The 224,119-nt window shown below is 60.1% G+C and carries 221 protein-coding genes, 2 tRNA genes and 9 pseudogenes (2 of these 232 only partly in view); 125 read left to right on the forward strand and 107 right to left on the reverse strand.

Annotated features, from left to right (window positions below; all coding sequences use genetic code 11):
• Positions 1-1,137: the 3' portion of an L-threonine dehydrogenase gene (gene yiaY / locus AYR47_RS14300; protein ID WP_061435642.1), read on the forward strand. Its footprint begins 12 nt before the window's first position; the window shows 1,137 of its 1,149 coding nt (coding positions 13-1,149); its start codon lies beyond the left edge, outside the window; its stop codon occupies positions 1,135-1,137.
• On the opposite strand, the gene AYR47_RS14305 is transcribed toward yiaY, so the two are convergent.
• Positions 1,104-2,291, reverse strand: a complete 1,188-nt coding sequence (locus AYR47_RS14305) for an MFS transporter (protein WP_061435643.1) — start codon at positions 2,289-2,291, stop codon at positions 1,104-1,106. The two genes, yiaY and AYR47_RS14305, sit on opposite strands and share 34 nt — an antisense overlap.
• A 94-nt stretch (positions 2,292-2,385) precedes the next feature.
• On the opposite strand from AYR47_RS14305, the gene AYR47_RS14310 reads away from it, so the two are divergent.
• From AYR47_RS14310 to AYR47_RS14330, 5 genes are all read left to right on the forward strand, one after another.
• A complete protein-coding gene (locus tag AYR47_RS14310; RefSeq protein ID WP_033902689.1) occupies positions 2,386-3,060 on the forward strand; it encodes an NAD(P)H-binding protein in 675 nt (224 codons plus the stop codon).
• Entirely contained in the window at positions 3,060-3,968 is a 909-nt protein-coding gene (locus tag AYR47_RS14315) for a LysR family transcriptional regulator (RefSeq protein WP_033902688.1), read from the forward strand. Before AYR47_RS14310 ends, AYR47_RS14315 begins: the two co-directional genes overlap by 1 nt.
• A gap of 89 nt (positions 3,969-4,057) precedes the next feature.
• Positions 4,058-5,251: a CaiB/BaiF CoA transferase family protein gene (locus AYR47_RS14320; protein WP_061435644.1), complete on the forward strand. Its 1,194-nt coding sequence runs from the start codon at positions 4,058-4,060 to the stop codon at positions 5,249-5,251.
• Complete coding sequence (locus AYR47_RS14325; protein WP_061435645.1) at positions 5,248-6,189, forward strand: hydroxymethylglutaryl-CoA lyase; 942 nt, start codon at positions 5,248-5,250, stop codon at positions 6,187-6,189. Before AYR47_RS14320 ends, AYR47_RS14325 begins: the two co-directional genes overlap by 4 nt.
• Positions 6,190-6,248: 59 nt before the next feature.
• Positions 6,249-7,580, forward strand: coding sequence for an MFS transporter (locus AYR47_RS14330; protein ID WP_061435646.1), 1,332 nt, complete (start codon positions 6,249-6,251; stop codon positions 7,578-7,580).
• Here the strand turns inward: AYR47_RS14330 and AYR47_RS14335 are convergent, their stop codons facing one another.
• A complete protein-coding gene (locus AYR47_RS14335) occupies positions 7,581-8,069 on the reverse strand; it encodes a DMT family transporter (protein ID WP_061435647.1) in 489 nt (162 codons plus the stop codon). It lies immediately after the preceding gene.
• A gap of 77 nt (positions 8,070-8,146) precedes the next feature.
• On the opposite strand from AYR47_RS14335, the gene AYR47_RS14340 reads away from it, so the two are divergent.
• Entirely contained in the window at positions 8,147-9,055 is a 909-nt protein-coding gene (locus tag AYR47_RS14340) for a LysR family transcriptional regulator (protein WP_420492055.1), read from the forward strand.
• A 7-nt stretch (positions 9,056-9,062) separates the two neighbouring features.
• Here the strand turns inward: AYR47_RS14340 and AYR47_RS14345 are convergent, their stop codons facing one another.
• Complete coding sequence (locus tag AYR47_RS14345) at positions 9,063-9,347, reverse strand: type II toxin-antitoxin system RelE/ParE family toxin (RefSeq protein WP_033902682.1); 285 nt, start codon at positions 9,345-9,347, stop codon at positions 9,063-9,065.
• Complete coding sequence (locus AYR47_RS14350) at positions 9,337-9,576, reverse strand: CopG family ribbon-helix-helix protein (protein ID WP_016975132.1); 240 nt, start codon at positions 9,574-9,576, stop codon at positions 9,337-9,339. Before AYR47_RS14350 ends, AYR47_RS14345 begins: the two co-directional genes overlap by 11 nt.
• A 104-nt stretch (positions 9,577-9,680) precedes the next feature.
• On the opposite strand from AYR47_RS14350, the gene fos reads away from it, so the two are divergent.
• From fos to AYR47_RS14365, 3 genes are all read left to right on the forward strand, one after another.
• Positions 9,681-10,091, forward strand: coding sequence for a fosfomycin resistance glutathione transferase (fos, locus tag AYR47_RS14355; protein ID WP_033902681.1), 411 nt, complete (start codon positions 9,681-9,683; stop codon positions 10,089-10,091).
• Positions 10,092-10,145: 54 nt separating this feature from the next.
• Positions 10,146-10,787 carry a LysE family translocator gene (locus AYR47_RS14360; RefSeq protein ID WP_033902680.1) on the forward strand — a complete coding sequence of 214 codons (642 nt, stop codon included), beginning with the start codon at positions 10,146-10,148 and terminating at the stop codon, positions 10,785-10,787.
• Between the two features lie 119 nt (positions 10,788-10,906).
• Entirely contained in the window at positions 10,907-11,434 is a 528-nt protein-coding gene (locus AYR47_RS14365) for a DUF4142 domain-containing protein (RefSeq protein WP_016975135.1), read from the forward strand.
• A 54-nt stretch (positions 11,435-11,488) separates the two neighbouring features.
• Here the strand turns inward: AYR47_RS14365 and AYR47_RS14370 are convergent, their stop codons facing one another.
• The 5 genes from AYR47_RS14370 to AYR47_RS14390 form a co-directional block, all read right to left on the reverse strand.
• Entirely contained in the window at positions 11,489-11,914 is a 426-nt protein-coding gene (locus AYR47_RS14370) for a low affinity iron permease family protein (RefSeq protein WP_038842343.1), read from the reverse strand.
• 81 nt (positions 11,915-11,995) lie between these two features.
• Entirely contained in the window at positions 11,996-12,496 is a 501-nt protein-coding gene (locus tag AYR47_RS14375) for a methylated-DNA--[protein]-cysteine S-methyltransferase (protein ID WP_033902678.1), read from the reverse strand.
• Positions 12,497-12,599: 103 nt separating this feature from the next.
• Complete coding sequence (locus tag AYR47_RS14380) at positions 12,600-13,010, reverse strand: type II toxin-antitoxin system HicB family antitoxin (RefSeq protein WP_033902677.1); 411 nt, start codon at positions 13,008-13,010, stop codon at positions 12,600-12,602.
• A 22-nt stretch (positions 13,011-13,032) separates the two neighbouring features.
• Positions 13,033-13,215, reverse strand: coding sequence for a type II toxin-antitoxin system HicA family toxin (locus AYR47_RS14385; RefSeq protein ID WP_012722731.1), 183 nt, complete (start codon positions 13,213-13,215; stop codon positions 13,033-13,035).
• Positions 13,216-13,384: 169 nt separating this feature from the next.
• Positions 13,385-14,278 (reverse strand): LysR family transcriptional regulator, encoded by an 894-nt coding sequence (locus tag AYR47_RS14390; protein ID WP_061435651.1) that lies wholly within the window; start codon positions 14,276-14,278, stop codon positions 13,385-13,387.
• 95 nt (positions 14,279-14,373) lie between these two features.
• On the opposite strand from AYR47_RS14390, the gene AYR47_RS14395 reads away from it, so the two are divergent.
• Together AYR47_RS14395 and AYR47_RS14400 are read left to right on the forward strand one after the other, a co-directional pair.
• Positions 14,374-15,537, forward strand: coding sequence for an MFS transporter (locus AYR47_RS14395; protein ID WP_061435653.1), 1,164 nt, complete (start codon positions 14,374-14,376; stop codon positions 15,535-15,537).
• The gene (locus tag AYR47_RS14400) at positions 15,534-16,700 is read left to right on the forward strand and encodes an MFS transporter (protein ID WP_061435655.1); all 1,167 of its coding nucleotides are present in this window, start codon (positions 15,534-15,536) and stop codon (positions 16,698-16,700) included. Before AYR47_RS14395 ends, AYR47_RS14400 begins: the two co-directional genes overlap by 4 nt.
• Here AYR47_RS14400 and AYR47_RS14405 read toward each other — a convergent pair.
• Both AYR47_RS14405 and AYR47_RS14410 read right to left on the reverse strand, forming a co-directional pair.
• Positions 16,693-17,001 (reverse strand): addiction module antidote protein, encoded by a 309-nt coding sequence (locus AYR47_RS14405; protein WP_033902673.1) that lies wholly within the window; start codon positions 16,999-17,001, stop codon positions 16,693-16,695. The genes AYR47_RS14400 and AYR47_RS14405 overlap by 8 nt on opposite strands.
• A 2-nt stretch (positions 17,002-17,003) precedes the next feature.
• Positions 17,004-17,297 (reverse strand): type II toxin-antitoxin system RelE/ParE family toxin, encoded by a 294-nt coding sequence (locus AYR47_RS14410; protein WP_025999642.1) that lies wholly within the window; start codon positions 17,295-17,297, stop codon positions 17,004-17,006.
• 466 nt (positions 17,298-17,763) lie between these two features.
• On the opposite strand from AYR47_RS14410, the gene AYR47_RS14420 reads away from it, so the two are divergent.
• Positions 17,764-18,003 (forward strand): DUF6124 family protein, encoded by a 240-nt coding sequence (locus AYR47_RS14420; protein ID WP_033902672.1) that lies wholly within the window; start codon positions 17,764-17,766, stop codon positions 18,001-18,003.
• Positions 18,004-18,081: 78 nt separating this feature from the next.
• On the opposite strand, the gene AYR47_RS14425 is transcribed toward AYR47_RS14420, so the two are convergent.
• The 6 genes from AYR47_RS14425 to AYR47_RS14450 form a co-directional block, all read right to left on the reverse strand.
• On the reverse strand, positions 18,082-18,387 hold the full coding sequence (locus AYR47_RS14425; RefSeq protein WP_061435657.1) for a DUF6482 family protein: 306 nt from the start codon (positions 18,385-18,387) through the stop codon (positions 18,082-18,084).
• A 23-nt stretch (positions 18,388-18,410) separates the two neighbouring features.
• Positions 18,411-18,935, reverse strand: coding sequence for a DUF3833 domain-containing protein (locus tag AYR47_RS14430; RefSeq protein ID WP_061435659.1), 525 nt, complete (start codon positions 18,933-18,935; stop codon positions 18,411-18,413).
• 185 nt (positions 18,936-19,120) lie between these two features.
• Positions 19,121-19,194: transfer RNA gene (locus tag AYR47_RS14435), tRNA-Gly, on the reverse strand.
• Positions 19,195-19,304: 110 nt separating this feature from the next.
• Positions 19,305-20,189: an alpha/beta fold hydrolase gene (locus AYR47_RS14440; protein WP_033902669.1), complete on the reverse strand. Its 885-nt coding sequence runs from the start codon at positions 20,187-20,189 to the stop codon at positions 19,305-19,307.
• A gap of 305 nt (positions 20,190-20,494) precedes the next feature.
• Positions 20,495-21,187: a 16S rRNA pseudouridine(516) synthase gene (locus AYR47_RS14445; RefSeq protein WP_033902668.1), complete on the reverse strand. Its 693-nt coding sequence runs from the start codon at positions 21,185-21,187 to the stop codon at positions 20,495-20,497.
• Positions 21,187-21,399: a cysteine-rich CWC family protein gene (locus AYR47_RS14450; RefSeq protein ID WP_033902839.1), complete on the reverse strand. Its 213-nt coding sequence runs from the start codon at positions 21,397-21,399 to the stop codon at positions 21,187-21,189. Before AYR47_RS14450 ends, AYR47_RS14445 begins: the two co-directional genes overlap by 1 nt.
• 185 nt (positions 21,400-21,584) lie before the next feature.
• On the opposite strand from AYR47_RS14450, the gene AYR47_RS14455 reads away from it, so the two are divergent.
• On the forward strand, positions 21,585-21,947 hold the full coding sequence (locus AYR47_RS14455) for a hypothetical protein (RefSeq protein WP_028619330.1): 363 nt from the start codon (positions 21,585-21,587) through the stop codon (positions 21,945-21,947).
• A 55-nt stretch (positions 21,948-22,002) separates the two neighbouring features.
• On the opposite strand, the gene AYR47_RS14460 is transcribed toward AYR47_RS14455, so the two are convergent.
• Entirely contained in the window at positions 22,003-23,115 is a 1,113-nt protein-coding gene (locus tag AYR47_RS14460; RefSeq protein WP_061435661.1) for an enoyl-CoA hydratase/isomerase family protein, read from the reverse strand.
• 136 nt (positions 23,116-23,251) lie between these two features.
• Here AYR47_RS14460 and ung point away from each other — a divergent pair, with 136 nt between their 5' ends.
• Positions 23,252-23,944, forward strand: coding sequence for a uracil-DNA glycosylase (ung, locus tag AYR47_RS14465; protein WP_033902666.1), 693 nt, complete (start codon positions 23,252-23,254; stop codon positions 23,942-23,944).
• An 11-nt stretch (positions 23,945-23,955) separates the two neighbouring features.
• On the opposite strand, the gene AYR47_RS14470 is transcribed toward ung, so the two are convergent.
• The 6 genes from AYR47_RS14470 to AYR47_RS14495 all read right to left on the reverse strand — a co-directional run bounded on the left by AYR47_RS14470 (position 23,956) and on the right by AYR47_RS14495 (position 30,418).
• A complete protein-coding gene (locus AYR47_RS14470) occupies positions 23,956-24,894 on the reverse strand; it encodes a YncE family protein (RefSeq protein WP_033902665.1) in 939 nt (312 codons plus the stop codon).
• Positions 24,895-25,051: 157 nt separating this feature from the next.
• The gene (locus AYR47_RS14475; protein ID WP_061435663.1) at positions 25,052-26,080 is read right to left on the reverse strand and encodes an AbrB family transcriptional regulator; all 1,029 of its coding nucleotides are present in this window, start codon (positions 26,078-26,080) and stop codon (positions 25,052-25,054) included.
• The gene (locus tag AYR47_RS14480) at positions 26,073-27,587 is read right to left on the reverse strand and encodes a tripartite tricarboxylate transporter permease (RefSeq protein ID WP_012722750.1); all 1,515 of its coding nucleotides are present in this window, start codon (positions 27,585-27,587) and stop codon (positions 26,073-26,075) included. Before AYR47_RS14480 ends, AYR47_RS14475 begins: the two co-directional genes overlap by 8 nt.
• A 1-nt stretch (position 27,588) precedes the next feature.
• The gene (locus AYR47_RS14485) at positions 27,589-28,047 is read right to left on the reverse strand and encodes a tripartite tricarboxylate transporter TctB family protein (RefSeq protein ID WP_033902663.1); all 459 of its coding nucleotides are present in this window, start codon (positions 28,045-28,047) and stop codon (positions 27,589-27,591) included.
• A 61-nt stretch (positions 28,048-28,108) separates the two neighbouring features.
• A complete protein-coding gene (locus AYR47_RS14490) occupies positions 28,109-29,092 on the reverse strand; it encodes a Bug family tripartite tricarboxylate transporter substrate binding protein (protein WP_033902662.1) in 984 nt (327 codons plus the stop codon).
• A gap of 33 nt (positions 29,093-29,125) precedes the next feature.
• Entirely contained in the window at positions 29,126-30,418 is a 1,293-nt protein-coding gene (locus AYR47_RS14495) for an OprD family porin (RefSeq protein WP_061435665.1), read from the reverse strand.
• Positions 30,419-30,652: 234 nt separating this feature from the next.
• On the opposite strand from AYR47_RS14495, the gene AYR47_RS14500 reads away from it, so the two are divergent.
• Entirely contained in the window at positions 30,653-31,324 is a 672-nt protein-coding gene (locus tag AYR47_RS14500; protein WP_010212220.1) for a response regulator, read from the forward strand.
• Positions 31,317-32,702 (forward strand): sensor histidine kinase, encoded by a 1,386-nt coding sequence (locus AYR47_RS14505; RefSeq protein ID WP_061435667.1) that lies wholly within the window; start codon positions 31,317-31,319, stop codon positions 32,700-32,702. Before AYR47_RS14500 ends, AYR47_RS14505 begins: the two co-directional genes overlap by 8 nt.
• Here the strand turns inward: AYR47_RS14505 and AYR47_RS14510 are convergent, their stop codons facing one another.
• The gene (locus AYR47_RS14510; RefSeq protein ID WP_033902659.1) at positions 32,703-33,524 is read right to left on the reverse strand and encodes an HDOD domain-containing protein; all 822 of its coding nucleotides are present in this window, start codon (positions 33,522-33,524) and stop codon (positions 32,703-32,705) included.
• A gap of 36 nt (positions 33,525-33,560) precedes the next feature.
• Positions 33,561-34,502: a CAF17-like 4Fe-4S cluster assembly/insertion protein YgfZ gene (gene ygfZ, locus AYR47_RS14515; protein ID WP_061435669.1), complete on the reverse strand. Its 942-nt coding sequence runs from the start codon at positions 34,500-34,502 to the stop codon at positions 33,561-33,563.
• Positions 34,503-34,642: 140 nt separating this feature from the next.
• On the opposite strand from ygfZ, the gene AYR47_RS14520 reads away from it, so the two are divergent.
• Together AYR47_RS14520 and AYR47_RS14525 are read left to right on the forward strand one after the other, a co-directional pair.
• Positions 34,643-34,897 carry an FAD assembly factor SdhE gene (locus AYR47_RS14520; protein WP_014717362.1) on the forward strand — a complete coding sequence of 85 codons (255 nt, stop codon included), beginning with the start codon at positions 34,643-34,645 and terminating at the stop codon, positions 34,895-34,897.
• Positions 34,881-35,327 carry a protein YgfX gene (locus AYR47_RS14525; protein WP_061435671.1) on the forward strand — a complete coding sequence of 149 codons (447 nt, stop codon included), beginning with the start codon at positions 34,881-34,883 and terminating at the stop codon, positions 35,325-35,327. Before AYR47_RS14520 ends, AYR47_RS14525 begins: the two co-directional genes overlap by 17 nt.
• Here AYR47_RS14525 and nadB read toward each other — a convergent pair.
• Positions 35,296-36,912 carry an L-aspartate oxidase gene (gene nadB / locus AYR47_RS14530; protein ID WP_033902656.1) on the reverse strand — a complete coding sequence of 539 codons (1,617 nt, stop codon included), beginning with the start codon at positions 36,910-36,912 and terminating at the stop codon, positions 35,296-35,298. The genes AYR47_RS14525 and nadB overlap by 32 nt on opposite strands.
• Before the next feature lie 463 nt (positions 36,913-37,375).
• On the opposite strand from nadB, the gene rpoE reads away from it, so the two are divergent.
• The 5 genes from rpoE to AYR47_RS14560 all read left to right on the forward strand — a co-directional run bounded on the left by rpoE (position 37,376) and on the right by AYR47_RS14560 (position 42,563).
• The gene (gene rpoE / locus AYR47_RS14535) at positions 37,376-37,957 is read left to right on the forward strand and encodes an RNA polymerase sigma factor RpoE (RefSeq protein ID WP_003172477.1); all 582 of its coding nucleotides are present in this window, start codon (positions 37,376-37,378) and stop codon (positions 37,955-37,957) included.
• A 32-nt stretch (positions 37,958-37,989) separates the two neighbouring features.
• Entirely contained in the window at positions 37,990-38,577 is a 588-nt protein-coding gene (locus AYR47_RS14540) for a sigma-E factor negative regulatory protein (RefSeq protein ID WP_003172479.1), read from the forward strand.
• A 15-nt stretch (positions 38,578-38,592) separates the two neighbouring features.
• A complete protein-coding gene (locus AYR47_RS14545; protein WP_061435673.1) occupies positions 38,593-39,555 on the forward strand; it encodes a MucB/RseB C-terminal domain-containing protein in 963 nt (320 codons plus the stop codon).
• A 234-nt stretch (positions 39,556-39,789) separates the two neighbouring features.
• Positions 39,790-41,229 (forward strand): DegQ family serine endoprotease, encoded by a 1,440-nt coding sequence (locus tag AYR47_RS14550; protein ID WP_033902654.1) that lies wholly within the window; start codon positions 39,790-39,792, stop codon positions 41,227-41,229.
• A 111-nt stretch (positions 41,230-41,340) separates the two neighbouring features.
• A protein-coding gene (locus AYR47_RS14560) for an IS3 family transposase (protein WP_167351252.1) occupies positions 41,341-42,563 on the forward strand; the annotation gives its coding sequence in 2 pieces (ribosomal slippage) (positions 41,341-41,692 and positions 41,692-42,563; 1,224 coding nt in all).
• Between the two features lie 45 nt (positions 42,564-42,608).
• Here AYR47_RS14560 and AYR47_RS14565 read toward each other — a convergent pair.
• Complete coding sequence (locus AYR47_RS14565; protein WP_016975171.1) at positions 42,609-44,042, reverse strand: M48 family metalloprotease; 1,434 nt, start codon at positions 44,040-44,042, stop codon at positions 42,609-42,611.
• A gap of 94 nt (positions 44,043-44,136) precedes the next feature.
• Between AYR47_RS14565 and AYR47_RS14570 the strand changes: the two genes are divergently transcribed.
• Positions 44,137-44,376: a sulfurtransferase TusA family protein gene (locus AYR47_RS14570; protein ID WP_033902652.1), complete on the forward strand. Its 240-nt coding sequence runs from the start codon at positions 44,137-44,139 to the stop codon at positions 44,374-44,376.
• Between the two features lie 31 nt (positions 44,377-44,407).
• Entirely contained in the window at positions 44,408-45,478 is a 1,071-nt protein-coding gene (locus tag AYR47_RS14575; RefSeq protein WP_033902651.1) for an AI-2E family transporter, read from the forward strand.
• Between the two features lie 58 nt (positions 45,479-45,536).
• Here AYR47_RS14575 and AYR47_RS14580 read toward each other — a convergent pair whose 3' ends face one another.
• Together AYR47_RS14580 and AYR47_RS14585 are read right to left on the reverse strand one after the other, a co-directional pair.
• Positions 45,537-46,010 (reverse strand): peroxiredoxin, encoded by a 474-nt coding sequence (locus AYR47_RS14580; protein ID WP_033902650.1) that lies wholly within the window; start codon positions 46,008-46,010, stop codon positions 45,537-45,539.
• 10 nt (positions 46,011-46,020) lie between these two features.
• Positions 46,021-46,582 (reverse strand): annotated as a pseudogene (locus tag AYR47_RS14585) (glycine cleavage system protein R).
• 273 nt (positions 46,583-46,855) lie between these two features.
• Here AYR47_RS14585 and dapA point away from each other — a divergent pair.
• From dapA to AYR47_RS14610, 5 genes are all read left to right on the forward strand, one after another.
• Positions 46,856-47,734 (forward strand): 4-hydroxy-tetrahydrodipicolinate synthase, encoded by an 879-nt coding sequence (gene dapA / locus AYR47_RS14590; protein ID WP_033902649.1) that lies wholly within the window; start codon positions 46,856-46,858, stop codon positions 47,732-47,734.
• A 17-nt stretch (positions 47,735-47,751) separates the two neighbouring features.
• Complete coding sequence (gene bamC / locus AYR47_RS14595) at positions 47,752-48,867, forward strand: outer membrane protein assembly factor BamC (protein ID WP_028619346.1); 1,116 nt, start codon at positions 47,752-47,754, stop codon at positions 48,865-48,867.
• A gap of 4 nt (positions 48,868-48,871) precedes the next feature.
• Positions 48,872-49,630 carry an MBL fold metallo-hydrolase gene (locus AYR47_RS14600; RefSeq protein WP_033902647.1) on the forward strand — a complete coding sequence of 253 codons (759 nt, stop codon included), beginning with the start codon at positions 48,872-48,874 and terminating at the stop codon, positions 49,628-49,630.
• 27 nt (positions 49,631-49,657) lie between these two features.
• Positions 49,658-50,371, forward strand: a complete 714-nt coding sequence (gene purC, locus AYR47_RS14605; protein ID WP_033902646.1) for a phosphoribosylaminoimidazolesuccinocarboxamide synthase — start codon at positions 49,658-49,660, stop codon at positions 50,369-50,371.
• A gap of 83 nt (positions 50,372-50,454) precedes the next feature.
• Positions 50,455-50,544: transfer RNA gene (locus AYR47_RS14610), tRNA-Ser, on the forward strand.
• A gap of 672 nt (positions 50,545-51,216) precedes the next feature.
• Here the strand turns inward: AYR47_RS14610 and nadS are convergent.
• A complete protein-coding gene (nadS, locus tag AYR47_RS14620; RefSeq protein WP_016975178.1) occupies positions 51,217-51,504 on the reverse strand; it encodes a NadS family protein in 288 nt (95 codons plus the stop codon).
• A gap of 2 nt (positions 51,505-51,506) precedes the next feature.
• A complete protein-coding gene (locus AYR47_RS14625; protein ID WP_033902644.1) occupies positions 51,507-51,821 on the reverse strand; it encodes a type II toxin-antitoxin system RelE/ParE family toxin in 315 nt (104 codons plus the stop codon).
• A 151-nt stretch (positions 51,822-51,972) separates the two neighbouring features.
• On the opposite strand from AYR47_RS14625, the pseudogene hepT reads away from it, so the two are divergent.
• A pseudogene (hepT, locus tag AYR47_RS32070) lies at positions 51,973-52,230 on the forward strand (type VII toxin-antitoxin system HepT family RNase toxin); the annotation flags it as partial.
• A 57-nt stretch (positions 52,231-52,287) separates the two neighbouring features.
• On the opposite strand, the gene AYR47_RS14630 reads toward hepT, so the two are convergent.
• Positions 52,288-53,514, reverse strand: a complete 1,227-nt coding sequence (locus AYR47_RS14630) for an MFS transporter (protein ID WP_061435677.1) — start codon at positions 53,512-53,514, stop codon at positions 52,288-52,290.
• Positions 53,515-53,796: 282 nt separating this feature from the next.
• On the opposite strand from AYR47_RS14630, the gene AYR47_RS14635 reads away from it, so the two are divergent.
• The gene (locus AYR47_RS14635; RefSeq protein ID WP_033902642.1) at positions 53,797-54,045 is read left to right on the forward strand and encodes a hypothetical protein; all 249 of its coding nucleotides are present in this window, start codon (positions 53,797-53,799) and stop codon (positions 54,043-54,045) included.
• 67 nt (positions 54,046-54,112) lie between these two features.
• Here the strand turns inward: AYR47_RS14635 and AYR47_RS14640 are convergent, their stop codons facing one another.
• A complete protein-coding gene (locus AYR47_RS14640; RefSeq protein WP_061435679.1) occupies positions 54,113-55,051 on the reverse strand; it encodes a LysR family transcriptional regulator in 939 nt (312 codons plus the stop codon).
• Between the two features lie 158 nt (positions 55,052-55,209).
• Between AYR47_RS14640 and AYR47_RS14645 the strand changes: the two genes are divergently transcribed.
• The 3 genes from AYR47_RS14645 to AYR47_RS14655 are packed head-to-tail and all read left to right on the forward strand — an operon-like array spanning position 55,210 to position 58,807.
• Positions 55,210-56,529, forward strand: a complete 1,320-nt coding sequence (locus tag AYR47_RS14645; protein ID WP_016975188.1) for an MFS transporter — start codon at positions 55,210-55,212, stop codon at positions 56,527-56,529.
• Positions 56,530-56,542: 13 nt separating this feature from the next.
• Positions 56,543-57,772, forward strand: a complete 1,230-nt coding sequence (locus AYR47_RS14650; protein WP_061435681.1) for a Zn-dependent hydrolase — start codon at positions 56,543-56,545, stop codon at positions 57,770-57,772.
• Between the two features lie 12 nt (positions 57,773-57,784).
• Positions 57,785-58,807, forward strand: a complete 1,023-nt coding sequence (locus AYR47_RS14655; RefSeq protein WP_033902639.1) for a histone deacetylase family protein — start codon at positions 57,785-57,787, stop codon at positions 58,805-58,807.
• On the opposite strand, the gene AYR47_RS14660 is transcribed toward AYR47_RS14655, so the two are convergent.
• The 9 genes from AYR47_RS14660 to AYR47_RS14700 all read right to left on the reverse strand — a co-directional run bounded on the left by AYR47_RS14660 (position 58,782) and on the right by AYR47_RS14700 (position 66,020).
• Positions 58,782-59,669: a hypothetical protein gene (locus AYR47_RS14660; RefSeq protein WP_061435684.1), complete on the reverse strand. Its 888-nt coding sequence runs from the start codon at positions 59,667-59,669 to the stop codon at positions 58,782-58,784. The two genes, AYR47_RS14655 and AYR47_RS14660, sit on opposite strands and share 26 nt — an antisense overlap.
• Before the next feature lie 104 nt (positions 59,670-59,773).
• A complete protein-coding gene (locus AYR47_RS14665) occupies positions 59,774-61,705 on the reverse strand; it encodes a response regulator (RefSeq protein WP_061435687.1) in 1,932 nt (643 codons plus the stop codon).
• Entirely contained in the window at positions 61,695-62,558 is an 864-nt protein-coding gene (locus tag AYR47_RS14670) for a sensor histidine kinase (protein ID WP_061435689.1), read from the reverse strand. Before AYR47_RS14670 ends, AYR47_RS14665 begins: the two co-directional genes overlap by 11 nt.
• Positions 62,551-63,558, reverse strand: coding sequence for an ATP-binding protein (locus AYR47_RS14675; RefSeq protein WP_208603929.1), 1,008 nt, complete (start codon positions 63,556-63,558; stop codon positions 62,551-62,553). Before AYR47_RS14675 ends, AYR47_RS14670 begins: the two co-directional genes overlap by 8 nt.
• Positions 63,549-63,953 (reverse strand): ATP-binding protein, encoded by a 405-nt coding sequence (locus AYR47_RS14680; RefSeq protein WP_038848336.1) that lies wholly within the window; start codon positions 63,951-63,953, stop codon positions 63,549-63,551. Before AYR47_RS14680 ends, AYR47_RS14675 begins: the two co-directional genes overlap by 10 nt.
• The gene (locus AYR47_RS14685; protein WP_033902634.1) at positions 63,950-64,312 is read right to left on the reverse strand and encodes an STAS domain-containing protein; all 363 of its coding nucleotides are present in this window, start codon (positions 64,310-64,312) and stop codon (positions 63,950-63,952) included. Before AYR47_RS14685 ends, AYR47_RS14680 begins: the two co-directional genes overlap by 4 nt.
• A 2-nt stretch (positions 64,313-64,314) precedes the next feature.
• Positions 64,315-65,166: an STAS domain-containing protein gene (locus tag AYR47_RS14690; RefSeq protein WP_033902633.1), complete on the reverse strand. Its 852-nt coding sequence runs from the start codon at positions 65,164-65,166 to the stop codon at positions 64,315-64,317.
• A gap of 135 nt (positions 65,167-65,301) precedes the next feature.
• On the reverse strand, positions 65,302-65,619 hold the full coding sequence (locus AYR47_RS14695) for a type II toxin-antitoxin system RelE/ParE family toxin (protein WP_033902632.1): 318 nt from the start codon (positions 65,617-65,619) through the stop codon (positions 65,302-65,304).
• The gene (locus AYR47_RS14700; protein WP_082781497.1) at positions 65,616-66,020 is read right to left on the reverse strand and encodes a ribbon-helix-helix domain-containing protein; all 405 of its coding nucleotides are present in this window, start codon (positions 66,018-66,020) and stop codon (positions 65,616-65,618) included. Before AYR47_RS14700 ends, AYR47_RS14695 begins: the two co-directional genes overlap by 4 nt.
• A gap of 207 nt (positions 66,021-66,227) precedes the next feature.
• Here AYR47_RS14700 and AYR47_RS14705 point away from each other — a divergent pair, with 207 nt between their 5' ends.
• Positions 66,228-67,130: a LysR family transcriptional regulator gene (locus AYR47_RS14705; RefSeq protein WP_033902836.1), complete on the forward strand. Its 903-nt coding sequence runs from the start codon at positions 66,228-66,230 to the stop codon at positions 67,128-67,130.
• Here AYR47_RS14705 and AYR47_RS14710 read toward each other — a convergent pair.
• Together AYR47_RS14710 and AYR47_RS14715 are read right to left on the reverse strand one after the other, a co-directional pair.
• A complete protein-coding gene (locus AYR47_RS14710) occupies positions 67,122-67,880 on the reverse strand; it encodes a substrate-binding domain-containing protein (RefSeq protein WP_061435691.1) in 759 nt (252 codons plus the stop codon). The genes AYR47_RS14705 and AYR47_RS14710 overlap by 9 nt on opposite strands.
• The gene (locus AYR47_RS14715; protein ID WP_016975196.1) at positions 67,880-69,184 is read right to left on the reverse strand and encodes an MFS transporter; all 1,305 of its coding nucleotides are present in this window, start codon (positions 69,182-69,184) and stop codon (positions 67,880-67,882) included. The genes AYR47_RS14710 and AYR47_RS14715 overlap by 1 nt, the downstream gene beginning before the upstream one ends.
• A 197-nt stretch (positions 69,185-69,381) precedes the next feature.
• Between AYR47_RS14715 and AYR47_RS32685 the strand changes: the two genes are divergently transcribed.
• From AYR47_RS32685 to AYR47_RS14755, 9 genes are all read left to right on the forward strand, one after another.
• Complete coding sequence (locus tag AYR47_RS32685; RefSeq protein WP_167351253.1) at positions 69,382-69,525, forward strand: hypothetical protein; 144 nt, start codon at positions 69,382-69,384, stop codon at positions 69,523-69,525.
• Positions 69,526-69,671: 146 nt separating this feature from the next.
• A complete protein-coding gene (locus tag AYR47_RS14720) occupies positions 69,672-70,394 on the forward strand; it encodes a GntR family transcriptional regulator (protein ID WP_016975198.1) in 723 nt (240 codons plus the stop codon).
• The gene (locus AYR47_RS14725) at positions 70,391-71,179 is read left to right on the forward strand and encodes an SDR family oxidoreductase (RefSeq protein ID WP_061435693.1); all 789 of its coding nucleotides are present in this window, start codon (positions 70,391-70,393) and stop codon (positions 71,177-71,179) included. Before AYR47_RS14720 ends, AYR47_RS14725 begins: the two co-directional genes overlap by 4 nt.
• 67 nt (positions 71,180-71,246) lie before the next feature.
• Positions 71,247-72,179, forward strand: a complete 933-nt coding sequence (locus tag AYR47_RS14730) for a 3-keto-5-aminohexanoate cleavage protein (RefSeq protein WP_016975200.1) — start codon at positions 71,247-71,249, stop codon at positions 72,177-72,179.
• A 63-nt stretch (positions 72,180-72,242) separates the two neighbouring features.
• A complete protein-coding gene (locus tag AYR47_RS14735) occupies positions 72,243-73,121 on the forward strand; it encodes an SMP-30/gluconolactonase/LRE family protein (protein ID WP_061435695.1) in 879 nt (292 codons plus the stop codon).
• A gap of 73 nt (positions 73,122-73,194) precedes the next feature.
• Positions 73,195-74,517 (forward strand): MFS transporter, encoded by a 1,323-nt coding sequence (locus tag AYR47_RS14740; protein WP_033902628.1) that lies wholly within the window; start codon positions 73,195-73,197, stop codon positions 74,515-74,517.
• Between the two features lie 55 nt (positions 74,518-74,572).
• Positions 74,573-75,889: an MFS transporter gene (locus AYR47_RS14745; protein ID WP_033902627.1), complete on the forward strand. Its 1,317-nt coding sequence runs from the start codon at positions 74,573-74,575 to the stop codon at positions 75,887-75,889.
• 58 nt (positions 75,890-75,947) lie between these two features.
• Positions 75,948-76,871, forward strand: a complete 924-nt coding sequence (locus AYR47_RS14750; RefSeq protein WP_033902626.1) for a LysR substrate-binding domain-containing protein — start codon at positions 75,948-75,950, stop codon at positions 76,869-76,871.
• Positions 76,872-76,919: 48 nt separating this feature from the next.
• Positions 76,920-77,282, forward strand: a complete 363-nt coding sequence (locus AYR47_RS14755; protein ID WP_028619369.1) for a 5-carboxymethyl-2-hydroxymuconate Delta-isomerase — start codon at positions 76,920-76,922, stop codon at positions 77,280-77,282.
• A 3-nt stretch (positions 77,283-77,285) separates the two neighbouring features.
• On the opposite strand, the gene AYR47_RS14760 is transcribed toward AYR47_RS14755, so the two are convergent.
• The 4 genes from AYR47_RS14760 to AYR47_RS14775 form a co-directional block, all read right to left on the reverse strand.
• Positions 77,286-78,221 carry a LysR family transcriptional regulator gene (locus AYR47_RS14760; RefSeq protein WP_061435697.1) on the reverse strand — a complete coding sequence of 312 codons (936 nt, stop codon included), beginning with the start codon at positions 78,219-78,221 and terminating at the stop codon, positions 77,286-77,288.
• Positions 78,222-78,358: 137 nt separating this feature from the next.
• Positions 78,359-79,546 (reverse strand): cyanate transporter, encoded by a 1,188-nt coding sequence (locus AYR47_RS14765; RefSeq protein WP_061435699.1) that lies wholly within the window; start codon positions 79,544-79,546, stop codon positions 78,359-78,361.
• 143 nt (positions 79,547-79,689) lie between these two features.
• Positions 79,690-81,132 carry an aldehyde dehydrogenase family protein gene (locus AYR47_RS14770; RefSeq protein ID WP_061435701.1) on the reverse strand — a complete coding sequence of 481 codons (1,443 nt, stop codon included), beginning with the start codon at positions 81,130-81,132 and terminating at the stop codon, positions 79,690-79,692.
• Positions 81,129-82,754, reverse strand: a complete 1,626-nt coding sequence (locus AYR47_RS14775) for a 5-guanidino-2-oxopentanoate decarboxylase (RefSeq protein ID WP_061435703.1) — start codon at positions 82,752-82,754, stop codon at positions 81,129-81,131. The genes AYR47_RS14770 and AYR47_RS14775 overlap by 4 nt, the downstream gene beginning before the upstream one ends.
• Before the next feature lie 111 nt (positions 82,755-82,865).
• Between AYR47_RS14775 and AYR47_RS14780 the strand changes: the two genes are divergently transcribed.
• Positions 82,866-83,741, forward strand: coding sequence for a LysR substrate-binding domain-containing protein (locus AYR47_RS14780; RefSeq protein WP_061435705.1), 876 nt, complete (start codon positions 82,866-82,868; stop codon positions 83,739-83,741).
• Between the two features lie 37 nt (positions 83,742-83,778).
• Here the strand turns inward: AYR47_RS14780 and AYR47_RS14785 are convergent.
• Both AYR47_RS14785 and AYR47_RS14790 read right to left on the reverse strand, forming a co-directional pair.
• Positions 83,779-84,394, reverse strand: a pseudogene (locus tag AYR47_RS14785) (NAD(P)-dependent oxidoreductase).
• 33 nt (positions 84,395-84,427) lie between these two features.
• On the reverse strand, positions 84,428-85,294 hold the full coding sequence (locus AYR47_RS14790; RefSeq protein ID WP_061435707.1) for an MBL fold metallo-hydrolase: 867 nt from the start codon (positions 85,292-85,294) through the stop codon (positions 84,428-84,430).
• A 104-nt stretch (positions 85,295-85,398) separates the two neighbouring features.
• Here AYR47_RS14790 and AYR47_RS14795 point away from each other — a divergent pair, with 104 nt between their 5' ends.
• Together AYR47_RS14795 and AYR47_RS32690 are read left to right on the forward strand one after the other, a co-directional pair.
• The gene (locus AYR47_RS14795; RefSeq protein ID WP_033902617.1) at positions 85,399-86,304 is read left to right on the forward strand and encodes a LysR family transcriptional regulator; all 906 of its coding nucleotides are present in this window, start codon (positions 85,399-85,401) and stop codon (positions 86,302-86,304) included.
• A gap of 98 nt (positions 86,305-86,402) precedes the next feature.
• Positions 86,403-86,579: a hypothetical protein gene (locus AYR47_RS32690; protein ID WP_016975214.1), complete on the forward strand. Its 177-nt coding sequence runs from the start codon at positions 86,403-86,405 to the stop codon at positions 86,577-86,579.
• Here the strand turns inward: AYR47_RS32690 and AYR47_RS14800 are convergent.
• On the reverse strand, positions 86,572-87,450 hold the full coding sequence (locus AYR47_RS14800; RefSeq protein WP_033902616.1) for a helix-turn-helix domain-containing protein: 879 nt from the start codon (positions 87,448-87,450) through the stop codon (positions 86,572-86,574). The genes AYR47_RS32690 and AYR47_RS14800 overlap by 8 nt on opposite strands.
• A gap of 189 nt (positions 87,451-87,639) precedes the next feature.
• Here AYR47_RS14800 and pobA point away from each other — a divergent pair, with 189 nt between their 5' ends.
• Positions 87,640-88,824, forward strand: a complete 1,185-nt coding sequence (pobA, locus tag AYR47_RS14805) for a 4-hydroxybenzoate 3-monooxygenase (RefSeq protein ID WP_208603942.1) — start codon at positions 87,640-87,642, stop codon at positions 88,822-88,824.
• 66 nt (positions 88,825-88,890) lie between these two features.
• A complete protein-coding gene (locus AYR47_RS14810) occupies positions 88,891-90,408 on the forward strand; it encodes an MDR family MFS transporter (RefSeq protein WP_051422247.1) in 1,518 nt (505 codons plus the stop codon).
• Positions 90,409-90,410: 2 nt separating this feature from the next.
• Here AYR47_RS14810 and AYR47_RS14815 read toward each other — a convergent pair whose 3' ends face one another.
• Genes AYR47_RS14815 through AYR47_RS14825 form a run of 3 tightly spaced genes read right to left on the reverse strand, consistent with a single transcriptional unit; the run spans position 90,411 to position 92,432 of the window.
• Entirely contained in the window at positions 90,411-91,250 is an 840-nt protein-coding gene (locus tag AYR47_RS14815; protein ID WP_033902614.1) for a cache domain-containing protein, read from the reverse strand.
• Positions 91,251-91,304: 54 nt separating this feature from the next.
• Positions 91,305-91,775 (reverse strand): cyanase, encoded by a 471-nt coding sequence (cynS, locus tag AYR47_RS14820; RefSeq protein WP_028619382.1) that lies wholly within the window; start codon positions 91,773-91,775, stop codon positions 91,305-91,307.
• Between the two features lie 27 nt (positions 91,776-91,802).
• Positions 91,803-92,432 (reverse strand): carbonic anhydrase, encoded by a 630-nt coding sequence (locus AYR47_RS14825; RefSeq protein WP_033902612.1) that lies wholly within the window; start codon positions 92,430-92,432, stop codon positions 91,803-91,805.
• A 111-nt stretch (positions 92,433-92,543) separates the two neighbouring features.
• Between AYR47_RS14825 and cynR the strand changes: the two genes are divergently transcribed.
• On the forward strand, positions 92,544-93,410 hold the full coding sequence (gene cynR / locus AYR47_RS14830; RefSeq protein WP_033902611.1) for a transcriptional regulator CynR: 867 nt from the start codon (positions 92,544-92,546) through the stop codon (positions 93,408-93,410).
• Here the strand turns inward: cynR and AYR47_RS14835 are convergent.
• Entirely contained in the window at positions 93,385-94,158 is a 774-nt protein-coding gene (locus tag AYR47_RS14835) for a transporter substrate-binding domain-containing protein (RefSeq protein WP_061435711.1), read from the reverse strand. The genes cynR and AYR47_RS14835 overlap by 26 nt on opposite strands.
• 344 nt (positions 94,159-94,502) lie before the next feature.
• On the opposite strand from AYR47_RS14835, the gene AYR47_RS14840 reads away from it, so the two are divergent.
• The 5 genes from AYR47_RS14840 (at position 94,503) to AYR47_RS14860 (ending at position 99,158) form a co-directional block, all read left to right on the forward strand.
• Positions 94,503-95,873: a glutamine synthetase family protein gene (locus AYR47_RS14840; RefSeq protein WP_033902609.1), complete on the forward strand. Its 1,371-nt coding sequence runs from the start codon at positions 94,503-94,505 to the stop codon at positions 95,871-95,873.
• A gap of 100 nt (positions 95,874-95,973) precedes the next feature.
• Entirely contained in the window at positions 95,974-96,573 is a 600-nt protein-coding gene (locus AYR47_RS14845; RefSeq protein ID WP_033902608.1) for a class I SAM-dependent methyltransferase, read from the forward strand.
• 122 nt (positions 96,574-96,695) lie between these two features.
• Positions 96,696-97,829, forward strand: a complete 1,134-nt coding sequence (gene rnd / locus AYR47_RS14850; protein WP_033902607.1) for a ribonuclease D — start codon at positions 96,696-96,698, stop codon at positions 97,827-97,829.
• Positions 97,826-98,119: a YcgL domain-containing protein gene (locus AYR47_RS14855; protein WP_033902606.1), complete on the forward strand. Its 294-nt coding sequence runs from the start codon at positions 97,826-97,828 to the stop codon at positions 98,117-98,119. Before rnd ends, AYR47_RS14855 begins: the two co-directional genes overlap by 4 nt.
• A 106-nt stretch (positions 98,120-98,225) precedes the next feature.
• Entirely contained in the window at positions 98,226-99,158 is a 933-nt protein-coding gene (locus AYR47_RS14860; RefSeq protein ID WP_033902605.1) for a D-2-hydroxyacid dehydrogenase, read from the forward strand.
• Between the two features lie 35 nt (positions 99,159-99,193).
• Here the strand turns inward: AYR47_RS14860 and AYR47_RS14865 are convergent, their stop codons facing one another.
• Entirely contained in the window at positions 99,194-99,778 is a 585-nt protein-coding gene (locus AYR47_RS14865) for a nitroreductase family protein (protein ID WP_061435713.1), read from the reverse strand.
• Between the two features lie 154 nt (positions 99,779-99,932).
• On the opposite strand from AYR47_RS14865, the gene AYR47_RS14870 reads away from it, so the two are divergent.
• On the forward strand, positions 99,933-100,382 hold the full coding sequence (locus AYR47_RS14870; protein WP_003172524.1) for a YcgN family cysteine cluster protein: 450 nt from the start codon (positions 99,933-99,935) through the stop codon (positions 100,380-100,382).
• Positions 100,383-100,394: 12 nt separating this feature from the next.
• The gene (locus tag AYR47_RS14875; protein WP_061435714.1) at positions 100,395-101,615 is read left to right on the forward strand and encodes a hypothetical protein; all 1,221 of its coding nucleotides are present in this window, start codon (positions 100,395-100,397) and stop codon (positions 101,613-101,615) included.
• Here the strand turns inward: AYR47_RS14875 and AYR47_RS14880 are convergent.
• The 3 genes from AYR47_RS14880 to AYR47_RS14890 all read right to left on the reverse strand — a co-directional run bounded on the left by AYR47_RS14880 (position 101,612) and on the right by AYR47_RS14890 (position 102,967).
• A complete protein-coding gene (locus AYR47_RS14880; RefSeq protein WP_033902602.1) occupies positions 101,612-101,962 on the reverse strand; it encodes a YgaP family membrane protein in 351 nt (116 codons plus the stop codon). The genes AYR47_RS14875 and AYR47_RS14880 overlap by 4 nt on opposite strands.
• 68 nt (positions 101,963-102,030) lie before the next feature.
• Positions 102,031-102,498, reverse strand: coding sequence for an RNA methyltransferase (locus AYR47_RS14885; RefSeq protein WP_003189607.1), 468 nt, complete (start codon positions 102,496-102,498; stop codon positions 102,031-102,033).
• A 94-nt stretch (positions 102,499-102,592) separates the two neighbouring features.
• Positions 102,593-102,967: a YajD family HNH nuclease gene (locus tag AYR47_RS14890; protein WP_003210675.1), complete on the reverse strand. Its 375-nt coding sequence runs from the start codon at positions 102,965-102,967 to the stop codon at positions 102,593-102,595.
• A gap of 97 nt (positions 102,968-103,064) precedes the next feature.
• On the opposite strand from AYR47_RS14890, the gene AYR47_RS14895 reads away from it, so the two are divergent.
• A complete protein-coding gene (locus tag AYR47_RS14895; protein WP_061435715.1) occupies positions 103,065-103,985 on the forward strand; it encodes a ParB/Srx family N-terminal domain-containing protein in 921 nt (306 codons plus the stop codon).
• 4 nt (positions 103,986-103,989) lie between these two features.
• Here the strand turns inward: AYR47_RS14895 and AYR47_RS14900 are convergent, their stop codons facing one another.
• On the reverse strand, positions 103,990-104,670 hold the full coding sequence (locus tag AYR47_RS14900; RefSeq protein ID WP_038846233.1) for a spermidine synthase: 681 nt from the start codon (positions 104,668-104,670) through the stop codon (positions 103,990-103,992).
• A 78-nt stretch (positions 104,671-104,748) separates the two neighbouring features.
• On the opposite strand from AYR47_RS14900, the gene AYR47_RS14905 reads away from it, so the two are divergent.
• Entirely contained in the window at positions 104,749-105,027 is a 279-nt protein-coding gene (locus AYR47_RS14905; protein WP_061435716.1) for a hypothetical protein, read from the forward strand.
• On the opposite strand, the gene AYR47_RS14910 is transcribed toward AYR47_RS14905, so the two are convergent.
• Together AYR47_RS14910 and AYR47_RS14915 are read right to left on the reverse strand one after the other, a co-directional pair.
• The gene (locus AYR47_RS14910) at positions 105,024-105,497 is read right to left on the reverse strand and encodes a cyclic nucleotide-binding domain-containing protein (RefSeq protein ID WP_033902600.1); all 474 of its coding nucleotides are present in this window, start codon (positions 105,495-105,497) and stop codon (positions 105,024-105,026) included. The two genes, AYR47_RS14905 and AYR47_RS14910, sit on opposite strands and share 4 nt — an antisense overlap.
• A gap of 68 nt (positions 105,498-105,565) precedes the next feature.
• On the reverse strand, positions 105,566-107,608 hold the full coding sequence (locus AYR47_RS14915) for a S9 family peptidase (RefSeq protein WP_061435717.1): 2,043 nt from the start codon (positions 107,606-107,608) through the stop codon (positions 105,566-105,568).
• 25 nt (positions 107,609-107,633) lie between these two features.
• On the opposite strand from AYR47_RS14915, the gene AYR47_RS14920 reads away from it, so the two are divergent.
• From AYR47_RS14920 to AYR47_RS32075, 3 genes and pseudogenes are all read left to right on the forward strand, one after another.
• A complete protein-coding gene (locus tag AYR47_RS14920; protein ID WP_061435719.1) occupies positions 107,634-108,170 on the forward strand; it encodes a hypothetical protein in 537 nt (178 codons plus the stop codon).
• A gap of 30 nt (positions 108,171-108,200) precedes the next feature.
• The gene (locus tag AYR47_RS14925; protein WP_061435721.1) at positions 108,201-108,977 is read left to right on the forward strand and encodes a class II glutamine amidotransferase; all 777 of its coding nucleotides are present in this window, start codon (positions 108,201-108,203) and stop codon (positions 108,975-108,977) included.
• A gap of 11 nt (positions 108,978-108,988) precedes the next feature.
• Positions 108,989-109,532 (forward strand): annotated as a pseudogene (locus tag AYR47_RS32075) (DUF2937 family protein).
• Between the two features lie 3 nt (positions 109,533-109,535).
• Here the strand turns inward: AYR47_RS32075 and AYR47_RS14930 are convergent.
• On the reverse strand, positions 109,536-110,453 hold the full coding sequence (locus tag AYR47_RS14930) for a LysR family transcriptional regulator (protein ID WP_033902597.1): 918 nt from the start codon (positions 110,451-110,453) through the stop codon (positions 109,536-109,538).
• 175 nt (positions 110,454-110,628) lie between these two features.
• On the opposite strand from AYR47_RS14930, the gene AYR47_RS14935 reads away from it, so the two are divergent.
• From AYR47_RS14935 to AYR47_RS14945, 3 genes are read left to right on the forward strand one after another with little or no spacing between them, the layout of a single operon-like run.
• Entirely contained in the window at positions 110,629-111,369 is a 741-nt protein-coding gene (locus tag AYR47_RS14935) for a 5-oxoprolinase subunit PxpA (protein ID WP_061435723.1), read from the forward strand.
• Positions 111,366-112,070, forward strand: coding sequence for a 5-oxoprolinase subunit PxpB (gene pxpB, locus AYR47_RS14940; protein ID WP_033902595.1), 705 nt, complete (start codon positions 111,366-111,368; stop codon positions 112,068-112,070). The genes AYR47_RS14935 and pxpB overlap by 4 nt, the downstream gene beginning before the upstream one ends.
• Complete coding sequence (locus AYR47_RS14945) at positions 112,067-112,978, forward strand: biotin-dependent carboxyltransferase family protein (protein WP_061435725.1); 912 nt, start codon at positions 112,067-112,069, stop codon at positions 112,976-112,978. The genes pxpB and AYR47_RS14945 overlap by 4 nt, the downstream gene beginning before the upstream one ends.
• A gap of 109 nt (positions 112,979-113,087) precedes the next feature.
• Here the strand turns inward: AYR47_RS14945 and AYR47_RS14950 are convergent, their stop codons facing one another.
• The 3 genes from AYR47_RS14950 to AYR47_RS14960 form a co-directional block, all read right to left on the reverse strand.
• Positions 113,088-114,266 (reverse strand): vWA domain-containing protein, encoded by a 1,179-nt coding sequence (locus AYR47_RS14950; protein ID WP_016975243.1) that lies wholly within the window; start codon positions 114,264-114,266, stop codon positions 113,088-113,090.
• Complete coding sequence (locus tag AYR47_RS14955) at positions 114,266-115,111, reverse strand: AAA family ATPase (protein WP_003210690.1); 846 nt, start codon at positions 115,109-115,111, stop codon at positions 114,266-114,268. Before AYR47_RS14955 ends, AYR47_RS14950 begins: the two co-directional genes overlap by 1 nt.
• Before the next feature lie 99 nt (positions 115,112-115,210).
• Positions 115,211-116,287 carry a DUF748 domain-containing protein gene (locus AYR47_RS14960; RefSeq protein WP_061435726.1) on the reverse strand — a complete coding sequence of 359 codons (1,077 nt, stop codon included), beginning with the start codon at positions 116,285-116,287 and terminating at the stop codon, positions 115,211-115,213.
• Between the two features lie 126 nt (positions 116,288-116,413).
• Between AYR47_RS14960 and cysK the strand changes: the two genes are divergently transcribed.
• Both cysK and AYR47_RS14970 read left to right on the forward strand, forming a co-directional pair.
• Positions 116,414-117,388 (forward strand): cysteine synthase A, encoded by a 975-nt coding sequence (gene cysK, locus AYR47_RS14965; RefSeq protein ID WP_061435728.1) that lies wholly within the window; start codon positions 116,414-116,416, stop codon positions 117,386-117,388.
• A gap of 109 nt (positions 117,389-117,497) precedes the next feature.
• Positions 117,498-118,436, forward strand: a complete 939-nt coding sequence (locus tag AYR47_RS14970; RefSeq protein ID WP_033902591.1) for an aspartyl/asparaginyl beta-hydroxylase domain-containing protein — start codon at positions 117,498-117,500, stop codon at positions 118,434-118,436.
• A 44-nt stretch (positions 118,437-118,480) separates the two neighbouring features.
• On the opposite strand, the gene acnA is transcribed toward AYR47_RS14970, so the two are convergent.
• Positions 118,481-121,222: an aconitate hydratase AcnA gene (gene acnA / locus AYR47_RS14975; protein WP_061435730.1), complete on the reverse strand. Its 2,742-nt coding sequence runs from the start codon at positions 121,220-121,222 to the stop codon at positions 118,481-118,483.
• Positions 121,223-121,418: 196 nt separating this feature from the next.
• Here acnA and rlmM point away from each other — a divergent pair, with 196 nt between their 5' ends.
• Both rlmM and tusA read left to right on the forward strand, forming a co-directional pair.
• Entirely contained in the window at positions 121,419-122,495 is a 1,077-nt protein-coding gene (rlmM, locus tag AYR47_RS14980) for a 23S rRNA (cytidine(2498)-2'-O)-methyltransferase RlmM (RefSeq protein ID WP_061435732.1), read from the forward strand.
• A 27-nt stretch (positions 122,496-122,522) separates the two neighbouring features.
• Complete coding sequence (gene tusA, locus AYR47_RS14985) at positions 122,523-122,774, forward strand: sulfurtransferase TusA (RefSeq protein WP_038846538.1); 252 nt, start codon at positions 122,523-122,525, stop codon at positions 122,772-122,774.
• On the opposite strand, the gene AYR47_RS14990 is transcribed toward tusA, so the two are convergent.
• Complete coding sequence (locus AYR47_RS14990; RefSeq protein WP_033902588.1) at positions 122,771-124,165, reverse strand: MATE family efflux transporter; 1,395 nt, start codon at positions 124,163-124,165, stop codon at positions 122,771-122,773. The genes tusA and AYR47_RS14990 overlap by 4 nt on opposite strands.
• Before the next feature lie 140 nt (positions 124,166-124,305).
• Here AYR47_RS14990 and pdxB point away from each other — a divergent pair, with 140 nt between their 5' ends.
• Positions 124,306-125,448: a 4-phosphoerythronate dehydrogenase PdxB gene (gene pdxB / locus AYR47_RS14995; RefSeq protein ID WP_061435734.1), complete on the forward strand. Its 1,143-nt coding sequence runs from the start codon at positions 124,306-124,308 to the stop codon at positions 125,446-125,448.
• Positions 125,449-125,501: 53 nt separating this feature from the next.
• Here pdxB and AYR47_RS32695 read toward each other — a convergent pair whose 3' ends face one another.
• Complete coding sequence (locus tag AYR47_RS32695) at positions 125,502-125,675, reverse strand: PA1571 family protein (RefSeq protein WP_033902586.1); 174 nt, start codon at positions 125,673-125,675, stop codon at positions 125,502-125,504.
• Between the two features lie 247 nt (positions 125,676-125,922).
• Between AYR47_RS32695 and AYR47_RS15000 the strand changes: the two genes are divergently transcribed.
• Positions 125,923-127,707, forward strand: coding sequence for an ABC transporter transmembrane domain-containing protein (locus AYR47_RS15000; protein ID WP_162240133.1), 1,785 nt, complete (start codon positions 125,923-125,925; stop codon positions 127,705-127,707).
• Between the two features lie 84 nt (positions 127,708-127,791).
• Here the strand turns inward: AYR47_RS15000 and AYR47_RS15005 are convergent, their stop codons facing one another.
• The gene (locus AYR47_RS15005) at positions 127,792-129,720 is read right to left on the reverse strand and encodes a transglycosylase SLT domain-containing protein (RefSeq protein WP_061435735.1); all 1,929 of its coding nucleotides are present in this window, start codon (positions 129,718-129,720) and stop codon (positions 127,792-127,794) included.
• Between the two features lie 213 nt (positions 129,721-129,933).
• Between AYR47_RS15005 and AYR47_RS15010 the strand changes: the two genes are divergently transcribed.
• Positions 129,934-131,853 carry an ATP-binding cassette domain-containing protein gene (locus AYR47_RS15010; RefSeq protein ID WP_033902583.1) on the forward strand — a complete coding sequence of 640 codons (1,920 nt, stop codon included), beginning with the start codon at positions 129,934-129,936 and terminating at the stop codon, positions 131,851-131,853.
• Positions 131,854-131,917: 64 nt separating this feature from the next.
• On the opposite strand, the gene AYR47_RS15015 is transcribed toward AYR47_RS15010, so the two are convergent.
• Positions 131,918-132,361, reverse strand: coding sequence for a universal stress protein (locus tag AYR47_RS15015; protein WP_033902582.1), 444 nt, complete (start codon positions 132,359-132,361; stop codon positions 131,918-131,920).
• 105 nt (positions 132,362-132,466) lie between these two features.
• Between AYR47_RS15015 and AYR47_RS15020 the strand changes: the two genes are divergently transcribed.
• From AYR47_RS15020 to AYR47_RS15050, 7 genes and pseudogenes are all read left to right on the forward strand, one after another.
• Positions 132,467-132,904 (forward strand): hypothetical protein, encoded by a 438-nt coding sequence (locus AYR47_RS15020; RefSeq protein ID WP_028619415.1) that lies wholly within the window; start codon positions 132,467-132,469, stop codon positions 132,902-132,904.
• A gap of 482 nt (positions 132,905-133,386) precedes the next feature.
• Complete coding sequence (gene fadB / locus AYR47_RS15025; protein ID WP_028619416.1) at positions 133,387-135,534, forward strand: fatty acid oxidation complex subunit alpha FadB; 2,148 nt, start codon at positions 133,387-133,389, stop codon at positions 135,532-135,534.
• Between the two features lie 29 nt (positions 135,535-135,563).
• Complete coding sequence (gene fadA / locus AYR47_RS15030; protein ID WP_016975260.1) at positions 135,564-136,739, forward strand: acetyl-CoA C-acyltransferase FadA; 1,176 nt, start codon at positions 135,564-135,566, stop codon at positions 136,737-136,739.
• 99 nt (positions 136,740-136,838) lie between these two features.
• Complete coding sequence (locus tag AYR47_RS15035; protein WP_028619417.1) at positions 136,839-137,075, forward strand: DUF1653 domain-containing protein; 237 nt, start codon at positions 136,839-136,841, stop codon at positions 137,073-137,075.
• Between the two features lie 114 nt (positions 137,076-137,189).
• Positions 137,190-139,812 (forward strand): annotated as a pseudogene (topA, locus tag AYR47_RS15040) (type I DNA topoisomerase).
• A 126-nt stretch (positions 139,813-139,938) separates the two neighbouring features.
• The gene (locus tag AYR47_RS15045; RefSeq protein WP_033902578.1) at positions 139,939-140,460 is read left to right on the forward strand and encodes a DUF6586 family protein; all 522 of its coding nucleotides are present in this window, start codon (positions 139,939-139,941) and stop codon (positions 140,458-140,460) included.
• A 110-nt stretch (positions 140,461-140,570) separates the two neighbouring features.
• On the forward strand, positions 140,571-140,804 hold the full coding sequence (locus AYR47_RS15050) for a hypothetical protein (RefSeq protein WP_016975264.1): 234 nt from the start codon (positions 140,571-140,573) through the stop codon (positions 140,802-140,804).
• 52 nt (positions 140,805-140,856) lie between these two features.
• Here the strand turns inward: AYR47_RS15050 and sulA are convergent, their stop codons facing one another.
• Together sulA and lexA are read right to left on the reverse strand one after the other, a co-directional pair.
• A complete protein-coding gene (sulA, locus tag AYR47_RS15055) occupies positions 140,857-141,330 on the reverse strand; it encodes an SOS-induced cell division inhibitor SulA (RefSeq protein WP_028619419.1) in 474 nt (157 codons plus the stop codon).
• A gap of 10 nt (positions 141,331-141,340) precedes the next feature.
• On the reverse strand, positions 141,341-141,949 hold the full coding sequence (gene lexA, locus AYR47_RS15060) for a transcriptional repressor LexA (RefSeq protein WP_003172575.1): 609 nt from the start codon (positions 141,947-141,949) through the stop codon (positions 141,341-141,343).
• Positions 141,950-142,212: 263 nt separating this feature from the next.
• Here lexA and AYR47_RS15065 point away from each other — a divergent pair, with 263 nt between their 5' ends.
• Positions 142,213-142,920, forward strand: a complete 708-nt coding sequence (locus AYR47_RS15065; protein WP_033902576.1) for a TetR/AcrR family transcriptional regulator — start codon at positions 142,213-142,215, stop codon at positions 142,918-142,920.
• 136 nt (positions 142,921-143,056) lie between these two features.
• Positions 143,057-144,064, forward strand: coding sequence for a beta-N-acetylhexosaminidase (gene nagZ, locus AYR47_RS15070; protein WP_033902575.1), 1,008 nt, complete (start codon positions 143,057-143,059; stop codon positions 144,062-144,064).
• On the opposite strand, the gene AYR47_RS15075 is transcribed toward nagZ, so the two are convergent.
• Genes AYR47_RS15075 through mfd form a run of 3 tightly spaced genes read right to left on the reverse strand, consistent with a single transcriptional unit; the run spans position 144,061 to position 150,788 of the window.
• Positions 144,061-146,751, reverse strand: a complete 2,691-nt coding sequence (locus tag AYR47_RS15075; protein ID WP_033902574.1) for a DEAD/DEAH box helicase — start codon at positions 146,749-146,751, stop codon at positions 144,061-144,063. The genes nagZ and AYR47_RS15075 overlap by 4 nt on opposite strands.
• Positions 146,752-146,760: 9 nt before the next feature.
• On the reverse strand, positions 146,761-147,327 hold the full coding sequence (locus tag AYR47_RS15080; protein WP_033902573.1) for a CsiV family protein: 567 nt from the start codon (positions 147,325-147,327) through the stop codon (positions 146,761-146,763).
• Positions 147,328-147,338: 11 nt separating this feature from the next.
• Positions 147,339-150,788 (reverse strand): transcription-repair coupling factor, encoded by a 3,450-nt coding sequence (gene mfd, locus AYR47_RS15085; protein WP_061435736.1) that lies wholly within the window; start codon positions 150,786-150,788, stop codon positions 147,339-147,341.
• A gap of 340 nt (positions 150,789-151,128) precedes the next feature.
• Here mfd and AYR47_RS15090 point away from each other — a divergent pair, with 340 nt between their 5' ends.
• Positions 151,129-152,592 carry a glyceraldehyde-3-phosphate dehydrogenase gene (locus tag AYR47_RS15090; RefSeq protein ID WP_033902571.1) on the forward strand — a complete coding sequence of 488 codons (1,464 nt, stop codon included), beginning with the start codon at positions 151,129-151,131 and terminating at the stop codon, positions 152,590-152,592.
• 183 nt (positions 152,593-152,775) lie between these two features.
• Here the strand turns inward: AYR47_RS15090 and AYR47_RS15095 are convergent, their stop codons facing one another.
• A complete protein-coding gene (locus AYR47_RS15095) occupies positions 152,776-153,309 on the reverse strand; it encodes a chalcone isomerase family protein (protein ID WP_033902570.1) in 534 nt (177 codons plus the stop codon).
• Positions 153,310-153,543: 234 nt separating this feature from the next.
• Between AYR47_RS15095 and sthA the strand changes: the two genes are divergently transcribed.
• Complete coding sequence (sthA, locus tag AYR47_RS15100) at positions 153,544-154,938, forward strand: Si-specific NAD(P)(+) transhydrogenase (protein WP_016975273.1); 1,395 nt, start codon at positions 153,544-153,546, stop codon at positions 154,936-154,938.
• 42 nt (positions 154,939-154,980) lie between these two features.
• Here the strand turns inward: sthA and AYR47_RS15105 are convergent, their stop codons facing one another.
• Together AYR47_RS15105 and AYR47_RS15110 are read right to left on the reverse strand one after the other, a co-directional pair.
• On the reverse strand, positions 154,981-155,703 hold the full coding sequence (locus AYR47_RS15105; RefSeq protein WP_016975274.1) for a glycerophosphodiester phosphodiesterase: 723 nt from the start codon (positions 155,701-155,703) through the stop codon (positions 154,981-154,983).
• Positions 155,704-155,749: 46 nt separating this feature from the next.
• The gene (locus AYR47_RS15110; RefSeq protein WP_033902569.1) at positions 155,750-156,334 is read right to left on the reverse strand and encodes a PilZ domain-containing protein; all 585 of its coding nucleotides are present in this window, start codon (positions 156,332-156,334) and stop codon (positions 155,750-155,752) included.
• Positions 156,335-156,428: 94 nt separating this feature from the next.
• Between AYR47_RS15110 and AYR47_RS15115 the strand changes: the two genes are divergently transcribed.
• From AYR47_RS15115 to AYR47_RS15125, 3 genes are all read left to right on the forward strand, one after another.
• Positions 156,429-157,679 (forward strand): lipoprotein-releasing ABC transporter permease subunit, encoded by a 1,251-nt coding sequence (locus AYR47_RS15115; protein WP_038850355.1) that lies wholly within the window; start codon positions 156,429-156,431, stop codon positions 157,677-157,679.
• A 7-nt stretch (positions 157,680-157,686) separates the two neighbouring features.
• Positions 157,687-158,370: a lipoprotein-releasing ABC transporter ATP-binding protein LolD gene (lolD, locus tag AYR47_RS15120; RefSeq protein ID WP_167351254.1), complete on the forward strand. Its 684-nt coding sequence runs from the start codon at positions 157,687-157,689 to the stop codon at positions 158,368-158,370.
• A 62-nt stretch (positions 158,371-158,432) separates the two neighbouring features.
• Positions 158,433-159,677 (forward strand): lipoprotein-releasing ABC transporter permease subunit, encoded by a 1,245-nt coding sequence (locus AYR47_RS15125; RefSeq protein ID WP_033902566.1) that lies wholly within the window; start codon positions 158,433-158,435, stop codon positions 159,675-159,677.
• Between the two features lie 87 nt (positions 159,678-159,764).
• Here AYR47_RS15125 and AYR47_RS15130 read toward each other — a convergent pair whose 3' ends face one another.
• Together AYR47_RS15130 and AYR47_RS15135 are read right to left on the reverse strand one after the other, a co-directional pair.
• The gene (locus AYR47_RS15130) at positions 159,765-161,111 is read right to left on the reverse strand and encodes a heavy metal sensor histidine kinase (RefSeq protein ID WP_061435737.1); all 1,347 of its coding nucleotides are present in this window, start codon (positions 161,109-161,111) and stop codon (positions 159,765-159,767) included.
• Positions 161,108-161,788 (reverse strand): heavy metal response regulator transcription factor, encoded by a 681-nt coding sequence (locus tag AYR47_RS15135; RefSeq protein WP_033902564.1) that lies wholly within the window; start codon positions 161,786-161,788, stop codon positions 161,108-161,110. The genes AYR47_RS15130 and AYR47_RS15135 overlap by 4 nt, the downstream gene beginning before the upstream one ends.
• A 155-nt stretch (positions 161,789-161,943) precedes the next feature.
• Here AYR47_RS15135 and copI point away from each other — a divergent pair, with 155 nt between their 5' ends.
• Positions 161,944-162,456 (forward strand): copper-resistant cuproprotein CopI, encoded by a 513-nt coding sequence (gene copI / locus AYR47_RS15140; protein ID WP_033902563.1) that lies wholly within the window; start codon positions 161,944-161,946, stop codon positions 162,454-162,456.
• 69 nt (positions 162,457-162,525) lie between these two features.
• Positions 162,526-163,356 (forward strand): NADPH-dependent 7-cyano-7-deazaguanine reductase QueF, encoded by an 831-nt coding sequence (gene queF / locus AYR47_RS15145; protein WP_038850359.1) that lies wholly within the window; start codon positions 162,526-162,528, stop codon positions 163,354-163,356.
• Between the two features lie 36 nt (positions 163,357-163,392).
• On the opposite strand, the gene AYR47_RS15150 is transcribed toward queF, so the two are convergent.
• Entirely contained in the window at positions 163,393-163,659 is a 267-nt protein-coding gene (locus AYR47_RS15150) for a DUF4404 family protein (RefSeq protein ID WP_005786202.1), read from the reverse strand.
• Positions 163,660-163,769: 110 nt separating this feature from the next.
• A complete protein-coding gene (locus tag AYR47_RS15155) occupies positions 163,770-164,378 on the reverse strand; it encodes a hypothetical protein (protein ID WP_061435738.1) in 609 nt (202 codons plus the stop codon).
• Between the two features lie 195 nt (positions 164,379-164,573).
• Between AYR47_RS15155 and AYR47_RS15160 the strand changes: the two genes are divergently transcribed.
• On the forward strand, positions 164,574-165,263 hold the full coding sequence (locus tag AYR47_RS15160; RefSeq protein ID WP_010212030.1) for an MlaA family lipoprotein: 690 nt from the start codon (positions 164,574-164,576) through the stop codon (positions 165,261-165,263).
• 60 nt (positions 165,264-165,323) lie between these two features.
• Here AYR47_RS15160 and AYR47_RS15165 read toward each other — a convergent pair whose 3' ends face one another.
• A complete protein-coding gene (locus AYR47_RS15165; protein ID WP_033902560.1) occupies positions 165,324-165,620 on the reverse strand; it encodes a PilZ domain-containing protein in 297 nt (98 codons plus the stop codon).
• A gap of 276 nt (positions 165,621-165,896) precedes the next feature.
• Here AYR47_RS15165 and rssB point away from each other — a divergent pair, with 276 nt between their 5' ends.
• Both rssB and rssC read left to right on the forward strand, forming a co-directional pair.
• Entirely contained in the window at positions 165,897-167,078 is a 1,182-nt protein-coding gene (gene rssB / locus AYR47_RS15170) for a two-component system response regulator RssB (RefSeq protein WP_016975286.1), read from the forward strand.
• The gene (gene rssC / locus AYR47_RS15175) at positions 167,078-167,560 is read left to right on the forward strand and encodes an anti-sigma factor antagonist RssC (RefSeq protein ID WP_003172602.1); all 483 of its coding nucleotides are present in this window, start codon (positions 167,078-167,080) and stop codon (positions 167,558-167,560) included. Before rssB ends, rssC begins: the two co-directional genes overlap by 1 nt.
• Before the next feature lie 71 nt (positions 167,561-167,631).
• On the opposite strand, the gene tal is transcribed toward rssC, so the two are convergent.
• Positions 167,632-168,558 carry a transaldolase gene (gene tal, locus AYR47_RS15180; RefSeq protein ID WP_033902559.1) on the reverse strand — a complete coding sequence of 309 codons (927 nt, stop codon included), beginning with the start codon at positions 168,556-168,558 and terminating at the stop codon, positions 167,632-167,634.
• A 168-nt stretch (positions 168,559-168,726) separates the two neighbouring features.
• Entirely contained in the window at positions 168,727-169,722 is a 996-nt protein-coding gene (dusA, locus tag AYR47_RS15185; RefSeq protein ID WP_061435740.1) for a tRNA dihydrouridine(20/20a) synthase DusA, read from the reverse strand.
• 183 nt (positions 169,723-169,905) lie between these two features.
• Between dusA and AYR47_RS32955 the strand changes: the two genes are divergently transcribed.
• On the forward strand, positions 169,906-170,127 hold the full coding sequence (locus AYR47_RS32955) for a hypothetical protein (protein ID WP_082781499.1): 222 nt from the start codon (positions 169,906-169,908) through the stop codon (positions 170,125-170,127).
• A 33-nt stretch (positions 170,128-170,160) separates the two neighbouring features.
• Here AYR47_RS32955 and AYR47_RS32960 read toward each other — a convergent pair whose 3' ends face one another.
• The 4 genes from AYR47_RS32960 to AYR47_RS15200 all read right to left on the reverse strand — a co-directional run bounded on the left by AYR47_RS32960 (position 170,161) and on the right by AYR47_RS15200 (position 173,414).
• On the reverse strand, positions 170,161-170,601 hold the full coding sequence (locus AYR47_RS32960) for a hypothetical protein (RefSeq protein ID WP_237142552.1): 441 nt from the start codon (positions 170,599-170,601) through the stop codon (positions 170,161-170,163).
• A complete protein-coding gene (locus tag AYR47_RS32965; protein ID WP_237142553.1) occupies positions 170,564-171,001 on the reverse strand; it encodes a hypothetical protein in 438 nt (145 codons plus the stop codon). Before AYR47_RS32965 ends, AYR47_RS32960 begins: the two co-directional genes overlap by 38 nt.
• Positions 171,002-171,364: 363 nt before the next feature.
• Positions 171,365-172,030 carry a Wzz/FepE/Etk N-terminal domain-containing protein gene (locus tag AYR47_RS15195; protein WP_061435742.1) on the reverse strand — a complete coding sequence of 222 codons (666 nt, stop codon included), beginning with the start codon at positions 172,028-172,030 and terminating at the stop codon, positions 171,365-171,367.
• A 196-nt stretch (positions 172,031-172,226) separates the two neighbouring features.
• The gene (locus tag AYR47_RS15200) at positions 172,227-173,414 is read right to left on the reverse strand and encodes an MFS transporter (RefSeq protein WP_061435743.1); all 1,188 of its coding nucleotides are present in this window, start codon (positions 173,412-173,414) and stop codon (positions 172,227-172,229) included.
• A 482-nt stretch (positions 173,415-173,896) separates the two neighbouring features.
• Here AYR47_RS15200 and mqo point away from each other — a divergent pair, with 482 nt between their 5' ends.
• Complete coding sequence (gene mqo / locus AYR47_RS15205) at positions 173,897-175,543, forward strand: malate dehydrogenase (quinone) (RefSeq protein WP_033902554.1); 1,647 nt, start codon at positions 173,897-173,899, stop codon at positions 175,541-175,543.
• 71 nt (positions 175,544-175,614) lie between these two features.
• Here the strand turns inward: mqo and AYR47_RS15210 are convergent.
• Positions 175,615-176,452, reverse strand: a pseudogene (locus AYR47_RS15210) (LysR family transcriptional regulator).
• Positions 176,453-176,550: 98 nt separating this feature from the next.
• Here AYR47_RS15210 and AYR47_RS15215 point away from each other — a divergent pair.
• Both AYR47_RS15215 and AYR47_RS15220 read left to right on the forward strand, forming a co-directional pair.
• Positions 176,551-177,450, forward strand: coding sequence for a DMT family transporter (locus AYR47_RS15215; protein ID WP_061435745.1), 900 nt, complete (start codon positions 176,551-176,553; stop codon positions 177,448-177,450).
• 129 nt (positions 177,451-177,579) lie between these two features.
• Positions 177,580-177,909, forward strand: coding sequence for a YXWGXW repeat-containing protein (locus tag AYR47_RS15220; RefSeq protein WP_033902551.1), 330 nt, complete (start codon positions 177,580-177,582; stop codon positions 177,907-177,909).
• Between the two features lie 7 nt (positions 177,910-177,916).
• Here AYR47_RS15220 and AYR47_RS15225 read toward each other — a convergent pair whose 3' ends face one another.
• The 3 genes from AYR47_RS15225 to AYR47_RS15235 form a co-directional block, all read right to left on the reverse strand.
• Entirely contained in the window at positions 177,917-178,291 is a 375-nt protein-coding gene (locus AYR47_RS15225; RefSeq protein WP_370590802.1) for a hypothetical protein, read from the reverse strand.
• 72 nt (positions 178,292-178,363) lie between these two features.
• Complete coding sequence (locus AYR47_RS15230) at positions 178,364-178,759, reverse strand: PIN domain-containing protein (RefSeq protein WP_033902549.1); 396 nt, start codon at positions 178,757-178,759, stop codon at positions 178,364-178,366.
• The gene (locus tag AYR47_RS15235) at positions 178,756-179,013 is read right to left on the reverse strand and encodes an AbrB/MazE/SpoVT family DNA-binding domain-containing protein (RefSeq protein ID WP_033902548.1); all 258 of its coding nucleotides are present in this window, start codon (positions 179,011-179,013) and stop codon (positions 178,756-178,758) included. Before AYR47_RS15235 ends, AYR47_RS15230 begins: the two co-directional genes overlap by 4 nt.
• 155 nt (positions 179,014-179,168) lie before the next feature.
• Between AYR47_RS15235 and AYR47_RS15240 the strand changes: the two genes are divergently transcribed.
• Positions 179,169-179,561 (forward strand): RidA family protein, encoded by a 393-nt coding sequence (locus AYR47_RS15240; RefSeq protein ID WP_033902547.1) that lies wholly within the window; start codon positions 179,169-179,171, stop codon positions 179,559-179,561.
• A gap of 1 nt (position 179,562) precedes the next feature.
• Here AYR47_RS15240 and ppnN read toward each other — a convergent pair whose 3' ends face one another.
• Together ppnN and AYR47_RS15250 are read right to left on the reverse strand one after the other, a co-directional pair.
• On the reverse strand, positions 179,563-180,936 hold the full coding sequence (gene ppnN / locus AYR47_RS15245) for a nucleotide 5'-monophosphate nucleosidase PpnN (protein WP_025856956.1): 1,374 nt from the start codon (positions 180,934-180,936) through the stop codon (positions 179,563-179,565).
• A gap of 150 nt (positions 180,937-181,086) precedes the next feature.
• On the reverse strand, positions 181,087-181,911 hold the full coding sequence (locus tag AYR47_RS15250) for an aspartyl/asparaginyl beta-hydroxylase domain-containing protein (RefSeq protein WP_061435747.1): 825 nt from the start codon (positions 181,909-181,911) through the stop codon (positions 181,087-181,089).
• 308 nt (positions 181,912-182,219) lie between these two features.
• On the opposite strand from AYR47_RS15250, the gene fabV reads away from it, so the two are divergent.
• A complete protein-coding gene (gene fabV, locus AYR47_RS15255) occupies positions 182,220-183,413 on the forward strand; it encodes an enoyl-ACP reductase FabV (RefSeq protein ID WP_033902545.1) in 1,194 nt (397 codons plus the stop codon).
• Between the two features lie 62 nt (positions 183,414-183,475).
• Here the strand turns inward: fabV and AYR47_RS15260 are convergent, their stop codons facing one another.
• Positions 183,476-184,699: an anthrax toxin-like adenylyl cyclase domain-containing protein gene (locus AYR47_RS15260; protein ID WP_033902544.1), complete on the reverse strand. Its 1,224-nt coding sequence runs from the start codon at positions 184,697-184,699 to the stop codon at positions 183,476-183,478.
• A gap of 294 nt (positions 184,700-184,993) precedes the next feature.
• Here AYR47_RS15260 and AYR47_RS15265 point away from each other — a divergent pair, with 294 nt between their 5' ends.
• Positions 184,994-185,617: an HAD family hydrolase gene (locus tag AYR47_RS15265; protein ID WP_033902543.1), complete on the forward strand. Its 624-nt coding sequence runs from the start codon at positions 184,994-184,996 to the stop codon at positions 185,615-185,617.
• On the opposite strand, the gene AYR47_RS15270 is transcribed toward AYR47_RS15265, so the two are convergent.
• A complete protein-coding gene (locus AYR47_RS15270; RefSeq protein ID WP_061435749.1) occupies positions 185,614-186,519 on the reverse strand; it encodes a LysR family transcriptional regulator in 906 nt (301 codons plus the stop codon). The two genes, AYR47_RS15265 and AYR47_RS15270, sit on opposite strands and share 4 nt — an antisense overlap.
• A 102-nt stretch (positions 186,520-186,621) precedes the next feature.
• On the opposite strand from AYR47_RS15270, the gene AYR47_RS15275 reads away from it, so the two are divergent.
• Positions 186,622-187,791, forward strand: a complete 1,170-nt coding sequence (locus tag AYR47_RS15275; RefSeq protein ID WP_033902541.1) for an aspartate aminotransferase family protein — start codon at positions 186,622-186,624, stop codon at positions 187,789-187,791.
• Here the strand turns inward: AYR47_RS15275 and punR are convergent.
• Complete coding sequence (gene punR / locus AYR47_RS15280; RefSeq protein WP_061435750.1) at positions 187,772-188,695, reverse strand: DNA-binding transcriptional activator PunR; 924 nt, start codon at positions 188,693-188,695, stop codon at positions 187,772-187,774. The genes AYR47_RS15275 and punR overlap by 20 nt on opposite strands.
• A gap of 122 nt (positions 188,696-188,817) precedes the next feature.
• Between punR and punC the strand changes: the two are divergent.
• Positions 188,818-190,003 (forward strand): annotated as a pseudogene (gene punC / locus AYR47_RS15285) (purine nucleoside transporter PunC).
• On the opposite strand, the gene AYR47_RS15290 reads toward punC, so the two are convergent.
• On the reverse strand, positions 190,000-190,833 hold the full coding sequence (locus AYR47_RS15290) for a nucleoside-binding protein (protein ID WP_061435751.1): 834 nt from the start codon (positions 190,831-190,833) through the stop codon (positions 190,000-190,002). The pseudogene punC and the gene AYR47_RS15290 overlap by 4 nt on opposite strands.
• 158 nt (positions 190,834-190,991) lie before the next feature.
• On the opposite strand from AYR47_RS15290, the gene AYR47_RS15295 reads away from it, so the two are divergent.
• Positions 190,992-192,494 (forward strand): nucleobase:cation symporter-2 family protein, encoded by a 1,503-nt coding sequence (locus AYR47_RS15295; protein WP_033902832.1) that lies wholly within the window; start codon positions 190,992-190,994, stop codon positions 192,492-192,494.
• Positions 192,495-192,534: 40 nt separating this feature from the next.
• Here AYR47_RS15295 and AYR47_RS15300 read toward each other — a convergent pair whose 3' ends face one another.
• Positions 192,535-193,467, reverse strand: coding sequence for a proline iminopeptidase-family hydrolase (locus tag AYR47_RS15300; RefSeq protein ID WP_061435752.1), 933 nt, complete (start codon positions 193,465-193,467; stop codon positions 192,535-192,537).
• 92 nt (positions 193,468-193,559) lie between these two features.
• Entirely contained in the window at positions 193,560-194,324 is a 765-nt protein-coding gene (locus tag AYR47_RS15305) for a LuxR family transcriptional regulator (RefSeq protein ID WP_061435753.1), read from the reverse strand.
• Positions 194,325-194,507: 183 nt separating this feature from the next.
• On the opposite strand from AYR47_RS15305, the pseudogene AYR47_RS15310 reads away from it, so the two are divergent.
• The 6 genes and pseudogenes from AYR47_RS15310 (at position 194,508) to AYR47_RS15335 (ending at position 200,672) form a co-directional block, all read left to right on the forward strand.
• A pseudogene (locus AYR47_RS15310) lies at positions 194,508-195,396 on the forward strand (proline iminopeptidase-family hydrolase).
• Positions 195,397-195,399: 3 nt separating this feature from the next.
• A complete protein-coding gene (locus AYR47_RS15315; protein ID WP_033902534.1) occupies positions 195,400-196,347 on the forward strand; it encodes an ABC transporter permease in 948 nt (315 codons plus the stop codon).
• Positions 196,344-197,201, forward strand: a complete 858-nt coding sequence (locus tag AYR47_RS15320; RefSeq protein ID WP_061435755.1) for an ABC transporter permease — start codon at positions 196,344-196,346, stop codon at positions 197,199-197,201. Before AYR47_RS15315 ends, AYR47_RS15320 begins: the two co-directional genes overlap by 4 nt.
• Positions 197,198-198,154 carry an ABC transporter ATP-binding protein gene (locus tag AYR47_RS15325; RefSeq protein WP_061435756.1) on the forward strand — a complete coding sequence of 319 codons (957 nt, stop codon included), beginning with the start codon at positions 197,198-197,200 and terminating at the stop codon, positions 198,152-198,154. Before AYR47_RS15320 ends, AYR47_RS15325 begins: the two co-directional genes overlap by 4 nt.
• The gene (locus AYR47_RS15330; protein WP_061435758.1) at positions 198,151-199,122 is read left to right on the forward strand and encodes an ABC transporter ATP-binding protein; all 972 of its coding nucleotides are present in this window, start codon (positions 198,151-198,153) and stop codon (positions 199,120-199,122) included. The genes AYR47_RS15325 and AYR47_RS15330 overlap by 4 nt, the downstream gene beginning before the upstream one ends.
• Positions 199,123-199,157: 35 nt before the next feature.
• Complete coding sequence (locus AYR47_RS15335) at positions 199,158-200,672, forward strand: ABC transporter substrate-binding protein (RefSeq protein ID WP_061435760.1); 1,515 nt, start codon at positions 199,158-199,160, stop codon at positions 200,670-200,672.
• Between the two features lie 74 nt (positions 200,673-200,746).
• Here AYR47_RS15335 and AYR47_RS15340 read toward each other — a convergent pair whose 3' ends face one another.
• The 4 genes from AYR47_RS15340 to AYR47_RS15355 all read right to left on the reverse strand — a co-directional run bounded on the left by AYR47_RS15340 (position 200,747) and on the right by AYR47_RS15355 (position 204,299).
• On the reverse strand, positions 200,747-201,487 hold the full coding sequence (locus tag AYR47_RS15340) for a YciK family oxidoreductase (RefSeq protein ID WP_016975315.1): 741 nt from the start codon (positions 201,485-201,487) through the stop codon (positions 200,747-200,749).
• A gap of 41 nt (positions 201,488-201,528) precedes the next feature.
• On the reverse strand, positions 201,529-202,200 hold the full coding sequence (gene mupP / locus AYR47_RS15345) for an N-acetylmuramic acid 6-phosphate phosphatase MupP (protein ID WP_033902529.1): 672 nt from the start codon (positions 202,198-202,200) through the stop codon (positions 201,529-201,531).
• A 4-nt stretch (positions 202,201-202,204) separates the two neighbouring features.
• Positions 202,205-202,903: a bifunctional 2-polyprenyl-6-hydroxyphenol methylase/3-demethylubiquinol 3-O-methyltransferase UbiG gene (gene ubiG, locus AYR47_RS15350; RefSeq protein ID WP_033902528.1), complete on the reverse strand. Its 699-nt coding sequence runs from the start codon at positions 202,901-202,903 to the stop codon at positions 202,205-202,207.
• A 64-nt stretch (positions 202,904-202,967) separates the two neighbouring features.
• Complete coding sequence (locus AYR47_RS15355; RefSeq protein WP_061435762.1) at positions 202,968-204,299, reverse strand: TRZ/ATZ family hydrolase; 1,332 nt, start codon at positions 204,297-204,299, stop codon at positions 202,968-202,970.
• A gap of 108 nt (positions 204,300-204,407) precedes the next feature.
• Between AYR47_RS15355 and mtnA the strand changes: the two are divergent.
• The 16 genes and pseudogenes from mtnA to AYR47_RS15435 form a co-directional block, all read left to right on the forward strand.
• A pseudogene (gene mtnA, locus AYR47_RS15360) lies at positions 204,408-205,485 on the forward strand (S-methyl-5-thioribose-1-phosphate isomerase).
• 303 nt (positions 205,486-205,788) lie between these two features.
• Positions 205,789-208,443 carry a DNA gyrase subunit A gene (gyrA, locus tag AYR47_RS15365; RefSeq protein ID WP_005786294.1) on the forward strand — a complete coding sequence of 885 codons (2,655 nt, stop codon included), beginning with the start codon at positions 205,789-205,791 and terminating at the stop codon, positions 208,441-208,443.
• Positions 208,444-208,554: 111 nt separating this feature from the next.
• On the forward strand, positions 208,555-209,640 hold the full coding sequence (gene serC, locus AYR47_RS15370; RefSeq protein WP_016975319.1) for a 3-phosphoserine/phosphohydroxythreonine transaminase: 1,086 nt from the start codon (positions 208,555-208,557) through the stop codon (positions 209,638-209,640).
• On the forward strand, positions 209,640-210,734 hold the full coding sequence (gene pheA, locus AYR47_RS15375; RefSeq protein WP_003172650.1) for a prephenate dehydratase: 1,095 nt from the start codon (positions 209,640-209,642) through the stop codon (positions 210,732-210,734). Before serC ends, pheA begins: the two co-directional genes overlap by 1 nt.
• Before the next feature lie 9 nt (positions 210,735-210,743).
• The gene (gene hisC / locus AYR47_RS15380; protein ID WP_061435764.1) at positions 210,744-211,856 is read left to right on the forward strand and encodes a histidinol-phosphate transaminase; all 1,113 of its coding nucleotides are present in this window, start codon (positions 210,744-210,746) and stop codon (positions 211,854-211,856) included.
• Positions 211,857-211,884: 28 nt separating this feature from the next.
• Positions 211,885-214,095: a bifunctional prephenate dehydrogenase/3-phosphoshikimate 1-carboxyvinyltransferase gene (locus tag AYR47_RS15385; protein WP_061435765.1), complete on the forward strand. Its 2,211-nt coding sequence runs from the start codon at positions 211,885-211,887 to the stop codon at positions 214,093-214,095.
• Complete coding sequence (gene cmk, locus AYR47_RS15390; protein ID WP_003172653.1) at positions 214,092-214,781, forward strand: (d)CMP kinase; 690 nt, start codon at positions 214,092-214,094, stop codon at positions 214,779-214,781. Before AYR47_RS15385 ends, cmk begins: the two co-directional genes overlap by 4 nt.
• A gap of 120 nt (positions 214,782-214,901) precedes the next feature.
• Positions 214,902-216,593 (forward strand): 30S ribosomal protein S1, encoded by a 1,692-nt coding sequence (gene rpsA, locus AYR47_RS15395; protein ID WP_012722933.1) that lies wholly within the window; start codon positions 214,902-214,904, stop codon positions 216,591-216,593.
• 162 nt (positions 216,594-216,755) lie between these two features.
• Complete coding sequence (locus AYR47_RS15400) at positions 216,756-217,040, forward strand: hypothetical protein (RefSeq protein WP_061435767.1); 285 nt, start codon at positions 216,756-216,758, stop codon at positions 217,038-217,040.
• 132 nt (positions 217,041-217,172) lie between these two features.
• The gene (gene ihfB / locus AYR47_RS15405) at positions 217,173-217,469 is read left to right on the forward strand and encodes an integration host factor subunit beta (protein WP_061435769.1); all 297 of its coding nucleotides are present in this window, start codon (positions 217,173-217,175) and stop codon (positions 217,467-217,469) included.
• A 210-nt stretch (positions 217,470-217,679) separates the two neighbouring features.
• Positions 217,680-218,843: an O-antigen ligase family protein gene (locus AYR47_RS15410; RefSeq protein ID WP_061435771.1), complete on the forward strand. Its 1,164-nt coding sequence runs from the start codon at positions 217,680-217,682 to the stop codon at positions 218,841-218,843.
• 505 nt (positions 218,844-219,348) lie between these two features.
• On the forward strand, positions 219,349-220,662 hold the full coding sequence (gene wbpA, locus AYR47_RS15415) for a UDP-N-acetyl-D-glucosamine 6-dehydrogenase (RefSeq protein ID WP_061435773.1): 1,314 nt from the start codon (positions 219,349-219,351) through the stop codon (positions 220,660-220,662).
• A 16-nt stretch (positions 220,663-220,678) separates the two neighbouring features.
• Complete coding sequence (locus tag AYR47_RS15420; RefSeq protein WP_156487850.1) at positions 220,679-221,626, forward strand: Gfo/Idh/MocA family oxidoreductase; 948 nt, start codon at positions 220,679-220,681, stop codon at positions 221,624-221,626.
• A 7-nt stretch (positions 221,627-221,633) separates the two neighbouring features.
• Positions 221,634-222,215 (forward strand): acyltransferase, encoded by a 582-nt coding sequence (locus tag AYR47_RS15425; RefSeq protein ID WP_061435776.1) that lies wholly within the window; start codon positions 221,634-221,636, stop codon positions 222,213-222,215.
• Entirely contained in the window at positions 222,215-223,300 is a 1,086-nt protein-coding gene (locus AYR47_RS15430) for a DegT/DnrJ/EryC1/StrS family aminotransferase (RefSeq protein WP_061435777.1), read from the forward strand. Before AYR47_RS15425 ends, AYR47_RS15430 begins: the two co-directional genes overlap by 1 nt.
• Positions 223,297-224,119, forward strand: the 5' portion of a protein-coding gene (locus AYR47_RS15435) for a lipopolysaccharide biosynthesis protein (RefSeq protein WP_156487799.1). 467 nt of this gene lie beyond the right edge of the window; 823 of the gene's 1,290 nt are visible here — the first part of the coding sequence; the start codon lies at positions 223,297-223,299; its stop codon lies off the right edge, out of view. The genes AYR47_RS15430 and AYR47_RS15435 overlap by 4 nt, the downstream gene beginning before the upstream one ends.

The raw sequence follows: 224,119 nt of genomic DNA on the forward strand, positions 1-224,119 counted from the left end.
TTCTTCATCCCCGCCGTGAACATCATGGGCATCGACTGCCTCGACGAAGCCATGACCGCCATTCGCAACTACGGCTTTCGCAAGGCGCTGATCGTCACCGACGCCGGCCTGGCCAAGGCCGGTGTGGCGAGCATGATCGCCGAGAAACTGGCGATGCAGGACATCGACTCGGTGATCTACGACGGCGCCAAGCCTAACCCGAATGTGGAAAACGTCGAGAAAGGCTTGGCGCTGTTGCAGGAAAGCGCCTGCGATTTCGTGGTGTCCCTGGGCGGCGGATCGCCTCATGACTGCGCCAAGGGCATTGCACTGTGCGCCACCAACGGCGGGCATATCGGCGACTACGAAGGCGTCGATCAGTCCGCCAAACCGCAATTGCCGCTGGTGGCTATCAACACCACCGCCGGCACCGCCAGCGAGATGACCCGTTTCTGCATCATCACCGACGAAACCCGCCACGTGAAAATGGCCATCGTCGACCGCAACGTCACGCCGCTGCTGTCGGTCAATGACCCGGCGCTGATGGTCGGCATGCCCAAGGGCCTCACTGCCGCCACCGGCATGGACGCGCTCACCCACGCCATCGAAGCCTACGTGTCCACCGCCGCCAACCCAATCACCGACGCCTGCGCGATCAAGGCCATCGAACTGATCAGCGCCAACCTGCGCTTGGCGGTGCGCGATGGCAGCGACATGGCCGCGCGGGAGAACATGGCCTATGCGCAATTTCTCGCCGGCATGGCCTTCAACAATGCATCCCTGGGTTTTGTGCACGCCATGGCGCACCAACTGGGTGGTTTCTACGACCTGCCCCACGGCGTCTGCAACGCGGTGTTGCTGCCCCATGTGCAAAGCTTCAACGCCAGCGTCAGCGCCAAACGCCTGAGCGACGTAGGCCGTGCGTTGGGTGCCGACGTCAAGGGCGTCACCGATGAAGAAGGCGCCCAGGCCGCCATCGCCGCGATTCGCAGCCTGGCCCACGATGTCGAGATCCCGGCCGGACTGCGCGAGCTGGGCGCCAAGTTGCAGGACATTCCCTTGCTCGCGACCAACGCGCTGAAGGATGCCTGTGGGCTGACCAACCCACGGCGGGCGGATCAGCGTCAGATTGAGGAGATCTTTCGCAGCGCGTTTTGATCCGCGTGGCAGCGGGCGACGCACACGCATGCAGCGCCCGCTAACACCAGGCATAAAACCGCCAACGGCCACGCCTGCTGGTGAGCCAGCAGGCTCGCCACACCGCCGATCAACGCGGCCATCAGTTGATGCATGAATCCGCTCAAGGCCATGGCGTAGGACCCGCTCACCGGCGCTTCATCATTGGCCAAGGACAGGCTGATCGGATAACTCATCGATTGCCCGAACACCGCCAGGCAATATGGCAGCCACAGCAACATGGCGAGCCCGCTGGCGAACAGACTGCCGAGCAGCATCACCGCCGTTCCCAGCAATACCAGGGTGACGCCCCAGCCCATCATCCTCAGCTGACCCGTGCGAGCAACGAAGCGATTAACCATCAACGCCCCCGCGAGATACGCCGCGCTGATCGGCCAGCCCAGCCAACCATAGTGCGCCGCGCTCCACTCGAAACGGCCCTGCAGGATCAGCGGCGCGCAGGTGTTGAACGCGATGATCACCCCGTAACCCAAACCACCGGCCAAGGCGGCGTGCAGAAACGGCGGATGCCGAACGATCGTGGCGTAGATGTGCCAGGCGCGGACCCGTGAGTCGACTTTCACCAGCGTCGGGAACGTTACGCGGTGCAGCACCAGCATCAACCCAACCGCGCCAATCGCCAACCCATAGAAGATCGCCTCCCAGCCGAACGCCACTTGTAACAATGAACCCGCAAATTGCCCGATACCCAACGCGACCACGAAGGTCATGCCCAGCCACGACAAACCCTTCGCCAACAGCGCACCCCTGGAACTGTCGCGCACCAACACCCGCGCCATCACCGAAACACCGCCTGCGCCCAAGCCTTGAACCAGCCGCAATGACAGGAAGGTTTCAACGTTGAACGCCAAGGGGATTGCTGCACTGGCCAGCGCATACACCGTGAGTGCAGCCAGCAGCACGGGCTTGCGCCCAAAACGCTCACCTAGGCTGCCCCATAGCAACATCGGCAAAGCCATGCCGACCAAGTAAATCGCCAGGGCCAGGGCAACATGGTCTTCGGCGGCGGGGAGGGCGTGGGCAATGGCCGGGACGGCGGGCAGGTAACTGCTGATGCCGACCTGGGCGAGGAAGGCGGCGCTGCAGGCCAGGGCAAGGGTGGTGGTATTGTTCAAGGGCCGACTTTTCCTTTTTCAGCGGTAAGCTACAAGCTGATAGTGTGTTTGTCTCTAACGTGCGGCTAATCGTTTGTAACCAAGGAACCAACCCATGAGAGTTCTGTTATTCGGCGCCACCGGCATGGTCGGCCAGGGCGTGCTGCGTGAGTGCCTGTTGGCCGCCGACGTGCAGGAAGTCGTTGCTGTCGGCCGCACAGCCCTGACCCAGGAACACGGCAAGCTGCATCAGGTGTTGCACAGCGACATGCTGGATTTCCAGCCGCTGGAAAACCTGTTGCAAGGCTTTGATGCGTGTTTCTTCTGCCTCGGCGTTTCGTCGGCGGGGATGAATGAAGTCAAGTACACCCACCTCACCTACGACCTCACCCTGGTCGCCGCCAGCACCCTGGCGCGGCTCAATCCGCAGATGACGTTTATCTATGTGTCCGGCGCCGGTACCGACAGCTCCGAGGCGGGCAAGTCGATGTGGGCGCGGGTCAAGGGCAAGACCGAGAACGCGTTGCTGCGCCTGCCGTTCAAGGCGGTGTACCTGTTCCGTCCGGGCGTCATACAACCCTTGCATGGCGTGCGTTCGAAGACGCCGCTTTACCAATCCTTCTACTCGGTGCTTGGCCCCCTGTTGACGTTTGTGCGACGGCTGAAGCCGGGTTGGGTGGTGAGCACCGAAACGGTGGGCCGGGCGATGTTGCAGGCCGCGAGCCAAGGCGCGCCGCAGCCGGTAGTGGAGCAGGCCGAGATCAATCGGCTGGCCAGCGAGCGTCGCTGATGTTGCACAAGAGCCTGGTGCGGCGGCTGGACCTGATCACGCTGCAGCTGTTCGTCGCGGTGTTTGAGGAAGGCACGCTGACCCGCGCCGCCAACCGCGAAGCCATTGCCGTGTCGGCCGCCAGCAAGCGCTTGATGGAGTTGGAGCAGGTGCTGGGCGTCAGCCTGTTCGTGCGGCGGGCCAAGGGCATGGACCTGACTGCGGCCGGTGAAACCTTGTTGCACCATGCGCGGCAAATGTTGTTCAACGTCGAGAAGATGGGCCTGGAGCTGGGCGAGCACAGCCACGGCGTGCGCGGTTATGTGCGGATGCTGGCCAATCTGTCGGCAATCATTCAGTTCCTTCCGGAAGACCTGCGGGATTTTTCCGAGCGGCATCCCGAAGTGAAAACCGACCTGGAAGAACGTCCCAGCAATGGCGTGGTGCAAGGCGTGCTGGACGGCGTGGCGGACCTGGGCATCTGCTCCAGTGACACCGACACCAAAGGCCTGCCCAGCGTGACGTATCGCCACGACAAGCTAGTGGTGCTGATGCCGGCGGATCACCCGTTGGCGGCGCGCAAAACCCTGGCGTTTGTCGATACCCTGGACAGTGATTACGTCGGCCTGCACGCCGCCAGCTCCATCAACATGCGCACTCACGCCGCCGCGCGCGAGGCGGGCAGGATGCTGCGCCTGCGCATTCATGTGCCGGGGTTCGATGCGATGTGCCGGATGGTCCAGGCGAACATGGGCATCGGTATCCTGCCGCAGAAAGCCTATGAGCTGTTTGGTCGTGCACTGGGTTTGCATGCCGTGCCGCTGACGGATGACTGGTCGGATCGCAGCTTGATTTTGGTGGTGCGTGATGAGGCGCAGTTGTCGCCGGTCAGTCGGTTGCTGTTCGATTATCTGAGTGTTCGCGTTTAGCGAACGCTCCTTGCCAACTGACGGTTGGATTTCTCCTGCACCTGGCCTCTAGTCTTGGCATCACATTCCAAGAATAAGAGGTACACCCCATGACGGCTCCCCTGAGCGGTATCAAGGTGATCGAGATCGGCACCCTGATTGCCGCGCCGTTCGCCGCCCGGCTCATGGCCGAGTTTGGCGCCGAGGTGATCAAGATCGAAGCCATGGGCCAGGGCGATCCGCTTCGCAAATGGCGAAAGCTGCACGAAGGCACGTCGCTGTGGTGGTACCTGCAATCGCGCAACAAGAAGTCGCTGGCGCTGGACCTCAAGTCGCCGGAAGGCCTGGATTTGATCAAGCAACTGCTCGGCGACGCCGACGTGCTCATCGAAAACCTGCGGCCCGGTGGCCTGGAGAAACTCGGTCTCGATTGGGACGTGCTGCATGCCCTCAACCCCAAGCTGACGCTGGTACGCATCTCGGGCTACGGCCAGACCGGCCCTTATCGCGATCGTCCGGGCTTTGGTGCGATCGGCGAGGCCATGGGCGGCATTCGCTACACCACGGGTAACCCGGATTCACCGCCGGCGCGAGTGGGCGTGAGCCTGGGCGATTCCCTGGCGTCGTTGCACGGTGTGATCGGCGCGCTGATGTCGCTGCTGCGGGTCAAGACGGGGCAGGGCGATGGGCAGATTGTCGATGTGTCGCTGGCCGAAAGTGTGTTCAACCTGATGGAAAGCCTGGTGCCGGAATACGACATGCTCGGCCATGTGCGCGAACGCAGCGGCGGCGCCTTGCCGGGCATTGCGCCGTCCAACACCTACCTGACGGCCGACGGTGCCTATGTGGTGATCGCCGGCAACAGCGACCCGATCTACAAGCGCCTGATGCACACCATCGGCCGCGCCGACCTGGCTGACGCGCCTGAGTTCGCCCACAACGATGGCCGCGCCGCCAAGAGTGGATTGCTCGACGCGGCGATCACCCATTGGACGAGCAGCCTGCCCATCGAGCAGGTACTCAGCGCCCTGGAAGCCGCCGAAGTACCGGCCGGGCGTATCTACTCCGTGGCCGATATCGTCAGCGACCCGCACTACCAGGCGCGTGACATGTTGCTCACAGCCCAACTGCCCGGCGGCGTATCGGTGAAAATGCCCGGCATCGTGCCCAAACTCTCGGAAACCCCTGGCGGCGTGAACTGGCAGGGCCCGACGTTGGGCCAGCACACCGACGACATCCTCGGCAGCCTGGGCCTCACCGGCGCCGATATCCAACGCCTGAAAACCTCGGGAGTGGTGCAATGATTGCTGATTATTCCGACGCGATGATCGTGCAAGAAGTGTCGCCGCGCGACGGCCTGCAAATCGAGCCGACCTGGGTCGAGACGGCCGACAAGATCGCCCTGGTCGACCAGCTGTCCCTCGCCGGTTTTTCGCGGATCGAAGCCGGTTCGTTCGTCTCGCCCAAGGCCATTCCGGCGTTGCGTGATGGCGAGCAAGTGTTCCAGGGCATCGAGCGTAGGCCGGGTGTGATCTACGTGGCGCTGATCCCCAACCTCAAGGGCGCGCAGCGTGCCATCGCGTCCCGCGCCGATGAGCTGAACCTGGTGATGTCTGCCAGCCAGACCCACAACCTGGCCAATATGCGCATGCGTTGCGAAGCGTCATTGGCGGCGTTTGATGACATCGTCAGTTTTGCCCGCGATTACCCGGTGAGGCTCAACGGCAGCATCGCCACCACCTTCGGTTGCCCGTTCGAAGGCAAGATTGATGAAGACCGCGTGTTGCAGATTGTCGAGGCGTATCAAGCGCTGGGCATCCAGGGCATCAGCCTGGCGGACACCACTGGCATGGCCAACCCGCGTCAGGTGGCACGCCTGGTCAAACGCGTGCTGGAGCGTGTGTCCGCCAGCGATTTGACCTTGCATTTCCACAACACGCGGGGCCTGGGCTTGTGCAATGTGCTGGCCGCCTATGAAGCCGGCGCCCGGCGTTTTGACGCGGCGCTGGGGGGCTTGGGCGGTTGCCCGTTTGCGCCGGGGGCGTCGGGCAATATCTGCACCGAAGATCTGGTGAACCTGTGTGATGAAGTCGGGATTCATACCGGTATCGACCTGCCGCACTTACTGCACATGTCTCGCCGCTTGCCCGCCTTGTTGGGACACGAACTGCCCGGCCAGGTGGCCAAAGCCGGACGCAACTGCGATCTGCATCCACCGCCTGCCTACATCGTCACGCTGTAACACCGCACCAGACAACAAAAACAATCGGGCGCCTGTGAGCAGCCCGCTGGAGAGAAACCATGAGCACTAATACGTTGGAGGCCGGCGCGCGCCCGGCCGCTGAAATCGATGCCGAAAAAGCCCTGGTCAGCAAGGTCGCCTGGCGCCTGATGCCGCTGATCATGGTGTGCTATCTGTTCGCGTTTTTTGACCGGATCAACATCAGCTTCGCCAAGTTCCAGTTGCAGGCTGACCTGAGCCTGAGCGACACCGCCTACGGCCTGGGGGCCGGGCTGTTTGTGGTGGGGTATGTGATCTTCGAAGTGCCGAGCAACATGATGCTGTACAAGGTCGGCGCGCGGCGCTGGATTGCGCGGATCATGATGTCGTGGGGTCTGGCGACGGCGGCCATGGTGTTTGTCACGGCCGAGTGGCAGTTCTATGCGCTGCGCTTTCTGATCGGCGCCATGGAGGCGGGTTTCGCGCCTGGTGTGCTGTATTACCTGACCCTGTGGTTCCCGCAGCATTTCCGTGGGCGCATCACCTCGATGCTGTTCCTGGCCTCGGCCTTTGCGGGCCTGGTGGGCGCACCGTTCTCCGGCCTGGTGCTGGAACACCTCGACGGTGTCTTCCAGATGCGCGGCTGGCACTGGTTATTCCTGCTCGGCGGCTTGCCGTGCATCGGCCTGGGTTTCCTGGTGCTGACCTTGCTCAAGGACCGCATCGAAGACGCCCATTGGCTGACGGCGGCGGAGAAGACCTTGCTGTCGAGCCGCATCGCCAAGCATGAGCCGAACCAGCACGGGGGCTCGCTGCTGTCGGCGATCCGTATTCCTGGGTTCCTGATGCTCGGCTTCATCTACTTCCTGATCCAGGTGGCGTCCTACGGCCTCAACTTCTGGGCGCCGCAGTTGATCCGCAGCGCCGGCACCCAGAGCCCGGTGATGATCGGCCTGCTCACGGCGATTCCCTATGTGTGTGGTGCCATCAGCATGGTGGTGATCGGGCGGCTGTCGGATGCCACGGGCGAGCGTCGCAAGTTCGTCTGTGGCCTGGTGGTGCTCGGCGCGGTGGGCTTCTTCAGTGCCGGCATTTTTGCCGATCACACCACCTTCCTGATCATCGCCCTGGGTATGTTGGGCGCGGGCATCATCGCTTCGATCCCGACCTTCTGGACCCTGCCACCCAAGTTGCTGGCCGGTGCTGGCGCCGGCGCGGCGGGTGGTATTGCGGTGATCAATACCCTCGGCCAGTTTGGTGGCATTGTCAGCCCGGTGATGGTGGGGCGGATCAAGGACCTTACTGGCAGCACCACGCCGGCGCTGTATGTGATTGGCGTGTGTGCACTGTTGGCGGCGGCGTTGCTGCTGTGGGGCCTGCCGCAAAAACTGCGCACCCTCGATAAGGGCTGATCAGCCAGCGGTTGCCAAGGCGCGAGCGGGCGTGGCGCTGAACTGAATCAACACCACGCCGCCGATCAACAACAACGCCCCCAGCACGCGGGGCGTTGTCAGTTGGCGCTCCACCAGGCCGAACAGGCCGAAGTGATCCAGCACCAGCGACGCCAGAATCTGCCCGGCCATGGCCAGTGCGATAAACCCCGAGGCGCCGAGCTTGGGCAACAGCATCAACGCCAGGGAAATAAAACACACGCCAAACGCGCCACCGGCCCACATCCACAGCGGCGCCTTGTTGATAAACGCCAGGCTCGGCAACGGCAGGCGCAGCGCCAGAATCACCGGCAGTAACACGATGATACTCACCAGCAACGACGCCAGCGTGGCCCACAACGGGTGGCCGAGGCCGCGTCCGAGGTTGGCGTTGATCGCACTTTGAAACGGCACCACCGCGCCGGCGATGACCGCCAGCGCCAATAAGCCCACCCAATGCAGCGTAGTCATGTCGAATCTCCCAGAGGTTTTGCTGGACTCTAGGCTATTCGTCGCGCAAATTTAAATTCCAAGTTCTTATGCAGAGCATGCAGCTGATGAATGATCTACGCCGCATCGACCTCAACCTGCTGGTGATCCTCGACGCCTTGCTCAGCGAGCAACACGTCACCCGCGCGGCTGAGCGTTTGCACCTGAGCCAGCCGGCAGTCAGCCACGCGCTGGCGCGTTTGCGTGACCTGCTCGGTGATGCGCTGCTGGTGCGCCAAGGTGGCAGCCTGGTGCCGACTGCCCGCGCGCTGGAGTTGGCCGCGCCACTGGCCGAAGCCCTGGCCCAGGTGCAGGCGTTGCTGGCGCCGAATCGCTTTGACCCGGCGTCGGCCAAGCGCAGGTTTCGCGTGGCGATGTCTGACTACAGCGCGGCGATTTTCCTACCCGACCTGGTGCGAGTGCTGCGCCGCGAAGCGCCGGGTATCGACCTGCAAATCATCCAGGCCAGCCGGGAGGGCATGGTGGACGGGGTGCTCAATGGCGATCTCGACCTGGCGGCTGGCGTATTCCCCGACATGCCCGCCGAACTGCGGACTACGCCATTGTTCGAAGAGCACTACACCTGCCTGGTCGACCGCGACAGCCTTGCGGCAAGCGGCACACTGGATCTGCCCACCTACCTGTCACGTCCCCATGTATTGCTGGAAATGCGCGGCAGCGGCACGCCGGAAATCGAGCGGGCGCTGACAGCGATTCGCGAGCGTCGGCATGTGGCGATCAGCCTGCCGCACTGGGGCGTGGCGCCGCAGTTGATCCGCGGCACGGACTTGATCCTGACCGTGTCTTCCCGAGGCTTGCTGGAGATTGATCACGCGCATTTGCTGGCGGTGCCGCCGCCCTTTCATATTCCGTCGTTTGCGTTCGAACTGGCGTGGCATGCACGGCGGGGTGGGGATTCGGGGTTGCAGTGGTTGATTGTGCGGGTGCAGGGGGTGTTACAAATCTGAGCCTTCATCACCAGGATGCGGGTGGCTGGCGCCGGGTATGGAAGATCCGCATGACTTGCAATCGGCCCCCTCGGATGCGATACGGGACAATGTAGGGCCATCTAGGCACTACCCATTCGCGAGTCCCTGGCACGCGTCCCTCTTTTCCCATCGCTGGAAATTCAGCAATCTGTTGGAGTCCAGTCAAGATTGCCTGGACAAATTCGTGGGCAGCTTTTGGATTTTCTTCAGCAATATAAGCGGCTTCATCGTCAAGGTTCCTGAGGGCTGCCCTCAGCCACTCAACCTGCATTAGTGCGCCATTTATCAGCGACAGCTTTTACCTCGGCAGCGGTAGCGAAATCACCCGCATCCGCTTCTTTCAATGCTTTTTGAATTTCCTCAATTTGCCAGGCTTCGCGCGTGAGGTATTCGCGCAATGCGTCTACCGCCAGAAAGGATTTGCTGCGCCCGGTGGCCTTGGCGAGACTGGCAAGCGTATCGGCGATATCTTCCGGTATACGTAGGGACATGACAGACATGACGACCTCGTTGTAGTGACATGTAGTGCAACATACTACATTGTCACCGTGTCCCTGGTTTCCCCCGTTCGTCAGGGGGCGTTCTGATTGTAAAAGGAGTATCCATGCTCTCTGGCTTCAACCACCTGACCCTGGCCGTCACCGACTTGCCGCGCAGCATCCGTTTCTACCGTGAGCTGCTGCAACTTCACCTCGACGCCACCTGGGACGCTGGCGCCTATCTCTCACTGCCGGGCCTTTGGTTGTGCTTATCGCTCGATCCGCTGCGCGACTCGAAGCCGGCCGCCGATTACTCCCATTACGCGTTTACCGTGGCTGCGGCTGACTTCACCAGGTTCGTAGAGCGCCTGCGAGCAGCGCAGGTAGAAGAATGGCGCGACAACCGCAGTGAAGGTGCTTCGTTCTATTTTCTCGACCCCGATGGCCACAAGCTCGAAGCCCACGTCGGCGACCTGGCCTCAAGGCTGCAAGCCTGTCGCGCCAAGCCTTATGCCGGAATGACGTTTTACCCGTAGCGCGGGAACGTGCAGAATCCATCCACCTCTTAACCCTCCGTTTGAGTCGCGCCCATGACCCCATCCTTGCTGCTCGCCGTCCTCGCTTCAGGTTTCATCTACGGTATTACCCCGGGGCCGGGGGTGTTGGCCGTGTTTGGTATCGGCGCCGCCCGTGGTCGTCGGGCCGGGGCGGGTTTCTTGTGCGGGCATCTGCTGGGGGATGTGGTGTGGTGCTCCACGGCGCTGATCGCTATCGTCGGCGCGCGGGAAGTGGGCAGCAGTGCGTTTGATGTGCTCGGCGTACTCAGCGGCCTGTACCTTTTCTGGCTCGGCTGGCGCGCGATCCGCACTCAGCGTCGCAGCAGTGATGCGCCCCAGGGCGCGGCACGGCATCCGTTCTGGCACGGCATTCTATTCGGGCTGACCAACCCCAAGGCGTACCCGGTGGCGGTGGCGACGTTTACGGCGTTGTTGTCGAGCCGTGCCGAGTTGCTGACCTGGTCGATGCTGCCGTCGTTGATCTTCCTCAGCTTCGTCGGCGGCCTGCTGGCCTACGCGATCCTGATTGGCGTGGTCGGCGCGCAGAGGGTGCGTACGGTGTATCAACGCCATGAAATCCTGATCACCAAGCTCTGTGGTGTGATGTTTATCGGCTTCGCCATCAACGCCCTGGCGCACGCGTTGCCGGGCCTGTTTGGCAGCAAACCCGCTTGATTTGACGATGACCGTTCGTCGCACTGGCGAGTTTTTTCTAAACCTTTGCCGCCCTGAAAATTCGAATTGAGGGCGGGGTGTGTTCCCCCGCCCTTATTTTCAGCCTGGAGGAACCCATCATGAGCCGCATGGCTATCCGGTTACGCACCGCCAGTTTCGCGATGCTGCTGGGCCTCGGCGCCAGCAATGCTTTCGCCCAGTCGCCTGCTGAATTCATCGAGCAGGCTTCGGCCAAGGGTATGGCCGATATCGAAACCAGTCGCATGGCCCACGCCAAGACCTCGTCCCAGGAAATCAAGGACTACACCATCGAGGTGATCAACGAGCGCACTCTGGCCAACCAGCACCTGGCGGCCATTGCCAAGAAGCTCGACCTGCCGGTGGCGCCGCGCGAGAAGATCGTCGACAAAGCCGAAACCCTGATGCCCGAACTCAAGGACGGCGACTCGTTTGATGCGGCCTACACCGCGCAGCAAGTGAAGGAAAATGAAGACGCCATCGCGCTGTTCAAACAGGAAGGCGCGGCGTCGGATGTGCCGGAAATAAAAGCGCTGGTCGACGAGACGCTGCCCAAGCTGGAAGAGCGTTTGCAGAAGGCTCGGGCCTTGGCATCGACTTACGGTAAAGGTCATCAAGGCGACGGTTAAGTTAGTCATCTGAAATAAAACAACGGCGGTTGGATCAGATCCAACCGCCGTTCTTTATGCCTGGTTCAAATCGGTTTTGGTCGGTGCCGCATCGTCGGCAGCATGACCGCAGCTGCTGTTCAGGCTCACCGTGCCGGTGTTGCCGATGCTGCGGTATTCCTGGCGCAGTTTTTCCAGTTCCTTGCGATCCAGGCCATCCAGGCTGAGTACGGCATTCTGTGCATCCTTGGACACGCGCAGCAGTTCATCGATCTTGATATGCAGGATGTCGTTGTCGCGGTTTTGCGTGTTCTGGATCAGGAACACCATCAGGAACGTGATGATGGTGGTCGAGGTGTTGATGATCAGTTGCCACGTATCGTTGTAGTGGAAATACGGCCCGCTTAGGCTCCACGCCAGGATCAACGCCACCGCTGCGTAGAACGTGCGCGGGCTGCCGGCCCAACGGGACAGGGATTGGGAGACTGCGGAGAATTTCATGACCGTTTTCCTAGGAAGGGGTGATGAAATAATGGACCGCAGGGACTCTCTGAAATTTCTTTTTACATTTGCTGTGGGTCTTCAGAACGCCAATTCAGCCTGGCCTGTACCTTCCAGCGCCAGCAGATATTGCTTGGCTTCCAAGCCTCCCGCAAAACCCGTCAGCCCGCCTGACGCGCCAATGACCCGATGACACGGCGCAATGATCGAGATGGGGTTACGCCCATTGGCTGCACCCACTGCACGTACGGCTTTCGGGTTGCCGATCTGTTGGGCGATCTGGCTGTAGCTGCGTGTTTCGCCGAAGGGAATGGTCAGCAAGGCCTGCCAGACCTGTTTCTGGAAATCGGTGCCGGCGAAGTCCAGTTCCAGTTCGAATTGGTGGCGGTTGCCAGCGAAGTACTCCTGCAATTGACGCTCGGTTTCCAACAGCACCGGGCTTTCAGGCGCCTCGTACAATTGGCCCAGGCGCACACGGTTGGCGCGTTCGGTTTCCCACAGGATGGCGCTGAGTTTGCCGTCGCGTGCCACCAGGGTGAGTTGGCCGACAGGGGAGGGCATGAGCTTGTATTCGTAGGGCATGATCGGGCTCCTGAAGGTGGGTGCAGTGGGAGTCTAGAGGGGAGCGCTGACCGGCAAACTACGTTTCTTGCGATCAAATTCAGCGCCGCCAGTAGAGCCTTCGTTACCCCTCCTGTTGCAGCACTTTAAGCGCCGCCGATGCCAGAAACCCCGAGCGGCTTTTTTCTTCCGGATGGTGCAGTACATATTCATCGATGCGGTTCAGCAGGTAACCCGGCAACGTGATGTTGAGCTTCTGCGCCTTGCCCAGATACTTGGTGACATCAATGTCTACCACGGCCCAGGTGCAGCCTGCGTACTGGGGGTTGGCGGCATGCAGGGTGACCTTCTGCGCACTGGGAATCGGCGCACCGTCTTCGGCCAGGATCTCGAAGTGCCCTTCGATGGCTTCGCGGGCCATGGCCATGGCGTCGTCCAGGTCGTCACCGGCGGAATAGCAACCAGGAATATCCGGCACTTCCACGCCCCAGGCGTGATCCTCGTCACCGGTTGAAATTGCAATCGGGTAAAGCATGTCTGTTGTCCTCCACGGACGCTTAACTCAACAGAGCTTGTTTCAAAATGCTCTTGGCGGTCTTGTCCAACAGGTCCTTCTTTGGATGTGGAATCGTCACCAGCCCCGGTTTAGTCGGGTGCTTGAAGTGATGATGACTCCCTCTGATACGCGCCAGATACCAACCGTCCGCAACGATGTGACCTATCAAATATCGGCTATCCACAACACCTCCTTGTGGTGTGTGTTGGTGGTGACTATAACCACTGAAAAGAAATTATCAACACTCTACCTACCAGTGGTCGATGACCGGTCTTTGGGGTAGGCGGTAATTAGAGTGTATGAGGGCGTAGGAATGGCGTCGGGGAGAGGTATTGCGAGGTTTTGCTATCGAGTTACCGCGTGTGTAGGGGCTGCGCAATGACGGCGAGAAACGCATCAACCAGCACACTTTTTGTTTCAGTACGGGTTAATACCAACAACTGAGCACACGCATCCACTTCCACCAGAGGCCGGTACGTCACGCCTTTATTCATCAAACTCTGCGTACATGCCGGCACCAACGCCACACCTTGTCCGGCGGCCACCAGCGCAATGATCGACGTGATCTGCCGGCCGGTCGGGCCCGGGCGCAAAGGCTGGCCGTGATGTCGATACAGCTGCTCGATGGACTGGTTGAGCCCCGATCCATAATCCGCCGGAAACAGGATCAACGGGTAGGCACTGAGCTGCGCCAGGTTGACGCTCGGCTGACGGGCCAACGGGCTCTCACTGGACACAGCGGCCACCAACCTTTCTTCGCCCAGGGACAGCGCTTGCACCGCTTCATCTTGCGGCAACAGGCGACTCAAACCGATATCCAGCCGCCCGTCCGCCACCTGCGCGCCCAGGCTGCCGGAGGCACATTCCACCAGGGTCAATTGCACATCGGGAAAACGCAGGGCAAACGCCTGGATCGCCTGGCTGAACCGGTCCGACAGCGCGATCGAACTCACATACCCCAGCGTCAGTTGCCCCGCAGTGCCCGCCGCCAGTTTGCCGGCGATCACTTGCGCCAACTCAACCTGCTCCAGCACACCACGGGCATAGGGCAGGAACGAGCGACCTTGCGCGGTGAGGCTGACCGTGCGGCTGGTGCGATCAAACAACTTGAAGCCCAACTCGGTCTCCAGCGCCGAGATCTGGCGTGTCAGCGGCGGCTGCGCCAAGTGCAGGCGAATGGCCGCGCGGCCGAAGTGCAATTCCTCGGCGACCGTCAGAAAGTAACGCAGCTTGCGTAGGTCGAGCATCCTGATCCTTGGGTATCGATCGGTCCGAAATCGGTATTGGTTCTAGACCTGCCGGCCATTCTATAAAGACCTCACAAAATAAAACGAGAGGTTTCATGAAACCGCGCCTGCATTGTGCCCGTCTTGCCCTGTTCCTGTGTGGCTGCGCGGCGTTTCTCAACCTGTATGCCACCCAGAGCATTCTCCAGACATTCGCCGCGCAGTTTCACATCAGCGCCAAGGCGGCGGGGTGGAGTATTACGGTGACCACCTTGGCGGTGGCGATCACCGCGCCTTTCGTCAGCCGGCTGACCGGACGCTTTGAGCAACGCACGGTGATCAGCGCTGCTGCGTTGTTGCTGGCGGTGCCTGCGTTGATGACAGCCTATGCCGACAGCTTTGCCGAGGTGCTGGTGTGGCGATTTGTGGAGGGCATGCTGATCCCGGTGGTGTTCGCCACCAGCGTGGCTTATATCGGCGACCGCTGGCGTGGCGGCACGGTCACGGAGGTCACCAGCCTTTACGTGGCCGGGACGGTGTTGGGTGGGTTTGCCGGGCGCTTTGTCACGGGTGTAATGACGGAGTACGTGGGCTGGCGCGAAGCCTTTGAATTGATGGCGGTGCTAAGCCTGATGGTGGGTGGGTTTATCCAGTTCCTGTTGCCGGTCAGCCGTGCGCGCTCCGTGAGGGTTGAAACTGCGTTTTCGGCGGTATTTCGCAAGCCTTTATTGGCCGCCTACGCGGTAGGTTTTTGCGTGCTGTTTTCCCAGGTGGCGGCGTTTACCTACGCAGGTTTGTATCTCGGATTACCGCCGTTCAGCCTGGGGCCTGCGGCGTTGGGCACGCTGTACATGGTGTTCCTGCTGGCGCTGATCGTAATTCCCATCGCCGGCCGTCTCAGCAAGGCCCGGCCTCATGCTGAACTGCTGAGCGTGGCTGCGGTGCTGGGTATTACCGGCTCCGCGCTGACGCTGTTGCCCTCTTTGTGGTGCATCGTGGCAGGCCTGGCGCTCAGCTCGACTGGCGTGTTCCTGGCCCAGGCGGCGGCCAACGCATTCACCACCGCGACCGCAGGTGACAACAAAGCAGGCGCCGTGGGCGTTTACCTCACCTGTTACTACCTGGGCGGCAGTTGCGGTGCGATTGTGCCAGCGTTGATTTGGGAGCGTTGGGGCTGGGCCGGGTGTGTGGTGCTGATTATCGCCTTCCAGATGTTGACCTTGTTGATCGCGCTCACTGGCTGGAAGCCCGTTAAACCTCAACTGATCGCGACGCCATGAACGACATCTCAAACCGCCGCCGTACCTTGATCGCCGGCTGCAGTGCCCATGCCGTGCATGATGGCCTTACCGATGTCATCTACGTGCTACTCCCAATCTGGCAGGCGCAGTTTGCGCTGTCCTACGCCCAGATCGGACTGTTACGCGGTGCTTATTCCGGGATGATGGCAGTGTTCCAACTCATGGCCAGCCGCGCCGCGAAACGCTGGGGCCGTGTATCGATGCTGGTGGGCGGCACAGCACTTGCCGGTGCGGCTTATCTAATGGTGGGCCAAGCCACTGGATGGGTGATGTTGCTGCTGGCACTTCTGTTAGGTGGATTGGGCGCCAGCACCCAACACCCGCTGGCCTCTTCGATGATCAGCGACGCCTACGAGGACGGTGGCGGAATCAAGCAGGCATTGTCCCAGTACAACTTTTCCGGCGATATCGGCAAAACGCTGATTCCGGGCTTGATCGGGTTGCTGCTCACCGTCATCAGCTGGCGTGCCAGCGCCACGGTGCTGGGGTTGCTCGGCTTGGCGGCGGCGGGGCTGCTGTGGTGGCTGGTTCCTGCAAAAGCATCCGAATCCATCTCTACAAAAAACGCAAAGCCTTTCAGCGGAAGTGGCTCCGTCACCGGCCTGCGCGCCTTGATTCTCACAGGCACCCTCGACAGCGCCGTACGCATGGGCTTTCTCACCTTCCTGCCCTTTCTGCTGCAAGCGAAAGGCGCGGGCATTGCCGGTATCGGCCTGGCCCTGACGCTGCTGTTTATCGGGGGCGCATTCGGCAAATTGCTCTGCGGTTACCTGGGGGGGCGCATCGGCATGATGAAAACCGTGTGGCTAACGGAAACCAGCACCGCGTTGCTGATCGTTGCCGCCGTGTATGTGCCGCTGGCCGGGTTGATGGCGATGCTGCCGTTATTGGGCCTGGTGCTCAACGGTACGTCTTCGGTGCTGTATGGCGCCGTGCCGGACCTGGCGGGCGCTGGGAAGCGAGAGCAGGCGTTTGCAGTGTTCTACACCGGCACCATCGGTGGTGGTGCGCTGGCGCCGGTGGTGTTCGGCGGGGTTGGGGATGCGTTGGGCGTGTCGGTGGCGGTGATGGTATTGGCGGGGGTGTTGTTGGTGACGTTGCCGTTGGCGTGGGTGGTGCGGCGGGGCTTCGAGCTCAAATAATCGAGCGGTCGACCGAATGTCCAGCCCTCGCAAATAGATCGATACCGAGGGAGTGGAGTACTTTGAGTACAGTTTCGAAGCGAGGTTTTGCGCCAGGGGCGAATGCCTTGTAAAGGCTCTCACGACCCATGCCCGTTTCGGCAGCGATCTTGGTCATTCCTCGGGCTTTAGCGACGTAGCCGATGGCGCGAAGAAATTCTTGATTGTCGCCGTCGGCCAGAACCTGAGAGAGGTATTCACTGATGGCCTCGTCGCTGTCGAGCAATTCGGCCATATCAAATGTCGTCAGCGTTTGTTTCATGATCAAACCTCTTTTGCCAATTTTTTTGCTCTACGGATATCAGTGTCCTGGGAAGACTTGTCACCGCCTACCAGCAAGATGACGATCACCTTACCTCGCAAAGTGAAATAAATTCGATAACCCGAACCAACGTCTATCCGCATTTCTGAGATGCCGCTACCGAGTGTCTTGATATCGCCCAGGTTACCCATGCTGGCTCTTTCGATACGTCGACCTATTGCGATCTTTGCTCGTAGGTCGCGTACTTCTGAACGCCAGTTAATGAAGGCTTGGGTTTGCTGGATCAAATAGCTCACAGGACCTCGCGTGGCCTAACTGTATCCAAGTGGATACTTGTTGGCAATAGGAATGGCAGATGGCAAAGGCTGGGGAGGATGCGTGGGGAGCGCTTCGGTTTCAAACGTTCTTGGACGTTTTCCTGTTGCCAAAATTTGCAGTGGCAGTTCGGGGAGAGAGGCTGTATTCGAACCTTGCGGCATTGCCTACACAACCATCAGAATCGTCCGAGTTGTGCGTCTTGGGCGACCTCTTTAAGGTTCGTCTGCCGCTGCCCATCAGCGGTCGGGTTTAGTAGCTCGATTTGATCAACGGCGTATGGCTGTACCATCGTTTAGGCATGTTGGTGTCTGTGCTCAATGGTGGCTGTACGCAGGGCACTTTCGAGTGCGCCGGTTTTGTTGATCCGCCGGTCTACTAACCTGCATACAGCCGCCACCCATTGTTTAGTAGCTCTGGAAGGTGGTTCTTACCGAGGATCAACAGATGTGTAATGACTCATGTAATCCATCCGTAAAACTGTTCAGCGTCCGTCCCGAAGCCAACACCGAAGCACTGCTCGCCAACGCCTACGAAACCATCGCCGGCGCGGGAGCCATGACCAGTGAGTTCGCCGAAACCCTGCCTTCCCAACAGCGCTACCTGGCCCTTGCGATTCAGCAAATGATCGAGTTGGGGCTGATGCTGGTGGAAGCGGCGCAGGACCGCGTGGATCAAGCCGCCTAGGTCACTTGGCGCACTGCATAGGCTTGCCTTCCCAGGCCGCCCATACCAAGGGGGAGGGGAGCCAACAAATTCCAAATCTTAAAGGGACGAGGCCAGCGTAAACGGAATGCGCAATGCGCCGATCGGTCCTTCCCGCACGCCGCACATTTCATCGTGCACGCAGTGCTGCACCAGCACGCAGGGAAAGGGTGGAACCCGTTGCAACAGGCTGCGCAAATGCGTGGTGGAGCCGATGCGCAGCGGCTTGGCGTCATCGCCCTGCAGTGTCATCTCAGCGTTATCCAGCCTGACACGCGCGATATAGAAGCCACCCTCCAGCGACAGTAACTCCAGCTCTCGAACTTCACCGTTCAGGGCCAACTCAGTCAGCATTTGCAGGTTCATGTTTCACCCTCTCTGCGGGTCATTCATTGGCGACGAAAGAACAGCGTGACCTGGCCCCATTCGACGCCGAACTTGGTCATGCTGGAGCGGTTGATCAAGGTGTCCTCGTCCATCAGATACATCCAGTCATCAAAGCTCACCTCGTAGACCGAACCGTCCACCGGCAGGTTGAGCCTGTAGCGCCAACGCAGCGCGTTACCCGCCACTTCGCCGATCGCCTCGCCGACCACATCACCCGCCCGGCCCTTCCAGCGCCCCGGGCCATCCGGTGTCAGCGTCCACACACGTTGTTGACGCGTGCCATCGCTGTACAGAAAACGCTCGTCGAGAATCAAGGCATTGCCCTCGCGCCGGCTGGCGATAGCCACTTCAAAGCGCTTGGTGACCTCACCGGAACGCTTCTGGAAAATGCCCCAGGCCTTGACGGGTTTGCTGAAGAACCGCTCCAGGTCCAGCTGCGGCTGCTGATCAACGTAGCGCTCGACGCCTAAGTTGGCGCAACTGCTCAAACTCAACATCAATACCCATGAAACCAGTAGACGTGTCATGGCTCGGCTCCGTGATTGTGCGTCAGCGCATTCGAAGGATACTTGTACAAGAATATAGATTTGTACAGGTATTCCCGACCGATGAATGATGCGTCAAATCCCGGCCATAAAAAAACCGGCCACCTAGGACCGGTTTTTTATGCATCCCCCGTCAAACACAACTTGACGAGAAACGAGAATTTGAGTGGAGCGGGTAGAGGGAATCGAACCCTCGTCGGAAGCTTGGGAAGCTACTGTTCTACCATTAAACTATACCCGCTCAGAGCGGCTGACTTTGTACCAGATGTTCGCGGGGATTTGAAGTTTTTCTTCAAAAATGTGTGGGTTACGTGCTTGTGGGAGCAGGCAAGCCAGCTCCCCCACAAGCGTTCAAATGGCAAAGGCATGCTGCGACTGACCCTGGGGATAGCGCAACCGGCTGACTTGCCGCTGCGGTTTCAAGAAGCCCACCACCGCCTCTCGGCTGTCCCGGCACGCCGCCTTGTGCTCCATGTCCAGGAAATGCCCTGTCGCTTGAATCGTACTGAAGCTGCTGTTGGCCACATGCTGGCCAAACAGCTTGGCATCCTGGGCGCTGGTGTATTCGTCCCATTCACCGTTGAGAAACAATACCGGAATGTCGATCTGCTTGGCCGCCTTGAGGTAGCACAGGCGGTCACTGTTGAGCACATGGCTGATGTGAAAGTGCATCTGCCCATACTCATGCTCGGCCAGGCTGCTCACGTGCTTGTAGTTGAAGCGCTTGAACAGTGACGGCAGGTGTTTGCCGATGGTGCTGTTGACGAGGTGGCCGACGCGGTCGCGGTCGAGGTTGCCGAGGTAGTCGACGCCGCGTTCGAGGTAGTCGCGCATTGGGGCGTTGATCACCGGGGAGAACGAACTGATCACGGCCTTCTCCACGCGACGTGGGCGATGGGCGAGGGCGACCAGGGTGGCGGCGCCGCCCCAGGAAAATGACAGTACGTGCTCGGCGGCGAAGTGGTCGATGAGTTCCAGCAGGAGCTGGCCTTCAACTTCCTTCGTCAGCATTTGCTCATGACGGTTATGGATTTTGGAGCGGCCAGCGTAGGGCTGGTCGTACAAAACCACATTGAATTGCGGGTACAGGCTTTTCACGGTTTGGGCGAAGGATGCCGTGGTGGCCATGGAGCCGTTGACCAGGATGATGGTCTTTGCAGCAGCGTCCGCGCGATAGAACTCCGTGTAAACCCGATACTGACCCTGTATATCCAGCACAGCGATTTCTGGCCTCATGTCGTAAGACTCCTGGCAAGCGGGTAGAGCGCGCAGATCACTCTGCACGAGCTTTGTGACAGGTAGGCATACGCCTGGAAAAGGAGGGCCCATGTCGGTCCGATGACGGCTGGCCGACGGCTGTTGTTATGGCGGGCTGTTTGCCTGAGAGGCCCGTAGATCAAGCGCGGGCGGGGCAAGGTGTTTCTTGGAGGTTATAGGCGACTCGCCAGTCATATTTAAACTGGTGATCCTGATTCAAGCAGCAGAGGTGCTACCCCGCAAGGCGACAGGACTTTTTTTTGCCATCACCGGCCGAACGGTCGTCAGACCTGTCGGATTTCGTCGTCGGTCAGCGCTCGATACTCGCCTGGAGCAAGGGCGGCATCCAACACCAAGGGGCCCATGCGCTCGCGATGCAGGCCGATCACCTTGTTATCAAAGTGCCCGAACATGCGTTTTACTTGGTGGTAGCGGCCTTCAACGATGCTCAGCCGTGCGGTAGTCGGCCCCAGCAATTCCAACTCGGCGGGTTGGGTGGTGAGGTCTTCGAATGCGAAGTACAGACCCTCGGTAAAGGTACTCGCATATTCAGGGCCGATAGCCTGCTCGGTCTCTACGAGGTAGACCTTGGGCAGTTTGGTCTGTGGCTGCGTCAGCCGCCTCGACCATTGGCCATCGTTGGTGATCAGCATCAGACCGGTGGTGTTGAAATCCAGACGACCGGCAATGTGCAGCTCATGTTTGTCCGGCTCAGCAAGTAAATCCAGCACGGTTGGGTGCTGTGGGTCCGCGGTTGCGCTTACGCAACCCTGGGGTTTGTGCAGCATGAAGTAGCGCGCCGGTTTGCCGGCTTGCAACACTTCATCGTCAACGCACACACGGCTGAACTCACGAACCTCATGATGAGGATCACTGACGGCAACACCATCCACAGACACACGCCGTTCAACCAGCAACAAGCGAACCTGGTGGCGATTGAAGCGCGGCAGGTTACTGAGGAAACGGTCAACCCGCATTATTTCGGCTCAGCTGCGCGTAACTGCTCATCCACTTGGGCACAACGCGGGCACAGGCAGGCCTTGTTGCGCAGTTCCAAGGGCAGGGCTTCGAGCACTGCTGGGTCGATGTTGACGCTAAAGCACCAGCAGGCTTGGTCGGCTGTGCGCGGGTCGGCCAGGGTGCAGTCGTTGCGCGCGCCGCAGGCGGGGCAGTGAGTGGGGGTGGTCATGGTGGGTTCAGGAAACATCGCGGAAGTCTCCACACGATACCAGATCGTCGGAAACAGATGTTTCAACCTATGTCCAAAACGCACCAGATTCAGTTTTTGATGTCCCATATTTTGTCATCCGGCGAAAGCTGGATGCCGCCCTCCAGCGTCGCTGGAGGTGCTCTTCCGCGGTCCAGGAGGCCGCCATGTATCGACGACTGCTGCTCAGCGCTTTACTCGGTCTGACCCTTTCCGCTTGCGTGCCCTATTACGATGGCGGCCAGAGCTATTACCGTTCGGAGGTCTACACCTCACCGGCACCGGTGTATTACTACGGCGGCGGCACGGCGTATCAGTACCGCCGTGATTACTACCCCGCACCGCGCTACTACGCGCCACAACCGCGCTATTACTCGGCCCCGCGTTATTACCAGCCGGCCCCGCGTTACTACGGGCCGCGTGCCGGTTACCGGCCGTATCCGAACCAGGGCTGGGGCGGTGATCGTTGGGGAAATGGGGGGCATGGACGCGGTTCCGACCATGGAGGTGGCCGCGGCGGTCACCGTTGACAGGCCAGTGATGCAAGCGGCGCATGAAGCGCCGCTTTTTTATGGGCGCCAATAATCAATAATCCGACAAGTCCGCCAACGGATGGCGGCCTTCCCACACCTTGTTGAAATGCGCCTGGACCACCGCCTCCGGGATCGTATTGATATCGGGCCAATGCCAATGGGGCGCCTGGTCCTTGTCGATCAACCGTGCGCGCACCCCTTCACTGAATTCCGGGTGACGGCAGCAATTGAGGCTCATCGTGTATTCCATCTGGAACACCTGCGCCAGGGACAGGTGTCGGGCACGCTGGATCTGCTCCCACACCAGATGAGCGGTCAACGGGCAGCCTTCGCTCAGCGTCTTACCGGCGCGGCTGAACAGGGGATCGGCATGCTCACGCAGTGGGCTCAAGTTGCGCCAGGCACACCGCACATCTCCCACGTCCAGCCATTCGTCGATCTGGGCCCGGCGCGGCAGCCACTGCGCTTCAGGTTGCTGGTCGACAGCTTCCTGGGCCAGCGCCTTGAGCAGGCTGTTGAGTTGCATCGCGGTCTGTTCCTGCCAGTTCAGTTGCAGCAAGCCATCGAGTAACTCGTCTTGCTGATCATCGCGCAGGAAGCGGTCGGCCAGGCCCAGGTCCAACGCATCGCGACCGTTGATGTGCGCGCCGGTCAGCCCGAGGAACAGCCCGAGCTTGCCCGGCAGGCGTGACAGAAACCAACTGGCGCCGACGTCCGGGTACAGGCCGATGCTGATCTCCGGCATGGCCAACCGGCTGCTCGGCGTGACGATGCGCACTGCGGCGCTTTGCAGCAGGCCTATACCGCCCCCCAGCACATAGCCGTGGCCCCAGCAAATCACCGGTTTTGGGTAAGTGTGCAGGCGGTAATCCAAACGGTATTCCGCCGCAAAAAATTGCGCCGCCAGGGCTGGCACCACGCCAGGCTGTTCCCGACAGGCCTGCGCGAGGCTGCGCACTTCGCCCCCGGCGCAAAACGCCTTGGGACCATTGCCGCGCAGCAGTACACAGTGGATGTTCGGATCCTTGGCCCAGGCGTCCAGGCGTTCGCCCAGGGCCAGGATCATCGGTAGGGAAAGGGCATTGAGGGATTTTTCAGCGTCGAGGCTGGCGATGCCGATGCGGGCACCGTCGCTGCCGGTCAGCTCTTCGAAGTGCAGGTTCATCGTGACCTCAATCGATAAGGTGAAGGATGAGTATGATCGCTTCGTAGGAAAGCGCCGTTGGTGTGTCAGATCAATTGACAAGCGGGGTCGGCTTTCCTAGGGTTCGCCTCATTCTTTTTTACAAGACTATTCAACCATGACCGAAGACGACCGTATCAAACTCGAACCTAGCTGGAAACACGCCTTGCGGGATCAGTTCGAGCAGCCGTACATGGCCCAGTTACGCGAGTTCCTGCGCCAGGAACATGCCGCCGGCAAAGAGATCTACCCGCCCGGCCCACTGATTTTCAACGCGCTCAATTCCACACCGTTGGATAAGGTCAAAGTCGTGATCCTCGGCCAGGACCCTTACCACGGTCCCGGCCAGGCCCACGGTTTGTGCTTCTCGGTGCAACCGGGCGTGCCGGCGCCACCGTCGCTGGTCAATATCTACAAAGAGCTCAAGCGTGATCTGAACATCGACATCCCCAACCATGGCTACCTGCAAAGCTGGGCCGACCAAGGCGTGCTGATGCTCAACACCACCATGACCGTCGAGCGCGCCAACGCCAACGCCCATGCGGGCAAGGGCTGGCAGTTCTTTACCGATCGGATTATCGAAGTGGTCAGCGAGCATCAGCCGCATCTGGTGTTCCTGTTGTGGGGTGCCCATGCCCAGGGTAAACAGAAACTGATCGACGCGACCAAGCACCTGGTGCTGACGTCAGTACACCCGTCACCATTGTCGGCGTATCGCGGGTTCCTAGGGTGCGGGCACTTCAGCCGGACCAACAAGTTTCTTGAGCAGAATGGCGAGACGCCGATCGAGTGGCGGTTGCCGTCTGCCTGACGGGTGTGGCGCTAAAGCCTGACCATGGACACCGAGCTATTTCCGATATCAGCGACATACGCATTGCGGCCATCCGGAGCGACAACTATACCTCGCGGTTTGTCGAACCCTTTAATAGTGCCAGTGATGCGGTTCAGACGGGTGTCAATGATGCTGATCTGACCGCCGTCTGTTTCAGTGATATACGCCATTTCGCTGAGTCGATTGAAGGCAATGCGCCAAGGTCCCATAAGGCCGTTGATCTCCCCGCTGACATCAGGAATCAGTGCATCGCCAATGGTCATCCTTCCACTGTCGCGGTGGGAGATGTAGACACGTGGATAGCGCGGGCTGTAACCGATAGCCGTGGGGATGCCCACGGCGGTTTTGATCGTTGCGAGGACGTTGTTGTTCGCGAGATCGACGATGACCCAGCCATCCAGATCCGTGGCAATGTGAGCGCGAGCGTCATCGGGCGCCACTAGAATTTCCTTGGGGCTACGCACCGAGGTCTCCCCCACGCGTTGATGATTGCTGGTATCAAGGGCAACCAGTTTCGAGGCGCCGTGGTCGGCTACGTACAGTCTTGTACCCGTCGAATTCAGCGCTATGCCGTTAACGGTGATGAATCCTGTGATGGTCTCGACGACGGTGTTGTTCAAGGTTTCGATAACGTTAATGGACGTTCCAGTCGCGACGCTGTTGTCACTCACATAAATAGATGAGCCATCTGCTTTGATAGCTATCCATATGGGAGAACCCAGTCCTGTTATGGTCTGAATGATACTCAGGGGCTGGGTGCTCAGGGCGGTGACGGAGCCTGGTGTAGTGGCACTCGTCACATACAGGCGTGTTCCCGCGCGGTTCATTACCAGGTTGTTGGGGGCGCCCGGTAGTGCGAGGGTTTCCACGATCGCTGCGGGTGCAACGGTGTCATCAGGGGAGGCGTGTGGGTCATTAATTTCCGTCATTTGGGCATTCCTGCAGAACGAGATGGTGTCGGTATTGCGAGTGTTATCGCACTACGTGCGCTGAGTTAAGCGCTCAGGGGGCGGGGTGCCTACTGTGGTAAATGACAGTTCAGATGAGCGGTAATGGTTCCCGGTGGAACCACGACCAAAGCACGGCTCAGGGCTGGCGGTTCCAATGCCTGAACAACGGCTCCGCCAGAAACAGCACAAACAACAACCGCATGACCTGCATCGCTGTCACCAGTGGCACCGACAGTTGCAGGGTCTCCGCCGTCAGACTCATCTCGGCAATCCCGCCGGGCATCATGCCCAGGGTCAGCGAGCGCAGGTCCAGATGGGTCAACGCACTCAACCCAACCGCCGCCAAGGTTGCCAGCGCCATGGTCAAGGCCGTACCAATCAGGGTGCGGCCCATGAACGATGGCGCCCGGCGAAAGAACTGCCGGTTGAAATGGCAGCCCAAACCGCTGCCGATCAACCATTGGCCAATCTGGCTGCCCCCGTCTGGCAGACCGATATGCAAATCCCACACGACGCTGGCCGTCGCACTCACCAGCAGCGGCCCGAACAACCAAGGGTTCGGCTGACGCAAACGCTGCCAACCCCAGGCCACCAGCGTGCCTATCGGAAACAGCACCAACAGCCAAGGCCAACTCACCGGCGCCGGATGAAACTGCGGCGCGCCGCCTTCCAGCAAGTATTTGAAGATTGCCGGTACACACAGCACTACCACCAGCACCCGCAGACTCTGCCCCGCCGCGACACGGCTGAGCACCGCGCCATTGCGTGCGCCGAGGTTGACCATCTCACCGGAACCGCCCGGCATGCTCGAGAAAAACGCGGTGGCGCGGTCTTCACCGCTGCGGCGCATCAACCACACACCGACCACGCTTGACAGGCTGGTGACCAGCGCACCGAAGAAGATCAGCCCGAAGTGACTCATCACCTGCTCGATCACCACCGGAGTGAAGTGCAGCCCAATGCCAATCCCGACGACCCATTGGCCGCATTTGCGCCCGCCGGGAATCTCCGCCAATTGCCACGGCGTGAGGCAACGCACCAGGATGATCGCCAGCAATGAGCCGACCATGTACGGCAAAGGCCAGCCGACGAGGCTGGCCAGGTAACCGCCGGCCAGGCCGACCAGCGGTGTTCCCCACCAATGTTTAAAGGTGACCTCAGACATCGGCCACGGCACGACGCTGCAGGGCACGTTTGCGGTAGATGCGGATCAGCGGGAAGGCCAGCATCAGCGCTGTCAGTACCCATACACCAAAGGTGATCGGGCTCGACCAGAGGATCTGCAGGTCACCGTTGGAGATCGACAGCGCACGGCGCAGGTTCTGCTCCATCAAGCCGCCGAGGATAAAGCCCAACAGTACCGGCGACAGCGGAAAGTCCAGCTTGCGCAGGATGTAACCGAAGATGCCGATACCCACCATCAGGAACAGGTCGAAGGTGGTGGCGTGAACCGCGTACACACCAATCGCGGTGATGATGGCGATTACCGGCACCAGCGCCCAGTTCGGCACGGCCAGGATGCGCGTGAAGATGCGGATCATCGGGATGTTGAGGATCACCAGCATGATGTTGGCGATGAACAACGACGCGATCAGGCCCCAGACGATGTCGGGTTGCTGTTGGAACAGCAGCGGGCCAGGGGTGATGTTGTACAGCGACAGGGCGCCGATCATCACCGCCGTGGTGCCCGAACCGGGTACGCCGAGGGTCAGCATCGGCACCAGGGCGCCGCAGGCGGACGCGCCGATGGCGGTTTCCGGCGCCGCCAGGCCGCGCATGTCGCCCTGGCCGAACTTGCCACTGGCACCGGCCAGGCGTTTTTCGGTCATGTAGGCAACGGCTGAGGCCAAGGTCGCACCGGCACCTGGCAAGACGCCCATGATGAAACCCAGCAAACCGCAGCGGATGTTGACGACAAAGACCGCGCCCGCTTCCTTGAGGTTGAACATCATACGGCCCGTGGCCTTCACGGCTTCCTGGCCACGGTGGGTTTTTTCCAGCAGCAACAGGATCTCACTGATGGAGAACAGGCCCAGCACCAACACCACAAACTGGATGCCGTCGGTGAGGTGGATGTTGTCGCCGGTAAACCGGTACACGCCGCTGTTGGCGTCGATGCCCACCGCCGAAAGGAACAGGCCGATCAGCGCTGCGACAAAGGTCTTCAACGGCTTGTCACCGGCCATGCCGCCGAGACAGACAATCGCGAACACCATCAGTACGAAATATTCCGCCGGCCCGAAGGCAATCGCCCATTTGGCCAGCAACGGCGCAAACAGCACCATGCCGCAGGTGGCGATAAACGCGCCGATGAACGAACTCCACGCCGACAACGACAGCGCCACGCCGGCCAGGCCTTTGCGGGCCATCGGGTAGCCGTCGAGGGTGGTCATCACGGTAGAGGCTTCGCCTGGGATATTCAGCAGGATCGAGCTGATACGCCCGCCGTATTCGCAGCCCAGGTACACGGCTGCCAGCAGAATCAAGGCTGATTCCGGCGGCAGGCCCAGGGCGAACGCGATGGGGATCAACAACGCCACGCCGTTGATCGGGCCCAGGCCCGGCAACAGGCCGACCACGGTGCCGATCAGGGTGCCGCACAGTGCGGTCACCAAGTTGTAAGGGGACAGTGCAACGCCGAAGCCCTGGCCCAAATAGCCGAAAGTATCCATATCAGTTCTCCAGAACGTCGAGCAGGCCGAGGGGCAGCGGCACATCCATGGCTTTATCGAACAGCAGGTAAAGACCAATCGCCATCAGGCTGACGATCACCACGCTCGGTAGCCAGCGGCCGCCATACAGGCGCGCCATCGGAATGCCGATCAGCATGCTGCTGAGGATAAAACCCAGGGATTCGAAGGTGCCGGCGAACACGATCAACAAGCCGACACAGATGCCGATCTTGATCAGGGTTTCGCGGTCCAGCGCGGGTTCTTCTTCAGTGTGTTTGGTCGGCTGTGGGCGGAACAGCATGTAGATAAGTGCCAGGCTCATCAGCCCAAGCATCAGCAGCGGGTAGGCGCGAGGTCCTACTGGCTCGTAGGAAAACGACGCCTGATACGGCCAGGCCATCAGGGCCAGGCCGGCACAGGCCATTAACAGCACTGAGGCGAAAATGCGTTGTAAGAGCATGTGAAACTCCTGGGCCGCGCCCCGGTTGAAAGGAGCGTGGCCGTGCGACAGGAAGGGGCGATTACTGGATCAGGCCAAACTCTTTGGCCAGCACTTTGTAGTCAGCCACCTGTTTCTTCACGTAGGTGTCCAGCTCCGGGCCGGTCATGGCGAACGGGAACAGCTCGCGCTGGTCACGCAGCTTGGCGAACTCTTCCGAGGCCAGCAGTTTGTCGAAGGCGTCTTTCCACCAGGCGTAGTCGGCATCGCTGACTTTTGGCCCGAGGTAGAAACCGCGCACCACCGGCCAGACGATGTCGTAGCCTTGCTCTTTGGCGGTCGGAATGTTCTTCATTTCCGGCTCGTCCAGGCGCTGTTCGGAGAACACCGCCAGCAGGCGCATGTCACCGCTGAGGATGTGCGGCATGGAGTCGGAGATGTCGGTACTGCCCACCTGGATGTGGCCGCCGAGCAGGGCGGTGGCGATTTCGCCGCCGCCTTCGAGGGCCACGTAACGCAGTTCGCGCGGGTTGATCCCGGCGGCCTTGGCGATCAGCGCGGTTTGCATCCAGTCCTGGCTGCCGACGGTGCCGCCGGAACCGATCACTACGCTGCCCGGATCTTTCTTCAGGGCTTTGACCAGATCGTCGAGGGTCTTGTAGGGCGAATCGGCTTTCACTGCGATGGCCCCGTAGCTGGTGCCGACTGCTGCCAGCCAACGCACGGCGCTTTCATCGAAACGGCCGAACTTGCCCTGGGCCAGGTTCAACAGCGAACCGCTGGACCAGGCCACCAGGGTGCCAGCATCCGCCGGGCGTTGGGCAACCACGGCGTTGTAGGCCACCGCACCCACGCCGCCAGGCATGTAGGTCACGCGCATTGGCTTGCTCAGCAGCTTCTCGTTGACCAGCGCGCTTTGCGCCAGTTTGCAGGTCAGGTCAAAACCGCCGCCAGGCGAGGCCGGGGCGATGCATTCCGGGCGCTTGGGTTCGTCGGCGGCCAGCAGTTGGCCGGCGAACAGCATGCAGCCCGCGGCGAGGGCCAATTTACGCAGTGAAGGGGTCATGGTTATCTCCATCTTTGTTGTTATGAGGGGGTACTACCAAAGGGCGACGCTATAGCTGACCAGCAAGCGCATTTCATCCGCATCACGGGCTGAGTAGTTGGAACGGTAAGTGGCGTTGCGCAGGCGCACGGCCACATCCTTGAATGTGCCGCTTTGCACCACGTACTTGATCTCGCTGTTGCGCTCCCATTCCTTGCCGGTCTCGCCGTTCTTGAGCTTGATGTTGTCACCCGAGAGGTAACGGCTCATGAAGCTCAGGCCGGGGATGCCCAGCTTGGCGAAGTCGAAGTCGTAGCGTGCCTGCCAGGAGCGTTCTTCGGCGCCGGCAAAGTCGTTGATCTGCACGAAGTTGACCAGGTACGGGTCGCTGCCATCCACATAGGGGAACGCGCTGTCGCCGGACATGTGCTGGTAGCCGGCGCTGAGCTTGTGGCCATTGAGGGCATAGCTGAACAGGCCGTTGAGGGATGTATTGTCGATCTTGCCGCCACGCGCGCTGCCGGTGTCATCACTGATGGCCAGGCGCAGGTCGGTGGCGAAGGTGCCGGGGCCCATCGGGCGTTCGGCCACCAGGCCGAGGAAGTGCTGGCGGTACACGTCGTCGAGTTGGGCGAAGTGGTAGCTGCCGGTGATCTTGTCGGCGAACTTGTAGTCGGCGCCGCCAAAGTTGAAGTGCTTGCCGGTGGCGCCGCTGACAAAGCGGCTGTTCTTGTTGTTGAGGGCAATGTCTTCGTAGTTGCTGTCGTCGCGGTCCTTGGCCTTGTCCAGGCGGCCCCCGGTGAACACCAGGTTTTTGAATTCCTTGGAAGTGATCAGGCCGCCGTTGAAAGTCTGCGGCAGGATGCGGCCGTCATTGGGCTTGAGGATAGGCAGTTCGGGGATCAGCGAGCCGATTTTCAGCTCGGTGGCCGAGATCTTCACTTTGCCGGTCAGGCCCAGCTTGGAGTACTCGTCGGCGGCGCGGCCATCGTCGTGGGTGGGCAACAGGCCGGTGCCGGTGCGGTCGGGGCTGGAGTCGAGCTTGACCCCGAGCATGCCCAGCGCATCCACGCCAAAGCCGACGGTGCCATCGGTGTAGCCCGATTGCAGGTTGAGCATGAAGCCCTGGGCCCATTCGTCGCGTTTGGATTGCTGCGCGCTGGTGCCGTCGCGGAAGTCGCGGTTGAAGTACATGTTGCGGGTTTCCAGGGTCGCGCTACTGTCTTCGAAGAAGGCAGCCTGGCTGAGCGGCGAAAAGCCGGCAAGGGTAGCAGCACTGGCGAGGGCGGTCTGGGTCAGGCGAGAAAAACGAACAGGCGAGGGGGCCTGGGGCTGTGTCGACAGCATCGTTGTGTACTCCGTTATTGTTCTTATTTTGGCGAAAACGCTTCGAGGCGTTTTTCGGGCGCGGCGCGAAGGCAGCTCGGCGGGCATAGACCACCGTGGCTGGATGCTAAAGGGCGAAGCTTTCACTAACCTTTCAGTGGCCTTTCAATGTTTTCGGGCTTCACAGGGCAGGCGGCGCCTGTAAACTGCCCGCCAAAGCGTGGCGCCGACCACCCCTGAACGAGGTAGAAATCCATGCGTGTCCTGCTGGTTGAAGACCATCTGCAACTTGCCGAAAGTGTCGCGCAAGCGCTCAAGAGCACGGGTCTGACCGTCGATGTGCTGCACGATGGCGTAGCGGCGGACCTGGCCCTGAGCAGCGAGGAATACGCGGCGGCGATCCTCGATGTGGGGCTGCCGCGCATGGACGGTTTCGAGGTGCTTGCACGTCTGCGCGCCCGTGGGAAAAATCTGCCCGTGCTGATGCTGACGGCGCGCAGTGATGTGAAAGACCGTGTGCACGGTTTGAACCTGGGGGCCGACGACTACCTTGCCAAACCTTTCGAACTCACCGAGTTGGAAGCGCGGGTCAAGGCATTGTTGCGGCGCAGTGTATTGGGCGGCGAGCGCCAACAGGCCTGCGGCGTGTTGGTCTATGACCTCGACACGCGGCGCTTTACCGTGGGCGGCGAGCTGATGACGCTCACCTCCCGCGAGCAAGCGGTGCTGGAGGCGCTGATTGCCCGGCCGGGCCGGGTGATGAGCAAGGAGCAACTGGCTTCCCAGGTGTTCGGCCTGGACGAAGAAGCCAGCCCCGATGCCATCGAAATCTACGTGCATCGCCTGCGCAAGAAACTCGACGGCCAGCCCATTGCCATCGTGACCTTCCGCGGCCTCGGCTACCTGCTGGAAGCCCGCGATGCATAAGCCCAGCAGCCTGCGCTGGCGCCTGCTGTGGAACTTGGCGCTGTTGTTGGTGCTGTTGATGCTCGCCAGTGGCATGAGCGCTTATTGGAATGGTCGCGAAGCTGCTGACACCGCCTACGACCGCACGCTGTTGGCCTCCGCGCGCACCATCGCCGCGGGTTTGACCCAGGTGGATGGCACCTTGAGTGCGAATGTGCCCTATGTCGCGTTGGACACGTTTGCCTACGACAGCGCCGGGCGCATTTATTACCAGGTCAACGACATCGACCAGAAGCTGATCTCCGGCTACGAAAACCTGCCCGGCCCACCGCCGGGTACACCACGCACCGACGATTATCCGGCGCTGGCACGTTTCTATGACGCCATGTATCAGGGGCAGCAGGTGCGGGTGGTGAGCCTGCTCAAGGCGGTCTCTGAGCCAAACATGAACGGCATGGCGGAAATCCGCGTCGCTGAAACCGATGAGGCGCGTGTGAGCATGGCCCGCAGTTTGATGGCGGACACTTTGCTGCGCCTGGGGATGCTCGCTGTCGGCGCATTGCTGCTGGTGTGGTTTGCGGTCAGCGCGGCGTTGCGCCCGCTGGAGCGCCTGCGCACGGCGGTAGAGGAGCGTCAGCCTGACGACTTGCGCCCGTTGCCCTTGGTGGAAGTGCAGCATGAGTTCGGCCCGCTGGTGCGCTCCCTCAACCACTTCACCGAACGCCTACGCGGCCAGTTCGAACGACAGGCGCAGTTTATTGCCGATGCGGCCCATGAATTACGCACACCGCTGGCTGCGCTCAAGGCCCGGCTGGAACTGGGCTTGCGTGCCGAGGACCCCGCGACCTGGCGCAACACGCTTGAGACTGCGGCCCAGGGCACCGACCGTCTGACGCATCTGGCTAATCAATTGTTGTCCCTGGCGCGCATTGAAAATGGCGCCCGCGCGATTGCCGAAGGTGGCGCGCAGTTGCTCGACCTCAGCCAGTTGGCCCGGGAACTGGGTATGGCCATGGCGCCGTTGGCCCACGCACGCGGCGTGGCGCTGGCGTTGGAGGCCGACGAGCCGGTGTGGCTGCGCGGTGAGCCGACCTTGTTGAATGAGCTGTTGAGCAATCTGGTGGACAACGCCCTGGCCCACACGCCACCGGGTGGCAATGTGATTCTGCGGGTGACGGCGCCGGCGGTACTGGAAGTGGAAGACGATGGCCCAGGCATTCCGCTGGATGAGCGGGACCGTGTGTTCGAGCGTTTCTACCGTCGCAGCCAGCAGGGCATGGGGTCTGGCCTGGGATTGGCGATTGTCGGTGAGATTTGCCGGGCGCACCTGGCACAGATCAGCCTGCATGATGGCGAACTGGCCGGGTTGAAAGTGCGGGTGAGTTTTATCGCGGGCTGATCAATAGAACATCGAGCGGGCTTCATCCAACTCGGCGCGCAAGGCGTCGCTGTACGGGTCGAACCGCAGTTTCTTGATCGCAGGCAAGGTCGAGACCGCTACGCTGGCCAACGGGTGATCGGTGCCGCGATGGCAATACAACACAGCCACCTGCACCAGGTCGACGTAGTCGAGGCTGGCCGAATCGCGCTCCAGGTTGAGGTATTGGCCGGGCAGTTTGGCAAGCATTTCCGGGAAGTCCCAGCCACTCAATAGCTTGTCACCGAGCAACGGGTGGATGCTCTCGATCACGTGGTTGAGGCTGACCGGGTCCGCGAGCAACTCGTAATGGTCTTCGGCGTACGTCAGGATCGGCAGCACGCCGATCTGGTGCACCAGGCCGCCGAGAGCCGCCTGGTCTGGCTTGAGCTGGCTGTGGCTGCGGCACAGGGCGTAACTGACGCCCGCCACTTCCAGGCTGCGGCGCCACACATCGCGCATCTTTTGTTCGACCACGTCGGAGCGGGCGTGGAAGATCTGCTCCATCACCAGGCCAATCGCCAGGTTGCTGCTGTAGTTGGTGCCCAGCCGGGTGATGGCGGTGTGCAGGTCGGTGACTTCCTGGGTGGCGCGCAACAACGGGCTGTTGACCACTTTGATCAGGCGCGCCGACAGCGCGGTATCGCGACCGATCACTTTGCTCAAGTGGCTGATGCTGATTTCCGGGTCTTCAGCGGCCTGACGAATATTCAGGGCCACTTCCGGCAATGTCGGCAGAACCAGGTCATCGTTGTCGATGGCCGTCACTAAAGCCTGTTGGACTTTTTCCGCCAGCTTGTTCATTCATGCTCTCTAGGGTGTTGCAAAAAGGTACGGCGATCAGCGCTGGATCTCTCGATCACGGTCGAGCGTGTAAGGCAGGTCGAGCAGTTGCACGCCGGGACCTTCCAATGTGCCTACGTGCACATCGCCACTATCGGCAGCTTCGGCTTGCAACACGGCCAGAAGTTCAATGCTCTCGCCGGCTTTTGCGGCAAGCACCACTTCGCCGATTGCACTGTTGTGGCTGGGGGAAAACAGCGGAGTGCCTGGCTCGGGCAGTTCAGGCGCATTGAGGCTCAAGCGGTACAGACGACGTTTGAGTTTGCCCAGGTACTGCATGCGCGCGACAATTTCCTGGCCGGTGTAGCAGCCTTTCTTGAAGCTCACGCCACCCACGGCCTGCAGGTTGAGCATCTGCGGGATGAACAGCTCGCGGGTTTGTGGCATGACTTGGCCGATGCCTGCACGGATTTGCCCAAGCAGCCACTCATTCAGATCGGTTTGATCGAGGGTTGCAGCCAATTGATTGCGTACGGCTTCGCCGTGCTCGGCAGGCACCCAGAGTTCAGCGCGACCTGGGGAGACGCGGATGGCGATCAACGCATCGTTGCGCACAACACTGTCGGTCTCGGTCGACAGCTCAAGGCCGAGGCTGGCCAGGGCCGTGTCCGCATTCACCAGGCCGAAGCGCACCCAGGCGGCGCTTTCGTCGGTGAGCTTAGACTTGGAGAATACGGCGTACTTCTTCAGGTCGGCCAGCTGCGGTTCCAGCAGCTCGGTGGCCATGGCCAGCAACACGCCGTCACCTTGCAGCAGGATGCGGAAGCTCGACTGCATGCGCCCTTTTTGCGTGCAGCGCGCGCCGAGGCTGGCCTGGGTATCGCTCAGGTAATTGAGGTTGCAGGTCAGTTGGCCCTGAAGGAATTTGGTGGCATCAGCGCCGCGGACGGCGAGAACGCCTTCGTGGGACAGGGGGCAGAAGAAAGCAGAGTCAGCCATGGGTCATCGCAGGTCAAAAAGTCATGGGTGCATCATAGAGGGGCGCCCGGCAAATGGATAGTTTCCGTATGGGGCGACCAAAGCCGACTGTTCCGGTGCCGTCGGGCCTGTATACTTGCCGCCTATTTGAGGAGCGCTCCATGGTCGAAGATGTAGAAATCAATCGTCTCTACTGGCACAGCCGTCGTGGCATGCTGGAGTTGGATGTGTTGCTGGTGCCTTTCACCAAAGAGGTCTATGCAACGCTCAATCAGGTGGATCGCGACCTCTACGTCAGGCTGCTGACTTGTGAAGACCAGGACATGTTCGGCTGGTTCATGGAGCGCGCCGAATCTGAAGACCCAGAGCTGCAGCGCATGGTTCGGATGATCCTGGACCGTGTCCAGCCCAAGTAATACATTCGAATGCCGCTGGCAGGCCTCACGGCTGTTGCTGGCGGCGTATTTCCTTGCCCAGCTGTTCGCGCTGGGTGCGCTTTGGTTTCTTGATCTGTCCTATTCAAGTCTTGGCCTGCTGGTGTGTCTGGCGCACGCGGCCTGGGTTTTGCCGCGCTCTGTCCTGTTGACTCACCGTTCGTCGATTCATGGCCTGCGTCGCGACGCCGATGGCTGGCAGTTGCTCAGTGCGCAGCGGGGCTGGCACAGCGTGCAGTTGCGACCGGACAGCCTCGCATTGCCGTTGATCGTCGTGCTGCGCTACCGGGTGCCGGGCGAATGGCGGATACGTTCGGTGTGTGTGCCCAGGGATTCGCAGGTCGCCGATGTGCATCGACGCCTGCGGGTTCGTCTGAAGTTCAGCCGCCGTAGGTGGTTGGCACCAGGATAGTGTCGCGGGCCTCGGGCAGCATCTGCGGGTAATCGAGGGTGTAATGCAGGCCGCGGCTTTCCTTGCGTTCCATGGCCGAGCGAATCATCAGTTCCGCCACCTGGGCCAGGTTGCGCAACTCGATCAAGTCGCGGCTGACCTTGTAGTTACTGTAGAACTCGTCGATTTCATCCAGCAGCAACCGCACCCGATGCTGTGCGCGTTGCAGGCGTTTGTTGGTGCGCACGATCCCCACGTAGTCCCACATGAAGCGGCGCAGTTCGTCCCAGTTATGGGCGATGATCACGTCTTCGTCCGAGTCGGTGACTTGGCTGGCGTCCCAGCGGGGCAGGGCGGCGGGCACCGGAATGCGCGGTAGCTGTTCAAGGATGTCTGCCGCCGCCGAGCGCGCATAGACGAAACATTCCAGCAGCGAGTTGCTGGCCATGCGGTTGGCGCCGTGCAGGCCGGTAAAGCTGGTTTCGCCAATCGCATACAGGCCCGGGACATCGGTGCGACCGTGCTGGTCGACCATTACGCCACCGCAGGTGTAGTGCGCAGCCGGCACCACGGGGATCGGGCCTTGGGTGATGTCGATGTTGAAGGCCAGGCAACGCTCGTAGACCGTAGGGAAGTGAGTCTTGATGAAAGCTTCGGGCTTGTGGCTGATGTCCAGGTAGACGCAGTCGATGCCCAGGCGCTTCATTTCATGGTCGATGGCGCGGGCGACGATATCGCGCGGGGCCAATTCGGCGCGTGGGTCGAAGCGCTGCATGAAGCGTTCGCCGTTGGGCAGTTTCAGGTGGGCGCCTTCGCCGCGCAGGGCTTCGGTAATCAGGAAACTCTTGGCTTGCGGGTGATACAGGCAAGTGGGGTGGAACTGGTTGAATTCCAGGTTGGCCACCCGGCAGCCCGAACGCCAGGCCATGGCAATGCCGTCGCCACAGGCACCGTCGGGGTTGCTGGTATAGAGGTAGACCTTGGCCGCGCCGCCGGAGGCAAGAATGGTGAAGCGCGCGCCGTAGGTATCGACTTCGCCGCTGGCGCGGTTGAGCACGTAGGCGCCGAGGCAGCGCTCGCCGTCCAGGCCCAGGCGTTTTTCGGTGATCAGGTCGACGGCGACGCGTTGTTCCAGTAATTCGATATTGGGGCGCTGGCGAGCTTGTTCGAGCAGTGTCTTGAAAATGGCGGCGCCAGTGGCGTCTGCCGCATGGATGATGCGGCGGTGGCTGTGACCGCCTTCGCGGGTCAGATGGAACTCAAAACCGCCGTCGTCGCTGCCTGCGTGTTCGTCGCGGGTAAAAGGGACGCCTTGATCGATCAGCCATTGGATGGCTTCACGGCTGTGCTCGACGGTGAAGCGCACCGCGTCTTCATTGCACAGGCCCCCGCCCGCATTGAGGGTATCCTCGACGTGGGATTGCACTGTATCGGTGTCGTCCAGCACGGCGGCGACACCGCCCTGGGCCCAGAATGTCGAGCCGTTGGCCAGGTCGCCCTTGCTCAGTACCGCAATGCGCAGGTGGCTGGGGAGGGTCAGCGCAAGGCTCAAACCGGCCGCGCCGCTGCCGATCACCAGGACATCGTGTTGAAACTGTTGGCTCATTTGAGGGATTCCGCAAAAAGCGATCCGAAGAGGTGGCGCAAACAGGACGCCTGGATCGGCGAATCAAAGGGTCACACGGGCTACTAGTATATAGAGGGGTGGAGCGGCACAATAGCCGGGCATTCGTGGCAATGTGAGATTACGGTGCACGGCTAGGGTAAAATCGGCAGGTTATTGAGGTGGGAACTTTTTGCATAAGCCCCGACTCAATAGCAGGTTGCCCGAAAGCTGGGAAAACGTTGAGTTTATTGGCCCGTCGGGAGCATTGGACGCGTCAGAAAACCGGCGACAAGATTATTCGCGCAGTCGGCCATGCCCGTGCTGCGTTTTTCGTGTGTGCCAAATCAGTGCGTGCCGGAAACTTGCTTGAAGGGGGAGAACTTTTGCGAAAAGACCGAGTCTATGTTTGCAAGCCTGATCGTTTAGTTATGCAAGCCTCCTTCAAGTACAACGAGGAGTGTTCATGCTAACCCAGGAAGAGGATCAGCAGCTGGTCGAGCGCGTTCAACGCGGCGACAAGCGAGCTTTTGATCTGCTAGTGCTGAAATACCAGCACAAAATTCTCGGGTTGATCGTGCGGTTTGTGCACGACACCCATGAAGCGCAGGACGTTGCACAGGAAGCCTTTATCAAGGCTTACCGTGCACTTGGTAACTTTCGCGGTGATAGTGCGTTTTACACGTGGCTATACCGAATCGCCATCAACACGGCGAAGAACTATCTGGTGTCTCGCGGACGCCGCCCACCGGATAGCGATGTCAGTTCAGAAGATGCGGAATTTTACGATGGTGATCACGGCCTCAAGGATCTCGAGTCGCCGGAGCGTGCATTGCTGCGCGACGAGATCGAAGGCACCGTTCATCGCACAATTCAGCAACTGCCAGAAGATTTGCGTACGGCGTTAACTTTACGTGAATTCGATGGTCTGAGTTACGAAGACATTGCGAGCGTCATGCAGTGTCCGGTGGGGACTGTAAGGTCACGGATTTTCCGGGCCCGGGAAGCCATCGATAAAGCCTTGCAACCGTTGTTGCAGGAAAACTAAAGACAGCGGCGACAGCCAAGAGAGGAACCGCCATGAGTCGTGATGCCCTGCAGGAATCGCTGTCCGCAGTGATGGATAACGAAGCGGATGAACTGGAACTTCGTCGAGTGCTCAACGCATTTGATGATGCCGAAACCCGTGATACCTGGTCTCGTTACCAAGTCGCTCGGGCGGTGATGCACAAGGATCTTCTAATCCCTCGTCTGGATATTGCTGCGGCCGTTTCTGCCGCGCTGGCTGATGAAGCCGTTCCGGCAAAAGCTGCTCGTGGTCCATGGCGTAGCCTGGGTCGCTTGGCAGTGGCTGCCTCGGTGACTGTTGCCGTGTTGGCCGGTGTTCGCCTGTACAACCAGGACGAAATCGCCGGTGCCGAACTGGCCCAGCAGACTCAGCAACCGGTGATGGCCGGTCCGCAAGTCAAAGGCCCAGCGGTACTGGCCGGCTACAAGGAAAGCTCTGACACCACCGGCCCGATGGCCAATGGTGTACTGCAAGGGCAATCCGGCTGGCAGGACCAGCGTCTTCCAGGCTACCTGCGCCAGCACGCACAGGAATCGGCTCTGAAGGGCACTGAAAGCGCTTTGCCATACGCTCGCGCAGCAAGCCTGGAAAACCGCTAATCCGTAAGGAGCTCTATGCGAGCCATACCGCTCCTTACGCTTTTGCTCAGTGGTTGGTTTGCACTCCCCGCCCACGCCGATGAAGCCCAAGACTGGCTGACTCGACTTGGGCGTGCAGAGCAGCAGCAAAGCTTTCAAGGCACGTTCGTCTACGAACGTAACGGCAGTTTTTCTACCCATGACATCTGGCATCGTGTCCAGGAGGGTCAGGTCCGTGAGCGGCTTTTGCAGCTCGATGGTTCTGCCCAGGAAGTCGTGCGGCTGGATGGCCGGACCCAATGTGTCAGCGGCACCCTTGTCGCAGGCCTTGGCAACTCGCGTGATGCGCCATCCCGTGCGTTGGATCCGCAAAAACTCAATCAATTCTACGAACTGGCCGTCATTGGCAAATCCCGTGTGGCCGGGCGTAACGCCGTGATCGTCTCGATCACGCCGCGTGACCAGTATCGCTATGGTTTCGAGCTGCACCTGGATCGAGAAACCGCGCTGCCGCTCAAGTCGCTTTTGCTGAATGATCAAGGGCAGTTGCTTGAGCGCTTCCAGTTCACGCGGTTGAACACATCAGTCGTACCGGATGATCGCGATCTGCAACCCAGCACCGAATGCACACCTATATCGGTTGCCAATGAGAAGGCTCCAGAAGTGCAATCTACTGAGACATGGCATTTGGAGTGGTTGCCGCCCGGCTTTCAACTGACCAATACTAGCGCCCGCAAAGACGCCCAGACCAAGGCAACAGTCGACAGCCTCATGTATGAGGACGGGCTGGCGCGTTTCTCGGTGTTCCTGGAGCCGATCAGTGATGCGAGTGTTACGGAAACCCGCACCCAACTCGGCCCTACGGTGGCTGTATCCCGTCGCCTCAATACGGTGGACGGTGAAATGATGGTGACGGTGGTGGGCGAAATCCCGATCGGCACCGCAGAACGTATCGCGTTGTCGGTGCGCGGTGAAAAAAAAACAGCCGCCCAGCCGTGAGCCGTTAATCCTATGTTCATCCTGACGTTTCACTGTATTTGCATGCCAGGTTGGCTGCCGAGAGCATGAAATGTCTGGATCAGCATTTTCACTTGCAAAAATCTCTTATGTTTTTTATAGGTCAGGGCTTGTCGGCTCTGGCCTTGTTTTGTTCGCGGAACAAAGATGTCGGTCGCAGTTTTCGGCGTTTCTTGAACCCTGTCGCTCAACCCTGCTCGTCGTAACGGGAGCTGTATGTCGATACCACGTTTGAAGTCTTACCTATCCATAGTCGCCACGGTGTTGGTGCTGGGTCAGGCCTTGCCCGCGCAAGCGGCCGAGCTGCCTGACTTTACCCAGTTGGTTGAGCAAGCCTCGCCGGCCGTGGTGAACATCAGTACCACGCAAAAACTGCCGGATCGCAAAGTCTCCAACCAGCAGATGCCGGACCTGGAAGGCCTGCCGCCGATGCTGCGCGAGTTCTTTGAGCGCGGCATGCCGCAACCGCGTGCGCCACGTGGTGGCGGGGGTGGCCAGCGTGAGGCTCAGTCCCTGGGCTCGGGCTTTATCATTTCGCCGGATGGCTACATCCTCACCAACAACCACGTGATTGCCGATGCCGACGAGATTCTCGTGCGCCTGGCTGACCGCAGTGAACTGAAAGCCAAGCTGGTGGGCACCGATCCACGTTCCGATGTGGCCTTGTTAAAGATCGAAGGCAAGGACCTGCCCGTGCTGAAGCTGGGTAAATCCCAGGACCTGAAGGCTGGGCAGTGGGTCGTCGCCATCGGTTCGCCGTTTGGTTTTGACCACACCGTGACCCAAGGTATCGTCAGCGCCATCGGCCGCAGCTTGCCGAACGAAAACTACGTGCCGTTCATCCAGACCGACGTGCCGATCAACCCGGGTAACTCGGGTGGTCCGCTGTTCAACCTGGCCGGTGAAGTGGTGGGGATCAACTCGCAAATCTACACCCGTTCCGGTGGTTTCATGGGCGTGTCGTTCGCTATCCCGATCGACGTGGCCATGGACGTTTCCAACCAGCTGAAAAGTGGCGGCAAGGTCAGTCGTGGCTGGCTGGGTGTCGTGATTCAGGAAGTGAACAAGGACCTGGCTGAGTCCTTTGGCCTTGATAAACCGGCCGGTGCCCTGGTCGCGCAGATCCAGGACGACGGCCCGGCTGCCAAAGGTGGCCTGCAAGTGGGTGATGTGATCCTGAGCATGAATGGCCAGCCGATTGTCATGTCGGCCGACCTGCCGCACCTGGTGGGTGCACTCAAGGCTGGTAGTAAGGCCAAGTTGGAAGTGATCCGCGAAGGCAAGCGCCAGACCGTTGAGCTGACAGTGGGTGCCATCCCTGAAGAAGGCGCAACCCTGGATGCCTTGGGCAACGCCAAGCCAGGTGCCGAGCGCAGCAGCAACCGCCTGGGTATTGCTGTCGCTGAGCTGACCGATGAGCAGAAAAAGAGCTTCGACCTCAAGAGCGGTGTGGTGATCAAGGAAGTACAGGACGGTCCTGCCTCCCTGATCGGCCTGCAACCGGGTGACGTCATCACCCACCTGAACAACCAGGCCATCGACAGCACCAAGCAATTCACCGACATCGCCAAGGCGTTGCCGAAGAATCGTTCGGTGTCGATGCGTGTGCTGCGTCAGGGGCGTGCAAGCTTCATCACGTTCAAGCTCGCCGAGTAAGTCGTTAGAAACAAAAAAGCCCCGCCTTCGTTTGAAGGCGGGGCTTTTTTGTGGGCGGTGTCCCGTCCTGAATAAGGTTTACGCCTTCTGACCTATCTTCAGGAGGAGTCAATGGATTCGGGCAAAAGGCGGAGCCAGCGTGACTACACGCTAGCCTTTAAATTATCGGTCGTAGACCAGGTCGAAAAGGGCGAGTTGAGTTATAAAGAGGCTCAACGGCGCTACGGCATTCAGGGCCGGTCCACAGTACTGGTCTGGCTACGCAAGCACGGCCGGCAGGACTGGAGCCAAGGCGCGTCAATTCGAGAGCCGAGGAGCAGGTCCATGACCGAGCCAACCCTCCCGCTGACCCCCGAGCAGCGGATCAAAGAGCTCGAAGAACAGCTGGCGCTAAGCAATCAGAAAGCGCAATTCTTCGAAGCCGTCGTGAATGTTCTGAAAAATGACTACGGTGTTTCCGTCGTAAAAAAGCGACCCGGCAAGTCCTCTCGCAAGGGCAAATCCAAGGCCTGAGCATCACGAGGGCTTGCCTGTTTATGAGCATTTCGCGCCAAGCGTATTACCAACGCAATCGGGTTTTCGACGAGAGGGCTCGTCAAGATCAAGAGGTCATGGACTTTGTTCTTGAAAAGCGCCGCCGTCAGCCACGGATAGGCACGCGCAAGCTGCATTACCTGATGAGCGTTGAAGTTGGTGCATCAGTTCGGGTCGGCAGAGACCGCCTGTTTAGCATCCTGCGCAACGCTCGAGAACTGGTTGTACGCAAACGGGCATACCACAAAACGACGGACAGCCATCACCGTTTTCGCCGACACCCTAACCTGCTCAAAGCAGGTCATGAGCAGATAGTGGCCAATAGGCCAGAGCAGGTCTGGGTTGCAGACATCACCTACCTGCCGACACAGGAAAGCGTGGCTTATGTGAGCCTGGTGACAGACGCCTACTCGCGCAAGATCGTAGGCCATCATGTGCATGAGAGCTTGCATACCGAGTCGGTAATCAAGGCGATGGAAAAGGCAGTTGGTGAGCGCCGAAGCACGCTGCCACTGATCCATCACTCAGACCGTGGAGCCCAATACTGCTCTGAGCTTTATCAACGCTTGCACGCTAGTCATGGCGTCAGGTGCTCAATGACCGACGGCTATGACTGCTACCAGAATGCTCTGGCGGAGAGGATAAACGGCATTTTGAAGACCGAGTTCCTGCTGTATCGCCCTAAAAATCTGGCGGACGCAGTGAGAATGGTGGATGAGTCGGTGCTGATCTACAACGGGGAACGGCCACACCTGTCCCTGAAATACAAAACGCCCGATGCGGTGCATCGGGCGTTTTGAGACTGAAACAGGTGTAAACCTATTTCAGGACTAGACACGGGAGGTTTAGCTCATCATCCCTTTGACCAGGCGTTCCTGCTCGATCAGCTCGCGCTGACGGGCGTCGATACGTGAAGACAGTGGGAAGTTGTTGCCGGCGCGACGCTTGGCAAAATCCAACTGCTGGATGGCCTGCTGGAAATCACCGACCAGCGCAAAGTATTCAGCACGGGCTTGGTGCAGGCCAATAATGTTGCCGGACAAGCCGCGTGTCTCTGCGACCTGGTACCAGACGTCTGGATCATCCGGACGAGACTTGAGCAAGCTATCCAATGCTTTTTCCGCATCGGCGGTGCGGTTCTGCTTGAGCAGAAGATCCACGCGTAGCTGATTCAATGGGTAGTTGCCCGGATATTGAGTCAGCATTCGATCAGTACGTTGCTGAGCATCAGGCAGATGGTTGTTGTCTATCTCAAGTTGAATCAGCGCCAGGTTGTAGGTGATGTCGTTCGGCGCCTTGGCGAGTAACGCTGTCAGGTTTTCCCGAGCTTGCTTGAACTGAGAACCCTTGATCTGGGCGATAGCCAGGCCATAACGCGCCACATCGTTCTTCGGGTTTTCGTCCAATTGCGCCTGGAAGCGCTTGGCGGCGAGTCCTGACGTGTCCTCGTATTGCAGCTGCACCCGTGCGCGAATCAGTTGATAACGCAGGCTGTCTTCCTTGCCACCGGCTTTGGCTTGCTCGGCCCGGTTGCGGGTGTCGGCAATACGCGATTCGGTGACTGGGTGAGTCAGCAGGAATTCTGGCGGCTTGGCGTCGAAGCGGTATTGGCGCATCAGGCGTTCGAACATGGTCGGCATAGAGCGCGGGTCGTAGCCGGCTTTTTCCAGGTTGAGGATGCCGATACGGTCCGCCTCTTGTTCGTTCTGACGGGAGAACCGGCGCTGTTCCTGGATCGCCGCTGCCTGGGTGCCGGCAATCGCGGCAATACCCGCGTCGCCCGCGCCGGCTGCTGCGGCAATGATACCACCCAGCAGGGCCGCCATCATTGGGATCTGCATACGCTGTTGCGCTTCCACGCCACGGGCGAAGTGACGCTGGGACAAGTGCGCCAGTTCGTGGGCCAGTACCGAGGCATATTCCCCTTCGGTCTGGGCGTTGAGGAACAGGCCGCCGTTGACCCCGACAATTCCACCAGGCGCGGCAAAGGCGTTCAATTGCGGGCTGTTGATCAGGATGAACTCCAGGCGCCGGTCGTTGACCTGGCTGGTCTCCACCAGCTTGTAGACGCTGGTTTCGACGTAATCCTTGAGCTGCGGGTCGTTGAGTTGCGAGACCTGGCCTCGAAGGTAGGCCAGCCAGGCGCGGCCCAACTGGTATTCCTGTTGTGGCGAGACAATGGCAGAGCTGGCGTCGCCGAGTGACGGCAGGTCGTCAGCGAAGCCTGGGGAGGCCAGCAGGCAAGCCAGCGTCAGCAGGGTAGGGCGCAAAAAAGTCATGCACAAAGCCTTTCGACAAAGAGCTTACTGTAGCCGGACACTGAGCTTCGGACCAGATATTCTAAGCATCCCCGACGCTTGCCTGGAGTAAACCATGACCGACGCTGTAGCCTTTGATGCCGAACTCGATGCCAGCGGCCTCAATTGCCCCTTGCCCTTGCTCAAGGCCAAGTTGGAGCTCAATCGTCTGGCCAGTGGTGCGGTGCTCAAGGTGATCGCCACAGACGCGGGCTCCCAGCGTGATTTCCACACCTTTGCCAAGCTCGCCGGCCACACCCTGCTCCATGAAGAAGACGCCGCCGGTGTGTACCGTTACTGGTTGCGCAAGGCCTGAACCGTTTGCCCCTACCCGCCGAGGTTGATTGATGTTCAAAGTGTTACGAGACTGGATCCAGCGCTACTTCTCCGATGAGGAGGCCGTGGTGCTGGCGGTCCTGCTGTTTCTGGCCTTTACGGCCGTGCTCACCTTGGGCGGCATGCTGGCGCCGGTATTGGCGGGGATGGTGTTGGCGTATCTGATGCAAGGCTTGGTCACCACACTGGAGCGCTTGCGCTTGCCAGGCGGAGCCGCCGTGGGCCTGGTGTTCGCCTTGTTCATGGGGCTACTGGTGCTGTTTATCGTGGTAGTACTGCCGCTGCTGTGGCATCAGTTGATCACGTTGTTCAACGAGCTGCCGGGCATGCTCGCCAAATGGCAGTCACTGTTGCTGCTGTTGCCGGAGCGCTACCCGCACCTGGTGTCGGACGAACAGGTGTTGCAGGCCATCGAAGCGGCGCGCGGCGAGATCGGAAAATTCGGGCAATGGGCGCTGACTTTTTCCCTGTCCAGCCTGCCGTTGCTGGTCAACATCATGATCTACCTGGTACTGGTGCCGATCCTGGTGTTCTTCTTCCTCAAGGACCGCGCCATGATCGGCCGTTGGGTACGTGGCTATCTGCCGCGCGAACGTGCGCTGATTACCCGGGTGGCCGAGGAAATGAACCGGCAGATTGCCAACTATATTCGCGGCAAGGTCATCGAGATCATTATCTGCGGCGGCGTGACCTATATCGCCTTTATCGCCCTTGACCTGAACTACGCGGCGTTGCTGGCGTTGTTGGTGGGTATTTCAGTGGTAGTACCGTACGTCGGCGCCGTGGTGGTGACCGTTCCGGTGGCGCTGATCGCGCTGTTCCAGTGGGGCTGGAGCGACCAGTTCATCTACCTGATGGCGGTGTACGGAATCATCCAGACGTTGGATGGCAACGTGCTGGTGCCGCTGCTGTTCTCGGAGGCTGTCAACCTGCACCCGGTCGCGATCATCTGCGCGGTGCTGTTGTTTGGTGGGCTGTGGGGGTTCTGGGGCGTGTTCTTTGCAATCCCACTGGCGACGCTGTTCAAGGCGGTGCTGGATGCGTGGCCGCGGCAGGAGCCTGTCGTCGCGCCGCTGTTGTAGCGGTTTAGCCTTCTGTGGTGAGCGGGCAAGCCCGCTCACCACAACAGCCCACTGCGTTTCAGGCTTTGTTCAAAGCCTGCGCCGCCGCCAGAACCGCATCCACATGGCCCGGCACTTTCACGCCACGCCATTCCTGACGTAGCACGCCGTCCTTGTCGATGAGGAACGTGCTGCGATCCACACCCAGGTATTCCTTGCCGTACAGCTTCTTCAGCTTGATCACATCAAACAGCTGGCAGACCGCTTCATCCTTGTCGCTGATCAGCTCGAAGGGGAATGCCTGCTTGCCTTTGAAGTTCTCGTGAGATTTCACGCTGTCCCGCGACACGCCAAACACTTCGGTGTTGGCCGCTTCGAATGCTGCGTACTGGTCACGGAACCCCTGGCCTTCGGTGGTGCAGCCGGGCGTGCTGTCTTTCGGGTAAAAGTAGATCACCACTTGCTTGCCCTTGAGGGCTGCAAGGCTGAAGGTCTGGCCGCTGGTGGCCTGGGCTTCGAAATCGGCTACCGGTTTGTCGATGACTACCGCCATGAAAACATCCTTACATTGGGTTCTGTGGGCGCCATGGCTCGATCAGTGCGTCGAGGTTCAGGGCATCGGCGAAATCCAGGAACTGATCGCGCAGCCAACTGATCTGCACGCCGGCCGGCAGGGTCACGGTAAACGTGGCGTTCAGCATGGTGCCGCCGGTTTGCGGGGCCTGGTAGGTGTCACAGGTCAGGTTCTCCAGCTCGACGTTGTGGTCGATGAAGAACTGGCACAGCTCGTTGACGATGTCCGAGCGATAGGCCCGAGCTGACATACGCCACATAAGGCAGGGCCTGGGGACGATTCTCCAGAGCCGCACTGCGCACCACATTGACCGTGAAGTCATGCTTCTTGGCCAGGCCCGGCAGGCCGGTTTCCAGGCGCGCCAGGGCATCCCAGGTGCCGGAGATCTGCAGGACCAGTGCGCTGCACTCGCCGTGACGGGTCAGGCGGGAGGTCACGACGGCGCAGCGGTTTTCATGGCTGGCGCGGCACAGGACGTTGGTCAGCTCCATGGGGTTGGCGCCGAGGGCACTGATAACAAGGAATTGTTCGCGAACTGTGGGGGTGGACATGCAGCCTTCCTAAAACGATGAGCGGTCGATACTGTGCGGGCTGTATCGATCAAAGGATGAAGGGTAGCGAAAACCGTCGCCAAGGGATAGGAGGTGGCGTTTTCATTGCGTGATCGGCTCGATTTCACTGTGCTCCAAGGCAGGCTTTGGCCCGATGATGGCATTGCCCGTCGTTTAGTTGCGCCATAACGCATCCTCAGGCGGTACTTCGCTTGTGCAAGCATCTTGGCGCCAGTACCATTACGGCTCTCTTTTTCCGGCAGGAGCGGTTGCATGATTGCGGGCAGTATGGTGGCACTGGTCACACCCATGGATGCACAAGGTCATCTCGACTGGGACAGCCTGGGCAAACTGGTGGACTTCCACCTGCAAGAAGGCACCAACGCCATCGTGGCGGTCGGCACCACCGGTGAATCGGCCACCCTCGATGTGGAAGAACACATCCAGGTCATCGAATTCGTGGTCAAGCGCGTCGCGGGCCGTATTGCCGTGATCGCCGGTACGGGCGCCAACTCGACGCGTGAAGCGATCGAGCTGACCAAGAACGCCAAGAAGGCCGGCGCCGATGCCTGCCTGCTGGTCACTCCGTACTATAACAAGCCGACCCAGGAAGGCCTGTACCAGCACTTCCGCGCCATCGCCGAAGCGGTCGATATTCCGCAGATCCTCTATAACGTGCCAGGCCGCACCGCGTGCGACATGCAGGCCGCGACCGTGATCCGCTTGTCCACCGTGCCGAACATCATCGGTATCAAGGAAGCCACCGGCGACCTGCAGCGCGCCAAGGACATCCTGGCCGGCGTGAGCAGTGATTTCCTGCTGTATTCCGGTGACGACGCCACCGCCGTAGAGCTGATCCTGCTGGGCGGCAAGGGCAACATCTCCGTGACCGCCAACGTGGCTCCGCGTGCCATGAGCGAAATGTGCGCCGCCGCCATTGCCGGTGACGCCGTGACCGCCCGCGCGATCCACGAGAAGCTGATGCCGCTCAACAAGACACTGTTTATCGAATCCAACCCTATTCCCGTGAAGTGGGCACTGACTGAAATGGGCATGATGCCGGACGGTATCCGTCTGCCGCTCACCCGTCTCAGCGAAGCCTGTCACGAACCGCTGCGACAGGCCCTGCGCCAGTCCGGCGTCCTGGTTTAATTGAGGAAGCACTACGCATGAAGCGATTGGCCGGACTTTCCGCACTTGCCTTGATTATCTCCAGCACCAGTGGCTGCGGTTGGATCTGGGGCCCGGAAGGCTACTTCCGTGACCGCGGTAGCGATTACCTGGAAGCCCAACCTACCAAACCGATGGAATTGCCGCCGGGCGTCAACGTTGCCAAGCGCCTTGACCCGTTGCTGCCGATTCCGCGTAACGTCGCCGACGACACCACCAAGGGTGAGTACGTGGTGCCACGTCCACAGCCGATCTCGGCCGTGGCGGATGCCAGCGACTACAGCCTGCAGAAGAGCGGTGATTCCCGCTGGATCGTGGCCCAGCGCCCACCTGCTGAAGTCTGGCCGGTGGCCGTGCAGTTCTTCCAGGACAACGGTTTCCGCATCGACGAGCAGCGTCCGCAGACCGGTGAGTTCACCACCGCATGGCAGCAAGGCAGCGAGCTGTCCGCCACCATGGCCAAGCGCCTGCAGGCCGGTGGTGTAGCCGCCGACAGCGAAGCCCGTGTGCGTGTGCGCATCGAGCCAGGCGTGCAGCGTAATACCAGTGAAGTCTACGTGGTCAGCGCCGAGCGTCCGGCCGGCAGCACCGCCAACGTTGATTTCACCAATCGTTCGGTCAACACCGGTGTCGACTCGGCCCTGGTCGACGAGATGCTCGCCAGCATGAGCCGTATCTCCGAGAAGGGCGGTTCGGTTTCCCTGCTCGCCGCACGTGATTACGACACCCCGAGCCGCGTCAGCCTGACAGAAGACGGCAGCGGCAACGTGGTGCTGAACCTGGGTGAAGACCTCGACCGTGCCTGGGCCAGTGTTGGCCGTGCGTTGGAACAGGGCCCTTGGCGTGTAGAGGACATCAACCGCAGCCTGGGCCTGTACTACATCAACGTGGCTGAAAAGGCCGAGCGTAAAGATGAAGAGCCAGGTTTCTTCAGCAAACTGTTCGGCAGCCAGCCGACCAAGGAAGAAATCGAGACCCGTGCCGAGCGTTACCAGGTTCGTTTGAGCAAGGTTGGCGAAAGCGTGCAGGTCACCGTCGAGAAGAACATCAACACCGTTGCACCCGCCGAAACAGCGCGCAAAGTGTTGGGCGTGATTCAAGACAACCTGGGCTGATCCGGTGCGTTTTGCCGTTCTCGGCAGCGGTAGCCAAGGGAACGGTACGCTGGTCGCCCACGACGACACGTACGTGCTGGTGGATTGTGGTTTCTCGTTACGGGAAACCGAGCGGCGCCTGCTGCGCCTGGGGGTTCACCCCGCGCAGCTGAGCGCGATTCTGGTGACCCACGAACATGCCGATCACGTGCATGGCGTGGGTTTGCTGTCTCGGCGCTACAATCTCCCGGTGTACCTCAGTCGCGGTACCTTGCGCGGGATGCGCAAACCCATTGAACCCGCAGGCTTCCTGGCCGGTGGCGAGCAGCTGCAAATCGGTGCCCTGAGCATCGATGTGATTGCCGTGGCGCACGACGCCCAGGAGCCGACGCAATATGTCTTCAGCGATGGTGAGCGCCGCTTCGGTGTACTCACCGACCTGGGTTCCTACTGCGCCAAGGTGTTGGACGGTTACCGCGATCTCGATGCGTTGATGATCGAGTCCAACCACTGCCGAGACCTGTTGGCTCGCGGCCACTACCCCCGCTTTCTCAAGCAGCGGGTGGGCGGCGAACTGGGACATTTGAACAACCACCAGGCGGCGTACCTGGTGTATGAGTTGGGCTGGCAAGACTTGCAACACCTGGTCCTGGCCCACCTGAGCAGCAAGAACAACCTGCCGCAGCTGGCCCGGCAATGTTTTGTCGACACCCTTGGGTGCGACCCGGACTGGCTGCAACTGGCCGATCAAGATTCAGGGCTCGACTGGCGACACATCGCCTAGCCCACCATTTAGCAAGCGGAGCCCATCATGGAAAAACGTGAAGAACTCTACCGCGGCAAAGCCAAGTCGGTGTACAAGACCGACGACGCCAACCGCCTGATCCTGCTGTTTCGCAACGACACTTCGGCGTTCGACGGCAAGCGCATCGAACAACTTGATCGCAAAGGCCTGGTGAACAACAAGTTCAACGCCTTCATCATGCAGAAACTCGAAGAGGCCGGCATTCCGACCCAATTCGACAAGCTGCTGGGCGACAACGAGTGCCTGGTCAAGAAGCTCGACATGATCCCGGTGGAATGCGTCGTGCGTAACTACGCCGCCGGCAGCCTGGTCAAGCGCCTGGGCGTGGAAGAGGGCCTCAAGCTCAACCCCTACACCTTCGAGCTGTTCCTGAAGGACGACGCCAAGGGCGACCCGTTCATCAACGAATCCCACGTCGTGGCATTCGGCTGGGGCACCGCTGAGCAACTGGCACGCATGAAGGAGCTGTCCCTCAAAGTCAACGACGTGCTGAGCAAACTGTTCGACGACGCCGGCCTGCTGCTGGTGGACTTCAAGCTGGAATTCGGCGTGTTCCACGACGGCTCCATCGTCCTGGGCGACGAATTCAGCCCGGACGGCTGCCGTCTGTGGGACAAAGACACCAAGAAGAAGATGGACAAGGACCGCTTCCGCCAGGGCCTCGGTGACGTCATCGAAGCCTACGAAGAAGTCGCCAACCGTCTGGGCGTACCGCTTTAATCGACGCAAGCATCTGATAGCACGGAAAAAAATCGCCTCGAAGCTTTGCTTTCCTGATTCACGCTGTTATGATGCGCGCCGTTGGAGAGATGCCAGAGTGGCCGAATGGGACGGATTCGAAATCCGTTGTACCTTCACCGGTACCTAGGGTTCGAATCCCTATCTCTCCGCCATTATTGAATACGACTAAGCCCCTGAAATGGTTGAACATTTCAGGGGCTTTTTCGTTGTTGGGGTTTGGTTTAGGGCAAATTTAGGGCAAAAAGGCGCCTCATCTATGGAGAGGCGGACGCTTCTGATGAGCAGCTTTTGCTTCAATAGCTGAGCCTGGAACAGCTCGATGTCGCTCTTGCTGAAATCGACGATCCTCGACTTCCCAAACTTGCTCTCGACGTGCACAGCCTTGCTCTCGTAGTTGATCACCGTGCTGGCAGCCTTTAGCGCGCTGCACTTCCAGCCAGCGGTCTATACCTTCTTTCACGGTTCGCTTGGTTGCAGCATCAAGGCGAGCAGGGCCAGCGGTTAGCCAAGTTGGCGAGCCTGCGTTACTTGCCGGAGCGGGAGCTGTCTGTAGCTAAACAGATACAGCTGCTGGGGCTGGAAGATGCGGCAGATAGAACCTATCGCAATTGGGTGCAACGGATGCATGGGCGGGTGATGTTGGAACTGTTACGGCGTGCGGAGCGACATGTTGTCTGACCATCCGTCTGGAGGAAATACTTCAACCCTGTATCGAGGCCGCACCAACCAAGCAGTAAAAAGAATGGTCGTTTTTTTCGCTTTGCTGGTTTTCCGCTGAGGTGTAGAACGTTGCTCGGTTGTACGCTCTGCGTCAGAGGCGTCATTCAACCGGCCAATGCGTTCAGCACATGCACCGGGTCATTGTGGATCGCCTTCAGCAACGCCTTAGCTGGCCCCGTTGGGTCTCGGCGACCTTGCTCCCAGTTACGCAGCGTACCCAGTTGAACATCAATCAACGCTGCGAATTTAGCTTGGGTCAGCCCAGTCGCCTTACGAATTTCTTTGACCCGCATTGCGTCAACGTGAAACTCGCGGGAAGGCTCACGCTCACCGCGCAGTATCTCGTTCATTTCCTCAACGCTTTCCATCAGTTCATCAAAAAATTTGCTCATGGTTATCTCCAGTGTTCGATTGCAACCTTCAACGATTTACGCTCGTCAGCGGTAAGGTCTTGCTGTTCATTCTTAGGGTAGATCATCAAAAAAACGATCTTTGATGCCGAGACAAAGTGGTAGTAAATCACCCGCGCTCCACCTCGTTTGCCGTGGCCCTTGGCCGCAATCCGAATCTTGCGCACTCCGCCTGTGCCTTCAATTACATCACCGGCTGATGGATTCACGATCAGCACATTTTGAAACGCCATATAGGCATCGTCGTCGATCAGTTCTTTGACACGATGGGTGAAACCTGAAGTCTCGATGAAAATCATAGCTAATGTACGCCATTGGCTTAGTTTTCGGCAATGCTAATCCCGTATACGTCAGCGTGCATCCGATGAGTTGTAACTGGTTTTTAACGAGTCTTGATGTATCGGAGGGCTGTCGATATGCCATCCAGTAAAGACCCCACCGCTTGGGCCGTTGGGCGTCCCTCAGGGCGCACGTGACGTGTTCCAATTGCTATCCCAAGCTGGGTGGGTGAGCCCGTCCTTGTTGACCAACCTGAAGAATATGGTCGGTTTTCGTAATATCGCCGTTCATGAGTATCAAACCCTTCAATTGCCGATCACCGTTGCGATCATCACTCAGCATCTAGGGGGGGTTCTGGCGTTTAGCTCATTTATTCTGACTAAGGATGCAAGTCAGTCAGGTGCCACCCCAGACACTCATCCCCATTAAACGAAAAAGCCTGCTGAGCTCAACACTCAGCAGGCTTTTTAGTCAGTACTTGTCTGGTCAGGCAGCTTGCGCCGCCAAGCTATTGCTGACATTGCGCCCCAGCACCAGCACCGTCACAAAACCCACGCCCACCAACGCCGTCGCCAGGCTCAACAGCACCGAAGTGCCCATCTGATCAACGATCCGCCCGCCAAAGAACGACCCCAGCGCAATGATCACCTGGAACAGCGCTACAAACAGTGGCATACCACGCTCCACATCCTTGGGCGCTACCACAAACATCCAGATGCTGGCGCAGGCCGGGAAGGCGCCGAAGGCGAAGCCCCAGAGCGCGATCAGCATGGCGGCGCCGGTCAGGCCGGTGGCGAAGTAGGGGAACAGGGCGGTGCTGGTGCCGATCATCAGCGCGACCAGCAGCAGGGTGTAGCGCACGCTGCGGTTGGCGGCGAAACCGGCAAAAATGTTACCCGCCACACCGGCTATGCCAAACATCAGCAGCAGTGAGCCGATGGTCGGGCCATCGAAGCCGGAGCTGTTCTTGAAGAAGGGTGCGACGTAGGTGTACGCGGCAAAGTGCGCCAGGCCGATCAGCAGTACCGCGATCAAGCCGACCCGAGCCCGTGGGTTGATGAACAAGGCTGGCAGGTCGCTGACAAGAATGGCTTTTTCCGGCTTGAGCAATGGCAGCAGGAGGACCTGAGCCAACAGCACCGGCAGGCCCACCAGCGCGGTGACCAGGAAGGTCATGCGCCAGCCCATCAGGCCGCTGAGCCAGGTGCCGACCGGTACGCCGAGTACGGTGGCGAGGGTTACCCCCATCATGATGATCGAAGTGGCCTTCGCGACGTCCACGCCTTTGGGCGCCAGGCGGCCGCTGAGGGCGATGGCCGTGGCCCAGAAACCGCCGATGCTGATGCCCAGCAATACGCGCCCGAACAACAGCAAGCTGAAGTCGCTGGCGAAGGCCACGACCATGTTGGCGATGATCATGATCAGCGTCAGGCCGATCAGCAGGTAACGGCGGTCCATGGCGCCAATGATCACTGACAGCAAAGGTGCCGCGAGCGCAGCCATGATGCCGGGCAGGGTGACCATCAGGCCGGCGTGGCCGGCACTGATACCCAGGTCTGCGGCAACGTCGTTGAGAACGCCCACGGGTAGGAATTCGCTGGTCACCAGGGCAAAAGCGCCCACGGCGACCGAGAGGATCGCCAGCCACTGCTGTTTGACGCTTTGTTGATTATGTTCGGGGAGGCCGCGAGGGGACTGGCTGGCACTTGGCATGGTGTTGGGTTCCAGGGTGAACGTCGCCCGAAGTGAGGCGAGGGGGAGGGAAAGTGGAGGCGATTATAGGAATCAGTGCTGGAAATCGGGCAGGCGCTCGTTTCGATAGTAATCATCAGTGCTATCGATGCGACGCTCTAGCACGCACTACGTGACCCATGCACCTTTCAGGCGGACTTCTCAAACATTGCCTACAGGCAGTGCATTGCGATGCCACCGGCGACTGATTAGTGTGTGGTTGCGCACACGATCAGGCGCTTCCCACTGCAAAGGAGTTGCAGCATGAGCAAAAACACCAAGAAAACCTCGGGCAAGATCGCGACATTGGCAGCGGATACGCTCAACAGCCCAACCTCATCAGTCATTGCCAGAAGTCTTGCCGCTTCAGCGCTAGCCCAGAAAGGCACCGACAAGCAGACCAGCGCAGAGATGGAGGAGACGGCTGGCAAGGTGCTGGGCAGCGATAAATACAACGAAGACACGAAGGCGCTTGCGGCGTCGGTGCTTTCTCAGGCCAATAAAGCGCGTTGACGCTGAGTCACTTCGATTAGGTCGGGAAAGTCCCCGTGGTCTCATCGACCACGGGGGCCAGGTTCGCTCATCGCGCGAGTTTTTCAGAAAGACTGTCGATAAATACCGTTTCCGCCCGGCTCATCTTCTGTTCCCGGTTCCACAGCAGATGGATGTCCACGTCCGTAATGCCCTCGTCCGGCGGTAGCCGCCACAGCAGTCCATTCTTCACATCGTCCGCCACCACATGGATCGGCAGGCAGCCAAGACCAAAGCCGGCGATCACCAGACGCCGCACTTCTTCCAGGCTTGAGGACGACGCCACAATCCGCCCGCTGAACCCCTGCTGGTCGCGGAAAATCGTCAATGGCGAGAGCATTCCGCCGATCTGGTCACTGGTGAAGCTCACGAAGTTCTCCGACTGCAGATCGCCCTCCGCCAAACCACTGCGCCCGAACAGCGGATGATGGCGGCCACAAAAAAACGCATAGCGCTGGCGCAGGAACAGGTGCTGTTCCAAGCGGGGCTGCGGTCGGCGGTTAAGACTCAGCCCGAGGGTCGCGGTTTTTTCCAAGAGTGCGGCGACGATGTCCGAGCTGCGCATCACCTCGACTTCCAGGTCGACCCGAGGATGCTCACGATGAAAATCCGCCAGGAATTCATCGAAGGTGTCCGAGTTGATCCGGCTGATCATCAGCAAGCGCACTTTGCCGATCACTTCATCACCGGGCTTTTGCAGGGCATTGCTCATCTGCGACACCTGGCCGTACATCTCGCCGGCGATGGCGAAGATCTGCTCGCCGGCCTCGGTCAACACAAAGCGCGGACCACGGCGGACGATGAGTTGGCAATCGAGCTGTTCTTCTAGGCGCTTGAGCGCCTGACTGATCGCCGGCTGGGTCAGGTGTAGGCGGGCGGCCGCGCGGCTGATGCTCAGCTCCTGGCCAATCACACGGAAGGTGCGCAGCAGATTCCAGTCCAGGCGGTCGTTGAGCAAGGGGTGAATGTCGCGGCGGGCTTCGGGCATGGCGCAGCTCGATAATAAGCAGGATTTATAATTGGAATAATAAATAGAAAATTGACTAATCATAGCCCCAAGACGATAAATCACCCTCAACAAGCGCCATCAGAGCGCATGCGTTCGACCTTTCTCCTGCCAAAAAAATAACCAAAGGAGCCAGCCCCATGAAGCCTTCCGCTTCGCCCCAGCCTCGCCGTGCTGCGGCCGCCGCTTTTATCGGCACCATGATCGAGTGGTACGACTTTTACATCTATGCCACCGCCGCGGCGCTGGTGTTTGGCCAACTGTTTTTTCCCTCCGAAGACAAACTCTTCAGCACCATGGCGGCGTTCGGTACCTTTGCCGTGGGTTTCTTCGCGCGGCCGCTGGGCGGCATTGTGTTCGGGCACATCGGTGACCGGATCGGCCGCAAGAAATCCTTGGTGATTACCCTGGTGATGATGGGTGTGGTCACCGTGTGCATCGGCCTGCTGCCGACCTATGCGCAGATCGGTGCGGCTGCGCCGGTGTTGCTGATCCTGCTGCGTGTGGTGCAGGGTATTGCCGTTGGCGGCGAGTGGGGCGGGGCGGTGTTGATGGCGGGCGAGCATGCGCCGAAAGGCCGCCGCAACTTCTTTGCTTCCTTCGCGCAATTGGGCAGCCCGGCTGGGCTGATCCTGTCGCTGCTCGCGTTCAGTGCGGTCACCCGTCTGCCGGAAGACGCGTTAATGAGTTGGGGCTGGCGCTTGCCGTTCCTGGCCAGCGCGTTGCTGTTGGTGGTTGGCCTGGCGATTCGTCTGGGCGTGAATGAGTCGCCGGAATTTCTTGAAGACAAAGCCTTGGCGGAAAAAGCGCGGGCGATCAAGAAAGACCAGGCCCCAGTCATTGAAGTGCTGCGAACAGCCTGGCGTCCGCTGCTGCTGTGTATCGGTGCCAACACGTTGGGCATTGCCGGTGTGTATTTCACCAACACCTTCATGATTGCCTACAGCACTCAGCAATTGGGCCTACCGCGTTCGTTGATTCTGGAGTGCCTGTTCTTCGTCGCCATCATCCAGTTCTGCGTCCAGCCACTGGCCGCCTGGGTCGCGGAGAAGGTCGGTGCCACGCGTTTCCTGTGCGCAATGACGGTGCTGGCCATGGCTTCGCCTTATCCCATGTTCGTGCTGGTCAGCAGCGGCCAGGCGCCCTTGATCATCCTCGGCATCGCCTTGGCGGTGGTGTGCATGGCCTCGTTTTATGCCGTGATCGCCGGCTTCGTCAGCGGCCTGTTTGAAACCCGTGTGCGCTACACCGCGATCTCCCTGGCCTACCAGGTTTGCGGCGCGCTGGCGGGAGGTCTTACGCCGTTGATCGGCACCTGGCTGGCCCACGAATACCAAGGCCAATGGTGGCCGATGGCAGTGTTTTACAGCTTGATCGCGGCGGTCTCGCTGGTGTGTGTGCTGGCATTGTCGCGCCGGCATGCCACCGCCCACCGTCATGAAATGGCCCATAGCGTTTGATGGAGTTTGTGTAATGTTGAAGATCAATGGCGAGCGCCTGTGGGCCAGCCTGATGGCCATGGCCGAGATTGGCGCCACGGCACGCGGCGGCAGTTGCCGCCTGGCTTTGAGCGCCGAAGACAAAGCCGGTCGCGAACTGTTCAGCCACTGGTGCACGGCCGCCGGGCTGACCCTGAGCGTGGATGCCATCGGCAATCTGTTCGCCCGTCGTGCCGGAACGGACAAGGATGCGGCGCCTGTGATGATGGGCAGCCACCTCGACACCCAGCCCGAAGGTGGGCGTTTCGACGGTGTCTACGGTGTATTGGCGGGTCTGGAGGTGATCCGTAGCCTTGACGATCATGGGATCCAGACACGCAAGCCACTGGAAATCGCGGTATGGACCAACGAGGAGGGCGCCCGCTTTACGCCAGCCATGCTCGGTTCGGCGGTATTCACCGGCACCTTGGCACTGGACAAGGCCCTGGGCACCGCCGATGTCGATGGCATCTGTGTGGCCGAGGCTTTGCGTGCTACTGGCTACAACGGTTCACGCCCCTTGGGCGGTGCGGTGGATGCGTATTTCGAAGCGCATATCGAGCAGGGCCCGATTCTTGAGGACAACGCCAAGAGCATCGGTGTGGTCACCGGCGGGCAGGCCATTCGTTGGCTGGATGTGCGCGTCGAAGGCATGGCTGCCCACGCTGGCACTACGCCGATGCCGCTGCGTAAAGACGCCTTGTATGGCGCCGCACAGATGATCCAGGCGCTGGAAACGCTGGCGGCGGATTTTGCCCCTGAAGGCCTGACCACCGTGGGTGAATTGAGCATCGCCAAATCGTCGCGCAACACCATCCCAGGCCTGCTGAATTTCACCGTCGACTTGCGTCATCACCGCGACGGCGATATCGATGCCATGGAACAGCAGGTACGCCAGCAATTGCAGGCCATCGCCGAGCAACGCGGATTGTCCGTGACCGTCAGCCCACACTGGATCAGCCCGGCTACACCTTTCGACGCCGATTGCGTCGCCTGCGTGCAAACCGCTGTGGATGCCCTGGGTTATAGCCAACAACGCATCGTCAGCGGCGCCGGCCACGACGCCATCCACCTGGCGCGCTATTGCCCGACAGCGATGATCTTCATCCCTTGCGTCGGCGGCCTCAGTCACAACGAAGCCGAAGACGTGTTGCCCGAGGACGTGCGCCAGGGCACCGACGTATTGCTCAATGCCGTGTTGAAACGCGCCGGCCAGGTTCAGTAAGGAGATTTCTTCATGCGTACGTTTTTTCATCCCGAACAACTTTTGCATCATCCGCGCAGCTACTACTCCCGTGGTCAGATGCGTACGCCGCAGGAGGTTCCCGAGCGTGCCCGTAACCTGCTGTTAGCCGCGCAAACCTTGGGTTTCGACATCCTGCAGCCGCAGGACTACGGCCTCGATCCATTGCTGGCCGTACACGGTGCGCCCTACCTGGCTTTCCTGCAGGAAGCCCACCAACGCTGGAAGGAAATCCCCGAAGATTGGGGCGACGAAGTCATGTCCAATATCTTCGTGCGCGAACCCAACGCCCTGCGCGGCATCCTTGCCCAAGCCGCGCGTTACCTCGCAGATGGCAGTTGCCCGATCGGCGAACTGACCTGGCGCTCGGCCTATTGGTCGGCCCAGAGCGCCGTGGCTGCCGCCCAGGACATTCTTGATGGCGCACCGGCCGCCTACGCCCTCTGTCGTCCACCGGGCCACCATGCGCGTTACGATGCGGCGGGAGGATTCTGTTACATCAACAACGCTGCGGTAGCTGCCCAGGCATTGCGTGAAGGTTTCCAGCGCGTCGCCGTACTCGATACCGACATGCACCACGGCCAAGGTATCCAGGAGATTTTCTACGAGCGTGACGACGTGCTTTACGTCTCGATTCACGGTGACCCCACCAACTTCTACCCTGGCGTTGCCGGCTTCGCCGAAGAGCGCGGTAGCGCAGCAGGTGAAGGCTTTAATCTCAACCTGCCAATGCCCCACGGTGCCAGCGAGGCGGTGTTCTTCGAAAAACTGGAACTGGCCTTGGCGGCGGTGAAAAACTTCTCGGCAGATGTGCTGGTGCTGTCACTGGGTTTCGATATCTACGAGCTGGACCCGCAGAGCAAAGTCGCCGTTACACGGGAGGGTTTCGCGCGGTTGGGTGAGTGCATTCGCGGGTTGGGATTGCCGTGCGTGATCGTGCAGGAGGGCGGCTATCACCTGGAGACGTTGGATAGCAATGCGCGGGCGTTTTTTAATGGTCCGCAGGTTTGGGTGTGAGTGTATCGGGCACCAGCTCCAATATCCGGTCTCTGCCGCCTTCCGCCAGCAGGTAAGTCCCTCGTCCTGTCGGGACAATCGACTGTGGTGCTTTCAAGAACGAGAGAATGGTTTGCTGGCGCCCCTGTTTATCAATCAACAGCAGGCGTGCCCGATGGGTGGCGTCTTCGTTGACCCATAACCCGCGCTCATCGCACATCAGGAACGTGGGTTGGTTCAGGTTGGCCAGCACCACCGGGTCGCTGCCATCATCGGTCAGCTCACGTACCACACCTTTTTGCTTTTCGTTGTAGAGCAGGCGCCCATCTGTGCAGCGCACGATGGATTCGCCTTCCTGCACTTGGTCGCGCAACACGGTCAGGGCGCCGTCGCTCCAGCGATAACGCAGCAGGCGCCCGGTGGGTTTGCGGTCTTCGATGGCGTAGAGATCGTCGCCGTCATCCCACAAGCCTTGTACGCTTTCGCCTGTGAACAGTTCGGTGACGACGCCGTCCTTGAAGAAGCTGACGGGCAAATCGGCAGACTCCTGGCTGAACACCCAACCGCCACGGGTCGGGACGATACCATCCGGTTTGGACAGGTTGGTCACCACCCCTTCACGGGTGCCGTCGGGGTGGATTCGCACGATGCTGCCTTTGCCCTTGTCGAGTTCCTGGCTGACCATCAACGAGCCGTCCGCCATGGGCATCAGCGAGGCGGCCTTGGGCACGTCACGGTGTATGACTCGCACGTTCCAACCCTTGGCGGCACTGACGGGGTAGTAACTTTGCCAGGCAAAAAAGCCCAGGGTGGCGACGCACAGTAGGCCTGCTGCACGCACGCCATACCGGAGTGCAGAGTGTTTTTTTGCGGAGTGAGTCATCGATGATTGCCAGCAGTCAGTCGCGGGGGAGAGAGCCGATCACCCTACCAAGCTTAACGATGAACTTCACCCACGTTGAACCCGGTGTCCCCTTTTAACGGTGCTTAACGCTCTGCCTCCAAGCCCTGCCGGAGCTTTTCCAGCAATTCATCGATATGAAAGGGCTTGGTAATCAGGTCCATGCGTTCACCCAGGAAGTTCTGTCGGTTGGCCGCATTCTCGGCGTAGCCGGTCATGAACAGGATGGGCAGGTCGGCACGCAGGACGCGCGCATGGTCGGCCAGCTCACGACCGGTCATGTAGGGCAGGCCGACATCGGTGAGCAGCAGGTCGATGGAAGGGGCGGCCTTCAGAAGGGCGAGGGCTTCGTCGCCGTCCGCTGCCAGGCTGCAGTGGTAGCCGGCATCCGTCAGTACCTCGGCGACAAAACTACGAACTGAAGGCATGTCTTCGACGATCAATATGTGTTCACCCTTGCTGTTGCCCGGCATCGGCATCGGCAGCGCCTTGGTGGCTAGGGTGGCGGGCCCCTCGGCGGCGGGCAGCATGATGGTCACTTCGGTGCCCTGACGGGTCACGCTACGGATCTGCGCATCGCCGCCTGACTGGCGGGCAAACCCGTAGATGGTCGACAGACCCAATCCGGTGCCTTGGCCCACGGGCTTGGTGGTGAAGAAGGGGTCGAACACCTTGTCGATCAGGCTGTTCTCGATACCGACACCGTTATCCCGCACCGACAGGGCGACGTAGGGACCGTTTTCCAGCTTGAGGTTGCCGTTGGAGTAAGCCGGATACGTCGTGACCCAGATAATCCCGCCCTGGGGCAACGCATCGCGTGCATTGATCACCAGGTTCAGCACAGCGCTTTCCAGCTGGATCGGGTCCACCATCGCCACGGCGGGGTTGGTGGTCAGCTCCAGTTTCAAGGCGATGTGTTCACCGATGGTGCGCACCAGCAATTCTTCCAGGGAACGGATATGCGCATTGATATCAATCGGCCGGGTGTCCAGTGGCTGCTGGCGGGCAAAGGCAAGCAGTCGGTTCGTCAGGCCAGCGGCGCTCAGGGCTGAACTGAGCGCGGCGTCGGCATAGCCCAGCACCTTGTCGGTGCGTTGGCTTTCGATACGTTTTTTGATCAACTCCAGGCTGGTGATGATGCCGGTCAGCAAGTTATTGAAGTCATGGGCAATGCCCCCGGTGAGCTTGCCCAGGGCATCCATTTTCTGCGCTTGGAGCAACTGCGCTTCGGTTCGCGCCAACTGGGTGGCGGCGTTGGCCAGCTCGGCCTGCTGGTGGCGTTCGCGATGGCGATGTTCGGTGACATCTTCGACAAACACCAGGCTCAATTCGGCACGGTCATAGGGCGAGATCTGCCACTCGGTTTCGCGCAGTTGCCCGTCGACCTTCATCTGCAGCGTTCCCTTCCAGCGCTCACCGGCCCCCAGGCGCAGGCACAGCTCTTGGATCACCGCGAGTTGATCGGCGGCAAAGCATTCGAGCAGGGCGTCCGGATTGAGGTTGTCGTGGATCAATTGGGCGAACGCGTGGTTGCATTCGTGCACTTTCAGCTGTGCGTCCATCACCGCAATCGGTGCGCTGATGTTGAAGAAGATCTCTCTGAAGCGCGCCTCGCTTTCGCGTAGGGCATATTCGGTATCACGCACGCGCAACAAGGTACGCAGGGTCGCCAGCAACACGTCCGGGTCTATCGGGTGGATCAAGTAGGCATCAGCGCCGGCGTCCAGGCCAGTAATGATGTCGCCGGTTTCGATGGACGCTGCAGAGACGTGTACCACCGGCAGCAAGGCCGTGGCCGGGTCGGCGCGCAAACGGCGGACGATGTCGAAGCCGCTCATGTCGGGCAGGTTGACGTCCAGGACCAGGGCATCGATTTTCCCGCTGGCGATGAGGTCCAACCCCTCCTGGCCGGTGCCCGCTTCCAGCACCCGGTAATGATGACGCTCAAGGCGCCGGCGCAGGGCGTAGCGCGTGGCGGCGTTGTCGTCAACGATCAGTAGCTGAGTGTCACGTTTCATCGACGGTCTCGCTGGCGAGGGAAAAGGGAATGATCACAAAGAACAGCGAGCCCACCCCAGGTGTGCTTTCCACGCCCACCCGGCCACCCAGCAATTCGGCGAAACGCTTGCACAGCGACAGGCCCAGGCCGGTGCCGCGTAGACGTTTCTGCAGCGGCGAGTCAATCTGGGAAAAGTCTTCGAACAGATTACTGTGCAACTCGGTGGGAATACCCAGGCCAGTGTCCTGCACGGCAAAACGGATTTCGTGTGCATTCTCCATGCGCGCCGAGACCCGCACTTCGCCTTGCGCCGTGAACTTCAGTGCATTGGAGATGAAGTTACGCAGAATCTGCGCCAGCTTTTTGTCATCGGTGTAGAGCTTGGGCAGGCCGGACGGCTCTTCGAAGATCAGGTCCACCGAGCTTGCATCGGCAATCGGCCGGAACATGCCGCGCAACGCCGAGAACAGGTCGAACATATCGAACCAGGCCGGGGAAATACTAATGCGCCCGGCCTCGATCTTGGCCAGGTCCAGCAGGTCGTCGACCATCTCGCGCAGTTCGCGCGCAGAACTGCGGATGAAGCTGACCTGGGTATGCTGTTCCGGGCTCAACGGGCCGTCCAGCTCATCGGCCAGCAGACTGGTAATACTCAGGATCGAGCCCAGCGGTGTGCGGAACTCATGGCTCATGTAGGACAGAAAGCGGCTTTTGAGGTCCGATGCCTGGCGCAGTTGGTCGGCTTGGGTGTCCAGTTCGGCATACAGCGCTAGAACGCCCTGGTTGGTTTCGTCCAGTTCAGTGCGCAGGGCATCTGTCTCCAGGCGAAGGCGTTGCACTTCTGCGGCGAGCGAGGCAGGGGTGTCAGCCATCAATGGCCTCCAAGGCAATCACGAAGACCGTGACATCATCCCGGCCGCGACAGAAATCACGGTGCAGGATAGCGGCGATCAGGGCAGGGTGGCGGTGGACGAGTCCAGGGTAGTCCAAGAGATTCCAACGTGATTGCAGGCCGTCGCTGTACAGAATCAGCAATTGGCCGCCCACCTGAGCGTAGTCGAAGGCATGGGCCTTGCGAAACTGCACGCCCACGATGCCGGGGTGTGAGGCCAGGCCACGGGACTTGTCCGGCGCGACCAGGCTGGCGCCGATATTGCCCACGCCAGTGAACTTCAGGTTATCGGCTTCGGCATCATACTGGGCCACGGCCAGGGCGCCGCCACGGGTGCCATTCATGCCGATGTGTATATCGTTCATCAGAATCGTCGAGTCCAGAAACGCGTTCTGGGCAAATACCGTCTCTCCTGCTCGGGCGGCACGCTCGGCAAATTCGCCATGACCGAGTCCGTCGGCCACCATCACACTGAAGCGGCCAGGTTCGATTGCCAGGTGCCAGGCGTCGCCGCAATGCGGATCCTCGTGCAGTGAATGCTGGCTGACCCCGTAGCGAATGTCCTTGGCCAGTGAGCCGCGGGGGTACAACCTGGCCAGGATCGCCGTGCCACGAGGGTCGGCGTACACATCGAACACCTGGGCCAGGCGTGAAATCGCCCCCAGGCCAATGCCCTGGGTGCCGCCGGTGGAGTAGCCGTCCACCAGGCAACTGTTCAGGTCGAAGCCTTGGCCACGGTCGATGGCCACCAACTCGACACCACCGTTACCGGTGGCGCGCAGATGCAATTGACCATGGTCGGCGTGCTTCAAGACATTGCTGGCCAGTTCCGTGGCCACCAGGGCCACGCGTCCGGCGTCGGTATCGTCGAAGCCCAGGCCTTCGGCGAGTTGCTGCGCGGTGCGCCGGGCATGGCCGATCTGGCTGGTGTCTTCAATCAACAATACATGCGTCAGGACGCTGGGGATGTTCAGGCCCATCGGGTGATCGTCACGCGGGTGCCTTTGCCGGGTGTGGTGTCCAGTTCAAATTCATCCACCAGGCGCTTGGCGCCGGTCAGTCCCAGTCCCAAGCCGCTGCCGGAGGTCCAGCCGTCGGTCATCGCCAGCTTCAGATCGGGAATGCCCGGGCCTTCATCGCGAAAGGTCAGGCGCACGCCGAAGCGGTGGTCTTTTTCGATCACCGCCCAGTCCATGTGGCCGCCCTTGCCATACACCACCGTGTTACGGGCCAGTTCACTGACCGCCGTGACCAGCTTGGTCAGGTCGATCAGGCGCATGCCGCAGTCCTGGGCCAACTTGCGCACCAGTTGTCGAGCCAGCACGACATCCTGTTCGATCAGCACCGGGTGGGTGCCATTGCTGGCTTGGGTCATGAGCGTTCTACCCGGTCGCGCAGCAGTTTCATGCCGCGCTCGACATTCAATGCAGTGGCCACGCCGGGCAGGGTCATACCCAGTTCTACCAGGGTGATAGCCACGGCCGGTTGCATGCCCACCAGCACGGTCTGGGCATCCATGATGCTGGACAGGCCGGAAATGGTGCCGATCATGCGCCCGATGAACGAGTCGACCATGTCCAGCGCCGAAATATCGATCAACACGCCTTTGGCCGAGGTGCGGCTGATGCGCTCGGACAAGTCGTCCTGCAAGGTCAGTGCAAGCTGGTCGTGCATGTCCACCTGGATGGTCACGAGCAAAAACTCGCCCATCTGCAAAATAGGGATGCGTTCCATGCTCAGACAGCCTTGGTGACGGTGACGCCGAGGCGTTTGAGCGAGAGGGCCAGAGCGTCGGCCAGGTTGGCCTTGGTGACCACGCCTTGCAGGTCGAGGCCCAGGTGCACGATGGTCTGGGCGATTTGCGGGCGCACGCCGCTGATGATGCAATCGGCACCCATCAGGCGGATCGCGGTCACGGTCTTGAGCAGGTGCTGGGCGACCAGGGTGTCGACAGTCGGCACACCGGTAATGTCGATAATCGCGATTTCCGCGCCGGTGTCGACGATACGTTGCAGCAGCGACTCCATCACCACCTGTGTGCGCTGCGAGTCCAGGGTGCCGATCATCGGCAGGGCCAGCACGCCGTCCCACAGCTTGACGACTGGGGTGGAGAGTTCCAGCAATTCTTCCTGTTGGCGTTTGATCACCGATTCGCGGGACTTCTGAAACGTGCGGATGGTGTGCATGCCCAGTGCGTCGAGCAGCTCCGATATCTTCAACAGCTGTTCTGCCAACTGCACAGGTTGATCGGCATATACCTGTTGGAGCAGGGCGAACAGGGGGCCTTTAAGGGCGAAGATAAAACTGGCGGTTTGTTGCGAGTCCTGACCGGCGAGGGCGCGACTGTGAGAAAGTTTTTCCAGGAATACACGGGTTTGCGCCCAGTTTTCGTGGTCGGTATTCTGGGAACCGCCCAGTTGCAGGGCCTCAGTCAGCAGATTCAGGAACTCATGGGTCTGCTGTTTGATATCGTCGCCTTTGATGTTGCGCGTAGCGCCCGAGGCCTCGAGGCTGGCATTCCATTCGTCAAGGAGGGCGCTTCGATTATCCAGCAGAGCCTGAATTGTGTTCGTTTGCAAAGTTGCCACGGGTAACCTCCTTGAATGCCTTAGATGAACTTCACGCAATTTATACTAAATAGAACCGTTTTGAAGTATTTCGCCGAATTTTCCGAACATAAACGGACAGGTCACACCCATGGCGAATCCAGCATTTGATTTCGATCAGCTTTCGCTGCACTCCAGCGACGCCAGATAATCCTGGCCGCCGTAATACAGGCCCAGGATCGACACCGTTTCGCTGGCAGCGTTCAGCACGAACGCGATGACCGTGGTGCGCCGATAGTGAGTGATGCGCAAGTCTTTGAGCAGGTCATCACGGCGGGTGCCGCGCAAGGGAAACAGGCAAAGGCCTTCGCAGTAGCGGATGAGGCTGTCGATAAAGCGTGCAGCTATAACTGGGGAACTGGCATCGCTGATGTAGTCTTCAAGGGCGTCGAGTTGCGCCAAGGCTTCAGGCGAAAAGGCTACCGCGTAACTCACGCTTTCCCGGTGCCTTTTCGCTGACGCTTGGCTGCCATGTGTTCTCGAACCTGTTCGACGGACAGCGCGCGCTCGGGCTTGGTCTTGAGGGCTGCCGCAGCTGGGATCACCTCGTCCCGCAGCCAGTCTTCCATGGCGCGATCACGTGCCAGCAATACTCTCAGGCCGTCGCGGATCACTTCGCTCTCGGATGCATATTCACCGGCCGCGACCTTGGCTTTGACCAGGGCCGCCATTTCGATGGGCAAGGTAATGCTCATTTGCTGGGTTGAGCGCATGTAGATGTCCGCCGAAGGAGGGTAGGATTCAATCCTACTTGACCACTGGCGTGATGCAAGAAGCAACTGATCGATGCCGATATCCAGCATCTCGTCGTCTGTCCAGAAGTAAGGGGTTTCCATGCGTGCTACATCTCCCGTTGTGAAGGTCAGGCCGCAAGTATTGACCCATTTCGGCGATTGCGTGGCCGCAAAAAACCCAATAACCCACTGATATGTATGACTTCATATTTGTAGCAGGGTCATTACGACAAGCCGCTCCCGGCATGCATGGCGCGCCATCGGCTCCCATACGATAATGCCCGCCACCTCGACCATATTGGCACTCCCGTGATCATCAACTTCGACCTCAACGACCTCCAAGCCTTCCGCGCCGTGGTAGACAAGGGTAGTTTTCGCAGTGCCGCCGAAGCTATCCGGATCTCGCAGCCGGCCCTCAGCCGGCGTATCGAAAAGCTTGAGACCGCCCTGGATGTGAAGCTGTTCGAACGCACCACGCGGCGCGTCAGCCTGACCATGGTCGGCCGCGCATTCCTGCCGCAGGTCGAGCGCATGCTCGACGATCTCGATGTCGCGCTCATGGGCATCAGCAATGTCGCGTCCACACGCATGGGCAATGTCACCATCGCCTGCGTGCCGTCCACTGCGTATTACTTCATGCCCCACGTGATCTCTGAATTCCACAAGTTGTATCCGAAAATTCGCCTGCGGGTGCTGGATGCCAGCGCCGGTGAAGTGTGCAATGCCGTAGAAAGTGGCGAGGCGGATTTCGGCGTGAGTTTCAGCGGCAGCCTGGCCGATGAAGTGGAGTTCGAACTGCTGCTGCAGGAGCGTTATGTGCTGGCCTGTCGCCGCGATCATCCCCTGGCCCAGCGTGACAGCGTGACCTGGTCCGAAGCCTACGAACACGACTACATCACCGTGGACAAGACTTCCGGCAACCGCTTCCTGCTCGACCAGGCGTTGCGTGGCGTGCGGGTGAAAAAGCCGAGTATCTGCGAGACGCACCACGTCACGACGATGATCGGGCTGGTGGAGGCAGGGCTGGGGGTCGCGATGGTGCCCTCGATTGCGATGCCGGCCGGCGAGCATCCGATCCTGGTGAGTGTGCCGCTGGTGGAGCCGCAGGTGATGCGCAATGTGGGCTTGATAAAACGCCGCGGGCGGACCTTGCCGCCAGCGGCGCTGGAGTTGGAACGGTTGGTGCGGGAGATGCCGTTTCGGTCAGCGTGACACCGAATCCAGGCCGGTGGCTTGTACCACCGGTTGCGCCTGGGGCGACGCCAGGTACTGCAACAAGGCCTTGGCCTGCTCAGGGTGTTCGGCATTCACCGGAATGCCGGCGGCAAAACGGGTCACCGATTGCACATCCTCCGGGATCTTGCCAACGTAGGTCACACCCGCCACCGGCAGCAATTCCGCGACCTGTTGCAAGCCCACTTCGTAGTCACCCTTGGCGACCTGTTCTGCCACCGGCAGGCGTTCGATCATGGTGCCTTTGGCGGGCATGCCGAGCTTCTTGAACAACTCCTTCTCGACATACACACCGCTGGCGCTGTCCGAGTAAGCCACGGATTTGGCCTTGCTCAGCGCGGCTTTCAATTCGGCATCCGTACCGATTGCAGGTTTGACCGCGCCGGCCTTCACCACCATCCCGATGCGCGAGTCCGCCAGTTCCACACGGGAAGCCGGGTCGACCTTGCCTTGTTTGATCAGGTCATCCAGGGCGTAGCCGACCATGATTACCACGTCGGCATGTTCGCCACGGGCGAGACGGTTGGGAATCGCTTCCGGCGCCTTGCCCATGGACGGACCCAGAATGGTGTCGAGGCTGTCACCGCTTTGCTTGGCGTACTGCGGGCCAAGCAACTTATACGCGGCGGTGAAACCACCCGACGTCATCACCTTGAGCTGTTCGGCCTGGGCCGACAGCGCCAGGGCGCCGAGGGCCAGGGCCGTCAGGGTCTTGAGCAACGGCTTCATCACGCCGCCTCCTGCATCACCTGGCCACGGGTATTGGCGCGACGATACAGCGCCAGGGTTGAACACAATGCGCAGGCGGCGGCGAACATCATCCAGTAGGCGGGCGAGGCCTTGTCTTCGGTGATGTGGATGAACCAGGTGGAGATCGCTGGGGTGAAGCCGCCGAAAATCGCAGTCGCCAAACTGTAGGCCAGGGAGAAACCTGCCACACGTACTTCTACCGGCATGATTTCGGTCAGGGCCGGGATCATGGCGCCGTTGTACATGCCGTAGAGGAAGGAGAACCACAGCAGGGTTTCCAGCATGTGGGCAAAGCTCGGCGCATTTACCACGTAGGACAATGCTGGATAAGCGGTCAGAACCGTCAGCACGGTCATGGCGATCAGCACTGGCTTGCGGCCGAAACGGTCGCTCAGGGTGCCGCCGATCGGCAGCCAGACAAAGTTCGACACCGCCACCAGCAGGGTCACCAACAGCGCGTCGGAGGTGCTCAATTGCAGCACGGTCTTGCCGAAGGTCGGCGCGTACACGGTGATCAGGTAGAACGCGGTGGTGGTCATGGCCACCATCAGCATGCCGCCGATGACTACTGTCCAGTTCTTCACCAGGGTCGCCAGCACTTCACGCATGGTCGGGCGATGCTTGCGGTTGGCGAACTCTTCAGTTTCCTGCAGGTTGCGACGCAGGATGAAGATGAACGGGATGATCACACAGCCGATGGCGAACGGAATGCGCCAGCCCCAATCGGCCACCACGGCGGGTTCCATCCACACGTTCAGGCCATAACCCAGTGCGGCGGCGACCACGATGGAGATCTGCTGGCTGCCCGATTGCCAGCTGGTGTAGAAACCTTTGCGGCCGGGCGTGGCCATTTCGGACAGGTACACCGACACACCGCCCAGTTCCGCGCCGGCCGAAAAGCCTTGCAACAGGCGGCCAAGCAGCACCAGCAGCGGTGCCCACAGGCCAATGGTGTGATAACCCGGCACCAGCACGATCAGCAGCGTGCCGCTGGCCATGATCGACAGGGTCACGATCAGTCCTTTGCGGCGACCGACGTCATCAATGTAGGCACCCAGGATGATCGCGCCCAATGGACGCATCAGGAAGCCTGCGCCGAACACGGCGAAGGTCATCATTAATGACGCAAACTCATTAGCGGCAGGGAAGAACGCGGCAGCGATGTAGGTGGCGTAAAAACCGAACAGGAAGAAGTCGAACTGTTCGAGGAAGTTGCCCGAAGTCACGCGGAAAACCGCGCCCACTTTCGAGCGGGCAGAGTCGGGTCGGGTAGGGCTAGTCATGGTTTTGTGTCTCCAGCGTTCTTTTTAAAGTGCTTGTTTCGCCTAAGACCGAGAATAGTGGCTGACACATTTAGAAATGATAAGTGACAAATTTGGATAGATTGATGCGCATTGGCTATCAATCAGTGGCGCGGTCAAAAATGCGTTCGCTGTTCTATGCTTAAGGTGTGACCAATTCTTACGGATGGGAGGTGGCGATGACTGACCAACAGAAACGGCGGGACGAGCCGGAGCGTGAACAACCCCGACAGCGGGAGGAAGAAAAACCGCAGACCTGGAAGCATCCGGATGATGGAACGGAGCTTTCCGAGCGGGATCAGGAGCGTCCGCTCAAGCCCTGATCAATGCGACGGTCTAAAGGCGATTCCGATGGGAGTTATCGATGTGTCATTCGATAACTCCCATTTTTTCGTCGGGAAATTATTTGACATATTTGATTTGTGATCACATATTGAGGCCATAAGAACGACAACACAGGTTTTGCCTCATGACAGATGGTCCGCTCCTCCTGCCCACCCTGCGCCAGGTGTCCCGCGATACCTTGCAAGACCAGGTCTACCGCCAGATCCGCGAAGCCTTGATGAGTGGCCGTTTCCAGCCTGGCCAGAAGCTCACCATCCGCGGTCTCGCCGAAGCGCTCGGTTCCAGCCCGATGCCAGTGCGCGAAGCGCTGCAACGCCTCAGCGCCGAAAACGCCTTTGAAGTCACCGAAACCTCCCGTCTGCGTGTGCGCCTGATGACGGTCGAACGCCTGCGCGAAATCCGTGATGCGCGGGTCGCCCTCGAAGGTTTGCTCGCCGAAAAGGCGGTGCTGCTCCTGCAAAAAGCCGACCTCGATGAAATCACCGACCTCTGCCAGCAGATGCAACACGCCGCCGACGAAGTCGACGTGTCGCGTTACCTGTGGACCAACTTCGCGTTTCACCGGCGCATCTACGCCGTGGCCCAGGCCGAGTTGACCATGGCTGCCGTGGAAAACTTCTGGCTGCACATGGGCCCGTGTTTTGCGCTGGTCGCCCCGGATAAAGCTCACCTGCAACGCTCGATGGAGGCGCACACGCGCATCGTCGAAGCCCTGGCTGCCCGAGATGGCGCCGGCGCCCGCGCGGCGGTGACCGATGACATCATGCAGGCCGCCGACTCCCTGGCGCGCCTGCTCGTCAAGAACGACCGTTCGCGGTCGTCTGCTTCAGGAGGTAAACGTGCATGAGTGTCCTACAACGGCTACAGCCCTATCCTGGGTTACGTGTGTTGATTTCCGGCGGGGCTGCCGGCATTGGTGAAGTGCTGGCAGCGGCGTATCTGGAAGCCGGTGCGCAGGTGCATGTGTGTGATGTGAGTGAGCCGGCCCTGGCTGCGTTTCGCGACAAATACCCAGGCACCGTCGCCACCCGCGCGGATGTCAGCGATGCCGCGCAGATCGAGGCGGTGTTCCAGGTGCAGCGCGAGCAGTTCGGCGGCCTCGATGTGCTGGTCAACAATGCCGGGATCGCCGGGCCTACCGGTGGGATCGATGCGATCAGCGACGCCGAGTGGCAAGCCACCATCAATATCAATCTCACCGCACAATACCGCTTTGCCCACCACGGCGTGCCGATGCTCAAGGAGTCTTCCCACGGCCACTTGCTGCATATCGCCTCGGTGGCGGGGCGCTTGGGCTACGCGTGGCGCACGCCCTATGCGGCGACCAAATGGGCGATTGTCGGCTTGATGAAATCCCTGGCCTCGGAGCTGGGCGAGAGTGATATCCGCGTCAACGCCTTGCTGCCCGGCATCGTCGAAGGCCCGCGCATGGACGGCGTAATCCGCGCCCGTGCCGAACAGGTTGGCGTGCCCGAAGCCGAGATGCGCCAGGAATACCTCAACAAGATTTCCCTTAAGCGCATGGTCACCGCCGAAGACGTGGCCGCCATGGCGTTGTTCCTCTGTTCGCCCGCCGCACGCAACGTGACCGGCCAAGCGATCAGCGTCGACGGTAACGTCGAGTACCTGTAAGCCACGCAAGAACACATCGCGCTGTACCCAGGATTTTTTTCATAAGAATAAAAGTCGGAGATCTGTCATGTCCAAAAATCGTCCTGTCATTATTACGTGCGCCGTTACCGGTGCGATTCATACGCCGTCGATGTCACCGCATTTGCCGATCACCGCCCAGGAAATTGCCGATGCCGCCATCGGTGCCGCCGAAGCCGGCGCCGCGATTGTGCACCTGCATGCCCGTGACCCCAACGACGGCCGCCCCAGCCAGGACCCGGCGCTGTTCGCCGAATTCCTGCCGCAGATCAAGGCCGCCAGCGACGTGGTGATCAACATCACCACCGGCGGCGCACCGACCATGGGCGTGGAAGAACGCCTGCAGCCGGTGATGCAGTTCAAGCCGGAACTGGCTTCGCTGAACATGGGCTCGATGAACTTCGGCCTGTACGAAATGCTCAACCGCTTTACCGACTTCAAGCACGACTGGGAACGGCCGTACCTGGAAGAAAGTGACGACCGGATCTTCCGCAACACCTTCCGCGACATCACCCACATCCTCAACTCCTGTGCCGAAAACCGTACGCGTTTCGAGATCGAGTGCTACGACATCGGCCACCTCTACACCGCTGCGCACTTCCTGGAACGCGGCCTGCTCAAGCCACCGTTGTTTATCCAGTCGGTATTCGGTTTGCGTGGCGGCATCGGCGGGCACCCGGAAGACCTGGCACACATGCGCCGTACCGCCGACCGTCTGTTTGGCGACGATTACGTGTGGTCGATCCTCGGCGCCGGGCGCGGGCAGATTCCGCTGGCGACCATGGGCCTGTCCATGGGCAGCAACGCGCGGGTGGGGCTTGAGGATTCGCTGTGGGACGGGCCGGGCAAACTGGCGGCGTCGAATGCCGATCAGGTCCGGCGCATTCGTACCGTGATCGAAGCCCTCGGTCACCGCGTCGCCACGCCGGATGAAGCGCGGGAAATCCTCGGGCTCAAGGGGCGCGATCAGGTCAACTTCTAACCCAACAAACCGCCGCGTCAAGGCGCGGCTTGCATCCCGCACAACAACAATAAGGGGATCACCATGCGTATCGAAGTGCTCGTCGACGTCAAGACCACCCTGGGCGAAGGCCCGGTGTGGGACGTCGAGCAACAACGCTTGTATTGGATCGACAGCGCTGACGGCCGCATCCTGCGCTGCACCGACGACGGCCGCGAACTGCGGGCCTGGGACGTGGGCCAGAAAATCGGCTCCATGGCCCTGCGCCGTGACGGCGAGTCGGCCATCGTCGCCCTGCAAAACGGCGTGCACACCCTCGACCTCAACAGCGGCGAACTCAACCTGGTCGCTGATCCGGAACCGCACCTGCCCAACAACCGCCTCAATGACGGCAAGGTCGACCGCCAAGGCCGCTTTATCTTCGGCTCCATGGACACGTTGGAAGACAGCGCCAGCGCCAAGCTTTACCGCCTGGACGCTGACCTGAGCCTGCACACCCTGGACGAAGGCATCATCGTGTCCAACGGCCCGTGCTGGAGCCCATCGGGTGACACCTTCTACTTCTGCGACACCTGGTCCGGCGAGATCTGGGCCTACGACTACGACCTGGCCACCGGCAACGTGAGCAACCGCCGCACGTTCGCCAAGGTCGATACCTCCGGCGGTGGCGCCGCCGACGGTTGCACCGTGGATGCCGAAGGCTGCCTGTGGCAGGCGCTGGTCTACGCCGGGAAACTGGTGCGCTACACCCCCGACGGCCACGTCGATCGCATCATTCAGATGCCGGTGAAAAAGGTTACCAGCCTGACCTTTGGCGGGCCGAACCTGGACACCCTGTTTGTGACCTCCATGGCCAAGCCGCCGCTGCCGCGTTTTCCGGCAGACGGCCAGCAGCGCGGAGCGCTGTTCGCCATTACCGGGTTGGGCGTGCAAGGAATAGCCGAGCGACGGTTCGCCAGCTAGCGCGTGTGTGTGACAAGGCATATTCCTTCGCAACCTTGTGTCAGTGCGCGCCCTCGCGCGCCTGGAGAGGCCCATGGCAACTATTAAAAAAGCGTCGCTGCGCAGTATTCACCGGCATTCCTGGGTGTCGCTGCTGGTCTGCTGGATGATCTGGATCCTCAACGCCTACGACCGTGAGATCGTGCTGCGCCTGGGGCCGACCATTTCCAAGCATTTCGACTTATCCGCCGACCAATGGGGCACCGTGGCCACGGTGGTGATGCTGGCCCTGGCGCTGCTGGATATCCCCGGTTCGATGTGGAGCGACCGTTACGGCGGCGGCTGGAAACGTGCGCGCTTCCAGGTGCCGCTGGTGCTGGGCTACACCGCGATCTCGTTTCTGTCCGGCTTCAAGGCGTTGAGCGGCAACCTCGCCACCTTCATTGCCCTGCGCGTCGGCGTCAACCTTGGCGCTGGCTGGGGCGAGCCGGTGGGGGTGAGCAACACCGCCGAATGGTGGCCGGTTGAGCGTCGCGGTTTTGCCCTGGGTGCGCACCATACGGGTTACCCGATTGGCGCGATGCTCAGCGGTATCGTCGCGAGTTTTGTCATCACCGTGTTTGGTGAGGACAACTGGCGCTATGTGTTCTTTTTCGCTTTCGTGGTGGCGCTGCCGCTGATGATCTTCTGGGCGCGTTATTCCACGGCCGAGCGCATCACTGCGTTGTACGTCGACATCGCCGCCAAAGGCATGACCCCGCCCGACAATGCCCCGGCCAGCTCGGTAAAAGGCGAAGCCTGGCGCACCTTTGTCGCCACCTTGCGCAACCGCAACATCGCCCTCACGGCGGGTAATACGATGCTGACCCAAGTGGTGTACATGGGCGTCAACATCGTGCTGCCGGCCTACCTCTACAACATCGCCGGATTGTCCCTGGCCGAGTCGGCGGGGATGAGCGTGGTGTTCACCCTCACCGGCATCCTCGGGCAACTGGTGTGGCCGTCGCTGTCGGACATCATCGGCCGACGCACCACCCTGATCATCTGCGGCGTGTGGATGGCGGCGAGTGTCGGCGCGTTCTACTTCGCCAACACCCTGACGCTGATCGTCGTCGTGCAACTGCTGTTCGGCCTGGTGGCCAACGCGGTATGGCCGATCTATTACGCCGTGGCCTGCGACTCGGCCGAACCGTCGGCGACGTCGACCGCCAACGGCATCATCACCACCGCGATGTTCATCGGTGGCGGCCTGGCGCCGGTGCTGATGGGCAGCCTGATCGCCATGGGCGGCGGCTGGACCACGCTGCACGGCTACACCGTGTGTTTCTTCGTGATGGCCGGCTGCGCCCTGGGCGGCGCGTTGCTGCAACTGTTTTCCCATCGCCCCCAGGCGTTGGCTATGCAACTCGACTCCTAGAACAACACCGATGCGCCCCCCAGCCCGGCTGGCGGGGCGCCAAGAGGAATTGCCGATGACTACCGCGACTTCCGCCCGCACCCCGCAGGCGTTGAACAAACTGATGTTCGTCAAGCTGATGCCCTTGCTGATCATCGCCTACATCCTGAGCTTCCTGGACCGCACCAACATCGCCCTGGCCAAGCATCACCTGGACGTCGACCTGGGCATTTCCGCCGCGGCGTACGGGTTGGGCGCGGGGCTGTTTTTCCTGACGTATGCACTGTCGGAAATCCCCAGCAACCTGATCATGCACAAGGTCGGCGCGCGGTTCTGGATCGCGCGGATCATGGTGACCTGGGGCCTGATCTCGGCGGCCATGGCCTTTGTGCAGGGCGAGACCTCGTTCTATGTGCTGCGCCTGTTGCTGGGCATTGCCGAAGCCGGACTCTTCCCCGGCGTCATGCTCTACCTCACCTACTGGTTCAACCGCGAACAGCGGGCACGCGCCACCGGTTATTTCCTGCTCGGCGTTTGCTTCGCCAACATCATCGGCGGCCCGGTGGGCGCGGCCTTGATGCGCATGGACGGCATGCTCGGCTGGCACGGCTGGCAGTGGATGTTCATGCTCGAAGGACTGCCGGCGGTGGCGTTTGCCTGGGTGGTTTGGCGCAAATTGCCGGACCGTCCGAGCAAGGCGCCGTGGTTGTCGGCCGAGGAAGCGCGCGGCATCGAACAGCGCATCGCCCAGGAAACCGAAGAGGGCGCGGGCGAGGGTGGTCACTCGTTGAAAAACTGGCTGACCCCGCAAATCCTGCTGGCGATCTTTGTGTACTTCTGTCACCAGATCACCATCTACACGGTGATCTTTTTCCTGCCGAGCATCATCAGCAAATACGGCGAGCTGAGCACCATGAACGTCGGCCTGCTGACTTCGTTACCGTGGATCGCGGCGGCACTCGGTGCCTTGCTGATTCCGCGTTTCGCCACGACGCCCGGACGCTGCCGGCGGTTGCTGGTCACAGGGCTGCTGACCATGGCGTTGGGCCTGGGCATCGCGTCGATATCGGGGCCGGTGTTCAGCCTGCTCGGTTTTTGCCTGTCGGCGGTGATGTTCTTTGTGGTGCAGTCGATCATCTTTCTGTACCCGGCTTCGCGCCTCAAGGGCGTTGCGCTGGCGGGCGGGCTGGGTTTCGTCAACGCCTGCGGGCTGCTCGGCGGGTTTGTCGGCCCCTCGGTGATGGGCGTGATCGAGCAAAGCACCGGCAATGCGATGAACGGCCTGAAGGTGATTGCGCTGGTATTGGTGGTGGCGGCGATTGCGGCGCTGCGGTTGCGCATGGGGCACGAGCCTGAGCGTGGCGCACAAGCCAGCGAAGCGTCCTACACGTAGACGCCGGCAACGCGGCTTTCTACACTGCGGCTTGTCTTGGGGAAAGGGGCAGGCGCCGATGAATCGCAATGAATTACGCAAGGCCGACATCAACCTGATGGTGGTGTTCGAAGCACTGATGCTGGAACGCAACGTGACGCGGGTGGCAGAGAAGCTGTTTCTCGGCCAACCGACCATCAGCTCGGCCCTCAACCGCTTGCGTACCTTGTTCAACGACCCGCTGTTCATTCGCGTCGGCCACCGCATGGAGCCCACCGCGCGGGCCGAGGAAATCATCCAGCATTTGTCGCCAGCGCTGGACTCGTTGTCCTCGGCCTTGAGCCTGACCCATGACTTCGACCCGTCGATCAGTACCATGACCTTCCGCATCGGCCTGTCCGATGATGTCGAGTTCGGCCTGTTGCCGCCGTTGCTGCGCGCCCTGCGCCAGGAAGCGCCGCAAGTGGTGTTCGTGGTGCAACATGTGGACTACTGGCGCATCCCGGATCTGCTGGCCTCTGGCGATATCACCGTCGGCATCACCCAGACCCGTGGCCTGCCAGCGAATGCCAAGCGCAAGCTGCTGCGCCATATCCGCCCGCGCATCCTGCGTGCCGATGCCTCGGACACACCGCTGACCCTTGACGAATACTGCTCACGGCCCCACGTGCTGGTGTCCCACACCGCCAACGTGGCGGGGTTCGCGGATGAATGGCTGGCGGAAATCGGCCGCAAGCGCCACGTGGTGTTGTCGGTGCCGCAATACAGCGCACTGCCGGCGTTGCTCGCCGGCACCGACCTGATCGCCAGCCTGCCGGACTACACCGCCGAGGCCATGGCCGTGTCGGGCCACCTGTTCTGCGAGCCATTCCCGTTCGAGACGCCGACCCTGGATTTGTCCATGGTCTGGCTCAGCCATGTGGACACGGACCCGGCCGAGCGCTGGGTACGCTCGCGACTCGAAGCGTTCATGAGTGATCGTGGGTTGGCGACCAAGGCCTGACTCCGTGGTATATCTAGGATTCTTCCTACCAAAGACTCGGAGCCCTACATGCCACACCTGCACCTGGAATACACCGCCAACCTGACGAACCTGGCCGTTGAGAAAACCCTGCTACGGCTCAACAACGTGTTGATGGTGTCTGGCCAGTTCGGTTCCGAGTTCGATATCAAAAGCCGTGCGGTCAAGGTCGAGACGTTCCAGGTGGGCACCTCCCTCGACCCTCGTGGTTTTATCGCGGTGAAGTTGTCACTGCTCAGCGGACGGTCGCCGCAGGTCAAGAAGCAGTTGTCGGAAAGCCTGTTGGCGGCCTTGCAGGATCTGGGCGACTGGCCAGCGGGCGTACAGGTTCAGCTGAGTGTTCTGTTGGTGGATATGGATCGCGATTCCTACAGCAAGGTCGCAATCGGTTAAGCCCTACAACAACCCCTGATCCGCACACACTTTCACCACCTGCTCACGAAACCAGGTATTGGCACTGTCCTGTCCACTGGTTTCGTTCCACTGCATCTCCAGGGTGAACCCCGGCAAGCCGTTCGGCGCTTCGCAATGGCCGAACACCGTGGACGGCGCCAGCAACTTTTGCACGCGACGGGGCAAGGTGACGATGAAGTCCGTGCCGGTGATCATCTTCAAGGCTGCGCTGTAGCTGTTGGCACGGGCGATGACCTGGCGCTTGTGGGCCTGGCGTGCGAGCCAGCCATCGATCATGTTGGTGTCGGAGGTCCACGGCGTGGGGAACACGTGGCGGCGCTCGACGAAGGATTGCAGGCTGAAGGCTGGCTCCCGTGGCGCCGAGCGTTTGTCGAATACGCACACCAAGTCGTCCTCCAGCAGCATCTGGGTGCGGAAGTCTTTGTGGGCGCGGTGGAAGTTGGGGCCGAAGCAGATCACCAGGTCGAGGCGACCTTCGCGCAGGTCGCCGGCGGGGATGTCGGTTTCCAGCTTCTGCACATTGACGATCACCGGCAGGTCGGCGCGGTCGAAGTTTTTCAACAGGCGCGGCAGGATCAACTGTTCGAAATATTCCGGCGCACACACGTTGAAGGTCACGGCCTTCAGCGTCGGATCGAAGGCTTGGCTGCCGGCGTGGCACAGGTTGATGCTTTCGAGGATCTTCTGCACATGGCCGTACATGGTGGTGGCCTTGTACGTCGGGCGCATGCCGGCGCGCGTGTTGATAAACAGCTCGTCTTCAAAACTGGTGCGCAGCTTCTTCAGGCTGTAGCTCACGGTGGACTGGCTGACAAACAGCGTTTCAGACACCTCGGTAACGCTGCTCTGGTCATAGACGGCGATAAACACCATCAAGTCCTGCATATCGAGCTTTCTGAGCAAGTTACTGTTTAGCATCGGTTTCGTCCGTAAACCCTTTGTACCGAACTCAGTACAAGACAGCACAAAAGCTTAACGGAACGAGCGTGCCAATAGAATGCTCTGTAGGGCGTTTCTATGTTTGGCGTGAGACAAATACTGTTTCCAACACGACCTCAGCGGATATGTCGTGCGTAATGCTTTGGGTTGAAGCGCGTCACGATCAACAGCATTACCACGATCACCGCCGTGAGCGACCACCAGGCCCATTCGAAGCTGCCCAGTTGATCGCGGATCATCCCGGCGATCAGCGGCGACAGGCCGGCAATCAGGTAGCCGATGCCTTGCACAAATGCGGTGAGGCCACCGGCGCGGCGCGGGTTGTCTAGGTGGTCGAGGGACAGGATCAGGCTCATCGGGAACAGGCCGCCGATGCCCAGGCCGAGCAGGCAAGGCCACAGCAGGCTCAGGTGTTGCGGACTGAGTATCAGGCCGCAGAAACCCAGGATGATCAGTACCAGCAACACCGCCACCACGCCGCGTTTATCCTGGCGACAGTTGGCGATGGCGGGGGTGATCAGGCCGGAGACGACTTCCATGGCCGTCAGGAAACCCAGCAGCAAGCCGGCGTTCTGTTCACTCCACCCTTGCTCCACGTAGTACGGCGCCAGCCAGGCGAGTACGCAGGTGTAGGACGCGGTACCGAGTCCGAAAAATACCGCGAGCAACCAGGCGCGACCGTTGCCGAAGAATGATTCTTGAGGGCCCGCAGCGGCTTGGGGCAGTGGCGGCAACACCGAGCGCTGCGCGTACCAAAACACCAATGCCAACAGCGCCAGCACTGCCCAGATCGCCAGGCCGATGCGCCAACTGCCAGTCTGCACCTGCACGAACGGTGCAAACGACGCCGCCAGTGCCGCGCCGCCCATGATCGCGGTGACGTACAGGCCCATGAACAGCGAGACATTGTCACTGAACCGCGACTTGATCAGTGCCGGCATCAACGCCTGGATCATCGCAATCCCCACACCGGCGGCGATGGCGCTGATAATCAATTCCAGTGCTGAATCGAGGAACAGCCTCGACAACGTCGCCACGCCAATCACCAGCAGCGACACCACGATGCTGCGGTGCTCGCCAAATCGCTTGGCCACGCCCATGCCAAAAAACATCGCCAAGCCCATGGCCATCACCGGCAACATGGTCAGCAACGCAGCACTGCTGAAGCTCAAGGGCACGTCGCCGCGAATCGAGGACAACAGTGGGCCGACAGCAGCCATCGACGGGCGCAGGTTGAGGGCGACCAGCACGACGCTGATCATCAGCCAGACGGCGGTGGCGGGTTTTGTGTGAACGGTTTCCATGGGACGGCCTTGAGTGAACAAGGGCGAATCAGGCCATGGGCGGGAGGAGGGGGCAAATGAGAAAGTCGCAGGGGCTATCTAAAAAATGCGGATGACTTTGTGGCGAGGGAACAAGCTCCCTCGCCACAAAAGATTCTTATCGGCTAAAGGGACCGGATCACATGCTTGATCTCCTGAAACGCCGCCAACCCCCACGGCCCCAACTCGCGGCCAATGCTGCTCTGCTTGTAACCGCCCCACGCGGCCTGCGGGAAGATCACCTGCGGTGCGTTGATCCACACCAGCCCGGCCTGCAAGGCATTTGCCACGCGCTCAGCGGTTTCATGGCTGGCGCTGACCACACTCGCCACCAGGCCGAAATCGCTGTCGTTGGCCAGGGCAATGGCCTCGGCTTGCGAGGTGAAACGTCGTACACAGAGCACCGGGCCGAAGATCTCTTCGTTCCACAACGCGCTGTCCAGCGGTACGTCGGTGAACACGGTCGGGCGGATGAAAAAGCCCTTCGGCAGGTCCGCAGGTCGGTCACCGCCACACAGCAAACGTGCGCCGTCCTCAACACCGCGCTGGATATGCCCCAACACGCGTTGATATTGCACGCGGTTGATCAACGCGCCCATTTCCACGTCATCGGCAAACGGGTCAGCCACGCGAATGCCTTCAGCCCGTGCCTGTATACGTTGCAGGAATTCATCCGCCAGGCTGTCGGCTACCAGCACGCGACTGGTGGCCGAACACATCTGCCCTGCGTTGAAAAACCCACCGCCACAGGCCAGTTCCACCGCCAGGTCCAGGTCGGCATCCGCCAACACCAGCAAGGAGGATTTGCCGCCCAGTTCCAGGCTCACACCCTTGATGGTTTCTGCTGCGCGCTGCATCACTTGCACGCCGACGGCGTTGCTGCCGGTGAAGGAAATCTTCGCCACGCGGCGATCCGCCGCCAGCGGCGTGCCCACTTCCAGGCCCGTACCGCACACCAGGTTGAACACCCCGGTCGGCAAGCCCGCCTCGGCGATAATCCGCGCCAGTTGCATTTCCGCCAATGGCGTGACTTCCGATGGCTTGAGCACCACGCAGCAACCGGCCGCCAGGGCGGGAGCGAGTTTCCAGGCGGTGGTCACCATCGGGAAATTCCACGGCACGATCAGCCCTACCACACCGCACGGCTCACGACGCAGACGTGCACTGAAGTCCGCGCTGGGCAGTTCCACCGGGCTATCCTGGCTGGCGTCCATCGCCTCGGCCACGCTGGCGTAATAGTCGAAGGTGGCGATCACATCGTCCACATCAATCGCGGCTTCAAACAGCGGTTTGCCGTTGTTGCTCGATTGCAGGTGCATCAGCTGTTCGCGCTGCTCGCTGACGCCTTGGGCGATCTTGCGCAACAGCGCGGCGCGGTCGCGGCCGGTGCTTTTTGACCAGTCGATGAACGCGGCGCTGGCGGCGTCGACCGCCTGGGTGACCGTGCTCGCATCGCCGACGCTGACGTGGGCCAGGACGGCTTCCGTCGCAGGGTTGATCACCTCAAGCGAGGCCAGTCCGGCACGCCATGCCCCATTGATATACACACCGTTCAATACCGCGCTCATTCCGCCACCGCCTTCATCCACAGCCCCTGTTCGATTTCAATCAGCGTCGGCCCTTGGCGATCAGCCGCTGCGCGTAGTGCCGCGCGCAGCGACTCAATCCCTTGGATGCTGTCGGCGGCGCAACCGAGTGCCTTGGCCACGCCGATAAAGTCCGGCGTGTAGATGTCCACGCCGACCGGCTCGATGGCGCGGTTGACCATGTATTTCTTGATCTCTTCATAGCCGTGGTTATTCCACAGCAACACGATCACCGGCGTGCGCGCTTCCACCGCGCTGGCCAGTTCCGGGAGGGTGAATTGCAGGCCGCCGTCGCCGATCAGGCACACCACCGGCTGCCCATTACCACGCCCCAGCCAGGCGCCGATGGCGGCAGGCAAGGCATAGCCCAAGGTGCCGTAGCCAGTGGACGAGTTGAACCAGCGGCGCGGGTGGTCGAGATTCAGGGTCAGGTTGCCGCTGTACACCGGTTGGGTGGAGTCGCCCACCAGCACGGCGTTGGGCAATTCTTCGAGGACGGTCTTGAGGAACAGGGTTTGCGCGCGGGTGGCTGCGTCCCAGCTGGGCGTCAGTTCCGCCCACAGGCGCGCTACGCGTTCAGCGCCCCACGCGCTGTTACGCGGTGGCAAAGACTTGCTGGTCAACTCGGCCAACAGCGCTTCGGCGGCGATTTGTGCATCAGCCACCAAGGCCACTTGCGGCGGGTAGTTGCGCACGGTCTGGTCGGGGTCGATATCGATGCGCAGCAGCGCGCCGGGAATCTCGAAACCGCCGGCGAAGGTCACGTCGTAGTCGGTTTCCGCCAGCTCGGTGCCGATGGCCAATACTACGTCCGCTTCGGCCACCAGTGCGCGGGTGGCGACCAAGGTCTGGGTCGAGCCGATCAGCAGTGGGTGGCGGGCAGGCAGCATGCCTTTGGCGTTGATGGTCAGGGCCACCGGCGCGCCGAGGGCTTCGGCCAGTCGGGTCAGTTCCGGCGCTGCGTCGATGGCGCCACCACCGGCCAGGATCAACGGCGTCTTGGCGGCTGCGAGCAACTGGCTCATTTGCTTGACCGCCGACGGCGCCGCACCGGCACGGGCCACGCTGACCGGTTCACTGCCCAGCAGTGCATCGGCATTTTCCACCAGCACATCCAGCGGGATTTCGATGTGCACCGGACGCGGCCGCCCGGCCTGGAACAACGCAAACGCCCGCGCCAACACGCCGGGCAGCTCCGCCGCCGACATCAGGGTATGGGAGAACGCCGCCACGCCGGCCATCATCGCGCCCTGGTTGGGCAGCTCATGCAGCTTGCCGCGCCCGCCGCCCAATTGGCTGCGCGACTGCACGCTGGAAATCACCAGCATCGGGATCGAGTCGGCATAAGCCTGGCCCATGGCGGTGGTGATATTGGTCATGCCGGGGCCGGTGATGATGAAGCACACGCCGGGTTTTCCGCTGGTGCGCGCATAACCGTCGGCCATGAAGCCGGCGCCCTGTTCGTGGCGCGGGGTGACGTGACGGATGCTGGAACGGGCCAGGCCGCGGTACAGCTCCACGGTGTGCACGCCGGGGATGCCAAACACCTGGTCCACGCCGTAGCCTTCCAGGAGGTTGACCAATACTTCGCCGCAGGTCGCCATATAGGTCGCTCTTATTGTTGAGGTAAGGCGTTATTGGACCGGCTGGCCTGTAGCGGCAACAATCGATAAAAAGTCATACTAGCCATGTCCTCACGTCATGGCTGCGCCCCGATGAAACGCCTCCCGCCACTGCCCGCGCTGCACACCTTCTGGGTCACGGCCCAGTGCTGCAACTTCACCCGCGCCGCCGAGCAACTGCACATCACCCAGGGCGCGGTGAGCCGGCAGATTGCCGGGCTCGAAAGTCATCTGGGCTACGCGCTGTTCCAGCGCCAGGCGCGTGGCTTGAGCCTGACCGAAGAGGGCCGCGAGTGGTCACTGCGCGCACAGCAGGTGTTTGGCCTGCTCGGCGAGGCGGTGGAGCAGATCGGCAGTCGGCGTCAGGTCCTGCAGCTCAAGGCGTCCACCTGTGTGATGCGCTGGCTGCTGCCGCGCCTGATGCAGTGGCAAAAGGAACGCCCGGACGTGCCGGTGGAACTCACCACCACCGTGGCCTACACCGTGGACTTTCGCCGCGAGCAATTCGACGCGGCGGTGATCTATGCGCCCATCGCCGAGCAATCGGCCGAGGCGCGGCATCTGTTCGATGAGCAACTCACGCCGGTCTGCGCACCGGCACTGCTCGCGGGCTTGCACACACCGCAAGATTTGCAGCAACAGGTCTTGCTGCACCCCACGCGGGATGAACGGGATTGGGCATTGTGGCTCAAGGCGGCGCAGACGCGGCTGGGCAATTTGAGCCAGGGCCATCATTTTGAAACGCTGGATTTGGCGATGACGGTGGCGTCGCAAGGTTCCGGCGTGGCGATTGGCGACAGCGCGTTGATTGGCGAGGATTTGAAGGCGGGGCGGTTGGTGATGCCGTTTGAGCTGCGGGTGCCGACGGGTATGGGGTATTACTTGGTGTATCCGCCGGGGACCGAGCCTTCGGCGGGTCTTAAAGCTCTGATGGATTGGTTGGTCATGAACGCCAAGTCGCCCCTGTAGGAGCCGGCAAGCCGTGCTCCTACAGGGATGGGGCGTATCAGTAACCTACGGTGAAACGCTGGCGTGAGTGTTTCGGCGATTCCACTTCGTCGATCAACGCAATCGCATAGTCCGCAAAACTGATCCAACTGCGACCTTCACTGCTCACCAACAAGTCATCCTGGCCCCACCCGGAATTGACCGGTGCGCTCGGTCTCGACGAACTCCGCCGACGGCGACAGGAACGTCCAGTCCAGTTCCTTCTCCTGGCGCAGTGCGTCAAGAAACGCCGCACCCGCGGTGGCTTCCGCTTTGTATTCCTCAGGGAAACCCACGCTGTCGATGACCCGCCCGCCACCCGGCAGCAGCAGCGAACCGGCGCCGCCCACCACCAGCAGACGTTTTACCCCGGCCTTTTTCACCGGCTCGATCACGGCGCTGGCGGGCAGGGTGGCGAAGTGTGCCGCACTGATCACCACGTCGCTGCCACTCACCGCCTGTTGCAGGGCGTTGGCATCCAGGGCGTCGACTTGTTTGACGGTGACGCCAGGGCGTACGGCCAGCGTGTCGGTATTGCGTGCGATGGCGGTGACGGTGTGCCCGCGACGCAGCGCTTCTTCCAGCAGTTGGCTACCGGCACGGCCAGTGGCACCAATAATTGCAATCTTGCTCATGACGTTCTCCAGTACGTTAGGGTTTGAAACGGTTCACCACTTCATTTCGCCCTTGGCGACTTTGGCGCTCAGTTCCAGCGAGCTTTCGTCGGCGAGGGTGGGGTAACGCTTTTTCATGGCCGCGATCAGGGCGGCAGAATCCTTGGCCTTGGCGGTCTCGGCGTCGAAGGCCTTGATGTAGTCGGCGGTAAAGGCCACCGATTGCAGCGTCGGTGTGCCGAGGTAGTGGCCCGGGATCACGGTCTTTGGTTTCAGCTGTTGGATGCGTTGCAGTGTCGCCAGCCAGTCTTTATGGGACTGCGCGCTCTGGGTATCGGCCATCCACAGATGGATGTTTTCGGAGACAACCACGCCACCGACCACGGCCTTGATCGACGGGATCCACACAAAGCTGCGATCCGGCTGCGCGCCATCCAGGCCGATGACCTCCAGTGGCTGGCCTTCCAGGCTCAGGCTGTGACCTTCGAGGACCTGCGGCACGATGGTTTTAGACGGCCTGTCGGCGCCCATTTTCGGGCCCCAGAACTCCAGCTTGCCGGCCACGGTGGCCTTGATGTGGTCGACCACCGGTTGTGGCGCCAGCACCTTGGCGTCGGGGAAGGCGGCGGTGAGGGTGTCGAGGCCGAAGTAGTAGTCCGGGTCGCCATGGCTGATGTAGATAGTGGCGAGGTGCTTGCCGCTGGCGCGGATTTTCTGCACCAATTGCTCGGCCTGGCCTTTGCCGAATTGGGCGTCCACCAGGATCGCGTCCTTGGCGCCGCTGACCAGCACCGAGCTGACCGGGAAGATCGCGGCTTCGCCAGGGTTGTACACATCCAGCTTCAGCTCGGCCGCGGACGCATGGGCGGCGAACGCCAGGGCGGCGGTGGCGAGGGTCAGGCGCTTGAAGGTTGAGAACATCGGGCAGCTCCAGCATCGGTAAAGGATGCACAGAGCTTAGTTGCACAAAACCAGACTAAAAATGCGATGCTGGGACATAGTTTGTTTCTGAAAGCGGGCAGATCATGGATCGTCTTCAAGCAATGCGCGTGTTTGTCACGGTGGTGGATCTGGGCAGCCAGTCCGCCGCCGCCGATCATCTGGACCTGTCGCGGCCGGTGGTGTCGCGTTATTTGGCGGAGCTGGAAGACTGGGTCGGCGCCCGTTTGTTGCACCGCACCACGCGCAAGCTCAGCCTGACGGCAGCGGGCGGTGAAACCCTGCCACGCTGTCGGCAATTGCTGGAATTGTGTTGCGACATGCAAGCCGCCGTCAGCGAGCCCGATGAAGCGCCCCGTGGTTTGCTGCGTTTGAGCGTCAGCACGTCGTTCGGCCAGGCGCAATTGGCCCAGGCCATTGCCGAATACGTCAAGCGCTACCCGCTGGTGACGGTCGACCTACAGATGCTCGATCGCACGGTGAACCTGGTGGATGAGCGCATCGACCTGGCTATCCGCACCAGCAACGACCTGGACCCCAACCTCATTGCCCGGCGCCTGACGGTGTGCCGCTCGGTGGTGTGTGCCTCGCCGGCCTACTTGCTGGAGCATCCTGCGCCGCAGAAGGTCGAAGACCTCGCCGGACATAATTGCCTCACCCATTCCTACTTCGGCAAAAGCCTGTGGCATTTCGAGGAGCGGGGCGAGCCGGTCTCGGTGCCGATCATCGGCAACATCACCTCCAACGAGGCCAGTACGTTGTTACGCGTGACGTTGGCCGGTGCCGGAGTGTCGATGTTGCCCACTTATCAGGCCGGCGATTACATCCGGCGCGGCGAACTAGTGCGCCTGCTGCCTGACGCCGAGCCGCGGCAGATGAACATCTATGCGGTGTACGCCTCGCGCAAACACATGCCGTCGGCGCTGCGCAGCTTGCTGGATTTCCTGGTGCTGAGGTTTCCGGAAGAGCCGGCGTGGGATGTCGGGCTCTAGGCTGGAATCAACCGGTTGAATGTCGTCCGATAATGGCAACTTGGCCTGGTTGACCTATGCTTTAGACAGCACCCTGTAGATCCGCAGAGGTCTGTGCCATGAGCATTAAAACCAGAAAGTACCTGATGATTTTCAGCCTGTGCGCCATTGCCAGCGCACTTTACGGGACCGCCGCCTACCGCGTGGAGCAGACCCGTATGCAGCCGACCTTTGCGATCAGCTGCCATCAGGATCAATGCGTGCCCCGCACCGGCAGTTTCAGCGCGCTCAGGTAGCCGATGGTTCGGCTTTCAACTGCTCGCGAAACGCCTTGGGTGAGAACCCGACCCGTCGGCGGAACAGCCGAGAGAAGTTGGTGGGGTCGGAAAAACCCAGCACCTCCGACATCTCATTGATGGTCATGCTGGTGTACGTCAGCAAACGCTTGGCTTCCAGCAATTGGCGGTCATGCATGATCTGCAACGCAGGTTGCCCACCCAATTCCCGACATGTCCCGTTCAGGTGTGAGACCGAGATGCCCAGCTTGTGGGCAAGATCCTCAATCTTGGGGTGTTCGCGGTAATGCTGCTCGACCAACTGGGTGAAGCGCCGGAAGTATTCACGCCCCCGTGGCGCACGTGGGTGACGGCGCTGGATGGCCTGGCGGCTGATCCATACCAGCAACACGCTGACCAGCGCGTGCATCATCATGTCCCGTGCCGGTTGTTCATCGGCGTATTCATCCTGCAAGCGGGCGAACTGGCTGTTCAGGTAATCACTGTCTTTGCCCGCCGGGTAACTGCCGAGTGTCTGCAAACCGTCCACGGTGGAGCCCAACTGTGTTTGCAGGTGGCTGACCAACGGCGCCGAAAGCGTCACTACGTAGCCTTCGACGTCCTCAGGAAAACGGAACCCGTGCACGCACAAGGGCGGCAGGACTTGCAGGGTTGCTTCGTTCAGGGTGGTGCGCTGGCCTTCGATTTCCAACTGTGCCTGGCCTTTGTGCACGTAGAGCAACTGGCACAGATCCGCGTGCCGGTGGGGTTGGATTTCCCACTGGTATTCCCGACTGCGCCGGGAAATGGTTTCGCAGTGCAACAAATCGGGGGTGGGCCATTGCTGGTGTTCCCCGTAAAGCTTGAAGACCGGAATTGCGGTTTTGGTCATGGTTTCAACCCGATACTCGGAAGAGTGGTGCGGTAATCGCCCCAATTGGCAAAAAGCGCAGGCTTTGGCGCAGTTTTCACCTTCTTATGCCGCTCACTCAAGTGAAAAATGTCAGCAACAAGACCAATGACAACTCTTTCACCCGATCCGTTCGAGTGGAACTTGCGGGCCATAAAAATAATGAAAACGCTGAAAACCCAAGTCGCCATTATCGGCGCCGGTCCTTCCGGACTGCTGCTTGGCCAACTGCTGCATCAGGCAGGGATCGAGACCCTTATCCTAGAGCGTCAGAGCGCCGACTACGTGCAAAGCCGCATCCGTGCCGGCGTGCTGGAACAAGGCATGGTCGACCTGCTGCGGCAGGCCGGCGTCAGCCAGCGTATGGACAACGAAGGCCTGGTGCATGACGGTTTCGAGTTGGCGCTGAACGGCCAGTTGACCCACATCGACCTCAAGGGGCTGACCGGCGGTCAATCGGTGATGATCTACGGCCAGACGGAAGTCACCCGCGACCTGATGGCCGCCCGTGGCGCCGCCGGTGCCACCACCCTGTATGAAGCGCGCAATGTGCAGCCCCACGCTCTCAAAAGTGATCGACCCTGGCTGACCTTCGAACATCAGGGCCAAGCGTTCCGCCTGGAGTGCGATTACATCGCCGGTTGCGACGGTTATCACGGCATTGCGCGCCAATCGATCCCGGCTGAATCGCTCAAGGTCTTTGAAAGGGTCTACCCGTTCGGCTGGCTGGGCATCCTCGCCGACACACCGCCCGTTCACCCTGAGTTGGTCTACGCCAAACACCCGCGCGGGTTCGCCCTGTGCAGCATGCGTTCGCCGACGCGCAGCCGGTATTACCTGCAGGTGCCGGTGGAGGAACCGATTGACGAATGGTCCGACGCCCGCTTCTGGGATGAACTGAAAACCCGCCTGCCCAGCCACCTTGCAGAACACCTGGTCACCGGTCCATCGATCGAAAAAAGCATCGCACCGCTGCGCAGTTTTGTAGTGGAACCGATGCAGTACGGGCGCCTGTTCCTGCTCGGCGACGCGGCGCATATCGTGCCGCCGACCGGGGCCAAAGGCTTGAACCTGGCGGCCAGTGATGTGAGTACGCTGTACCGGATTCTGCTCAAGGTCTACGGCGAAGGGCGCGTGGATCTTCTGGAGCGTTACTCCGCCATCTGCCTGCGGCGGGTGTGGAAGGCCGAGCGGTTTTCCTGGTGGATGACCTCAATGTTGCATCAGTTTCCCGAGGCCGACGGTTTCAGCCAGCGCATCGCCGAGAGTGAGCTTGACTACTTCATCCACTCCGAGGCGGGGCGCAAGACCATCGCAGAAAATTACGTCGGACTTCCTTACGAAGCTATCGAATAGCCTGCTATCGTATCGAGCATTCCCGTGGGCCGCCTTTTCCCACGGGCCTTGCTCGAAGGTCTTGCCGTGACGCACCTCAATCAGCCTGCTCCGCCACTGCCCGCTGTGCGCAGTATTCTCGCCTCACTGATGATGGCGATCTTCCTGGGGGCGTTGGATCAGACCATTGTCGCCGTGTCCATGCCCGCTATTTCCGCCCAGTTCCACGACGTCAACCTGCTGGCCTGGGTCATCTCCGGCTACATGGTGGCGATGACCGTGGCGGTGCCGATCTACGGCAAGCTCGGCGACCTGTACGGGCGGCGGCCGATGATGCTGATCGGCATGGGCTTGTTCACCCTGGCCTCACTGTTCTGCGGCATGGCGCAAAGCATGGAGCAACTGGTGCTGGCGCGGATCCTCCAGGGCATCGGCGCCGGCGGCATGATCTCGGTGAGCCAGGCGATCATCGGCGATATCATCCCGCCCCGCGAACGCGGCCGCTACCAAGGCTATTTCAGCAGCATGTACGCGGTGGCCAGCGTGGCCGGGCCGGTGCTGGGCGGCTACATGACCGAATACCTGTCGTGGCGCTGGGTGTTCCTGATCAACTTGCCCTTGGGCGCCGGCGCCTGGTACGTCGCCCATCGCACGCTGGTGGGCCTGCCGGTGCCGCAGCGCAAGCCGATCATCGATTACCTCGGCACTGTGCTGATGATCATCGGCTTGACCGCCTTGCTGCTGGGCATCACCGAAATCGGCCAGGGCCATCACTGGCGTGACAGTCAGGTGCTGGGCTTGCTGGTGTGTGCGCTGGTGGCGTTGACGGTGTTTGTCTGGCACGAGCGCCGGGCGCGAGAGCCGTTGTTGCCGATGCATTTGTTTGCCAACCGCAGTGCGGTGTTGTGCTGGTGCACGATCTTTTTCACCAGCTTCCAGGCGATTTCCCTGACGGTGCTGATGCCGCTGCGGTATCAGACAGTGACCGGTTCGGGTGCGGACAGCGCGGCGTTGCACCTGTTGCCGTTGGCCATGGGCTTGCCGATGGGGGCTTATTTTGCCGGGCGCATGACCTCGGTGACCGGGCGCTATAAGCCAATGATCCTCAGCGGCGCATTGCTGAGCCCGTTCGCGATTCTCGGCATGGCCTTGAGCGCGCCCCAGGCAGTGGGGCTGACGGCGCTGTTTATGCTGCTGTGCGGCATCGCCGCTGGCATGCAGTTCCCGACCTCACTGGTGGGTACGCAAAACTCGGTGGAACAGCGCGATATCGGCGTCGCCACCAGCACCACCAACCTGTTCCGTTCCCTGGGCGGGGCGGTGGGGGTGGCGTGCATGTCGGCGCTGTTGCTGGCGCTGTTGCAGGATTCCAGCTTCGCCCACCTGGCCAGCGGCGCGTTGGTGGCCGAAGGCAGTTCCGGCAACGTGCTGCTCGACGGCCTCAACGCCGCCCCCGGCCCGGCGCAGGATGCCCTGCGCGGGGAGTTGGCGGTGACATTCCGGCATTTGTTGATGGTCAGTGCGGCGGTGTCACTGCTGGGGCTGGCGGCGGCAATCGCGATGCCCAATCGGGTGCTGCGTGGCCGTGAAGACAAGGCCAAGTAGTCTCAGGGGCTGTAATAACCCACCGCCACCATGAAATGCCCGGCCTTGCGCACATACGCATGCTTGTTCTCGACCTTGTCGGTCACCGGGTTTTTCCAGCGGTATTTGTATTCGCCCTGATCCTGCTCGGCCATCAACTTGAGGATCGGCTCGCCCACCGGCTTGCCGTCCGGGTCCTTGATCTTGCTGAAGTCGGTGTTGACCAGTCGCAGGTTGGTGCCGTGGGCTACATAGCGCTGGGTATCGAGGTCCACCACGAACACATAAAGGTCATCCTGCAGGAAACCGCCCTGCAATGAGTTGATGGCCTTGAGTGTGCCGGTTTCATCCTTGAGCAAGGCGGTTGCCGCCTTGTTGCGCAGGGCCCGGGCCTGTTCCGGCGTGGCCCGTGGCAGGTAATAACCCACCGCGAGAATGCGTTCGCCCACGCGCTGATAAAACACATGCTTGTGTTCGACCTTGCCATCGTTCCAGTTCTGCCAGCGATAGTCGGCCTGCTGGATGCCCTGGCCTTCCGGTACCTTGAGCGCATCCTTGAAGGACTGGCGCAAATCCGGCCCGAGCACTTCGGATACATCGCGGCCGATCAAGGCGGAGGAGGGGCCACCGCTGGCCAGTAGGACGCCTTGGGTGTCGACCACGAACACATAGCGGTCGTGGTCGACGAATTCGCCCTGTCGGCTGAAGGCGGCAAACGCCTTGTCGCCGTTGCTCTGGTAGTAGGCCAAGGCTTTTTCCAGCAGCGCCTTGGCCGCCTGGGCGTCTTCATCCTGAGTCGTTGCGGCGTGCACCTGGCTGAAACACAACAGCAGCAGCCAGGTGAGTCGGAACACTGCCTTCATTATCCGTCCCTCGTTCTTGTTGGTGTGACAAGAGCGTAGACGGTCGCGGGCGACTCAGAAGGGTTTGGTCGGCAGGTACTTGCCATCCAGGGTGATTACCGCGCGAGAGCCACCGTCCGGGTCCTCGACCTTCTTGATGTCCAGCTTGAAGTTGATCGCACTGATGATGCCGTCGCCGAATTGCTCATGGACCAGCGCCTTGAGGGTGGTGCCGTAGACCTGGAGCATTTCGTAGAAACGGTACATCGTCGGGTCGGTCGGCACGCCGCCGGGGAAGCTGCCGCGCAGGGGCACGCTCTGCAGCAGGCGGCTGGCGTCCTGGTCCAGGCCGAGCTTGTCGCAGACCACGTCCGCAGCGTCCTTGGGCAGCGGATGCTGGCCGAGCAGGGCGGCGGTGACGAACGCCAGGCTGAGCCCGGTGCCGTCGGTGAGGTCCTGCCAGGACAGGTTCTTGCGGGCCTTGAGGTCGATAACGGTGTCGGCCAGGGCCAGGCGTGGGGTTTGTGAGAAGTTGGATTGCAACATGGTGTTGTCCTCTGGGTTGAAATGGGGTCAGGCAGCGTGGATCTGATTGAGCAGCGACACGAAGCGCCCGCTGCGGCTGTCCAGGGCGTCGATGGCGCCGGTTTCGATGTCGTATACCCAGCCGTGCAACGTCAGCCGACCTTGTTCCAAGGCCAGGGCGACGGAGGGGTGGGTCTTGAGATTGGCCAACTGGGCGATCACGTTTTCGCGCACCAAGTCGCTCAAGCGGGCGGCATCGGATGTGTGCTGGCGGGCGGCGTTGATCACCTTGGCCGACTCGGCATGGCGCAGCCAATTGGCCACGGCCGGCAGGTGATCCAGGCATTTGCAGGTGGAGATGGCGGTCATCGCGCCGCAGTCGGAATGGCCGCAGATCACAATGTCACTGACCCCCAGCACCGCCACCGCGTATTCGACGGTGGCCGACACACCACCCGGCTCCGGGCCGTAGGACGGCACGATGTTGCCAGCGTTGCGGATCACGAACAGATCGCCCGGTTCCTGCTGGGTCAGCAGCTCGGGAACCACACGGCTGTCGGAACAGGACACAAACAGCGTGCCCGGGGTTTGCGTGGTCGCCAGGTGTTTGAACAGGTCGCTGCGTTGGGCAAAGGCTTCGGCCTGGAATTTGCGGAAGCCGTCGATGAGATGTTGCATGGGAAGTTCTCCTTGCGTCGCTGATGGGGCAAGGATGGAAGTTTTCAGCTATAGCGTCCAAGACCGGCTTATTATGGTTTCTATTGGTCATTCCTATAGTTGGGGGCTTCGATGCTGCTGCGCCATATCCGTTACCTGCTGGCGGTGGCTGAACACCGCAATTTCACCCGTGCCGCCGAGGCGCTGCATGTGTCGCAGCCGACCTTGTCGCAGCAGATCAAGCAGTTGGAAGACACCTTGGGTGCGCCGCTGTTGGACCGCTCCGGGCGCAGCGTGAGCCTGACCGATGCCGGTGAAGCCTATGTGCGCTTTGCGCGGCTGGCCTTGCAGGACCTGCAGGCCGGCACCCGCGCCATGCATGACGTGCAGGACTTGAGCCGAGGCAACCTGCGCCTGGCCATGACGCCGACCTTTACCGCCTACCTGATCGGGCCGTTGCTGGCGCAGTTCAATCAGCGCTATCCGGGCATTACCGTGAGCATCGAGGAACTGACCCAGGACCGCATGGAAACCGCCTTGGCGGAAGACGCGCTGGATATCGGCATTGGTTTTACCGGCGAGCATCTGCCGGACATCGAGTGCGAAGGGCTGTTTGTTGAAACGCTGAGTGGGGTGGTCGGCGCCAACCATCCGGGGTTGCACAGTCGGCAGTGGCTGGCGCAACCCCTGGTGTTGTTGAACACCGGCTTTGCGACCCGCCGCTACATCGATGAGTACTGCCGTGCCCAGGGGATAAGGCCGTTGATTGCGATGGAGGCCAACTCCATCAGCGCAATCATCGAAATCGTGCGCAGCACGGCGCTGGCAACCATCCTGCCCAGCGCGATCGCCGAGGCCCAGCCAGGGTTGAACGCGGTGGCGATCAGCCCGGCATTACCCCAACGCACCGTGGCACTGCTAAGTCGCAAGGGCGCCTATCGCAGTGCCGCGTGTCGCGCCTTCGTGGCGTTGATCAAGGCGCGGCCAGCCACTGGCTGACGATAGCGTCATAGACCCCCGTGGCCTGGCTCAGGTGCAGCCATTGATCGACGTAGCTTTTCCAGGCCACATCATCACGGGGCAACAGGAAGGCTTTTTCGCTGTACTGCATCTGCCGCTCGGGGTTCACCGCACACAGCCCCGGCTTGAGCTTCTGCTGGTAACGCGCTTCGCTGGCGTCGGTGATCATCACATCGGCCTTGCCCGCCAGCAGTTCGTCGAAAATGGTCACGTTGACGTGCAGGCGGATCTGCGCCTGGCCCAAGTGGGCACGGGCGAATACTTCGTTGGTGCCGCCGGCCGGTTCGATCACGCGCACTTGGGGCTGGTTGATCTGTTCGACGCTCTGGTAGCGCTGCACATCGGCACAGCGTACCAACGGGATCTTGCCGTCGACGCCCAGGGATTGGCTGAAGAAGGCTTTTTTCTGGCGCTCCAGCGACACCGAAATGCCGCCTACGGCGATGTCACAGCGCTGGGCCAGGAAGTCCGGCATCAGGGTTTTCCAGGTGGTCGGCACCCATTGGATTTTTGCGTTGAGGCTCTTGGCCAGGGACTCGGCCATGGCGATGTCGATGCCTTCGTAGCGGCCATCGGCGCGCAGCGAGGTGTAGGGCTTGTAGTCGCCGGTGGTGCAGACCGTCAGCGTGCCGCGTTGCAACACCTGGTCAAGGCGCGACGGCGCGGTGTCGGCCAGGGCGCCGGTGGCCAGACTTGCCAGTACACAGAGGGCGAAGGGAGCTTTCATGCGGTCGAGTCCTTGGGGCATGGGCGTGGGCGCTCATTATTTCCAGCACCGGGCACGGTAGCAAGGCGCAGCGAATGTTTAGCCAAGTCGCAACCAAACTCCGCCAACCCTGAATTTAATCACCTGTGCTGGCGTGTGACGCTGGCGATTACCTCTAGCATTGTGATTCCCGCATGGACGGCTCTTCCGACACCCACCCCGCGACACTGCCGTCCGATCTCGCGTTCTGGGCCCTGTTCCACTGCCGACACGCACGCCCACCAGATACTGCATTCCTACGTTGATCCATCCCCTGGATGGCGCGCACCTGCGCGCCTGCCTGACCCACACGTATGAGAATGCCCATGAGTGTCTTTGCCTGCCTGCACGAAGCCCAGTCCTTCCTTGAACAGAACCCGGACATTGAGATGTTCGAGCTGTTTATCCTCGATAACAATGGCGTGCCACGCGGCAAGTTGCTGCACCGTGATGAGTTGCTGGCGGTGTATGAAAGTGGCCGGCCTTTGCCCAGTACCATTCTTGGCCTGACCATCAATGGCGACGACGTGGAAAACTCCGGGCTGGTGTGGGAAGTGGGTGATATCGATTGCCGCGCCTACCCGATCAGCGGCAGTTTGCAGCGCATGCCGTGGCGCCTGATTCCGACAGCGGCCGTGCAAGTCAGCATGCACCCCACCGAAGGCCTGCCCGCCACCGTCGCCGACCCCCGGCACTTGCTGGCCAAGGTGATTGACGGACTCAAGGCCGACGGCTATTACCCGGTGATGGCGGCGGAACTGGAGTTCTACCTGCTCGACCAGAAACCCGACAGCCACGGCCGCCCGCAGCCGGCGCGGGATGTGGACGGCGGTCGCCCGCGTTCGACTCAGGTCTACGGCCTGCGCGAGCTGGAGCAGATCGAGCCTTTCCTCGCTGACCTTTACAGCGCCTGCAAACTGCAGGGCATTCCGGCGCGAACGGCCATCTCCGAATACGCGCCGGGCCAGGTTGAAATCACCCTGGAACACCGCGCCGACGCCCTGCAAGCCATGGACGAAGCGGTGCGCTACAAACGCCTGGTCAAGGGTGTGGCGCATAAACACGGGATGACTGCCTGCTTCATGGCCAAGCCGTTCGACGACCTGGCTGGCACCGGCATGCACATGCACGTCAGCCTGGCAGACGCCGAGGGCAACAACCTGTTCGCCAGCGAAGCCACCGACGGCACGCCGCTGCTGCGCCACGCCGTGGGCGGCATGCTCAGTACTTTGCTTGATTCCTTGCTGATGTTCTGCCCGAATGCCAACTCCTACCGCCGCTTCCAGACCAACAGCTACGCCCCGCTGGCCGCCACCTGGGGCGTGGACAACCGCACCGTCAGCCTGCGGGTGCCGGGCGGCCCGGCGAATTCCCGGCATATCGAGCACCGCATCTGCGGCGCCGACGCCAACCCCTACCTGGCCGCTGCCGCGATCCTGGCCGGCATCCATCGCGGTATCCGCGAACAGCGCGACCCTGGCGCCCCGGTAGAAGGCAACGGCTACGCCCAGGCCAAGGAGTTGCTGCCCACCGACTGGCTGACCACCTTGCGCGCCCTGGAAGGGTCGAGCTGGGCGCGGGACGCGTTCGGCAGTGAATTCCTCGGCGTGTACCTGGCGGTCAAGCGCGCCGAATACCGCCAGTTCATGGGCGAGGTGGGCGAGCAGGATTGGCGTTGGTATCTGCATCAGGCGTGAACCGGCTTCGGTGGTGAACGTTTCGACCTTTTTTTGACATTGCACTGGTTAAGCTGCAAATCAAGGTCGTTCACTGCCGTTCCACCCACATGAGCCCGCGATGTCGCCACAACCACCCTCATCCATCGAGATCGAATACGCCGAGCGCTGTGACCGCGAACACGCCAGGGTCTGCGGCGATACACGCCCGCCAGGGCTGCGGCAGCGCCTGGCGTCGTGGCGCGACGAGTGGATGGTGCGCCAGGCGCTGAAAGTCGCGGGCGAGCCTGGGTTGGTGTTGGACCTGGCCTGTGGCTCGGGGCGCTTTTGGCCCGTGCTGGCCGAACACGTCAATCGGGTGATCCTGGCGTCGGACAACTCCCAGGACATGCTCGACCATGCCCGCACCCATCACCCGGCGTCGTTGCTCAAGCGCGTCAAGACGTTCCAGGGCTCAGCGTTTTCCATCGGTTTGTCGGCGAATGCGGTGGACTGCATTTTCTGCCTGGAATTGTTTCGCCATGTGCCCAGCAGTGAAGGGCGCTCGGCCCTGCTGCGGGAGTTCCACCGGGTCAGCCGCGACACGGTGATTGTCTCGGTCCATTCCCGCACTGCCGTCGAAGATGAGTTCCGCCAGGCGGGCTTCAAGGTTCTGCATCATCAGGAATTCATGCCAGGCTCAAGCCTGTGGCGGGTCTACGTGCTGCGTAAGAGAGGATAAGTCCCGCCTGTCGGACTATTCTTCAACTCCTGTCTGAGTTTTCATGGTCGCCTGTGCACTGCGGATGCTCGCTAGCCCCTTTCGCGATATATACTGCGCGCCATTCTTCAAGGGAGAGCCGTGTGGCCATCGATATTCACTGGATCTGCGACAACGATAGCCTCGGCCAGCATTGCGCCGAATGGCAGCAGTTGCCATTCGTCGCCCTCGACACCGAATTCATGCGGGTCGACACCTTTTATCCCATTGCCGGGCTGATCCAGATTGGTGATGGCGTACGCGCTTACCTGATCGATCCCCTGACCATCGACAACTGGCAACCCTTGGCCGCCTTGCTGGAGAACCCGGCGGTGATCAAGGTGGTGCATGCCTGCAGCGAAGACCTCGAAGTGTTGCTGCGGTTGACCGGCAGCCTGCCAGTGCCGTTGTTCGACACCCAATTGGCCGCCGCTTACCTGAATCTTGGTTTCTCCATGGGCTACTCGCGCCTGGTGCAAGCCGTGCTGGATATCGAGTTGCCCAAGGGCGAGACCCGTTCCGACTGGCTGCAGCGGCCCTTGTCCGAGACGCAGGTCAGCTACGCCGCCGAAGACGCGGTGCACTTGGCCGAGGTTTACACCCGCCTGCGTCCCCAACTGTCGGACGACAAGTACGCCTGGGTGCTGGAAGACGGCGCGGAGTTGGTCGCCAACCTGCGCCGCGAAGTCGACCCTTACGAGGTGTATCGCGACGCCAAGCTGGCCTGGAAGCTGTCCCGCGCCCAACTGGCTGTACTGCGTGAGCTGTGCGCCTGGCGCGAGCAGCAGGCGCGCGCCCGTGACCTGCCGCGTAACCGCATCATTCGCGAACACTCGTTGTGGCCCCTGGCCAAATCCCAGCCGGATAACCTCGCCGCCCTGGGCAAGATCGAAGACATGCACCCGCGCACCGTGCGTCAGGACGGCCAGTTCCTGCTGGACCTGATCAAACGTGCCGGCAGCGTGCCGATGGACCAATGGCCACCCGCCGTTGCCGAACCGTTGCCGGTGGACGCCGCCGCACTGATCAAGCAACTGCGTGCCCTTGGCCAAGCTGAAGCCGAACGCCTGGAGATGGCGCCGGAACTGATGCTGCGCAAGAAAACCCTCGAAGCCCTGGTCAAAAGTGGCTACCCCGATGGGCCTTATAAATTGCCAGACTCGCTGCGTGGCTGGCGCCGCGAGTTGATGGGCCAGGCGCTGCTCGACAGCCTGGCCACCGCCGGAGAACAGCCTTGAAACGTATTTGCTCCATCTACCGCAGCCCTAAACGCGCCGGCATGTACCTTTACGTCCTGAAAAGCGATGCCCTTGAGCGCGTGCCTGAAGGCCTGCTCACCGTATTCGGCAAGCCGGTACACGCGTTCAACCTGGTGCTGACGCCTGAGCGCAAGCTGCAACAGGAAGACATCGTGCAGGTGCTGGAAAACCTCGACAAACAGGGTTACCACCTGCAAATGCCGCCACCCGAGGACGAGTACATCGAACACTTGCCCGAAGAGCTGCTGCGTCGCAACGACCCGATGTGATCGACCCGTGCTCCGTCCGGGGCACGTGCTTCAATGGAATCGTATAAGTGGGCGGTGGCCGTAAGGATGCGGGCAGCCGTCCGTACTGTTTTGAAAGGTTTTATGCATGCGTGTTCTGATTGCTGAACAGGATCACCCGCTCTACGCCCAATTGCTCGGCGAAGCGGCACCGGACCTTGAAGTGCTGACCAGCGGTGACTCGGCCGAACTGTCGCGCCTGGCCGCCGATTGCCCGGTCTGGCTGGGCCAGCCGGACTTGCTGGCGACGCTGTTGCGCCAAGGCCATCAGCCGCAATGGCTGCAATCGACTTGGGCCGGCATAACACCGCTGCTGGCTGAAGGTTTGCCACGCGACTATCGCCTGACCCGTGCGGTCGGTATTTATGGCCAGGTCATGGCCGAATTCGTGCTCACCTATATGCTCGGCCATGAACGCGAAGTACTGGCGCGCCTGGTCAGCCAGGTCGAGCGCAAATGGGACAACCGCATGGGCCAGAGCCTGGCGGGGCGCAAGGTGCTGATCGTCGGCACCGGCGACATCGGCCAGAGCGTTGCCGAGTTCCTGGTGCCCTTCGGTGTGAAGCTGTACGGCATCGCCAGTTCCAGTCGGGAACAGGCGCCGTTTATCGAAGTGGCCGGGCTTGAAGCCCTGGGTCGCCTGGTGGGGGAGGTGGACTACGTAATCAACCTGCTGCCTAACACGCCAAGCACCCATGACCTGTACGACGCGGCGCTGTTCAAGCAATTCAAGCCGACCGGGTTGTTTATCAACGTCGGGCGTGGTGTGTCGGTAGTGGACGCCGACCTGGTCGAGGCCTTGAAAGAAGGGCATCTGGCCGGTGCGGTGATCGATGTGTGCCGCCAGGAACCGTTGCCGCAACGTCATCCGTTCTGGACGGCGTGGGGCCTTCTGCTGACGGGTCACAGTTCGGCGCCGACGTCACCGGCATTGATGGTAGAGCTGTTCGTACAAAATGTGCGGGCGTATCAGGCCAAGCAAGACTTGCGCGGGAGCGTGGATTTCGAGCGCGGTTACTGACAGCAAAGGAGCCGGCATGCCGGCTCCTCTTGGCATTACAGGTTGAAATCACCTTCCGAGACCAACTCGCTCAACGGACGACGCGGGCTCGGCGCCTCACGACCTTGCAGGTACTCCGGCAAGGTCGACTTGTCCCCCAGCTTGCCAACCGCAACAGCGGCATGCAGGGCATAACCTTCCGGGATTTTCAGCTCTTTGCGGGTCAGCTCCTGATCGAAACCGGCCATGCCGTGGGTGTGCCAGCCGCTGAGGCTGGCTTGCAGCGCCAGGTGGCCCCAGGCTGAGCCGGTATCGAAGGTATGCCACAGCGCCGGGGTTTCTTCGCTGGCGCCGGGGGCGGTGAAGTCGGTTTTCGAGGCGATGATCACCAGGGCCGACGCATGCTGCGCCCAGTTGCGGTTGAATTCATTCAGCAAGCCCAGGAAACGCTCCCAGTCCGGCGTGTCGCGGCGCGCGTAGAGAAAGCGCCATGGCTGCGAGTTGTAGGCGGACGGCGCCCAGCGCGCGGCTTCGAAGAAGCTCAGCAGGGTTTCCTGGTCAATGCTCTCGCCGGTGAAGGCGCGGGGCGACCAACGGTCGGTGAACTGGGTGTGGATCGGATAATCGGCAACACGTGTCATGGAGCAGTTCCTGATCGTCAATTCGGCGCTCAAAACTACTGCGCGGCCACTAGACTGACAAGTGTTGTTACACCGCCAGTCGTAAGCGCTTGGCCCCAGGGGCCTTGGGCACTAGACTGGCGGCCTTTTCACCTACCGATACTGATGTAGAGCCATGGCCGCCAAAGTCGAACCTTTCTGGATACGCAAAACCCTTGAACACCTCGACCAGGAGGAGTGGGAGTCGTTGTGCGACGGCTGTGGCCTGTGCTGCCTGCAAAAGCTTGAGGATGAAGACGACAACAGCGTCTATTACACGCGGATCGCCTGCAAACTGCTCGACCTGAAAACCTGCCAGTGCACCGACTACCCCAACCGTCGCGCCTCGGTGCCGGACTGCATCCAGCTCACGCCGGGCCAGGCCGACCAGTTCAAATGGTTGCCGCCCACCTGCGGCTATCGCCTGGTCAGCGAACGTAAGGACCTGCCACTGTGGCACCACCTGGTCTGCGGCGACCGCGATGCCGTGCACCACGAACGCATTTCCCAGTCCGGGCGCATGCTCAGCGAAGGCAGCGTGCCTGAGGATGACTGGGAGGATTACCTGATTTTCCGCGCGGGCTGACAAGGAGTGGGTATGAGGGGGGCAATCAAGCTGGCGGCATCTGTGGTGTTGCTGGCGCTGAGTACATCCGCGTGGTGCGCGAAGAAAGTCGACCTGGATTATCACGTCAAACTGTTGCCCCAGACGGATCAGGCCGAGGTGCGGGTGAGCCTGTCCCAAGGCTCGGCGGTGCGCAGCCTGAACTTCGACCTCGGCCCCGACGGTGACTACAGCGACTTCAAGGCCGACGGCCAGTGGCGCATCACCGAGCATCGTGGCCTGTGGCAACCCAGCGCCAACAAGGCCAGCCTGACTTACCGCGTACGCCTCACCCATGCACGCAAGGCCGGTCTCTATGAAGCGCGGATGACGCCGGGCTGGGCGTTGTTTCGCGGCGAAGACTTGGTGCCGACCGCGCGGCTCGACCAGCAGGACGGCGTCGAGTTGGTCTCGCGCCTGGTGTTCGAACTGCCGGCCGGCTGGAAAAGCGTTGAAACCGCTTGGCCGCGCATCGGCAAGAACAAATTCCGCATCGACAACATCTCCCGCCTGTTCGACCGGCCCACCGGCTGGATGCTCGCCGGCAACCTCGGCAGCCGCCGCGTGCGCCTGGGCGAGACGGAAGTCACCGTGGCTTCGCCCAAGGGCCAGGCCATGCGTCGCATGGACGTGCTGACGTTGCTGACCTTCGTCTGGCCACAAGTAGAAGCGGCCTTCCCGCGCCATCCGGCCAAGCTGCTGGTGGTGGGCGCCAGTGACCCGATGCGCCGTGGCGCGTTCGCGGCGCGGGATTCGGTCTACCTCAACAGCCGCACGCCGCTGGTCAGCGAAAACGGCAGCAGCCCGTTGATCCGCGAAGTGGTGCAGGCGATTGGGCGTTTCAATGACCACGACACCAGTGACTGGATCAGCGAGGGCCTGGCCGAGTACTACGCCATCGAGCTGGTGCGTCGGGCAGGTGGCATCACCGACGAACGGTATCAGGCGATACAGGCGCGATTGAACAAGGAAGGCAAAGACGTGACCAGCCTGCGCGGCGAACACGTCAGCGGTGCGACGGTGTCACGGGCGGTGGTGGTGTTGCAGGAGCTGGACCGCGAGATTCGCGTAAAGACCCACAACAAACGCTCGCTGGATGACCTCGCGCAGGCGGTGATGCGGGCCAACAGCATCACCACCGCGGAGTTCGTGCAACTGGCTGAAAGTATCATCGGCGAGTCGTCGGTGGTGCTGGACAACAAGCTGCTGCGTTAGCCGGTGGTTTTGGTGGCCTTCTCGGCCGCCACTTCAGCCTTGGTCTTCAGATTCTTCAGCTCGGCCCCGGCGCGTTCGATCTTCGTGCGCACGGTATTCATTTCCTGGCGGCCCTGTTCCAGCTTGTCCTTGAGCGAGCTGTGCCCGGTAAAACCACGGGCCAGCGCCACGCCGCCGATCGCCACCTGGATCAAGCCGAAAATCCCGCCACGGCGCAGGCCTTTGCCCACCATCATCACGCCACCGGCCACCGAGCCGATGCGCTCCCAGCCGTGCACGTTCTGCGTGGGCTGGGTCTCGAAAGGCGTGTGTTCGATGATAGGTCGCAAGGTTTTGCTGTCGCTCATGATCTGTCTCCAACGAGGGCTATTGATAAGTAGCTGACTGCCCGCAGGCGTCGGATGTTCCCAAAAGATCAGTACTTGGGGCCCGAGCGGGTGTTGTTGCCCTTGGCCAGGCGGTCGTAGAGCACCACGTTGACGGTGGCGGCGAGGTTCATGCAGCCGGTGGTCGGGATGTAGACCACGTCCTCGCACCAGTCGCGGATCTCTTTGTCGAGGGAACCGTCTTCCGGACCAAAGATGTACAGCGCGCGGTCCGGATGGGTGTATTCGGGCAGGGGGCGAGCGCCTTCTACCAGTTCCACGGCGACGGGGATGCAGCCCAGGGGCAGGATCTTTTTCAGGTCATCGATGCCGATCAGCGGAATGTCGTGGTGGACTTTCTTGGTGTCGGTGATGAAGTCCCGCGCGCGCTCGTAACGCACGCCGGTGTAGAACACCGAGGCCACGCCGTAGCAGCCGGCGGCACGCATGACCGAACCGACGTTTTCGGGGGATTTGGGGTTATACAAACCGATGCAGCTGTAGCGTTTATTGCCCACAGGAGTGCCTTAAAAAGGCAGCAGTATAGCGGCAAGCGGCAAGCTGCAAGTAAAAGCGGCGTGGCTTTTTCTTGCCGCTTGCCGCTCGAAACCTTCAGTCGTCTTTCTTCATCAACCCCGCCAACGCCGCAAACGGGTTATGCGTGGCCTTGGCAATCGTCGGGCTGCTGGTGGAGCCTTCGCCGAAATACTGCTGGTCGGTATACCGCGAGTGTTCGTTGTCGTGGCAATACAGGCACAGCAGCTCCCAGTTGGAACCGTCCTGGGGATTGTCATCATGATTGTGGTTTCGATGGTGTACGGTCAGCTCGCTCAGGCGTTTGCCGGCGAACTCACGGGCGCAGCGGCCGCACACGTGGGGGTACATTTTCAACGCTTTATCGCGGTAGCCCATTTCCCGGTCGCGCTGGGCATCGGCAAGGATGCGGTCCAGCTTGGCGGTGTGGGAGGGCGGGTTGGTCGAGCTCATCATGGCTCCTGGCTATTTTGGGGTTCACGGATAGGGTTGATTCTAGCCGCTCGCGTTGCAAATAACCGCTTCACTTTACTCATAAGGACTGAAACTCATGCGTCTGCATTCATGGACTGTTGCACTGTTGTTGTGTGGGCTCACGGCCCAAGCCCAAGCGTTTTCTACACCCCAACCCGGCCAGGTGATCGAGGTTGCCCTCGATCAATTGCACCCGACACAGGCCGTGGTGGGGTTCGACCAGATCTACTACAGCCTCGGCCTGTTCGCCGACAAACCCGCCAAGGTCTTCGATGAATACTGCGAAACCAACGGCCAGGGCGAAGCCGACAACGTGCCCAAGGGCGCGGACCTGCACAAGCCGGCGAGCTTCAGCTGCAAGGACCCGGTGGGCACTCATCCCGACGACATGAAGACCGTGGTGGTCGGCCCTGGCGGCCAGTTGTACCTGACCGACGGTCACCACAGCTTCACCACCTTGTGGGAAGTGCCCGGCGGCGGGCCTCGCCTGAACATGTGGGTCAAGGTCACCGACGACTTCAGCAACAGCCCCACCCTGGCCAATTTCTGGCAGCGCATGCAGGCCGCGCGCAAGGTCTGGCTCAAGGACAATCAAGGCCAGACCCTGCCGCCCGAGCAACTGCCGGCGCACCTGGGCTTCAAGAACCTGCAGGACGATACCTTCCGCAGCCTGGTGTATTTCACCCGCAAGGCCGCGTATGGCAAGCCCGAGGCGGGCGAGATCGCGCCGGAGTTCCTGGAGTTCTACTGGGGCAACTGGCTGCGTACTCAAATTGACCTGGGCAAGTACAACCTGAACAAGAAGGGTGGCTACAAGGACGCCATTGAGGCCGTGGCCAAGCGCATGGTCAGCCTGGCGCCGGGCTCACAGGTCGGTGACAGCGGTTTCACCGCCCATCAACTGGGCGGCATGACCCAACTCGACCGTAACGAGCTGGAAAAGACCTTCGACAAAAAAGTCCCGTATGTGATCGATTACCGCAATTCCCTGCGTTAGCCGATCACAGCTTCTGCGCAATCCAGATGGTGTGCCGGGTGCCCTTGTTGCCATGGGCGAATACCTGCACTTCCTCGGCCTTGAAACCGGCCTTGCGCAGTTTGTCGCTGAACAGCTTGTCCGCGCTGGCCGACCACACGGCCAGCACGCCTTTGGGGCGCAGGGCCTTGGCGCAGGCCGCCAGGCCTCCGGCGGAGTAGAGCCAACTGTTGGCCTTTTGCGTGAGACCTTCGGGGCCGTTGTCCACGTCCAGCATGATCGCGTCAAAGCCCTGGGGCTCGGCTTGCAGCACCTTGGCCACGTCTTCCAGGCGGATCACCGTGCGCGGGTCCAGCAGCGGGCGGCCGGATTTTTCGCCCAGTGGCCCACGGTTCCATTCCACGACGCCTGGTACCAGTTCTGCCACGACCACTTCGGCAGTCTTGCCCAGGTGTTTGAGCGCTGACGCCAGGGTAAAGCCCATGCCCAAGCCACCGATCAACACCCGTGAGTCCGCACGCCCGGCGACTTTGCGGCAGGGGATCTCCGCCAGCGCATCTTCGGAACCGTGCATGCGCGTGTTCATCAGCTGGCCGCCATCACCGCCCTGAATCTTGATGACGAAATCTTCACCGTATTCGAACAGGCACAAGGCACCGCCGTTGTCGGGGATCGGGGTGGTGTCCAGCAGAACGAAACGTTTCATGGAAATCTCATTGGGAAGGGCATTCTTGCGCGGTTGGGAGTAGCCTTACGACATTCCGGTCAGGCCATGGAGCCATCGATGAAGTGCAGCATTCTAACGGTCATTGTGTTGAGCGCGCTCGCCTCTGGTGCGGCGCAGGCTCAGGAGTTGCAAACCGTACCGGTCGCGCCCGCCCCAACGCCAGGCGCACCGGGCACCCCGACGCCGACGTTGTACCCGCAAGTCACCCCATCGGCCGTGCCCAAGACCAACGGCTCGCCGCCCTTGGTGCCCATCGTGCTGCCCACGCCACCCAAGGATCAGACGGTGCCGGGCCTGCTGCAAAACGACAGCAAGCCGAAGACGCCGGGCGGCTAAAACTGTTGCGAAAGTAATTGCCCGTCGGCCATGCGCAGGCGCTTGGACAGGGCGATGGCAATGGCGCGGATGATCTTGGCGGCGACCCTGGGCGCTTCGTTGAGCATCTTTTCCAGGGAATCCTTGCCCAGGTTCAACAGCACGCAGTCACTGGCCGCCACGCAACTGGCCGAGCGGCGCTCGCCGTCGAGTACAGCCATTTCACCAAAGGCCCGACCACTGCGCAGGGTGGCGATGGTCAGGCGCTGGCCGTCGTGGTTGGTTTTCTGCACCGCCACCTGGCCGCTGTGGAGGATGCACATGAAGGTGCCAGCATCGCCCTCAAGGAAAATCACCTCATCGCGGGCAATGCTGCTGATATTGAAATAGCCGGCGGCGACGTGAAAGTCTTCCGGCAACAGCGGGTCGAACAGGCCGCAATCCATGAGCATGTCGCGGATTTCGGTATTCATTAGCGTCGGTAGTGCCATGGCTGCAATCTTGGTCCATCAATCAGTAGGCGGTCCTGTGTTCAGACAGAACCGCCCTACGAAGTTCCTTAAACCAACCCCAGCGCCTTGAACACAAAGCCATATTCGAGTGCTACGTCACGTAATCCCTGGTAACGACCGCTCATGCCACCGTGGCCGGCGCCCAGTTCGGTCTTGAGCAACAGCAGGTTATCGTCGGTCTTGGTGTCGCGCAGCTTGGCCACCCACTTGGCGGCTTCCCAATATTGCACGCGGCTGTCGTTGTAGCCGGCGATCACCAGCAGGTGCGGGTAGGCCTGGGCACGAACGTTTTCGTAAGGCGCGTAGGCCTTGATGCGTTCGTAGACGTCCGATTCTTCCGGGTTGCCCCACTCGTCGTACTCGGTGATGGTGAGCGGCAGTTCCGGGTCGAGCATGGTGTTGAGCACATCGACGAACGGCACTTCGGCAATCGCCGCCTGGAACAGCGCCGGGCGCTGATTGAGCACCGCGCCGATCAACAAGCCGCCGGCACTGCCGCCGCTGATGGCCAGTTGTTTGGACGTGGTCAGGCCCTCTGCGATCAGGTGTTCGGCGCAGGCGATAAAGTCGCTGAAGGTGTTCTGCTTGTGTTCCTGCTTGCCGTTGCGATACCAGGCCTCGCCCAGCTCACCGCCGCCGCGCACATGGGCGATGGCAAACGCCACGCCTCGGTCCAGCAGGCTCAGGCGTGCGTGGGAGAACCACGGGTCCAGGCTCGAACCGTAGGCGCCATAGCCATACAGGTAGAGGGGCGTTGGCTTACCCAGCTGATCGCGCTTGACCACCAGGCTGATCGGCACCTGGGTGCCATCTGCCGAGGTGGCCCAGAGGCGCTGGCTCACGTAATCATCGGCGTTGAACACGCCGAGTACCGGGGTTTCCTTGAGCACCTGTTGCGCGCCGCTGGCCAGTTCCAGCTGGCGCACCTGGGCTGGACGGTTCAGGGCTTCGTAGCGCAGGCGGATCTTGTCGCTGACAAACTCCAGGCTGTTCTGTACGTAGAGGCTGTAGGCGGCGTCAGGCAATTCCACGCGATAGGCCGGCAAGCCCTGCGGGTGCACTTCGATCACCGGCAGGCCACCGATGCGCAGGCTCAGGGTCATGGCGTGGGTGTTCAGGCTCACGCCGTCGAGCATCACCTCATCGCTGTGGGGGATCAGGTTCTGCCATTCAGCTTCGGTCGGCACGTCGCCAATGTCGGTTGCCACGAACAGCGCGTAGTTGATGCCATCGCGGTTGCTGCGGATAAACCAGGTCCACGCGCCATTCAACTGGCCGTGGTCGACATCGTACTCATGGTCTTCGACCCGTGGCGCCAGGCAGGTGAAGTCCAGGTGTGGCTGATCGGCGTCCAGCGCCCAGACTTCGCTGGTGGTCTTGCTGCCCAGTGACAGCAGCAGCTGGCGCTCGGAGCTGGAACGGTAGCAATGCAGGAAGAAACGTCCGTCGGGCTCATGGAACACTTCCTGCGCCGCCGTGCCGTCCAGGCGATAGCGATACAGTTTGTGCGGGCGGTGGGTGTCGTCCAGTTCGCCGAAGAACAGGGTCAGGCTGTCATTCGCCCAGGTCATGCTGCCGTCGCAGTCTTCAAACGCCAGTTCGCTGACTTTGCCGGTGGCCAATTCCTTCACGTACAGGGTGTAGATCTCTTCACCGCTGGTATCGAGGCTGTAGGCCAGGCGTTGGTGGTCGGGGCTGATGCTGAACGCGCCGAGGGAGAAGAAACCGCCATTGGCCAGCACGTTCGGGTCCAGCAACAACTCTTCGCTGCTGTCATCCACCTGGTTGCTGTCGTCGGCCGGGCGACGGCAGCGGTAGTGGCGGGCGTATTCGTCACCGGCGGTGGTGCGGGTGTAATACAGATACGGGCCCCACGGCGAAGGCAGCGACAGATCGGTTTCGAGAATGCGGCCCTTGATCTCCTCGAACAGGGTTTCACGCAGCGCTGCCTGATCGGCGAGTTGCGCTTCCTGCCAGGCGTTTTCGGCCTTGAGGTAATCGAGCACCTCAGCGCTGTCGCGCTCTTGCAGCCAGGCGTACGGATCTGAGCCTTGGGCCTTGCGGGCAATCGGAGCGGTCGATGTAGGCATGGGATTAATCTCTATCGGGCGGACGGTGGCAGGCATTGCAGCCGCGACACGCAAAAGCCGTTATCATAGCCGCCTGTTTGCCAACCTTGCCATGGACACCATGACCGAGAACGACTATCTGACCGCTTGGGGCCTTTACGCCTTCGCCGCTTTGGGCTGCCTGTTGGTGTGGTGGCGCATGACCCGCTGGATCTGGCGCTGGCTGCGCGAGCCGCTGCTGTTGCTGATGGCGGTGTTGCTGTTCAGCCCGACCATCGTCGACCCGGTCAAGACCCAGTTCGCGCCGGCCGTGGCCATCACCGCCCTGGACCTGGTACTTAAGGTCGGCAATAACGCCTGGCGGGCCATTTCCGATCTGTTCATGTACAGCATGATCGCCTTTGGCGTGTACCTGGTGTTCGTGCTGATCCGCTGGCCCATCGAGCGCGCCGCCAAGGCCCGCCGTGAGCGCAAGGCCGCCGCGGATGCTGCGCTGGCCGCCGAACCGGATCAAGACGACGATGACGTGCCTTTTCGCCGTCCGGCACCCGTGAGCGGTCTGCGCGTCGAACCGCGCCTTTAACGTTGTCCGCCCTGCTGCGAGAGCCCTGGCATGTGTGAATTATTGGGCATGAGTGCCAACGTCCCCACCGATATCGTGTTCAGCTTCACCGGGCTGATGCAGCGCGGTGGGCGCACCGGTCCCCACCGTGACGGTTGGGGCATCGCGTTCTATGAAGGCCGTGGCCTGCGCTTGTTCCAGGACCCGGCCGCGAGCAGCGAATCGGAAGTCGCGCTGCTGGTGCAGCGTTACCCGATCAAGAGCGAAGTGGTGATCGGCCATATCCGCCAGGCCAACGTCGGCAAGGTCAGTTTGGCCAACACCCACCCGTTCGTGCGCGAACTGTGGGGCCGCAACTGGTGCTTTGCGCATAACGGCCAGTTGGCGGACTTTAACCCCCGCGCCACTTTCTACCGCCCGGTGGGCGATACCGACAGCGAAGCGGCCTTTTGCGATCTGCTCAACCGCGTGCGCGAAGCCTTCCCGGAGCCGGTGGACATTGAAAACGTCCTGCCGGACCTGATCGCCGCCTGCTCCGAATACCGTAGCAAAGGCGTGTTCAACTGCCTGCTCAGCGACGGCGACTGGCTGTTTTGCTATTGCTCGACCAAGCTGGCGCAAATCACCCGTCGCGCCCCGTTTGGCCCGGCACGCTTGAAAGATGTCGACGTGATCGTCGATTTTCAGGCCGAAACCACGCCCAATGACGTGGTGACCGTGATCGCCACCGAGCCTTTGACCGACAACGAAAACTGGACCCGTTACGAACCGGGCCAATGGAGCCTGTGGCGACGCGGTGAATGCGTCAGCCAAGGCATCACCGAGTAAGGATATCGACCATGTTGCTCAGTTATCTGCGGTTGGTGCTGTTTGCCATTGGCCTGTTGGTCGGCGTGCAAGTGCCGGGGTTCATCAACGACTACGCCAAGCGCGTCGAAGCTCATCTGATCGAGGCCCAGACCGGCCTCAGCGGGTTTGAAAACACGGCACGGCAATTCTTCAACGGTGACTTGAAGGCGTTGGTCGCGCATTACCGCGCCAGTGATGACCCGGTGTTCCAGAGCGACGCCAATAGCCTGGGCGCCATGCTTGACCGCCAAGTGGCGTTGGACAAGCAATTCCAGGCCATGCAAGGCCCGTGGTACATCCGCGCCCTGCAAGTGGCCGTGGCGGCGGACCCGGATATCCGTCAGGAGACGTGGAACGGCTACAGCTACCAGATCCTGCTGACGCCCGAGGCCATGGGCTGGGGGTTGGGCGGGGCGATGCTGTTGTCGTTTGGCCTGGAGTGCCTGTTCCGTTTGATCGACTGGGTGGTGTTGGGCGGCAAGCGCCTGCGCCAGAGCCGGCCCGATCGAAGAGCGGGACCTCAAAGGGCTCTGAGCCTCACGGGTGAGCGAGCACCATCCGCTCCTCACCCACTTCCTCGGCATACCGTGCTACCACCTTCTGGCACAACCCCACAATCTCCTCCACCAACTCCACCCCCACGCGCCACGACACCACTACCTGCAAGTTCGGCAGTTTCTGCGCCATTGGCAACATCACCAATTCCCCGCGCGCCAGTTCTTCGCTGACCAGCACCGGCGGCAGTGCGCCAATGCCAAAACCATCGCGCAGTAAACGGGTGATGGCCGACACCGAATTCACGCAGTTCATGCGTGGCGCGGCCACGCCGTTGGCCTGCATCAGGCTGATCACGTCCTGGTGCGGATGGGAGTTTTTCGAGTAGGTGATGATGCGTTCCTGCGCCAGTTCGGCCAGGGACGCGTAATCGCGGTGGTAGATCGATTGGCTGGCGACGATCCAGGCCATGGGGTGGCTGCACAGCTCCAGGCTGCGCACGGTTTCGAGGCGCAGCAGGTCGGTTTGCAGGATCAGGTCGAGGAAGCCTTTTTGCAGCTGATCGCTGAGGTTCAGCGCGGTATCGGCGACCAATTCGATCTCTACCAGCGGGAAGTGGTCCATCAGTTCCGCCACCAACGGGCTGAGCCAGGTGTGGATCACCGTGTCCATCGCGCCGATGCGGATGCGCCCGACCTTGCTGCTGGTGGTCTCCAAGGACTGCTTCAGGCCCTGCATCGTTACCATCATCTGCTCGGCGTAATCGAGCACCTTCAAGCCTTCCGGGGTCAGGCTCACACCGCGTGAGTCGCGCAGAAACAGCTTCACGCCCAACTCGCTTTCCAGCACGGCAATGCGGCTGGAGATCGACGCCTGGGTGGTGAACAACTTCTCGGCAGTCAGGCGGAAACTCTTGAGCTTGGCCACCCAGACGAAGGTTTCGAGGAACTTCAAATTCATGGGATCAACTTTTTCTTATGCATGGATCGGTTTTTATTAGTTGGACGCCGCACCGAGCCAGCGCCAAAAATCGAGCTATTCCACGATAAGCGCCGTTGGGGTGTCAGGACAAGTTGCGAGTTCTGCGTAAAAAATCCCACACTACAAAATAACAATGCCTACAGGAGCGACCAACGTGAGCCGCCTTCTACTGAATTGCGACATCGGCGAAAGCTTCGGCAACTGGACTATGGGTCTGGACGCCGAGGTCATGCCGTTCATTGATTGCGCCAACGTGGCGTGCGGCTTCCATGCCGGCGACCCGAGCATCATGCGCAAGACCGTCAGCCTGGCACTCAAGCATGGCGTGCAAGTCGGTGCGCACCCGGCGTACCAGGATCTGCAAGGTTTCGGCCGTCGCTCCATGGCCTACACCCCCCAGGAAATCCAGGACCTGCTGAACTACCAGATCGGCGCCCTCGACGGCATCTGCCGGGCGCAAGGTGGGCGGGTCAGCTATGTGAAGCCCCACGGCGCGATGTACAACGACATGATGGCCAAGCCCGCTCAATTGCGCGCGGTGATCCAGGCTGTGGCAGCTTACGGCGACCTGCCGCTGATGTTGCTGGCAACCCGCGACAACAGCGCAGCGCAGGCCTTGGGCGATGAATATGGCGTCACCCTGTGGTTCGAAGCCTTTGCCGACCGCGCCTACGACAATAAGGGCCACCTGGTCTCGCGGCAGTTGCCCGGCGCCGTGCACCACGATGCCGACACCATCCTGCAGCAAGCCCTGACCATTTCCAGGGGGGAAGCGCTGACCGCCAGCGACGGCAGCTCGCTGGTCCTGCAAGCCAACACGCTGTGCGTGCATGGGGACAACGCCAGCTCGATCGCCGCCGTACAGCGCATCCGCGAGGCATTGAAGCCAGCATGAAGCCACGGATTGAAGTGGTGGCCATCGACTGCCTGATGGTGCGTCTGTTTGATGCAATCGCCGAAGCCAACATGCCCTGGATGCTCGCCGCCACCCAGCGCTTGCGCAGCGGTTTCGGCGCGGCTTTGGTCGACCTGGTGCCGTCCTACACCACCTTGATGGTGCATTACGACCTCAGCGCATTGAACCCGGCCCAGGCACGGGAATTGATCGACCAGGCCCTGACCGACCTGCAGCCGCACACCCAGGGCAGCGGCCAGTGCCACGTGCTGCCGGTGTGGTACGACCTGAGCGTCGGCCCCGAACTGAGCCTGCTCAGCCAGCGCAGCGGGCTAAGCGTCGATGACGTGATCCGCCGGCACAGCGCCCACGAATACCAAGTGTTCGCCCTCGGCTTCGCCCCCGGTTTTGCCTTTATGGGCCTGGTGGATGAAGTCCTCGCCGCGCCACGCCTCAACACCCCGCGCAAACGCGTGGCGGCGGGCAGCGTCGGCATTGCCGAACGGCAAACTGCGGCCTACCCGGTGGTCTCGCCGGGCGGCTGGAACCTGATCGGCCGCACCCCGGCCAAGTTGTTCGACCGTGAGCGCGACGGTTATAGCCTGATGCAGCCCGGCGACACGGTACGCTTCGAACCCGTCGATCACGCGCAATTCATCAAACTGGGTGGCGATGACACGCCGTTGGAGGCGCAGGCATGAGCCGCTTGATCATTGAGGCCAGCACACCGCTGTGCCTGTTGCAGGATGCCGGCCGCTTTGGCGTGCGTCACCTGGGCGTAACCCAGGGCGGCGCGCTGGATTGGGTGTCGATGTCCTGGGCCAACTGGCTGCTGGGCAATGCACTGGACGCGCCGGTGGTGGAAATCACCCTGGGCGGCTTTACCGTGCAGGCCGAGGATTATTGCCTGCTGGCCCTGGCCGGTGCGGACTTGGGTGCTTATATCGACGAACGCGCCATCAGCCCAGGCCGCAGTTTTATCCTGCAAAAGGGCCAGCGTTTGCGTTTTACCCAGCCATTCAGCGGCGCGCGGGCCTATCTGGCGGCGCCGGGCGGGTTCGATGCGCCGGATGTGCTGGGCAGTTGCGCCACCGTTGTGCGTGAGGAACTGGGCGGTGTGGACGGTTTCGGTAAGGCACTGGTCGAAGGTGGGCGCTTGGCGTATTCCGGCGTCGGCGGCGCAATGAAAGTGCTGAATGATCCAGGCCTGGCCAAAACTGCATTGGACGTGATTGTCGGTGCCCAGATCGGCCAGTTCAGTGGGCAAAGCCTGTTCGATGCGTTCAACACCGAATGGACCCTCGACAGCCGCGCCGACCGCATGGGCATGCGTCTGCTGGGCACGCCGTTGCAGTATCAGGGGCCTTCACTGATTTCCGAAGGCATTCCGCTGGGGGCGATCCAGGTGCCGCCGGATGGGCAGCCGATTGTGTTGCTTAATGACCGGCAGACCATTGGCGGTTATCCGCGTCTTGGAGCGTTGACGCCGTTGTCGCTGGCGCGGCTGGCGCAGTGCCTGCCGGGGGAGAAGGTGCGGCTGGCGCCGGTGGTGCAGGAGACTGCGCATCGCCAGCACATCGACTTTTTGCAGCGCTTTTTGAATGGGTGAAACCTGTGGCGAGGGAGCTTGCTCCCGTTGGGGCGCGTAGCGGCCCCCCGGCATTGGGCCTGCTGCGCAGACCAACGGGAGCAAGCTCCCTCGCCACAAAACAGCAACGCTATTTCGAGAGAAAGCGCATCCCTTCTTCCAACCCCCGCAACGTCAGCGGATACATCTGATCCTCCACCAACTCCCGCACAATCCCCGTTGACGCGGTATACCCCCAGGTGTCCTTCGGGTACGGGTTTATCCAGATCAGCTTCTTGTACTTGGCCATGAAGCGCTGCATCCACACATACCCCGGCTCCTCATTCCAATGCTCGACGCTGCCGCCGGCCTGGGTGATTTCATACGGCGCCATCGACGCATCGCCGATAAAAATCACTTTGTAATCCGCGCCGTACTTGTGCAGCAGGTCCTGGGTCGAGGTGCGCTCGGAGGTGCGGCGCTGGTTGTTCTTCCACACCGACTCGTACACAAAGTTATGGAAGTAGAAGTACTCCAAATGCTTGAACTCGGTCTTGCACGCGGAGAACAGCTCTTCGCAGATCTTCACGTGGGCATCCATCGAGCCGCCGATATCGAACAGCAATAGCAGCTTGATGGTGTTGCGCCGCTCCGGGCGCATCTGAATATTTAGCAAGCCGGCATCGCGGGCGGTGTGGTCGATGGTGCCGTCGATATCCAGCTCTTCCGCCGCGCCCTGGCGCGCAAATTTGCGCAGGCGGCGCAGGGCGATCTTGATATTACGCGTGCCCAGTTCAACCTGGTCGTCGAGGTTCTTGTACTCGCGCTGGTCCCACACCTTAACGGCCTTGCCCTGGCGCTTGCCGGCGTCACCGACACGGATGCCTTCCGGGTTGTAGCCGCCGGAGCCGAACGGGCTCGTGCCGCCGGTGCCGATCCACTTGTTTCCGCCGGCGTGACGTTCCTTCTGTTCTTCCAGGCGTTTCTTGAATTCCTCGATGAGTTTGTCGAGGCCACCAAGAGACTGGATCTGCGCGCGTTCCTCATCGGTCAGCGAACGTTCGAATTCCTTGCGCAGCCAGTCTTCGGGGATCAACGCCTGCAGGTGGTCGTCGAGTTTTTCCAGGCCATTGAAGTAAGCGCCGAAGGCCCGGTCGAACTTGTCGAAATGTCGCTCGTCCTTGACCAGGATCGCCCGGGCCAAGTAGTAGAACTCGTCCATGTCGGCGAAGGTCACGCGCATTTTCAGCGCGTTGATCAGGTCGAGCAGCTCGCGCACCGACACCGGCACCTTGGCGGCGCGCATTTCATTGAACAGGTTGAGCAGCATCAGCGGTTACCGCGACGGCTCATGAACGCCAGACGCTCCAGCAACTGCACGTCCTGCTCGTTCTTCACCAACGCACCGGCCAGCGGCGGGATGGCCTTGGTCGGGTCACGTTCGCGCAGCACGGCTTCGCCGATGTTGTCGGCCATCAGCAGCTTGAGCCAGTCGACCAGTTCGGAGGTGGAGGGTTTTTTCTTCAGGCCCGGTACTTTGCGCACGTCGAAGAACACGTCCAGCGCTTCGCTGACCAAATCCTTCTTGATGTCGGGGTAATGCACATCGACGATCTTTTGCAGGGTGGTGCGGTCGGGGAAGGCGATGTAGTGGAAGAAGCAGCGGCGCAGAAAGGCGTCCGGCAGCTCCTTTTCGTTGTTGGAGGTAATGATGATGATCGGGCGTTTCTTGGCCTTGATGGTCTCGTCGATTTCGTAGACGTAGAACTCCATCTTGTCGAGTTCTTGCAGCAGGTCGTTGGGGAACTCGATGTCGGCCTTGTCGATTTCATCGATCAGCAGGATCACCCGCTCTTCGGATTCGAAGGCTTCCCAGAGCTTGCCCTTTTTCAGGTAGTTGCGCACGTCGTGCACCTTGTCCACGCCCAACTGCGAGTCGCGCAGGCGGCTGACCGCGTCGTACTCGTACAGGCCCTGATGCGCCTTGGTGGTGGACTTGATGTGCCAGGTGATCAGCTTGGCGCCGAAGGACTCGGCCAATTGCTCGGCGAGCATGGTCTTGCCGGTGCCGGGCTCGCCCTTGACCAGCAACGGCCGCTCCAGGGTAATGGCGGCGTTGACGGCCAGTTTTAGGTCATCGGTAGCCACATAGGCCTGGGTGCCTTCGAACTTCATCGGTGTTTCCTCGCATTCATCAATGCCCGGACTATACCGCGCAGCCCCGGCGACTGTGAACGCAGGCGGCTTATTCAGTCTCTGAATGACCAGTCACCTTCAGTCCGCCGAGGGTTTGGGTTGTTCATAGCGCGCATTGAACGCCTGGATGAAGCCGTTGCGCAAAATCGCCAAAAACGCGGAGAACGCGCTGACATTTTGCTGATGCACGCTGCCACTGAGTTCCACCCGGGTGGCGAACTGGTTTTTCGCCTGGTTTTTCAGCACGGTCTCGCTGGCGCCGACCACCGCCTCCCAGATCGAGCGGAAGATGTTCTTGTCTTTGTTTTCCACGTCCTGCTGCCAGTCGAAGACTTCGACGTCGCGCAGCAGCGGTTTGATATAGCCGGTCAACTGGCCTTTTTCCGCCTGGGCTTCGATCACCACGTCGCCGGTGCCGGCCTTGAAGTCGAATTTGCCGTAGGCCGAGGCGAAGTCATTCATGCGCTTGAGCTGCAAGTCTTTGGCGCGGAAACGGAATTCGAAGTTCTCGAAATTGCTCAGCGGGTCAAAGGTGGCTGTGGCTTCCAGCGGCGCCTGGCCTTGCAGCAGCGCCTTGCCCTCGAAGCGGGCGTCGCGCTTGCCTTTGACATCGACCACGTTGGTCAGGTTATAGAAGCTGGCGTTGACCTCGGTGGCATTGATGTTGACCGGTGGTTTGGAGCTGAAGTTATGGAAGGCGATCTTGCCGTCTTCGATGCGCACTTCGTCGAGGGTGATAGGGGCCAGCTTGCTCAATTGCTCGCGCCAGTCGGTGCCTTTACCGGTCTGGGACGCCTGCTTGTTGGCGCCGCCGTCGACGAAGTTCACCTCGGGGTTGATAAAACGCACCTTGGCCACCACCGCATGGTCGTACCACAACGAGTGCCAGCTCACCGCGAGGTCGATCAGCGGCGCCTTGACGAACGGTACGGGCACCTTGCCGTCGACCTTGATGATCTCCAGGCCGTTGATCTTGTACGCGCCGCGCCACAGGGCCAGGTCTACATCCGTGACGTGGCCGCGGTAGTCGCCCATGTTGGCGAGCTTGTCATTCAAGTAGTTACGCACCAGGTAGGGCAGGGCGATGCTCAGGGCGACCAGTACCACCAGCAATCCGGCGACGGTCCATAGTGGCCAGCTGTAGCGACGTTTCATGGGTAGGGTCCTCTGTCCGTATAGGGGATGGACTGTTGCGAAGGGCGCAACGTTCCTCCGACTGGACGCTTTGCGGCACGAGGCATACCCTTGTGGCCTTCCTTGAATCGACCCATAGGACCCGTCATGAGCCGCATCTTTGCAGACAACGCGCACTCCATCGGTAACACGCCCCTGGTTCAGATCAACCGGATCGCACCGCGTGGTGTGACCATCCTGGCCAAGATCGAAGGGCGTAACCCAGGCTACTCGGTGAAATGCCGCATTGGCGCAAACATGATCTGGGACGCTGAAAGCACCGGCAAACTCAAGCCGGGCATGACCATTGTCGAACCCACCTCCGGCAACACCGGCATCGGCCTGGCATTCGTCGCCGCCGCCCGTGGCTACAAGTTATTGCTGACCATGCCGGCGTCCATGAGCATCGAGCGACGCAAGGTACTCAAGGCCCTCGGCGCTGAACTCGTACTGACCGAGCCAGCCAAGGGCATGAAGGGCGCGATCGAAAAAGCCGGCGAAATCGTTGCCAGCGCCCCGGCCACCTACTTTATGCCAGCCCAGTTCGAAAACCCGGCCAACCCGGCGATCCATGAAAAAACCACCGGTCCGGAAATCTGGAACGACACCGATGGCGCCGTGGACGTGCTGGTGGCGGGCGTGGGCACCGGCGGCACCATCACGGGTGTTTCGCGCTATATCAAGAACATTGCGGGCAAGCCGATCCTGTCGGTGGCTGTCGAGCCGATCGTGTCGCCGGTGATCACCCAGGCGCTGGCCGGTGAAGAGATCAAGCCCAGCCCGCACAAGATCCAGGGCATCGGCGCCGGTTTTGTGCCGAAGAACCTCGACCTGTCGATGGTTGACCGCGTGGAACTGGTGACCGACGACGAGTCCAAGGCCATGGCCCTGCGGCTGATGCAGGAAGAAGGGATTCTGTGTGGCATCTCCTGCGGCGCCGCGATGGCCGTGGCGGTGCGCCTGGCCGAGAAACCGGAGATGCAGGGCAAGACCATCGTGGTGATCCTGCCGGACTCCGGTGAGCGCTACCTGTCGAGCATGCTGTTCAGCGATTTGTTTACCGAGCAAGAAAACCAGGCTTGATGTATGTCAGCGCCCATACCTTAGGCCTTCTGCATAATGACCCAACTGTTTATCATGGCCGGCTGCTACGTCTGCTGTTGGCCAGGCGCTTATTTCCAGGAGTTGCTGCATGACCTTTTCTTTGGCCGCCAAACTGTCCGTGCTGGCGTTGTTTATCGGCAGCACGTTGTATGTGCACCTGCGCGGCAAGGCGCGTTTGCCGATGTTGCGCCAGTTCGTCAACCATTCGGCGCTGTTCGCCCCGTATAACGCCTTGATGTACCTGTTCTCGGCTGTGCCGTCCAAGCCGTACCTGGACCGCAGCAAGTTCCCCGAACTGGACGTGCTCAAGGACAACTGGGAAGTGATCCGCGAAGAGGCCATGCACCTGTTCGACGAGGGTTACATCCGCGCCGCCGAAAAGAACAACGACGCCGGTTTCGGCTCGTTCTTCAAGAAGGGCTGGAAGCGTTTCTACCTCAAGTGGTACGACAAACCCCTGCCATCGGCCGAGGCGCTGTGCCCGAAAACCGTGGCGCTGGTGAGCAGCATTCCCAATGTCAAAGGCGCGATGTTCGCGCTGTTGCCGGGCGGCAGCCACCTCAACCCGCACCGCGACCCGTTCGCCGGTTCCCTGCGCTATCACCTGGGTTTGTCCACGCCGAACTCCGACGACTGCCGCATCTTTGTCGACGGCCAGGTGTACGCCTGGCGTGACGGTGAAGACGTGATGTTCGACGAAACCTACGTGCACTGGGTCAAGAATGAAACCGAGCAGACCCGTGTAATCCTGTTCTGCGACATCGAGCGCCCCCTGAGCAACCGCGTGATGACCCGCGTCAACCGTTGGGTCAGCAAGCAACTGGGTCGCGCCACTGCACCGCAGAACCTGGATGACGAGCGCGTGGGCGGGATCAACCAGGCGTACGCCTGGAGCAAGACCTTCAGTGACAAGTTCAGCGGTGTGGTCAAGCAGTGGAAGCGCAAGCATCCGAAGGCTTACCGCATTGCGCGGCCGGTGCTGGCGGTGGTGGTGCTGGTGCTGTTGTGGAAGTGGTTGTTCGGCTGATTGATTCGATTAAATAGGAGCCCGGCAAGCCGGGCTCCTATAGCTTACGAGGCGATCAGCTGGCGAAGCACATAGTGCAAGATGCCCCCGGCCTTGAAGTATTCCACCTCATTAAGCGTGTCGATCCGGCACAACACCTCGACCTTCTCCGTACTCCCATCCTCCCGCGTAATCACCAGCGTCAGGTTCATCCGCGGCACGATCTCCACGTCGGTCAGCCCGAGAATGTCGATCTTCTCCTTCCCGGTCAGCTTGAGCGTCTTGCGGCTCTGATCCAGCTTGAACTGCAACGGCAGCACGCCCATGCCCACCAGGTTGGAGCGGTGGATCCGCTCGAAACTCTCGGCGATCACCGCCTTGACGCCCAGCAGGTTGGTGCCCTTGGCTGCCCAGTCGCGGCTGGAACCGGTGCCGTATTCCTGGCCGGCGACCACCACCAAGGGCGTGCCCGAGGCCTGATACTTCATCGACGCGTCATAGATCGCCATCTTCTCGCCGGTGGGGATATACAGCGTATTACCGCCTTCCTCGCCGCCGAGCATTTCATTGCGGATACGGATATTGGCAAAGGTGCCGCGCATCATCACTTCATGGTTGCCCCGGCGCGAGCCGTAGGAGTTGAAGTCGCGCGGTTCCACGCCTTGTTCGCGCAGGTAGCGACCGGCGGGGCTGTCGGTCTTGATATTGCCGGCCGGGGAGATGTGGTCGGTGGTCACCGAGTCACCCAGCAACGCCAGTACGTTGGCGCCTTTGACGTCTTTGATCACCGGCAGCGGCCCGGCAATGTCGTCGAAGAACGGCGGGTGCTGGATATAGGTCGAATCCTTTTGCCAGACGTAGGTGGCGGCCTGTGGCACTTCAATGGCTTGCCACTGCTCGTCACCGGCGAACACCTCGGCGTATTCCTTGTGGAACATACCGGTGCTGACCTGGGCCACGGCATCCGCGATTTCCTTGCTGCTGGGCCAGATGTCCTTGAGGTACACCGGCTTGCCGTCTTGGTCATTCCCCAGCGGTTCACTGCTGATATCGATGCGCACGGTGCCCGCCAAGGCATACGCCACCACCAGCGGCGGCGAAGCCAGCCAGTTGGTTTTCACCAGCGGGTGCACGCGGCCTTCGAAGTTGCGGTTGCCCGACAGCACCGACGCCACCGCAAGGTCGGCTTTCTGGATGGCTTTTTCGATCGGCTCGGGCAGCGGGCCGGAGTTGCCGATGCAGGTGGTGCAGCCGTAGCCCACCAGATCAAAGCCGAGCTTGTCCAAGTACTGGGTGAGGCCTGCCGCCTTGTAGTAGTCGGTGACCACTTTGGAGCCTGGCGCCAAGGAGGTCTTGACCCAAGGCTTGCGCGTCAGGCCCTTTTCCACGGCCTTTTTCGCCACCAGCCCGGCCGCCATCATCACGCTGGGGTTGGAGGTGTTGGTGCAGGAGGTGATTGCGGCGATCACCACCGCGCCGTTTTTCAGGCGATAGGTCTGGCCGTCGTACTCATAGTCGGTTTCGCCCACCAGGTCGGCATTGCCCACGGCAACTCCGCCGCCGCCTTCGCTTTCCAGGCGGCCCTCTTCTTTGTTGGTGGGTTTGAATTGCAGGTCGAGAAAATCACTGAAGGCCTGGCCGACATTGGGCAGTGCCACGCGGTCCTGCGGGCGTTTCGGCCCGGCCAGGCTGGCTTCGACACTGCCCATGTCCAGGGCCAGGCTGTCGGTAAACACCGGCTCCTGGCCGGCGTTGCGCCACAGGCCCTGGGCCTTGGTGTAAGCCTCGACCAGTTTCACGGTTTCGGTAGGACGGCCGGAGAGGCGCAGGTAGTCCAGCGTTACCTCATCCACCGGGAAAAAGCCGCAGGTGGCGCCGTATTCCGGGGCCATGTTGGCGATGGTGGCACGGTCGGCCAACGGCAGGTCGGCCAGGCCGTCGCCGTAGAATTCGACGAATTTACCCACCACGCCTTTTTTGCGCAGCATCTGGGTCACAGTCAGCACCAAGTCAGTGGCAGTAATGCCTTCTTTCAATTTACCGGTGAGCTTGAAGCCGATCACTTCCGGGATCAGCATCGACACCGGCTGGCCGAGCATCGCCGCTTCCGCTTCGATCCCGCCCACGCCCCAGCCGAGTACGCCGAGGCCGTTGATCATGGTGGTGTGGGAGTCGGTGCCGACCAGTGTGTCCGGGAAGGCATAGGTGCGGCCGTCTTCGTCCTTGGTCCACACGGTGCGGCCGAGGTATTCGAGGTTGACCTGGTGGCAGATGCCGGTGCCCGGTGGTACTACGCTGAAGTTGTCAAAGGCGCTCTGGCCCCAGCGCAGGAAGGCGTAGCGTTCGCCGTTGCGCTGCATTTCGATGTCGACGTTCTGCTCGAAGGCGTCGGCGTTGCCGAACTTGTCGACCATCACCGAGTGGTCAATCACCAGGTCCACGGGCGATAGCGGGTTGATGCGCTGCGGGTCGCCCCCGGCCTTGGCCACGGCGGCGCGCATGGCGGCCAGGTCGACCACGGCGGGTACGCCGGTAAAGTCTTGCATCAACACTCGAGCGGGGCGGTACTGGATCTCACGGTCGGACTGGCGTTCCTTGAGCCAGGCGGCAATGGCCTTGAGGTCGGCGCCGGTGACGGTCTTGTTGTCTTCCCAGCGCAGCAGGTTTTCCAGCAGCACCTTCAGCGACATCGGCAGCTTGTCCAGGTCACCCAGGCTCTTGGCGGCTTCGGGCAGGCTGAAGTAGTGGTAGGTTTTGCTGTCTATTTCAAGGGTCTTAAGGGTTCTCAGGCTATCAAGCGATGACATGACACGACTCCTTATGGTCCGCACGGCTACGGACCTGACGGGACGAACAGAGCTATCAACTTAGCCCTGTTTTCATTAGCAGGCTAATAACTGGACTCTATCGTTAAGTCCAAGGTTCCGAACTCCGTTATCATGCGCGGGTTTTCATGACAGGCATTGCGACAGCGCAACGTCAGTTGATTCACTTGGAGAGTTGATGAACACCCTTTTTATGCACTGCCGTCCCGGTTTTGAAGGCGAAGTCTGTTCCGAGATCGCGGACCTCGCCGCGCGCCTGAACGTTTCCGGCTACGCCAAGGCCAAGACCGGCAGCGCCTGCGCCGAATTTGTCTGCACCATCGAGGACGGCGCCCAGCGCCTGATGCACGGCCAGCGCTTTGCCGAGCTGATCTTTCCTCGGCAGTGGGCGCGGGGGGTGTTCATCGACCTGCCGGAAACCGACCGCATCAGCGTGATCCTCGCTCACCTGCGCGAGTTCCCGGTGTGCGGCAGCCTGTGGCTGGAGATGGTCGACACCAACGACGGCAAGGAACTGTCCAATTTCTGCAAGAAATTCGAAGTGCACCTGCGCAAAGCCCTGCTGAACGCCGGCAAGCTGGTGGACGACCCGAGCAAGCCGCGCCTGCTGCTGACCTTCAAGAGTGGCCGCGAAGTCTTTATGGGCCTGGCCGAGTCGAACAACTCGGCGATGTGGCCGATGGGTATCCCGCGCCTCAAGTTCCCCCGCGAAGCACCCAGCCGTTCGACCCTCAAGCTGGAGGAGGCCTGGCACCACTTCATTCCCCGCGACCAGTGGGACGAGCGCCTGCACGGCGACATGACCGGCGTCGACCTCGGTGCAGCGCCCGGCGGCTGGACCTGGCAACTGGTCAACCGCGGCATGCTGGTGACTGCCATCGACAACGGCCCGATGGCCGAAAGCCTGATGGACACTGGCCTGGTGCAGCACTTGATGGCCGACGGTTTCACCTTCGTGCCCAAGCAGCCGGTGGACTGGATGGTCTGCGACATCGTCGAAAAGCCGGCGCGTAACGCCGCGCTGCTGGAAACCTGGATCGGCGAAGGGCATTGCCGCGAGGCGGTGGTGAACCTGAAGCTGCCGATGAAGCAGCGCTACGCCGAAGTGAAGCGCCTGCTGGAACGCATCGAAGAGGGGTTCAAGGCGCGCGGCATCCGCGTGGAGATCGGCTGCAAGCAGCTGTATCACGACCGTGAGGAAGTGACCTGCCATTTGCGTCGGTTGGTGGATGTGAAGAAAACCAAGGCCCGGTAGACTGGCGGCCAGTTTCAGGAGTAGATCATGAGCGATATTTTCGACAGCGCCGTCGACGGCACCCTAGATGCAACAGGCTTGAATTGCCCGGAACCGGTGATGATGCTGCACCAGCACATCCGCGACCTGCCGCCCGGCGGCTTGCTCAAGGTGATCGCGACCGACCCGTCCACGCGCCGCGATATCCCCAAGTTCTGCGTGTTCCTTGACCACGAACTGGTGGATCAGCAGGAGCAGGCCGGTACGTACCTGTACTGGATCCGCAAGAAGTCCGCTTAAACCCGCGCCTTGTCGGCGCGGATACGCCGGCGTGCACTGCGCGCCAGGCGCACCAGCAACATCCCCGCCGCACAGCTCAGGCCCACGATCAGCCCTTGCCACAAGCCGCTTGGGCCGCTCGGCTCGCCCAGCCAATTCGTCAGGCCCAGGGCGTAACCCACCGGCAGGCCAACGCCCCAGTATGCGAACAGCGTCAGCACCATGGTCACTCGGGTGTCCTGGTAGCCACGCAGTGCGCCAGCTGCCGTCACCTGGATCGAGTCGCTGAACTGGAACAGCGCTGCAAACACGATCAACGTCGACGCCAGGTGAATGACCACCGGGTCCGGGGTGTAGATCGCCGCAATCTGCTCGCGAAATAGCAGCATCAGGCTGCAGGACAGGCAGGCGTAGGCCAGCGCCGTGCCCATGCCGACACCGGCGGCAAAGCGGGCGTCACGCGGTTCCCCACGCCCCAGCGCCTGGCCCACGCGCACGGTGACGGCCATGCTCAAGGAGTACGGGATCATGAACACCATGGAACTGATGTTCAGCGCGATCTGATGACCGGACACCACGGTGGCGCCCAAGCCACCGAGCAGCAGGGCGATCACTGCAAAAATGCTCGACTCGGCAAAGATCGCCACGCCAATCGGCAAGCCAATGCCCAGCACGCGCTTGATCACTGCCCATTGCGGCCAATCGAAGCGCTTGAACAACTCGCTGCTCTGGTAGGCCGGCCCCCAGCGGGTCCAGCCGGCCAGGCCGAGCATCATCGCCCACATCGAAATGGCCGTGGCCCAGCCGCAGCCTACGCCGCCCATGGCCGGCAGGCCGAGGTGACCATAGATGAAGATGTAGTTCAGTGGAATGTTCAGCGCTAGGCCGAAGAGGCCCATGACCATGCTCGGCAGCGTGCGGCCCAGGCCGTCACTGAAGCAGCGCAGCACGTAATAGAACGCAATGGCCGGCATACCGGCGGCGATGCCATGCAAGTAACCCATGGTGGGCGCGATCAGGTCCGGCTCCACCTTCATTGCATGCAGGATCGGTTCGGCGCAGAGCAGCAGCAGTGAGCCGATGATGCCGACCATCAAGGCCAGCCACAGTGATTGACGCACCAACGGCCCGATCTCGCGGTACTGGCCCGCGCCGTAGCGTTGCGCGACTTTCGGCGTGGTGGCCAGCAGCGTACCGCTCATCAGCAGGTAGACCGGGATCCAGATCGAGTTGCCCAGGCCCACCGCCGCCAGGTCCTGTGGGCTGACGCGGCCGGCCATCACCGCATCGACAAAACTCATCGCGGTGGTGGCCAGTTGGCCGACCATGATCGGCAGGGCGAGCGTCAGCAGGCCGCCGACTTCCCGGCTGATGCGGGCGGGGCGGCTGAGGGTGGCAGTTGCAGTGTTCACGTACAGGTGTCCAATAAAGGGAAGCGCGAGGACGGCGGATTCTACGCTTTGACGCACTGGTCAGGAAAAAACCTGTGTTAGGGATTTGTAAGCGCGGGCTGTGATCCCTGTACACTGCGGGTCCGCGAAAGGAGCCTGCCATGCTGATTGTTGCCGACGAAAATATTCCGCTGCTCGATGCATTCTTCCAGGGATTTGGCGAGATTCGCCGCGTGCCCGGCCGTTCCATCGACCGCGCCACGGTCGAGCAGGCCGACGTGTTGCTGGTGCGCTCGGTGACCAACGTCAACCGCGCCCTGCTGGAGGGCACGAAAGTGCGCTTCGTCGGCACCTGCACCATCGGCACCGACCACCTGGACCTCGATTACTTCAAGCAGGCCGGCATCCAATGGTCCAGCGCCCCCGGCTGCAATGCCCGTGGCGTGGTGGATTATGTGCTGGGTAGCCTGATGACTCTGGCGGAAATCGAAGGTGCCGACCTCACTCAGCGCACCTATGGCGTGGTCGGGGCCGGCGAAGTCGGCGGGCGGCTGGTCAAGGTGCTCAAGGGCCTGGGCTGGAACGTGCTGGTGTGCGATCCGCCACGGCAGATTGCCGAAGACGGCGATTACGTCAGCCTGGAGCAGGTCATCGAGCAATGCGATGTAATCAGCCTGCACACACCGCTGACCAAGTCCGGCAACGGTTCCACCTGGCATTTGTTCGATCGCCAGCGGCTCAACCAACTCAAGCCAGGCACCTGGCTGATCAACGCCAGCCGTGGCCCGGTGGTGGACAATGCCGCCCTGCGCGAGGTGCTGCTGGCGCGCGAAGACCTGCAAGCGGTGCTGGACGTGTGGGAGGGCGAGCCTGAAGTGGACGTGGACCTGGCAGACCTGTGCGTGCTGGCCACGCCGCATATCGCCGGTTACAGCCTGGACGGCAAGCAACGCGGCACGGCGCAGATCTATCAGGCGTTTTGCGCGCACCTGGGGCAGGAACCGAGCATTCAGTTGAGTGACTTGCTGCCGCCGCCGTGGTTGGCTGAGGTGCAGTTGAATGCGTCCACCGACCCTGCCTGGGCGCTGGCGACCCTGTGCCGCAGCGTGTACGACCCGCGCCGTGATGATGCGGATTTCCGGCGTAGTCTGGTGGGAACAGTGGAAGAACAGCGTAAGGCGTTTGACCTGCTGCGCAAGAACTACCCGGAGCGCCGCGAGATTGATGGCTTGAAGGTGCGTATCAACGGTGAATCGGCGGCGCTGTCGAACATCATCAGCGCATTGGGCGCGGTGAGCGTTTAGACCCCCATAAAAAACCCGGCCACCTGGGCCGGGTTTGAAAGAGCGTCGGCGCTTCAGCCTTGCTGGGCAGGCTTGACCAGTTTTTCGTCCAGTTCGCGGCAGGCTTGCTGGATCATTTCCTCGGTGATCGTCACTTCCTCGCCCTTGGCGTTGATATACGAGCAAGGCAACTGCTGTGGCTGACGGATCACGTTAACGTTGGCATCGCTGCTGTTCTGCAAGGTCATGGCCTGTCTCCTCATCAGGTTGTGTACCCATTCTGCTTATCACTCTAAGCCGCCCGCGTGACCAGGCTGTTACAACTCCTTTCAAAGTCACCGGTTCGAATACCCAGTCGACCAGAAACCGATACAAATTTCCAGCCAGGGGTTAGACCGATAGCCTCTAGGGTTAGGTATCGGCGGGCATAATTAACCTGACTCATTGTTATTTACCCAAGTTCCCCCAATGTTGAGGACAGGTTCCTCATTGGTGATGCCCTCCATGTTCTCAGTCCGTCAACGCCGCGCGATCCGTCTGGCCAGCCGCTTCATCGCCCCCTACCGCTGGCAGGCGCTCGGCGCCCTGTTGGCGCTGATCGTCACGGCCGGCATCACTTTGTCCATGGGGCAGGGCATTCGCCTGCTGGTGGACCAGGGTTTCATGACCCAATCCCCGCACTTGCTCAACCAGTCCATCGGCCTGTTCATGATCCTGGTGCTGGGTCTGGCGGTGGGCACGTTTGCGCGGTTCTACCTGGTGTCTTGGATCGGCGAGCGCGTAGTGGCGGATATTCGTCGGCAAGTGTTCAACCACTTGATCTATCTGCATCCGGGCTTTTACGAGAACAACCGCAGTTCGGAGATCCAGTCGCGACTGACCACCGACACCACCTTGCTGCAGTCGGTAATCGGCTCATCGCTGTCGCTGTTCCTGCGTAATGCGTTGATGGTCATCGGTGGCATCGTGCTGCTGTTTGTCACCAACCCCAAGCTCACCAGCATCGTGGTGGTGGCGTTGCCGTTGGTGCTGGCCCCGATACTCATCTTCGGCCGCCGGGTGCGCACGCTGTCACGGCAAAGCCAGGACCGCATCGCCGATGTGGGCAGCTATGTGTCTGAGACGCTCGGCCAAATCAAGACCGTGCAGGCCTACAATCACCAGGTGCAGGACGAACAGCGTTTCGCCGTGACCGTGGAAGACGCCTTCACCACCGCGCGCAAGCGCATCACCCAACGCGCCTGGCTGATTACCCTGGTGATCATGCTGGTGCTCGGTGCCGTGGGCGTGATGCTGTGGGTCGGCGGCATGGACGTGATCAGCGGGCGTATTTCCGGCGGCGAGCTGGCGGCGTTCGTGTTCTACAGCCTGATCGTCGGCAGCGCGGTCGGCACCCTGAGCGAAGTGCTCGGTGAGTTGCAACGCGCCGCCGGGGCGGCCGAGCGCATTGGTGAGTTGTTGCAGTCGAGCAACGAGATCCAGGCGCCGAGCGCAGGCACCGTCCAATTGCCCGCCCGCGTCAGCGGCCGCATGGAGCTGCAAGACCTGCGTTTTTCCTATCCCTCACGGCCGGACAGCTACGCCATCGACGGCCTTGACCTGACCATCAATCCCGGCGAAACCCTCGCGTTGGTGGGCCCCTCCGGCGCGGGTAAATCGACGATTTTCGACCTGTTGTTGCGCTTCTACGACCCCCAGCAAGGCCGCATCCTGCTCGAAGGCCATCCGCTCACCGAGCTCGACCCCATGGACCTGCGCCGTCACTTCGCCCTGGTGTCCCAGAGCCCAGCGCTGTTCTTCGGCAGCGTCGAAGACAACATCCGTTACGGCAACCCAACCGCCACCCAGGAACAGGTCGAAGCCGCTGCTCGCATCGCCCATGCCCACGACTTCATCCTGCAAATGCCCGATGGCTACCAGACTCACTTGGGCGACGGCGGCATGGGCCTTTCCGGCGGCCAACGCCAACGCCTGGCCATCGCCCGCGCGTTGTTGGTGGACGCGCCGATCCTGCTGCTCGACGAAGCTACCAGCGCCCTTGATGCCCAGAGTGAACACCTGATCCAGCAAGCGCTGCCGCAATTGATGCAAGGGCGCACCACCCTGGTGATCGCCCATCGACTGGCCACGGTGAAAAACGCCGACAGGATCGCGGTGATGGACCAGGGCAAGTTAGTGGCTGTGGGTACGCATCAGCAGTTGATTGCGAGCAATGCGTTGTATGCAAGACTGGCGGCGTTGCAGTTCAGTGATGGACTTGAAGAACACGCATCACACTAACGTACAGTCCATAAAAAATGCCCGCATTTCTCAATGCGGGCATTTCTCTTGAAGCTTCAAACTTAACGCTTGAAGCTGCTCTTGTTACTGATCATCAAAATATCGCTCATGCCAATCCACCAACGGCTGTGGCGAGTTGAGCTTCTGCCCGTAGATCACCGAATAAGACAGCACGTTCTGCACATACTGGCGGGTTTCATCGAACGGGATGCTTTCCACCCACACATCGAAACTCAGGTGGTCCGCGCCACGCAGCCACTGGCGCACGCGGCCGGGGCCGGCGTTGTAGGCGGCGGAGGCGAGCACGCGGTTGCCGTTGAACTGGCTATGCACCTGGCTCAGGTACGCGGCGCCGAGCTGGATGTTCTTGTCCGGGTCCAGTACCTGGGCCGGGGAGGCCAGGGGGATGCTGAACTTGCGCGCGGTTTCCTTGGCAGTGCCGGGCATCAGTTGCATCAGGCCGCTGGCACCGACGCCGGAGCGGGCGTCGTCCATGAAGGCACTTTCCTGGCGGGTAATCGCGAACACCCAGCTCGAATGCAGGCCGCGCACCTTGGCTTCACGCACCAGGGTGTCGCGGTGGGCCATCGGGAAACGGATGTCCAGGTCATCCCAGTACTGCGCCTGGCTGATGGTGCGGATCGCCGGGAAATACCATTTCATGTCATACGCCAACTTGGCCTGGGCGACCATCTCGTCACGGTTGAAGTGACGGCTCACGTGGTACCACTCGCGACGACCATCCACTACTTGGCCACGGGCATAGAATTCCAGCGCACGGCGCACGCCCGGCGTGTTGCGCACCTTGTTGACCAGCGCCTGGCTCATCAGCAGCGGTTTGTTCTTCAACTGATACGGGGCTTTGGAGCGATCCGCCGCAAGGAAACCGTAGAAGTCACGCTCTTGTGCCAGGTTCTTGTACAACACCAGCGCTTGCGGGTTTTTCGGCTCGGCCAGTTCCAGGCTGCGGGCCTGCCAGTAGCGCCAGCGGTTGGTGGTCGCCAGGTCTTGTGGGAGTTTGCGGGTCAACTGGTAGGCGTCTTCCCAGCGCGCCAGGCGCAACAGCAGACGCAGGCGCCATTCGGAGACGGTGTTGTCGCGCAGTTCTGGGTCGTATTTGGTCATCACCTCAAGGGCGCGCGGGTCGTAGCGCTTGGCCAACGTCAGGCCGATTTCACGGGCGATCGACACTTTTTCGTCACGGGAGAAGTGCATGCTGCTGGCGTAGCCGTCGAGCAGGGCCATGGCCTTGTCCGGATCCTGGCGGGCCAGGCGACGCAAGCCCAGGCCCACGGCGTCAGACATGGCCTCGGTGGCTGGCAGGAAGCGTGACGGGTCACTGAGCATGTCGGGCTTTTGCGCCACGTCCACCATCAGGCGGCCTTGAGCGCCGAGGGTGGGCAAGGTTTTCACCAGGCTGTTGGCGAGTGCGTAGTTGCGCGCTTCGGCGGCGAGCTTGGTGCGGTCCCAGATCTTCTGTTCGGTGAGCTGACCGTCAGCCGCCCATTGGCCGAAGGTGGCATCGCAGGCAGCCGGTTGAGACTTGCCGGTCATCCAGAGCTTTTCGGTGGTCTTGTAGCCTTCGGCTTTCAGGTTGTGGGTGAGCTGGTACTGGCCATGCAGGCAGTCCAGCTCGACGAAATTGAGCTTGGCGTCGTAGTACTTTTCAAAAGTCTGCCAATCGCCGCGGTCGGCCAACCAGCGCAACCAGCGCAGTTTCATCCAGTTGGCCTGGGGCAGGTCACCGTTTTTGGCCAGGAACTGCTCGATTTCCTGGTTGCTCGCGGTTTTCAGGCGCGCCGTCAGTTCGTCGTAGGCCAGGTACGGTGTCAGCGGGTAATCGGCCAGGGCCTGGCTGTATTGCATATACGGGCCGGTATCGCCTTTGGCCAAGGCGCGTTTGGCTTCATCGTAATATTGACGTTGGGTGGTGAGGTCCACGGCCTGGGCGGATTGAATGGCGGTGGCGGAAAGAAGCAGACAAGATAAAAAGTTGAAAAGGCGACTGCGCATGAGACGTCCGTGCAGAGAAATCACGACTAGCATCGGCACCGCCGACACTGATTGCCCCTAGCTTAGCCTTTTGCCCGACGCAGACGAAAGCTTTGCTGGGCGGTTCGTTCAAGTTCGTTGGAAATGTCCTACAGAACGTGTCGGCAGCGAAAATGCCAGCCGCATCCCACCCCTAACTCAGGTAGAATGCGCGCCCAGTTTTTGGAGAAGCGTATGACCCTGCTCAAATTCAGCGATGTGTCCCTTGCTTTCGGCGCTATGCCGTTGTTGGACAAGGTGTCCTGGCAGATCGCCCGTGGTGAGCGGGTGTGCATCATCGGCCGCAACGGCACCGGCAAATCCAGCATGATGAAGCTGGTCAAAGGCGACCAGAAGCCCGATGACGGCTCCGTATGGCGCGCGCCGGGCCTCAAGATCGGCGAATTGCCGCAAGAATTGCCGGTGGCCGACGGACGGACAGTGTTCGACGTGGTTGCCGAAGGCCTCGACGGCGTCGGCGCACTGCTCGCCGAATACCATCACCTGGCGCAGAACTGCGTCACCGAAGATGACCTGAACAAGTTGATGCACGTTCAGCAAGACCTCGAAGCCCGTGATGGCTGGCGCTTGCAGCAACTGGTCGACAGCACCTTGAGCCGCCTGCAACTGCCGGCCGACAAGACCCTCGCCGAGTTGTCCGGCGGCTGGCGTCGTCGTGTGCTGCTGGCCCAGGCCCTGGTGTCCGAGCCGGATCTGCTGCTGCTCGACGAACCGACCAACCACTTGGACATTGGCGCGATTGCCTGGCTGGAAGAAGCCCTCAAGGAATTCCAGGGCGCCGTGCTGTTCATCACGCACGACCGTTCCTTCCTGCAGAACCTGGCCACCCGCATTCTTGAACTGGACCGTGGCGGCCTGATCGACTGGAACGGCGACTACGCCAGCTTCCTGGTACACAAGGAAGCCGCGCTGGCTGCCGAAGAAACCGCCAACGCGCTGTTCGACAAAAAGCTGGCCCAGGAAGAAGTCTGGATCCGCCAGGGCATCAAGGCCCGCCGCACCCGTAACGAAGGCCGCGTACGCGCCCTGAAAGCCCTGCGTGTCGAGCGCAGCGAACGCCGCGAGCGCACCGGCAAGGCGAATATCCAGCTGGACACCGCCGACAAGTCGGGCAAGCAAGTGATGGTGCTGGAGAACGTCAGCTTCCATCACCCGGACGGCCCGTTCCTGATCAAGGACTTCTCCATGGTCCTGCAGCGCGGCGACCGTATCGGCCTGCTCGGCGCCAACGGCACCGGCAAAACCACCTTGCTCAAGCTGATGCTCAGCGGACTGCAGCCGACCAGCGGCACCGTGGAAGAAGGCACGCGCATTGACGTGGCCTACTTCGACCAGTTGCGCCACCAGCTGGACCTGGAAAAAACCGTGATCGACAACGTTGCCGAAGGCCGCGACTTTATCGATATCGACGGCCAGAGCCGCCACGTCCTCAGCTACCTGGGCGACTTCCTGTTCAGCCCGCAGCGTGCACGTACGCCGGTGAAAGCCTTGTCCGGTGGTGAGCGTGCGCGCCTGCTGCTGGCCAAGCTGTTCAGCAAGCCGGCCAACCTGCTGGTGCTCGACGAACCGACCAACGACCTCGACGTGGAAACCCTCGAGCTGTTGGAAGAAGTGCTGTTGACCTTCAATGGCACTGTGCTGATGGTCAGCCACGACCGGGCATTCCTCGACAACGTGGTCACCAGCACCCTGGTCTTCGAAGGCGAAGGCAAGGTGCGTGAATACGTCGGTGGTTACCAGGACTGGCTGCGCCAGGGCGGCTCGCCGCGCCTGCTGGGCGTGACCGAGAGCAAGTCCGGCAAGGCCGACTTGAACTCGGCGGTGGTGACCCCGGTGGCCGCTGCTGCGCCTGTCCAAGAAGCTGCGCCTTCGGCCAAAAAGAAGCTCAGCTACAAGCTGCAGCGCGAGCTGGAAGCCTTGCCAGGTGATATCGACGCCAAGGAACAGCAGATTGCCGCTGTAGAAGCGGACATGGCTGACGCGGGTTTCTACCTGCGTCCGGCGGCAGAAACCGCCAAGGTCATCGCTTCCCTGGAGAAACTGAACCAGGAGTTGGAAGTGCTGGTTGAGCGCTGGGCCGAGTTGGATGCCTGATTGACCCGCCAGCCATAAAAAAGCCCGGCCTCACTGATGTGAGTGCCGGGCTTTTCGTATCGGTTTACTTGGCGTCTTTGACCAGCTTCACCGCCAGCACATCGCACGGCGCACCGTGTAGCACATCATTGGCGGTGGAACCGAGCAGCAACGCCAGCCCGTGACGGCCATGGCTGCCGACCACGATCAGGTCGCAACCCTTTTCCTTGGCCAGATGGTGGATTTCCTGGCGCGGTTGGCCGTAGGTGAGGTGGCAGTCTTCCTTTTTCAAGTGCGGGTATTTGAGAATCAAGCGGTCAAGGCGCTCTTTGGCCTGGTCAAACTGCTGTTGCTGCAACTGGGAAAGGTCCATCGGCACGTCACCGCCAAAGGCCATGGCCATGGGCTCGACGATATGCACCAGCGACAGTATGGCGCCATTGGCCAATGCAGACTCCTGCGCGCGCTTGATCACTGGATCGCACTCTTCGGTCAGATCAACAGCGACCAGAATATGTTGGTAGGGCATGAGGCGTTCCTCCAAGGGACTGCAATAAGTTCAGTATGGCTGCTTTCAAGCGGATGGGGTTGCGTCAGGTCAAATCCGCTCATCTAGAAATTCGGGAGTACACATATGACGGTCTGGATAGTGGTGTCAATCCTTGTGGTGGTTCTGAGCCCTCTGGCATGGCTGCGCCCGTCGCGCCATCAGAGCGGGCGCATGGCCCTGCGCATGGAGGCACGCCGCATCGGCCTGGCCATGCAGTTGTCGCCCCAGGAGTGGCCGCATTGGCTCAAGCAAGAGCCGCCGAGCCCGTGCGCGCAGTATTGCCGGCCACGGCGCGGCAGCACGCCGGCGATCTGGAGTTACTGGCAGCTGGAGCCCGGGGTCTGGGTGAATCAGTGGCGCGAAGTCTGTGTCGATGAAAAGTTGTTGCCGCATTTTGCGACGCTGCCGGACAACGTCTACAAGGTCGAAGCCGACAAGCAGATGATCGCCTTGTATTGGGGCGAGAAGGGCGAGGCGAGCGTGTTGAAGGCTATTGATACACTGCTCAAGGCCCTGGCCTGAATCGCAGGCAATAAAAAGCCCGACATCATCATCGGGCTGGAGTTGGCCAGGCAGGCCGGTAATTCTGGTGTTTCGCGCGTCGGATGTTCATCCAGACGCTTTACGGTTGCGGCTAGCCTAGCCGCATATTCCGGTCTGTACAGTCTTTTTCCACATCTTTTGCATTATTGATTTCGTGAATAGTTGAATATTGACGAGTCGTGGGCTTAGGGTTGGGGTTCTGAAATGACTGGAAAGTCGCGTTTTTCCTAGCCTTTCGAGCGATTGACAATTGCCCGGAATTGGATGAAGGTGGCGTACCCAAATCAAACGGGCGTATGAATTGAGCGTTTGTCTGTCAGACGACTCATACAGAATCCCGACTATCGCATTGGCGGGTGTGCCTGGCGGATTGGCATGAGCATTGACGCAACTGTCAGTGTCCAACCAGAGGCCAGCGTCCAGTGTGTACTGTTCAGCTTCCATATCGTGGAGATCAGTTGATGATTTACGAAGGTAAAGCCATCACGGTTAAGGCTCTTGAAAGTGGCATCGTCGAACTGAAATTCGACCTCAAGGGTGAGTCCGTCAACAAGTTCAACCGTCTAACCCTGAATGAACTGCGTCAGGCCGTAGACACCATCAAAGCAGATGCTTCGGTCAAGGGCGTGATCGTTTCCAGCGGCAAGGACGTGTTTATCGTCGGCGCTGACATCACCGAATTCGTCGACAACTTCAAGCTGCCCGATGCCGAGCTGGTGGCTGGCAACCTCGAAGCCAACAAGATTTTCAGCGATTTTGAAGACCTCAACGTACCGACCGTCGCCGCGATCAACGGCATCGCGTTGGGCGGCGGCCTGGAAATGTGCCTGGCGGCTGACTTCCGCGTCATGTCGGCCACGGCCAAGATCGGCCTGCCTGAAGTCAAACTGGGCATCTACCCAGGTTTCGGCGGCACCGTACGCCTGCCGCGCCTGATCGGTGCCGACAACGCCATCGAGTGGATTGCCGCTGGCAAGGAAAACCGTGCTGAAGACGCGCTGAAAGTCGGTGCTGTCGACGCTGTGGTTGCCCCGGACAAACTGGCCGAAGCCGCACTGAACCTGATCAAGGGCGCCATCAGCGGCGAATTTGACTACAAGGCCAAGCGTCAGCCGAAGCTGGAAAAACTCAAGCTCAACGCCATCGAACAAATGATGTCGTTCGAAACCGCCAAAGGTTTCGTGGCTGGCCAGGCCGGCCCGAACTACCCGGCACCGGTTGAAGCGATCAAGACCATCCAGAAAGCCGCGAACTTCGGTCGCGACAAAGCCCTGGAAGTGGAAGCGGCTGGCTTCGTCAAACTGGCGAAAACCTCCGCAGCCCAGAGCCTGATCGGCCTGTTCCTGAACGATCAGGAACTGAAGAAAAAGGCCAAGGCCTACGACGAAATCGCCAAGGACGTGAAACAGGCAGCCGTACTCGGCGCCGGTATCATGGGCGGCGGTATCGCCTATCAGTCGGCGTCCAAAGGCACGCCGATCCTGATGAAAGACATCAACGAGCACGGCATCGAGCAAGGCCTGGCAGAAGCCGCCAAGCTGCTGGTCGGCCGCGTGGATAAAGGTCGCATGACCGCCGCGAAAATGGCTGAAGTGCTTAACGGCATTCGTCCTACGCTGTCCTACGGCGATTTCGGCCACGTCGACCTGGTGGTCGAAGCGGTTGTCGAGAACCCGAAGGTCAAGCAAGCCGTACTGGCTGAAGTGGAAGCCCAGGTTAAAGACGACACCATCCTGGCGTCCAACACCTCGACCATTTCCATCTCGCTGCTGGCCAAGGCCCTCAAGCGTCCGGAAAACTTCGTCGGCATGCACTTCTTCAACCCGGTGCACATGATGCCGCTGGTGGAAGTGATCCGTGGCGAGAAGTCCAGCGAGCTGGCGGTTGCCACCACCGTTGCCTACGCCAAGAAAATGGGCAAGAACCCGATCGTGGTCAACGACTGCCCGGGCTTCCTGGTCAACCGCGTGTTGTTCCCGTACTTCGGTGGTTTCGCCAAGTTGGTCAGCGCCGGCGTGGACTTCGTGCGCATCGACAAAGTCATGGAAAAATTCGGCTGGCCAATGGGCCCGGCGTACCTGATGGACGTGGTCGGCATCGACACCGGCCACCACGGTCGCGACGTCATGGCTGAAGGCTTCCCGGACCGCATGAAAGACGACCGCCGTTCGGCGATCGACGCGCTGTACGAGGCCAAGCGCCTGGGCCAGAAGAACGGCAAGGGTTTCTACGCCTACGAGGCCGACAAGAAGGGCAAGCAGAAGAAAGTGGCCGACCCGTCGGTGCATGAAGTGCTGGCTCCGGTCATCTACGAACAGCGTGAGGTGTCGGACGAAGACATCATCAACTGGATGATGATCGCCCTGTGCCTGGAAACCGTGCGTTGCCTGGAAGACGGCATCGTCGAGACCGCCGCCGAAGCCGATATGGGCCTGGTGTACGGTATTGGTTTCCCTCCATTCCGTGGTGGTGCGCTGCGTTACATCGACTCGATCGGTGTGGCCGAGTTCGTTGCCCTGGCTGATCAATACGCTGATTTGGGCCCGCTGTACCACCCGACCGCGAAGCTGCGTGAAATGGCCAAGAACGGCCAGCGCTTCTTCGGTTAAGTGCCCAGACGACTAGAGCGAGAATATTTATGAGCTTGAATCCAAGAGACGTCGTGATCGTCGACTTCGGTCGTACGCCGATGGGCCGCTCCAAGGGCGGCATGCACCGCAACACCCGTGCCGAAGATATGTCGGCACACCTGATCAGCAAACTGCTGGAACGCAACGTCAAGGTCGACCCGAACGAAGTCGAAGACGTGATCTGGGGCTGCGTCAACCAGACCCTGGAGCAGGGCTGGAACATTGCGCGCATGGCGTCGCTGATGACCCAGATCCCGCACACCGCCGCCGGCCAGACTGTGAGCCGCCTGTGCGGTTCGTCGATGAGCGCGCTGCACACGGCCGCCCAGGCGATCATGACCGGCAACGGTGATGTGTTCGTGGTCGGTGGCGTGGAGCATATGGGCCACGTCAGCATGATGCACGGCGTCGATCCTAACCCGCACATGTCGCTGTACGCGGCGAAAGCCTCGGGCATGATGGGCCTGACTGCGGAAATGCTTGGCAAAATGCACGGTATTACCCGCGAAGCCCAGGACGCGTTCGGCCTGCGTTCCCACCAGCTCGCCCACAAGGCGACCGTGGAAGGCAAGTTCAAGGATGAAATCATCCCGATGAACGGTTATGACGAGAACGGTTTCCTGAAACTGTTCGACTACGACGAAACCATTCGTCCGGACACCACCCTGGAAAGCCTGGCGGCGCTCAAGCCGGCGTTCAATCCAAAGGGCGGCACCGTGACTGCCGGTACTTCGTCGCAAATCACCGACGGTGCTTCGTGCATGATCGTGATGTCGGCGCAACGTGCCCAGGACCTGGGCATCCAACCGCTGGCTGTGATCCGTTCGATGGCCGTGGCGGGTGTGGACCCGGCAATCATGGGCTATGGTCCTGTACCGGCCACACAAAAAGCCTTGAAGCGCGCGGGCCTAACCATCAACGACATCGACTTCTTCGAGCTCAACGAAGCTTTCGCCGCACAGGCCTTGCCCGTGCTGAAAGATTTGAAAGTACTCGACAAGATGAATGAGAAGGTTAACCTGCACGGCGGCGCGATTGCTCTGGGCCACCCATTCGGTTGCTCCGGTGCGCGTATCTCCGGCACTTTGCTTAACGTGATGAAGCAAAATGGCGGCAACCTTGGGGTTGCAACCATGTGCATTGGTCTCGGCCAAGGCATTTCCACCGTCTTCGAACGCGTCTAAGCGTTGGGTTGACGGAAGCCGGGGCCCAGTGCCCCGGTTTTTGTTTTTGGGTGGTTTTGTATTTTTTTTTTTTAACAAATTTTGTAAGAGGGCCAGAGCATGAAAGTCGAACCAGGGCTCTACCAGCATTATAAAGGTCCGCAGTACCGTGTTTTCAGTGTGGCGCGCCACTCCGAGACCGAAGAAGAAGTGGTGTTCTACCAAGCACTGTATGGCGATTACGGCTTTTGGGTGCGCCCGTTGAGCATGTTTGTGGAGACCGTCGAAGTTGACGGCGAGCAGGTCCCGCGCTTTGCTTTGGTCCAGGCCGAACCCAGTCTTTTTTCAGGGCAATAACGGCAGGTCGCGCAGAATGCTGCGCTTGACCTCACCTTGTTGCCACTATATATAGCGTTGCCGCGACAGGCGCCAACTGCCTTTCACTTCTCGAATTCAGGAATTTTCCGATCCATGGGCAAATCGCTGGTCATTGTGGAATCCCCGGCTAAGGCCAAGACCATCAACAAGTACTTGGGCAACGAGTACGTGGTGAAGTCGAGTATCGGCCATATCCGAGACCTGCCCACCAGCGGTTCGGCTAGCGCCAGCAAGGAGCCAGCCGCCAAGCGCGGCAAGGCGGCTGCGGGCGAAGGTCCGGTGCTCACCCCTAAAGAGAAAGCGCGCAAGCAGCTGGTCTCGCGCATGGGTGTGGACCCGGATCATGGCTGGAAGGCCAAGTACGAAATCCTTCCAGGCAAGGAAAAGGTCATCGAAGAGCTGCGCCGGCTCGCCAAGGATGCTGACACCATCTATCTCGCGACGGACTTGGACCGCGAAGGGGAAGCCATTGCCTGGCACCTGCGGGAAGCCATCGGCGGTGATGACAGCCGCTACAAGCGCGTGGTGTTCAACGAAATCACCAAGAAAGCCATCCAGGAAGCCTTCTCCAAGCCGGGCGAACTGGATATCGATCGTGTCAACGCCCAGCAGGCCCGTCGTTTCCTCGACCGCGTCGTGGGCTACATGGTCTCGCCACTGCTGTGGGCCAAGATCGCCCGTGGCCTGTCGGCCGGCCGTGTGCAATCGGTTGCGGTAAAGCTGGTGGTGGAGCGTGAGCGCGAGATCCGCGCGTTCATCCCCGAAGAATACTGGGAAGTCCACGCCGACTTGGGCACCGCCAAGGGTGCCAACGTACGTTTTGAAGTGGCCCGCGAGAAAGGCGAGGCGTTCAAGCCGCTGAACGAAGCCCAGGCGATGGCCGCGCTGGAGAAGCTCAAGTCTTCCAGCTACAGCATCGTCAAGCGTGAAGACAAACCGACCAGCAGCAAGCCGTCGGCACCGTTTATCACTTCCACCCTGCAACAGGCCGCGAGCAACCGCCTGGGCTTTGGGGTGAAGAAAACCATGATGATGGCCCAGCGCTTGTACGAAGCCGGCTACATCACGTATATGCGTACCGACTCCACCAACCTGTCGCAAGATGCGGTGGCGATGGCGCGTACTTACATTGAAGAAGAGTTCGGCAAGAAGTACCTGCCGGAGAAGCCGAACGTCTACAGCAGCAAGGAAGGTGCACAAGAGGCTCACGAAGCGATCCGTCCTTCCGACGCCAACACCACGCCTGCCAAGCTGAGCGGCATGGAGCGCGACGCTGAGCGCCTCTACGAGCTGATCTGGCGCCAGTTCCTGGCCTGCCAGATGCTGCCAGCGCAATACCTGTCCACCACCGTGACGGTGGCGGCTTCGGACTTCGAGCTGCGTGCCAAGGGCCGTATCCTCAAGTTCGACGGCTATACCCGTGTGATGCCGCAAATCGCCAAGCCTGGCGATGACGACGTGCTGCCGGACATGGCCCAGGGCGATACGTTGAAGCTGATCAAGCTCGATCCGTCGCAGCACTTCACCAAGCCGCCGGCGCGTTATTCGGAAGCCAGCCTGGTAAAAGAGATGGAAAAACGCGGCATCGGTCGTCCTTCGACCTACGCGGCGATCATCTCGACCATTCAGGACCGTGGCTACGTTGCGCTGCACAACCGTCGTTTCTACTCGGAAAAGATGGGCGACATCGTGACCGAGCGCCTGTCCGAGAGCTTCTCCAACCTGATGGACTACGGCTTTACCGCCGGTATGGAAGAGAACCTCGATGACGTGGCCCAGGGCGAACGCGACTGGAAAAACGTGCTGGACGAGTTCTACGGCGACTTCAAGAAGAAACTCGAAGTAGCCGAAAGCCCTGAAAACGGCATGCGCGCCAACCAGCCGGTGATGACCGACATCCCGTGCCAGACCTGCGGTCGGCCCGATGCAGATTCGTACGGCGTCCACCGGTGTGTTCCTCGGCTGCTCGGGCTACAGCCTGCCGCCGAAAGAGCGCTGCAAGGCCACCGTCAACCTGGTGCCGGGTGATGAAATCGCCGCCGATGACGAGGGTGAATCCGAGTCGCTGGTCCTGCGTGGCAAGCACCGTTGCCCGATCTGCAGCACGGCGATGGACGCCTACTTGCTGGACGAGAAGCACAAGCTGCACATCTGCGGTAACAACCCGGATTGCAACGGCTACGAGATTGAAGAGGGCACCTATCGCATCAAGGGCTACGAAGGTCCGAGCCTGGAATGCGACAAGTGCGGCAGCGAGATGCAGCTCAAGACCGGCCGTTTCGGCAAGTTCTTCGGTTGCACCAACCCTACCTGCAAGAACACCCGCAAACTGCTGAAAAGCGGTGACGCGGCGCCGCCGAAGATGGACCCGGTGAAGATGCCGGAACTCAAGTGCGAGAAGGTCAACGACACCTACATCCTGCGGGATGGCGCTTCGGGGTTGTTCCTGGCGGCCAGCCAGTTCCCGAAAAATCGCGAGACCCGCGCGCCGCTGGTGCTGGAGATCGTGCCGCACAAGGATGAGATCGATCCTAAGTACCACTTCCTGTGTGAAGCGCCGAAGAAGGACCCGGATGGTCGTCCAGCCGTGATCCGCTACAGCCGCAAGACCAAGGAGCAGTACGTGCAGACCGAAGTGGACGGTAAGCCTACCGGCTGGAAAGCGTTCTACGACGGCGGCAAGTGGAAGGTCGAGGATAAGCGCCAGGGCGCTTGATCGGCTAATCTGCCAATGACAAAGGCCGCCTGCACAGGCGGCCTTTTTTTGCCCTTGCAGTGCGCTCGGCTGATCCGTGACACTGTTCAGCCAGCATCACGCTTATTCGTTGTGGAGATTGCCGTCATGGCCAACGAACTCTATACCCGTACCAATCAGAAAATTTACTTCGCGGGTTTATCCCTGGAAGCCCTTGGCCGCGCTGAGGAAGGGAAAGAGATGAATGCCATCGCGCTGGTCCAGGCGGGGCGTGAAGCGGCGTTGTTCCACCTGTACGGTGCCTTGCTGGGCCTGTGCCATGAAATCGCCGGGTTTTACCGCCTGCCTCAAGCCGGCTCGCCCCGTGCAGAAATGATCATGAATCGCGAAGTGCTGGACTCGATGGCCATTCCTGAGCTGGCCGAACTGGTGGAAATGGCTCAAAGCCCGGACAGTTGGGTGGCGCGTTTGCTCAAGGCGCATGCGGATATGTTCCAGCCACCGCGTATTCCTCATGTCCCCAAGGGGGATGTGACCCAGCCGCTGATCGTGGCGGTCGCGCTGGAAGAGGAAGAACCCAAGCCGTTAAGCCGGGAAGAGCTGGAAGGCTGGCGCCAGGAGCTGAAAAAGATGGCGCTGCGTTTTCGCGAAGGTCTCAACGAGTGTTGAGCATCCGGTAGGCGACCATTCATCAAGCTGTCAAGAAACCTGTTCAGATCCTCTGCGGGGCTGGGTGGATGACTGATATAATCCCGGCCTTTCGTGGAGAACAGACTTTTATGCCAACGTCCTTTCTGGAAATTGTTGAGTTGCCTGACGGCCGAATCGAGCTGCGCCGGGCTGAGGACGAGGGTTCTCTGGTTATCCTGGATTTTTCCGAGGATGCCAAACAGTTCCTGCAAGGCCAGCATGTGGAAGTGGCTAAAGCCATGTTGAGCGTGGGTGTGCAGATGGCCGGCCGCCTGGCGGAAGGCGAGCCGGAGAAAGACGAGGGGCCGCGGGTTCTTCACTGACTGACGGTGATCGTTGTAGTGAGCGGGCAAGCCCGCTCACTACAAAAGCCGTTTATCCCAATCGAATGTTCAAGCTCTGCGCATCCCCCGTGCGCGCGGCACTGATCAACTGTTGCTTGGCGCTGACACTCAGTGGGTTCAACCAGCTCACCACCGTATGGCTGCGGCCCAGACGCAATGCTTCACAGGTCAACTGCTGGGCACTTTGTGCGCCGCGCGGTTGCAGTAGCAGGATACGCTCGCGGTTGAGACCGGCATCCCGCAGCCAGGCCTGGGTCAGGCTGGCGGGCGGGGCGATCAGCGTCAGCCAGCGGGCGTCCTGCTCTTCGCTCAGATCACGCAGGATCGGCGCGAGCAGGCTCAGGCAACTCCCCGCTGCACCGCGCAACGACAATTCACTGAACGCCTCAGGTTCTGCACCCCAGGGCGCCTCGACCGTTTCCTTGAGGATAGGCGCAAGGGGTTGGGCCATGAAGGCCTCGAACAGCGACAGTTGTGTGTGTTGTGGGGTGTGGACGAGTTGCATGATGCCTCCTCTAGCGGCGAATGACGCCGACGCTCAAGCCTTCGATCACCAGGTCCTGGTCTTTCAGGTTCACTTCAATCGGGGCGAACTCAGGGTTCTCGGCCAGGAGCCAGACCTTGCTGCCTTCGCGCTTGAAGCGTTTGACGGTGACTTCATCGCCGATGCGGGCGACGACGATCTGGCCATTACGGGCTTCGCGGGTGGTGTGGACGGCCAGCAGGTCGCCATCGAAGATGCCCACGTCCTTCATGCTCATGCCGTGGACCCGCAACAGGTAGTCGGCGCGAGGATGGAAGAAGGTCGGGTTGATGTTGCAGGATTCCTCGACGTGCTGCTGCGCCAGGATCGGCGCACCGGCGGCGACACGGCCGATGATCGGCAGGGTCGATTCGTCGGCCTTGGCTTCGAAGCCAGGGATTCGAATACCGCGCGAGGCACCGGGGGTCATCTCGATCGCGCCTTTGCGAGCGAGGGCCTTGAGGTGTTCTTCAGCGGCGTTGGGGGACTTGAACCCCAGTTCCAGCGCAATTTCCGCTCGTGTCGGCGGGTAGCCGTTGTCATCGAGGCAGCGCTTGATAAAAGCCAGAATCTCAGCTTGGCGTGGCGTCAGTTTTAGCATGTTGATCGCTCTGTCTTTTTATACAGTGACTGGGATTATATACAGTGAACTGCGCTTGGCAATCATCCTTTTCTGCCCCTCCGCTGGACGGTCATCGGGCATGCTTCCCACAAGCCAGGGATAGCGCTGCCTACAGACCGGTATGGATGTGATTAAATAGCGATGAAATGTATGACTGCCCGGCCGGAAAGCGAACCCGCAGGCTTGACAAGACACACCCTGAAACGTATGTTTCAAACAAGTGTTTGTCAGGCGGAGTAGCCATGGCCCAGTCGGAAACCGTTGAACGCATTCTCGATGCTGCCGAGCAATTGTTCGCGGAAAAAGGATTTGCTGAAACTTCATTGCGGCTGATTACCAGCAAGGCTGGCGTCAACCTCGCCGCAGTGAACTATCATTTCGGCTCGAAAAAGGCCCTGATCCAGGCGGTATTCTCGCGCTTCCTGGGGCCGTTCTGCGCGAGCCTCGACCGTGAGCTGGAGCGTCGCCAGGCCAAGGCTGACCATAAGCCGACCCTGGAAGAACTGCTGGAAATCCTTGTTGAGCAAGCTCTGGTGGTTCAGCCTCGCAGCGGCAACGATTTGTCGATTTTCATGCGCCTGTTGGGCTTGGCGTTCAGCCAGAGCCAGGGTCACCTGCGCCGTTACCTCGAAGACATGTACGGCAAGGTATTTCGTCGCTATATGTTGCTGGTTAACGAGGCCGCTCCGCGTATTCCGCCGATCGAGCTGTTCTGGCGTGTGCACTTCATGCTCGGTGCCGCTGCGTTCAGCATGTCTGGGATCAAAGCGTTGCGGGCCATTGCCGAGACTGATTTCGGCGTCAACACCTCCATTGAGCAGGTCATGCGCCTGATGGTGCCGTTCCTGGCCGCCGGCATGCGCGCCGAGACCGGTGTGACCGACGCGGCCATGGCCGCTGCCCAATTGCGCCCGCGCAGCAAGTCCGCGCCAGCACCCGCCAAGGTTTGACCGCGCCGGGTGGGCGCGGCCGCTTGCATCCGCTAAAGTAGCGGCCCATGCCGAATTCAGCTATTTACTCATAACCCGTTGTGCTCACTGTGCCTGGTGAGGGCAACGGGTTGTGTGCGTTATTTAAGGAAGGTTTATGACTGCTGCCCTGCAAGGTTCTTTGATGGTCGATGTGGCTGGCACCTGGCTGACGGCCGAGGACCGCCACCTGCTGCGCCAGCCTGAAGTGGGCGGCCTGATCATTTTCGCGCGCAATATCGAGCATCCGCGCCAAGTGCGGGAATTGAGCGCCGCGATTCGCGCCGTGCGCCCGGACCTGTTGCTGGCTGTCGACCAGGAAGGCGGCCGCGTACAGCGCCTGCGCCAGGGCTTTGTGCGCCTGCCGGCCATGCGTGCGTTGGCCGACAACCCCAACGCCGAATACCTGGCCGAGCAGTGTGGCTGGATCATGGCGACTGAAGTGCTGGCCGTTGGCCTGGACCTGAGTTTCGCCCCGGTGCTGGACCTGGACTACCAGCGCAGCGCCGTGGTCGGCACCCGTTCCTTCGAAGGCGACCCGGAGCGCGCCGCCGTGCTGGCCGGTGCCTTCATTCGCGGCATGAACAGCGCCGGCATGGCCGCCACCGGCAAGCACTTCCCCGGTCACGGTTGGGCTGAGGCCGACTCCCACGTCGCCATTCCCAATGATGAACGTAGCCTGGAACAGATTCGCGCCAATGACTTGGTACCTTTCGCACGCTTGAGCAAGCAACTCGCAGCGGTGATGCCCGCGCACGTGATCTATCCGCAAGTCGACGCCCAGCCAGCCGGGTTTTCGCGACGCTGGTTGCAGGATATCCTGCGTGGTGAGTTGCGGTTCGATGGCGTGATTTTCAGTGATGACCTGTCCATGGCCGGTGCCCACGTGGTGGGCGACGCCGCCAGCCGTATCGAAGCGGCGCTGACGGCGGGTTGCGACATGGGCCTGGTGTGCAATGATCGCGCGGCTGCAGAACTGGCGTTGACCGCCGCCCAGCGCATGAAGGTCAAGCCATCGGCTCGAATCGCGCGGATGCGCGGCCAGGCGATTGCGTCGATGGACTACAAACAGGATCCGCGTTGGCTGAAAGCCCTCACTGCCTTGCGCGATGCGCAGTTGATCTAGCGCTTTTCCTGTTTGTTGGGCAACGGCGCAAACAACGCTTCAATATCCTCGTTGCCCAACTGCCAGTCCCCAGTAGTACGCCCATCCAGCACGCCCGCTGCCAGATCGGATTTTTCCTTCTGCAGGTGCTGGATTTTCTCTTCCACCGTGCCCCGGGCAATCATCTTGTAGACGAACACCGGCTTCTCCTGACCGATGCGATAGGCACGGTCGGTGGCCTGGTTTTCCGTGGCCGGGTTCCACCAAGGATCGTAATGGATCACCGTATCGGCCTCGGTCAGGTTCAGGCCAACACCGCCGGCCTTCAAGCTGATCAGAAAAATCTGCAGCTTGCCGCTCTGGAAGTCCTTCACCGGTGTGCGCCGATCCCGGGTCTGGCCGGTGAGCAGTGCGTAGGCCACGCCACGTTTTTTCAGCTCGACTTCGATCAGGCTCAACATTGAGGTGAACTGGGAAAACAGCAGGATCCGCCGACCTTCCTCAAACAGTTCCTCAAGCATCTCCATCAAGCTATCCAGCTTGCCGGAGCTGCTGCCACGGGCGGGCAGGGTCGCGTCGTTGACCAGCCGCAAGTCGCAACACACTTGGCGCAACTTCAGCAGCGCCTCAAGAATGATGATCTGGCTGCGCGCCACGCCTTTGCGGGTGATCTCGTCGCGGACTTTCTTATCCATCGCCAGGCGCATGGTTTCGTACACGTCGCGCTGGGCTTCATTGAGGTCGACCCAGTGGATGATCTCGGTCTTGGGGGGCAATTCTGTCGCCACCTGTTCCTTGGTGCGGCGCAGCAGGAAAGGTTTGATCCGACCGTTGAGGTGCTGCAATCGTACATCGCTGGCGCGCTTTTCGATGGGCACGCGGTAATCGCGGTTGAAGCTTTTCACGTCACCGAGCCAGCCGGGCAGCAGGAAGTGAAACAGGGACCACAGTTCGCCCAGATGGTTTTCCAGCGGCGTACCACTCAGGCACAGGCGCTGGCGTGCGTTCAGCTCGCGCGCCGCTTGGGCCGCTTTGCTGGACGGGTTCTTGATGTACTGCGCTTCATCGAGGATCAGCACATGCAAGGGCAGGGCGGCGAGTTGTTCGATGTCCTTGGGTAGCAGCGCGTAGGTGGTCAGCAGCAGGTCGTAGTCCTGCAGGTTGGCGAAATGTTTCTTACGCCCCGCGCCATAGAGCGCCAAGACCTTGAGTTGCGGTGTGAAGTGCGCCGCCTCATCCAGCCAGTTGGGGATCAGGCTGGTGGGCATCACCACCATGCACGGCCGATCCAGGCGACCCGCGGCCTTCTCGCTGAGAATATGCGCCAGGGTCTGTAGGGTTTTGCCCAGGCCCATGTCATCCGCAAGTATGCCGCCGACATCCAACTGACGCAGCGACTGCATCCAGCTCAAGCCTTCCAGTTGGTAGGGGCGCAAGGTCGCGTTCAGCCCTTCAGGCGCTACGCAGGTAAAGTCCTTGATATCCCGCAGGCGCTGGGCGAAGTTGCGGATCTTCTCGCCACCCTCCCATTGCAGCGGCAAGTCTTCCAGTGGGTTGAGCCGGATGGCATCGGCCTTGGCCATGCGCAGCGTGGTGGCGCCGGCTTCCTGTAGGTAAAACTCACCGAGGGTCGCCAGTACGGGCTTCAGTCGACCGTAGGGCAGCGCCACTTGTATCGGGCCATGGCCATTGGGCAGGCCTGGGATATTCACCAGGATCAGCTCATCATCGCGGCGCCGCGCCAGCTTCTCCGGGTTGAGAATCTCGGTGTGGGACCGCATCAGGTTCAGCAGGATCGGCAACAGGCTCAGCCGCTCGCCGTTGACGATGATCCCCAGCTCCAGATCGAACCAATCACGCTCCGGACCTTCATCAACGGTGGCATACCAGTCATCGACGGCGCTGAGGTCGAAGCCGAAATCGTCATCGATCAGCAGCTCCCAACCCTCGGCGCGAAGTGTCGGCGTGGCATTGAGGGTGAAGGTGAGCCAGGCACTGTCATTGACCATCTCGAACAGCTCGCCGGCGCTTTCCGGCAGGGCCTTGCTCTGGCGCGTGGCGATCTTGAAGCCCAGCAGGCGCAGTTGTTCACGATACGGTTGCTCAAGCTCCGGATGCCGCTTGATGCGCAGGCTCTGGGTGTCCTGGCGCACGATGATGTCAGCGTTTTTCTGCCCACTGACGTAGTTACCCAGGTAGTTGAACGACAGCGCCGCCCGGTGCTGGATATAGCGCTGCATCTTGCCGTTGCGCGGTTCAAACGCGCTGAATTCGACACTGGCCATCCACAGGCGCGGTACCGGCACCACGTCTTCCATCACCACTTGCGGCAGCACCGCACGGTTTTCCAGCACGGCCTGGAGTTTTTCCAGCAGCTCTGCATCCTGTGCGGCGGCGGGGTAGGCCAGGGTTTCCTGGACCTTGAGCAATACCGCGGCGATGTGTTTGCAGTTGGTGTGCACCGGGCAGGTACAGCGGCTGTCCACCAGGATCAAGGTGCCCTTGGCCGATTCACGCAGCGAGATGGTCTGGCGATACACGTTGCTGCCGGAGCCTTCGCAACTGGCGACGATGGTGCTGTCGCCGCACTCGACGATGCGCACCCGGTTTTCCAGGGCATAACGTCGCCCGCGCTCAAGGCTCTGCTCTTTAAAGCGATTGGCCCACGAAGGGGCCAGGGGTTTGGTCAGCGACGACGTGAGGGACATGGTGCTGGATCAGTCCTGGATGTCGGGCGGGGGCGCGCTGGGTGGCTTGGCGGTCAGCGAGGTGATCTTGATCAGCAGCGCCAGGTGGCCGCCGTCCAGGTAGTTCAGTTGGTTGTTTTTGGTGCGCACGTCGGTCTGGCTCAGGTGCTCGCTGGCGATCACGCTGCCGTTGGCGTCGAACTGGTTGATCCAGAAGTTCGCATCGATATCGGTAAAACGCCCCAGTTGCAGGCTCAACACGCCCTCGATCGGAAACTGGCCGAATTGCTCCGAACCGTCGGTGATCGCGACCTTGACCGGCTGCTCGCCCAGGTTCTGTTCCCACGCCTTATGCAGCAGCACCGTATAGGTAGAGTCGGCACGCAGCTTATCGACAATGTTGGACAGGCGCGGCGGGCTCAGTCTATCGCCCAGGCGCGCCGCTCCGGCATCCCAGTTTTCCGGGGCGGCGCGGCTGTTGATCACCGGCTCGGCGTTCTGGCGCACCAGGATCATTTCCACCTGGTACGGGCTATCGGCGAACGCCGCAGGGGCCACGACCACCAACAACAGGCTCAACATGCGGATCAGGCGCATTGGGGCGTCCTTCAAGCAGATTTCGGGATGAGGCGCTCGAACAACGCCTCCAAGGTATTAAAGCGTTCTTCGGCACGTTCCATCGGCACCATGAACTTGAACAGCGTAGCCCCTTCGAACTTGTAGCGGTTGGGCTGGCCCTGGATCAGTTTGATCAGCACCAGGGGGTCTACCGGCGTCTGCGCTTCGAATTCGATACGTCCGCCTTGCGGCCCGGCGTCGACCTTCTTGATGCCGAGCTGCTCTGCCTGCAATTTCAGCAGGGTCAGGCGCACCAGGTTCTTGGTCGGCTCCGGCAGCAGGCCGAAGCGATCGATCATCTCGACCTGCAGGTCTTTAAGGCCTTCCTCATCGGTGGCCGAGGCGATGCGCTTGTACAGGATCAGCCGTGCGTGTACATCCGGCAGGTAATCTTCGGGAATCAACGCCGGCAAGCGCAGGTTGATCTCCGGCCCGCCGCCCAAGGGTTGATCCAGATTCGGCTGCTCGCCCTTGCGGATGGCTTTCACCGCGCGTTCGAGCATCTCCATATAGAGGGTGAAGCCCACTGCCTGGATCTGCCCGCTCTGGCCGTCGCCCAGCAGTTCGCCGGCGCCACGGATTTCCAGGTCGTTGGTGGCCAGCACAAAACCGGCGCCCAGGTCCTGGGTGTTGGCGATGGCTTCCAGACGCTTCTCTGCGTCGGAAGTGATCTGTTGGCGCGGCGGCGTCAGCAAATAGGCATACGCCTGGTGGTGACTGCGACCGACCCGACCGCGCAACTGGTGCAATTGCGCCAGGCCGAACTTGTCGGCGCGCTCGATGATGATGGTGTTGGCGCTCGGCACGTCGATGCCGGTCTCGATGATGGTCGAGGCGATCAGCACGTTGAAGCGCTTGTGGTAGAAGTCGCTCATCACCTGTTCGAGTTCGCGCTCGCGCATCTGCCCGTGGCCGATGGCGATACGCGCCTCCGGCACCAGCTCGGCGAGGTCGGCGGCGCATTTCTCGATGGTCTTCACGTCGTTGTGCAGGTAGTACACCTGCCCGCCGCGCAGCAGTTCACGCAGCAGCGCTTCCTTGACCGTGCTTTTGTTCTGCTCCATCACGAAAGTGCGCACCGACAAGCGGCGCGCGGGCGGCGTGGCGATGATCGACAGGTCGCGCATGCCCGACACCGCCATGTTCAGCGTACGCGGAATCGGCGTGGCGGTGAGGGTGAGGATGTCGACTTCGCTGCGCAGGGCCTTGAGCTGTTCTTTCTGACGTACGCCAAAGCGGTGTTCTTCGTCGATGATCACCAGGCCCAGGTTCTTGATCTTCACGTCGTCCGACAGCAGTTTGTGGGTGCCGATCACGATGTCGATCTTGCCTTCAGCCAGGTCGGCGACGGCGGCATTCACTTCCTTGGCTGATTTGAAGCGGCTCATCACTTCCACGGTCACCGGCCAATCGGCAAAGCGGTCGCGGAAGCTGTTGTAGTGCTGCTGGGCGAGCAGAGTGGTGGGCACCAGAATTGCCACCTGACGGCCGCCGTGCACGGCAATAAAGGCGGCGCGCATGGCCACTTCGGTCTTGCCGAAGCCCACGTCGCCGCAGACCAGGCGATCCATGGGCTTGGGCGCGAGCATGTCGGCGCGCACCGCTTCGATGGTGGTTTGCTGGTCCGGGGTTTCCTCGAAGGCGAAGCCGGCGCTGAAGGTGGCGTAGTCGGCTTTCGGGTCGGCAAACGCGTAACCTTCGCGGGCAGCGCGGCGTGCGTAGATGTCGAGCAGTTCGGCAGCGACGTCGCGCACCTGCTCGGCGGCCTTGCGCTTGGCTTTCTGCCAGGTCTCGGAGCCCAGGCGATGCAAGGGCGCCAGGGCGTCATCGCTGCCGGTGTAGCGCGCGATCAAATGCAAGCTGGCTACTGGCACATAGAGCTTGGCGCCTTCGGCGTATTCCATGGTGAGGAATTCGGCGGCCTGGTTGTCGATCTCCAGGGTCTGCAAGCCCAAGTAGCGGCCGACGCCGTGGTCGATGTGCACCACTGGCGCGCCTTCGCGCAGTTCGGTGAGGTTCTTGATCACCGCGTCGTTGTTGGCGTCTGCGCGTTTTTCGCGGCGGCGACGTTGCATCACGCGCTGACCGAACAGCGGGCTTTCGGCGATCAATGCCAGGGCCGGATCATCCAGCAACAGGCCTTCGTCCAGCGGCGCGATGGTGATCGCCAGGCGTTCTTTGCTTTTGACGAAGTCCGGCCAGCTGTCGACGGTTTTCGGTCGCAGCTTCAGGCGTTCCAGCAGTTCCAGCAGCACTTCGCGACGGCCGGCGGATTCAGCGGTAAACAACACGCGGCCGGGGAAGTCGCCGAGGAAATTGGACAGCGCTTCCAGCGGTTGCGTGGCTTTTGCCTGGATTGCCAGATCCGGCAGTGTGCCCGCCGGGAAGCGTTCGCGGCCGACGCCGGTCTCCACATCCTGTTGGCTGGCGACCACGCGCGGCCAGCTTTTCAGGCGCGCAAAGCAGTCTTCCACCGGCAGGAACAGTTCGGCGGGCGGCAATAAAGGACGGGACGGATCGACGCGGCGCTCTTCATAGCGGTTGCGCACGTCGTTCCAGAAGTTTTCCGCGGCCTGTTCGATGCCTGGCAGCGAGAACACCTGGGTGTCCTGGGGCAGGTAATCGAACAGGGTGGAGGTCTCGTCGAAAAACAACGGCAGGTAGTATTCGATACCGGCCGGGGTGATTCCGCTGCTCAGGTCCTGGAAAATCGGGCAGCGGCGGAAGTCCACGTCGAAGCGCTCACGGAAACGTGCCTTGAAGCGCGTGACCGCGTCTTTCTGCAGCGGGAATTCCCGTGCGGGCAGCAGCTTGACCGAGTCCACCTTGTCGATGGAGCGCTGGTTTTCCGGATCGAAGGTGCGCAGGGTCTCGATTTCGTCGTCGAACAGGTCGATGCGATAGGGCAGTTTGCTGCCCATCGGGAACAGGTCGATCAGCGCGCCACGCACCGCGAACTCACCGTGCTCGTACACCGTGTCGACGCAGCGATAGCCGCTGGCTTCCAGGCGCGTGCGCATTTGTTCGACGTCCAGCTTCTGGCCGATATCCAGCACGAGGCTGCTGCCCAGCAGGAACTTGGTCGGCGCGAGGCGATGCAAGGCCGTGGTGATCGGCACTACCAGCACGCCGTGGGCCAGTTCCGGCAAGCGGTACAGGCTGGCGATGCGCTGGGAGATGATGTCCTGGTGCGGCGAGAATAGGTCGTAGGGCAGGGTTTCCCAGTCGGGGAAATGCAGCACCGGCAAATCGGGGGCGAAGAAGCTCAGCTCCTGCTCCAGCCGTTCGGCGCTTTGGCTGTCGGCGGTGAGCAGCAGGGTAAAGCGCTTGGCTGCGCTGGCAGCCTCGGCGATAGCCAGGCTCAGGGCGGCACCGGGCAGGTTGCCCCAGTGCTGTTTGCCTGCCGCAGCAGGGAGTAGCGGTAGACGCAGGACGGGCACGGAAGGTTGAGCTCCAAGCGTTGCGACAAAGTCGGTAATTGTAACGGTGCGGGGCGCCGTCTGTCAGTTGCTGACTGAGCCTATTACGGTTTGTAGGAAATGTAGTGGCTAAGACAAACAATGGCGGGTTTTGACTCAATATGTAGTGCCAAAATGTACGCGTTTTTCGGAGGGTTACGGACAAGTTGTTCCGCGCCTGCCATTAGTGGCCTTCTGGAACCCGCGTATTTACTGGGCTGTAGCGGGGTGTCAATTTTTCGCAAGGACTTTTTGTTGCCGGACGCGCATTGCTCCGGGGGCGGTCGGGCGGCATAATGTAGCCCCTTTTTTCAGCCCCTACATGTGGAAGGTTCCCGTGACTCAGAAGCCCGACCAGTGTCTTGGTGAATGGATCGACCGTGAAGCACTCGCAGAAGCGATGATCCCGCTTATCGGTCAGCTGTACCGCAATAACAATGTGGTGAGCTCGATCTATGGCCGCAGCCTGATCAACCAGTCCGTCATCGCGATTCTCAAAGCCCACCGCTTTGCGCGTCACCGTTCCGCCGACGACAGCGAACTCTCCGTCCACGAAACATTCCCACTGCTTAAAGCCATGAGCGAGCTCAAGCTCGGCGCGGCTTCGGTAGACCTGGGCAAGCTGGCCTACAAATTCCGCAAGGAAGGCGCCGGCCGCAGCGCCGAGCAGTTCGTGCGTGAAGAAATGGCCGATGTGGTTGGCCAGCAAAACGCCGCTGCCCGCAAAGGCACCGACGTGGTGCTGTACGGCTTCGGTCGTATCGGCCGCCTGCTGGCACGCATCCTGATCGAAAAAACCGGTGGCGGCGACGGCCTGCGCTTGCGTGCCATCGTCGTGCGTAAAGGCGCCGAGAACGACCTGACCAAACGCGCCAGCCTGCTGCGCCGCGATTCGGTACACGGTCCGTTCAACGGCACCATCGTCATCGACGAAGAAAACAACACCATCACCGCCAACGGTAACCTGATCCAGGTGATCTACGCGAAAAACCCGTCCGAGGTGGATTACACCCAGTACGGCATCAAGGACGCCCTGTTGGTGGACAACACTGGCGTATGGCGTGACGCCGAAGGCCTGGGCCAGCACCTGGCCTGCCCGGGTGTGGATCGCGTTGTCCTGACCGCGCCTGGCAAAGGCAAGCTGAAGAACATCGTTCACGGCATCAACCACAGCGAAATCACCGCTGACGACAAGATCGTGTCCGCCGCTTCCTGCACCACCAACGCCATCGTGCCGGTGCTGAAGGCGGTGAATGACAAGTTCGGCATCGTCAACGGTCACGTCGAGACCGTTCACTCGTACACCAACGACCAGAACCTGATCGATAACTTCCACAAGGGCGATCGCCGTGGCCGTAGCGCCGCGTTGAACATGGTGATCACCGAGACCGGTGCTGCCACTGCTGCTGCCAAGGCCCTGCCTGAGCTGGCCGGCAAGCTGACCGGTAACGCGATCCGCGTGCCGACGCCAAACGTGTCGATGGCCATTCTCAACCTGAACCTTGAGAAAGCCGCCACCCGTGAAGAGATGAACGAGTACCTGCGCTACATGGCGCTGCACTCCGATCTGCATAAGCAAATCGACTTCGTCAACTCGCAGGAAGTGGTCTCCACCGACTTCGTGGGCTCGCGCCACGCCGGTGTGGTGGACGCGGAAGCGACCATTACCCAGGACAACCGCGTTGTCCTGTACGTGTGGTACGACAACGAGTTCGGCTACAGCTGCCAGGTGGTTCGCGTGATGGAAGACATGGCTGGGGTGAACCCGCCTGCGTTTCCGCGCTAAGTATCAGCAGTAAATGAAAAAGCCCCGACTGGTTCGGGGCTTTTTCGTATTTGCTTTTTTGCAAGGGGGGGATTGTTGTGGCGAGGGAGCTTGCTCCCGCTCGGGTGCGTAGCGCCCGCATGCTTTTTGGGGCCGCTTCGCAGCCCAGCGGGAGCAAGCTCCCTCGCCACAAAACGCTCGCTCCTATAGGAGGAGTCTGTCGCGCAAACTGTCGGACAATCCTTTGGGCGCCAGCCAAATGCCCAGGTAAGCCCGCGCTAGCTCGTCATCACGACTGCTGAACACCACCTGACCATTGATCTCCAGGTTCAATCCACGTCCCGGACGAAAGTCCAGGGCATACCGATCACCGCTGCGGATATCGCGAAAGCTGGCGTGCAGTTTGTCTATCTCGGGTTTGAGTCGGGCGCTGGCCTGTTGGTGCTCCAGCGTGGCAGTGGCGGCTTTGATCACATCATTGCGGTCGATGTCACGGAAGTAATACAGCGTCAGGCGCAGCGCTTTCTGTTGCGCCCAGGCCTGCTTGGCGCTCACGTCGGGCGGGGCATACAGCGCAGCCGCGTAAACATCCGCCCAGAGGTAAGTGAGCACCGCCTGGTTTTTCAAGGTCAGTAGCTGGGACTTCGCCGGGAAATCGGCCTGTTTCAGCCGATCCGCCTCATTGGCCTGCACCGTGATCGACAGCATCAGTAATAAACAGAAAGCGACATGTCGCATAATGGCCAGTCCTGCAAAGGGGCTTGCTGGCAGTGTAATTGCAATTTCCTGATGGTGTAGTAAAGGCAAGACTGGCCTACGACGCGACCAAGGGTTAATGTTCGCGGCGTTGAGCCTTATATAGACTGTGCCCCGGTTCACACACTTGAGCCGAATTGTCCTTCATGACCGCTGGCCGCGGCATGATTTAGCCCGGCGTCCAACCGTACGCCTGGCCTGTTCTGAGGAGTACGCATGGCTGTCTACAACTACGACGTGGTGGTACTGGGTTCCGGCCCTGCTGGAGAAGGTGCGGCGATGAACGCCGCGAAAGCAGGGCGCAAGGTGGCGATGGTCGATAGCCGTCGTCAGGTCGGCGGTAACTGCACCCACCTGGGCACCATCCCGTCCAAGGCCTTGCGTCACTCGGTGCGCCAGATCATGCAGTTCAACACCAACCCGATGTTCCGGGCCATTGGTGAGCCGCGCTGGTTCTCGTTCCCGGACGTGCTCAAGAGCGCCGAGAAAGTCATCTCCAAGCAAGTCGCCTCGCGTACCGGCTACTACGCCCGTAACCGCGTCGACCTGTTCTTCGGCACCGGCAGCTTCGCCGACGAGCAAACCATCGAAGTGGTCTGCCCCAATGGCGTGGTCGAGAAGCTGGTGGCCAAGCACATCATCATCGCCACCGGTTCGCGCCCGTACCGCCCGGCGGACATCGATTTCCACCATCCGCGTATCTACGATAGCGACACCATCCTGAGCCTGGGCCACACCCCGCGCAAACTGATCATCTACGGCGCTGGCGTGATAGGCTGTGAATACGCCTCGATCTTCAGCGGCCTGGGTGTACTGGTGGAACTGGTGGACAACCGCGACCAGTTGCTGAGCTTCCTCGACTCGGAAATCTCCCAGGCGTTGAGCTACCACTTCAGCAACAACAACATCACCGTGCGCCACAACGAAGAGTACGAGCGCGTTGAAGGCCTGGATAACGGTGTGATCCTGCACCTCAAGTCCGGCAAGAAGATCAAGGCCGACGCCTTGCTGTGGTGCAACGGCCGTACCGGTAACACCGACAAGCTGGGTATGGAAAACATCGGGGTCAAGGTCAACAGCCGTGGCCAGATCGAAGTGGACGAGAACTATCGCACCTGCGTGGCGAACATCTACGGTGCTGGTGACGTGATCGGCTGGCCAAGCCTGGCCAGTGCCGCCCATGACCAGGGTCGCTCGGCCGCTGGCAGCATCGTCGACAATGGCAGCTGGCGCTACGTGAACGACGTGCCGACCGGGATCTACACGATTCCCGAGATCAGCTCGATCGGCAAGAACGAACACGAACTGACCAAGGCCAAGGTGCCTTACGAAGTCGGCAAGGCGTTCTTCAAGAGCATGGCGCGTGCGCAGATCGCTGGCGAGCCGCAAGGTATGCTGAAGATCCTGTTCCACCGTGAAACCCTGGAAGTCCTCGGCGTGCATTGCTTCGGCTACCAGGCTTCGGAGATCGTGCACATCGGCCAGGCGATCATGAACCAGCCGGGCGAACTCAATACGCTTAAGTATTTCGTCAACACCACGTTTAACTACCCGACCATGGCGGAAGCCTATCGGGTAGCGGCCTACGACGGCCTCAACCGGCTTTTTTGAGCGGCTCCGGCCGGTGGCCTGAGCCGGCCGGGGAGACCGATTTCAGTAATTCCCGAGAGTGGCAGTGGCCAAACCGGGAAAGTCTGTAATCAGGCTATCTACGCCGAAGTCGGCGAGCCTGCGCATCAGCGCGGGTTCGTTGACGGTCCATACGGACACGTGCAAACCCTGGCGCTGGGCTTTTTCCAGTCGCTCAGGGGTGCACAACGTCCAGTTCAACGCCAAGATCTCACAGCCGTAATTCTGCGCGACCTTCAGCGGGTCGAGCCAGGCGTATTCGGCTACCAGGCCGCGTGACAGGTCGGGGGTGAGTTCAACGGCCGCCTTCAGCACTTCTCGCGAACTTGAGGTGACGGTGACTTTGTCCATCAGGCCAAAGCGCACGGCCATCTCGCGGATCGCCAACACGGTGGTGGCGGCGCGGGTGCGCGAGGCGCTTTTGACTTCCAGTTGCCAGTGATCGAAGTCACACTTTTCGAACAGCTCTTCCAAGCGCGGAATCGGGCACGGCTTGACCCAGCCAGGGCCGCCTTTGCGCGCATCCATCTTGACCAGGTCGGCCGCCGAGTATTCGACGACTTTGCCGCGCCGGTCGGCGGTGCGCTTGAGGGTTGGGTCGTGGATGACCATCAGCTCGCCGTCCATGGACAGGTGCAAATCCAGTTCGCAACGGCGTACACCGTGCTTGAGGCACTCCTGGAAGCTGGTCAGGGTGTTTTCAGGTGCTTCGCCTTTGGCACCGCGGTGGCCGTAGATCAGGGTCACAGTTGCTCCTTTACGCCAGGTCGTCTGGCGGGGTGAATTCGAGAGTTCAAGTGTCTTGGGCGTCGCTCTGTTCCCGCGCCAGGCGGCGTTCCTGGGCCTGTTTCTGCAGGATGTAGCGCGCCAGCAATTGGCGTTGGGCGTCGGTCATGGCTTCGAATTCCGTGCCGACATCAAAGCCTGCGCCTTTGGGGTCGCAATGGGTGACCCGCGCACGCAGCAGCAGGCCGAGCGCCTGGGGCATCAGCACCAGTTTCACCGCCAGGTGTGCGCCGGCCGGCAGGGGCGTGGGGTGTTGGAAGTCGATGCCGCCTTCGGAAATGATCACTGGCTGCGGCGCGCCGACTTCATCCAGCAGTCCGCGCGCCATGATCTGGCTGAGCAGGTCCAGGCGTTTGTTCTGCACGCGAAGGAAGGCGGCGAGGGTGCGATCCTTCTCGCTGAGCTGGCGCAGCAGGTGCTGCGCTTCGAATTCACTCAGGTGCAATTCACTGAGTAAATTGAACAGCGGAGAATCATCCAGCAACACTTCCTTGCTCGCCGCCTCGGGGGCAGACAGGCTTTTGATTTGAAGTGCGATCATGTCGTCGATACGGTAGTATTCGCGGCGTTCTTCTTCATCTAATGTCGACATGGCGAACCCCAGCTAGCGGTAATGGTCAGAGTGTAAAGCTGCTTACCAGACCCCGCCACCGGGACGTCTTCTTTTCCTCCGAACAAGCCCCGACATGTTCAGACCTCTCTTCGTATTTATCGGCACGCGTTATACCCGTGCAAAGCGTCGCAATCATTTTGTGTCGTTCATTTCCCTGACCTCGATGATCGGGCTCGCCTTGGGCGTGGTCGTGATGATCGTGGTGCTGTCGGTGATGAATGGCTTTGATCATGAGATGCGCACCCGCGTGTTGGGCATGGTGCCCCACGCGACCATCGAGGGCGATGCGCCCATCAGTGATTGGCAAAGCCTGGCCGACAAGGTCAAGCAGAACCCCAAGGTGCTGGCCGTCGCGCCATTCACCCAGATGCAGGGGTTGCTGACCCATGACGGCAAGGTGCAGAAGATCCTGCTCAATGCCATCGACCCGGTCCAGGAACGCAACGTCTCGATCATCGACAAGTTCATGCTGCAGGGCAAACTCGATGACCTGGCGCCCGGCAGCTTTGGCATCGTCATCGGCGACAAGGCCGCGGCCAAGCTCGGCGTGGGCCTCGGCGACAAGCTGACCTTCGTCGCGCCGGAAGTCACGGTGACCCCGGCGGGCATGTTCCCACGTATGAAGCGCTTTACCGTGGTCGGTACTTTCCACGTTGGCGCTGGCGAGATCGACGGCTACCTAGGCCTGACCAACCTCACCGACCTGGCGCGCCTGCATCGCTGGCAGCCGGACCAGGTGCAGGGCTTGCGCCTTAAGTTCGCCGACTTGTTCGATGCGCCGCGCGGCGCCTGGGAAATCGCCCAGCACCTGGGTGAAAGCCAGTACTACGCCCGCGACTGGACCCGTACCCACGGCAACCTGTACCAGGCCATCCGCATGGAAAAAGCCATGATCGGCCTGCTGTTGCTGCTGATCGTCGCCGTGGCGGCCTTCAACATCATCTCCACGCTGGTGATGGTGGTGAACGACAAGAAGGGCGATATCGCCATCCTGCGCACTCTCGGCGCCACGCCGGGGCAGATCATGGCGATCTTCATGGTGCAGGGCACCGTGATCGGCGTGGTCGGTACCCTGATCGGTACGGCCGTCGGCATTTTGGCCGCGCTGAACGTGAGCGCCGCCATCGCCGGCCTCGAAACCCTGATTGGCCACAAGTTTCTCAACGCCGACGTCTACTTCATCGACTACTTGCCGTCCCAGGTTCAGGCCCAGGACGTGTTGATGGTGGGCGGCGCTGCGTTGGTCCTGAGTTTCCTTGCCACCCTGTATCCAGCCTGGCGCGCGGCACGTACCCAGCCAGCACAGGCCTTACGTTATGAGTGAATCGGGCATGAGTGAAAAAGCAATCCTGAGCTGCCGCGACCTGGGCAAATCCTACGAGGAAGGCCCGGAGTCGGTGGTGGTGCTGTCCAACCTGCAACTTGAGCTGCACCCAGGCGAGCGCGTGGCGATCGTCGGCAGTTCCGGTTCCGGTAAAAGTACCTTGCTGAACCTGTTGGGCGGCCTTGATACGCCGTCCCAGGGCAGCGTGTGGCTGGCCGGTGAAGAACTGTCGGCCCTCGGTGAAAAGGCTCGCGGCCAGCTGCGCAACCGTTCGCTGGGCTTTGTGTATCAGTTCCACCACCTGTTGCCGGAGTTCACCGCCCTGGAAAACGTGTGCATGCCGCTGCTGATCGGCAAGACCGCGATCCCGCAAGCCCGCCAGCGTGCCAAAGCGCTGCTGGAGCGCGTTGGCCTCGGCCATCGCCTGGAGCACAAACCGGCCGAGTTGTCCGGCGGCGAGCGCCAGCGTGTGGCCATCGCCCGCGCCCTGGTGAACAACCCAGGGTTGGTGATGCTCGATGAGCCGACCGGCAACCTCGATTCCCACACCGCCCAGGGCATCAAGGACTTGATGCTGGAACTGAGCACCCAGATGCGCACCGCGTTCCTGGTGGTGACCCATGACATGAGCATGGCCCGCCAGATGGACCGTGTGTTGCACCTGCAGGAAGGTCATCTGGTCGCCATCTGACCCGTTTCAAGCCCGGCGCTTCAAGCGCCGGGCTTTTTCATTTTTTCAGGCGGTGCAAGCGAATGTTCAGACCGTTATCGATTTTCATCGGCACGCGCTATACCCGCGCCAAGCGCCGCAACCGTTTTGTCTCGTTTATCTCGATGACCTCGATGATCGGCCTCGCCCTGGGCGTGTTGGCGATGATCGTGGTGTTGTCGGTGATGAACGGCTTCCAGCGTGAAATGAGCTCGCGCATCCTCGGCATGGTGCCCCATGCCACCATCGTCGGCGTGAATCCGATTAACGATTGGCAGCCGGTGGCCGCCGCCGCGATGAAGAATCCGGAAGTGACCGCCGCCGTACCTTTCACGCAAATGGACGGCATGTTCTCCTACAAAGGCGCGATGCAGCCGATTGAGATCAGCGGCATCGACCCGGCGCAGGAAGGCAAGGTGTCGATCGTGGCCCAACACATCGTGCGCGGCAGCCTGGAAGACTTGAAGCCCGGCGAGTTCGGCGTGGTAGTCGGCGAAATCACGGCTCGGCGCTTCCGTCTGAATGTGGGCGACAAAGTGACCCTGATCGTGCCGGAAATCAGCACCGCGCCGGGCGGCATCACCCCACGCATGCAGCGTTTGAACGTGGTGGGCATCTTCAAGGTCGGTGCTGAACTGGACGGTTCCATGGCCATGATCCACATGGCCGACGCCGCAGAGATCCAGCATTGGCAGCCAAACCAGGTACAAAGCGTGCGCCTGGCGGTGAAGGACCTGTACGCGGCCCCCAAGGTCTCATCGGACATCGCCGCCAGCCTGGGCGCTGCCTACAAGCCTGACGACTGGACCCACACCCAGGGCAGCCTGTTCAGCGCGATGAAGATGGAAAAGACCATGATCGGCCTGCTGTTGCTGATGATTGTCGCCGTGGCCGCGTTCAACATCATCGCCACTCTGATCATGGTAGTGAACGACAAGGGCGCGGACATTGCGATTTTGCGCACCATCGGCGCGACGCCACGGCAGATCATGGCGATCTTCATGGTGCAGGGCACGGTGATCGGTATCGTCGGTACTTTGATCGGCGGCGTATTGGGCGTGATTGCCGCACTGAACGTGAGTGAGCTGGTGGGCTGGGTCGAGCGGGTTACCGGGCAGCATATCTTCAGTTCGGACGTGTACTTTGTCAGCAACCTGCCTTCGGAACTGCAAGGCGGGGATGTGCTGCTGATCTGCACGGCCGGGTTTGTGTTGAGCTTTCTGGCCACGTTGTATCCGGCGTATCGGGCGGCGAAGATTGAGCCGGCGCATGCCCTGAGATATTCGTAAACTTCAAGCCCGCTCCCACATTTTGATTTGTGAATACATTCAAATGTGGGAGCGGGCTTGCTCGCGAAGAGGTCGGCCCATCTTGCATCAAACTTCAGTCGGCAACTGAATCACAAACCTTGTCCATCCCGCCCCAGATTCACAATAAATCCTCCCTCCATGCGCCCGCACAATCGACTGGGTAATCGCCAGCCCCAGCCCCGCATGCTCACTGCTGCCTTCGTGGCGTGCCGGGTCCGCCCGGTAGAACCGATCAAACAACCGCGGCAGCAACTCCGCTGGAATGCCATCCCCGGTGTTCTCCACTGAAAGCCTCACCCCATCCTCGATTCGCACACGTACTTCGCCACCTGGCGGAGTAAACCGTAGTGCGTTATCCAGCAGATTCGACAGTGCCCGGCGCCACATCCCGCGATCACCCGTCGTACGGGCCGTGCCCTCGCGCACCAGGCTGATCTGCCCGTCCTCTGCCAGCAATGTAAAAAACTCCAGTAGCGCGTCGACTTCATCTGCCAGCACCAAGGTTTCACGCTTGGGCATCAACAAGCCGTGATCCGCCTTGGCCAGGTACAGCATGTCGTTGACCAACTGCGCCATCCATTGCAGTTCTTCCAGGTTGCTGTGCAGCGCCTCGCGGTAGTCCTCCAGCGGCCGTGGCTGGGTGAGGATGACCTGGGTCTGGGTCAGCAGGTTCGACAGCGGCGTGCGCAGTTCGTGGGCGATGTCGGCGGAAAACGCCGAAAGGCGCTGGAACGCGTCGTCGAGTCGGCCAAGCATGGCGTTGAAGGCTTGGGCCAGGTCGGCCAGTTCCGTGGGCATTTCCTGTCGGGGCAAACGTTGGGTCAAGGAGTGTGCCGACACACTGGCGGCCACTTCGCCCATGCGTCGAAGTGGCCGCAACCCGCTGCGCGCAGCCCAGGCGCCGAGCAGGGCGGTCGCCAAGGCCGATAGGCCGACGGTGAGCCAGATCAGGTGCTGCATGCGCTGCAAGAAGTGCTGATGGTGAGTGATATCGAGCATCAGGCTCAGTTGCGGCGAGTCGGGTTGGCCAGCTCTCAACGGCGCGTTGTAGACCCGGTAGTCGGTGTCGGCGTTTTGCAGGCTGTGCAGGCCGGCTGCCTCGGGCAAGGTCACGCTTGGCGCATCGTCCAGCCAGCGTTGGCCGGCGGCAGTGATGCGTAGCGTCAGGTCGGGCTGGCGACTGAGTTCGGTGCGCAATTGCGCTTCACGCCGGGCAAAGGCCTCTGGCGAGTCGACACCCTGCAAGGTACTGCGCAGCGCCACCAGTTTGCTGTCGAGTTGCTGCTGGTCCAACTCAATGAAGTGCGCCTCGCTGGCGCGATTGAACAGCACCCCGGCGATCAGCGACACCACGGCGGTACAGGCGGCAAACAGGAGCGCCAGGCGGCTGGCCAGGGACAGGCGCTTGATCAATTGACCCGCTCCTCCAACACATAGCCCATGCCGCGTACTGTGTGGATCAGCTTATTGGGGAAGTTGTCGTCGACTTTCAGACGCAGGCGGCGGATCGCCACTTCGATGATGTTGGTGTCGCTGTCGAAGTTCATGTCCCACACCTGGGAAGCGATCAGCGATTTGGGCAGCACTTCGCCCTGGCGGCGCAGCAGCAGTTCCAGCAGGGAGAATTCCTTGGCGGTCAGGTCAATGCGTTGGCCGTCTCGCTCCACGCGGCGGCGGATCAGGTCCAGGCGCAGGTCGGCCAGTTGCAGCGCTGTTTCCTGCGGTGTGCTGCTGCCACGACGCAACAGGCTGCGCACGCGGGCGAGCAGTTCGGAAAAGGCGAAGGGCTTGACCAAGTAATCGTCGGCGCCCAGCTCCAGGCCATGCACACGGTCTTCGACGGCGTCGCGGGCAGTGAGGAACAGCACCGGAATGTCCATGCCGGCACTGCGCACGGCCTGGAGGATCTGCCACCCGTCGCGGCCCGGCAGCATCACGTCGAGGATCAACAGGTCGTAGTCCCCGGTCAGCGCAAGGTGCTGGCCGGTGGTGCCATCGGCCACCAGTTCGGTGGTAAAGCCCGCCTCGGCCAGGCCCTGGCGCAGGTAGTGGCCGGTTTTGGGTTGGTCTTCGACGATCAGCAGTTTCATGGGCAGCTCTTGGCAACGGTGGACGACGGCTTTATACCTTGAGTGCCAGGGCGGGGGAGCAACCTGACAAAGTTGTAATCTAGCAGTCAGCTGGCTGGCAGCGGCGCAATCTTAGAGTGCTGCCCAAGCTGTTCATCTATTTTTGGAGAAGACCGATGGCGTTGCGTACACCCCTGTTGTTGGCGGGTTGCCTGTTGGCATTGAGTGTTGATGCGATGGCCGATGCGGCCCACACCTATGCCTTCGGCGAGGCTGCGCCGGCGAGCAAAGCCACGCGTACCGTGGAAATAACCCTGCAGGACATTTCCTTTTCGCCCAAGTCCCTAGACGTGAAAGCCGGTGAGACCGTGCGCTTTGTACTGGTCAACAAAGGCCAGTTGCTCCACGAATTCAACCTGGGCGACGCTGCGATGCATGCCGAACACCAGAAGGAAATGTTGCAGATGCAGGCCAGTGGCATGTTGACGGCAACGGGCATGGGCAAGATGGATCATGCAGCCATGGGCCACGGTGCGATGAAACACGATGATCCCAATAGCGTACTGGTCGAGCCGGGCAAAACCGCCGAGCTGACCTGGACGTTCACTAAGGCCACTGGCCTGGAGTTTGCCTGCAACCTTCCGGGGCATTACCAGGCGGGCATGGTCGGCAAGCTCAACGTCGATTGATCCGCTGGCGCTTAGGCGCGGGGGCAAAGGCTGGTAGACTGGCACGGTTTATTTAGCCAGGTTTCCGCCATGCATCCCGCAGCCGAACATTCGCCGCTGGGCAAGTCCAGTGAATACATCTCCACCTACACACCTTCGTTGCTGTTCCCGATCCCGCGTGCCGCCAAATGGGCCGAGCTGGGCCTGAGCGCCGAGACCTTGCCGTACAAGGGCGTGGATTTCTGGAACTGCTTCGAACTGTCGTGGCTGCTGCCGTCGGGCAAGCCGGTGGTGGCCATCGGTGAGTTCAGCATCCCGGCTGACTCGCCGAACATCATCGAGTCCAAGTCGTTCAAGCTGTACCTCAACTCGCTGAACCAGACCGCGTTTGCCGATGCTGCCAGCCTGGAAACCACCTTGCGCACCGACCTCAGCGCTGCCGCCGGTGCGCCTGTGAGCGTGCGTATCCGCAGCCTGGCCGAGATCGAGGCCGAAGGCGTGATGGCGTTGCCGGGTGTGTGCATCGATGATTTGGATATCAGCGTCAGCAACTACGAGCACCCGCGCCCGGAACTGCTGCGTTGCGATGACTCGCGCGTTGTCGAGGAGAGCGTGCACAGCCACCTGCTCAAATCCAACTGCCCGGTGACCAGCCAGCCGGACTGGGGCAGTGTGGTGGTGCAATACCGTGGTCACGCGTTGGATCACGCCAGCCTGCTGGAGTACATCGTGAGCTTTCGCCAGCACTCGGACTTCCATGAGCAGTGCGTAGAGCGCATCTTCCTGGATTTGCAGCGCTTGCTGAAGCCGGAAAAGTTGACGGTGTACGCGCGGTATGTGCGGCGGGGTGGGTTGGATATCAACCCGTATCGCAGTACTGAGGATGTGGCGTTCCAGAATGTGCGCCTGGCCCGTCAGTAACATTGAAAAGCCCCGCGATTGCGGGGCTTTTTGCTATCAGATCCCGATATTGCCCAAGGTGATCATGATATTGCGCAGGGTCCCGGAAATCACCGGGTGCTCGGCATCGAACTCGATGGCCGCTTGATTCACATCGTCGGAGATACTCGGTGTTTGAGTGGCCGGCTCCAGTTCGAGTTGTAATTCGAACTTGGCAATCAAGGCTTCCAGCGCTTCACGTTTTTCTTCCGACAGCGGCGGTTCCTGTTCCAACTGCCCGCGCAGGATTTCGACCTGTTCTTCCAGTTTTTTGCGATCAGGCATGACGTGTTTCCTTTTATCGATAGGCACTGGCATAGACCGCGGCACGCCGAGAAAGGTCTACGGGCTGACCTGTAGATTAATCCACTGGCGTCGACTGTGCATGATCCGTGTCAGGGCTTCTCGCCTTTGAGCTGGCGCAGGCTGATGTCGGCCAGGCAGGTGCCGAGTTCGCCCAGGTGGTCGATCACCGAGTGCACGCCCAGCCCGTACAGGGCGACGGTGGCCTTGCCGCGCTTATGCTCGCGTTCCTGTTCGCTCAGCGCCTGCCATTGTTCAGGGGCCATGCCACAGAGTGAGCCGCAGGAAGCCAGGCCGATGGTCCACAACCCGGCGTTGAGCCCGGATTGCAGCAAGCGCGGTTCGCCGCTGACCAAGACGCAGCCTTCCAGGCGTTCGATGTTCAGCTGCATCAAGGCTTGCCAGCAGGCGTGGGGCGCAGGCCAGCGAATGGAGGAGGGTGGTGTCGCCTTGACCCACGCAGGCAGCGTGGCGGCCAGCGGGGTGGTGACGGCGGGAGGCAGTTCATCCAGCCAGGCGCATGGGATGCCTTGTTCCTTGAGACTGCGCAGGATGTTCAGGGCGCCGGGCGTAGCCTGGGATTCAAGGGAGGGCGAGTCGGTGCGAGCACGGGAACCGAAGTCCACCAGGCAGCCACTCAAGCCAAACAGGACGGCAGTCAAGGTGGGTGCGCTGGCGATGGCTATCTCGGCGTGAGGCATGTCGACATCCCTGAAATAGCACCAACGCTATCGAGCCAGGATGACAAGTCGATGACAGGATTGTGAATTGTAGGAAATTTGTCCATTTTTGTTGTGACATTTCCTAGTTACTGCCTAATTGCCAACTTCCGTCATATACTGACGGCCTTATTCAGGGCATAGCGCCCATGACAGACCATTCAAGGAGCAAAAGCTATGCGCTGGAGCCACTACTTCGCTCAGCTGTCGGTGTGTGCCACTGTCTTGTTGGCGCCTTTCGCCGCACAGGCCGCGTCGGAAGATGATCCATGGGAAAGCGTCAACCGCCCGATCTTCACCTTTAACGATACCGTAGATACCTATGCCCTCAAGCCATTGGCCCAGGGCTATCAGTTCGTGACGCCGCAGTTCGTACAGGATGGCATTCACAACTTCTTCCGCAACATCGGCGACGTAGGCAACCTGGCCAACAACGTGCTGCAGCTCAAGCCGCATAATGCCGGTGTCGACACGGCACGTTTGCTGGTCAACACCACTTTCGGCGTGCTGGGCTTTATCGATGTCGGCACCAAAATGGGGCTGCAACGCAGCGATGAAGATTTCGGCCAGACCCTCGGCTACTGGGGCGTCGGCAGCGGTCCTTACGTAATGCTGCCTCTGCTCGGCCCAAGCACCTTGCGTGATGCGCCGTCCAAGTACGTGGACAGCTACACCCAACCGTACCGTTACATGAACGATATCGGCTGGCGCAACAGTACTTTCGGCCTGAATATCGTCGACACCCGTGCCAGCCTGCTCGATAGCGAGAAGCTGATCACCGGTGACAAGTACACCTTCATCCGTAACGCCTACCTGCAGAACCGTGAGTTCAAGGTCAAGGACGGCAAGGTCGTCGACGACTTTTAAGTCGTGACGTTTTGAAATGAAAAAGGCGACCTCAGCGGTCGCCTTTTTTGTGCGCGGTTTTCAGCGCATTTTCAGGATCTTGAGGCCCAGGTGCTGGTCTTGGCCCGTGGCCTTGGCCCATACCACCTCGGTATCGGCCTCTAGCCCCTTCAGCGCGGCGTGCTCCGAATCGATGCGCACGGTCAGCAGGTCGCCTACGTTGAACTGGCGAGGCGCCTGCACCTGCATGCCGGAACTGGAAAGGTCCACGCAAACCCCGGCAATCTCTTGCCCTGCATGGATCAGGGACACGTCTGCATCCACACGCATGCGGATGAAATCGCGTTTTTCGGCGTAGTCGCGCTCGTGTTCGCTCATGGGCTTCATCCTTACTTTGTGTTGTGGTCGTGCCTGTTCTTATAACTCCCGGTGATTTGCGGTGTAAAGACGCCCGGCGACCATCGGCATGAGCTTGAAACCCCTGACGGATGGGAGTACCGTCTGCGCCTTAGAAGGGCACCTCTGCTTTACCGTTGTGCATGGGGAAAATCCCAATGCTTTGTAGGACAGAGAGGCTAGAAAGCGAATCCAGTACGTGAGCCCGGCCATTGTCGCGCCACCTACGCCAACCTAATTCTGGCGCCGTTTGCCCACATGCAAAAAACCAGTGCCACGCTGCTGATAATCGATGACGACGAAGTAGTGCGCGCGAGCCTCGCGGCCTATTTGGAAGACAGTGGCTTCAGCGTCCTGCAGGCCAGTAATGGCCAACAGGGTCTCCAGGTATTCGAGCGCGACCAGCCCGACCTTGTGATCTGCGACCTGCGCATGCCCCAGATGGGCGGCCTGGAGCTGATTCGCCAGGTGACTGAGCTCGCCCCGCAGACGCCGGTGATTGTGGTGTCGGGTGCCGGGGTGATGAACGATGCTGTCGAAGCCTTGCGCCTGGGCGCCGCCGACTACCTGATCAAGCCCCTGGAAGACCTGGCGGTACTGGAGCACTCGGTGCGCCGTGCCCTGGATCGTGCACGCCTGCTGGTGGAGAACCAGCGCTACCGCGAAAAGCTCGAAACCGCCAACCGCGAACTCGAAGCCAGCCTCAACCTGCTCCAGGAGGACCAGAATGCCGGTCGCCAGGTGCAGATGAACATGCTGCCGGTCAGCCCCTGGACCATCGACGACTTCCAGTTTGCCCACCAGATCATCCCGTCGTTGTACCTGTCGGGTGATTTTGTCGATTACTTCCGTGTGGATGAGCGACGTGTGGCGTTCTACCTGGCCGACGTTTCCGGCCACGGTGCTTCCTCGGCTTTTGTCACCGTGTTGTTGAAATTCATGACCACGCGGTTGCTGTTCGAATCCAAGCGCAATGGCACCTTGCCGGAGTTCACCCCCTCCGAGGTGCTGGGCCACATCAATCGGGGCCTGATCAGCTGCAAGCTGGGCAAGCACGTGACGATGGTTGGCGGCGTGATTGATGAAGAAACCGGTCTTTTGACCTACAGCATCGGTGGTCACCTGCCGATGCCGGTTTTATACACTCCAGACAGTGTGCGTTATCTGGAAGGCCGTGGTCTGCCGGTTGGCTTGTTCAATGAAGCCACCTACGAAGACCACATCCTGGAGCTGCCGCCGACGTTCAGCCTCACGCTGATGTCAGACGGCATCCTGGACCTTCTTCCAGAGCCTACACTCAAAGAGAAAGAAGCCGCCTTGCCCCAAAAGGTCAAGTCGGCGGGCGGCAGCCTGGATGGCCTGCGGCAGGTTTTTGGATTGGCCACGCTAGGGGAGATGCCGGATGATATCGCCCTATTGGTGTTGAGCAGGAATCTTTGATGAGTACCGGAAGAATCCAATTCGCCGAGCAAGACGGGACCTTTGTCCTGAAATTTGTCGGTGAAGTGCGCCTGACCTTGTGTTCGGCGCTGGATGCGACGATTGAGCGGATCTTCACAGCGTTGAATTTCTCGGCGATCGTGATCGATCTGACCGAAACCCGCAGCATCGATAGCACCACTCTTGGGTTGTTGGCCAAGTTGTCCATTCTGTCTCGGCAGAAGGTTGGCCTGTTGCCGACTGTGGTCACCACCCACGAAGACATTACCCGTCTGTTGCAGTCCATGGGGTTCGATCAGGTGTTCAACATCGTTGACCGCCCGATTCCGTGCCCGGAGTGCCTGACTGACCTCCCGTCCCAGGACCAGTCCGAGGAAGTGGTGCGGGTCAAAGTGTTGGAAGCGCACAAGATCCTGATGGGGTTGAACGAGTCCAATCGCGAAGCGTTCCATGATCTGGTGAATGCGCTAGAGCGGCATTGATCTAGACGAATTCGAAGCATGAAAAAAGGGCGGTCCCCGTGAGGGTGACCGCCCTTTTTGCCGTGGCTGCTTTACAGCTTGGCGGACAACAGCGCTTCGAGTTTTTCCTGGTCCCGAGCAAACTGACGGATACCCTCGGCCAGCTTCTCTGTTGCCATCGCGTCCTCGTTGGACTCCCAGCGGAACTGCGCTTCAGTCAAATGCACACGGGCTTCACCGGCATGGCCTGGCGACAGCTTGCGCTCCAGCGTGCCTTCGTCAGCCGCCAGCTTCTCCAGCAGGTCCGGGCTGATGGTCAGGCGATCGCACCCGGCCAGCTCTTCGATCTGACTGAGGTTGCGGAAGCTCGCGCCCATCACCACGGTCTTGTAGCCATTGGCCTTGTAGTAGTTGTAGATGCGCGTCACCGACTGCACGCCCGGATCATCCGAACCGGTGTAGTCGTTGCCATTGGCCTTTTTGTACCAATCGTAGATACGGCCCACGAACGGCGAGATCAGGAACACACCGGCCTCTGCGCAGGCCACGGCCTGGGCGAAGGAGAACAGCAAGGTCAGGTTGGTCTGGATGCCTTCTTTTTCCAGCTGCTCGGCGGCGCGGATGCCTTCCCAGGTGGAAGCGATCTTGATCAGCACGCGGTCGCGGCCAACGCCGGCTTTGTCATACAGGTCGATCAGACGGTGTGCGCGCTTGAGAATAGCGGCTTCGTCAAACGACAGGCGGGCATCCACCTCAGTGGAAATACGCCCAGGTACCACTTTGAGGATCTCTTGACCGACTGCCACCGCAAAGCGGTCGCTGGCCAGGCCCACGTCACCGTTGCAGTCTTGCACGGCCTCATCCAGCAGCTTGGCATACGCAGGGATCGACGCAGCCTTGAGCAGCAGGGAAGGGTTGGTGGTGGCGTCTTGCGGCTTGAGCTTGGCGAGGGTGGAAAAATCGCCAGTATCGGCAACGACAGTGGTGAATTGCTTGAGTTGTTCCAGCTTGGAAGTCATGGGCGTGCTCTGTCCTATGGGTCTGATGACATTACCCGAGCGCCGGCAGGGGCTCAAGGGCGCAAATGCGTTCGATCGTTTGCGAGGGCAACAACCTGAAAACAGCCGTTTGAATGGCAGGTCTGGCTGTTAAATAGGAGGACAAAACGGCCAGCAGGTTCAACCTGATCAACGCCCTTCCAATAACGCGCCCGCCTGATCCAGCAAGGCCAACGGATCGCTCGCCTTATGAATATCCACCGACAGCAACTGCCTGAACTTCCTCGCCCCCGGAAAACCCGTGCCCAACCCCAGCACATGCCGGGTAATGTGGTGCATCGTCCCGCCACCGGCCAAATGTTCGGCAATATAAGGCCGCAACTGCGCCAGCGCCTCGGCTCGACCTATCACCGGCTGCGTGCTGCCAAACAATTGCTGATCCACCTCCGCCAGCAAATACGGATTGTGATAAGCCTCACGCCCCAGCATGACCCCGTCAAACGTTTGTAAATGCTCATGACACTGCTCCAGCGTCTTGATTCCGCCGTTGAGAATAATCTCCAGCTCAGGGAAATCCTGCTTCAGCTGGGCCGCAACGTCGTAGCGCAGTGGCGGAATGTCCCGATTCTCCTTGGGCGACAACCCCTCCAGAATCGCAATCCGCGCATGCACCGTAAAACTGGTGCAGCCCGCGTCCTTCACCGTCCCGACGAAATCACACAACTCGGCATAACTGTCCCGCCCATTGATCCCGATGCGATGCTTCACCGTCACCGGGATCGTTACTGCGTCACGCATCGCCTTCACACAATCCGCCACCAGGGCTGGGTGCGCCATCAGGATCGCGCCGATCATGTTGTTCTGCACCCGGTCGCTGGGGCAGCCGACGTTCAGATTCACCTCGTCGTAGCCGGCCGCCTGCGCCATGCGCGCGCAGGCGGCCAGATCGGCGGGAACGCTGCCGCCCAATTGCAGGGCTAGAGGGTGTTCAGCTTCGTTGTGGCGCAGGAAGCGTTCGTGGTCGCCGTGGAGGATGGCGCCCGTGGTGACCATTTCGGTGTAGAGCAGGGCGTGTTTGGAGAGCAGGCGTAGGAAGAACCGGCAGTGGCGGTCCGTCCAATCCATCATCGGCGCGACGGAGAAACGGCGGGAAAAAGAGTGTGGTGCAGCACTGATCGGGGACATTGGACAATCTGAGGTGGGTAGGGCGAAGGACGCGAGTTTATCAGGAATAAAGGTGCAGGATTCGCGCTGGTTCTCTGAACCAAACCTGTAGCACAAGCAGGTTTCATCATTTGCCGCGTTTTTGAAGGCTAGGATAGTTCTGAGTGAGGCCGTCCACGCCTCCAGCCCAATGGGAGCGGGATTATGGCCTCGAAACTGATCAAAATCGTGTTGATCACCAGCACTTTACTGCTGGGTGCTTGCTCGTCCGATTTATCAAGCGTGAGCCACGACCCATGCTTTTCAGGGGGATGCCAGGCGTTTGGTGACCATAGCCCCAACAAAGCCGCCAAGATAAGTTTTGGAGGCAGTGGGCTTGGGAGCAGTTATGGTGAGTACGGATCCGGGTTGCTGCACGACGATTGATGGGGTGGTGGGCTGTTGTGCAGCCCAGCGGAGTCAGCGGGTGGTGAGCGTGCCTTTATGAAAAATCTCACGCCGCGCCCGACGGCTTATGTTTTCGTGCTTGCTTGACGCGTACATTTCATCAAAGCGATTGCGATCAATCCCTTCATATTTACCCAATTCCTCCATGACCATACGATCGTAATCCTGCTCGATCACGAACCGGAAAATCTCCCGCCGATAATAGAAACCGAACTGGAATGCGAGTACCTCGCTGAGGTGTTCTGTCGGAGTGAGGAAACAGTTTTCCAGGTCGATCGCCTTGGCGAGGGTAGGATGCGCCAGATTGATCATCACATTTTCGACCCAGAAGTCCATGTGCACCACGTTTTTGCTGTGCAGGGTACGCAGCAATTTGAACGATGCAGTGATCAGGCTGTGGATGTCGCGCTCTTGTTCAAGCCAAGCCAGGCCACTGAGGTAGCCGTCGAGCATCTCGGTGAAGATGAAAAACTCCTGGATCAGGCCCTAGCGCTGATTTTCTGTAGCCGAAGCCATACAGGCCGGCGACGGGGGCGCCGCGTTTCTGTGCGCTGAAGGTGTTGATGACCTCTTCCACCGGCCAGTCGAATGTGCCGTCGCGCTTTGAGCGGCCGAATGTGACGCGCAATTTGGGCCTGAGGCTGTCGAGCGGTTGGGATTTGGCGAACAGGTCATTCTCCATTCCTTTCAGTGGAGCGCTGATGCGATTTTTCAACTGGTAGCGGGTGTCGATCAGGTCCTGAATCGCCTGTTGGGCGCTGTCGTCAGTGCCCTGTGTGGTATGGACCGTGGCGTTGCGATGGCTGAGTGTCGATGGAAAACTCTGGAGCACGATGCTGTCGGGAAAGCTCAAAACACATCCTTGTCATTGGTGTATGACGGATATGTTACAGCCTGAAGGTATTGGATCCAACCTGAACATAACCTGAACAGAGCTTAAAAATTTCGTTCTATCTGCTTGTATTTCTTGACTATTTCTTTTGAGTATGGATTCGGTGTGCGTTAAAGGCTGTATGAATATCATGTTTCAGCAAAAAAATGCTGTAAAAGAAATGGGTCGTGGTGCAATAATGGCTTTAGGCCATTATCTTACTTTATTAAAGTTCTTCTAATGAAAACAACACGTTCAGCGAAATTGTTCATTGTTTTTATTGTTTTTCTGCTGGTCTGTGTTGTTTGTTTTTTGATTGAAGCGCTCTTAGAGTGATGTTCGCGCTCAATGCGACTGTTTGTACTGTCGAATCAAAAACCTGCCAAGCACAAAGGCGCTCCCTAGAATAAACCCTAACAAAGCGCCCAGGGAGGCGAACTTTCTGGTGGCTTTTGTCGTCTTGGTCGAGACAGTTTTTATTTCGTCGAGAGTGCTGAATGCTTTGAGCGTATTGTTTGCAGCCAATGCCGGTAGATTAAGGACTATGGCTTCGGAGTTTGCAGTCGCCATTGCTGATTCCAGCTGTGTTGTAGCCATGGCTGCCGTACCAGCAGCAATTGAAGCGATATAAAGGACGGGCTCATTTCCAATTGATTTGGGTGGGGCGTCTGTCAACGTAACGGATTTGGCAGTCATGATGCCCATTGCGGAATAAAAAATATCATTTTGGATTGTGCTGTACAACTTGGTTTCCAGCGGCAATGGACTTGCTGTGACTGGAGCGTCTTTTTCATTGACTTCTTTATATAAGCTGTAAAGGGATGGTTTAGTGATGTAAGTGCTGGCAATCCATTGTTCGGGTGACGATGCATAAAGTGCTAATGAAACGGCGGCGCCTATTAAGGTGGCTGCAATAACGGCTATCTTGCCTTTCCATAATGCCTGGATAAGTGGTATCGGATCTATTTCGTCATCATTAGGGCGGGCTTTTGAATTCGTTGGGCGGCTCACGAAAAATTCCTTTATTTGCGTTCACGAATTGTAGAGAAAAAAACACAATACGCCCACGCAATAGTGCGTCATCGCAGGAGGCTGAGAATGGTTCTTGTCTGCAGGGGCTGGCGCGCCTCTTTTTTTATAGTCGCGCCGATTCATGGTGCCTTTCGTAGGATCATTCCTGCGACACAATCGTTCACGTGCCTAGCACTTAATGTCCACCGCGCATCTTTCGCGCCGCCAGATAAACGCCCAGCCCAACCAGTGCCGTGGCGGCCCCGATATACCCGGTACTCGTCCACCCCAGTCCAGCTGTGATCGCCATCCCGCCAAACCACGGCCCCAGCGCGTTGGCCAAGTTGAATGCGGCATGGTTGGACGCCGCCGCCAGGCTCGGCGCTTCGTGGGCGATATCCATCAAGCGGATCTGCAGCGGCGCCGCCAATGACACCATGGTGCCGACCAGTCCGATCCCCAGCAGCACGCCCCACAACGAGCCTGCGGCAAACGGGAAGAACACCAACACCGCCATCGACCACACCAGGATCAAGCCCACCGCGCGAAACTGCAGGCGGTCGAACAGCTTGCCGCCAGCGATATTGCCGATGATCCCACCCACGCCAAATGCCGCGAGGCCGAAGGGGATCCATTGCGGCGAGACTTTGGTGACTTCGAGCATGGTCGGCGCCAGGTAGCTGAACACGCAGAACATTCCCGCAAAACCAATGGCGCCAATGGCCAGGGCCATCCACACCTGCGGTTTGGTGAAGGCGCGCAGTTCCTTGCGTGGGTCGCTACGGGGTTCGTCGCGTCGGTCGGGAACGAATTGCCAGACCAGTGCAATCGTGCACAGCGCGATGACGCTCACCAACGCGAACGCCGAGCGCCAGCCCAGATATTGTCCAAGGAAGGTCGCAATCGGGTTGCCCAGGAGCATCGCCAGGGTGAGTCCCATCATCACCCGTGCTACAGCGCCGGCGCGTTTGTCGTTCGGCACCATGCTCGAAGCCACCACTGCGGCAATACCGAAATAGGCACCGTGGGGCAGGCCGCTGATAAATCGAAACGCCACCAGTGAGCCGAAGGTCGGGGTGAAGGCCGTGGCCAGGTTACCCAGGGCATACAGCCCCATCAGCAACAGCAGCATATGTTTGCGCAGGAGTTTGGCGCCGAGGATCGCCAGCAGTGGGGCGCCGACCATCACGCCAAGGGCGTAGGCGCTGATCGCGTGGCCGACCTGGGGTTCGCTCAAGTTGAGGTTGTGGGCGATGTCGGGCATCAGGCCCATGATGGCGAACTCGCCAGTGCCGATCGCGAAGGCGCCCACGGCCATGGCAGCTTCCATTTTTGCGGCGCTGCGCGCGGGCAGCACATGCCCGGGTGTTTGCTGGATTGTCATGGGTAACTCTATTGGAATGGATTGCACGAAGGGGAGCCGTCGATGCTACGCAAGCGGCGCCGAGGGTGTCTAGAACAGCCTTTTTCGGCAGAGTTCCGCGCCTGTGACCCCAGGTCGCGCCTGCCAGGCTTGACATCGGAGCATTAAAAGCCGCGATTTAGAGCTGTCAATTGGCCAAACGGCGCATAAACGCTGTTTGCCGTGATATTCTGCGCGCCGTCTTGGTCTAGTCTTTCCTGGGTGCGTACATCCGCATACGTCCCAGCGATTGGCTGTCGCCCAGGTAGCTGAAGCCAATAATGATAAGAAGTCAGCGCAGAAGGGACATAAACAGTGAGGTCGATACGTCGGCCTTGTGTGCCCACCCTGCGGTTCTCTCGTGAATGTGCAAACCCCGCGGTGCTGCCTTGCGCAGCTGCGATGGAGGGTTGCCCATGATCAGGGGCGGTAGGGCGGATGGCGTTTTATCATAGGTGCTACTGATGTTTAAAAAAGTAAACACTGCCCTGCTGGGGCTGGCTTTGTCGCTGGGGATCAGCTCCGCTCACGCGGAAGAGGCAAAGAAAGTCGATGTGCTGCTGATTGGCGGCGGCATCATGAGTGCAACCCTGGGCGTATGGCTCAATGAGCTGGAGCCGGGTTGGTCGATGGAAATGGTCGAGCGCCTCGACGGCGTGGCCGAAGAAAGCTCCAACGGCTGGAACAACGCCGGTACCGGTCACTCGGCCCTGGCTGAGCTGAACTACACCCCGGAAGACAAGAACGGCAACGTTGAGATCCCGAAAGCGGTCGAGATCAACGAAGCGTTCCAGATCTCCCGTCAGTTCTGGGCCTGGCAGGTCCAGCAGGGCGTACTGAAGAACCCGCGTTCGTTCATCAACACCACACCGCACATGAGCTTTGTGTGGGGCGATGACAACATCAAGTTCCTGAAAAAGCGCTACGAAGCCCTGAAAGCGAGCCCGCTGTTCGCTGGCATGCAGTACTCCGAAGACCCGGCGCAGATCGCCAAGTGGGTTCCGCTGATGATGGAAGGGCGTGACCCGAACCAGAAAATCGCGGCTACCTGGAGCCCGCTGGGTACCGACATGAACTTCGGCGAGATCACCCGCCAGTTCGTCGCTCACTTGCAGACCACGCCTAAGTTCGACCTGAAGCTGTCGAGCGAAGTGCAGGACATCACCAAGAACGCCGACGGTTCGTGGCGTGTGAGCTACAAAAACCTGAAAGACGGCACCAAGACCGAAACCGACGCCAAGTTCGTATTCATCGGCGCGGGCGGCGGTGCACTGCACTTGCTGCAAAAGTCGGGCATTCCTGAAGCCAAGGAATACGCAGGCTTCCCGGTAGGCGGCTCGTTCCTGGTGACCGATAACCCAACCGTGGCCGAGCAGCACCTGGCCAAGGCCTACGGCAAAGCGTCGGTGGGTGCACCGCCGATGTCGGTTCCGCACCTGGACACCCGCGTGCTGGATGGCAAGCGCGTGATCCTGTTTGGCCCATTCGCGACCTTCTCGACCAAGTTCCTGAAAGAAGGCTCGTACCTGGACCTGCTGACCAGCACCACCACTCACAACATCTGGCCAATGACCAAAGTCGGTATTCGTGAATACCCACTGGTCGAGTACCTCGCCGGCCAACTGATGCTGTCGGATGACGACCGCTTCAAGGCGCTGCAGGAATACTTCCCGAACGCCAAGCAATCCGACTGGCGCCTGTGGCAAGCCGGTCAGCGCGTGCAGATCATCAAGCGTGACGAAGAGCAGGGCGGCGTCCTGAAACTCGGCACGGAAGTGGTCAGCTCCGCCGACAACACCATCGCAGGCCTGCTGGGTGCATCGCCAGGCGCGTCCACCGCGGCTCCGATCATGCTGACCGTGCTGCAGAAAGTCTTCAAGGACAAGGTCGCGACCCCTGAGTGGCAGACCAAGCTGCACCAGATCGTACCGAGCTACGGCACCAAGCTGAACGACAGCCCTGAAGCGGTTGCCAAGGAATGGGCGTACACCGCCGAAATCCTGCAACTGCCGACGCCTCCTGCGATTCCTCAAGGTGCTGCTCCGAAGGCCACCGAGGCTGCCAAGCCAGCAGCTGAGCCAAGCAAGCCGGCCTCTGACCTGGCGCTGTAAGCCAAGTATCGAGCCGATGTAAAAAGCCCGCTGAACCGGTAACGGTCAGCGGGCTTTTTTGTCCCTGGCGTTCAGACCTGGAAGTGCCTGAGCTGCTCATGCAGATGCAACGCCAGTGCATTGCTGCTATCGCACAACAAGTACAGATGTTGCGCTGGCAACGGAGGCAGGTCTGTCATCTGCCTGAGCCCTTCACCCATGCGGCTTTCCTCCATCAGGCCCTACCGCCACGCCACTGCGCACGCAGGCCTCGACGGCGGATGAATTGGGGCTTTCCAGCAGCATCCGGTGATAAATCCCGTGATCCTTCAGTACCTGCAAGGCGGCGGCGCGATAGGGGCAGCCGGCGATGGGGACGGTGATGGGCAGCGGTGCATTCGACGGACAGCTAAAGTGCTCGGCCGCGACCCACAGCGGCTGTACCGGGCCCAGACGTTCTCCCTGGGCCAGCGGGTGTGCGCTTACGGTGATGGTCAGGTCCAGGTGATTGGCCGTGAACAGGTTGAGCAACTCGCCGCTGGTGCGGGCTTCGACCTCCAGCTCCAGCAGCGGGTTGTCAGCGATCAACCGGGGTAAAAACTCCCGAATGAAGGCCGGTGCATAGGTGTCCGGTACACCCAGGCGGATCTTGCCCTGCATGCGCTGGGGCATCAGCGAGATCAGCAGGCGATCATGGCTCTTGAGGAATTCGGTGGTTTCGCCCAGTAGTTTCTTACCGTAGAGCGTCAACTCCACGCCTTGGTTGCTGCGGCTGAACAAGCGTTGGCCCACCTGATCTTCGAGCTTTTGTATCTGTGTGGTCACGGTTGACGCACTGCGGTGAACCTGCTCGGCCGCTTCGTTGAAACGTCCAAAGCGCGCCACGGCGTGAAAGGTACGCAGCAGGTCGATATTCAGTTGTTTAGCCATGATTCCACTTTTATGGATTGATGGTGCAGGTTATTCAAATATACAGAATCATGCGTGGCCATTAGCCTTTCAGTCAACGTGCACTGACCGGAGGCTTCATGACGCGATCAACCTTAAAGCGGCTGCTGTTGCAGGCGGCATTTGTGCTGTCGTGGAGCTCTGGCTATATCGGCGCCAAATTGGGCACGCAGGGCGGCGGGGCGTTCAACCTGCTGTTCTGGCGATTCCTGTTGGTCTCGGTGTGCCTGGGGCTGTTCTTGAACGTCAGGTTGTTGAAGGTTTCATGGGCGCAGGTTCGCCATTACGCCGTCATTGGGTTTCTCTCGCAGTTCCTGTACCTGAGTTGCCTCTACGTTGCGATCCAGAACGGCTTGCCTCCTGGCATTGCCGCCATCATCGCGGCCCTGCAGCCGTTGATGACGGCGGCGTTGTCGATGGGTAGCGCAACCGAGCGCAGTGGCGGCTGGCAGTGGGTTGGCCTGATGATCAGCTTCGTTGGCGTTTCCATCGCGATTGCCGGGCAGTACGGCAGTGGCGGGGAAGGCGTTGGTCTTGTCATTTACTTGCTGCCCTTGGCTGCGGCGCTGGGGCTGACGCTGGCGACCCTGTATGAGCGCCGCACGGTGCAAAGCCAGGACGCAGGCTTGGTCCTGCCGCTGTTCATCCAGTCTTTGCTGACCTTGATCGGCTTTACCGTCGCCGTGCTCTATACCGACACGCTGAGCATTCCCCGCGACCCAGACGTATTGATCTCAATTGTCTGGCTCACTGTGTTCTCAACCTTCGTTGCCTATTTGAGCCTCTGGATGCTCCTGCGCGTCATGACCGCGACCCACGTCGCTGCGCTGGTCTACCTGGAGCCGCCAGTAACGCTGGTGTGGGCAGCGCTGATGTTCGGCGATGTGATCCATGCCTCGACCTGCGCCGGCATTGCCGTGGTTGTCGCCGGGCTGCTGTTGGTGCGCCTGAAACGACCGACCGTCGCGTGCGCCTCTTGAGGCTTGCGGGTTCAGCAAGCTGACAGACATCACCTGTTAAAAATACCCACAGCCAAGCAGGAGCGCGGCTGTCACAACGGGGGATTTTTCGCGGTGCAAGTGTTGGGCGTCAGCGTCCGAGGGGTTTGTATGTGGCTACGTTATGCGGCATTGACGGCCATGGTCGTCGCAGCATCCGGGTGTGTGCAAGAGCGCGTCGTGCATGAGCGCAGGCCGGTACAACGCGAATATGTGGAAGTCATCGCGCCGCAACCGCCGCCGGTGCAGGTGATCGAAGTCGAGCCGCCGGTGCGCTATGGCTACATTTGGTCACGCGGCTATTGGCGTTGGGAAGGCGGGCGCTATGTCGCAGTACACGGCCACTGGGAGCCGGTGCGCGAAGGTTATCGCTACGTGCATCCACATTGGGTCCAGCGCAACGACGGCTACCATTGGCAAGGCGGTGGCTGGGTTCGTTGAGCCTTGGTCAGATCGGCTTCGTCGTGCCCAGAAGCCGAACTTCACGCAATAGCGCGGCGCCGAGTTGATCGGTGCCCAGTTCCTTGTAGCCGACGGCTTTGATTTCGCCGTTCTCTTCTGCCTGGATGAGGATCACCGGGGTTTCTTTGCCGGTGGCTTCGTCGACGTGCAGGGCGTACTGCGGAATATCCAGCTTGATCGGCGTGCCTGCGGCCTGGCCTTTCACGTTGATCAGGAAGGCTGCACAGCCCGCGTCGACGTCCAGGCTGGTGGCGGAGCGACCACTGACGAAGCAGGTCTTTGGCAGGTCGGGCCAGGTGATCGATTCGGCGATCACCGTGCCGGACGCCATCGTCAAGGTAGCGAGAAGAAGCGTGCGCACGTAGGTCTTTCTCTCGATGGGGGTTGAACGCGACTTTTACCAAAGCCTGGTGGGCGTCGCAACGGCAAAGGCTCAGATCAGTCGTTTCATCCCCGCGGCCTTCGCAGCGTTCAAATCAAAGGTGGCGGTATATTCGCAGCCTGCAGCATGAGCACAGCGTTCTATCAGGCAGTCCGCGAAATCGGCTGTGCTGGCGGTGAATCGTCGCAGTGCCTGCCAGATGATCTCGGCGTGTTCGATGGTCAGTTCTCGGGTGCGTAGCAGCGTTTCGAGCACGGTCACGACATCACCCTTGGCAGACTGATAACAACTTTGTAGAACCCATACCAATTCCACCACGGACACCAGGCTGACAAAGCCCGGTGCAAAGGCGGTGAGCGACTCAATCAACTCAGATGCCTTGGGCGATTGCACGGGATCGTCCTGGGTGACATAGCGCACCAGCACATTGGTATCCAGCCCGATCATCTCGCTTTCGCCCCTTGTGCCGCGATGGCACGGTTCATTTCATCCAGCGAGACGGCCTTGGCGGGCTTTTGGATCAGGCCTTTGAGATCATGTACGGTTTTGCTGGCGGCAATCATGGAAAATTTGCCGTCTTCCATTTCGACAAATTCAACGCGATCGCCTGTCTCCAGGCCCAGGGCAGTTCTGACCTGGACGGGAATGGTGATTTGCCCTTTTGAAGTAAGCGTGGCGGTGGCCATAGTGAAGATCTCCATCGTGATGCTCCTTACCTTAGGGTAAGGAATTATGGAGGACAAGATCCGTTGGTCCATAGGTTGCTCTTCTGGTGTGAGTTGATCGGAACAGGTAAAAAGATAGCCCGAGTTATGCCTCGGGCACGTCCGAAAACACCCGCAAAGAGATACAACATATGACCGATCGCCAGCTCATTATCCCTGCTGCCATGCGCCCCATTGTCGAACGTGCTGGTTACGTGCCCGCCGTCAAGGTCGGCAAGACGTTGTACTGCGCAGGACAGGTCGGACGCACGGAGGCATTGGCTGTGATTGACGATCCAGAGGCGCAATTCGTCGCAGCCTGGGAGAACTTGAGGCAGGTCCTGGAGGAGGGTGACTGTACGTTCGACGACGTGGTGGACATGACCACCTACCACGTCAACATGAGCCAGCACATGGCGGTTTTCCGTGACGTGAAAAACCGCCTGTTCCCACGCGGGCATTGCGCCTGGACCACCATCGGAGTGTCCGAACTGGCACACCCCGGCCTGCTGGTGGAAATCAAATGCGTGGCAGTGCAGCGCTAGCTTACTGAACCACGCGATAGCACGGCACATACGCTGCGCCGCCCGGCAGCTTCATGCGGTGCTGGGCGACAAACGCCTGTAGCAGCTCGTCCAGCGGTTTCATGATGGCCGGGTCACCGTGGATCTCGTAGGGGCCGTTCTGCTCGATCAGGCGGATGCCCTTGTCCTTCACGTTACCCGCTACGATCCCCGAGAACGCACGGCGCAGGTTGGCGGCGAGTTCGTGGGGTGGCAGCGCGTGGCTCAGTTGCAGGCTGGCCATGTTCTCGTGGGTCGGGTCGAACGGGCGCTGGAAGCCTTCGTCGATCTTCAGCAGCCAGTTGAAGTGGAACGCGTCGTTGCGCTCGCGACGGAACTGCTTCACGGCCTTGAGGCCGGCGGTCATCTGGCGCGCCACTTCGGCGGGGTCGTCGATGATGATCTGGTAGTGCGCCTGGGCCGCTTCGCCCAAGGTGGCGCCGACGAACGCGTGCAACTGCTGCAGGTACGGCGCTGCGTGTTTCGGCCCAGTGAGGATGACCGGGAACGGCAGGTCGCGGTTGTCCGGATGCATCAGGATGCCCAGCAGGTACAGGAACTCTTCGGCTGTGCCGGCACCGCCTGGGAAGATGATGATGCCGTGGCCCACACGTACGAAGGCTTCCAGGCGTTTTTCGATGTCTGGCAGGATCACCAGCTCATTGACGATCGGGTTCGGCGCTTCGGCAGCGATGATGCCAGGCTCGGTCAGGCCCAGGTAGCGCCCGCCGGTAATGCGTTGCTTGGCGTGGGAAATGGTCGCGCCTTTCATAGGGCCTTTCATTACGCCGGGGCCGCAGCCCGTGCACACGTCGAGGCTGCGCAGGCCCAGTTCATGGCCGACCTTCTTGGTGTATTTGTATTCTTCGGTGTTGATCGAGTGCCCACCCCAGCACACCACGATCTTCGGCTCGACACCGGGGCGCAGCGTACGGGCGTTGCGCAGCAGGTGGAACACATAGTCGGTGATGCCCTGGGAATTGCTCAGGTCGATGCGCTGGCTGTCCAGCTCGTTCTCGGTGTAGACGATGTCGCGCAGTGCACTGAACAGCATTTCACGGGTGCTGGCGATCATTTCACCGTCGACGAAGGCATCGGCCGGGGCATTCAGCAGTTCCAGGCGCACGCCACGGTCTTGCTGGTGGATGCGCACTTCGAAGTCTTTGTAGGCGTCAAGGATGGTCTTGGCGTTGTCGATGTGTGCGCCGGTGTTGAGGATCGCCAGGGCGCACTGGCGGAACAGGGTGTAGATGCTGCCGGTGCCGGCTTCGCTCAGTTGCTGGACTTCACGTTGGGACAGGGTTTCGAGGCTGCCCTTGGGGCTGACGGAGGCATTGATGACTTGACGTTGGGGCATTCTGATTCCTTGAAAGCGCAGCCACCGCACCCACAGGGGGCTGCGATGGCTTGAGAATGATGGGCGCCGAATTCGGTCGCACGAGACGGATATTTACCTCAGGCGCAAGGCCGAGCGCAAACCCCGTCCAGCACCATCATGCCGCAGAACTCACTGAATCAGCTTCCAGTTTTTGTAGAAAACCCGACGCAGGGTAAAGGCCATCCCGGCAAACCCAGCGATCACAGCGTTAAGAACCATCGGCACCGGTGTCGGCCGCACGATGTCGATAAACAGGCAGTAACGCTTGGCATCATTTTTGTTGAAAGACGCGTGCATCAGGGTGTCATCGAAGATAAACAGCGGGTCGTCGTGCCAGTAATGCTTGTGCTTGCCGACCTGGATGTAGACGCCTTCGTGATGAGGTGCTGGCGCCATGTTGTAGAGCACGCGGAACATCATGCGCAGGGGGCCGAAGTGGAAGGAGGTGGAGCGGTTTTCATTGAATACCGACACGCCGATGGTCTTCACGAACGGTAGTTTTTTGCGCAGTTCCGGGATGTCGAGGGTGGTCTCGATGGGTTGGCCATACCACTGGAAAAACAACATGCCACGCTTCTTCTCGGCCATGCGTTCTTCGAGATAGCCAATGATTTGGTCCTTGTGCGCCATGGCATCGTCGATGACCTGTTGCAGGTCTTCACGCCAGGCCGGTGGCAGGTCGGCCATTGTGTAGACGTGGCGGTTAGGCGAGCTGAACAGGTCGAACAGGGTGTTGAACGGCGCCAGCAGCCAAGTGTTGCGGCCACTGCCGATAAAATATTTCTTGAAAGTGTCACGGTCATACAGGCCGTTGCGCAGGAAATCATAGATCCCGCAGACCACGACCAGGCTGAGAAACACCGTAGTCGTCAGGGGGATCAGGCAAATAATCAACAGGACGCCGAGTACCCAGGCGACCGACACGGCTTTTTTGCGTAAGGCAGACTTGCTCATGAAACTCAGCTCCAGCTGGACGCCATTCGACAGGTCCGGATCCGTGGCTGCGAGTGGGAAGGGGTGAAACATGTTGAAACAACTACGACATGATAAGGCGTTCGGCGCTGGAGAGGCGTTTTAAATATTGCAAAATTGTGAAGGCGCTACACAGTTTTTAACCGGATCAGCGCTGAGTGGATTGGATTTTGTAAACAGAAGATTTGCGACTATCGTGACGCTTCGGTTTTTTGGACGTCATAGACCGGTACGATTGAAGTTGAATGGCCACCACTGGCCTTCGGCACCTTGGAAGAGGCAGAAATTTTATGATCATCAAACCGCGGGTTCGTGGCTTTATCTGTGTGACCGCTCACCCTGTTGGCTGTGAAGCGAACGTCAAAGAGCAGATCGACTACGTGACTCAACACGGCGTCATCGAAGGCGGCCCGAAAAAGGTGCTAGTCCTCGGCGCTTCCACCGGCTACGGCCTGGCCGCGCGCATCAGTGCTGCCTTTGGCTGCGGCGCCGACACCCTGGGCGTGTTTTTTGAGAAAGAAGGCGAAGAAGGCAAGCTGAGCTCCGCCGGCTGGTACAACAGCGCTGCGTTCGAGAAGTTTGCCGTCGAGAAAGGCCTGTACGCCAAGAGCATCAACGGCGACGCGTTCTCCGACGAGATCAAGCGCCTGACCATCGAAACCATCAAGAAAGACCTGGGCAAGATCGATCTGGTGGTCTACAGCCTGGCCGCGCCACGCCGTACCGACCCGCAAGGCGTGGTGCACAACTCCACCCTCAAGCCGATCGGCAAGGCTGTGACCCTGCGCGGTATCAATACCGACAAGGGCGTTGTGGTCGACACCACGCTTGAGCCTGCAACCCAGGAAGAAATCGACGGCACCGTCAAAGTGATGGGCGGCGAAGACTGGCAGCTGTGGATCGACGCCCTGCGTGACGCCGACGTTTTGGCCGAAGGCGCGAAAACCACCGCCTTCACCTATCTTGGCGAGAAGCTGACCCAGGACATCTACTGGAACGGCTCCATCGGCGAAGCCAAGAAAGACTTGGACAAGAAAGTCCTGACCCTGCGCGACAACCTCGCGGCACTCAAGGGCGACGCCCGTGTGTCGGTGCTCAAGGCCGTGGTCACCCAGGCCAGCTCGGCCATTCCAATCATGCCGCTGTACCTGTCGCTGCTGTTCAAAGTGATGAAAGAGCAGGGCACCCACGAAGGTTGCATCGAACAGGTCTACGGCCTGTTCAAGGACAGCCTGTACGGCAGCCAGCCGAAACTCGACGCCGATGGCCGCTTGCGTGCTGACCTGGCCGAGCTGGAGCCGAAGGTCCAGGACGCCGTGGCGGCACTGTGGAATCAGGTCACCGACGACAACGTCAACGAGATCAGCGATTTTGCCGGCTACAAGGCTGAATTCCTGCGTTTGTTCGGCTTTGAAATCGACGGTGTGGACTACGAGGCTGACGTGAATCCGACCGTGAAGATCAACGGTCTCATCTCGGCTTAAGTGATGGAATAGACAGCAGTCTCGATTATGAGGCTGCTGTTTTGTTCTTCCCCAACGCGCGTTCAGCCTTGGTTGAACACTCGAAGGGCCTTGCTAAAACCAGTGCGCTTGATACTCACCACCTCTTTCTCCCACAGCGGATTCAGGGGCACGTGATAGCCGCTGTCTTTGGCTGTCTTGACCAATTCCGCCATTTCTTTGCTGTCGTGGATCATGCAGATTTCATCGAACCGCCCCAGCTTGGTCGGTAGGAAGAACGTTGCCGGGTAGTTGGCGGCGACATCTGTTGCCGGGCTGCCGGAGTCCGCGTTGTGGTGGACCACCTTCTCGCCATTGCCGACCAACCGATGATTAATCAAATCAATCATTTGCTTTATTCGCGGTGAGGCGTTGCCCAGATGTTTGTCTTCCTTTTCATAGAAGTGAAGGGGGCTTTCATAGTCTGCACTCAACGCCATCGGTACTTGGTAAGCCTTGGGGTCTGAATGATGCTGTCTGTAGCTATCAACCCTTTGCGTCAAAACGCTGTGCGCGACATCGGGCACCGGCAGCTTGTCTTCAGCGCCGTAGTCGCTGAGGTGGGGCGCCACCATGTGCAGGTCATAGTCGGCCGTCAATGCCTTGCCCCCCGTGTGCTCCGCTAGCACTTCAAGAGGCTTGCCCTCATGGCTGATCAAGTAGTTATCTGCTGAGGGCGACGTGCGTTTGCCTTCGAATGCATACACCTGCTGGCTAGGCCCCTTGGAGCTGAAACTCAGTATGCCGTCCTTCTCTGTGGGTGCCAGTTCAACGATGTGGCCGAGTCTCATCAATTCACCGAGGCGATTTTGTGAGATTTCCAGAGGGATGGCGACTGCATCGTTTTTGCGGATGCAGTCCGCGACTTGCTCATTGGCGCGGTTCAGTTTCTCGGGGGCTTCGTGCTTGAATTTCTCAAGCTTGCTGAAGGCTTGATCCGTGCAGATCAGGCCGGCCTGCGGTCCCCAGTTGGCACTTTTTCCCTTGATATGAAAGTTCTTGGTGGGGTGGCCGGCTTCTATCAACCCGATGGCGACGGTTTCGACTGGACGCACGCCGATGATGGAGTTGGTCTGCGCCGCAATTTCCTGCAAAGGGACAAGGTGGCTCGGGACTATTCCCGTTTGTTTCCTGGTGCGCTCGAATGCGATCCTTACCGAGTCGTTTGCCTCTGGTGCAGTGGCCGTCGACTGACGCGGTGGAGAGCCTTGCAAAGCATTCAAGCCAAGCTGACGCGATATCTGGGCTGAACTCAGTACGCCTATCATGGTGCATCTCCAAATCATGTTTTATTGGCATGTTGGATGATCCCTTCCAGACCCCAGTATTCCTTCGATTGCACGGGAGACATTAAAGAAGCCATTCTTCGGCGGGGAGGAAAAAGTATGACGGCTTGTATGAAGCGTAATGGGAGGTGGGTCGTTCCGGTGCGCAAACGTGATGCTGCCTAGGTGTTTGTTGCGTTTGAGCGGTGAAATTATCAGAGCGATCCTACGCGTGTTGACTCGCGGCTGGGTGCGATCAGCATGGGAAACTGTCGCGCAAATGAATGGGAGGAGCGTATGACAATTCGTGCAGTGGTTTTTGACTTCGGCGGTGTCCTGTTCGACTGGAGCCCGCAGCACCTGTACCGCAAGCTGATTGCCGATGATCACGAGCGGCAATGGTTTCTCGAGAATATCTGCACCCAGGCCTGGAACACCGAGCAGGACGCTGGTCGCTCCTTGGCCGAAGGTACCCGCAGCCTGATCGAGCAGCACCCAGATCATGAACGACTGATCCAGGCCTATTACGACCGTTGGCACGAAATGCTGCGTGGCCCATTGACGGAAGGCGTGGCGATCCTCAAGGCGCTGCACCAAGCCGATATGCCGTTGTTTGGGCTCACCAACTGGTCGGCGGAAACCTTTCCTTATGCGCGGGCCAACTACCCTTTCCTGCAGTGCTTTCGCGATATCGTGGTGTCTGGCGAGCTGAAACTGATCAAGCCTGATGCGGCAATCTACGACGCCAGTCTCAGTCAGGTACGCGGCCACCTGCCGGACATCCAGCCCTCTGAAGTGGTATTTATCGATGATGTTGCCGGCAATATCGAGGCGGCCATCGCCCTCGGCTGGCAGGGGATCCACCACGTGTCGGCCGAAGGTACCGCCGCGCAATTGCGAGCGTTGGGCGTGAGCTTCTAGCGCGCCCACTTTTCCATGGCGAAATCCACGAAGGCGCGCAGTTTGGGCAGGCGATAACGGTCCTGGCCGTAGAGTAGGTGCATGGGGCGGCTGGGGAGTCGATAGGCAGTGAGCAAGGCCACCAGCTTGCCGCTTTCCAGGTCCGGTTGTACCAGGGCGTCGGCCAGCATGATGATGCCCATGCCGTTGACGGCCGCCTGGCGTAAGCCTTGCGAGCTGTTGATGGTCAATGAGCCGGACACCGGGACCTCCACCTCGCCGCCCTGGCCGGTCATTCGCCACAGTTTGTCGGCGTCGCGCCAGTTGTCACTTGCCGGGTAGGCAAACGCCAGGCAGTCGTGGTGCTGCAGCTCATCGGGCGTTTGCGGCGTGCCCCGTCGTGCCAGGTATTCAGGTGACGCGCAGAGTGTGAGGGTGTAGTCCTGCATTGGCCGGGCGATCAGGCTGGAGGTTTCCAGTTCACCAAGACGGATCGCCACGTCGAAGCCGCTGTCGACCAAGTCCATCCGCTCATTGCTCAGCACCACGTACAGGTTGATCAGTGGGTAGCGCCGGGAAAATTCGCTCAAGGCCGGTGTCAGGCGTTCGGTGCCGAACACGGGGGGCGCAGTGATGCGCAGATTGCCTTTGGGGATATCGCTGTGGGCTTGCTCGGCGAGCTGTTCGGAGTCGGCCACCAACCCCAGCACTTCCAGACAGCGCTGGTAATACTGCCCGCCGAATTCCGTGAGGCTTTGTTTGCGCGTGGTGCGTTTGAGCAGGCTCACGCCCAGGCGCTGCTCCAAGGCACGCAGATGGTTGCCGACCATGGTGGTGGACATCCCACAGGCCTGGGCTGCGGCCGTCATGCTGCCGGTCTCGACCACCTTCACGTACACCGACATTGCCTGGAATAGATCCATTATCAAGCCTTGATTTAAAGTCATTGCAGGAATGTGCAGTTTATCCAGCCGAGGTGGCTAACGATACTGCAGCCATCACTACGATGCACTGGAGCCCGCACCATGACCGCCGCCTGCCTGATGACCACTTATCAACCCTTGGCACTGAGCTTCACGCGCGGCCTGGGCACGCGACTCTGGGACCAGCAGGGCCGCGAATACCTGGACGCGGTCGCCGGCGTGGCAGTGACCAATGTCGGCCATTCGCACCCCCGGCTGGTGACGGCGATCAGCGAGCAGGCTGGGCTCTTGCTGCACACCTCCAACCTCTACAGCATCGACTGGCAACAACGGCTGGCCCAGCGCCTCTCTCAGTTGTCAGGCCTGGACCGCGCCTTCTTCAATAATTCCGGTGCTGAAGCCAATGAGACAGCGCTCAAGCTGGCGCGCCTGCATGGCTGGAAAAAGGGCATCGAAGAGCCGTTGGTGGTGGTGATGGAGAACGCCTTTCATGGCCGTACCCTCGGCACCATGGCCGCGAGCGATGGCCCCTCGGTGCGGCTGGGCTTCCAGCGGTTGCCGGGGGATTTTCTCAAGGTGCGCTTTGGTGATCTGGCGGCATTGGAAGCGATCACAAAGGCATTTGGCCCGCGCATTGCAGCGGTGCTGCTGGAGCCGATCCAGGGGGAAAGTGGCGTACTGCCTGCACCACCGGGTTACCTGCGAGCCCTGCGCGACCACTGCACAGGCCATGGCTGGCTGATGATGCTGGACGAAATCCAGACCGGCATCGGCCGCACTGGCACCTGGTTCGCCTTCCAGCATGAAGGCATCGTCCCGGACGTGATGACCCTGGCCAAAGGCCTGGGCAATGGTGTGCCGATCGGCGCGTGCCTGGCTCGGTCCGCGGTGGCCCAACTGTTCACGCCGGGCAGTCATGGCAGCACCTTTGGTGGCAACCCGTTGGCGTGTCGTGTGGGGTGCACCGTGCTGGACATCATCGAGGAGCAAGGTTTGCTACAGAACGCCGCGCAACAGGGCGAGCGCCTGCTGGCGCGGTTGCGCGTGGAGTTGAGTGAACATCCGCAGGTCCTGGCGATTCGTGGCCAGGGGCTGATGATTGGTATTGAGTTGGCCAGCCCTTATCGGGACCTGGCTCAGCGCGCCGCTCAGGAACACGGGCTGCTGATCAACGTCACGCGGGGCAAAATCATTCGCTTGCTGCCGCCGCTGACCTTGGATGCCAAGGAGGTCGAGATGATCGTGCGGGCCATTACTCGGTTGCTGGCGTAGGGCCGTTGAGCCATTCCTGGTTCAGGGTCTCGGTATCGCCCAGGTATTCCAACAGCCAGGCCATGGCCGGGGACAGCTTGTTCTGCGCCCAGGCCACACACGACGGGCTGGCCGGAAACGGCCGGCTCAATTGCAGTGCCACCAACTCACCGCGCTCGACCCACGGCAACACTTGATGCGCCGGCGCCATGCCGACGCACAGGCCGTCGCGCAGGCAATCGATGGCAGACGCCCAATTGGGCACCACCAGGCGTCGCTGGTTATCCAATGTCCACGTGTCGCGCTTGGGCAGGTTGCGCGAGGTGTCGGTCATGCACAGCGAGGCGAAAGGGCGCAGTTGATCGTCACTCAGTAACCCTTCGACGCTGGCCAGCGGGTGTCGCGCGCTGACCACGCACAGCCAGTTCAACAAGCCCATGTCGCGGAAAGTGAAGTGACTGGCCACCGGCACGGCGCTGGTCGCGCCGATCACGATGTCGGTGCGTTCATCGGCCAGGGCATCCCATACGCCGTTGTACACCTCGTACTCCAGCAACAGCTCGACCTCAGGAAATTGTCGATAGAAGTCCAGCACCAACTGCCGACAGCGCTGAGGTTTGACGATGGAATCCACGGCCACCTTCAACTGGCCGCTCCAGCCGTTGGCGACCTGCTGGCATAGGCGTCGGGTGCCGAGCATTTTTTTCATCACGCCACGGGCTTCGTCGATAAACAGGCGGCCAGCGGGCGTCAGTTCCACATCCCGGTGGCGCCGCACAAATAGCGGCACTGCCAACCATTCTTCCAGCTGGCGCACGGTATAGCTGACGGCTGACGGCACGCGATGCAGTTCCTGAGCGGCGGCGCTGAAACTGCCATGGCGCGCCACGGCATCGACCACATCCAGGGAATATTCTGACCACATGGTAGCTGCCTTCAAATTTATTGATAAGAGTGTCCAATTATTATCGCTTCACACAGAAACTGTCAGCTTCATAATGGGCGCCAGTCAGCAAATAGTTTGATGGCAGGATTAACAAGGCTTCAATGAAAAATTCTTTCGGTTTCACTTGGTATCTGGCCGGGCTGAGCATGCTCGGTTACCTCGCCATGGACATGTACTTGCCGGCATTCGGCGCCATGGGCGAACAGTTGCAGATAGGCGCAGGCGCGGTAGGCGCCAGCTTGAGTATTTTCCTCGCCGGCTTTGCGGTGGGGCAGTTGTTGTGGGGGCCATTGTCCGACCGCCTGGGGCGCAAGCCCGTCCTGCTCGCCGGTTTGAGCCTGTTTGTACTGGGCTGCGCGGGGATGTTCTGGGTCGAGACCGCCCCGCAGTTGCTGGCGCTGCGTTTTGTCCAGGCGATTGGCGTGTGTTCCGCCGCCGTCAGTTGGCAGGCGTTGGTGATCGACCGCTACCCGGGCCGACAAGGCTCATCGTGTGTTCGCCAGCATTATGCCGCTGATGTCGTTGTCGCCAGCGTTGGCGCCTTTGCTGGGCGCGATGGTGCTGAATCACTTGGGTTGGCAGGCGATCTTTGGCGTATTGCTGGGCGTCTCATTGCTGTTGCTGCTACCGACATTGTCTCTGCGCACCACGGCGAAACGTCCGGCAGAGGCGGGTGAGCGTTCGCACCTCGGTTATGGGCAGTTACTGACGTCTCGCGTGTTTACCGGCAACGTCATGATCTTCGCCGCCTGCTCGGCCAGTTTCTTCGCCTGGCTGACGGCTTCGCCCTTCATCCTGGGCGACATGGGCTACAGCCCGAATGATATTGGCCTGAGCTACGTATTGCCGACATTGGCCTTCCTGGTCGGTGGCTACAGTTGCCGCAGCGCCTTGCAGCACTTCCAGGGCAAGACGCTGTTGCCCTGGTTGTTGCTGGCATATTGCATCAGCATGCTGGCGTTGTACTTGGTTGCCACGCTGACGGTGCCGACCCTCACCACGTTGCTGATTCCATTCTGCCTGATGGCGCTGGTCAACGGTGCCAGTTACCCCATCGTCGTGGCGAATGCGCTGATGCCGTTTGCGGAAAATTCCGGCAAGGCGGCGGCATTGCAAAACACCCTGCAACTGGGCCTGTGTTTCCTCAGCAGCCTGCTGGTGTCGTCGATGATCGAGCAACCGCTGCTGATCACCGTGATCGTGATGCTGGCGACCGCGCCACTGGCGGTGTTGGGTTACTGGCTGGCGCGGCCGAAAGCCGGTGATTCGGAACTGGCGACCGCCTAGAACGTCACTTCCAGGTTCACCGTCGGCGTCGATGTGCGGCTACCCCGGCCGCCATCCACGCCGAACTTGTTATGCCAATACTCGTAGCCCACCCCCAGGTAGAGGTTTGGCTTGACGCTTTTGCCCGGTCGCACCGCCACCATCAGCGCGGTGCGCATCAGGGCCTCGGGCGCGGTATCGCGCCCGTGGTAGTCCTCGCCTTTTTCCCCGACGTAATTGATGAAACCCTGGAATTTCGCCGCATGGTTGGCGATTTCGAAGGGGCGCATCCACGTCAGGTTGAGCATGTAGGTGTCGTCAAACGTGTGGTTCGACTCCTTCGCGCCGGGGATGCCGGTGTGGTTCCTTTCCTTGTAGTACATCAGGCTCAGGTCGAGAACGCCGACGGTGTTGAACTTCAGTGTCGGGCCAATCACCAGTGCGCGTTTCTTGGCTGAGGCGAAGTTGTTGTTACGGTTGGCGTCAAAACCCAGGGTCAGCGCGTAATCCTTGACCAGGCCGGTGCCCAACGGCACATCGAACACCCGCGACGCATACAGTTGGTGGCGGTACACCGCGTACACCTCACTCCCGCCATGATCAGTCCCCTTGCGCGGGTCACGGCTGTCGGACAGGAACACATCGAGGTTGAGGAAATTGCTGCCGTACTGGTAGCCGCTGGCGTGGGTGAAGCTGTAGATGCGCTTGCTGAATTCGTCGGGGTTATTCGGATTGGTGAACTGCTGGCCGTAGCGAAATCCTACGCTGTTGTTCATCCATTCCACTGCGACGGCCTCCCCGCCGCCGAGCAGGGTGATTGCGACGGTTGCGCCCTGTAGTGCCTTTTTCATTGTTCTGGGTCCTTTGGCGTTCTGGCTCATCACGGCCGGATTGTTTTTGTAACGCCGATGGAGGGTAACTTGTTCGATTGATTGTATACAACTCTATGGACATCCAGTCCAAACATTGCATACAGTGGCCGCACAACAAAAACAGAGAACCCCTCACCATGACTATCCCGAAGGCGTCACCGCAGCGGCCAGAAGATGAGAATCTCGGCGTCGCCGCCAACATGGCTTACGGCCTGCAACATGTGCTCACGATGTATGGCGGCATTGTTGCGGTGCCCCTGATTGTCGGCCAGGCGGCCGGGTTGTCCCCGGCGGATATCGGCCTGCTGATCGCCGCGTCGCTGTTTGCCGGTGGCTTGGCCACGTTGTTACAGACCTTGGGTCTGCCGTTTTTTGGCTGTCAGTTGCCGCTGGTGCAGGGCGTGTCGTTTGCCGGTGTGGCAACCATGGTGGCGATTGTCGGCAGTGATGGCGCCGGCGGGGTGCCGGCGATTCTCGGGGCGGTGATGGCCGCGTCGTTTATCGGGTTGCTGATAACCCCGGTGTTTTCACGGATCACTAAGTTCTTCCCGCCGCTGGTGACGGGCATCGTGATCACGACCATCGGCCTGACCCTGATGCCCGTTGCGGCGCGCTGGGCCATGGGCGGCAACAGTCGCGCGGCGGATTTTGGCAGCATGTCCAACATCGGCCTGGCGGCGCTGACCCTGGTGCTGGTGTTGCTGCTGAGCAAGATCGGCAGCGCGACCATCTCGCGTCTGTCGATTTTGCTGGCGATGGTCATCGGCACGGTGATTGCGGTATTCCTTGGCATGGCCGACTTCTCCGGCGTGACCCAGGGTCCGATGTTCGGTTTCCCTACGCCATTCCATTTCGGCATGCCAACCTTCCATGTCGCCGCGATCATTTCCATGTGCATCGTGGTGATGGTGACCCTGGTCGAAACCTCGGCGGACATCCTGGCGGTGGGCGAGATCATCGACACCAAGGTCGATTCGAAACGCCTGGGCAACGGCCTGCGCGCCGATATGCTGTCGAGCATGTTTGCGCCGATCTTCGGCTCATTTACCCAAAGCGCCTTCGCCCAGAACGTCGGCCTGGTGGCGGTGACCGGGGTCAAGAGCCGCTTTGTGGTAGCCACGGGCGGGCTGTTCCTGGTAATTCTCGGCTTGTTGCCCTTCATGGGCAGGGTGATCGCGGCGGTGCCGACTTCCGTGTTGGGCGGGGCCGGGATTGTGCTGTTCGGTACCGTGGCGGCCAGTGGCATCCGCACGCTGTCGAAGGTGGATTACCGCAACAACATGAACCTGATCATCGTGGCCACTTCCATCGGTTTTGGCATGATTCCGATTGCGGCACCGAGCTTCTATGATCACTTCCCGACCTGGTTCGCGACCATTTTCCATTCGGGCATCAGTTCGTCGGCGATCATGGCGATCCTGCTGAACCTGGCATTCAACCACTTCACCGCCGGTAACTCAGACCAGCAGTCGGTGTTTGTGGCGGGGACCGAGCGTAGCCTGTGCTTCCGTGATGTGTCGGAACTGCGCGATGGGGATTACTTCAAAGGCGGCAAGTTGTTTGATGCCGAAGGGCGGGAGATTCCGCTGGTGCCGGATGCCCCGAAAAGGGCAACCAAAGCTGAGGCTACCGAGGTCTGAAGTAAGTAAGGGGGGCTGACCTGCCAGCCCCCATACTGATTCAGCCAGCCTTGAGTACGTTGTACTTCGCTGAACACACCTCATCCAAAAACTTCACCACAGTCCCCATGCACGCCTGGCGTTCTTCCACATGGGGCATGTGGCTGGAGTCTTCAAACAGCGCCCATCGCACATCGGCGATTTCATCCAGGAACGGCTTGACCACCAGCGGCGTGGCCTCGTCGTGTCGGCCGGAGATCACCAGCGTCGGCACATTGATCGCCGACAGACGGCCCGTGGACTTCCAGTCTTTCAAGCTGCCGATCACATGGAATTCGGTCGGGCCGCTCATGGCGTGGTACACCGTCGGGTCTGCATCGACTGCGGCAAATGTGCGCGCTACTTCCTCCGGCCACGGGATGACTCGGCACACGTGCTGGTCATAAAACACCCGTGATGCAGCGAGGTATTCCGGGTCCTGGTAAGTGCCGGCGGCTTCGTGTTTGAGCAGGGTTTCATGCACACCTTCCGGCAACAATTTGCGCAGTCGGTTGGCTTCGCTGACCCAGGTGCGCATGCACGTCGGCGAGTTGGCGGGGATAAAGGCGCGCAGGCCCTTGGGCTGCAGGATTGCGTGTTCACTGCCGAGCATGCCGCCCCAGGATTGGCCGAGGATCGCGTAGTTATCGCTGATCTGCAGGTGGTCCAGCAGGTTGTTGAGTTCTTCGAGGAACAGGCCCACGGTCCAGAATGACGGGTCTTTTTCGGGGAGATGAGTGGAGCGGCCGTTGCCCAGCTGATCGTAGTGGATCACGGCATGGCCGCTGGCGGCGACGTCCTTGAAGGCGTCGACATAATCGTGGGTGCATCCGGGGCCGCCGTGGATAACCACCAGGGGAGTGCGGCCGCTCGACAAGTCACCGGTGACGCGGTACCAGGTTTGGTAAGCGCCAAACGCCGCATACCCTTCGCGGATTTTTTCGATGAATTCCATTTCGTACCCTGCTCTGAAAAAAGGATCAGGGACACGATAATGCGTGGGCGAAGTTTAAGTAACTAGCAAAACAGCTAGGTTTTGCCCACCGGTCAGTCTTCGAGCAGGCGGTAATGGGTGGCGCGCACCACCGCCTGCACGCGATTCTTGGCCCCCAGCTTGTGCATCGCCGAGGCCAGGTGCAAGGTAACCACCGCCAGCGAGCGGCTCAATTGCGTGGCGATTTCGGCAGCGGTCAGCCCGTCGGCGGCCCATTTGAGGCACTCGCGCTCGCGTTTGGTCAGGTGAATATGCGGATAAGTGCGCAGCTCCTTGCTGAACAGCGGGTAGGCCGCTTCCTGCAAGGCATGGGAAATCAGGCTGAAATCCGACAGGGTCTGCTGTGCATCCTGCAACACTGTGTGCGCTTTGCCCGTGCGCAGGCCAGTCAGCGAGGCGAAGCCGCCACGGGGCAGGTGGATCGGCACGCTGACGCCGCAGGTCAATTGCTGGTCGTGCAAGTAGGAAGAAACCGGCGCATGGCAGGGATCGATGATCTTTTGCAGTGGGGTATCGGCCTTGACGTCGTAGGACCACACGAACGGTGACACCGTGCTCAGGGCCAGATGTTGCACCGGGTCGATCTGGTAGAACCCTTCGCTGCACCACAGGGCATGCCAGTCAGGCGGGGTATTGCGCAGAGCGAGCACCGACGGAGTGATCAATGCGCCGTCCTGGTCCATCGGCACCGGGGTGTAGTCATACACCAATGCATCGAAGCCCAGTTGTTGGGCGAGGATGAAGGTATTGTCCATCTGCTCGTCCAGGCTCCTGCCCGGCATCAGGCGGTGATTTAACGCAGTCAGCTTGGCCAGCATCCGTTCGGCTCCCGAATTCATTTGAATCTCGACTTGCGGCAAGTAGAATGCCACGCCCCGGCGAAGGACTGCCAGGCCAAACCTATAAGAAATACTAGGTTATGGACGCACGGCATCCTCGGTAGTGTTGGCCTGATAAACGGCCGCTACCTGCCAGGCCGATACAACACAAGGAATGTATGCATGTGGCGTGAAATTGCCCCCGACCAGCAGTACAACGTGCAAGTCGACGGCCATAACCTCGTGGTCTACAGCTTTGGTGAAGGCGATGAGGCGCTGTTGTGCCTCAACGGCGGGCCAGGCCCTGCCGTGTGACTACTTGCGCGACGCCCATGGCTGGCTCAAAGAGCATAACCTGCGAGTGGTTGCATTCGACCAGCTTGGCACGGGCGCATCAGCCAGACCCACCGACGTTTCGCTGTGGGAAATCCGCCGTTATGTCGAAGAAGTCGAAACCGTGCGTCAGGCCCTGGATCTGGGCCGCGTGCACCTGCTCGGGCATTCCTGGGGCGGCTGGCTCGGTATCGAATACGCTATCCATTACCCCGACGCGCTGAAAAGCCTGATCCTGGAAAACACCGTGGGCGACATTCCGCACCTGTCCCAGGAACTGGAGCGCCTGCGCGGCGCCCTCGGCAGCGAAACTGTGGCGATGATGCAGCGCCACGAAGCCATGGGCACCCTGGACCACCCGCAGTACCAGGCGGCGATTACCTTGCTCAACTATCGCCACGTGTGCCGCCTGGATGAGTGGCCCGCGCCGGTCAAACGCTCGCTCGACGACTGGAACATGGGTCCCTACGAAACCATGCAAGGTCCCAACGAATTCCTCTACATCGGCAACCTCAAGGACTGGAACCGCATCCCCGAGATGGCCGAGTTCAAGATGCCGATCCTGATCACCACCGGCCAGCATGACGAACTCACCCCGGCCTGCGCCATGCGCATGAAAATGGCGGCCCGGCACGCCGAACTGCACGTTTTCCCCAACAGCAGCCATATGCCGTTTTATGAAGAACCCCAGGCGTACTTCCCGGTGCTGCTGAACTTCCTCGCTCGTCACCGAGGCTGACGGATGAACCTGGCGCGCTACCGTTTTGTGCTGTCCCGGCCGCTGCAATTGCTGCCGGTGCTGTTTGGCATCAGCCTGATCACCTTTGTATTGGTGCGCTCGATTCCCGGCGACCCGGCGCGTGCGCTGCTGGGCTCGCGCAGCACACCGGACGCCTTGCTGAAGATCCGTGCCCAGTACGGCCTCGACCAGCCGTTGTGGCTGCAATATTTCTACTTTCTGAAGAACCTGCTCAAGGGCGACCTCGGCCAATCGCTGCTGTACAAGGTCGATGCGCTCAAGCTGATCGTCACGCGCATTGAACCCACGCTGGTGCTGGTACTCGGCAGTGTGCTGCTGGCGCTGTTGATCGCGGTGCCGTTGGCGACCTTGGCCGCGCGCAACAAGGGCGGCTGGGCGGATAACCTGATTCGTGTCTTCACCACCGTCGGCCTGGGCATGCCGGCGTTCTGGCTGGGGTTGATGTTGATCCTGTTGCTGAGTGTGCAGTGGGGTTTGTTTCCGGTGTCGGGCTATGGCCGCACCTGGCTGGACAAGGCGCACCACATGGTTTTGCCCTGCCTGACGATTGCCCTGGCGCTGTCGGCGGTGCTGGTGCGCAACCTGCGGGCGAGCATGTTGATGGAATTGCAGGCCGACCATGTGACCGCCGCCCGGGCACGTGGATTGTCGGAAGCCGAGGTGTTTCGTCGCCATGTGTTGCCCAATTCCCTGGTGCCGGCGGTCAACCTGCTGGCGGTCAATATCGGCTGGCTGATCAGCGGCACGGTGGTGATCGAAAGCCTGTTCGCCATCCCCGGCATCGGCCAATTGCTGGTGCGCGGGATCTTTACCCGCGATTACATGGTGGTGCAGGGCGTGGCCATGGTGCTGGCCTGCGCGACGGTGATCGTCAACTTCATCGCTGACGTAGCGACGGTGGCCCTTGACCCACGGGTGAAGATGCAATGAGCAGCCGCCCGTTGATTGCTCCTTGGCGCTTGCGCCTGCGCTTCGGCTTTCGCAATGGCCGGCTGACGGCGGCGTGGGGCTTGCTGATTCTGCTGGCGTGGCTGGTGCTTGCGCTGTTTGCACCGTGGATCGCGCCCTACGACCCGATTGCGCAGAACACGGATTTCAGTTTGCTCGGACCCAGCCTGGCTCATCCGTTCGGTACGGATAACTATGGTCGGGACATCCTTTCGAGGGTGATCTGGGGCGCACGCATTGACCTGCAACTGGCCATCGTCGGGGTGATTTTCCCGTTCATGATCGGCACCTTCATTGGCGCGGTCTCCGGATACATCGGCGGGCGTTTTGACAGTGTCTGCATGCGTGTGATCGATGTGATCCTGGCATTCCCGTTCCTGGTGCTGATGCTGGCGATCATGGCCATCCTCGGTCCAGGCTTGAAGAGTTTCTATATCGCCATGGCGCTGGTGGGCTGGGTGTCCTACGCCCGGCTGATCCGCTCACAGATCCTGGTGCTCAAGGAAAGCGACTTTGCCCTGGCCGCCAAGAGCCTGGGCTTTGGCCATGGGCGGATTCTGTTCCGGCACCTGTTGCCCAATGCGATGTTCGGCTCCATCGTGTTTTCCATGTCGGACGCGGTATTGGTGTTGCTCAATGGCGCCGCCGTGAGTTACCTGGGCCTGGGCGTGCAACCGCCGACCGCCGAATGGGGCACGATGGTGGCCGAAGGGCAGGCCTTCATCACCACCGCCTGGTGGATCTGCACCTTTCCGGGGCTGGCCATCGTGACCTTGGCCATGGGCTTCAGCCTGCTCGCTGATGGCGTGGCGCAAGTGCTGGGGGATCGTTCATGAGCCTGTTGCAGGTGCGCGACCTCAGTGTGATCGCCAATAACGCCGGGCGGGATGTGACCCTGGTTGATCGCGTGTCCTTCGATCTGGCCGAGGGCGAGATCCTCGGCCTGGTCGGGGAAAGCGGTTCGGGCAAGACCATGGCCTGTCGCGGCCTGATGCGCTTGTTGCCTTCCCCCAATCTGCGGGTGCAAGGCGGTGCCGTAAGGCTGGCCGGCCAGGATCTATTGTCACTGGATGACGCCGGCATGCGTGCCGTGCGCGGCGGTCAGTTGGGCATGATCTTCCAGAACCCCAGCAGCCACCTCGACCCCTTGATGCGCATCGGTGAGCAGATTGCCGAGGGTATTCGCCTGCACCAAGGCGCCTCGAAAAAAGATGCGCGGCTGCAAGCTATCGACGTGCTGCGCCAAGTGGGCATCCCTGATCCCCAGGCGCGGGTCGACAACTACCCCCACGAGTTTTCCGGCGGCATGCGCCAGCGCGCGATGATCGCCGTGGCCCTGGCCTGCAACCCGAAAGTGCTAATCGCCGACGAACCCACCACCGCCCTGGATGTGACGGTGCAAGCGCAAATCCTGCGGCTGCTGCTGGAACTGCGTGACCGGCGCGGCCTGTCGATCATCATGATCACCCACGACCTCGGCGTGGTCGCGCAAACCTGCGACGCCATCGCCGTGATGTACGCCGGGCGCCTGTGTGAGCACGGCAGCAAATATGATTTGCTGGCGCATCCGCAGCATCCTTACACCGCAGGCTTGATTGAATGCCAACCTGCCCACAGCAGCGGACACGCCTTGCTGCGCACAATTGCTGGACAGCCGCCGTTGCTGGACGCATTGCCCGCCGGCTGCCGCTTCAACCCGCGTTGCCCACAGGTCGGCACCTTGTGCACCGAGGCGCTGCCGGAAGGCGCGCGAGTCGCCTGTCATTACCCGTTGGGAGTGCGCCCATGAGCCTGCTGCAGATCAAGGACCTTGAGGTGAAGTTTGCCGCATCCGGCACCGGTTTGTTCGGCTTGAACAAACAGTGGGTGAGGGCGGTGAACGGCGTATCGCTGAACCTGGCGGCGGGTGAAACCCTGGGGTTGGTCGGTGAGTCCGGCAGCGGCAAAAGCACCCTGGGTCGCGCCATCCTGCACCTCAACCCGATCAGCGCCGGGCAGGTGTTGTTTGATGGCATCGACATGGCTCACGGTAGTGCCATCGACATCACTCGGCTGCGCCATGAAACCGCAATGATCTTCCAGGACCCGTATGCCGCGCTGAATCCGCGCCACACCATCGGCGAGACGATTGCCGAAGTGTTGCGGGTGCAGCGCAAGGTCACGCCGGAGCAGGTTCCGGCGCGCGTGAATGAACTGCTTGACCTGGTCGGCCTGCGCCCCGAACTGGCCAACCGCAAACCCGGCTCCCTCAGCGGCGGGCAATGCCAGCGGGTCGGCATTGCCCGGGCACTGGCGGTGGAGCCACGGCTGATCATCGCTGATGAGTGTGTGGCGGCGCTGGATGTGTCGATTCAGGGCCAGATCATCAACCTGTTGCTGGAACTGCAACAGCGCATGAACCTGGCGATCCTGTTCATCGCCCATGACCTGGCCATCGTCCGCCGTTTGTGCGACCGCGTGGCGGTGATGTACCTGGGCAAGATCGTCGAGGAAGGTCCAGTGGAGGCGGTCTTTACCGCCCCACGTCACCCGTACACGGCGGCGTTGATCCAGGCGATTCCCGAGATCGATCCCCATCGGCCATTGCCTGCCGAACCCTTGCCGGGTGAACCACCGAGCCCGCTGAATTTGCCTACAGGCTGCGCCTTCCACCCGCGTTGCCGGCATGCCCGAGCCTTGTGTTCCGTGGTGTTGCCGCCGACGCATTTCCTGCACGAGCATCGGTACAGTTGCGTGCTTGAAGAACCTTTGCTTTGACCCTTCCCTGCCATTCATGAACAAGGAGTTATGACATGCAATCGCGCCACTTGAAGTTGCTCGCCGCCGCTACATTGACCGCATGGTCCCTCACTGCCGGGCTGGCCCACGCCGCCGGCGTGCTGACCATCGGCTGCCGTGAAGACAGCACCACGTTCGACCCGATCAAAAGCGCGCAAAACCGCGACACCTGGGTTTTCGCCAACGTCTACGACACCCTGGTACGTGTCGACAACCTGGGCACCAAGATGGAACCGGGCCTGGCCGAAAGCTGGGACATTTCCAAGGATGGCCTGACCTACACCTTCAAACTGCGTGATGCGAAGTTCTCCGACGGCTCGGCGATCACCGCTGACGACGCCGCGTTCAGCCTGCTGCGCATCCGCGACAACAAGGCCTCGCTGTGGGCCGATCCGTTCAACTTGATCAACACGGCCAAGGCGGCTGATCCGAAAACCCTGGTGGTCACCCTGAAGACCCCGGCGGTAGCCTTCCTCTCGCAATTGGCGTCGCCAACGGTGTCGATCCTGTCGGAAAAAGCCATGACCAAAATGGGCGAAGACGCCTACTCGGAAAATCCGGTGACTTCCGGCGCGTTTACCGTGGACGAGTGGCGCAAGGGGGATCGGGTGATCCTCAAGAAGAACCCGAACTTCTGGCAGGCCAAGAACGTCAGCCTGGATGGCGTGGAGTGGGTCTCCGTGACCGACGACAACACGCGCATGCGCATGGTGCAGAACAACGAGCTGGACACGGCGATCTTCGTACCCTTCTCGCGGGTCGAGGAGCTGAAGAAAGACAAGAACGTGGTGATCCACGCCGACCCATCCACCCGTGAAGATCACCTGCTGATCAACCACGACCACGGCCTGCTGGCCAAGCCGGAAGTGCGTCAGGCGCTGGACATGGCCATCGACAAACAATCGCTGGTGAAGACCGCCACTTACGGTCAGGGCACCGTGGCTTATTCCTACATTCCAAAGGGCTCGCTGTACCACTACGCCAACAACCTGCAACGCCCGTACGACCCCACCGCCGCCAAGAAGCTGCTGGAGCAGGCCGGTGCCAAGGACTTGAAGCTCAACTACGTGGTCAACGCCGGCAACGAAGCCGACGAGCAGATTGCGGTGATCATCAAGGACCAACTGGCCAAGGTCGGTGTGACGGCCAACCTGCAAAAGGTCGACCCGACCCAGAGCTGGCAGATGCTGGTGGACGGTGAGTACGACATTTCGGTGATGTACTGGACCAACGACATCCTTGACCCGGACCAGAAGACCACCTTCGTGCTGGGCCACGACACTAACCAGAACTACATGACCCGCTACAAGAACGACAAGGTCAAGGCGCTGGTGGCACAGGCGCGCATCGAGGCGGACCCGGCCAAGCGCGAGCAGATGTATGTCGAGTTACAGAAACTGGCGAAACAGGACGTGAACTGGATCGACTTGTACTACAGCCCGTACATCAACATCTCACGCAAGAACGTGAGCAATTTCCTGCAAAACCCACTGGGGCGTTTCACCCTTGAGGAAGTGGTGAAAAACTAAGATCCAGAGAGCACTGCATACAAATGTGGGAGCGGGCAAGCCCGCTCCCACATTTTAGTTCTCTTGCGTACCTGTTATTGCGCGTCGAACGCCTGGCCATTGATGCCGGCACTGTCCGGCCCCATCAGGTACAGGTACACCGGCATGATCTCTTCCGGAGCAGGCCGCTCCATCGGGTTTTCCCCTGGATACGCCTGGGCGCGCATGCTGGTGCGCGTGCCACCGGGGTTGATACTGTTGGAGCGTACCGCGGCCACATCCTCAAGCTCATCGGCCAGGGTTTGCATCAAGCCCTCAGTCGCAAACTTCGACACGCCATAGGCGCCCCAGTAAGCCCGACCCTTGCGCCCAACGCTGCTGGAGGTGAACACCACCGACGCATCCTGGGACAGCTTGAGCAGCGGCAACAAAGTGCTGGTCAGCATGAACATCGCGTTGACGTTCACGTGCATCACCCGCATGAAATTCTCACCGGACAACTGCTCGATCGGCGTACGTGGGCCGATGATCGAGGCGTTGTGCAGCAGGCCGTCGAGGTGGCCGAACTCCTTTTCGATCATCGCGGCCAGCTCATCGTATTGATGGGGCAGGGCGGTCTCCAGGTTGAACGGGATCACCACCGGTTGCGGCTGGCCTGCGGCTTCGATTTCGTCATACACCTGGGCCAGGTTGGCTTCGGTCTTGCCCAGCAACAGCACGGTGGCGCCGTGGGCGGCGTAGGTTTTTGCCGCCGCCGCGCCAATCCCGCGACCGGCGCCGGTCACCAGGATCACCCGGCCTTTGAGCAGTTCTGGACGTGCAGAGTAATCAAACATAAACAACCTCGACAGAATTCACAGAAGATCCATTTCGCCCATCAGCAACTGCACAGCGCGTTATCCAGCACCTTGCGCAGTTCCAGCGGGTGATCCACCACCACATCGGCGCCCCAGTGGCGCGGGTTGTCGTCCGGGTGGATATAGCCGTAGGTGACCGCTGCGGTGCGGGTGCCGGCGTCGCGGCCGGACTCGATATCGCGCAGGTCATCGCCCACGAACAGTACGCTGGCCGGGTCCAGGTCGAGCATCTTGCACGCCAGGATCATCGGCTCCGGGTCCGGCTTGCTGTTCTTCACGTGATCCGGGCAGATCAGCAGCGCCGAGCGCTCGGCCAGGCCCAACTGCTGCATGATCGGTTCGGCAAAACGCAGGGGTTTGTTGGTGACTACGCCCCAGACCAGCTTGGACTTCTCGATGTCTTCCAGCAGCTCGGCCATGCCGTCGAACAGTTTGCTGTGGACCGCGCAGCCTTTGAGGTAGCGCTCGAGGAATTCCTGGCGCAGCTCCTCAAAGCCTGGGGATTCCGGGTCCATGGAAAAGGTCACGGCCACCATCGCCTTCGCTCCGCCGGAAATTTCATCGCGGATGTGCTGCGGGTTGATCGGCGCCAGGTCGCGGTCGGCACGCATGGCCTGGCAGATGGCGATAAAGTCCGGCGCGGTATCCAGCAGGGTACCGTCCATGTCGAAGAGAACCGCTCGCAACTTCACAGGCTCACTCCTCGCGCAGGGTCTGGATCATGTAGTTGACGTCAACGTCGTTGGCCAGCTTGTAATGCTTGGTCAGCGGGTTGTAGGTCAGGCCGATGATGTCCTTGACGGTCAGCCCGGCCTGGCGGCTCCAGGCGCCCAGCTCGGACGGGCGGATGAATTTCTTGAAGTCATGGGTGCCACGCGGCAGCAGCTTCATGATGTATTCGGCGCCGATGATCGCGAACAGGTAGGCCTTGGGGTTGCGGTTGATAGTGGAGAAGAACACCTGGCCACCCGGCTTGACCATGCGGTAGCAGGCGCGGATCACCGAGGACGGGTCCGGCACGTGTTCGAGCATTTCCAGGCAGGTGACCACGTCGAACTGCTCGGGCATTTCTTCGGCCAGGGCCTCGGCGGTGATCTGGCGGTATTCCACGCTCACGCCGGATTCCAGCTGATGCAGCTGGGCCACGGCCAGTGGGGCTTCGCCCATGTCGATGCCCATCACGGTGGCGCCGCGCTGGGCCATGGCTTCGCTGAGGATGCCGCCGCCGCAGCCCACGTCCAGCACCTTCTTGCCAGCCAGGTTGACGCGTTCGTCAATCCAGTTGACCCGCAGCGGGTTGATGTCGTGCAGCGGCTTGAACTCGCTCTCGCGGTCCCACCAGCGGTGGGCCAGGGCTTCGAACTTGGCGATTTCGGCGTGGTCGACGTTGCTCATGGTGAATCCTCTAAATCTGATAAATCGTTGAGTCAGTCTTGAACACAGGGGTTCAAAACCTTCGTTATTCGTGGTGCCCGCTGATGCGTTGGCCCCAGGCAATGGCCGTGGCGGTCAACTGTTGTTCATCCATGCGGGTCAATTGCCGGTCGTCGAGCAACTGCTTGCCGGCGACCCAAAGGTGTTTCACGCAATCGCGTCCGGTGGCATATATAAGCTGTGAGACCGGATCATAGATCGGTTGTTGCGCCAGCCCCGACAGATCGAAGGCGACGATATCTGCCGCCTTGCCAACTTCCAGCGAGCCAATTTCGCTTTCCAGGCCCATGGCCCGTGCACCGTTGAGGGTGGCCATGCGCAGAGCGCGATGGGCATCCAGCGCGGTGGCCGAACCGGCGACAGCCTTGGCGAGCATCGCTGCGGTGCGGGTTTCACCCAGCAGGTCGAGGTCATTGTTGCTGGCGGCGCCGTCGGTGCCGATGGCCACGTTCACACCAGCCTGCCACAGCCGCTCCACCGGGCAAAAGCCGCTGGCCAGTTTCAGGTTGGATTCCGGGCAGTGAATGATGCTGGTGTTGCTTTCTACCAGCAAAGCCAGGTCATCCTCGCTGATTTGGGTCATATGAACGGCCTGGAAGCGCGGGCCCAACAGCCCGAGGCGACTCAGGCGAGCTAATGGCCGTTCGCCAGTCTGCTCGACGGCTTGCTGCACTTCAAAGGCGGTTTCGTGAACGTGCATGTGGATAGCAGCGTCCAGCTCTTCGGCGATTACGCGGATTTTCTCCAGGTTGTCGTCGCACACGGTGTAGGGCGCGTGCGGGCCGAAGGTGATCTTGATGCGTGGGTGGTGCTTGAGGTCGCCGAACAGCTCGACGCCCTGGCGAATCGCCTCATCGGCGGTGCTGGCACCGGGGATCGGGAAGTCCAGGATCGGGATCGCAATCTGCGCGCGCATGCCACTGTTGTGCACACAGTCACTGGCGACCTTGGGGTAGAAGTACATGTCGGAGAAGCAGGTGATGCCGCCCTTGAGCTGTTCGGCGATGGCCAGGTCGGTGCCGTCGCGCACGAAGGCTTCATCGACCCACTTGGCCTCGGCGGGCCAGATATGTTTTTCCAGCCAGGTCATCAGCGGCAGGTCGTCGGCCAGGCCGCGAAACAGGCTCATCGCCGCATGCCCGTGGGCGTTGATCAGGCCGGGGCTGAGCAGCATGCCGGGCAGTTCGCGTACTTCGTTGGCCGAAAGCTTCAACGCTGCGGCCCGTGGGCCGATGAACGCGATGCGCCCGTCGCGGATGCCCAGCCCGTGTTCCTTGAGCACCACGCCAGCGGGTTCGACGGGTACCAGCCAGGTTGGCAGCAACAATAAGTCGAGCGGGGCGGCAGTGGCGGTCATCGCAGGCTTCTTCCCAGGCAGCTATAAAAGAAGGGCGAAGTATACCCGAGCGTCCTGGCTGGCGGATCGCTATAATCGGCGGCTTTGTTTATGAGTGCGGAGTAAGGGATGCGCGATCGACTGTTGGCAGCGGAGAAAGTGAAGGCCATCGATTGGCGTGATGGCGCGCTGTACCTGCTCGATCAGCGTGCCTTGCCGTCCCGGGAAAGCTGGGTGGCCTGCGTGACGGTCGATGAAGTGGCGGCCGCCATTCGTTCGATGGTGGTGCGCGGTGCGCCGGCTATTGGCATCAGCGCCGCGTATGGCCTGGTGCTGGCGGCCCGTGAGCGCATCGCCGAGGGTGGTGACTGGCAGGCCCGCGTGGGAAGAAGACTACGCACTGCTGGCCGATGCCCGACCCACCGCGTCGAATCTGTTCTGGGCGTTGAAACGCATGCGCGACCGCCTGGATCGTGTCAAAAAGCACGCCGATCCGCTGGCGGTGCTGGAAGCAGAAGCCATCGCCATCCATGAAAGTGATCGCGAAGCCAACCTCACCATGGCCCAACTGGGCGTCGAGCTGATCCGCAAGCACCAGGGCAATGCCCAGGCCATTCTTACCCACGGTAACGCAGGCGCCCTGGCGACCGGCGGCGTGGGGACGGCGCTCGGGGTGATTCGTGCGGCTTATCTTGAGGGCATGGTCGAGCAGGTCTACGCCAATGAAACCCGGCCTTGGCTGCAAGGTTCGCGGCTGACCGCCTGGGAGTTGGCGGGCGAGGGCATCCCGGTGACGGTGAATGCCGATTCGGCCGGCGCGCACATCCTCAAGACCAAAGGCGTGACCTGGGTGATCGTCGGCGCCGATTGCATTGCCGCCAATGGCGATGTGATCAGCAAGATCGGCACCTACCAATTGGCGGTGTGTGCGATGCACCACGGTGTACGTTTCATGGTGGTGGCGCCGAGTTCGACCCTGGACCTGATGATGGCCACGGGTGATGACGTCGCCCTGGAAGAGCGCGATACCGGCGAGTTGCTGGAAGTCGCCGGCCAGCGTTTTGCTGCGGATGTGAGCGCCTACAACCCGGTGTTCGACGTGACCCCGGCCGACCTGATCGACGTGATCGTGACCGAAAAAGGCGTGGTCGAGCGGCCGGACACCGCCAAGCTGGCCAAGTTGATGTGCCGTAAGCGCCTGCATTAAGCCAATTCGTCATCAAAATTGGGCTTGGATCCAGCTCTGAGCCCCTCTCGTCGCCCTCAAGCCTGTCATCCGTCAACTTACTATGCTCCATGCGCATCAGGGGGATAGGTGCGTGGCGGCGATTGTGATAACATCCGGCGGTTTCCAGGGTTGCCCCGAGGGGTGGCCTATAACGTGCAGATCCGTGTCATAACTCGTTGATTTGTCGTAAGTCGTTGTCAGGCACTCTGCCGGCAGCGGCGAGCTTCGTTCGTCCCATATGGATGTGACGAGGTTTCACCCGAAAAAGGAATCAGGCTTCTCATGGGCGAACTGGCCAAAGAAATCCTCCCGGTCAATATCGAAGACGAGCTGAAACAGTCCTACCTCGACTACGCGATGAGCGTAATTGTCGGTCGGGCACTGCCTGATGCGCGCGATGGCTTGAAGCCCGTGCACCGGCGTGTGCTGTTCGCGATGAGCGAGCTGGGTAACGACTGGAACAAGCCGTACAAGAAATCTGCCCGTGTTGTCGGTGACGTGATCGGTAAGTATCACCCCCACGGCGACACTGCGGTGTACGACACCATCGTTCGGATGGCCCAGCCGTTTTCCCTGCGCTACCTGCTGGTAGACGGCCAGGGCAACTTCGGTTCGGTCGACGGCGACAACGCCGCGGCCATGCGATACACCGAAGTGCGCATGACCAAGCTGGCGCACGAGCTGCTGGCCGACCTGCATAAAGAAACCGTGGACTGGGTGCCGAACTACGACGGCACCGAAATGATCCCGGCCGTCATGCCAACCAAGATCCCCAACCTGCTGGTCAACGGTTCCAGCGGTATCGCCGTGGGCATGGCGACCAATATCCCGCCGCACAACCTCGGTGAAGTCATCGACGGTTGCCTGGCCCTCATCGACAACCCTGAGCTGACCGTCGATGAGCTGATGCAATACATCCCCGGTCCGGACTTCCCGACCGCCGCGATCATCAACGGTCGTGCCGGCATCATTGAAGCCTACCGCACGGGTCGCGGGCGCATTTACATGCGCGCTCGCTCGATGATCGAAGACATCGACAAGGTCGGTGGCCGCCAGCAGATCGTCATCACCGAACTCCCATACCAGCTGAACAAAGCGCGTCTGATCGAGAAGATCGCCGAGCTGGTTAAAGAGAAGAAGCTCGAAGGCATTACCGAGCTGCGCGACGAGTCCGACAAAGACGGTATGCGCGTGGTGATCGAGCTGCGTCGTGGCGAAGTGCCTGAGGTGATCCTCAACAACCTCTACGCCCAGACCCAGCTGCAAAGCGTGTTTGGTATCAACGTGGTTGCACTGATCGACGGCCGACCGCGCATCCTGAACCTCAAGGATCTGCTGGAAGCCTTCGTGCGTCACCGTCGTGAAGTGGTGACCCGCCGTACCGTGTTCGAACTGCGCAAGGCCCGCGAACGCGGCCACATCCTGGAAGGCCAGGCGGTTGCGCTGTCGAACATCGACCCGGTGATCGCACTGATCAAGGCTTCGCCAACCCCGTCGGAAGCCAAGGAAGCGCTGATCAGCACCCCTTGGGAATCCAGTGCCGTGGTGGCCATGGTTGAGCGTGCCGGTGCTGATTCGTGCCGTCCAGAGACCCTGGACCCACAATACGGCCTGCGCGAAGGCAAGTACTTCCTTTCCCCGGAACAGGCCCAGGCCATCCTGGAACTGCGCCTGCACCGCCTGACCGGCCTGGAGCACGAAAAGCTGCTGGCCGAGTACCAGGAGATCCTCAACCAGATCGGCGAGTTGATCCGCATCCTCAGCAGCGCTGTGCGCCTGATGGAAGTGATCCGCGAAGAACTGGAAGTGATCCGCGCCGAATACGGCGACGTGCGCCGCACCGAGATCCTCGATGCGCGCCTCGACCTGACCCTGGGTGACATGATCCCGGAAGAAGAGCGCGTGGTGACCATCTCCCACGGTGGTTATGCCAAGACCCAGCCATTGGCGGCGTACCAGGCCCAGCGTCGTGGCGGTAAAGGTAAATCGGCTACCGGCGTGAAGGATGAGGACTACATCGCTCACCTGCTGGTCGCCAACAGCCATACCACGCTGCTGCTGTTCTCCAGCAAAGGCAAGGTGTACTGGCTGAAAACCTACGAAATCCCGGAAGCGTCCCGTGCCGCCCGTGGTCGTCCGCTGGTCAACCTGCTGCCGCTGGACAGTGATGAATACATCACCACCATGCTGCCGGTCGAGGAATACACCGAAGGTCACTTCATCTTCATGGCCACCGCCAAAGGCACCGTGAAGAAGACCCCGCTGGAATCCTTCAGCCGTCAGCGCAGCGTGGGCCTGATCGCCCTGGAGCTGGACGAAGGCGATGTACTGATCTCCGCGGCCATCACCGATGGCGAGCGTGAAGTCATGCTGTTCTCCGACGGCGGCAAGGTCACGCGCTTCAAGGAATCCGACGTTCGCGCCATGGGCCGTACCGCCCGAGGTGTACGTGGCATGCGTCTGCCGGAAGGGCAGAAGCTGATTTCGATGCTGATCCCGGAAGAAGGCAGCCAGATCCTCACCGCTTCCGAGCGTGGTTATGGCAAGCGTACGGCCATCAGCGAGTTCCCGGAGTACAAGCGTGGCGGCCAGGGCGTGATCGCCATGGTCAGCAACGACCGCAACGGCCGTCTGGTCGGCGCGGTGCAGGTGCTCGACGGCGAGGAAATCATGCTGATTTCCGACCAGGGCACCCTGGTACGTACCCGTGTGGCTGAAGTGTCGAGCCTGGGCCGTAACACCCAGGGCGTGACCCTGATCAAGCTGGCCAAGGACGAAAAACTGGTTGGCCTTGAGCGTGTCCAGGAGCCTTCGGAAGTCGAAGGCGAAGAGCTGGAAGGTGAAGAGTTTGACGGCGAGGTGATCGCAGCCGGCGATGACAACGTCGACGAGCCGACCCTCGACGCTGCCGCAGATGAAGAAGAACCGCAGGAATAAGCGGACACACAGGGGGCGGATGAAGATTCGCCCCCTTGTTGTTTGTCCCTTCTGAAAGTATTGAAACACCTGTTTATTGCACCACCCCACCAGATCAGAGTGAGATTGGATGTGAGCAAGAGAGCCTATAACTTCTGTGCCGGTCCCGCGGCGCTTCCTGAAGCAGTCCTGCAGCGTGCGCAGGGTGAACTCCTCGACTGGCATGGAAAAGGCCTCTCCGTGATGGAAATGAGCCATCGCAGCGATGAGTTCGTGTCCATCGCCACCAAGGCCGAGCAGGACCTGCGCGACTTGCTGGACATTCCATCCAACTACAAAGTGCTGTTCCTGCAGGGCGGCGCCAGCCAGCAGTTCGCGCAAATTCCGCTGAACCTGTTGCCGGAAGACGGCACGGCTGACTATATCGACACGGGCATCTGGGGCCAGAAGGCCATTGAAGAGGCCTCTCGTTACGGTCACGTCAATGTCGCAGGCACCGCCAAGCCGTACGACTACTTCGCCATTCCCGGTCAGAACGAGTGGAAGCTGTCGAAGGACGCTGCCTACGTGCACTACGTTGCGAACGAAACCATCGGCGGCCTGGAGTTTGATTGGGTGCCGGAGGTCGGTGACGTGCCGCTGGTGTGCGACATGTCCTCGGACATCCTTTCGCGTCCTATCGATGTCTCCAAGTACGGCATGATCTACGCCGGCGCGCAGAAGAACATCGGCCCGAGCGGCATCCTGGTCAACATCATCCGCGAAGACCTGCTCGGTCGCGCCCGTTCGCTGTGCCCGACCATGCTCAACTACAAGGTCGCGGCCGATAACGGCTCGATGTACAACACGCCGCCGGCGTTTGCCTGGTACCTCTCCGGCCTGGTGTTCGAGTGGCTGAAAGAGCAGGGCGGTGTGGCCGCCATGGGCAAGCTCAACGAAGTGAAGAAGCGCACCCTGTACGACTTCATCGACGCCAGCGGCTTGTACAGCAACCCGATCAACCTGACTGACCGCTCGTGGATGAACGTGCCGTTCCGCCTGGCTGACGATCGTCTGGACAAGCCATTCCTGGCCGGTGCCGACGAGCGCGGCCTGCTCAACCTCAAGGGCCACCGCTCGGTGGGTGGCATGCGCGCCTCCATCTACAACGCCGTCGACATCCACGCGATCAACGCGTTGGTTGCCTACATGGCAGAGTTCGAAAAGGAACACGGCTAATGTCTGAGCAAGAACTCAAGGCCCTGCGCGTACGCATTGACAGCCTGGACGAGAAAGTCCTGGAGCTGATCAGTGAGCGTGCGCGGTGTGCCCAGGAAGTGGCACGGGTGAAGATGGCGTCCCTGGCCGAAGGCGAAGTGCCGGTGTTCTACCGGCCCGAGCGCGAAGCCCAGGTGCTCAAGCGCGTGATGGAGCGCAACAAAGGCCCACTGGGTAATGAAGAGATGGCGCGGTTGTTCCGTGAAATCATGTCTTCTTGCCTAGCACTGGAGCAGCCGCTGAAAGTGGCTTACCTCGGCCCCGAAGGTACCTTCACCCAGGCGGCGGCCATGAAGCACTTCGGCCACGCGGTGATCAGCAAGCCAATGGCGGCGATCGACGAAGTGTTCCGCGAAGTGGCGGCCGGTGCGGTGAATTTTGGCGTGGTGCCGGTGGAAAACTCCACCGAAGGCGCGGTCAACCACACGCTGGACAGCTTCCTTGAGCACGACATGGTGATCTGCGGCGAAGTCGAGTTGCGCATCCACCACCACCTGCTAGTGGGCGAGAACACCAAGACCGACAGCATCAGCCGTATCTACTCCCACGCCCAGTCCCTGGCCCAGTGCCGCAAGTGGCTGGACGCGCACTACCCGAATGTCGAGCGCGTGGCGGTCTCCAGCAACGCCGAGGCGGCCAAGCGCGTCAAGGGTGAGTGGAACTCGGCGGCCATCGCCGGTGATATGGCGGCGGGCCTGTATGGCCTGACGCGTCTGGCTGAGAAAATCGAGGACCGCCCGGACAACTCCACGCGCTTCCTGATGATCGGCAGCCAGGAAGTGCCGCCAACGGGCGACGACAAGACGTCCATCATCGTCTCCATGAGCAACAAGCCCGGCGCGCTGCATGAGCTGCTGGTGCCGTTCCACGATAACGGGATTGACCTGACGCGCATCGAGACTCGTCCTTCGCGCAGCGGTAAATGGACTTACGTGTTCTTTATCGACTTCATCGGCCACCACCGCGACCCACTGGTCAAAGGTGTGCTGGAGAAAATCAGTCAAGAAGCCGTGGCACTCAAGGTGCTGGGCTCTTACCCGAAAGCGGTTCTGTGAGGCTTTAACATGAGTGGCAACTTCCTCGCCCTGGCGCAGCCGGGCGTGCAACAACTGTCGCCTTACGTTCCGGGCAAGCCTGTGGACGAGTTGGCGCGTGAGTTGAACCTGGATCCGGCGAACATCGTCAAGCTGGCGAGTAACGAAAACCCGCTGGGCCCGAGCCCAAAAGTGTTGGCGGCGATTCGTGAAGAACTGGCTGAACTGACCCGCTACCCCGACGGCAACGGCTTTGCCCTGAAGTCACTGCTGGCGGAAAAATGTCGGGTCGAGCTGAACCAGGTCACCCTGGGCAACGGCTCCAACGACATTCTTGAGCTGGTTGGCCGTGCGTATCTGGCGCCGGGCTTGAATGCGGTGTTCAGCGAGCACGCGTTTGCGGTCTATCCGATCGTGACCCAGGCGGTCGGCGCTGATGCGCGCGTTGTTCCTGCGAAGGATTGGGGTCACGACTTGCCGGCCATGCTGGCGGCCATCGACGCCCAGACCCGCGTGGTGTTTATCGCCAACCCGAACAACCCGACCGGCACCTGGTTCGACGCGCAAGCGCTGAACGACTTCCTGCAAGATGTGCCGGAACATGTGCTGGTCGTGCTGGACGAGGCCTACATCGAATACGCTGAAGGCAGTGATTTGCCGAACGGCCTGGATTTCCTGGCGGCGTACCCGAACCTGCTGGTTTCGCGCACGTTCTCCAAGGCGTATGGCCTGGCGTCGCTGCGGGTCGGCTATGGCCTGTCCACCGCCGTGGTGGCCGATGTGCTGAACCGTGTGCGCCAACCGTTCAACGTCAACAGCCTCGCCTTGGCGGCGGCCTGTGCGGCGGTGAAGGATGCCGAGTACCTGGAAGAAGGTCGTCGTATCAACGAAAGCGGCATGCTGCAACTGCAGGAAGGCTTCCGTGAGCTGGGCCTGGGCTGGATCCCGTCCAAGGGCAACTTCATTTGTGTCGACCTCGGCCAAGTGGCTGCGCCGGTGTTCCAGGGCCTGTTGCGCGAAGGCGTGATCGTGCGTCCGACTGCCAACTACGGCATGCCGAACCACCTGCGCATCACCATCGGCCTGCCAGCAGAAAACGCCCGCTTCCTGGAGGCGCTGGCCAAGGTTCTGGCCCGTGGTTGATGTCACTGCATTGCAACCTGCTGTGCCTATGATCGGTCGCCTGGTGGTGGTCGGTCTGGGGTTGATCGGCGGCTCCTTCGCCAAAGGCCTGCGTGAAAGCGGGCTGTGTGGCGAAGTGGTCGGTGTGGACCTGGACCCGCAATCGCGCAAGCTGGCGGTTGAGTTGGGCGTGGTCGATCGTTGTGAGGCGGACCTGGCGCTCGCGTGCCAAGGCGCAGACGTGATCCAACTGGCCGTGCCGATCCTGGCCATGGAGAAATTGCTCGCCGTGCTGGCGGGCATGGACCTGGGCCAGGCGATCCTGACAGACGTCGGCAGTGCCAAAGGCAATGTGGTGCGCGCGGCGCAACTGGCCTTTGGTGGTATGCCGGCGCGCTTCGTACCGGGCCATCCGATTGCCGGCTCCGAGCAGAGTGGGGTAGAGGCGTCCAATGCGCAGCTGTTCCGTCGCCATAAAGTCATCCTGACGCCGCTTGCGCAAACCGATCCGGCTGCGTTGGCGGTGGTGGATCGTTTGTGGCGTGAGCTGGGCGCGGATGTCGAACATATGCAGGTCGAGCGCCATGACGAAGTGCTGGCCGCGACCAGTCATCTGCCGCACTTGCTCGCATTTGGCCTGGTGGACTCCCTGGCCAAGCGCAACGAGAACCTCGAGATTTTCCGCTACGCCGCCGGTGGCTTCCGTGATTTCACGCGGATTGCCGGCAGCGACCCGGTGATGTGGCACGACATCTTCCTCGCCAATCGCGAAGCGGTGTTGCGCACCCTGGACACCTTCCGCAGCGACCTCGACGCCTTGCGCGACGCAGTTGATGCTGGAGATGGCCATCAATTATTGGGCGTGTTCACCCGTGCGCGGGTGGCGCGTGAGCATTTCAGCAAGATCCTGGCGCGCCGGGCCTACATGGAAACCGCTGTGAACGCTGATGAGTTGACCTTCCTCGCCGAACCGGGTGGCCGCTTGAGCGGAAGTATTCGGGTGCCGGGCGATAAGTCGATCTCCCATCGTTCGATCATGCTGGGTTCGTTGGCTGAGGGTGTGACTGAGGTCGAAGGTTTCCTTGAAGGCGAAGATGCCCTGGCGACCTTGCAGGCGTTTCGCGACATGGGCGTGGTGATTGAAGGCCCGCACCATGGGCGCGTGACCATTCATGGCGTGGGGCTGCATGGCCTGAAGCCGGCGCCGGGGCCGATTTACCTGGGTAACTCCGGTACTTCCATGCGTTTGCTGTCCGGTTTGCTGGCAGCGCAGAGCTTTGACAGTGTGCTGACCGGCGATGCGTCCTTGTCCAAGCGCCCGATGAGTCGTGTAGCCAAGCCGCTGCGGGAAATGGGCGCGGTGATCGAGACGGGACCGGAAGGGCGTCCGCCGCTGACCATTCGGGGTGGCCAGTCGTTGAAAGGCCTGGCTTATGCAATGCCGATGGCCAGTGCCCAGGTCAAGTCCTGCCTGTTGTTGGCTGGGTTGTACGCTGAAGGTAAAACCGCGGTGACCGAGCCTGCGCCGACCCGTGACCACACCGAGCGCATGTTGCGTGGCTTTGGTTATCCGGTGGCGGTGGAGGGCGCGACGGCGTCGGTGGAGTCCGGTCATGCGCTGACGGCTGCCCATATAGAAGTGCCGGGGGATATTTCTTCTTCAGCGTTCTTTTTGGTGGCAGCTTCGATTGCCGAGGGTTCTGAGTTGCTGCTGGAGCATGTGGGCGTTAATCCCACGCGCACCGGCGTGATCGATATCCTGCGGCTGATGGGCGCGGATATCACCCTGGAGAACCAGCGTGAGGTGGGTGGTGAGCCTGTCGCGGATCTGCGCGTAAGAGCGGTAGCGTTGAAAGGGATCGAGATTCCTGAAGCGCTGGTGCCGTTGGCGATCGATGAGTTTCCGGTGTTGTTCGTCGCGGCGGCTTGTGCCGAGGGACGAACGGTGTTGCGTGGCGCTTCAGAGCTGCGCGTGAAGGAGTCCGATCGTATCCAGGTCATGGCCGATGGTCTGCTGGCGTTGGGCGTGAAGTGTGAACCGACCCCTGATGGGATTATCATTGAGGGTGGCCCGATGGGCGGTGGCGAGGTGCATGCCCATGGTGATCACCGGATTGCCATGGCGTTCAGCGTGGCTTCCCTACGGGCGGCGGCGCCGATTCGTATCCGTGACTGCGCCAATGTTGCTACGTCTTTTCCGAATTTTCTTACACTGTGTGCCCACGTCGGCATCCGTGTTGCCCAAGAGGCTCAATTGTGAATATCAAAGCACCGGTGATTACCATCGACGGGCCAAGCGGCTCGGGCAAAGGCACGATCGCCGGCATCCTGGCCAAGCGCCTGGGCTGGTGCCTGCTGGATTCCGGCGCGCTGTACCGCCTGCTGGCATTCGCCGCACGCAACCATGGCGTCGACCTGACCAACGAAGAATCCCTGAAGCTGCTGGCCGCGCACCTTGATGTGCAGTTTGTCGGCGCGACGGAAGGTCATCCCCAGCGCATCATCCTCGAAGGGGACGATGTGACGGATGACCTGCGCAACGAACAGGTCGGCTCCTGGGCTTCCCAGGTTGCCGCGCTGCCGGCCGTGCGTGATGCGCTGCTGCAGCGTCAGCGGGCTTTTCAGGAGCCGCCGGGCCTGGTGGCCGATGGTCGTGATATGGGTACCGTGGTGTTTCCCGAGGCGCCCTTGAAGATTTTCCTGACCGCCAGCGCCGAGGAGCGGGCTCGCCGCCGCTACTTGCAGTTGAAGGGCAAAGTCGATGGTGTTAGTCTGTCGAGTCTGCTAGATGAGATCCGTGCACGCGATGAGCGTGATACCCAGCGCGCAGTAGCCCCGCTCAAGCCGGCGGCTGATGCTATACAGCTGGATTCCACGGAGTTGTCCATCGAGCAGGTGCTGGAACGCATCTTGAGTGAAATCGCCATTCGCGATATCGCCGGGTGATCAAGAAGGCCGCAGGGGACCAGTCATAGTCCTGCGGTGGCTTCTTTTAACTGAAACTGACCCACACCGTCTGGGGTGTGGAGATGGGCGTATTCTTCGCCCTTATCAACAGGAATTAAAATGAGCGAAAGCTTTGCGGAACTCTTTGAAGAAAGCCTAAAAACCCTGAACCTTCAGGCAGGCTCCATCATCACCGGTGTTATCGTTGATATCGATTACCAAGCTCGCTGGGTAACCGTTCACGCTGGTCTGAAGTCTGAAGCTCTGATCCCGCTGGAACAGTTCTACAACGATGCTGGTGATCTGACAATCAATGTCGGTGACGAAGTTCACGTTGCTCTGGACTCGGTTGAAGACGGTTTCGGTGAAACCAAGCTGTCCCGTGAAAAAGCCAAGCGCGCTGAATGCTGGATTGTTCTCGAAGCAGCCTTCGCAGCTGAAGAAGTGGTCAAGGGCGTTATCAACGGTAAGGTTAAAGGCGGCTTCACTGTCGACGTTAACGGCATCCGTGCGTTCCTGCCAGGTTCTTTGGTCGACGTTCGTCCTGTGCGCGACACTACGCACCTGGAAGGCAAAGAACTCGAATTCAAGGTCATCAAACTCGACCAGAAGCGCAACAACGTTGTCGTTTCCCGTCGCAGCGTCCTGGAAGCAGAGAACTCCGCCGAGCGTGAAGCTCTGCTGGAATCCCTGCAGGAAGGCCAACAAGTCAAAGGTATCGTCAAAAACCTCACCGATTACGGCGCATTCGTCGATCTGGGTGGCGTGGATGGCCTGCTGCACATTACCGACATGGCTTGGAAGCGTATCAAGCATCCTTCCGAAATCGTCAACGTTGGCGACGAGATCGATGTCAAGGTTCTGAAATACGATCGCGAGCGCAACCGTGTTTCCCTGGGCCTGAAGCAACTGGGTGAAGATCCATGGGTTGCTATCAAAGCCCGTTACCCAGAAAGCACTCGCGTTACCGCGCGTGTTACCAACCTGACCGACTACGGCTGCTTCGCTGAGCTGGAAGAAGGCGTGGAAGGCCTGGTACACGTTTCCGAAATGGACTGGACCAACAAAAACATTCACCCTTCGAAAGTCGTACAAGTCGGCGACGAAGTGGAAGTTATGGTTCTGGACATCGACGAAGAGCGTCGTCGTATCTCCCTGGGCATCAAGCAGTGCAAATCTAACCCATGGGAAGATTTCTCTGGCCAGTTCAACAAGGGCGATAAAATCTCCGGCACCATCAAGTCGATCACCGATTTCGGTATCTTCATTGGTCTGGACGGCGGCATCGACGGCCTGGTTCACCTGTCCGACATCTCCTGGAACGAAGTGGGCGAAGAAGCTGTTCGTCGTTTCAAGAAGGGCGACGAACTGGACACCGTTATCCTGTCGGTTGACCCAGAGCGCGAGCGCATCTCCCTGGGTATCAAGCAACTGGAAAGCGACCCGTTCTCTGAATACGTTCAGGACAACGACAAAGGCGCAATCGTTAAAGGCATCGTGAAAGAAGTTGACGCTAAAGGCGCCATCATCACTCTGGCCGACGATATCGAAGCGACTCTGAAAGCCTCCGAAATCAGCCGTGACCGCGTTGAAGACGCGCGCAACGTTCTGAAAGAAGGCCAGGAAGTAGAAGCCAAGATCATCAGCGTTGACCGCAAGAGCCGTGTAATCCAGCTCTCCATCAAGTCGAAAGACGATGCTGAAGAGAAAGAAGCCATCCAAAGCTTGAAAGACAAGCCTTCGGATAGCATCGCTGCTGGTCCTACCACTCTGGGTGACCTGTTGCGTGCACAAATGGAAAAACAGAACTAAGTTCTGTCAGACCATAGAAAAAGGGCGACTTCGGTCGCCCTTTTTTGTGCCTGAAATTCGTTGAATCAACAACCGAGAACCAAGGCGTACAGCTCAGTGTCAGAACTGGCTATAGTCTTAAGAAAAAAGCGTTCTAGTGTTTTAGCTTCAGTAAGGATTTGAATGAACAGGCTTATCGTAATACTCGCCGTGGTGGTGCTTGCAGGCTGCTCCACCACCAGCGCCAAGACCCATGCCAAACGCGGCGTGAGCGGCATCGAGATCGACTGCTCAGGGCTGGGCAACAACTGGCAGAAGTGCGAAAAGCGCGCCGCCCGAGAGTGCAAGATGCAAGGCTACAAGGTTATCACCAAGTCCAGTGACGCCAAGGACGAAGAGGGCGACTACCTGTTCGGCTGGAACCCTGCCGGTGCAGTAACACGGACGATGCTGGTGATCTGCAATTGAGCGCATAGCGCGTTCGATACGGGTGTTTATTCCGCCAGCAGATAAGTTTATGCATGGGCTGTTCAAATTCATCAAGTCATGCTAAAACCTTCGAAGCGCTTTTCCTAGCTGCTTGAAAAAGAAGGGAAAAATATGACGAAGTCGGAGTTGATTGAACGAATTGTCACTCATCAAGGGCTGCTCTCATCCAAGGATGTGGAGTTGGCTATCAAGACGATGCTTGAGCAAATGTCCCAATGCCTGGCCACTGGTGATCGGATTGAAATTCGTGGATTTGGGAGTTTTTCGCTGCACTATCGTGCGCCCAGGGTTGGTCGAAATCCTAAAACTGGGCAGTCGGTGAGTCTGGACGGGAAGTTCGTGCCTCATTTCAAACCGGGAAAAGAGTTGAGGGATCGAGTGAATGAAGACGAAGATATCGAGGGTTAAATCGCCAGAGGGGTTAGGTTGGTTTATAGAGCTATGGGGCGAAAGTCAGTCGTTGAATGATTGAAATTTTATATGTTCAGGCGTTCTTGGTTCTGTCAGATAGGGTGTGAAATAAAATCACTGCTTATGCATATGATGAAAATGTATCTGTATGAATGAAGTTTCAGTGGGCCATTCGCATTTTGGCTTTATTAAATAAAGGATTATGCGATGAGAGCTACGATCCCTAGTTTTTCGCTATTTGGCACCGTTGGTTTTTTTTTGCTTTATCCGTTTTTTTTCTTCTATCAAGTGTCAATCGCAAAAGGTTATATCCCTCCTGTTTTAGGTGGGTACTTCCGGTATGCCGTGGCGGCGGTTTTCATTGCTTCATTGTTTTTTATCGCGAGTAATGCGAAGAAAAATAGAATAGTTTGGGCGGATCTAAATTTTATTCTATTTGTCGGTTATTTTTTTTCTGTGGTATGTATAAATGAGTTGCTAGAAAGCGAAAGCCAGTATTTTACATGGCATCTAGGGCAAGTCCTCCAGTTGTTGACAGTGTTTATGGTCTTTCGATCGTTAGATGTGGACTCGTTGATGCTGAAGCGAGCGCTGTTTGTCGCGGTCATATTAATGAGTTCTAGTGTATTTTATTTTTCGGAAAATGGTTTTTTTTATTTGAAGGGGCATAGTCTTAATAGTTCGTATGTCTCGACATATCAAGAGTTTGCAAATGCATACATGCTTTCGGTGATGCTTCTGGTCGCGTGTCTTAGGCGTGGTTGGACAAGGCTGGCGATCTACATCATAGCAGTTCCTAGCTTATATCTAAATGGATCCAGAAGTGAGCTTATTGCGTTGATTTTGTTCGTTATGCTCTATGAGATTGTTTTGGCTAAGCATAAATGGAGGGTGCTATTCTGGGTTGGTCTAGCATGCGCTGCTGTTGTTATCGGGATTTATTTTTTTGGTGATTACATGCCAAAGAATAGAGTGCTTTATTTGGCGGCCCCGGCGAGTGATGGATCGATCAGGATGAGAACCGATATGGCAGTTAATGCACTGGATATCGTCGCAGACTCACCGCTGTTTGGGAATTATGGGGATTATAAAGTCGGTGAGTATGCTCATAATATAATTTCCGTTTGGGTAGACTTGGGGTTGATAGGTCTGGTTATATATTTGGGCATGATTATCTCGGCATTCTATAAGTCCGCCTGTGCAGCGTTATTTTACTGGGGAGGCGAGCGGAGAGTTGCGTTGATACTCTCAATGCTCGCAGTGGCGATATTGTTGGTGCTAACAAGCAAGTATTTTTCTTATAATATGATAGCGGCGGCATTAGGCCTGTTCTCAGGCTATAAGGTCCTGCAATCACGGCGTTCTATCTAAGCATGACCGTTTCTTGGGCCGATGTGTTGGGCCAATTAGAGTCGAGCTATCAGTCTTGTGGGCTTCAAGCACAAGCGCAAAGCGGTCAAGTATGCATCGACGGGCTATTCAATCTTGTAGTCGCTATGAGTCTGTGAGCGACCAATCCATTCTCCCCTCTGCCTCTGCCTCTGCCTCAGCTGTAGGGCTCCCGCGTCTCGTCGTGAACTATCTCTTTGGTTTCAGCCCCGCCTTTACGAGTGGCTTCTCGTTTGATGGCGGCACCTTGATGTGTTGCACACGTCCAGAGGGATGGGCGGTAGAACGGGTCATGTTTAGGTCATTTTTTGAATTTTGATGGGGTTCTCATTCTGTATATATTAGAATGAAACCCTTGAAGGAGCGTCTAGGTTGAGGCTGAGCATGTGTAGGATTTATCGACCTTTACCCACAGGGGTAAATCTGCGTTACAAAGTCGGCTGAAATCAATTTATCGCTTCGTTTAAAAATTAGGGAGTTTGAGCTGATGGTAGATGTTAAGCAAAATAGCATCGCGAAGTATTCAAGTAAAGAAGCCGTCATAGGGATTGTCGGCCTTGGGTATGTGGGATTGCCCCTGATGCTGCGTTACAGTTCTATTGGATTTCGTGTTGTTGGCATAGATATAGATGACATAAAAGTCAAAAAGTTGAATGCCGGGCAAAGCTATATTGAACATATATCAGAGGCTAAAATAGCCGAGGCTTTGACCAACGGATTTGAAGCGACATCGGATTTTTCAAGAATAAAAGAGTGTGATGCAATAATCCTATGCGTTCCAACGCCATTGAATAAATATCGGGAACCCGATATGAGTTATGTGATCAATACCGCCGATGCCATCAAGGGACACGTACGGGTTGGTCAGGTAGTATCTTTGGAGAGCACTACCTATCCGGGAACCACAGAAGAAGAACTGTTGCCGAGAATTCAGGAGACAGGACTAATAGTCGGCGAAAATATATTTTTAGTTTATTCGCCCGAGCGCGAAGACCCTGGTAACCCTGACTTTGAGACACGCACAATTCCAAAAGTGATCGGCGGGCACACGTCGTCATGCCTAGAGGTTGGCGTTGCCCTTTATGAGCAGGCTATCGATAGGGTTGTTTCAGTTAGCTCTACAAAAGCGGCGGAAATGACTAAGCTCTTGGAAAATATTCATCGCGCCGTGAATATTGGTCTCGTGAATGAGATGAAGATTGTTGCGGATAAAATGGGCATTGATATATTTGAAGTTGTCGATGCCGCCGCGACTAAACCATTCGGATTTACTCCGTATTATCCAGGGCCCGGCCTCGGTGGGCACTGTATTCCCATAGATCCCTTTTACCTTACATGGAAGGCGCGTGAATATGGCTTGCACACAAGGTTTATTGAGCTCTCTGGGGAGGTAAATAAAGCAATGCCCGAATATGTTATGGGCAAGCTGATGGACGGCTTGAACGAGTCGGGTAAGGCGCTAAAGGGAAGCAGAATTCTTTTGTTGGGCATCGCATACAAAAAAAATGTCGATGATATGCGCGAATCTCCGTCCGTTGAGATCATGGAATTGGTTCGAAACAAGGGGGCTCAGGTTTCTTATAGTGACCCGCATGTGCCGGTTTTCCCAAAAATGCGAGAGCATCATTTTGATTTGGCAAGTACAGTTCTCACGGCAGAAACGATTTCATCATATGATGCGGTAATCGTTGCGACAGATCACGATAGCTTTGACTATGAGCTAATTTGCAATAATGCAAAACTTATTGTTGATAGCCGTGGTAGATATAGAGAAGCACAGACTCATATCATTAAAGCTTAGTAGGGAGTTATTCGATATTATGCGTTTTTCATTGATTGGTGCCGCTGGTTACATTGCCCCTCGTCATATGAAAGCTATCAAAGATACTGGAAATATTCTAGTGTCTGCTTATGATATAAATGATTCAGTAGGCATCATTGATAGTATTTCTCCTGATAGCGATTTTTTTACGGAGTTTGAGCGTTATTTGGACCACGCCTACAGCCTGAAACGCGACACAAACAAAGCTTTGGATTACATTTCAATTTGCTCGCCTAATTATCTTCATCAATCCCATATCGCGGCTGCATTGCGCTTGGGGTGCAATGCGATCTGTGAAAAGCCGTTGGTGCCTACGCCGCAGAATCTGGACGAGTTGGCAATATTGGAGGCGGAGACAGGAAAGAAAGTTTTCAATATTCTCCAGCTGCGTCATCACGATGCGATCCTGGGGTTGAAGCGGAAGGTCGAGGCGGGTGGCGATAAGGTATATGACGTCGAATTGACCTATATTACTTCTCGAGGGAAGTGGTACATGGAAAGTTGGAAGGGCGATCCTCGTAAGTCATTTGGTGTCGCCACTAATATTGGAGTGCATTTTTTTGACATGCTGCACTTTATTTTTGGTTCATTAAAGAAAAATGTTGTTCATTACAACTCTGCCCATAAAGCAGCTGGTTATCTGGAGTACGAGAAGGCCAGGGTAAAATGGTTCCTTTCTATCGATACAAATGACTTGCCCGATAGCGTAAAAGGAAAAAAATCGACTTATCGCTCTATCACTATTGATAGAGAAGAACTAGAGTTTTCAGAAGGTTTTACTGATCTCCATACCGTAAGTTATAAGGAGATTTTGTCCGGGCGGGGTTATGGTATAGAGGACGCAAGACACTGTGTTGAGACTGTCGATACAATCCGCAATTTGAGCCCTGTTTTACCCCGCGACGAAGAAGGCCACCCATTTATCGTGTCTTCAAAGCGGTGAGCGAATTATGAATTATACAGCTCATCCGTCTTCAATCATTGACCCTGGGGCGACTATTGGCGAAGGGTCGCGGATTTGGCACTTTGTCCATATTTGCTCAGGTGCAAGAATTGGTGCTGGTTGTTCACTCGGACAAAATGTGTTCGTAGGAAACAAAGTCTCCATCGGCGATGATGTCAAAGTACAAAATAATGTCTCAATTTACGATAATGTCACAATAGAAGATGGCGTTTTTTGCGGGCCAAGTATGGTATTCACCAATGTTTATAATCCCCGGTCGATGATTGAGCGCAAGAGTGAATACAGGGACACTTTGGTAAAGCGGGGGGCAACATTAGGCGCTAATTGTACGATCATCTGTGGTGTCACCATCGGAGAGTTTGCATTTGTTGGTGCTGGTGCCGTTATCAATCGCGATGTTCCTGCGTATGCTTTGGTCGTGGGGGTTCCCGCCCGGCAGATCGGTTGGATGAGCGAATTTGGTGAACAATTGAACCTTCCATTGAGCGGTACAGGTCAGGCGCGGTGTGAGCATACGAATAGTCTATATGTTTTGATTGATAATAAAATAATTAAGGAGGAGCGATAATGCTCGAGTTTATCGATCTGAAATCACAGCAGGCCCTTATTAAAGAGAAGATTGACAAAAATATTCAACGCGTCTTGGAGCATGGAAAGTATATACTTGGTCCGGAAGTTGATGAGCTTGAAGAAAAGTTGGCAGACTATGTGGGGGTTAAGTATTGCATTACTTGTGCTAATGGTACCGATGCTCTACAAATAGCACTGATGAGCCTTAACGTTGGTCCGGGTGACGAAGTAATCACACCCGGATTCACCTATATTGCGACTGCCGAGACGGTTGCGTTGCTGGGCGCAAAGCCAATATTCGTTGATGTCGACCCAAAAACGTACAACCTGGATGCCGCCTTGGTCGAGGCCGCTATTACGTCAAAAACAAAGGCAATTATTCCTGTGTCTTTGTTTGGTCAATGTGCTGATTATGATTCGATCAATGCAATTGCGGAAAAACATGGTCTCACCGTTATTGAAGATGCAGCACAAAGTTTTGGTGCTCTATATAAAGGTCGTCAATCTTGTGGACTGACCAGAATAGCATGCACAAGTTTCTTTCCGAGTAAGCCGCTCGGTGGATATGGGGACGGTGGTGCCATCTTTACAGATGATGAAGAGCTTGCAATCGTTATTCGACAAATTGCACGTCATGGTCAGGACCGTCGCTATCACCATATTCGTGTGGGTGTGAACAGTCGCTTGGATACACTGCAAGCTGCGATCTTGCTACCTAAGCTGGAAATATTTCCCGATGAGATGGTTCGTCGTCAGCATGTAGCCGCTCTTTACAATTCCGCGTTATCTTGCATTGATGGCGTTTCTTTTCCTTATGTTGAGAGCCACAATAAAAGCTCTTATGCACAGTATACGCTAACGTTTGACCATCGAGACGACATAAGAAATTGTTTGCAGAATAGTGGAGTTCCAACAGCGGTTCACTATCCTCTTCCGTTGAATAAACAGCCAGCAGTAAAGGATGGCTCGATATTACCAGTTGGGGATTTGCTTGCCCAGAGAGTCCTTAGCGTACCCATGCACCCCTACATGAGTGAAGATGATGTTGAAGCTGTTGTGAATGCAATCCGAGAAGCGCTTTGAAATACTATTTGAATAAAATGGTTGGCCTGAAAGGAGGTTTTTTGGCTTCAGTAGGCACCCTTGTGTTTGCTACTGCCATTGGTCAGGTTTTGGTACTAAGTATTACTCCGTTGCTAACCCGACTGTATACACCAAGCGATTTTGGGGTAATGGCTGTCTTTGTGGCCATTACTTCCATGATTTTAGTTGTTTCCAGTGGTCGCTATGAATTTTCGATCCCGTTGCCTGTCCTGGAGAGAGATGCACGGCTATTGTTGTTCGGAAGTTTATTAATAAATTTCGTATTTTTCCTCACGTGTTTCCTGATCGTAGCATTATTTTCAAGTGGGATTTCGACTTTAGTTGGAGTTGATAGCTTTTCAAGCTTTGCATGGTTGATTCCGTTAACGGTGCTCTTCTCTGGTGCTTACAAGGCGTATAACTACCTTTCTGTCAGGCAACAAAATTATCAACGGATTGCTAAAACCAAAGTTATCCAAAGCTTTTCGAGTGTTGTTGTCCAGGTTTTTGGTGGATTAATAAGTCAGGGGCCTTCAGGCTTGTTGATTGGTCAAATGCTAGGGCAGGCAGCAGGAACATTCCAGCTTGCGAAAAGCACAAGTGTTTATGATTATGCAATTAGCAAAGTACGGTATTTAAGGCTGCTTTTACTCTTAAAGCGCTACCGACGCTTCCCGCTATATGATGCGCCTGCGGCATTTATTGATACATTGAGCACTCAGCTACCTAATTTAGTATTGGCCACATTGTTTGGTCCTGTTGTCGCCGGCTCTTATATGCTTGCAGAGCGAGCCCTCTCAATGCCCGCGAATTTGGTCG

Origin of the sequence: Pseudomonas azotoformans (assembly GCF_001579805.1) — a bacterium.
In the GTDB taxonomy this organism is placed as follows: Bacteria; Pseudomonadota; Gammaproteobacteria; order Pseudomonadales; family Pseudomonadaceae; genus Aquipseudomonas; species Aquipseudomonas azotoformans_A.

Coding starts and splice junctions, on each gene's coding strand:
- AYR47_RS14310 (WP_033902689.1), top strand. CDS start 2,386: ATGAGAGTTCTGTTATTCGGCGCCACCGGCATGGTCGGCCAGGGCGTG.
- AYR47_RS14315 (WP_033902688.1), top strand. CDS start 3,060: ATGTTGCACAAGAGCCTGGTGCGGCGGCTGGACCTGATCACGCTGCAG.
- AYR47_RS14320 (WP_061435644.1), top strand. CDS start 4,058: ATGACGGCTCCCCTGAGCGGTATCAAGGTGATCGAGATCGGCACCCTG.
- AYR47_RS14325 (WP_061435645.1), top strand. CDS start 5,248: ATGATTGCTGATTATTCCGACGCGATGATCGTGCAAGAAGTGTCGCCG.
- AYR47_RS14330 (WP_061435646.1), top strand. CDS start 6,249: ATGAGCACTAATACGTTGGAGGCCGGCGCGCGCCCGGCCGCTGAAATC.
- AYR47_RS14335 (WP_061435647.1), bottom strand. CDS start 8,069: ATGACTACGCTGCATTGGGTGGGCTTATTGGCGCTGGCGGTCATCGCC.
- AYR47_RS14340 (WP_420492055.1), top strand. CDS start 8,147: ATGCAGCTGATGAATGATCTACGCCGCATCGACCTCAACCTGCTGGTG.
- AYR47_RS14345 (WP_033902682.1), bottom strand. CDS start 9,347: ATGCAGGTTGAGTGGCTGAGGGCAGCCCTCAGGAACCTTGACGATGAA.
- AYR47_RS14350 (WP_016975132.1), bottom strand. CDS start 9,576: ATGTCTGTCATGTCCCTACGTATACCGGAAGATATCGCCGATACGCTT.
- fos (WP_033902681.1), top strand. CDS start 9,681: ATGCTCTCTGGCTTCAACCACCTGACCCTGGCCGTCACCGACTTGCCG.
- AYR47_RS14360 (WP_033902680.1), top strand. CDS start 10,146: ATGACCCCATCCTTGCTGCTCGCCGTCCTCGCTTCAGGTTTCATCTAC.
- AYR47_RS14365 (WP_016975135.1), top strand. CDS start 10,907: ATGAGCCGCATGGCTATCCGGTTACGCACCGCCAGTTTCGCGATGCTG.
- AYR47_RS14370 (WP_038842343.1), bottom strand. CDS start 11,914: ATGAAATTCTCCGCAGTCTCCCAATCCCTGTCCCGTTGGGCCGGCAGC.
- AYR47_RS14375 (WP_033902678.1), bottom strand. CDS start 12,496: ATGCCCTACGAATACAAGCTCATGCCCTCCCCTGTCGGCCAACTCACC.
- AYR47_RS14380 (WP_033902677.1), bottom strand. CDS start 13,010: ATGCTTTACCCGATTGCAATTTCAACCGGTGACGAGGATCACGCCTGG.
- AYR47_RS14390 (WP_061435651.1), bottom strand. CDS start 14,278: ATGCTCGACCTACGCAAGCTGCGTTACTTTCTGACGGTCGCCGAGGAA.
- AYR47_RS14395 (WP_061435653.1), top strand. CDS start 14,374: ATGAAACCGCGCCTGCATTGTGCCCGTCTTGCCCTGTTCCTGTGTGGC.
- AYR47_RS14400 (WP_061435655.1), top strand. CDS start 15,534: ATGAACGACATCTCAAACCGCCGCCGTACCTTGATCGCCGGCTGCAGT.
- AYR47_RS14405 (WP_033902673.1), bottom strand. CDS start 17,001: ATGAAACAAACGCTGACGACATTTGATATGGCCGAATTGCTCGACAGC.
- AYR47_RS14420 (WP_033902672.1), top strand. CDS start 17,764: ATGTGTAATGACTCATGTAATCCATCCGTAAAACTGTTCAGCGTCCGT.
- AYR47_RS14425 (WP_061435657.1), bottom strand. CDS start 18,387: ATGAACCTGCAAATGCTGACTGAGTTGGCCCTGAACGGTGAAGTTCGA.
- AYR47_RS14430 (WP_061435659.1), bottom strand. CDS start 18,935: ATGACACGTCTACTGGTTTCATGGGTATTGATGTTGAGTTTGAGCAGT.
- AYR47_RS14440 (WP_033902669.1), bottom strand. CDS start 20,189: ATGAGGCCAGAAATCGCTGTGCTGGATATACAGGGTCAGTATCGGGTT.
- AYR47_RS14445 (WP_033902668.1), bottom strand. CDS start 21,187: ATGCGGGTTGACCGTTTCCTCAGTAACCTGCCGCGCTTCAATCGCCAC.
- AYR47_RS14450 (WP_033902839.1), bottom strand. CDS start 21,399: ATGACCACCCCCACTCACTGCCCCGCCTGCGGCGCGCGCAACGACTGC.
- AYR47_RS14455 (WP_028619330.1), top strand. CDS start 21,585: ATGTATCGACGACTGCTGCTCAGCGCTTTACTCGGTCTGACCCTTTCC.
- AYR47_RS14460 (WP_061435661.1), bottom strand. CDS start 23,115: ATGAACCTGCACTTCGAAGAGCTGACCGGCAGCGACGGTGCCCGCATC.
- ung (WP_033902666.1), top strand. CDS start 23,252: ATGACCGAAGACGACCGTATCAAACTCGAACCTAGCTGGAAACACGCC.
- AYR47_RS14470 (WP_033902665.1), bottom strand. CDS start 24,894: ATGACGGAAATTAATGACCCACACGCCTCCCCTGATGACACCGTTGCA.
- AYR47_RS14475 (WP_061435663.1), bottom strand. CDS start 26,080: ATGTCTGAGGTCACCTTTAAACATTGGTGGGGAACACCGCTGGTCGGC.
- AYR47_RS14480 (WP_012722750.1), bottom strand. CDS start 27,587: ATGGATACTTTCGGCTATTTGGGCCAGGGCTTCGGCGTTGCACTGTCC.
- AYR47_RS14485 (WP_033902663.1), bottom strand. CDS start 28,047: ATGCTCTTACAACGCATTTTCGCCTCAGTGCTGTTAATGGCCTGTGCC.
- AYR47_RS14490 (WP_033902662.1), bottom strand. CDS start 29,092: ATGACCCCTTCACTGCGTAAATTGGCCCTCGCCGCGGGCTGCATGCTG.
- AYR47_RS14495 (WP_061435665.1), bottom strand. CDS start 30,418: ATGCTGTCGACACAGCCCCAGGCCCCCTCGCCTGTTCGTTTTTCTCGC.
- AYR47_RS14500 (WP_010212220.1), top strand. CDS start 30,653: ATGCGTGTCCTGCTGGTTGAAGACCATCTGCAACTTGCCGAAAGTGTC.
- AYR47_RS14505 (WP_061435667.1), top strand. CDS start 31,317: ATGCATAAGCCCAGCAGCCTGCGCTGGCGCCTGCTGTGGAACTTGGCG.
- AYR47_RS14510 (WP_033902659.1), bottom strand. CDS start 33,524: ATGAACAAGCTGGCGGAAAAAGTCCAACAGGCTTTAGTGACGGCCATC.
- ygfZ (WP_061435669.1), bottom strand. CDS start 34,502: ATGGCTGACTCTGCTTTCTTCTGCCCCCTGTCCCACGAAGGCGTTCTC.
- AYR47_RS14520 (WP_014717362.1), top strand. CDS start 34,643: ATGGTCGAAGATGTAGAAATCAATCGTCTCTACTGGCACAGCCGTCGT.
- nadB (WP_033902656.1), bottom strand. CDS start 36,912: ATGAGCCAACAGTTTCAACACGATGTCCTGGTGATCGGCAGCGGCGCG.
- rpoE (WP_003172477.1), top strand. CDS start 37,376: ATGCTAACCCAGGAAGAGGATCAGCAGCTGGTCGAGCGCGTTCAACGC.
- AYR47_RS14540 (WP_003172479.1), top strand. CDS start 37,990: ATGAGTCGTGATGCCCTGCAGGAATCGCTGTCCGCAGTGATGGATAAC.
- AYR47_RS14545 (WP_061435673.1), top strand. CDS start 38,593: ATGCGAGCCATACCGCTCCTTACGCTTTTGCTCAGTGGTTGGTTTGCA.
- AYR47_RS14550 (WP_033902654.1), top strand. CDS start 39,790: ATGTCGATACCACGTTTGAAGTCTTACCTATCCATAGTCGCCACGGTG.
- AYR47_RS14565 (WP_016975171.1), bottom strand. CDS start 44,042: ATGACTTTTTTGCGCCCTACCCTGCTGACGCTGGCTTGCCTGCTGGCC.
- AYR47_RS14570 (WP_033902652.1), top strand. CDS start 44,137: ATGACCGACGCTGTAGCCTTTGATGCCGAACTCGATGCCAGCGGCCTC.
- AYR47_RS14575 (WP_033902651.1), top strand. CDS start 44,408: ATGTTCAAAGTGTTACGAGACTGGATCCAGCGCTACTTCTCCGATGAG.
- AYR47_RS14580 (WP_033902650.1), bottom strand. CDS start 46,010: ATGGCGGTAGTCATCGACAAACCGGTAGCCGATTTCGAAGCCCAGGCC.
- dapA (WP_033902649.1), top strand. CDS start 46,856: ATGATTGCGGGCAGTATGGTGGCACTGGTCACACCCATGGATGCACAA.
- bamC (WP_028619346.1), top strand. CDS start 47,752: ATGAAGCGATTGGCCGGACTTTCCGCACTTGCCTTGATTATCTCCAGC.
- purC (WP_033902646.1), top strand. CDS start 49,658: ATGGAAAAACGTGAAGAACTCTACCGCGGCAAAGCCAAGTCGGTGTAC.
- nadS (WP_016975178.1), bottom strand. CDS start 51,504: ATGAGCAAATTTTTTGATGAACTGATGGAAAGCGTTGAGGAAATGAAC.
- AYR47_RS14625 (WP_033902644.1), bottom strand. CDS start 51,821: ATGATTTTCATCGAGACTTCAGGTTTCACCCATCGTGTCAAAGAACTG.
- AYR47_RS14630 (WP_061435677.1), bottom strand. CDS start 53,514: ATGCCAAGTGCCAGCCAGTCCCCTCGCGGCCTCCCCGAACATAATCAA.
- AYR47_RS14635 (WP_033902642.1), top strand. CDS start 53,797: ATGAGCAAAAACACCAAGAAAACCTCGGGCAAGATCGCGACATTGGCA.
- AYR47_RS14640 (WP_061435679.1), bottom strand. CDS start 55,051: ATGCCCGAAGCCCGCCGCGACATTCACCCCTTGCTCAACGACCGCCTG.
- AYR47_RS14645 (WP_016975188.1), top strand. CDS start 55,210: ATGAAGCCTTCCGCTTCGCCCCAGCCTCGCCGTGCTGCGGCCGCCGCT.
- AYR47_RS14650 (WP_061435681.1), top strand. CDS start 56,543: ATGTTGAAGATCAATGGCGAGCGCCTGTGGGCCAGCCTGATGGCCATG.
- AYR47_RS14655 (WP_033902639.1), top strand. CDS start 57,785: ATGCGTACGTTTTTTCATCCCGAACAACTTTTGCATCATCCGCGCAGC.
- AYR47_RS14660 (WP_061435684.1), bottom strand. CDS start 59,669: ATGACTCACTCCGCAAAAAAACACTCTGCACTCCGGTATGGCGTGCGT.
- AYR47_RS14665 (WP_061435687.1), bottom strand. CDS start 61,705: ATGAAACGTGACACTCAGCTACTGATCGTTGACGACAACGCCGCCACG.
- AYR47_RS14670 (WP_061435689.1), bottom strand. CDS start 62,558: ATGGCTGACACCCCTGCCTCGCTCGCCGCAGAAGTGCAACGCCTTCGC.
- AYR47_RS14675 (WP_208603929.1), bottom strand. CDS start 63,558: ATGGGCCTGAACATCCCCAGCGTCCTGACGCATGTATTGTTGATTGAA.
- AYR47_RS14680 (WP_038848336.1), bottom strand. CDS start 63,953: ATGACCCAAGCCAGCAATGGCACCCACCCGGTGCTGATCGAACAGGAT.
- AYR47_RS14685 (WP_033902634.1), bottom strand. CDS start 64,312: ATGGAACGCATCCCTATTTTGCAGATGGGCGAGTTTTTGCTCGTGACC.
- AYR47_RS14700 (WP_082781497.1), bottom strand. CDS start 66,020: ATGGAAACCCCTTACTTCTGGACAGACGACGAGATGCTGGATATCGGC.
- AYR47_RS14710 (WP_061435691.1), bottom strand. CDS start 67,880: ATGAAGCCGTTGCTCAAGACCCTGACGGCCCTGGCCCTCGGCGCCCTG.
- AYR47_RS14715 (WP_016975196.1), bottom strand. CDS start 69,184: ATGACTAGCCCTACCCGACCCGACTCTGCCCGCTCGAAAGTGGGCGCG.
- AYR47_RS32685 (WP_167351253.1), top strand. CDS start 69,382: ATGACTGACCAACAGAAACGGCGGGACGAGCCGGAGCGTGAACAACCC.
- AYR47_RS14720 (WP_016975198.1), top strand. CDS start 69,672: ATGACAGATGGTCCGCTCCTCCTGCCCACCCTGCGCCAGGTGTCCCGC.
- AYR47_RS14725 (WP_061435693.1), top strand. CDS start 70,391: ATGAGTGTCCTACAACGGCTACAGCCCTATCCTGGGTTACGTGTGTTG.
- AYR47_RS14730 (WP_016975200.1), top strand. CDS start 71,247: ATGTCCAAAAATCGTCCTGTCATTATTACGTGCGCCGTTACCGGTGCG.
- AYR47_RS14735 (WP_061435695.1), top strand. CDS start 72,243: ATGCGTATCGAAGTGCTCGTCGACGTCAAGACCACCCTGGGCGAAGGC.
- AYR47_RS14740 (WP_033902628.1), top strand. CDS start 73,195: ATGGCAACTATTAAAAAAGCGTCGCTGCGCAGTATTCACCGGCATTCC.
- AYR47_RS14745 (WP_033902627.1), top strand. CDS start 74,573: ATGACTACCGCGACTTCCGCCCGCACCCCGCAGGCGTTGAACAAACTG.
- AYR47_RS14750 (WP_033902626.1), top strand. CDS start 75,948: ATGAATCGCAATGAATTACGCAAGGCCGACATCAACCTGATGGTGGTG.
- AYR47_RS14755 (WP_028619369.1), top strand. CDS start 76,920: ATGCCACACCTGCACCTGGAATACACCGCCAACCTGACGAACCTGGCC.
- AYR47_RS14760 (WP_061435697.1), bottom strand. CDS start 78,221: ATGCTAAACAGTAACTTGCTCAGAAAGCTCGATATGCAGGACTTGATG.
- AYR47_RS14765 (WP_061435699.1), bottom strand. CDS start 79,546: ATGGAAACCGTTCACACAAAACCCGCCACCGCCGTCTGGCTGATGATC.
- AYR47_RS14770 (WP_061435701.1), bottom strand. CDS start 81,132: ATGAGCGCGGTATTGAACGGTGTGTATATCAATGGGGCATGGCGTGCC.
- AYR47_RS14775 (WP_061435703.1), bottom strand. CDS start 82,754: ATGGCGACCTGCGGCGAAGTATTGGTCAACCTCCTGGAAGGCTACGGC.
- AYR47_RS14780 (WP_061435705.1), top strand. CDS start 82,866: ATGAAACGCCTCCCGCCACTGCCCGCGCTGCACACCTTCTGGGTCACG.
- AYR47_RS14790 (WP_061435707.1), bottom strand. CDS start 85,294: ATGTTCTCAACCTTCAAGCGCCTGACCCTCGCCACCGCCGCCCTGGCG.
- AYR47_RS14795 (WP_033902617.1), top strand. CDS start 85,399: ATGGATCGTCTTCAAGCAATGCGCGTGTTTGTCACGGTGGTGGATCTG.
- AYR47_RS32690 (WP_016975214.1), top strand. CDS start 86,403: ATGAGCATTAAAACCAGAAAGTACCTGATGATTTTCAGCCTGTGCGCC.
- AYR47_RS14800 (WP_033902616.1), bottom strand. CDS start 87,450: ATGACCAAAACCGCAATTCCGGTCTTCAAGCTTTACGGGGAACACCAG.
- AYR47_RS14815 (WP_033902614.1), bottom strand. CDS start 91,250: ATGAAGGCAGTGTTCCGACTCACCTGGCTGCTGCTGTTGTGTTTCAGC.
- cynS (WP_028619382.1), bottom strand. CDS start 91,775: ATGTTGCAATCCAACTTCTCACAAACCCCACGCCTGGCCCTGGCCGAC.
- AYR47_RS14825 (WP_033902612.1), bottom strand. CDS start 92,432: ATGCAACATCTCATCGACGGCTTCCGCAAATTCCAGGCCGAAGCCTTT.
- cynR (WP_033902611.1), top strand. CDS start 92,544: ATGCTGCTGCGCCATATCCGTTACCTGCTGGCGGTGGCTGAACACCGC.
- AYR47_RS14835 (WP_061435711.1), bottom strand. CDS start 94,158: ATGAAAGCTCCCTTCGCCCTCTGTGTACTGGCAAGTCTGGCCACCGGC.
- AYR47_RS14840 (WP_033902609.1), top strand. CDS start 94,503: ATGAGTGTCTTTGCCTGCCTGCACGAAGCCCAGTCCTTCCTTGAACAG.
- AYR47_RS14845 (WP_033902608.1), top strand. CDS start 95,974: ATGTCGCCACAACCACCCTCATCCATCGAGATCGAATACGCCGAGCGC.
- AYR47_RS14860 (WP_033902605.1), top strand. CDS start 98,226: ATGCGTGTTCTGATTGCTGAACAGGATCACCCGCTCTACGCCCAATTG.
- AYR47_RS14865 (WP_061435713.1), bottom strand. CDS start 99,778: ATGACACGTGTTGCCGATTATCCGATCCACACCCAGTTCACCGACCGT.
- AYR47_RS14870 (WP_003172524.1), top strand. CDS start 99,933: ATGGCCGCCAAAGTCGAACCTTTCTGGATACGCAAAACCCTTGAACAC.
- AYR47_RS14875 (WP_061435714.1), top strand. CDS start 100,395: ATGAGGGGGGCAATCAAGCTGGCGGCATCTGTGGTGTTGCTGGCGCTG.
- AYR47_RS14880 (WP_033902602.1), bottom strand. CDS start 101,962: ATGAGCGACAGCAAAACCTTGCGACCTATCATCGAACACACGCCTTTC.
- AYR47_RS14890 (WP_003210675.1), bottom strand. CDS start 102,967: ATGAGCTCGACCAACCCGCCCTCCCACACCGCCAAGCTGGACCGCATC.
- AYR47_RS14895 (WP_061435715.1), top strand. CDS start 103,065: ATGCGTCTGCATTCATGGACTGTTGCACTGTTGTTGTGTGGGCTCACG.
- AYR47_RS14900 (WP_038846233.1), bottom strand. CDS start 104,670: ATGAAACGTTTCGTTCTGCTGGACACCACCCCGATCCCCGACAACGGC.
- AYR47_RS14905 (WP_061435716.1), top strand. CDS start 104,749: ATGAAGTGCAGCATTCTAACGGTCATTGTGTTGAGCGCGCTCGCCTCT.
- AYR47_RS14910 (WP_033902600.1), bottom strand. CDS start 105,497: ATGGCACTACCGACGCTAATGAATACCGAAATCCGCGACATGCTCATG.
- AYR47_RS14915 (WP_061435717.1), bottom strand. CDS start 107,608: ATGCCTACATCGACCGCTCCGATTGCCCGCAAGGCCCAAGGCTCAGAT.
- AYR47_RS14925 (WP_061435721.1), top strand. CDS start 108,201: ATGTGTGAATTATTGGGCATGAGTGCCAACGTCCCCACCGATATCGTG.
- AYR47_RS14930 (WP_033902597.1), bottom strand. CDS start 110,453: ATGAATTTGAAGTTCCTCGAAACCTTCGTCTGGGTGGCCAAGCTCAAG.
- pxpB (WP_033902595.1), top strand. CDS start 111,366: ATGAAGCCACGGATTGAAGTGGTGGCCATCGACTGCCTGATGGTGCGT.
- AYR47_RS14945 (WP_061435725.1), top strand. CDS start 112,067: ATGAGCCGCTTGATCATTGAGGCCAGCACACCGCTGTGCCTGTTGCAG.
- AYR47_RS14950 (WP_016975243.1), bottom strand. CDS start 114,266: ATGCTGCTCAACCTGTTCAATGAAATGCGCGCCGCCAAGGTGCCGGTG.
- AYR47_RS14955 (WP_003210690.1), bottom strand. CDS start 115,111: ATGAAGTTCGAAGGCACCCAGGCCTATGTGGCTACCGATGACCTAAAA.
- AYR47_RS14960 (WP_061435726.1), bottom strand. CDS start 116,287: ATGAAACGTCGCTACAGCTGGCCACTATGGACCGTCGCCGGATTGCTG.
- cysK (WP_061435728.1), top strand. CDS start 116,414: ATGAGCCGCATCTTTGCAGACAACGCGCACTCCATCGGTAACACGCCC.
- AYR47_RS14970 (WP_033902591.1), top strand. CDS start 117,498: ATGACCTTTTCTTTGGCCGCCAAACTGTCCGTGCTGGCGTTGTTTATC.
- acnA (WP_061435730.1), bottom strand. CDS start 121,222: ATGTCATCGCTTGATAGCCTGAGAACCCTTAAGACCCTTGAAATAGAC.
- rlmM (WP_061435732.1), top strand. CDS start 121,419: ATGAACACCCTTTTTATGCACTGCCGTCCCGGTTTTGAAGGCGAAGTC.
- tusA (WP_038846538.1), top strand. CDS start 122,523: ATGAGCGATATTTTCGACAGCGCCGTCGACGGCACCCTAGATGCAACA.
- pdxB (WP_061435734.1), top strand. CDS start 124,306: ATGCTGATTGTTGCCGACGAAAATATTCCGCTGCTCGATGCATTCTTC.
- AYR47_RS32695 (WP_033902586.1), bottom strand. CDS start 125,675: ATGACCTTGCAGAACAGCAGCGATGCCAACGTTAACGTGATCCGTCAG.
- AYR47_RS15000 (WP_162240133.1), top strand. CDS start 125,923: ATGCCCTCCATGTTCTCAGTCCGTCAACGCCGCGCGATCCGTCTGGCC.
- AYR47_RS15005 (WP_061435735.1), bottom strand. CDS start 129,720: ATGCGCAGTCGCCTTTTCAACTTTTTATCTTGTCTGCTTCTTTCCGCC.
- AYR47_RS15010 (WP_033902583.1), top strand. CDS start 129,934: ATGACCCTGCTCAAATTCAGCGATGTGTCCCTTGCTTTCGGCGCTATG.
- AYR47_RS15015 (WP_033902582.1), bottom strand. CDS start 132,361: ATGCCCTACCAACATATTCTGGTCGCTGTTGATCTGACCGAAGAGTGC.
- AYR47_RS15020 (WP_028619415.1), top strand. CDS start 132,467: ATGACGGTCTGGATAGTGGTGTCAATCCTTGTGGTGGTTCTGAGCCCT.
- fadB (WP_028619416.1), top strand. CDS start 133,387: ATGATTTACGAAGGTAAAGCCATCACGGTTAAGGCTCTTGAAAGTGGC.
- fadA (WP_016975260.1), top strand. CDS start 135,564: ATGAGCTTGAATCCAAGAGACGTCGTGATCGTCGACTTCGGTCGTACG.
- AYR47_RS15035 (WP_028619417.1), top strand. CDS start 136,839: ATGAAAGTCGAACCAGGGCTCTACCAGCATTATAAAGGTCCGCAGTAC.
- AYR47_RS15045 (WP_033902578.1), top strand. CDS start 139,939: ATGGCCAACGAACTCTATACCCGTACCAATCAGAAAATTTACTTCGCG.
- AYR47_RS15050 (WP_016975264.1), top strand. CDS start 140,571: ATGCCAACGTCCTTTCTGGAAATTGTTGAGTTGCCTGACGGCCGAATC.
- sulA (WP_028619419.1), bottom strand. CDS start 141,330: ATGCAACTCGTCCACACCCCACAACACACACAACTGTCGCTGTTCGAG.
- lexA (WP_003172575.1), bottom strand. CDS start 141,949: ATGCTAAAACTGACGCCACGCCAAGCTGAGATTCTGGCTTTTATCAAG.
- AYR47_RS15065 (WP_033902576.1), top strand. CDS start 142,213: ATGGCCCAGTCGGAAACCGTTGAACGCATTCTCGATGCTGCCGAGCAA.
- nagZ (WP_033902575.1), top strand. CDS start 143,057: ATGACTGCTGCCCTGCAAGGTTCTTTGATGGTCGATGTGGCTGGCACC.
- AYR47_RS15075 (WP_033902574.1), bottom strand. CDS start 146,751: ATGTCCCTCACGTCGTCGCTGACCAAACCCCTGGCCCCTTCGTGGGCC.
- AYR47_RS15080 (WP_033902573.1), bottom strand. CDS start 147,327: ATGCGCCTGATCCGCATGTTGAGCCTGTTGTTGGTGGTCGTGGCCCCT.
- AYR47_RS15090 (WP_033902571.1), top strand. CDS start 151,129: ATGTGGAAGGTTCCCGTGACTCAGAAGCCCGACCAGTGTCTTGGTGAA.
- AYR47_RS15095 (WP_033902570.1), bottom strand. CDS start 153,309: ATGCGACATGTCGCTTTCTGTTTATTACTGATGCTGTCGATCACGGTG.
- sthA (WP_016975273.1), top strand. CDS start 153,544: ATGGCTGTCTACAACTACGACGTGGTGGTACTGGGTTCCGGCCCTGCT.
- AYR47_RS15110 (WP_033902569.1), bottom strand. CDS start 156,334: ATGTCGACATTAGATGAAGAAGAACGCCGCGAATACTACCGTATCGAC.
- AYR47_RS15115 (WP_038850355.1), top strand. CDS start 156,429: ATGTTCAGACCTCTCTTCGTATTTATCGGCACGCGTTATACCCGTGCA.
- lolD (WP_167351254.1), top strand. CDS start 157,687: ATGAGTGAAAAAGCAATCCTGAGCTGCCGCGACCTGGGCAAATCCTAC.
- AYR47_RS15125 (WP_033902566.1), top strand. CDS start 158,433: ATGTTCAGACCGTTATCGATTTTCATCGGCACGCGCTATACCCGCGCC.
- AYR47_RS15135 (WP_033902564.1), bottom strand. CDS start 161,788: ATGAAACTGCTGATCGTCGAAGACCAACCCAAAACCGGCCACTACCTG.
- copI (WP_033902563.1), top strand. CDS start 161,944: ATGGCGTTGCGTACACCCCTGTTGTTGGCGGGTTGCCTGTTGGCATTG.
- queF (WP_038850359.1), top strand. CDS start 162,526: ATGCATCCCGCAGCCGAACATTCGCCGCTGGGCAAGTCCAGTGAATAC.
- AYR47_RS15150 (WP_005786202.1), bottom strand. CDS start 163,659: ATGCCTGATCGCAAAAAACTGGAAGAACAGGTCGAAATCCTGCGCGGG.
- AYR47_RS15155 (WP_061435738.1), bottom strand. CDS start 164,378: ATGCCTCACGCCGAGATAGCCATCGCCAGCGCACCCACCTTGACTGCC.
- AYR47_RS15160 (WP_010212030.1), top strand. CDS start 164,574: ATGCGCTGGAGCCACTACTTCGCTCAGCTGTCGGTGTGTGCCACTGTC.
- AYR47_RS15165 (WP_033902560.1), bottom strand. CDS start 165,620: ATGAGCGAACACGAGCGCGACTACGCCGAAAAACGCGATTTCATCCGC.
- rssB (WP_016975286.1), top strand. CDS start 165,897: ATGCAAAAAACCAGTGCCACGCTGCTGATAATCGATGACGACGAAGTA.
- rssC (WP_003172602.1), top strand. CDS start 167,078: ATGAGTACCGGAAGAATCCAATTCGCCGAGCAAGACGGGACCTTTGTC.
- tal (WP_033902559.1), bottom strand. CDS start 168,558: ATGACTTCCAAGCTGGAACAACTCAAGCAATTCACCACTGTCGTTGCC.
- dusA (WP_061435740.1), bottom strand. CDS start 169,722: ATGTCCCCGATCAGTGCTGCACCACACTCTTTTTCCCGCCGTTTCTCC.
- AYR47_RS32955 (WP_082781499.1), top strand. CDS start 169,906: ATGGCCTCGAAACTGATCAAAATCGTGTTGATCACCAGCACTTTACTG.
- AYR47_RS32960 (WP_237142552.1), bottom strand. CDS start 170,601: ATGCTCGACGGCTACCTCAGTGGCCTGGCTTGGCTTGAACAAGAGCGC.
- AYR47_RS15200 (WP_061435743.1), bottom strand. CDS start 173,414: ATGACAATCCAGCAAACACCCGGGCATGTGCTGCCCGCGCGCAGCGCC.
- mqo (WP_033902554.1), top strand. CDS start 173,897: ATGTTTAAAAAAGTAAACACTGCCCTGCTGGGGCTGGCTTTGTCGCTG.
- AYR47_RS15215 (WP_061435745.1), top strand. CDS start 176,551: ATGACGCGATCAACCTTAAAGCGGCTGCTGTTGCAGGCGGCATTTGTG.
- AYR47_RS15220 (WP_033902551.1), top strand. CDS start 177,580: ATGTGGCTACGTTATGCGGCATTGACGGCCATGGTCGTCGCAGCATCC.
- AYR47_RS15230 (WP_033902549.1), bottom strand. CDS start 178,759: ATGATCGGGCTGGATACCAATGTGCTGGTGCGCTATGTCACCCAGGAC.
- AYR47_RS15235 (WP_033902548.1), bottom strand. CDS start 179,013: ATGGAGATCTTCACTATGGCCACCGCCACGCTTACTTCAAAAGGGCAA.
- AYR47_RS15240 (WP_033902547.1), top strand. CDS start 179,169: ATGACCGATCGCCAGCTCATTATCCCTGCTGCCATGCGCCCCATTGTC.
- ppnN (WP_025856956.1), bottom strand. CDS start 180,936: ATGCCCCAACGTCAAGTCATCAATGCCTCCGTCAGCCCCAAGGGCAGC.
- AYR47_RS15250 (WP_061435747.1), bottom strand. CDS start 181,911: ATGAGCAAGTCTGCCTTACGCAAAAAAGCCGTGTCGGTCGCCTGGGTA.
- fabV (WP_033902545.1), top strand. CDS start 182,220: ATGATCATCAAACCGCGGGTTCGTGGCTTTATCTGTGTGACCGCTCAC.
- AYR47_RS15260 (WP_033902544.1), bottom strand. CDS start 184,699: ATGATAGGCGTACTGAGTTCAGCCCAGATATCGCGTCAGCTTGGCTTG.
- AYR47_RS15265 (WP_033902543.1), top strand. CDS start 184,994: ATGACAATTCGTGCAGTGGTTTTTGACTTCGGCGGTGTCCTGTTCGAC.
- AYR47_RS15270 (WP_061435749.1), bottom strand. CDS start 186,519: ATGGATCTATTCCAGGCAATGTCGGTGTACGTGAAGGTGGTCGAGACC.
- AYR47_RS15275 (WP_033902541.1), top strand. CDS start 186,622: ATGACCGCCGCCTGCCTGATGACCACTTATCAACCCTTGGCACTGAGC.
- punR (WP_061435750.1), bottom strand. CDS start 188,695: ATGTGGTCAGAATATTCCCTGGATGTGGTCGATGCCGTGGCGCGCCAT.
- AYR47_RS15290 (WP_061435751.1), bottom strand. CDS start 190,833: ATGAAAAAGGCACTACAGGGCGCAACCGTCGCAATCACCCTGCTCGGC.
- AYR47_RS15295 (WP_033902832.1), top strand. CDS start 190,992: ATGACTATCCCGAAGGCGTCACCGCAGCGGCCAGAAGATGAGAATCTC.
- AYR47_RS15300 (WP_061435752.1), bottom strand. CDS start 193,467: ATGGAATTCATCGAAAAAATCCGCGAAGGGTATGCGGCGTTTGGCGCT.
- AYR47_RS15305 (WP_061435753.1), bottom strand. CDS start 194,324: ATGCTGGCCAAGCTGACTGCGTTAAATCACCGCCTGATGCCGGGCAGG.
- AYR47_RS15315 (WP_033902534.1), top strand. CDS start 195,400: ATGAACCTGGCGCGCTACCGTTTTGTGCTGTCCCGGCCGCTGCAATTG.
- AYR47_RS15320 (WP_061435755.1), top strand. CDS start 196,344: ATGAGCAGCCGCCCGTTGATTGCTCCTTGGCGCTTGCGCCTGCGCTTC.
- AYR47_RS15325 (WP_061435756.1), top strand. CDS start 197,198: ATGAGCCTGTTGCAGGTGCGCGACCTCAGTGTGATCGCCAATAACGCC.
- AYR47_RS15330 (WP_061435758.1), top strand. CDS start 198,151: ATGAGCCTGCTGCAGATCAAGGACCTTGAGGTGAAGTTTGCCGCATCC.
- AYR47_RS15335 (WP_061435760.1), top strand. CDS start 199,158: ATGCAATCGCGCCACTTGAAGTTGCTCGCCGCCGCTACATTGACCGCA.
- AYR47_RS15340 (WP_016975315.1), bottom strand. CDS start 201,487: ATGTTTGATTACTCTGCACGTCCAGAACTGCTCAAAGGCCGGGTGATC.
- ubiG (WP_033902528.1), bottom strand. CDS start 202,903: ATGAGCAACGTCGACCACGCCGAAATCGCCAAGTTCGAAGCCCTGGCC.
- AYR47_RS15355 (WP_061435762.1), bottom strand. CDS start 204,299: ATGACCGCCACTGCCGCCCCGCTCGACTTATTGTTGCTGCCAACCTGG.
- gyrA (WP_005786294.1), top strand. CDS start 205,789: ATGGGCGAACTGGCCAAAGAAATCCTCCCGGTCAATATCGAAGACGAG.
- pheA (WP_003172650.1), top strand. CDS start 209,640: ATGTCTGAGCAAGAACTCAAGGCCCTGCGCGTACGCATTGACAGCCTG.
- hisC (WP_061435764.1), top strand. CDS start 210,744: ATGAGTGGCAACTTCCTCGCCCTGGCGCAGCCGGGCGTGCAACAACTG.
- AYR47_RS15385 (WP_061435765.1), top strand. CDS start 211,885: ATGATCGGTCGCCTGGTGGTGGTCGGTCTGGGGTTGATCGGCGGCTCC.
- rpsA (WP_012722933.1), top strand. CDS start 214,902: ATGAGCGAAAGCTTTGCGGAACTCTTTGAAGAAAGCCTAAAAACCCTG.
- AYR47_RS15400 (WP_061435767.1), top strand. CDS start 216,756: ATGAACAGGCTTATCGTAATACTCGCCGTGGTGGTGCTTGCAGGCTGC.
- ihfB (WP_061435769.1), top strand. CDS start 217,173: ATGACGAAGTCGGAGTTGATTGAACGAATTGTCACTCATCAAGGGCTG.
- AYR47_RS15410 (WP_061435771.1), top strand. CDS start 217,680: ATGAGAGCTACGATCCCTAGTTTTTCGCTATTTGGCACCGTTGGTTTT.
- wbpA (WP_061435773.1), top strand. CDS start 219,349: ATGGTAGATGTTAAGCAAAATAGCATCGCGAAGTATTCAAGTAAAGAA.
- AYR47_RS15425 (WP_061435776.1), top strand. CDS start 221,634: ATGAATTATACAGCTCATCCGTCTTCAATCATTGACCCTGGGGCGACT.
- AYR47_RS15430 (WP_061435777.1), top strand. CDS start 222,215: ATGCTCGAGTTTATCGATCTGAAATCACAGCAGGCCCTTATTAAAGAG.